Here is a 202,997-nt window from a genome sequence, read left to right as displayed (position 1 = left end):
CGCCAACCGGATGCGCTGTATGCGCTGGTCAACCTGGCGCCGCAGACACCAGCACAGATCCCGGCACTGCCACTATCAACGCCGAACAGCGGGTCGAATATGAAGATCACGATCTACGGCTGGAGTACTAGCACAGCCTCCAACGCGGTGAGATTGCCATGGATGTCGGAGATGATCGCCAGCCGTTCCAAAGCCATCGTTCGATCATATGTTGATCATCTACACAGGCGGATCGCTGCCCGATGTAGACGAATGGAATACGAGTTTGGTGCGTCATAGCGCCCTCAATACGTATCCCATGGTGGCGGGTAACCCGGCAGTGACCCGAGCGGCAGACCGTCTCCGCCCGATTGCCATGCCCGGCGGAGATGTTGACATCGCCTGTCAGGAATCTACGGCTATGGTGTTCACTCCGCACAGAGGAGAACGAATGCCGATGACTCCCGACCGACACCGCTGGGCCGTTGACCAGCTCGACCTCACCGGAGCCGAACGAGTCCTGGAATTCGGCGGCGGGCCCGGCGTCGCGACGGCCCTGGTCTGCGAGCGGCTCACGACCGGATCCGTTCTCGCCATCGACCGGTCGCCCGTCGCCGTCCGCAGAACCTCCGAACGCAACACCGAGCACATCGCGTCGGGACGACTCGTCGTGCGCCAATGCTCACTCGCGGATCTCGACGTGCCGGCCGGTTCATTCGAGGTCGCCTTCGGCATCAATGTGAACGTCTTCTGGACGACGACGGCCGACGCCGAACTCGCCGCCCTCCGGCGCGCACTGGTCCCGGGCGGCCGCCTGCTGATCGCGTACGGAACCGGCCCGAGCGACCCGGACAACCGCAACGCCATCACGACGGTGCTCGCCACAGTCAAGGCTGGCGGTTTCGCACGGACTACCGTGCTGCGCGGCGCGCACGGCAGCGCGGTGCTGGCACGCACGCCATAGGCCGGGGCGCGCGACACAGGTGGGGAAGCCCGCCTCAGAATCGATCAGCGCGGCGTGCCGGCGGCGTCCGCCAGGTCGAGCAGCGCTTCGCCGTCGAGCCGGTAGATCTCCACCTCGTCGACCGCGCGAGCGTTCAGCCGCCGGTAGAGACGGATCGCCGGATCGTTGGTACGCAGCACCCACCACTCCAGGCGCGCGCAACCACGCTCGACCGCAACACCCGCGACGTGCCGGAGCAGCGCCGTCCCCAGTCCGTTTCCCTGGTGTTCCGGACGGACGTAGATGTCCTCGAGGTGGATCCCTGCCCGGCCCACCACCGTGCTGTACGTGGGATAGAACAGCGCGAAGCCGGCAGGCTCACCATCGGCCATGCCCATCACCGCTTCGGCTACGGGCCGGCGCCCGAACAGGGCGTCGCCCACGTCGCTGGGCGCCGCCGAGACCTCGCCGGGGAAATCCTCGGCTTCCGCAAGCTCGACGATGAACCGGTGCAGCGTATCCACATCGCTTGGCTCAGCCGGCCGTATCGTGGTGCGACTCACGGGTTGCTGCGTCTCGACGTCGTTCATATGGACATACCTATCAAAGGCGAGCGCCGGTCGTGCCACGGCAGGACCGGCGACGTACTGTGGTGCGGTTCCCGGAGGCGGGCCGGCATCGGGAAACCACTCGAGTCTCGACCCTCCTGTTCGAAATCATGGCGGAGTGGACTACGAGGTACGACGGATCCGGTCCGATGAGTGGCGCGCGTACCGAGAGCTGCGACTTGAGGCGTTGAGGGACTCACCGCTGGCGTTCGTCGACCGATACGAGGACGCCCGGCGGCGGCCGGACCAGTACTGGCGAGACCGGGTCGCACGCAACGCCGCCGGACGGCTCACCTGCACCTATGTCATCGCCCGCAACGACGGTCGTCTGGCCGGCATGACGAGTTGCTTTGTCGAACCGGAGTTCACCGACTATGTCTCGGCACATATCGTCGCTGTGTACGTGACGCCGGGGTTCCGCGGCAACGGGTCGGCCACACGGCTCATCGAGGCGGTGATCGCCTGGGCACACGATGTCGCCGGCGCGGATCGGATCCGATTGTTCGTCATGGAGGCCAACGAGCGCGCCGAAGCGTTCTACCGCCGCATCGGGTTCTCCCGCACCGGTGCCACGATGGCGTACCCGCCCGACCCGTCGTTCACCGAATACGAGATGGAGTACCGCCGCGCGGGGGCGGTCCCGCTGGCCGCGGAGGGGCAGTCGGGGACACCGCGCTGACCATGGCACGCTGACGGCCTCCATAATCCGGATATTTCGGGCGCGATCACCGGCCGCTGACGTGCCATGGCGGGACCTGCGGACGGTGCGGGCATACGGGCACTGCGCGCGTACAGGCCGGGGACAAGATGCGCCGAAGGTCGGTGTCACTGGGTATCGTGGCTCAGCAGTGGCCGACGGCACGCCCAAGAAGCGCCGACCAGGGAGGAAGATCGCCATGTACGGCACCGGAGTGCTGCTGGCCAACCGGTATCGGTTGGACCAACCTCTCGGCCAAGGGGGCATGGGCGAGGTGTGGCGCGCGACCGACCAGGTGCTGGGGCGGATCGTCGCGGTGAAGGTGATGCGGCCACAGCTGGTCGCGCAGCCCGGCTTCGCGGAACGGTTCCTGGCCGAGGCGCGCGCGATGGCCACCGTCAAGCACCCGGCGATCGTCAACATTTACGACTATCAAGGCGACAGCTCCGAAGCGTTCCTGGTGATGGAGGTGATCGAGGGCGAGCCGCTGTCCAACCGGCTGCAGCGGATGGGGCGCCTCTCCCCCGCCGCCACCATGGCACTCGTCGCGCAGACCGCCGAAGCCCTCCAGGCGGCCCACGACAAGGGCATCGTGCACCGCGACGTCAAACCCGGGAACCTCCTCATCACCGCCGACGACCGCGTCGTGCTGACCGACTTCGGCATCGCCCGCTTCGACGCGTCCGCCCAGCTCACGGCAACGGGGCAGGTGATCGGCACACCGTCGTACCTCGCCCCGGAACAAGTGCTGGGCCACCGCGCCACGCCCCAATCGGACGTGTACGCCCTGGGTGTCGTCGCCTACGAGTGCCTGAGCGGACGGCTGCCGTTCAGCGGCGAGAACTCGTACGCGGTCGCGACCCAGCGGCTCACCGAGCCGCCGGCGCCGATGGACCCCGACGTACCGGCCGGCGTTGCGACCGTCGTGCAGCGGGCACTGGCCTCCGAGGCGAGGGAGCGCTGGTCGTCCGCCCACGATCTCGCCGACGCGGCCCGTGCGGCCGCCAAGGAGCCGGGGGCTCCTCCGGCGAATCTGGCCGCCTTCGCCGTCGGGAACTCGGTGGGGAGCCCGCCGGGGGCGCCGTCGAACTCGGCGAGTCCGGCGGGTCCTGCGGGCCAGGTCGGTCAGGCCGGTCACGCCGGTCCGGCCGAGCCGCCACCGCCGGCGCCGTATGACGCGCAGGCGACGCAGCAGGCCGACCACGCGGCGACGCAGGCCGACCACACGGCGCAACCGGCCCAGGCGAACCGGCCCGTGCAGCCCACCGCGGCTACCCAGCCCGCCCCGCCGGCGCCTGGGTATCAGGCGGCACAGCAGACGCAGGCTACCCAGCGCATCGATCAAACGGCACCGACAGTGCGCGTGCCGCAGGATCCCAACCCCACGCCGCCCACGCAGTACCAGCAGCCGGCACCCGTCCAGTCGCCGACGCCGGTCCAGCCCGCGCCGACACGGCACGCTCCTCCCGTCCAGCGAGCACAACCGCGACGCAGCAAGGCCCCGGCGGAACGGTCCCGGCCCCGGCGACCGCAGACGATGCTCGTCGCGGGACTCTTGCTCTGCCTGGTGGCCATCAGCCTCTCGGTGTATGCAGGCCTGCTCTGGTCGCTGCGCCCCGACTTCGTGGAGGCGGTCGAAGACCGGGTGGAGGGCGGCATGTTCGAGATGCTGGCCGGAGCCGCGCCGATGCTGGCCTGGACGGCCATCGCCGCGTATGGCTTCCTGACAGTGATGTTCGTGCTGCTCGGTGTGCTGACGGCTGCCGGCAGCCGCGCCACACGCAGCTGGACGTTCACGTTCGGGTTCATCACGCTGCTGATCGCCGCGCCGCTCGGCATCGTCGGTGCGCTCGCGTTCAACCGGATGGAGCCGAGCTCACCCTTCCGGCGCGCCCTGCTCAGCCTGGTGCCACCCGACTATCCGGACTACATCACGATGGCCGGGGTCGCGGCGATGGGGCTGGTGCTCATCGCCATGCTGCTGATGATGACCCGGCCGGTCAACGCGCATATCTCCGGACGTGGCCGCTGAGCGGTCGGCGCTGGTCACGGCTCGTACCGAGCGACGTATCGACGCTGCCATGGGGTCTGCACAGCACGCCGATCATAGTGCTCGCGAACGTAGCCGACGGCATCGTCGGCGGGAACCCCGTCCAGCACGGCGATGCAGGCCAGAGCAGTGCCGGTCCTCCCGACTCCCCCGCCGCAGGCCACCTCGACGCGCTCATGCTCCGCACGCTGCCATGCCTGGAGAAACGCGTCGCGAGCGTCCGCGCGATCGGATGGCAGCCAGAAGTCCAGCCATCGGACCCACCGGGACTCCCACCCCACCGACAGCGGCCGGCCACCCACCAGATGCACGGCGAACTCCGGGAGCGGACCGGGCGGAAGGGGCCGCCGGAGCCCGCGGCCGCGTATCAGCCGACCCGAAGGTAGTCGCATCACACCGGTCATCGTCGGATCCCACGATGTGCTCGACATCCAGTGAGCGTAACCCGGCCGGGTCGCGGCAGAACGCCGCGGTCCGGCAAGCCAGATCGCCTGCGCCCGGAGACCGCGATGAGTTTCGTGCGTCTGGAGGGTCAATACCGGTATGACGGAGGAACATGTGACCGTAGACGGCGTAGAGCTCTGTGTGGAGGCGTTCGGCGACCCGGAGGATCCGGCGGTGCTCCTCATCTCCGGCGCGACGGCGGCGATGGACTGGTGGGATCCCGAATTCTGTCGGCGGCTCGCGGCCGAGGGGCGCTACGTGACCCGCTACGACCATCGCGATACCGGCCGGTCCGAGACGTCGCCCGCCGGCCAGCCGTCGTACACCGGCTACGACCTGGCGACCGACCCTGTGCGGGTGCTCAACGCCCTGGACATCCCGAGCGCGCACGTGGTGGGTCTCTCCATGGGCGGCGGCATCGCCCAGTACCTCGCGATCCTGCATCCACAGCTGGTGCGCAGCCTGACCTTGATCGCGACGAGCCCGGCCGGGCTGCGGACCGATCAGACCGAGCTGCCCCGGATGGATCCGCGAGTCGCTGCGTTCTTCAGCAACCCCGCCCCGGATCCGGACTGGAACGACCGTGACGCCGTGGTGAACTACCTGGTCGATGCCGAGCGCGACTTCGCCGGCTCACTCGGCTACGACGAGGAGTGGATGCGCAGCCTGGCGACGGTCGTCGTCGATCGCTCCCGCGACGTCGAGGCAAGCGTCAAGAACCATTGGATCGCCGACGAGGGTAGACACGTGGAGTTCCGGCTCGCCGACATCGGCGTTCCGACGCTGGTCCTGCACGGCACGGACGATCCGCTGTTCCCACTGCCGCACGGTGAGGCGCTCGCCGCGGAGATCCCGGACGCGTCGCTGATCCCGCTCGAGGGCATGGGGCACCAGGTACCTCCGCCCGCTCTGTGGGACGTCGTCGTCTCGTCGATCGGGAAGCACACGTCCCGGTCCACGACCCGGTGAACGACGACGCCACGTCGACACCGGCTGACCGGCGTCGGCATGATAAATGGTCGCCAATCTCGGCGTCATTCTCGATACTTGAGGTCACCGGACGCCTGTGTGACGTCGCCGGGAAGGGAGCCGACCAGAGTGCGAACGCCCCAGCGGATCCCCGACGAACCCGCGCTGCCGCCCACCCTCCAGGCCGCTCGCACGGCGCTGACGCGCGCCGAACGCCGAGTCACAGCCGTCGTCCTGGTCGAAGGGATGAGCGATCGGTGCGCGCTGGAAGCACTGGCCCGACGGAACGGTCGCGATCTGGGCAACGACGGTGTCGCTGTGTTGCCGATGGGCGGCGTGACCAACGTCGGGCACTTCCTGGACTACCTGGGTCCGCGCGGCCTCGGCCTCAACCTGGCCGGCCTGTGCGATGTGGCCGAGGAGCGCTACGTCCTGCGCGGTCTCGAGCGAGCGGGCTACGGTCCGGGCCTGTCCCGCGAGGAGATGGAAGAGCTCGGATTCTATGTCTGCGTCGACGACCTGGAGGACGAGCTGATCCGGGCGCTCGGCGTCACACGTGTCATGAAGGCCGTCGACGCCGAAGGCGAGCTGGAGTCCTTCCAACGCCTCCAGCGGCAGCCGGCACAGCGCGAACGGAGCGTCGAGCAACAGCTGCACAGGTTCTTCGGCAGCCGATCCGGCCGCAAGTCCCGGTACGCGGAGCTGCTGGTCGACGTCTTGGCGCCGGCGGAGATCCCGAGGCCGCTGCAGCGCACGCTCGCCCACGTCTGATCACACGGTGCTGAGGAGACCAGAGATGCTGACCGAGTTCGACCTCAGCCTGAGCGACGGGCGCACCATGCACGTCTACGATACCGACCCTGGCGGAGCCGACAGCGAACTCGCCGTCGTGTGGCACCACGGCACGCCTAACCTGGGGGCACCGCCCGAGCCGCTGGTTCCCGCGGCAGCCGAACGCGGCCTGCGCTGGGTCTCCTTCGACCGCCCCGGCTACGGTGGTTCGACGCGGCTTCCGGGCCGGAATATCGGCTCCGTCGCAGATGATGTCCAGCACATCGCCGACGCACTCGGCCTGGCCCGGTTCGCCGTGATGGGCCACTCCGGCGGCGGTCCGCGCGCGCTGGCCTGCGCCGCACTGTTGCCGGACCGCGTCGTCGCGGCCGTCTCCGGTGCCGGCCTGGCTCCGTTCGACGCCGACGGGCTCGACTGGTTCGCCGGAATGGCGCCGGCGGGCGCGGCCGAGCTGCGTGCCGCCGTGGACGGGCCGGAGAAACTGCGTCAGCTCCTCGAGGCCACCGAGTTCGATCCGGAGCAGTTCACGCCGGCGGACCATCAGATCCTGACCGGCCCGTGGGGATGGCTCGGCAGCATCGCCGAACAGGCGCTCGACGGCGGGCTGGACGGCATGATCGACGACGACCGAGCCTACGTCACAGCCTGGGGATTCGACCCAGAGCGGATCGAGACGCCGACACTGCTGCTCCATGGCGAGCAGGACCGGGTGGTACCGAGCGCCCACAGCACGTGGCTGGCGCACCGCATCGGTCCGTCCGAACTCTGGCTGCGTCGGGGCGACGGGCACATCTCCGTCCTCGCCTCCGCCGTCGACGCGTTGGACTGGCTGGTGGACCAGAGCTCCGGCTGAGCGCGAGAACACACAGCATCGCGCCGGCGCCGGTCTGGCGTGAGACACTGCGCCGGTGCACCCCCACATCGATGCGGCGATCAGGAACAACGTCGAGTGGTGCGACCTGGTGTGCCGGCAGCACGGCGTCGAGACCAGACTCGGTCTCGACGCGTGGGTTGCGCTGCGCCGATCACCGCCGCTCTATCCCGACGCGGTGACGCTTGTCGAGCATCCGTCGATGGACGAGGTACTGCGCCACGTGGATGAGTCGTCCGGTTGCTCGATCAAGGACAGCTTCGGCACACTCGAGCTCTCACCTCGCGGGTTCCGGCCACTGTTCGACGCCGAATGGATCCGCCGCGAGCCAACGGCACAGCACCATCGGCCCGATCTGCAGTGGAGCGTCGTCCACAAGCCGGAGGACCTGGCCGGCTGGGGCAACGCTCACGGAAACGGCGACGTCTTCATCGAAGGCATGCTCCGTGCACCGACGGTCGCGGTCGTCGTCGCGTACGACGGCGAAGCAGTCGCAGCAGGCGCGATCGCAAACCGCAGCGAATCCGTCGTGGGTATCTCGAACGTGTTCACCGTCACGGCCGGCATCGACGAGACCTGGTCCGGTGCCGTCGCCGCGATCTCCGCTGTCTTTCCGGGTCTGGCGCTGGTGGGATACGAGGCGGGCACGCACTTGGAGGCGGCGTACCGTGCCGGCTTCACCAGTATCGGACCGTTGCGCATCTGGGTGAAAGACTGACCTGCTGCGCCCGCCGACCGGCCTTGCGGTGGACCAGCACGGCTGGTTCCGGTCCTGCTGGGTAGCGATGTCGCTGGTTCGGCTACGTGAACGTGTGACGCACCCATACCCCTGGTTCGACGTAGACGGCATGGTCGTGTTCGACGCTGCAGTGCACGGGCACCAGCGCGCCCGGCACCTCGACGTCGCCGGTGCGATCGAACGGCAGACCCGTCCACTCTCGCCATTCGGCCAACGACCCGCTGATCGTCATCGCACGCGGACAGACGCGGAGGATCTCACCGCCCGCGCGCACGTGCACCCGGAGCCACGGATCCACCGGCAACCCGTCGTCGCGCGTGCGGTAGGCGTACTCGCTCATCGGGGTGTGCGGCTCCGCCGGCTTACCACTCGGGCGAACGGGGGCGAAGAGTTCGGTGAACCCCAGCCGTCGCACGTTGTCTCGCATCGCCGCAAGCATCACCGCGGCCAGCCCTGTGCCGCGCTGATCCGGCCGGATGGCGATCTCCAGCGCCGAGACGTGCGTGGCAGGACGGCCGACGTTGCGGTCCAGCGCCGCCCAGCGAATGACGCCGTCCCACCCGTCATCGGGCAGTTCGGCGCGCTGGTCGGTCCCGAACTCGAACGGCACGGTGAACGCCCGCGCCACCGGCGTGTCCGGCTGGTCCGGCTCATAGGCGATGAGCACATGCTCGGGATGGTCACGGTCGACGGTGGCGTAGTACATGTCCGACATCGGATCCTGCACCATGAACGTCGGCCACAACCCCTCGAACTTCCAGATCGTCGAAGCCAGGTCCGGGCGTTTGTCGAGAGGTTCGATCACCAGCGCGTCACTCATCGTCCGATTGTCAGGGCACTGGGCCCTCCGGCTCCAGTGACTTTTCCTGCGGCGCCACGAAGATACAGAAGGGATGGCCGGCCGGATCGGCGTAGACGCGCAACGGCTCGACCGGGTCGTCGAACCGGTCGTAGAGCAGCCGCGCGCCCAGGGACATCGCCCGCTCATGCTGATGGTCCAGCTCGGCCGAGGTCGCCACCGTCAGGTCCAGATGGAGCTGCTGCGGGATCGGCCCCTCCGGCCACGTCGCCTCTGTCAGCTCGTCCACCTGCTGGAACGCCAGCCGGCGATGTCCCGCGTCATCGCAGAGCACCAGCCAGCTCCGGCCGCGCGGATCCGGCTCACCTGCCGGTGGCGGCTCATCGCCAGGGCGATACTCGAAGCCGAGCAGCCGCCGGTAGAACTGTGCGAGCGCGCGGGCGTCCGTGGTGTCCAGCACCACCTGTCGAAACTGCGGGAAATGGTCACTGTCCATCACCACTCACCTCCACCGCTGGGTTACCCCGGTCTCGCCGAGACCCGACGCTGCGCACCGGCACGCAGCTACGGATGACGCACGCACCAACCCGCGCCGGGACTCGGTTGTGTTCATCGTGCCGCACGGCACCGACAGCAGCACGTGTGTCGAATCCGCCGACGGCCGTTCGTGTAGAGGGCGAGAACCCACAAGCACGGGCCCTGAACACGGACGATGACGGAGGACACACCATGACCATGCCTCGAGTCGGCATCAGCCTGCCGCACGTCGAGCCGCTCGCCGGCGCGAACACGATCGCCGAGCTCGCCCGGGCCGCAGAGTGCTTCGGCTATCACGCGGTGTCCGTGAGCGAGCGGCTGCTACTGCCGGTGCGGGACGACTGGAGCAACGACGCCGGTCTGCCGGACGCCTACGTGTGGGATCCTATCGAGGTGCTGACCTGGGCAGCGGCACACACCGCGCGCGTGCGACTGGTGACCGGGATCGTCAATGCGATCTTCCAGTCTCCGGTCATTCTGGCGCGCCGGCTGGCGACGCTGGATCAGCTGTCCCACGGCCGCGTCGACGCCGGCATCGGCCAGGGCGGAGGAGGCTCGGCCGCGACGTCTTACCTGATCCCCGAGGAGTTCGCCGCGGCGGGTGTGCCGCTGGATCGGCGCGGAGCGGGATTCGTCGAGCACATCCGGGCGATGCGGGCATGCTGGGGGCCGGACCCGGTCGAGTTCGACGGCGAGCACTACCACATCCCACGGTCGACGGTCGGTCCCAAACCATACGGCACCACCATCCCGCTGCTGCTCGGCGCCATGGTGCGCACGACCATCGAACGCGCGGCACGCCTGGGCCACGGATTCGTCACGGTGGCCGTGGATTGGGACGACGCACGGGCCAGGATCCGCTGGTACCGGGACGCCGGTGGGACGGGCCCGGTGGTGGTGAACACGCTACAGCGCTATCCGGACGATGCACCGGTCACGCCGGCGGCTTTCACCGACGCGGTGTTCCCCGACTATGCGCGTGCCGCCGAGGTCGGCGCGGACGAGATCCACGTGACGCTCAACCTCGCGTCGGTCCCGCCCGACCGGCAGATCGATCTCTACGGTGTGCTCGCCGAGAAGATCGGCCTGACCTCGCCGTGACGACCTGACATGTTCCGCGATGGACGCTCAAGATCCCGTAAGCTCAGCGTGTGCGGGTCGTCTGCTATCAGGCCGGTGTCGAGGGCATCTCGCTGGACGACGTGTGGCGCACGGTGCTGATCGAATGCGCGCTGCTGGAAGCCGACCTGCTGGTCACCCCCGAATACGCCATCGGCGGCCTGCCGCACACGGCCGAAGCGGCCCGGGAGAACGCGATCGCAGATCCCCTCGATCTGCTCGTGTACACGGCCGAGGCCCCGCCGGCACTGACCGTCGTTCTCGGGTTCACCGAAGATGCACCGGACGGCAGATTCAGCTCCGTCGCCGTGATCAGCGGTGGGGAGATCGTGGCGGTCGTGCGGAAGGTGAATCCGCGCGAACCCGGCATCGTTGCGGGCGGCCGGTCCTCCGTCATCGACATCGCCGGCGTGCCGTGCGGGATCCTGATCTGTGCCGACGTCGCCGAGGCTAAGCTGGCACGCCGGCTGGCGTCGTCGGGTGCGCGTCTGCTGATCTGCCCGCTCAACAACGACATGAGCCTGGCGAACGCGGCGCGCTGGCAGGACTGGTCCGAGGAACAGCTAGTCAGGCGGGCTCGGGAGAACGGATGCTGGGTCGTCTCGGCGGACGTGGCGGGCAGGTCGCTGGGACGTCGTGCCTTGGCGCTCACGGCATTCGTCCAGCCCGATGGCCGGATTGTGCAGCGTACGCTGCCCGACGCGCACGTCACGCTCACGCACGACATCGACCGGATCTAGCCCGGTCCGCTCAAGGAGCGCGCCGGCCGCCGCATGTCCCGTCCAGCTCTACTGTGGCGGCCGGAGGTGCCCATCGTGACCATGAACGCGATCAACTCTGAACATGTCGGGCATACGCCCCCTCCACCGACCACTCCCCAAGCGCCTTTGCAATGCACACATATACGCAACGCCATCACGAGCATGAGGGTCGGACCCGCTCGGGATGACGGCGAGCACTAATCCACAAGCAGAGCCCCAGACGTGTGTGCACACTAACGCAGTTATCCACAACCTAGTCGCTTCTATTGAACCCGAGCGACGTCAGTTGGACACTGAGGCCATGAAAGATCATCACCAAGGTGAAGGCGATACCGGCCACCCGAATATTGTTCCGCCGTTGCCGACGCTGCCTCGCGTCACCGTGGACACCATTCCCGGCGTGGTCCGCAGGGTGCGCCGATGCGCCGACATGAGCCAGCGTGAACTCGCCAAAGACACAGGCGTGGCCGCGTCGACCATCGCGCGAATCGAAGCCGGAACGCTGGTACCGAGCTTTCGCGTCCTGATGAAGCTCCTCGCGCCGGCCCGCTTCGCCTTGGCTCTTGTCGATGAGGACGGTCGCATCATGCAGCCGATGCGCGTCTGGGACGAGACTCTCGACGGCGGGAACAAGAAGTTTCCGGCACATCTCGATGTCATTCTGGACCCGGAAGACCCGGACGACTGGTGGGGCTCGTGTTTCGGGCTCGCTCGTCCGCCCGAGACGTACCATCGCTCGCGCGGCTACCGCGATGCCAAGCGAGCACTCAGCCAATGGGAGGTCAGAGTCAAGCAGTTCCGCAACGCGCGACGACCGCGCGATCCTGGCCCACCACCCCATGCCGGGCGGTAACCGACATTCTCCCGGCCCCGCACCGTGCCCGAACCCGCACCGTGCCCGACATCGCAGACGCACCGTAACGCAACCTGCGCGAACGCCGCCGCTGCGTACATGATGCAGGCGTTGCGCTCTGTTGTTGCGTCCGGATCGCGGCGGCGGCGCACGCGTATATGTGCGCATTGCACACTCCTACGACCGGGCAAGCGATTGAGCGTCCTGCACGCGTATATGTGTGCATTGCAAAGGCGTCGCTGGGGTGGTGCCGGGCGGGGCCGCCTCAGGCCGACATGTCGGCCGCCTCGGCACCACGATGGCGCCGTTGCCAACCGATCGCGGCGACCGCCATGGCCGCCGTGATCAGCATCGCGCCGGAGACGGCCAGGATGCCCCACGTGTCGCGCACCGCGGTCTGATCTTCGAGCACGACGGAGTAATCGTCGACGTACACCACTCTCAACGGTTCCTCGCCGCCGACATGGAGCACGATGCCGACTGCGAACGCCAGCCCACCCAGGCATCCCATCAGCACCAACCACGGATTCAGCGGCCCCAGTGAGTCGAGCGAACGCTGTGGGTCCCATGACCTCGGTGAGCCACGTGCACCGGCGTAGAACGGCTCTCCGTTCGCCACCTCAGGGTTGACGAACCGGTTGTACTTCGGCTTCGCGTCGCTCAAGGCTACAGCCCCCTCAATGCCAGCCCGCCTGATGCGGAGCAACCGGAGCTCATTGAAACAGCACATGATCACCCTGTCGATGCTCGCCGACTCGCGCCCAGTCGCATGCACGCGGAAACTCGGCGGCGAACCGGTTGCTCGACGGATACCGTCAACCATATGAACGTCGTCGAGTTCGTGGTGCAGTCGCAGGAGCTCGGTGCAGGGACTCGCCCCGTGGTGAACCTCCTCGTCGATGGAACCCACCTGCAGGAGCAAGCCCGCGCGGTCGAGCTACCGTACGCGCGGCGCGAGGGCAATCCGGGCCTGGCCGGCAACTACGCCGGGCTTATCGCCGATGATGGACTCCCCGCTTCGCATTACCTCGGCGAACCGGTCGAGACCTGGTTCGACGACCACGACACCATCCTGCTCGGATGCACTTGCGGGGATCCCGGCTGCTGGCCCTTGACCGCTCGCGTGGAGGTCTCCGACACGACCGTCGCGTGGAGTGGCTTCCGCAACGGCCACCGCGACTGGGACCTGGCCGACCTCGGCCCGTTCGTCTTCGACCGGGCCGATTACGAGGAGGCGCTCGCCCGCATCCACCTCGGCTGACGGTTGTTGACTCTACCCTCGGGGCAGAGTCCAGGCTCAGTCCCATGAACGCATCCACCACACCTGTGCCGACGCCCGCCGAACTCGACTTCTACACCCGGCCCGCTGCGATGACGTCAGCCGGCCGGCACGCGCCGCTGATCGACGACCTTCCGATCGACGACGCCGCCGGCCTGGCAGGGGTGTTGCACGGGCTGGTCGTGCACGAACACCTGACCGAGCTGTACGGGTTCACCCTGCCCGACGAGCGTCGAGAAACGGTCCACATCCGCCCCGCCGAGCAGTTGCTGGATCGCATCATCGCCGACGACGGCCGCCCGCTGGACCAGCGGCGAGCGCCCGAGCGCAGACTCGTCGGCAACTGCCGCCACTACACGGTGCTACTGGTGACGATGCTGCGCGCCAAAGGCGTGCCGGCGCGAGCGCGCTGTGGGTTCGGCGACTACTTCGGGACCGCATACGAGGACCACTGGGTGGCCGAGTACTGGCACGCCGACCAGCAACGCTGGGTACTGATCGACGCTCAGCTGGACGAGGTACTGCGCCCCTCGCTCCCACGCGGATTCGACCCCACCGACGTGGACCGTGACCGGTTCCTCGTCGCCGGCGACGCCTGGGCACGATGCCGAGCCGGAGAGGCGGACCCGTCGTCGTTCGGATTCAGCTTCATCGGCAAGACAGGCGCCTGGTGGATTGCCGGCAACATGCTGCGTGACCTGGCCGCGCTGAACAACACCGAGATGCTCCCATGGGATCTCTGGGGCGTGATGCCGGGCGTCGACGAACCTGTCCGCGACGATCTGGTCCCGCTACTCGACCGCCTCGCCGAGCTGACCCGCACACCGTCGACGAACGTCCGCACGCTCGCCGACGCCTACGACGACGAGCGGTTGCACGTCCCGGCGACGGTGCACAACGCCATCGCCGACCGAGACGAGCCGGTCCTGGCCCTGGCCCGGCCGAACCACTGACGCGAACCGACATGCGGCATCGACCGCCGGCGAACCCGTACGTGGGCGTCTCGATTACGACCCCGAATCCGAATCGTGCTCGAGCCGCACATAGCCCGCGGAGTGCACGCCCGTCGCTACCAATCCGCTCGCCAAGATCGTCACGCCGGCGATCCAGGAGATATGCCAGAACCCGGCGACCACTCCGGTGATCGCAGCCCCCATCGCAATCGCCTTGGCCGCGGCGACGGTGACCGAGCTGGTCGCACGGCGCCGGAAGTTCTCCTGCTGGTTGACCAGCACCAGGGCCGACAGCAACGGAATGGCGACGGCGAACGCGATCACCGAGACCTTGGCCGAGGTGTCCAGCGTGGAGGCGGTCAGGAAGGGCTGCACCATCACGACACCGACGCCCATCAAGGCGCCATACATGAGGTTGTTCTGCCGCAACCACTCCTGCTGCAGTTCTGCGTCGGGGGGTTTGTCCCGGTCCACCGTCACCACCTTCTCGTCTCCGGACCACCCACACGTTCAGTGCGCGGTCCAGCACATCGTGGCACGGCTGGGTGCATGCCCACGTCGTGGTGACCGGCACGGTGGGCGGGCGGTCCGCGGAAAACGCGTCGAGCCGAGCTGAGCCGCCGTCTACGCTGACCGCATGCATTCCATGGACCACCGGCAGCTCATCGATGCTGCGGCCGGCTACCTGAACCCGCGCATGATCGAGGACCGTATCTCCGGCGACGTGGCGTCGGTGCTGGTCACCGCCACCGGACGGACCCACGCCGGCGTGTGCATCGACACCGCCTGCGGCACCGGATTCTGCGCGGAGCACAGCGCGATCGCCGCGATGGTGACCGCCGGCGAGCAACGGATATCGCGCATTGTCGCGGTCTGGCGCAGCGACGCCGGAGAGGTGCACGTGCTGCCGCCATGTGGACGATGCCGCGAATTCATCCGCCAGATGCACCCGGACAATCTCGACACCGATGTCGTCTTGGACGTCAACCGGTCCGCGCCGTTGCGCGAGCTGCTGCCGGAGCACGAGTGGCCGGCACCGATCAGCGCCGGCTGAGCCCTCCACGTCTCTCCGCCGCTCTCACTGCTGCCGCTACCGTTATCACGTCCTGATCTGTGCCGCCCAGGCGCGCAACCCGTTCGCGAAGCCCTCCCTGTCCCGCGGCGACAGTTCGGCCAGCGCCGCGACCAACGGCTCGGCGCGGCCGGCAACCAGTTCGCGGACGTCGTCGAGATAGACGTCGGCGAGCTCCACCAGCGTGCGCCGCCGGTTCTGCGGATCCTCACGGCGCACGGCGATCCCCGAGCGTGCCAGGTCCGAGACGAGTTCGCTCGCGGTCGACAGCGAGACACCCAGCACGCGCGCGAGCTCGCCGACGGCCAACGGGGCCGCCACGACCAGCTGCGCCAACACGGCCCCATGCCGCGCGGTGAGCCCGTGCTCGGCGAACACGGCCGACAACGCCTCCGACATCTTGACATTGCTGCGCCGGAAGTACGCCTCGATCAGCGGGACGGCGGCGAGCACTTCGGCGGCCTCGGCGGACAGGACCGTCGGCGTCGCATCGCGGTTGAGCTCCATGACGACATGCTATAGGTTCGGATATTCAAACCATTTGTAAATCCAATCTATGGGTGGTACATGTGAGGCACGAGACCGAGTACCCCGCTCCCCACTTCGTGAGCCCGACGGCGCGCGGCTACGTCTATGCCGGATACAGCATCGACGCTCCGGCGCACGCGCCGTTCGTGCGCCGCAGCCCGAGGCGCATGCAGGCCGTGGACACACTCGGCGAACTGCAGGACCAGCTCCGCGACCTACCCGAAGTGGCGTCGACGACGCTGTTCCAGGCGGTACTGATGCCACCCATCCCGGGATCCCCGCGGCACGACCTGCTGATGCTCGTGCAGACAGCGGACGTCGCGCACACCCGCGCGGTCAGCGAACAGATACAGGGCACCGGTCCACCGCCGTCGATGCTCCTGCATGCGGTCAACACGCACCGCATCGGCGACACGGAAGCGGATATGAGCGGCACATTCCTGTTCAACCATTTCTCCGGGCCCGATGCCGGCACGGCGACCAGCACGTGGAAGGCCGTCACGGGCTGGTACACCAGCAAGACCGGCGTCGACAACTCCACCCTGCTCGAGGTGGAAGGCGAATCTCCATTCGCCATCGTCAACTACGTGCGGCTGCCGGGTGGCGCTCCGGGATTCCTGGCGAACCAGCTCGGCCGGCCGAGCTTCCACCGCTTCGTCCGGCCTCGGCTCAAAGACAACGACGTACGCCCGATGCCGCTGTTTTACCGCGCCATCAAGCACACCACCGGCGGCCCCGGCCGGACTCAGCGCTGATCACGCCGGAGCGGGTGGTCGTCGGGAATCTCGACGATGACGATCGGCACGCCGTCGGGATCCTCGAGCCACATCTCGATCAGACCCCACGGCTCGCGTCTCGGCTCTCGCGTGATGGTCACCCCGGCGGCTGTCAGCCGTCCATGCTCGGCGCGCACGTCGCGCACCTGCAGCCAGATACCCATCGCTCCGGCCGACCGACCGTCGCCGCTCCCGGACACCTCGAGGAAGCCCTGGCCGAGGAAGTAGACCACGCCCGGATGCTCGGGCGGCCCGAACTCGCGGTAGACGGCGAGCCCCAGGGTCGTCCCGTAGAAGTGGTGGCTGCGCTCGGGGTCCGCGGGGCGCAGTAGGATCCGACTGCTGAGCACCTCCATGCGCCTTATGATTCCCGATCGCGCCGCCGGCACACGACCGCCGCGTGTGCACGCCGCCGAGCCGGCCGACCGGAGCGCGTCGTTGTTGCGCGCTCTTGACGCGCAGGACTCACGTGCATGGTGCGCTGAATTCGCGTCCATGGTGCGCTGAGTACACGTCGTTTGACCTGGGGAAACCGCATTCCACCATCAATCACCGCACCATGCCGGCTCCTGCACGCGCCCGAAACACCCTTGCCAGCGCCCGGGCCGTCGTTCAAGGTGTGTGCATGGTGATCGTTCCGGACCCGGAGTGCTGGCTGAGCGAGCACGTCGAGGTACGGGACTCCCCCATCCAAGGATCCGGCCTGTTCGCGCGCGTGGACATCGCACGGGGTACACCGGTCGCACGCCTGGGTGGCCGGCTCGTCTCCAATGCCGAACTCCAACGGCTGTTCGACGAAGCGGGCGCGGGAACCTACGTCGACACGGTCTCCGTCCATGACGACGTGAATCTGGTCCTGCCGTCCGGCTCGGCGAACCACTGGGGCAACCACAGCTGCGAGCCGACGTTGTGGTGGACCGACCCCTACACCCTGCAGGCGCGGTTCGATATCGTCGCCGGCACCGAACTCACGGTCGACTACGGCGCGCTCACCGACGACCCGTACTTCGAGATGGAGTGCCGGTGCGGAGCGACGTTCTGCCGCGGCGAGGTGACCGGTCTCGACTGGCAACGCCCGGAGCTGCAGACCGCGTACGGCGACCACTGGGTTCCGGTGCTGCGTGAACGCATCCGTGCGGACGCCCAGCCGTAGCATTTGCGCACAGGAGAGCCGCGTGCGCACCTGGTCGACCACCGTGGCAGCGAGTGCGCCTCGTCGGTTGCGGCGCGTCCTGTTACCTCTAGGGCGGGCCGTTCGTCGTCGTGATGAAGGACCGCAACTCCAGGAAGGCACGTCGTGAACGATGACAGCAAGGTGCTGGCCGAACGTTTCGAGGAGAACCGCGCCCGTCTGCGCGCGGTCGCCTATCGCATGCTCGGTTCGCCGACCGAAGCCGAGGACGCCGTGCAGGAGACCTGGTTGCGGCTGAGCCGTTCGGACGCCGACGCGATCGACAATCTCGCCGGTTGGCTGACCACGGTGGTGGGGCGGGTCTGCCTGGACATGCTGCGCGCGCGGACCCATCGCCGCGAAGATCCGCTCGACCTGCATCCGGGCGACGAGGCCGTCCGCCACGGGGCCGTGCGCGACGATGCCGAACCTGACCCCGAGCAGGAGGCGATACTGGCTGACTCGGTCGGGGCCGCGCTGCTCGTCGTCCTCGACTCGCTCTCCCCCGCCGAGCGCCTCGCGTTCGTGCTGCACGACATGTTCGCGGTTCCGTTCAGCGACATCGCCGCCATCCTGAACCGATCGACGGACGCGACCAAGATGTTGGCCAGCCGGGCCCGACGCCGGGTACGCGGAACGACGGACGTGCCGGAAACAGATCACGGGCGGCAGCGACAGATCGTCCAGGCGTTCCTCGCCGCCTCCCGCGAAGGCGACTTCTCCGCATTGTTGGAACTACTCGCACCGGACGTCGTGCTCACGACCGACGACACGGCGCTTCAGTTTGCGACGGCGAGCCCCGGGGCGCCACCGCTGGCCGCACAGATCCGCGGGCGGACGTCGGTGGCGGAGATGTTCCGTGGACGCGCCCGCAACGCGGCGCTCGCACTCATCGACGGTGCTGTCGGAGCCGTGGTGAAGCCGGCCGGCAAGCCGCGCGTGGCGTTCCGGTTCACCGTCCAGGACGGGCAGATCGTCGGCATCAGCATCGTCGCCGACCCTGCCCAGATGGAGCGGGCGGACGTGCAACTCTTGACGCCAGAACCTCATGACGGCAGCTCGTAGCAGTACGTGGCGTGAAGTGACGCAACGGCGGACCATGCGCTGAGCGGCCCATATGAGCGGTGAGGGGCCACATCGTGTCCAGGTATAGGCTGATGCCGCGCCGATGATGGGGTGGTGGAACGGTGAACGACGCACGCAGTCGACCGCGCTCCGATGACGATGCTCCCATCACACACGGTCCGGGCCCGGAGGCCGCACTAGACGAACCCGAGCCTCCGAGCCGGTGGATCCGTTTCGTCGACGACGGCTGGCCCTTCTTCGCCTCCGTGGTGTTCGGAGCCATGATCGTGGTGCTCTACGCTCTCGGATCACTCACCGTGGTGGTCAACCACAAGTACGACGACACGGTGTATCACTGCACCAACGCACGCGAAGACGGCGCGGACTCCTCGGAACTCCCTGCTCTCGTCCACCTCGACAAGGGATGGGTGCCGCCGAAGGCTGAGTGCCTGTGGGAGGACGGCCAGACGATCGACCTAGTCCCGGCGTTCGTGAGTCAAGGGCTGGCGATCTCCCTCGTCGGACTCACCGCCGCGATCGCGACCATCGTGGTCCACCACCGTCGGCAGGCGCGCCACGCCGATCAGGCCGACGTGGTGGATGGCGAACCGGACGAGCCGCACGAGCGATGACCATTCTCGGCTGGGCTCGCCTGCCACCGCCGGACGCCGCTCGCGGCCGGTGAACGTCGCGAGCGCGGCGGCTCCGGGCGACCGGCGCTCGGCGCGCGAAACCGACTCGGCCGGATGCGCACATCCGCGCGGATATTCGTTTCTCCCTCAGGCCCACGCTGTGGCACTCTTCTGCTGTGCTCGGGATAACGGACCTGTCGACCTACCTGGTGGGGTTGGCACTGGTCATTCTCATGCCGGGTCCGAACTCGCTGTATGTGCTCTCCGTGGCCGCACGTCGCGGCGTCCGCGCGGCTTACCAGGCGGCGGCCGGCGTGTTCTGCGGCGACGCGACGCTGATGTTCCTCTCCGCCGCAGGTGCCGCCTCGGTGCTGAAGGCCAGTCCGCTGGCGTTCTCCATCGTCAAGCTGCTCGGCGCCGGGTATCTGACCTGGCTGGCGATCGGGATGTTGCGCGGTGCCTTGGCGATCTGGCGCCAGCGTACGACGACGAGCGACGTCGACGACGTGACCGACCCTGCTCGCGCCCGGGACGGCGCGCCCGTGACCGGCACCTCCGACGATCACGCGCCTGGCAAACCCGTACACGGCGGCGTGAGGTCCGCTGGCCTGCTGGCGCGCCCTGCCGAGCGCCCGTTCCGCCGTGCGCTGATCGCGAGCCTGCTCAACCCGAAGGCGATCCTGTTCTTCGTCGCGTTCTTCGTGCAGTTCGTGGATCCCGCCTATCCGTACCCGGCGCTGTCCTTCCTGATTCTGGGCGCGTGGGTACAGCTGTTCAGCGTGACGTACCTGAGCATTCTGATCTTCAGCGGCTCCCGGCTGGCGGATGCGTTCCGACGCCGCCGACGGCTCCGGGCCGGCTCGTCGGCGGCGGCCGGCGGCGCGTTCCTCGGGTTCGCCGTCAAGCTGTCCCTCGCCAGCCCGAGCTGACGAGCACCGCAACGCAGCGTCGGCGCGCCGCCCCGCTCCTCCCGCTGCGCACCTCCCATCTGGTTCCCCAGACGCACGAAGGGCCCGCAACAGGCGGGCCCTAAAGGCTGTGCGGGCGGCCGTAACCGTGCCGCGTTCCCGACCTTAGCGCCCCGGCCGTCTGGCCCAACCAGGCAGGGCACCGATCCGACTTTCGTCACCGCAACGCGTCCGCGCTGATCCACACGGTCGAGGTCGTGAGTTCTCGCAGGATATCGGGGATCGGGCTCACACCCAGCCCGAGACCGGTCGGCACCGCGACGTGCCCCTGGTCCAGCATGAACGGTTCGCGCGGCTCGCGTGCAAGGTCCACCTACTGCACGGATGATCCGCAGGCGCCCCCACATTACCTGGCAGGCACTGCCGCTTCGTGAGTGTCAGTCGCATCAGTGGCCGTCTGTGCGGCCCCTATTCGCCGCTGAGACTCAAGAAGCAGCGACAGCAACGTCGACACGCTGGGGCAGCAGCGCGTCGGCGAGGATGCGCCAGTACGGCATCGCCGACTGGCCCGGTTCGACCCCGATCACCTGGACACCGACGTGGTCGGCACCGGCGCGTACGTGGTCGTGCAGCTTCTCGACGATGGTGTCCTCATCACCCCAGAACACCAGGTCGTCGACGATCCGGTCGCTACCGCCGTCGGCGATCTCGTCGTCGGTGTAGCCGAGCCGGCGGAACTTGGCGATGTTGTACGGGGTGCTGAGGTAGACCTGCAGATGTTCGCGGGCGATCGCCCGGGCCTTGTCCGGGTCCGTCTCGAACAGGACGGCGTGCTCGACGCCGAGGAACGGCTCTGGCCCGAGGATCTCCCGCGCCTGCGCCGTGTGCGCGACGTTGACGTGGTACGTGTGGGTGCCGGCCGTGCGATCCCGGGCCAGCTCCAGCATCTTGGGTCCATACGCTGCCAGGATGCGGTGGACCGGCGCCGTCGGCGTCGGGTTGGGCGTCTCCAGCGCGTCCATCTCGTCGAGATACGCGGCCATCGCCGCCACTGGCTTGATGCCGGGCTGTGGTTTCCCGCCGTAACCGAGGCCGAGCACGTGCCGGTTCGGGTACGCGTCGGCCAGTAGCAGGCTTGCCCCGTGCGTCCATTGGGCGCGGCGGGACCAGATCTGCGCGATGCCGTTGATGACATGCATCCGCTCGGTGCAGGACAGCAGATAGCCGGCGTGGGTGAACGCGTCGCGCCCGAGCAGCTCGGGGATCCAGAACGCGCGCCAGCCCAACTCCTCCAGCTCCTGTATCGACTCGCACATCTGCGTAGCTGAGATGTGTTCGAAGTCAAACGTCCACACTCCGAACGTCCCGAGGTCTACTCCCTTGATGGCACCCATCACGCCTCTCCCTTAGTCCCGCGAACTGCAACGCATCGAAGTATCGCAGATTCTCGATATATTGCAACCCTGGAGTCGTTCACTCCATAGACGCACGCTGCTGCAGTGTCAGCCGGTCCCGGCCGAATGCCCGGCACCCGTCGGCACCTTCGGATCGGTTCCGTGCGGCGATCGCGACCCGGGCAAGCCCTCATACGACCGTGTTGCGGTGCGGCGAAGCCGGACGTGTCGGCACGCACTTTGGGGCCCAGTGACCGAGCCGCGTCGCTTGATACGGCGCTAGAGGGTCCGCCCCAAGGCGGTGACAAGTTCGGAAATGCGCTGTTCGTCGCGTTTGTAGTGGGTCCACTTGCCGACGCGCGTCGAACGCACCAGCCCGGCCCGCTCCAGCTCAGCCATGTACGCCGACACGGTGGACTGCGCCAGTCCCGCCCGGGCCTGGATATGCGTCACGCACACGCCGACTTCGTCCGGGTCGGCGATCGCGCCACCGAGGGAGAAGTTGCTCTGCGGGTCGCGCAGCCATGCGAGCAGTTGCAGGCGCATCGGATTCGACAACGCCCGCAGCGCACGGACCAGGTCCTGGTCCGGGGCATGCGTGTCCGTGGCTTCCGCCATAGCTTGACAGTATAGGTCCGCTACCGACGTTTCGAAGGATGTCGATGTGAGTAGCCGGACGTCGCGGAACCGCGTCATCCGCGCGCCCACCCTGGATCGCCGTAACAGGTCTTCTCCAGCACCACCATGGCCGCAGACCTGTTACTGCACGAAGAAACCTACTTCACATGATCATTTAGGGGGTCACTCGCGCATGTTGATCGTGTCCGTGGGGTTGGCACGCAACACGTATCGGGTGGGCAGCAGGATCGCCGCCAGGCCCAGCGTGATGACGGCAGCAACGAGCGCGATACCACCCAGCGGCGGTACGTACGGGACCGGCCGCCCGGTCAGGCCGATACTCATCATCACCAGCGTGATTCCGGCGATCACGCCCCCGACGACCACCGCGGTCACCACCGTGAGCAGACCTTCCCAGCGCATCATCCGCAAGACCTGCCGCTGTGTCGTACCGACCAGCCGCAACAGCGCCAGCTCGCGCGCCCGCGCACTCGTCCCGACCACCAGACTGTTCGCCACCGAGATCGCGATGTATCCCAGCAACACACCGCCGATGAGCAGGTTCACCCACGCGTCCAGCGACGCCGTCGCCGACCGCGCGGCATCGAAACCCTCCTGGTCCAGCACTTGGAGGCCCGCGTACGGCAGGTCAGCCAGCGCGGCGTCGACCTCCCCGGTACCAGCGTCCTCGGCACCGGCGTCCTCGGCACCCGCCTCGGCACCCGCGTCGACGTCGAACCGCATGAGCACCATGTCGTCCAGCGGATCGGTGAGATGGCCGTCGAGCGCGCTGCGGGTGAACGTGAAGTCCCCGAACCCCAGCCCTCGCTCGTAGATCGCGACGACGACCGGTTCCACAAGCGTGCCGTCGCCGAGTCGCAGCGGCAGCCGCTCCCCCACCTCTGCACCCACGGTGTCAGCCGCGAGGCGCCCGACCGCCACGGTGCCGTCACCGAGATCGCCCAGCGATCCTTCGCGTACATCCAGGTCCATCACCGCTGCCGGGCCTCCGTCGCCGCCCGTCCCGAACGCCGACGGATCGACGCCTTGCGCCGTGAAGGTCTGGATCGTCGGCTCGCCGAGCTCCGAGTATTCGACCACGACGCCGGTCTGCACGACGGAAGCGGCGGTCGCCACGCCAGGGATCTCCCCGATGGTGTCCGCCACGTCACCGGGCACCCCGGCGTCGCCGACGACGACACGGTCGGCCGACATCCCGTCGCCGGCCTGGCGTTCGGCCGCGCGGTCCAACGTCGCCTGTTGGAAGAGGACGACCCCGGCCACCCCCATCGCCAGTACCAGCGGCGTGATCACCGCACCCATCCGGCGCGCGTTCGCGCGGGCGTTCGCCACGGCCAGGTACCCGGTACGTTGCGAGACGCGCCGCAACGGCACCCCGAGCGCAGCCGTCGCCATCCTGGCGATCAGCGGGCTGAGCAGCGCCGCCGCGGTCACGAGCGGGATCACGACGGACACGCCGAGCGCGGCCGCCGCCTCGCCGCGCAGCTGCGTCGACACGATCAGCATCGACACCCCGCCGACAAGCACGATCACGCCGGCTACCACGCGCCTGCGACCGATCGTCTTCGGCTCCACCGCCGACTCACCCAGAGCCTGCGTCGGAACGATGCGCGACGCCCGCCTCGCCGCCGTCCACGCCGCCAGCCAACCGGTCCCGACGACGGCGGCGATGGCGACGACGAACGGGACCGGGCCGACGCGGAGCCCGAATGACTCCGGCAGGATTCCACGGTCGACGAACTGGCCGCGAATCCACTCGGCCAAGCCGACCGCCGGACCGATCCCGACGATCCCGGCGACGACGGCCACCAGCTGCGCCTCGCGGCAGATCATCCGCCGGACCTGACGAGGGGTCGCGGCCACCGCACGCAGCAGCGCGATCTCCTTCGAGCGCTGCTGCACCAGCAGAGCGAACGTGCTCGCGACGACGAAGAGCGCCACCATCAGCGCCACGCCGCCGAACGACCCGGAGATCGCTATCAGCATCTCCCTCGCATCCGCGGCGTCCAGAAACTCCACCGTGCCCCGATCGGTCCCGGTCACCACGTCCAACCCGGGCCCGCCCTCCGAGCGGGCGACCTGCCCGGCCAGGGCATCGATGATCCGGTCGCGCAGTTCGCCCAGGTCGGCGCCCGGATCCGCGAGCACGCCGATCGCGGCGAACTCGCCGGTACCGGCCGCCAGCCGTCCGGCCTCCTCATCGGCGAAGAACAGGGCCGATTGACGCGACAGGCCGTCGCCGCCGGAAGGCGCGACGATCCCGCTGACCCGGTACGGGCGCGCCGCCGCGGTCGACTGGATCGTGACGTCGTCGCCCACGCCGAGGCCGGCGCGGCGTGCCAGCTCAGCGTCGAGCACGACATCGTCGGCGTTCCTCGGTTCGTCGCCGTCCACCAGCGCGAACGGCGTGAGCTCGGCCGAGGCCCAGGCATGGCCCCACGAATTGTCCGCCGAGTCCTGGCCTTCCGGCCCGCCGAGCACCTCTCCCGACCCGGCGACGACGACCCGGGCAGGGAATGTCACCTCCCCGATGGCGTCGCGGACGCCGTCGACCTCACGGATGCGATCCACCAAGGCGGCGTCGACGTGGACCCGTTCCGGAAGGTGTGCCGCTTCGAGGTCGGCCGGCTCCGTGCCGGATGCGCGTACCTGCTGGTCCCCCGCGACGACGACGGGCGCCCCGGCGTATCGCTCCGGTGGGATACCGGCCCGGATACCGGTCTCCATCAGGATTCCGCAGGCGGCGACCAGCACCGTCGCGAACAGCAGCGCGATGAACGCACCGACGAAACCGCCCTTGCGCGAGCGGACCGTGCTCAGCGCCAATCGGATCATCGGGCCGTCTCCCTCGTTCTCGTGATGGCCGACGGTCGAGCCAGGGATGGTCCGGCCGCCGCCGGGAGGTCACGGCAGCGTGGTGGCGTCATCGTTCGCTCCCGTCGTCGGACGGCTCCAGGTGGGTCATCCACTCGGCGATCTGCTCGGCCGACGGGGCCTCGAGCTGACCGACGAACCGTCCGTCGGCGAGGAACAGCACCTGGTCCGCGTAGGAGGCCGCAATCGGATCGTGCGTGACCATCACGACGGTCTGCCCGAGATCGCTCACCACCTGTCGCAACAACTGCAGCACCTCGCGACCGGTACGGGTGTCCAGCGCACCGGTCGGTTCGTCCGCGAAGACCAAGTCGGGCCGGGTGATCAGGGCGCGGGCGATCGCTACCCGCTGCTGCTGGCCGCCGGAGAGCTGCGCTGGACGGTGTGTGGCCCGGTCGGTCAGGCCGACCCGCGCCAGCACCTCGCGCAGCCACGCCTTGTCCGCCCCGCGGCCCGCCATGCGCATCGGCAACGTCACATTCTGTTCAGCGGTCAGCGACGGCAACAGGTTGAACGCCTGGAACACGAACCCGATCCGCTCGCGTCGGAGCTCGGTGAGCTTCGGTTCGCGCAGCTTGCTCAACTCGATGTCGCCGAGGTGGACGCTGCCCGACGTCGGACGGTCCAAGCCCGCGGCACAGTGCATGAACGTGCTCTTGCCGGAGCCGGACGGACCCATCACGGCGACGAAGCTGCCCCGGTACAGCGCCACCGAGACATCCCGCAGCGCCGCGACGGAGCTCTCCCCCTTTCCGTACGTCTTCGTCACGCCGTCCAACCGGACGGCGACATCCGGCATCCGTGGCCACGATCCGGTCGGACCGTGGTGGATGATCACTGCCATCACTGTTCCTTCGTGCAGTCGGTGAGCGAACTCGTCTCACTCAGGAACGCTAGACATCCGGGCGAAGCGTGACGATGGGGTAAACCCGACCCTTCGGCAGGGGTTTTCCCTACCGGCACGCGGATTGGTGTGGATGCCGCGGGTTGCTGTGGCGATGACACCAGCGATCCACGGCAACGACGGGTGCGCGCTACTTCAGGAGGAGGCGCTCCACGCGACGTGCGCCAGCATGGCGTGGTGCTGCCCGCTGCCACGTGATCGCACCCATCACCGGGTACGTCGACTCGAAGACGGCGGTCTGCATGGCCTACGGCCAGGATGCCCGGCGCCAGGAACATGATGTAGTCCACGCCTTGCACGCCGGGGGCGACGCGTCGTCCACCAGTGTGCCGAGGCCGATACCGATGGCCGGAAATAAGAGCAACGGGTTGAGGATGCTGCTGAACACGGTCCAGCGCCACGCGCGTCGGTAGTCTGCCAGCCAGTAGGAGAACGCCCGGTTCCACATCCGGCCCTCGCGCGGCTGGGCAGGCTCGGCGGTACCGTCACAGTGACGGACGTCGGTAGGACTCGTCACGTCATGCCTCCAGCATCCGCCGTGCCCACCACGCTCATCACCGCAGAAGCTCGCGCCTGTGCGACCCCCTTGTGGTCGCACAGGCCGTCACCATGGTCACGAATGCCCGATCGATCCGCACTCTCGGGGTCGGATTGCCAGTAGCGGCGTGCGCACCTGCCCCCGCGACGGCGGTGGCCGCGGCAGCTGCCACGCACCGGAACGTTACCGGTCCCGTCCGACAAGCTCACCCGAGATTCCGGTGCCCCGTGCTCGTCACTGTCGGCCGCAAGCATTCCCGGCCGTACTGTCGACGGTCGTGATGGCCATCGGCGGCGACGTGGCGTGGGGTGACTACGCTAGGTCCGTGCGGTTGACAGACTTCTGGGAACGGATGGAGCACCACCTCGGCGCAGCGTACGCGGACTCGTGGGCCCGCGACTACGTGCTCGACTCGCTGGGCGAGCGGACCGTGTATCAAGCGCTGGAGGCCGGGTACGACACCAAGGTCGTGTGGCGCGCCGTCTGCGAGGCTCTGCGCCTCCCGCCCAGCGAGCGCTGAGGCCGCCTTCTCGTTTTCCCATGATCACGCCCGGGTACGGGCGCCCTGGACGGTCACCACCGGTCGCGGGCGTGGGTCGACTTCGCCACGACCTAGCCGCCGCACTCCTCGCCAACGACACCTCGACTTCGCAGCCGAATCCATACATGTGGACGCATAGCCGCGTCGAACGGGCCTGCATCGATACCATCGCCCACCAACTGCTCTTCAGCGCTATGACCACAGTTATCCACAATTTATCACCGGCAGTTGAAACCATCGTGCAGGGAAGGCCAAGATCACGGTCATGCCTTCTGCCTTGCATGAGAGCCTGATCGAAATGTTCCGCCAACGGCCCTCGTTTGCCGCGGAGCTGCTCGATGCCGCCCTAGACGTCGCCGTTCCGCCATACGATCGGGTCGACGTCGCATCCGGACACCTGCCGACCCTCGCGCCTGCCGAATTACGAGCAGATGCGGTCCTCACCTATACCAAGATGTCCGCCGGTCACGGTGATAGTCCGGCTTTGGCCGTCATCGTCGAGGTTCAGTTGCGAGAGGACGAAGGCAAGAAGAAATCATGGCCTCGCTACGTCGCCAACCTCCATGCGCGCCATGACTGCCCGGTGGTCCTCCTAGTGCTGTGCCCCAACCACACAACGGCGGCCTGGGCTCGTTCACCCATCAACCTGGGCCCCGGCAGCGTGATCACACCATTCGTTGTGGGACCAGACGTCGTGCCGGTGATCACCGACACAGCGCAGGCACGAGGCCAGCCTGAGCTAGCCGTCCTCTCCGCTCTGACCCATGGGCGTGATCCCCGGCATCGCAGCGTGCTGAGTGCGGTCGCGTCCGCGCTCACGATCTTCGATTCCGAGCACGCGCTCTTGTACGCTGACATTATGCTCGCCGCCTTGCCGGACGAAGCGCGACGTCACTTGGAGGCGCATATGGCCGTCTACGATATCCGCAAACCCCAGTCCGAGTACTTCCGCCGACAACGAGACGAGGTCCTCGCCGAAGGACGCGCCGAAGGCGAAGCCCAGAGCATCCTCAGAGTCCTCGCCGCACGCGGCGTCGACGTCGATGAGGATGCGCGCGCACGGATCATCACTTGCACCGATCCGAAGCAACTCGAAACGTGGATCGATCGTGCTGCCACCGCCGAGACCATCGACGATCTCTTCGTCTGACCAGCACGCGGCGCCTCGAGGAGTTTCTCCTGGTACGTGACGACATCGCCGATCTGGCGGGCGAGTATGCGTTGCGCCTACGACCACCGTCGCCTGCACGTTGTCGGTGGGGCGCGGCAGTATGGGGGCATGGACGACGTCCTCGAGCTGTTCGGCCCGGCAACCCGTGCCTGGTTCGCCGGCTCGTTCGGCACGCCCACGCCCGCCCAGGACGGCGCGTGGCGGACGGTCGCCGCGGGGCGTAACGCGCTGGTGGTCGCACCGACTGGGTCCGGCAAGACGCTCGCTGCGTTCCTCTGGTCCATCGACCGGATCGCGGCGTCGCCCGCACCTAAGGATCCGTCGCTCGGGTGCAGGGTGCTGTACGTCTCCCCGCTCAAGGCGCTCACCGTCGACGTCGACCGTAATCTGCGTGCGCCGCTGGAAGGGATCAAGCGTTCCAGCGCAGAATTCGGCTTGCCGAGCCCGCAGATCACCACTGCGGTACGCACCGGTGACACCCCGGCCGACGAACGGCGCCGGTTCGCCCGCCATCCAGCCGACATCCTGATCACCACGCCGGAATCGCTGTTCCTGCTGCTGACGTCGCAGGCGCGGGACTCGCTGCGCGGCGTGCAGACGGTGATCGTGGACGAGGTGCACGCAGTCGCGGACACCAAGCGCGGCGCACACCTGGCACTGAGCCTGGAGCGGCTGGACGCGCTGCTGCCGAAGCCGGCTCAACGCATCGGCCTGTCGGCGACGGTCCGACCGATCGAGGAGGTCGCCAAGTTCCTCGGCGGATCGCATCCGGTCGACGTCGTCGCGCCGGCTGGACGCAAGGAGTGGGAGCTGCGCGTCGTCGTCCCGGTCCCGGACATGTCCCAGTTAGACGAGGTCAGCAGTCCCAGGGGCGGCGGCGACCGGGGCTCCGGCCGGCCTGCGCCCAGCGGAGCGCGGAATGCGCCCAGTAAGCGGAAGCGGCCGGGCGCCGACGGTCCCGGTGATGGCGGCGCGCGCCCAGGCGACCACGCGCCGCACGTGATCGGGTCGTATGCGGCGGCGGAAAGCGGCGGGCCGTCCGGATCCGACGGGTCGATCTGGCCGCATGTCGAGCAACGCGTCGCAGATCTGATCCGCCAGCACAATTCGACCCTGGTCTTCGCCAACGCGCGCCGCCTTGCGGAGCGTCTCACCAGCCGGCTGAACGAGATCGCCGAGGACACTCCCCCGCCGCACATGCCGCCGGCGCAGGTGATGGCGCAGTCCGGTGCCGCCCACGGCGCCGGATCGACACTGGCGCGGGCGCACCACGGCTCGGTCAGCAAGGAGCAGCGCGCGCTGATCGAGGACGATCTGAAATCCGGCCGGTTGCCCGCAGTGGTCGCCACCAGCAGCCTGGAGCTGGGCATCGACATGGGCGCCGTCGACTTGGTGGTTCAGGTCGAGGCGCCGCCGTCGGTGGCCAGCGGTCTGCAGCGGGTCGGCCGCGCCGGCCACCAGGTGGGAGCCGTCTCGCGTGGCGTGCTGTTTCCGAAGTATCGAGGCGATCTGGTGCAGACCGCCGTGGTCTGCGAGCGGATGCAGCAGGGCCTGATCGAGGAGATGGCGATTCCACGTAACCCCCTCGACGTCCTGGCGCAGCAGATCGTCGCCACCGTGGCGATGGATGACTGGACGGTCGACGACCTGCTGGGGATGGTCCGCCGGGCGTACCCGTTCGCGAATCTGCCCGACTCGTCGTACCGGGCCGTGCTGGACATGCTGTCGGGGCGGTACCCGTCGGACGAGTTCGCCGAGCTGCGCCCCCGACTGGTATGGGACCGCGACGAAGGCACGCTCAGCACCCGGCCGGGCAGCCAGCGACTGGCTGTGACCAGCGGTGGCACCATTCCGGACCGCGGGCTGTACGGGGTGTTCCTGGCCGGTTCGGACACCCGGAAGAACTCTGCCCGCGTCGGCGAACTCGACGAGGAGATGGTGTATGAGTCGCGCGTCGGCGACGTGTTCTCGCTCGGCGCCACGAGCTGGCGGATCGAGGAGATCACGCATGATCGGGTGATCGTCTCGCCGGCACCGGGCCAGCCGGGGCGGCTCCCGTTCTGGAAGGGTGACCAGCTGGGCCGCCCGGCGGAGCTGGGCGCGGCCGTGGGTGCGTTCGTCCGCGAGGTCTCCAGCGCCCACGACGAGCAGGCGCGGGCGCGGGCCGGGGCTGCCGGGCTGGACGAGTGGGCCACGGACAATCTCCTCTCCTATCTGGCGGACCAGCGCGCGGCGACCGGGCATGTGCCGGATGACAAGACGATCGTCGTCGAGCGGTTCCGGGACGAGCTGGGTGACTGGCGGCTGGTCGTGCACTCGCCGTACGGCGGCCAGGTACACGCCCCGTGGGCGCTGGCGCTGGGGGCGCGGCTGCGGGAGCGGTACGGCGCCGACATGCAGGCGGTGCACGCCGACGACGGCATCGTGCTGCGCATCCCCGACACGTTCGACGACGCCGAGCCGTTCCTGGCCGACGGCACCTCCGGGGTGTATCAGGCGCAGACAGACGCGGCGCGCCGAGCCGGGAAGACCGAGACGATCGCACGCTCCCTCAGCCGGGCGCACGACGCCGATCTGGTTGTCATCGACCCGGACGAGGTGGAGGACCTGGTGACCTCCGAGGTGGGCGCGTCGGCGCTGTTCGCCGCCCGGTTCCGCGAGTGCGCCGCCCGCGCGCTGCTCTTCCCGCGGCGGCAACCAGGGCGTCGCTCGCCACTGTGGCAGCAACGGCAGCGGTCGGCACAGCTGCTCAGTGTGACCGCCAAGTACGGGTCGTTCCCGATGCTGCTGGAGGCGATGCGGGAGTGCCTGCAGGACGTGTATGACCTGCCTGGGTTGACCCAGGTGATGCGGGATATCGCGTCCGGCCGGATCCGGGTGGTGGAGGTGGAGACGCCGCAGCCGTCGCCGTTCGCCCGGTCGTTGCTGTTCGGGTACGTCGCGTCGTTCATGTACGAGAGCGACACGCCGCTGGCCGAACGCCGGGCCCAGGCGTTGACGCTGGATTCCACGCTGTTGTCCGAGTTGCTCGGCCATACGGAGCTGCGTGAGCTGCTCGACCTGGCCGTCATCGAGCGCACCGAGGCCGAGCTGCAGCGGCTCGTCGACGATCGCAAGGCCGACGACGCCGAAGGCGTCGCCGATCTGCTCCGCCTGCTCGGTCCCCTGTCCACCGACGAGGTCGCCGCCCGCAGCACCGATCCCGACGACGCGCCGACACATCTCGAGACGCTGACCGCACAGCGCCGCATCGTCGCGATGCGTATCGCGGGTGAACACCAGTGGGTCGCCGTCGAGGACGTCGCGCGGCTGCGGGATGCGCTCGGTGTACCCGTTCCGGACGGAGTTCATTCCGACTTCCTCGAGCCGGTATCAGACCCGCTCGGTGACCTCGTCTCGCGATACGCCCGCACGCACGGACCGTTTCAGGCCGAGGCGGTGGCGGAGCGGTTCGGCCTGGGGCGTGCGGTCGTCGTCGGCGCGATCAAACAGCTCGTCGCCGACGGTCGTCTGATCGAGGGTCAGCTACGGCCCGGCGAGTCGGGAACGGATTGGTGCGACGCCGAGGTGCTGCGGATGCTGCGCCGCCGGTCGCTCGCGTCGCTGCGCAAGGAGGCCGAGCCGGTCGACCCGGTGGCGCTGGCCCGGTTCCTGCCAGCGTGGCAGTCGGTGGGAAGCTCGCTACACGGTCCGGACGGCTTACTCAGCGTGATCGAACAGCTCGACGGTGTCCCGGTTCCGGCGAGTGCGCTCGAACCGCTGGTGCTGCGCTCCCGGATGACCGAGTACAACCCGGCGTGGATGGACGAGCTGACGGCGTCCGGCGAGGTGATCTGGACCGGCCGCGGTGCGATCGGCCCGACGGACGGCTGGGTGTCCCTGCATCTGGCCGACACGGCGCCGCTAACACTGCCCGATGCGGAACCGGCCTCGTCGGAGGGGTTCGGCCCGATCCATCGGGCGATCCTGGACACCCTCAGCAACGGCGGAGCCTTTTTCTACCGGCAACTCGCCGACGCGGTGCTGTCGGCGCTCCGCGCAGGCACAACATCGACCTCGCCCTCCGATACAGCCTCGTCGGGCTCCCGTGCGTCGAACGATGACGCCGCTCCACCGGACACCGGCGCCGCGGGGCCGACAGGCACGGCCGCCGCGTCGGAGTCACCACGATCGCTGGCGTCGATAGCGGACAGCATCTCCGAGCCGGCACCGGGCCCGGGCGCCACCGAACAGGACATCGTCGCCGCATTGTGGGACCTGGTGTGGGCCGGGCTGATCACCAACGACACGCTGACCCCGCTGCGTGCACAGCTCTCCGGGACCAAGGGCAGCCACCGATCACGGGCCACGCCGACCCGCTCCCGGCATCGGCGCAGGCAGGCGGCAGGTCCGGTTCGCCCGGGACCGCCGACGGCGGCGGGACGCTGGTCACTGCTGCCGGACCGAGAGCTGGATCCGACTCGCCGGGCACATGCGGCGGCCGAGGCGCTACTGGACCGGCACGGCGTCGTCACTCGTGGAGCCGTCGTCGCCGAGCATGTTCCCGGTGGGTACGCGGCCGCATACAAGGTGTTCAAAGCGTTCGAAGATTCCGGGCGAGCACGTCGCGGGTATTTCGTCGCCGGACTGGGCGCGGCGCAGTTCTCCACCATCGGGGCCGTCGACCGGCTGCGCACCTTCGCCGGCACCGACGGTGACGTTGATCGCCACCGCGCCGGACGTCGTCGACGTGCACCGCGCGACGATGATGCCGCGGGTGCAGTCGTCCTCGCCGCAACCGACCCAGCCAACCCATACGGCGCCGCCCTCTCCTGGCCTGAACGCAGCGACTCCGACATCGGCGGCGAGACCGGGCACCGGCCCGGCCGCAAGGCCGGAGCGCTCGTTGTTCTCGTCAACGGCGAACTCATCCTGTACGTCGAACGCGGCGGCCGCACGCTGCTCTCCTGGACCGACGACGCAGACGCGCTGCGAGAAGCGGCGCACGCCCTAGCGGACGCCGTGCGTACAGGAGCCGTCGGTGCGCTCCGCGTCGAACGAGCCGACGGCGAACAGATCACGTCCACGCCCCTCGGCGAGGCCCTCACCGCAGCCGGCTTCTACGCAACCCCACGAGGCCTCCGTCTGCGCGGCTGACCCGTTCGCGGCATCGTCAGCGCTCCAGAGCGTGATTCCGATCACTGCCAGTCACTGGGAGCTGGGCTGTCTCGTCTGTTGTTCGAGAGCGAACGAACGGAGACGCTATGACCACAGCCATCGCTACGTCCGAGCTGGTGAAGACCTTCGGCTCGACCCGCGCACTGGACCGGCTCGATCTCACCGTTTCCACCGGTGAGGTGCACGGATTTCTGGGGCCGAACGGCGCCGGCAAGTCCACCACCATCCGGGTGTTGCTCGGACTGCTGCGGGCCGATTCCGGCCGGGTGGAGATGCTCGGCACCGACCCCTGGCACGACGCGGTCGCCCTGCACCGCCGGATGGCGTACGTGCCCGGCGACGTCGAACTGTGGCCGAACCTCACCGGCGGTGAGGCGATCGACCTGCTCGGCCGTCTCCGGGGCGGCCTCAACCCGGCCCGCCGGGCGGAGCTGATCGCCCGGTTCGACCTCGACCCGACGAAGAAGGGCCGCACCTACTCCAAGGGAAACCGGCAGAAGGTCGCGATCGTGGCAGCGCTCGCCTCGGAAGCAGAGTTGCTGCTGCTCGACGAGCCCACAGCCGGGCTGGATCCGCTGATGGAGGTGGTGTTCCAGGACGTGATCAACCAGGTGAAGGCGGAAGGGCGCACGGTCCTGCTGTCCAGCCACATCCTGGCTCAGGTCGAGGAGCTCGCCGACAGGGTCAGCATCATCCGGCAGGGCGAGATCGTGCAGTCCGGGACGCTCGCGGAGATGCGCCATCTGACCCGAACCACCATCGAGGCCGACACCGGCCGGCCGGTCTCCGGCCTGGATCAGCTGCCCGGCATCCATGACCTGGAGACCGGCGACCGCCGGGTGCGGTTCGCGGTGGACGGCGATCATCTCGACGACGCGATCCGCACCCTGAGCCGGTTCCAGATCCGCACCCTGACCAGCCATCCGCCGACGCTGGAGGAACTCATGCTGCGTCACTACGGCGACGAACTCGCCGCGGCGGGCAACGGCCGCAACGGCGACACCCATCCAGAGACGGCCGGCACGGGCGAAGGAGCGAGGCGATGACAGTCACCGCAGTCCGGCAGCAGGCACCGGCGGCCGCCGGCCACGTGCACGGCAGCACACTCGCCGGCACCGGTACGCTGATCCGCTTCGGCCTGCGCCGCGATCGGTTCAAGCTGCCGGCATGGCTGCTCGGTATCACGGTGCTGCTCTCGCTCTTCCTGTCCGCGGTATCCGAGAACACCAAGACCGAGGAGCAGCGACAGGACCTCAGCCGGTTCATGGAAGGGGCACTCGGCGCCCTGTTCGGCCCCGGTTATGGCCGGGACGACGTCACCGCGGAGCGGTACGTCGTCGGCGTGTACGGGCTGTTCTTCTTCGTGCTGGCCGCACTGATGAGCCTGCAACTGGTCGCCCGGCACACCCGGGCCGAGGAGCAGAGCGGCCGGGCCGAACTCGTCCGCGCCGGAGTGGTAGGGCGGCATGCGCAGCTCGCCGCGGCGCTGACCATCGCGGCCGGGGCAAACGTGGCGCTCGCGCTGACACTGAGTGGTGTCATGGCCGCCAACGGCTACGCCGGCGCCGACGGGTTGCTGTTCGGCGCCGGCATCGCGGCGGTCGGGATGGTGTTCGCGGGGATCACCGCACTCACCGTCCAGGTCACCGAGTACGCCCGTACCGCCACCGGGATCGCCGGCGCGGCGCTGGGCGCCGCCTGGGCGGTGCGGGCCGTCGGCGACATGATGCGCGAGCATGGCAGCCCCCTGTCCTGGTTCTCGCCGCTGGCGTGGTCGAATCAGACCCGGCCGTATGCGGACGGCCGGTGGTGGCCGCTGCTGCTGTCGTTGGGCCTGGCTGCAGCCGCCGCCGCGACCGGCTTCGCGCTGTCGACCCGCCGGGATGTCGGCGCAGGGCTGGCCGCGGCCCGTCCTGGAGCACCGGTGGCCGCGCCGTGGCTGAGATCACCGTTGGCGGCTGCGTTCCGGCTGCAGCGGGCCAGTCTGATCTGGTGGACGGCGGCGCTGGCGGCGTTCGGCTTCATCTTCGGCGGGCTGGCCGATCAGGTCGCCGACCCCGAGAACATCAGTGAAGATCGGATCGAGATGTTCGGCGGCTCGTTGGACACCTTGGTCGACGGCTACCTCGGCATGATCACGCTGCTGACGGCCGCCCTCGCCGGCATCATGGTCTTCCTCGGCGTACAGGCTGTGCGAGCAGAGGAGACGACGGGCCGAGCCGAGCCGATGCTGGCGACCGCGATCAGCCGCGGGGCTTGGTTCGGCAGCTACCTGGCGGTCGTGTCGATCGGCCTGGTAGTGCTGCTGACGCTGGTCGGACTCACGACCGGCGTCGGTGCGGCCCTCTCGGTCGGCGACGGCTCCTACGTCTGGCAGATGACTACGTCACATCTGGCGCATGCTCCTGGCGTGCTGGTCCTGCTCGGCATCGCCGCACTGCTGTTCGGTGTGCTGCCGAAGCTCATCGGCACGACGTGGGTCGCCATCGGCTACGGCCTGTTCGTGGGGCTCTTCGGAACGATCATGGACATGTCACAGTCCGCACGCAATCTGTCCCCTCTGGAACACACGGGCCAACCTCCGTTGGACAGCGTCTCCTGGTCGACGGTGCTGGTTCTGCTGGTGGTCGCCGTCGTGCTGATGGGAGCCGGGCTGGCCGGATTCCGGCACCGGGACCTGGAGACCAAGTGAGCTAGAAGCGGATGGTGATCTCGACGGCCACGTCGTCGCCCGTCGAGATGCCTTGCGGCCTGCGCACCGCGTCTTTGAGCGGCAACAGGTAGCCGCCGTCCCTGGGAAACAGCGATGTCTGGAAGGTGGCCGCGCCGATCCTGGCTTCGACCGGGATCACACCCCAGCCGTAGGTGACCATCGCGGCCACCTCCCGGATGTCCTCGGACTGCTCATCCGGCACCGGCACGAAGTAGTACGGCGGCGGCCCGCGCCACTCGATCACACTCCCGACAAAGGTCAGTTCCACGACGTCAGCTCCGTCCGTGATCGGAAGCCCGGCAACGCACCTCGGCCCAACACCGTCACCGCAGGCCCCTCGCCCGCACACCACTCCCCCGACGCGTCGGCGGGGCAGCACTCGTCGACGCGCAGATCAGCACCGTCACCGTCGCACACGGTCTGACCGTATAGCGCATACCGGACGCTTCACGTCCGCTTTCGCCCAAGCCACCTGGCACACACCGCTTGACACACAACCCGCCTATCCCGGAACGCAGCTGTCCGCAATACGTCCTAACGTGTGCGCATAACGACAAGCAGCGACGGAGGCACCTGATTCGCCATGTTCCCTCAGTACGAACACCTCATGCGACAGGAGCACCAGCTGCGCGAACAGGATGCCCGGGAGTCGCTCATCCGGGCGGTCGCCACCCGGCAGCGGCGGACAGAAAGGAGTCTGCAGCGACGCGAGCGCCGAGCCGCGCGACTGACGGCGCAGCTGTCCCGATTGCGCATGGCGCGGCCATAGCAGCCGTGAGCTGATCACCCGGCTCCGCCACCGCCTGCGCGTAACCCCGCGACGACGGATCGCGTACCGAACGACGCGGCCGCCGCGGCCACATAATCTTGAATGATTCAAGTTTGTGTGACACGATGCGGAACGTGCCTACGACTTCGGACTTCGAGCGCATGTTGCGCGGAGCTGAGCTGCGCGTGACACGTCCTCGGATGGCGGTGCTGTCCGCGGTGCACGATCACCCACATGCCGACACGGACTCGATCATCCATGTCGTTCGGGAGAACCTCGGCGAGGTGTCCCACCAGGCCGTTTACGACGTGCTGCACGCACTGACGGACGCCGGGCTGGTGCGGCGTATACAGCCGATGGGCTCCGTGGCGCGCTACGAGGCACGGGTCGGGGACAACCACCACCACGCCGTTTGTCGATCGTGCGGCGCCGTCGCCGACGTCGACTGCGCCGTCGGCGCTATGCCCTGCCTGACCGCGTCCGATCACCACGGCTTCACCATCGACGAGGCCGAGGTCATCTACTGGGGCCTGTGCCCCGATTGTTCCAGCGCACATCAATCCTGATCACCCGATCCGCCGATCCCCGGAGGGATGCTCCATGCCCGAAAGCCAGGACGCAGCCATCGAAACCTCGTCCCCGCAGAGCGAAGGTGGCTGTCCGGTCGCCCACGAACGCGCCCCGCACCCGACGCAAGGCGGGGGCAACCGTCAGTGGTGGCCGAACCGGCTCAACCTGAAGATCCTCGCCAAGAACCCCGACGTCGCCAACCCCATGGGCGACGACTTCGACTACGCCGAGGCGTTCCAGACCCTCGATCTCCCGGCCGTGAAGCGGGACATCGAGGAGGTGCTGACGACGTCGCAGGACTGGTGGCCGGCCGACTTCGGTCACTACGGCCCGCTCATCATCCGGATGGCGTGGCATAGCGCCGGCACCTACCGGATCAGCGACGGCCGCGGCGGTGCCGGAGCGGGTCAGCAGCGCTTCGCCCCGCTGAACAGCTGGCCGGACAACGTCAACCTGGACAAGGCTCGTCGCCTGCTGTGGCCGGTCAAGAAGAAGTACGGCCAGAAGCTCTCCTGGGCGGACCTGTTGATCCTGGCCGGCAACGTCGCCCTGGAGTCGATGGGCTTCAAGACCTTCGGCTTCGCCGGCGGCCGGGAGGACGTCTGGGAGCCCGAGGAGGACGTCTACTGGGGCCCCGAGACCACCTGGCTCGACGACCAGCGCTACTCCGGAGACCGGGAACTGGAGAACCCCCTGGGTGCGGTGCAGATGGGTCTCATCTATGTGAACCCGGAGGGCCCGAACGGCAACCCGGACCCGGTCGCGGCGGCCCGCGACATCCGCGAGACGTTCCGCCGGATGGCGATGAACGACGAGGAGACCGTCGCGCTGATCGCCGGCGGCCACACCTTCGGCAAGACCCACGGCGCGGCGCCCGACAGCTACCTCGGCCCCGACCCCGAGGCCGCTCCGCTCGAGGATCAGGGCATGGGGTGGAAGAGTTCGTACGGCACCGGCACGGGCGCGGACACCACCACCTCCGGCCTGGAGGTCACCTGGACCACCACGCCCACCCGGTGGGGCAACGGGTTCTTCGACAACCTCTTCAACTACGAGTGGGAGCTCACCGAGAGCCCGGCCGGCGCCAAGCAGTGGAAGCCGAAGGACGGCGCCGGTGAGGGCACCGTGCCGCACGCCCACGACGCGTCGAAGAAGATCGCCCCGTCGATGCTCACCACCGACCTTGCGCTGCGCTATGACCCGATCTACGAGCCGATCGCCCGCCGCTTCCACCAGAACCCCGACGAGTTCGCGGAGGCCTTCGCCCGCGCCTGGTACAAGCTGACCCACCGCGACATGGGGCCGAAGGTGCTTTATCTCGGACCGGAGGTTCCGGAGGAGACGTTGCTGTGGCAGGACCCGCTGCCGGAGGCCGATCACGACGTCATCGGCCCTGACGACGTCGCCGCCCTGAAGGCGAAGATCCTGGACTCCGACCTGACCATCTCGCAGCTGGTCTCCGCCGCGTGGGCGTCGGCCTCGACGTTCCGCGGCAGCGACAAGCGCGGCGGCGCCAACGGTGCCCGCATCCGGCTGGAGCCGCAGCGGAACTGGGACGTCAACGACCCCGATCAGCTCGCGACTGTGCTCAACACGCTCGAGGGCATCCAGCAGGAGTTCAACGCCGGGACCAAGAAGGTCTCCATGGCCGATCTGATCGTGCTCGGCGGGTGTGCGGCCATCGAGCAAGCCGCCCGGGCCGCCGGCCACGCCGTCGAGGTTCCCTTCACGCCGGGACGCGTGGACGCGTCGCAGGAGCAGACCGACGTGGAGTCCTTCGACGCGCTGGAGCCCCGCGCGGACGGATTCCGCAACTACGTCGGCAAGGGCAACGTGTTGCCGCCCGAGTACCTCTTGCTTGACCGGGCGAACCTGTTGACGCTGAGCGCACCCGAGATGACGGTGCTCGTCGGTGGCCTCCGTGTCCTGGGCGCGAATGCGAAGCAGTCGTCCCTCGGCGTGTTCACCGAGAACCCGGGCTCGCTGACGAACGACTTCTTCGTGAACCTGCTCGATCTGGGCACGACGTGGACGCCCATCGAGGGGACGGGCGACGACGCGGAGACGTTCGAGGGACGCGACGCGGCGACGGGCGAGGTCAAGTGGACCGGCAGCCGCGCGGACCTGGTCTTCGGTTCGAACTCCGAGCTGCGCGCGCTGGCGGAGGTGTACGCCTGCGACGACGCACAGGAGAAGTTCGTGCGCGACTTCGTGGCCGCGTGGGACAAGGTCATGAACCTCGACCGGTTCGACCTCACCTGATCTCTCCATGATCATGAACACTTACCGTTCACATAGAACGGTAAGTGTTCATGATCATGAGGTGGGCATCCCGGCGAGCGACAAGCTGTTCCCGTCCGGGTCCAGCACGACGACGTGACGCACACCGTTGCCGTACGTCTCCACCGGTTCGTGGGAGATGCCGTGTGCCGCGAGGCGGCCCAGGATGTCGTCGAGGTCCGTCACGCCGAGCGTGATCATCGCCTTTCCCACCTGCTCGGCCAGGACGTCACGATCGTCCACGACTACCCATGCGTTCTCGCCGACCTGCCACAGGTATTCCTCACCGATGACCTCGTCCGCTGGACGCCCGAAGAACGCTTCGAACCACTCCAGCGCTTGAGCTCGGTCGCTCACCGGTATGACGCTGTACAGATCCATATGAACCACTCCTTGCAGTCGTCTCGGAAGATAGACCACGCACGTCTCCGAGACTCATCGGAACATGGTCCTCTAGCCACCACGCTGCTTGATCTGCCGGCTGTCGGCGTCATCGAGGCATTCTGTGCTGCTCAGACGTCGACGAGTCGAAGGATGGTCGTCACCACGTCGTCGACGGGCATGCTTGTGACGACCTCGTGGTCCGCGATCCGGCGCAGCAGCGGCTCGACGGTCCGGACGTCGTCGAGGAAGCGCCGGAACTCTTCCGGCTTCTTGCCATACGGGTTGTCGGTTCTCGTTGCCAGTCGCTCGACAAGGGTCTCCAACGGCGCGCTCAGCAAGACGATGTGATCGAACTGAGCATGGAACTTGGCCTGATTCTCCTCACAGCCGGCAATGAACAGGACGTCGGCGTCCTCGACGTCCAGCAGCGCCTGAATCGCGTCCTCCCGCCACATCTGCCGGCCATCCGGCAGCGGCGCGCACCAGCGATCATCGGTGTCGACCGCCTTGTACCCACGGACGGCCAGCTCCCGCACGACGCTCGACTTGCCGACCCCTGACATTCCGGTGAGGAGGACTCGCTTCACGTTCAGAAGCGTACCGACGGTCCACGGCCTTCCACGTCGTGATCGTGCCGCATATGATCACCGGATGCGGGTTGGCGTCTTGCTGCTTCCCACCGATCCGTGGGCGGAGACGGTAAAACTGGCGCAGCGGCTGGAACAGCTGGGCTATGCGCATCTCTGGACCTATGATCACCTGTCCTGGCGACGGTACCGCGATCGGGCATGGCACGCCGCGATACCGTGGCTGACCGGGTTGGCGGCCAAGACCAGCACGATCCGGCTTGGCACCATGGTGGCCGCGCCGACGTTCCGCCACCCCGTCACGTTGGCCAAGGAAGCGATGACGCTGGACCACGTGTCCGGTGGGCGCCTCACGCTCGGACTAGGCGCGGGCCGGGCCGGTTTCGACTCCGACGTCTTCGGCGGACCCGCTCCTACCCGATCGGAACTCGCGGCCCGGTTCGCGGAGTTCGTCGAGGCGATCGATCGGCTGTTGCGCGAGCCGATCACCTCCCACCATGGCGCCCACTACACGATCAACGACGCCCGCATGCTGCCCGGTTGCGTGCAGGAACCCCGGCTGCCGCTGGCTGTGGCGGCCGCCGGTCCACGAACGTTGGCCACGGCCGCACGCTACGCGGACGCGTGGATCACCTATGGCGACGCCACTCACCACGACATCACGCCGGCCGGAACCGAACGGATCGTTCGCGCGCAGACCGAACACCTCACCGAGCACTGCGCCGCCGCCGGCCGTGATCCGACGACGATCGACCGCATCTACCTCGTCGGCAACACGGCAGAGAAGCCACTGGCCAGCGTCGCCGCCTTCACCGACTTCGTCGGACGCTACGCCGCGCTGGGATTCACCGACATCGTCTTCCATCACCCGCGACCCGGCGATCCGATCTGGACCGAGGATCCCGGTATCGTCGAGGCCATCGCGACCGATGTTCTCTCCCAGCTCAGATAGTTCGACGGCCGGAAATCCCAGAGATCAGCACCATGGACGTCGGGACAGGAAGTATCACCCGCGGCAGGGGCAGGCGCCGGCCCGCCCCAACCACTTCAACACGCGCGCTAGTCGACCGAGTTCTCCAGCCATCGGCCATCCACCATGACCGTACGCCCAACGAACTCGTGGATGCCGTTCCAGACCTGGATGCGCCGGGGATGCAGGCGCATGTAGACGAACATGCCCTCAGGATAGGCACGCGGATCCGTGGAAACCTTGGCGTAGCGCTCGGCTATGTCGTCGCCGATGTCTGCAACCTCGATAATCGAAGCGCTGGCGTCAATCATGACGACGTCAGCGGTGTCGCCAAGAGCGGCCCGAGTCTGCGGGTGGGCCTTCGTGTTCATGACAGTCCTGCTGTTGGCGAAGGTCGCGGTGTACAGAACCGAGCCGTCCCAGACATAGGCGACCGGGATCAGATGCGCACCACGACCGTCACTGCCAGTCGCCAGCCACATCTGGAAGCCGGATTCGAGCCGCTTATGAGCATCGGCCTGGCGCTTGGCCAGGCTGCGCGGAACCGGTACCGAGGCGAGTTCTTCATCAAGGATCATGACGGCTTCTCCTTAGCAGCGAAACCTGGATGCGATTCCCTCCCCTGCCGGGAGGCTTACCCCTGAGACGAATGGGACGTCGCACGTTTCGACACATCGCGGTGACGACGGACGATCAACAACACGACGTTGCGGTTGTGATCACGACCGCGATGTAGGTCCTTCGGGAACGCGACTGACGCTCGCCTCAGGAGAAGCGCGTTCATACTGTCAGCGACCAAGCGAGGCTGCCGCCTGACACAGCCACGTGCTCAGTCTGCCCATCCGCCAGATCGACGACTGGTCAGCGCAGCCGGGCTAGGAGATCTCCTACCTCCTGTCGGATGGCTGATCCTCGGTCAGGGCACGCCACAGTCACGGGACTCGACAGATATCTATTGACAATCGATCGATAACTAGCGAGAGTCGATGCATGACACGGTTGCATCGGACGGTCGGCCTGCTCCGAATCCTGCTCGTCGTTCTGTTCGCCGGCCTGGTCGTGGCTCAGGTAGTCGTCATGCCCGAGACGCTGGCCGACATGGCGGAAGAAGAGCCGGACCTGGCGTCGCTGCGGTGGCCGCTGCTCGTATTCTCGATCGCCGAACTGCTGTGTATCCAGGTGGTGATCGTCTGCACCTGGAAGTTGCTCAGCATGGTCAAGGCCGACCGGATCTTCAAGGAGGAAGCGTTCGGTTGGGTGAACGCGATCCTGTGGGCCATGTCGATCGCCTGGGTGCTGCTTCTCGGCATGTTCATCTACCTCACCGTCCAGGTGGAAGACCCTGGCCTGCCGGTGCTCTTGTTCGGAGTGGTCCTGGCGGCAGGCGTGCTGGTGTTGCTGATGGTGGTGATGCGCGCCCTGCTACGACAGGCCACGGCTCTGCGCACCGACATGGAAGGGGTCATCTGATGCCGATTGTGGTGCGCCTCGACGTGGAACTCGCCAAGCGCAAGATGAGCGTCGGGGAGTTCGCCGAGCGCGTCGGACTCACACCGGCGAACGTGGCGGTGCTGAAGAACGGCCGTGCCAAGGCCATCCGATTCAGCACCCTGGAGGCGATGTGCCGGACACTCGACTGCCAGCCCGGTGACCTGCTCGAATGGGTCGAGGACTGAGACAGGCGACATGCCAGACTCCTTCCTACGCTCTCCCTCCCCCTCGTCCGCGGCCGCGCCGTCGTCGGCGCCGCCCCGACGCATGAACGCCGACGTCCTGGTGATCGGTGCCGGACTGGCCGGGCTACGCACCGCCACGTTGCTCGCCGAATGCGGCCACGACGTCCTGCTCGCCGAACGACGGCCCACGCTCACCGGTGCCATCCGCACCACCGGGATCTTCGTCCGTCGAACACTCGACGATTTCGCGTTGCCTCCAGACTGCCTCGGCCCGCCGATCCGGCACGTGGCGCTTTACCCGCCGACGCTGCGCCGAGCCGTGACGCTCGTCAGCGCGCGCGACGAGTACCGGGTCGCTGACATGGCCTCGCTGTATACGGCGGCCGCGCGCACCGCAACCGATGCCGGCGTGCGGATAGCCCTGGGCACCCGCTACGCCGGCCGGCAATCCGGGGCCTTCCTCCTGATGGATCGGAACGGTCCGATCAGCGTGCAGGCCCGGTTCGTCGTCGGCGCCGACGGCGCCCGTTCCCAGGTGGCCCGGGACCTGGGGTTGGATCGCAATCGGCACCTCCTCGTCGGCGGCGAGGAGGTCTTCCCGATCCCCCGGCACGACGAGCCACCGACGTTCCATTGCGTGATTGATCCGTCGCTCGCTCCCGGCTATCTGGCATGGGTCGTCAACGACGGACAGCACGCCCACGTCGGCGTCGCCGGCTATGCTTGCCGCTTCCCCGACGGTCTTCGACGAGCCTTGGACCGGTTCAGCAACGCCGCGCCCGGGCTGCACGGCATCAGCCGCCCCGACGAGGTCGAGCGTCGTGGCGGCCCGATCCCCGTCGGCGGGGTGCTGCGCCGGATCAGCAGCGTCGACGGGCTCCTGGTGGGCGATGCCGCCGGCGCCGTCTCCCCGCTCACCGCGGGCGGGCTCGATCCATGTCTACGCCTGTCGGACCATGCGGCCGAGGTTCTCGACGAGGCTCTGCGGTCCGGCAGAGCGGATACCTTGGCCCGCTACAACGGAGCGGCCCTGCGGCGCCGCTTCCGAGGACGGCTGGCACTGCGCCGGGGACTGGCCCAGGTGCGCACGCCCCCGGTGGCCACAGCGGCTTTCACGCTGCTGCGCACCCCGCCCGGTCGATACGCGGCCCGTCGCATCCTCTTCGGCGACGCGTCGTTCCCCTCGCCGTAGTCCGGCGTGTACCCATGGCACGTGGTGTACCCCTCGCCCGTCATGGATCTCGCGCACGTCGTCCGGCCGTCAGCCCACGCCGTCGCGCCGCTCGACTGCGGCCGACCAAGAAATGGCATGACACATCCGGTGCGAAAGCGATTGACTGGCCGAGTGCTACGCCCTCGACCTGACGAAGCTGATCCTGACCTCGCCGAAGTAATCGGCCGGAGTCGGGCGGGCATGTCACACCGCCAAGCGCTGTCCGAGTTGGTGCTGTCGGGTTGGGTACCGTGCGGCATCGGCGACTGGGCCACCGCCCTGCGTTCCCCGGACGGAAGGTTCGTCGTCCGAGTCTGTCCGTTCGATCCGGCGTACGCCGCCTTTATCGAGCTCTGCCGTCGCTGTGAAGGCAATCCCTATCTGCCGCGTATCTATCTTGCGGCGGATCTCGACGGCGGCGGCTCGCTGACGGTCTTGGATCACCTGGCGCAAGCGCCGCAAGGAGAGGCGGCACAGCTGGTGCACAGGTGGAAACACAATGACGGGGGCGCCGACCTCACGACGCTGAAGGAAGCGGCCCTGATCGTCAACGCCGAGTACGCCGCGCGGATGCCGTGGTGGGACGGGCTCGACCTCAACGAGAGCAACGTCCGGCTGTCGACCGATGGGCAGCTCGCATTCATCGACATCTTCTGCATGGACGGTGCTGAACTGTATGCCCAGGTCCTCAAGGACGCGGCGGTCGTGCGCCGCAAGATCCCGATAGAACAGTGTCGACACCTGTTGGACATTCCCTACATGGCGCGGGAGAGCAGCCCCGACGAGATCCGGGCCCTACACGAGGCCTGGACGGGTTCCAGGTAGCGGATCCCCTCCCATGATCATGAACATTTGCCGTGCCATGGGAACGGTTAATGTTCATGATCATCGAGGAGGGCCGGTGATCGTCTGTCACATCACGGCGGGCTGTTTCGTCGACGGGGCGAGAGCAAAAATTCCGGAACAGGAAGGTGTTCGGCATGAGGGTATTCGTAGCCGGCGGAACCGGGGTTGTGGGACGACAGCTGGTACCGCAGCTGCTGGCGCGGGGCCACCAGGTGACAGCCACAGCGACGAGCCCGAAGACGTTGCGTTTGGTCGAGCAGATGGGTGCCGAGGCGGTCATCATGGACGGCCTGGACGCGGAGTCGGTCGGTAAGGCCGTGACGCAGGCGAGGCCGGATGCGATCACGCATCAGATGACCGCCATCGGTGCCAAGGCCGACATGAAGCACATGGACCGCTGGTTCGCGACGACCAACCGGCTTCGCACCGAGGGCACGGACCACCTCTTGGCCGCCGCGAAGGCGAACGGAGTGTCCAACTTCGTCGCTCAGAGCTACGGTGGCTGGAACGGCGTCCGCCAGGGCGGCTGGGTGAAGACCGAGGAAGATCCCGTGGATCTGTGGGAGGGGACGGTCGCGCACACGATCATGGCGGCCGCTCACTACGTCGAGGACGTCGTCGTCAAGGCAGGTGGTGCGGTCCTGCGGTTCGGATGGCTGTATGGCGCTGGCGCTATGGACGCCCTGGTCGGTCCTGTGCGCAAGCGGCAGTTCCCCATCGTCGGCGGCGGGCGCGGCCACACGTCGTGGCTACACGTCGACGACGCGGCGAGCGCGACCGTCTTGGCCCTGGAAAAACAGGCCAAGGGCTTGTTCAACATCGCCGACGACGAACCGGCACCGGTCAACGAGTGGCTGCCATATCTGGCCGAGGTGGCCGGCGCGAAACCACCCATGAGAGTCCCGTCGTGGCTGGCCCGACCTCTGGCCGGAAGTGCGGTGGTGGGTCTGATGACGGAAGGCCGCGGTTTCTCCAACGCCAAGGCCAAACGAGAGCTTGGCTGGCGGCCACGTCACCCCTCGTGGCGGCAGGGCTTCAAGGACGAGGTAGCGAAGAAGGCCTGAAGCCGGTTCCGTTCGGGCCCCATCCGCCATCGTCGTCGTACGACCCGGCGGATCCCGCCCAGGTCTCCTTCGGTCGTCATCGCTCGGTTTCGTCCTCGTCGAAAACCGTTGGACCTGGTATGCAGCCGGCTGACACGATCATCGTCATGCGCCAGGAAGACATCTGGGACGTCGACGCCGCCCGGAACTATGACACCCCCGGCACCGGCGTGTTCGCCCCCGAGGTGCTGGGCCCCACCGTCGACCGGCTGGCGGAACTCGCGGGCGGCGGCCGGGCGCTCGAGTTCGCCGTCGGCACGGGGCGGGTGGCGATCCCGCTGGCCGACCGGGGCGTGCCCGTCACCGGGATCGAGCTGTCTCGCCCAATGATCGATCAGCTCCGCACCAAGGCCGACGAAGAGAAGATCCCGGTGATCGTCGGCGACATGGCCACCGCCCGCGTAGCGGGTGAGTTCACGCTGGTCTACCTCGTCTTCAACACCATCTCCAATCTGTTGACGCAGGACGAACAGGTCGAGTGCTTCCGTAACGCCGCCCGGCATTTGGCGCCCGGTGGCCGCTTCGTCATCGAGCTGTGGGTGCCTGAGCTGCGCCGACTGCCACCTGGCCAGAGCGCGACCGTTGGCACGTCCGAGCCCGGCTACATCTTGCTCGACACGTACGACGTCCTACGCCAGCACGTCGTCTCGCACCACTTCCGGTTTGACGACGGCAAACAGGCAGAACTCTTCCGCAGCCCGCACCGCTACATCTGGCCCGCCGAGCTCGACCTGATGGCGCAGCTCGCCGGCTTCGAGCTGGAGAGTCGGCATGCCGACTGGAGTGGGGCCGAGTTCACCGCGGAATCCGGTTCGCACGTGTCGGTCTATCGACTCGAATAACTCTGACGGGTCGCTCGTGCGTCAGCCGAGCGGAGTGCCGAACCACCTAGACAGTTGGCCGAGCAGATCCTGCTGCCCCTCACCGACCCAGGCGACATGGCCGTCCGGACGCAGCAGCACAGCGGGCACGTCCAGCTCCTCGCTGGCATCGACGACGTGGTCGACTCGATCTGACCAGCCCGCGGCTGAAAGCCCGCCGGTCTGATCGAGCAGCAGCCCACGGCCGTCATGCATCCGCTCGTACAGGCGCCCTTGGGTCAGTTCCACGTCCCGAAGCCGGCGGCCTAGCAGTTCATGTCCCTCGCCGAAGTCGTAGCGGATCCCGATCGCCGCGACCTTCTCGATCAGGTACCGGTTCACGTCCTCGAAGTCCATCAGTTCCGCCACCATCCGGCGCACCGCCTGAGCGGCCGGATCGACGGATATCAACTCGACTTGCGCCCGGGTGATGTCCAGCACGTCCTCGGCCACGGGATGCCGTTCGGGCTGGTAACTGTCCAGTAGCCCGTCCGGCGCCCAGCCCTTGACCGCCGCGGCCAGTTTCCAGCCGAGGTTGAACGCGTCCTGGATGCCGAGGTTGAGGCCCTGTCCGCCCAGGGGCGGGTGGATGTGCGCGGCGTCGCCGGCCAGGAACACTCGCCCGACCCGGTAGCGCTCCGCCAATCGGGTAGCGTCGCCGAATCGGGAGAGCCAGCGCGGTGAGTGGACTCCGAAGTCGGTACCGGCGACCGCCCGAAGCCGTTGCTTGACCTCATCGAGGGTCGGCGGCGGGACGGTGCGATCCTCGGTCACCGTTTCGGCGGGCACGACGACCCGACACGCCCCGTCCCCGATCGGGCCGACACCGAACCCCAGCTGGGTCTTGCGGACTTCGGCCACCACCGCCATCAGCTCGTCCAGCGGCACGTCCACCTGCATCTCTCCCAGCAACCATTCGGTGCTGGCCGGCTCGCCAGGGAAGCCGATACCGAGCAGCCTGCGTACCGTGCTGCGTCCGCCGTCGCAGCCGACGAGGTAACGCGAGCGCAGCTGCGTCCCGTCGGCCAACTCGGCCGTGACCCCGTCGTCGTCCTGGCTCAGCCCGACCAACTCGCAACCGCGCCGAATCTCGGCGCCGAGCTCGATGGCACGCTCGGTCAACAGCCGGTCTGTGGTGGGCTGTGGAATACCGAGGATGTAGGGATGTGCGGTGTCCAGGTTCTCGGGCGACGGCTTGCTGATTCCAGCGAAGCCGCCGATCGGGTACTTCTGGCCGTGCTCGAGGAACCGCTCCAGAAGGCCGCGCTGGTCCATCACCTCGATGCTGCGTGCGTGCAGGCCGAGCGAGCGGACGATTCTGGTGGGTTCCTCCGCCTTCTCCACCACGAGCACGTGCATACCGTGCAGGCGCAGCTCACTGGCCAACATCACGCCGGTCGGTCCGCCGCCGGCAACGATCACGTCAATCATCGGGACCCTTCAATTCCACGAGGTGGCATTTCAGCCAGTTACTGCTCTTGAATCAGAGGTGCCGCATTCGGTACATCTGCGCCCGAATTCTCACGTCTGAGCCGTCGGCCGGACGCGCTGTCGAGTGATCCATGTCGACACATGCACATACGTGACCGGCCTCCTATTTCTGCAGGTTGTGGCTTCGGCGGTCAATTGTGCAGCGCGACCGGGGTCTTGCCACAAGCCCCCGGTCGTGCTATACATTAAACATGGCAGGGAGTTTTATCCTTGCCTTTTTTGCTGCCGTCGAATTCGCTCCGCTCCGGAGCGGCGGCGCACAGAGCGCTGACAGCGGCACTTCCCTGGATCACCCTGAAAGAAATGCATTGCGGCCGCGATAGCAACCACAATGTCGTTCGTCGAGCGCGGCTGCGGTGAGGTCACAGTTCGTCCGGGCTTCAAGCTCTCCGCGCGTCAGGACAACGCTTCGATCGGCGCGATGGTCACCACGTCCTTCGCGGCTCGGGCGAGTCGTTCGTCGAGCGTGACGAACGCGTCGGCCTGCAGCTGCGTCAAAGCCAGATACTCAGCGTCGTAGGTGTCGGACCATCCGAGTTGGTCGGCGATTCCCCAGGCGACGTTCTGCAGCACCCGGTCGCCGAGCAACCGCATACGTAGCCCTCGTACGTAGTCCAGCCGCTGCTCGGCCTGCTTCTTGGTCAGCTCACCGCCATGCACGGCCTGGTAGAGCTGCGACAACACCTGCGAGCGAAGCAGCGTCGGTGCCAGCAACCGGTGTTCGTCGCCGATCATGGCCTTCTCGGCGGCCAGCTGAAGCGCCACGTCGGGCCCGATCACGTATCTGGTCATCGCAGATCCGCGCTCCTTCTCGCCGGATCAGTTGACCTGATCGAGGAACTCTCGGGAACGCTGCACCACCAGCGCGGTGGCCTCGGGGTCGTGCGACGGCAGCGAGCTGTCGGTGAACAGGTGCTGATCCCCCGGGTACGTGAACAGGGTGGCCAGCTCCGATCCGACTGTGGCAACCAGTTCCCGGGCGGCGTCGATATCGCCTTCCAACGCGAAGAACGGGTCCTTGTCCATGCCATGGATCTGCACCGGCACACCGTCCGGCCACGGCCCGAACGCCCATTCGCCGGTGATAGGGATGCAGGATTCGTAAAGCAGTGCGCCGCGCGCACCGGGACGCGTCTGTGCGAGCCGCTGCGCCGAAACCGCACCGAGGGAGAAGCCGGCAAACACCAGCTGTTCGGGCAGGTCAGCCACGAACCGATCGGCACGTTCCCGGACCTTGCCACCGAGCCCCTCCGCGAACGCCACACCCTCGTCGATCGACGTCGGGCGCTCACCGTCGAACAGGTCAGGCGTATGCACCGTGTGCCCACCCGCTCGCAGTTCGTCGGCGAACGCGCGCACGCCATCGGTGAGGCCCTGAACATGGTGGAACAGCACAACTTCAGCCATCACATAACTCCTCATCGTCCTCGCGCGAGCGATCAAGTCACGGGCAATGCCCGATCTCTTCACCGACAGGATTCACGCAACGTCGACCCCGCCGGACACGCCTGACTGTAGACCGGAATCCGGACGCTTTGCGTCCTGTACCGATCGATCTCACCGCCGTCCCCGTCAACCGGCGAGATGCCGAGGGTGTTCGATACCAGTAGCGTTGCCGTGTGCACTTCACGGAATATGACACTCGCCTCGCCGCCTACGCTGTCATCGTGGACGACGCCGATCGGGTACTGCTCACGTGGTTCAACAGCAAGGGAGGTGCGGATCCGGCCTGGTTATTGCCCGGCGGTGGCGTCGAGTATGACGAGTCCCTCGAGGAGGCCGTCCGCCGTGAGGTGCTGGAGGAGACGGGCTACGCGGTGGCGGTCGGCGCTCCACTGACGACGCATAGCTTCACCGGGTCGGAGAGTCGACACACCGGCCGGCCCTTCAAGTCGGTTCGAGTCTTCTTCGCAGCCACGATCGTCGGCGGCGCGCTAGGTACGACGGAGGTCGGCGGCTCAACGGACTTCGCGGAGTGGATCCCCGTGGCAGACGTCGCCAGCCAAGCAGCCCGGGCGGACATCGTCGACATCGGCCTGGCTGCAGCGACAGACAAGGCTCATGGCTGACTGACGCTGCGGCACAGCGGCACGACCGATTGCTCTCTAAGACGTTCCGCAGCCACTTCGCGGCATGGTGCGGCGTCATTCGTCGTTGCGCAACCGCGCACCCGCACGGCGAGCGGCGGTAAGTGCACATTCCGCAGATTGAATGAGCTGACTGGCTTCACCCACACCGATAGGCATCGTCTCGTAGTGTGCCTGCGTCTTCCTGCGGATAAGCCTCCGCAACTGCGACGCCACCGCCTTGCCATCCGGACCCGCCTTGCTGACGTGCATAGCGGCCTGCTCGTGCGGCCCGTTCGAGAGCCTTGCGAGCCGTCCGTAAATACTCTTCCGCTCTCGCCAAGTGAGCACGGGCGCCACGAACGTCGAGCGGCCTGACGTCCGCTCCAGTCCGCCGGTCACGCGCCATCATCAGGCCGAACTTCTTTGCCCGTCACCATCCCGTGACGGATAAGATCGCCGAGCCGCTGACCCGCCAGCACGACGCCCTCCTCGCGGATACTGCGCCACAGCGGCTCATCCACACGCTCCGGCAATTCGTCAGCCTCGACCACGATGTCGGCAACCGGGTTACCTGCCAGCTCAGCGACAGAATCGAGCCATTCCGACACGGCGTTCTGCCACTGCAGGTCGTCGGTGCGGGCACGCGGCGCGACAGTCAAGACATCGATATCGCTGTCCGCGGTTGCCGTGCCGCGGGCGAAGGACCCAAAGACCACCAGGCTCAACGGCTCCGGAGATATCCGCGTGGCGGACTCGCGCATGCCGGCCAGCACGACGTCGCGCAGACTGGCAAGCGATCGCAACCAGACGGAAGCGGCGCTCTCAGTCAAGTCGAGCAAATGACTACGCCCGGCCAGCTGACGTCGGACAATACCCAGCCGCTCAAGTCTCTCTGCGTGACGCGCCGCCTGAGGATGAGTTACGCCTGCACGCTCGGCGAGCTGACGCAGTGTCAACGGCTGGTTAGTGTGCGTAAGTACCGATAGCACCGCACCGTTGACGCCCGGCAACAGTGCCCGGACCGGATCCAGATAGTCCACGACAGATCTGTCCGGGAATCTGACCCGGGTCACAAGCCGAGCTATGCCCTCATTGGCTCCGCAATTGGGCAGGTACATCCTCGTCAAGCTGTAGCGCCATGCCCTCATCCCCTCAGGCTCTCCGTGGCCACGTTGAGGCGAGAGCGGCGGGGCGCGTCGGACAGCGGAGCCATCCGTTGCGGCGCCGAGGGTCTTGACGGCGGCCGAAATGTGTCGTTAACGTGTTCGCCACCGAGCACTTCATACGTATTAAGGACATCATTAGATGGCATCTCCGGGACGACGCCGCCGGCCGACGCAGGTCGACATCGCTCGACATGCGGGCGTGTCGCAGGCTACGGTCTCGCTGGTCATCAGCGGTGGACCGGCCAGCGACCAGGTCGCCGAGGCGACGCGGCAAGCCGTCCTCGCCGCCGCCGAGGAGCTCGGATACTCCGCCAATGCGGCCGCGCGCAGTCTCAAGGGCGGGCGCAACCACCTACTCGGCCTCTATACGTTCGAGCCGGTGTTCCCGGTCGACCAGCGCGACTTCTACTATCCGTTCCTGCTCGGCGTCGAGGAGGAGACCGCGCAGCAGGGCTATGACCTGCTGCTGTTCAGCTCGGCCGGTTCCGGCGGCGACCGTCGCATCTACGCCCGCGGCGCCAACCGGCTCAAGGTCGCCGACGGCTGCGTCCTGCTCGGTCGCCACCTGCATCGCGACGACCTCGCCCACCTCGTACAGGAAGACTTCCCGTTCGTCTTCATCGGACGACGCGAGGTCCCCGGCGCCGAACTGTCCTACGTGGCCGTCGACTATGCCGCCGCCACCCGCGAGCTTGTGCAGACCCTCGCCCGGCTCGGCCACCGCACCATGCTGTATCTCCAGGTCACCGGCGGCGACGAGCCGACCCGCGACCGCGAGGCCGGCTACCGGCAAGGGCTGAGTGACGCCGGGATCAGCGTCGACGAGTCGCTGATCCATCCGCTCCGCTCCCCCGCCGATCTGACACCCGGCACGGTTCAGACGTGGCTCGACGCCGGCGTCACCGCCGTCCTCGTCGAGCCCACCGAGGACGACTCCACCGTCGTGGCCGTCGAGGACGCCGTCACCCGGGCCGGCCTTCGCATCCCTGAGGACATCTCCGTCGCCTTGCTCGGTGATCCTCCGCTGAGCGACGCCACCGCCCGGGACTGGACTCGTTTCACGCTTCCCCGCACCGACATGGGCCGCCAGGCCGTCCGGCTGCTACTCGACCTGCTCGACGATCCGAACGACGACGCGCGCCAGCTGCTCGTCCCGGCCGACCAGGTCACCGGCGAGACGATCGCCGCCCCGCCGTCCACGATCGTCGACGACCAGGTCGGCCACGGCCAGACGGGCGGTTGATGATCATGGGAACCGTGCAGATGATCGCCCGGCGGCTGTTGCTCGGCGTGTTCGTCATGTGGGGCTGCGTCACGCTGATCTTCGTCATCGTCCGGCTCGCACCCGGTGATCAGGCCACCCTCTCCCTCGGCCCGGACGCCACCGCCGACGAGATCGAAGCCGCCCGTGAACGGTTCGGCGTCAACGACCCGCTGCTGCTCCAGTACGTCAGCTATATCGGGCGGGCGCTCAGATTCGACTTCGGCGACTCGTACCGGCTCGGCCAGCCCGCCATGGAGGCAGTCCTGGACCGTTTTCCGGCCACCATCCAGCTCGCCCTGTCCGCGATGGCGATCGCCGTCGTCGTCGGGCTCATCCTCGGATGCGTCGCCGGCGGACGGCCCAACGGCCTGGTCGACCGGGTCGTCTCCGGCGTGTCGATCAGCCTGCAGTCGTTCCCGACGTTCTGGGTCGGCATCATGCTGATCCTGCTGTTCGCACTGAATCTACGCGTCCTGCCGAGCGCCGGATCCGGTTCTCTGTCCCACCTCGTGTTGCCGGCCGTGACCCTGTCACTGCCGCAGGTGGCCATCGTCGCCCGGCTCACTCGCAGCAGCCTGGCCGAATCGATGCAGGACGCCTATGTGCAGACGGCCCGGTCCAAGGGCCTGACCGAACCGCAGGTGCTCCTCGGCCATGTGCTGAAGAACTCGCTGATCCCGGTGGTCACCATCATCGGCCTGCAGACCGGCGTGCTGCTCGGCGGCTCCGTCGTCGTGGAGAACGTGTTCGCCTGGCCTGGGCTTGGCTCGCTCATCGTCGACTCGGTGTCGGCCCGCGACTACTCGGTCGTCCAGGCTGCCGCCCTGCTGATCGCGGCCGTCGTCGTCGTGCTCAATCTGCTGGCCGATCTGACCTATGCCCGACTGGACCCGCGCATCCGGGTGGAGGCGAAAGCATGACCGACACCGTGCTCGCCGAGCGGGCCGCGCCGACGCCACGATCCGCGACGATCGACGCCGACCTGCCGCGCCGCCCACGACGCCTCGGACGGATCCTGCGATACGTCCCGCACGGCATCATCGCCGTCTACATCGTCGTCGCCGCCGTCGGTCCGCTCGTCGTCGATTACGACCCGCTGGCCACGTCCGTCACCGACCGGCTGCTCTCCCCCGGATCGACGACGTCGGACGGCGGCACCGCGTGGCTCGGCACCGACGGCGTCGGCCGCGACATCCTGGACCAAGTCGTTCTCGGCGCACGCACGTCGATGGTGATCGCGGTCCTGACCGTCGCCGCTGCCGGGACGTTCGGTGTGATCGTTGGCCTGATCGCCGGGTACGTGGGCGGCTGGGCGGATGCGTCGATCGCCCGGCTCATCGACATCCTGGTCGCCTTCCCGGGCATCCTGCTGGCGATCGTCATCGCCGGGCTGTTCCGCCCGGGCATCCTGATCGTCGTTCTGGCGCTGTCCGCCGTCGGGTGGATCTCGTTCGCCCGGGTGGTACGCGGGGCGTCACTGTCGCTGCGGGAGCGGGACTGGGTGAACGCCGCGCGGGTGATGGCCGTGCCGCGTCGTTCCATCCTCGGCCGCCATGTGCTGCCGTTCGTCGTCGGACCCGTGGTGGCCATGGCGACGCTGGAGTTCGCGCTGGTGGTGCTGGCTGAGGCGGGGTTGAGCTTCCTCGGCATCGGGCTTCCGTCGACGTCCGTCTCGTGGGGTCAGACCATCGCCGACGGCAAGGAGTACCTGGAACTCGCGCCATGGATCTCCGCGTTTCCGGGCGTCGCCCTCGCCGTCCTGGTGATCTGCGTCGGCCTCGTCGGCGATCAGCTCACCGCACGCTACGGAGGGAATCGACGATGAGAACGGGACCCGGCGACACCGGCGCCGACGTGGCGAGCCAGCGTAGCGGCGCCGACGTGGCGAACGAGCGTAGCGGCGACGGTCCGCTGCTGGACGTCCGCGACCTCGATGTCTTCCTGCCGGCCCCGTCCGGCCCGGTGCGGATCATCGATCGGGTCTCATTCACGGTCGATGCCGGCCGCACCACGGGCCTGATCGGCGAGTCCGGCAGCGGCAAGACGATGACCGCGATGGCGGTGATCGGTCTGCTCCCGCAGGGCGCGGTCACCCGGGGCGGGTTGTGGTGGCGTGGAGAGAACCTGCTCACCGCCGGCCCGCGCCGTCGTCGCCGGGTCCGTGGCCGGGAGATCGCGATGATCTTCCAAGACCCGCTGGCCAGCTTGAATCCGAGCCAGACCGTCGGGCGTCAGGTCACCGAGATCCCGCGGCGCGACGGCATGTCGCGCCGCGAGCTCACCGCCACCGCCGCCGAGCTGCTGGGACGGGTCGGCATACCGGAGCCGGCGCGGCGCGCGTCGAACTACCCGCACCAGTTCTCCGGCGGGATGCGGCAGCGGGCGATGACGGCGCTCGCGCTGGCCGGCAAGCCGCGGCTGATCCTCGCCGACGAGCCCACCACCGCTCTGGACGTCACGGTGCAGGCACGCATCCTGGACATGCTGCGGAACCTGCGCGAGCAGGAGAACACCGCGATGGTGCTGGTCAGCCACGATCTGCGGGTGATGGCGCACGTCGCCGACGATCTCGTGGTGATGTATGCGGGACGGGTCTGCGAGCGCGGCCCGGCCCGGGATCTGCTCCGGCGCCCGCTGCATCCCTACACGAAAGCCCTGGTGGAAAGCGTCCCCGCGGTCCACACCAAGACGGCTATCGCCGCACCGCTGCCGGGCTCGCCGGCCAACCCGGCACAACGGCCGAGTGGTTGCGCGTTCCATCCGCGCTGCCCGCTGACCCGCGTCATGGCAGACGACGGGGCCGCGGCGCACGAGCGCTGCCGGACCGAGGAACCCGAGGTGCTCGAGGTCGCGCCCGGCCGCTGGAGCGGGTGTCACTTCGCAGGAGTCCTGCACGACGAACGCTCGAGTACGCGCGTGGCAGGACGCAACGGGACCGGGCCGGATACCGCGACGACGACCGAGGAGGAGGAGCGGCCATGACCGAGCACCCGACCGGGTTGTCCATCCGGGACCTGCGCGTCACCTTCGGTGGCGGCCGCCGGCTTCTCGGCGCCGGGGCTCCGCCGGTCACGGCGGTCGCCGGTGTCGATCTGGACGTGGCGCCGGACGAGACGGTAGCCGTGGTGGGCGAGTCCGGCTCCGGCAAGACGACGGTTGCGCGCTGCGTGGTGGGTCTGGTGCGGCCGGACTCGGGCACGCTCAGCTACGACGGAACGCCGCTGGGCCCGGTGCGCGGACGCCCGGCCGAGATCCAGCGCGCGATCCAGATGGTCTTCCAGGACCCGCGGTCGTCGCTGAACCCGCGGATGACCGCCGGAGCCATCATCCGCGAGGCGTGGCAGGCGCATCCGGCGGCGGCGCCGGCCGGCGATCAGCATGCCGCCGTGCGGGACCTGCTCGAGGAGGTCGGGCTGGACGGTGGCGTCGCGCGGCGCCGCCCGGCCGAGCTCTCCGGTGGTCAGTGCCAGCGGATCAGCATCGCCCGTGCGCTCGCGCTGCGCCCGAGGCTGCTGGTCTGCGATGAGGCGGTCTCCGCGCTCGACGTCTCGGTGCAGGCCCAGATCCTGCGCCTGCTGGTGGATCTCACACGTGAACACGGCCTGTCGCTGTTGTTCATCTCGCACGACCTCGGCGTCGTCCGGCAGATCGCCGACCGCATCGCGGTGATGCGTAGCGGCGAGATCGTCGAGACGGCCGCGACCGAGGATCTCTACCGCAGTCCGCAACACCCGTACACCCGCATGCTGCTCGATGCCGCGCTGGATCTGGAGGTGGCAGAGACCTAGCAGCACCCCACGACGGTGCACGTCCGAGTAGACCGCTTCCACACAGCTCGCCGGCCTCGGCCGCGCCCACGACTTAATACGTACCAACCCATCGATTGGAGACGACGATGTCGCACCATCGCATCCACCGCCGCCTGGCCGTCTTGCTCGGCGCGGCGGCCCTGCTCGCCACCGCCTGCGGCGGCGACGACGGCGGCACGAACGACGACGCCGGCAACAACGGCAATGGCGAGAACACCAGCGAGAACGAGGGAGACGACGCCAACAGCGGCGACGACAACGGTGACAACGGCGGTGGCGACGGCGGCGGCATCGTCACGGTAGCCAGCCAGCGGCCGATCACCACCCTCGACCCGCACGGGGACATGGGCGCCGACCTGGGCACGCAGCTTGCCGGGCGGGCGATCTTCGAGCGGCTGGTGGGTGCCACCGACGAGGGCTACGAACCCGAGCTGGCCGCCGAGTGGACCGTCTCGGACGACGCCACCGAGTGGGAGTTCACGCTGCGCGAGTCGACGTTCTCCGACGGCACACCGGTCACCTCCGCCGACGTCGTCGCATCGATCGAGCGCATCCAGGAGCTGGAGGGTCCGGTCTCGGGCAACGTCGCCGGACTGGAGCTGGAGGCGCCGGACGACTCGACGGTCGTGTTCACGTCGGAAGCGGGCAACCCGGCGCTGCTCGGACAGCTCGCCAACGTCTGGATCGTCCCCGCCGCACATCTCGACGACGAGGGCTTCTTCGCCGACCCCATCGGGTCCGGTCCGTACACCGTCGACAGTTTCACACCAGAAGGCACTCTGGCGCTGAGCCCGAATCCGGACTATTGGGGCGGCGAGCCGGCCGTCGACGGACTGGAGATCGAGTTCATCCCGGAGATCGCCGCACGCATGACCGCGCTGCGCACCGGCGAGGTGGACCTGACCTGGGGTGTCCCGGACGATCAGGTACCCGCGCTGGAGAGTGAGGGCGGTCTGGTGCTGGAGACCATCCCGAGCAACGCGACCTACACCATGTGGATCAACTCCAGCCGAGACGCGTTCGCCGACGCCGAGGTCCGTCGGGCGCTCTGGCAGGCGGTGAACTTCGAGGAGATCATCGAGGCGCTGCACCCGGAGACCGGTGAGCTGGCCGACTCGATCATCGCGCCGCCGGTGCTCGGGTACTCCCCGCAGGATCCGGTCGCGTACGACCCGGAGGCGGCGCGGGCAGCGCTGGAGGACGCCGGGTTCGACTTCGATGCGACCTATGAGCTTCAGCTGCGCGGTGAGGAGTTCCGCGAGTTCGCCCAGGCGGTCTCCTCCGAGCTGCGTGCGATCGGCGTCCAGGTGGAACCGGTGGAGAAGGAGCCGGGCGTCTGGCTGGAGGATCTACTGGCGCTGAACTGGGACATCAACCTGCAGTCGGTGTCGGTGCCGTCGCTGGACGCGGCCACCAACGTCGGCCGGCTGTACCCGTGCGCCGCGGAGCGGACCGGCTACTGCAACGAGGAGGTCGACCGGCTGCTGGCCGAGGCCGACTCGGTCGCCGACCGCGAGCAGCGCGAAGAGCTCTACGCGCAAGCGATCGAGATCATCTGGAACGACGCCGTCGGCATGTTCCCGATGTTCCCGCAGGTCGTCTACGCCTACCAGGACGGGCTCACCGGGGTCGACCTCGACCCGTCGTCCGTGCCCGGATTCGCCGGCCTCAGCTACGGAGACTGACCCGTGATCGTGAACGATCAGACCGACCACAGTACGGCCAAGGATTGATGATCATGGGATACCGACCTCAGCCGGCCGGGTGGAACACGTGGGACGTGCAGTACCACACCGGCTCGGCGCACCTACCCAGCGGCGTGCGGCTCCGGTTCGCGCTGGCCGGCGCCGACGGGACGGTCGCCGACACGTTCACCTGGCGGCATGGCCTGGAACGGCTCGGTCACCACACCGTGGACGGCCGCTACGCCCAGGTGAGGGTCGCGGCGCTGGACACCACCCTGGACCTCCAGTTCGCCGGAGGGGGCGACGTGCTCGACGCCGTCGCCTCCGCGGCCGGCGACACACCCGCGGATCTCGTGGTGATCGTCGATCGGATGCCCGGGTTCGACGGCGCCCTGACCTTCGACGTCGCCGATGGCCGGCGCGTCGTACGCATCCTGGTGGCCGGGCAGCCATGGCGGCTGGCCGTCACCGCGCCGGTCACCAGTGTGGACACCAGCGACGACGGCGTCCTCCGGCTCACGTTCGCCGCCGCGGACGCCGACCCGCTGTGCGTGCACGTCGGGCAGGCCGACGAGGAGCCACTCACGGCGCCGGCGATCATGCAGCACGTAGCCTCGGCTCGGGGCGACGCGGTGGCCACCCGGATGCGCACCGGCGGCTGGCTGGGCAACGCGGGTGACGCGTATACGCGCTCGGTCACCTGGAACACCATCTACGCGCCCGACATCGACCGCGTCTTAACCCCGACCTCTCGCGACTTCGTCTGCGCCGAACGCGAGGGCTTCTACGGACGCTGGGCGTTGCACGTCTGGGACACGTTCTTCACTGGGCTGGTGGCCGGCTGGATCGACTCGTCGTACGCGCTCGGGATCTTCCGGCAGATCCTCGACCAGGCCGACGAGCGCGGCATGCTGCCCAACCGGGTCTCCGACGAACGCGGCCGCACCGACGACCGTTCGCAGTCGCCGGTGGGCGGGATCACCGTGCTCAAGGCGTACCTGGGCAGCGGGCTGTCGGACGAGACCCGCGACCGGCAGCTCCTGGAGGGCTGCTACGACGACCTGCTGCGCTGGCATCGCTGGTGGCCGTCGGCGCGGCGCGGGCCGTTCGGCCTGCTGGCCTGGGGTTCGGACCCGATCGAGGGCGATCCGGACTCGCAGAACCTGGAGATCCTGATCGACCGGACCAAGCGTGAGGGTCTCGACGACTCCCCCATGTACGACGAGGTCACCTGGGATCCACAGACGCACACCCAGAACCTCGCCGACGTCGGCTTGAACGGGCTGCACGTCGCCGACGCCGAGGCGGTCGCCGCCATCGCCGAGCTACTCGGCGATGCGTCCACGGCACAGGAACTGCGCACGCAGGCCGAGTCAGCACGGGCTGAGATCAACCGGCTGCTCTGGGACGCCGAGCACGGCGAGTACCGGAACCGGTGGGCCGGCGGCGAGTTCTCCGAGCACATCGCGCCCACCATGCTCTACCCGCTGCTCGGCGATGTGCCGGACGCCGAGCAGGCACGATCGCTGGTCGATCATCTGCTCTCGCCCGACGTCCTGGGCGGCAAGCCGCCGCTGCCAAGCGTGGCGCGGAACGACTCCGGGTTCAACACCCGGTACTGGCGCGGCCGGGTGTGGGCGCCGATGGCGTACCTGGCCGTGGAAGGTCTGCGTCGTGGCGGGTTCGAACGGGAGGCCCGGGAGGCCGTCGAGTCGCTGCTGGAGCTGTTCCTCGATGAGTGGGATCGGCATAGCCACGTGCGCGAGAACTACCCGATCCAGCCGGGTGAGGACGTCCGGCCGCTGGCGGCCCGATCCGACGGGCTGATGTCGTGGGGTTCGCTGCTGGCGCTGCTCGCTTTCCAGGAGATCGCCGACCCGCGACCAGAGGGCTGGCGGTTCGCCCATCCGGGCACACCAGCTGAGCTGGCCGGGATCGTACTCGGCGAGGGACGGCTCACGGTGCGGGCGGAGGAGAGGTTGACCGTCGCTCTCCACGACGACGCCGGCCGTGACGACGCCCCGGGTGACGACATCGGAGGGGCGACGACACTGCTGGACACGGATCCGCACGTCGTCGTGACGGCATACCAGCGCACGACGTCTCGTGTGGTCGGCGTGGCCACGGCGCACGGATCGCCGGGCCGGGTGCTCGTCGCGCCGCCGCCGGAGGCCACGGAAACGGTGCAGGTCACCATCGACAGCACATCAGTCGTTCGCTCCGTCCGTCGTGCGCAGCTGGTGGAGATCGACCTTCCGTCCGCCGGCACTCCCACCGCGTTCCGTCTGGTCACCCCATGAAACGCCACCCCACCGACTTTGCAATGCACACATATACGCAACGGACGGGCCGGATAGCACCAAGCTTCCACGCAACCCAGCCGCTACGACACCAAGGCTCCACGGAACCGCCTCGGCGACACCAAGCCTCCACGTTGCCAGCCGCCACGACACCAAGCTTCCACGGAACCGCCTCGGCGACACCAAGCCTCCACGTTGCCAGCCGGTCAAGGAGGGTGATGCGTCCGTGTGTGCATTGCAAAGGGAGCGCGAGGAGAAGAGGAAGTACCACACGTGAGTAGTGAACAGGTGATCTCGACCGACCTGCTGGTCGTAGGCGGAGGTGTCGGTGGCGTCGCCGCCGCCCTCGCGGCGCTGCGGCGCGGACGGTCCGTCGTCGTCACGGAAGTGACCGATTGGCTAGGCGGCCAGCTGACCAGCCAGGGAGTCCCACCCGACGAACACCCGTGGATCGAGCGGTTCGGCTGCACACGTTCCTATCGCCGGTTCCGCGACGCCGTCCGCGACTACTACCGCACCTGGTACCCGCTGACCAGCGCCGCCCGCGCGGACGTCGAGCTCAACCCCGGCCAGGGCCGGGTGAGCAGACTCTGCCACGAGCCGCGCGTGGCCGCGTCGGTGATCGAAAGCATGGTGGCGCCGTACCTCTCCGCCGGCCGGCTGCGCGTGTTCTTCCAGTACCGGCCCGTCGGCGCGGACGTCGACGGTGACACCGTCACCGCGGTGCGGCTGCGCGGGCCCGGCGACGAGACGCTCGTCGTCGACGCGCCGTACATCCTGGACGCCACGGAGGAGGGCGACCTGCTGCCGCTGGCCGAGGCCGAGCACGTGACCGGGTTCGAATCCTCCGCCGACACCGGCGAACCGAGCGCGCCCGCCGTCGCACAGCCGGCGAACATGCAGGCGTTCTCCTGGGTCTTCGCGGTGGAGCATCGCGACGGCGAGGACCACACCATCGACAAGCCGGAGCAGTACGGATTTTGGCAGAGCTACCGTCCGCCGTACTGGCCCGACCAGCTGCTCAGCCTCACCGCGCCAGACCCGCGCACGCTCGAGCCGTACACCCGCACGTTCGTGCCACACGGGCACACCGGCCCGGTGATCGCAGACCAGAGCCTGGACGCCGGCGACAAGGACCTTTGGCTGTTCCGCCGGATCGTCTGCCGGGACCTCTTCGAGCCTGGATTCGTCGCCAGCGACGTGACGCTCGTCAACTGGCCGATGATCGACTACCTGCCCGGGCCGATCATCGGCGTCTCCGATGACGAGCGCGCCGAGCACCTGCAGGGCGGGCGGCAGCTGTCGCTGAGCATGCTGTACTGGCTGCAGACCGAGGCACCCCGCCCGGACGGCGGGACCGGCTGGCCCGGGCTGCGGCTGCGCCCGGACGTGATGGGCACCGACGACGGCCTCGCCAAGGCTCCGTACATCCGCGAGTCGCGCCGGATCAAGGCCCAGTACACGGTGGTGGAACAGGATCTCTCGCTGGCGGTGCGTAGCCAGCGGGGCGCCGTCGCCTACCCGGACTCGGTCGGGGTGGGGATGTACCGCATCGACCTGCACCCGTCGACCGGCGGCGACAACTACATCGACGTCGCCAACAGCCCATTCCAGATCCCGCTGGGCGCGCTGCTGCCGGTACGGCTACGCAATCTGCTGCCGGCGTCGAAGAACATCGGCACCACGCACATCACCAACGGCTGCTACCGGTTGCACCCGGTGGAGTGGAACATCGGCGAGGTCGCCGGTGCGCTGGCCGCGCATTGCCTCTCGCGCGGGTTGGTGCCCGCGCAGGTGCGCGCGGACGAGTCGCGGCTGGCGGCGTTCCAGAACGAGCTGGTCCAGGACGGCTTCGAGCTGGCCTGGCCCGAGGTGAAGGGCTACTGAAGATGGCGACGACCGGCAAGGAACTTCTGCGCGGCGTCACGGTGCCCCTGGTGACACCGATGGACGCCCCTGGCGAACCACGCACCGCCGTCGGCTCCGGTGCGGAACTGCTGACGGCGATGCGTGACGCCGGGGTGGACGCGTTGATGCTGCTCGGCAGCAACGGAGAAGGACCACTGCTGCCGACCGACGCGATCGGCGCGTTCACGGTCGAGACCGCCACGCTCTGGCGCGAGTCACACGACACAACGCACGAGCGCCCGCGTACCGCTACACACGACTCCTCGCACACCGCAACACACGACTCCTCGCACACCGCAACCCACGACCAGGATGGTCCCTCCGTCGCCGGCCCGGTACTGGTCAACATCACGGCGGCGGGCACGGCTGAGGTGATGGACCGTGCGGAGGCGGTCCTTCCGGCGTCGCCCGACGCCCTCGTGCTCAGCCCGCCGATCTACTTCCACCACCGCGACGACGAGATCGTCGCCCACTACGCCGCCTGCGCTGAACTCGGGATTCCCGTCGTCGCCTACAACGCACCGAAATACAGCAACCCGATCACGCCCCAGGTATTCCACGCGCTGCTGGAGATGGAGCACGTCGTCGGGATCAAGGACAGCTCAGGCGACCTCGACATGCTGCGGCATATGGTCAAGACCGCGCACGCGCGACGTCCCGACTTCGGCGTGGGGCAAGGGGCCGAGGGTGCCCTGGCGGACGGTCTGCGCGGCGGCGCCGACGGCATCGTTCCGGGCATCGCCAACATCGCCCCGGACGTCGCCGTCGCTCTGCATCGAGCATGGTGCGCTGAGTCGTCGCCAGAAACCGGTTCACCGTCACGCTCGGACGTGCACTCAGCGCACCATGCACAAGCAACCGGCGCACCATGCGCGGACGGGGACGCGGCCGAGGACGCGGCCGAGGACAACGGCGACGTGTCGGCGGATGCGTGGCAGACCGTCGTCGACCAGCTCTGCGGCATCCACCGCATCCGGCCCGGGGTGCCCACGATCAAGGCGATCCTCGACGAGCGCGGCCTCTGCCCACCGCACGTCGCACCGCCGCTGCTGCCGTGCACACCGGACGAGCGCACCGCACTCGCGGAGTACCTCCGCCCGCACGAGAGCAACCTGATCCGGCGGCGGTGATCGCCCCGCGGCCGAAGCAACCGACGACGACGCACCGCACGCACACCGGCAACGCACACGAGCACAGGGACACCGCTGCGGCACACAGCGCACCACCCGCGGACAGCCCCACAAGGAAGGACCGGCCAACCCCGTCGACGAGCACGCGACCCGGCAGACGATCTGGAGGCATCAGCAGTGTACGCACAGCCCGATCCCCGTCCCCGAGAGTCCGAAACGAACCCCCGACCAGCACAGATCAGTCGTCGCACGTTCGCACTCGGCGCGGGCACCGCCATGGCCGCGGCGCTCGCGTCCGGGCCGCCGGCCCGCGCCACGGCCGCTTCTCCCGGGAACTCGACGGGCGGCGGCGCAGACGTGGCCGAGTCCGTCGTCTTCGAGGCCGGCGAGGACGGCCTGGAGGTATTCCACGTCTTCGGCTTGACCGCGACGCCGGCCGGAACCGTTCTGGCGTTCGCCGAAGGCCGGATCACCCAGCACGACGCCGACCCGCACCATATCGCCTGCCGGCGCAGCACCGACGGCGGGCGCACCTGGGGTGAGCTGCGCTACGTCCGCCGCTCCGACGGGACTCAGTCGTTCGTCAACCCGACGCCGGTGGTGGACACCACCACCGGCCGCGTCCATCTCTTCCATGCCGAGTGCTTCCGTGATCCGGGCAACACCGGCGGGTCACCAGACCGATCCCGCGTGTACGTCGTCACCAGCGACGACGACGGCCGCACCTGGTCTGATCCGACGGACGTGACGTCGCTGTTCGACGAGAATCCGCACGAGTGGACACTGCATATGCCCGGTCCCGGACATGGCACCCAGCTCAGCGACGGCCGGCTGCTGATGCCGGTCTGGCACCGTCGCGCGATCGCGTACCCGGTCCCTGAGCGCAGGTACGGCGTCTCCGTCGTCGTGCTGGATCCAGGCGCCGAGACGTGGCACGCCGCCGGCGGCGTCCCCCTCGACGGTGCGTATCCGGTCAACGAGTCACGCGTCGTGGAGCGACCTGATGGTTCGATCGCGCTGTTCGGCCGGTACGCCGCCGGCGGTATCCATCCGCGCATCGTCTCCGTCAGCACCGATGGCGGCCGCACCTGGTCTGATCCGGTGCTCGACGCCGCCGCCCGTCCCGTCAACGCGGTCGACACCGGCGTGACTCGCATCTCTGGCGGCCCCGGCAGCGACGCACCCAGCCGGATCGCGTTCAGCCGGCCGGACTCACCGCGGCGGCGCAACCTCACTGTCTCGATCTCCTACGACGAAGGCGCGAGCTGGCCGTTCAACAAGGTGCTGACGGACGGGCCGGCGTCGTACTCGGACATCGTCGCGCTGCCGGGCGGTCGCATCGGCGTGCTGTACGGCCGCGATCACGCCGACGGCGTGACACCCAGCTTCTCGCGCACGATCGCCTTCGCCACGTTCGACGTGGCCTGGCTGACCGACGGTACGGACACCCCACGTTCCGGACCGCCGGTGCGGCTCTCCGCCGAATTCGAGGACCTGCCGTTCCTCGCGGGGCCCCGGACCGATCTCGCGGCGAACGTCGTCGAGGACGCGGCGGCAAGCGGCGGACGGCGGGTGGAGTTGGCCGCCGCCGACTACGGCGACTATGTCGAGGCACCCGTCGACGTCGAGCACACGGCGCACTACGACGTGTATGTCCGGTTCCGGCATCTGCCCAACGGCGGCGTGGTAGCGGTGACGATCGACGGTGAGCGCATCGGCGGCACGGTAGACACGTCGACGGTGTCCGTCCGGTCGTTCAAGACCGAGCATCTGGGCGGCATGCGGCTACGTCGCGGACAGCACACCGTGCGCCTGAGCGCCGTCGACAAGCACGTCGACTCCTCGGGGCTGCGCATCAGTCCCGACCTGATCACTCTGATCGCCCGAGACGGCGCCACCTCCTCATGATCATCGAGCATTTGAGGTGTGTGAACACCCCGAATCCTCGATGATCATGGCCGCCGCCAGCTGAAGGAAGGGGCAACACCATGGTCGACAGGAGACTCGCGGTCAGACGACGCGCCCCCGCGTCCGTGCTGTTCACGGTCGCACTCGCCACCACCGCCGTCGTAACCGGCACGTCATCCACCGCCGCACTCCCCACCGCCGCGCAGCACGCGTCGACGGACGACGGCGCCCACGGCAGGTTCGACGAGACGACACTCTGGGACCCCGAGACCGGCGAGCACGAGAATTACCACGTCCACGGACTGGCCGTGACACCCGACGACACGATCCTGGCCTTCACCGAAGGTCGCTACGCGCTCTCCGACGGCGGACCGAAGGACATCCTGCTGCGCCGCAGCACCGACGGCGGGGACACGTGGGAGCCGAGCCGGACCATCGTCTCGTCCGGCGGCCGCACCTGGAGCAACCCGACCGCGCTCGTCGACGACGAGACCGGTGAGGCCTTCCTGTTCTACCAGGGTCCCTCCGGTGCGGACATCTCGGTGATCAGCAGCCACGATTCCGGCGCCACGTGGAGCGACCCGACCAGCCTGAGTCACCTCTTCCCCGACGACAACCCGCACGGATGGATCCTCAACGGTCCGGGACCAGGTCACGGCATCCAGTTCGACTGTGCGTCGTCGGCAGAACCGCACTCAGACCGGCCCGGCCGCGCAGCACCACCGCACGTCCCGGCAGCAGAGCGGGTCGCGCCTCCCCCGTGTGGAAGGCTGATCTTGCCGGTCCTGCACCGCCGCTCGGTGCAGCTGCCCGCACCGGAGCGCCACTACGGCGTCGACACCCTGTATAGCGACGACCACGGCAGAACCTGGCAGCGCGGCGGCGCCGTCCCGGTCTCCCCCGACTACCCGATCAATGAGAGCCGCATCTACCAGCGCCGCGACGGTGCGATCGTCGTCAACGGCCGAGCCGCCGCCGGCGGGCACCGGTTCCGGATCTCGTCGGTGAGTCATGACGGCGGCCTGACGTGGTCGGAGCCGGTGCTGGAGCCTGCCACGGGTCGGTACACCGCTGTCGACTCGAGCGTCGTCGGCGTCGACGGGCCCGACGGCGTACGGCGCACGCTGCACAGCCGTCCCGACTCCGCCCGGAGGGAGAACCTCACCGTCGCGGTGAGTTACGACGACGGCTTCACCTACCGGTACGAGAAGACCGTCAACCCCGGCCCGTCGTACTACTCTGACCTGGCCACGCTCTCCGACGGGACGGTCGTCGCCCTGTACGGCCGCGACGGGGACGTCCTCGCCTACCCGCAACGTGTCGCGCTGGCCCGGTTCGATCTGGCGTGGCTCACCGACGGCCGCGACAACGGCACGGGCGACGGGGACGGGACCGGCGACGGCGACGGTCCTGGGATCACCGAGCACACGATCGAACTCGGCGTGCCCGGCGCCCGCACCGGAGCACCGCGCCGACCACGCGTCCTCGACGACGCCAACGCTCGCGGCGGCATGGCGCTGACCTACGACGCGACCACTCCCGGAGACTACGTCGAGGTGCCCTTCCGGCTCACGCGCGATCCGGGCGAGTTCGAGCTCGCCGTCCGGCTGGGCCGGTCCGCGGATGTCGGCACGGTTCAGGTCAGCGTCGACGGCGAGGACCTGGAGGCCGGGCTGATCGATCCGGCGATCGGCACCGGTCAGGCGTACCAGACGTACCAGCTCGGCATGGTGGAACTCGCCCCTGGGCCACACCGGATCCGGTTCACCGTCGTCGATCAGGGGCATCTGGGCGGCGCCTCGGTCGTCGCGGACGAGTTGACCTTGATCGACGCGGGCGGGGCCACGAGCGACCTCATACGCGACGTGGTCGTCGACGACGAGTCGGTGGGTGCGTTCGAACGGGCCGGCACGTGGGGCCGGGCCACAGGTCAGGAGGGCCATCCGTACTACGGCGTCAGCTACCGCTCCGCCCCAGCCGGCACCGGCGACCGTACCGCGACCTGGCGCCCCGATGTGCCCGCCACCGGCGACTACAACGTGCTGGTCTGGTATGTCTCGCACCCGAACCGCGCCGGGGACGCGCCCTACACCGTCAACCACGCGGACGGCAGCACCAGGGTCGAGGTCGACCAGCGCGGGCAGGCCCGCAGCCTCACCGACGCCGGCCGGCCCGGCGTCTGGGTGGACCTCGGCACGTTCCGGTTCGACGCGGGCAGCGCCGCCACCGTCGAGCTCAGCAACGACGCGGGCGGATACGTCATCGCTGATGCCGTCACCCTGACCCAGGATCCGGTTCCCTCGGCGCCGACCGACGTCCGGGCGGAGGTGGCGTCGTCGTCGAGCATCGACATCACCTGGATGCCGAGCGAACACGCCACCGGTTACCACGTCGAGCGCCGGCCGGCCGGCGACGGTCCATGGGAGTTCGCGGGCGAGGTGCCCGGCGACGCCACATCGTTCACCAGCGCTGGACTCTCCCCCGACACCACCTACCAGCATCGCGTCTACGCCGTCTCCGAGACCGAATCAGGTCGCCCGCCGTTCGGAAGCAGCGCCTCCGACCCCGTCGAGGCCACCACAAGATGACAACACCACTCCGCCCTTTGCAATGCACACATATACGCACCGGTGCGTATATGTGTGCATTGCAAAGGACCACCAGGGGAGCCTCGCGGCGGCACCCAACGGGTCGACGGACGATCGACCGAGCAACCGACCGAGCGTCCGATCAAGCAAACGACCGCCGGAAGTCCTCATCGAAGGACCCCACCCACGCCTGCCGGAAGCCTCATCGATGCACACCGCCCACGTTAGGAGCACACGATGATCACACATCGGTTCACGGCCCGACGACGAGTCGCGGCGACAACGCTGCTCGCGGCGGCCACCCTCGCCGCCGGCACGCTCGTCGGCGTGCCGTCGTCGGCAACATCCCCGGCATCGCCCAGCGCACATGCAGCGACGCAGACGGCCCCCTCGGACGCATCCGCAGACGGCTCGTACGAGGAGACCATCCTGTGGGACTCCGAGACCGACCCGCTGGAGAACTACCACGTGCACGGACTCGCCGTGACACCGGAGGACACGATCCTCGCGTTCACCGAGGGCCGGCACGAAACCTGCGACGCCGGCCCGCGCGAGCTGCTGCTGCGCCGCAGCACCGACGGCGGCGAGACGTGGCAGCCCAGCCAGGTCGTCGTCCCGTCCGACGACGGCCAGTCCTGGGGCAACCCGTCGCCCGTCGTCGACCAGGAAACCGGTGACATCTTCCTCTTCTACGGGTTGTCGCTGCAGGACGACGGGAACACCACCTGCTCCGGCGACCGCCAGGAGATCTACGTCTCTCGCAGCAGCGACGACGGGCAGACGTGGACTGACCCGGTCGAGCTGGACGAGTTGTTCTCGGGCAACCCGTATGACTGGACGCTGCACGGCCCCGGCCCCGGTCACGGCATCCAGCTGGAGAACGGCCGGCTGCTGATGCAGGTGCTGCACCGGCGCGAGGTGGTCGGCCACAGCGTCGCCGAACGGCTCTACGGCGTCTCCATGATCTACAGCGATGACCACGGCGAGACCTGGCAGGCCGGTGACGCCATCCCCGTCGACGTCAACTACCCCATCAACGAGAGCCGCATCTGGCAGCGCGAGGACGGTGCGGTCGTCGTGAACGGGCGCTCGGCCGCGGGCGGTCACCGCGACCGGATCAGCGCCGTCAGCACCGACGGCGGGCTCACCTGGTCCGATCCCGTGCTGGAGCCGGCCACCGGGCGGTACACCACCGTCGACGCCGGGTTCGTGCGGTTCGAGGGACCCGACGGAGTACCGCGCACGCTGCACAGCCGGCCGGACTCCGCCCGTCGCGAGGCGCTGACCATCGGGGTGAGCTACGACGCGGGCTACACCTACCGCTACCAGAAGATGGTCAACGCCGGCCCGTCGTACTACTCCGACATGGCCGTCCTCTCCGACGGCACCATCGTGCTGATCTACGGCCGCGACGGGGAGATCCTCTCCGCACCGCAGCGCGTCGCCGTCGCCACCTTCGATCTGGCCTGGCTGACCGACGGCCGCGACGACGGCAACAGCGGTCCCGCCTTCACCGAGCAGACGGTCGAGCTGGGCGCCACCGCCGACGTCCGCACCCGCCCGGGCTCGCGAGCCCCGAAAGTGGACACGGTCACGCCCGACGCGTCCGGCAACAAGAACCATGCCCAGGTGATCGGCTCGCCGACGGTGGTGAGCGGTGCCGTGGGTGACGCGTTCCAGCTCGGTGCCGACGACCACCTGGAGATCCCCCGCTCGGAGTCCGTACTGGACGCCGGCGACGAGTTCACCGCCGCGGTGTGGTTCCGCACCGAGGAACAGAGCTCGCAGGCGATCATGTGGGCCTACGGGCTGGGCTCCGGCACCCCGCAGTGGTGGGTGCGCGCCGAACCGGGGAACAACCGGCTGCGCGCCCTGCTCGACACCGGCGGTACCACCCGAGGGCTCGCCGCCCCCGGGGACTACGCCGACGGCGAGTGGCACCACGTCGCCCTGGTCCGCGGCCATGACACGGTGACACTGTACGTGGACGGCGAGCCGGTGGCCGACAGCACCAACCTGGTGGGCCGGGTGTCCAGCAACGCCCGCGAGGGTGTGCACATCGGTCAGCGCCCGGACGGCGCCAACCCGTTGACCGGCGCCGTCGACGACACGTATCTGTTCGACCGCGAGCTCTCCGCGGCCGAGGTGGCGGCGCTCGCCGACGCGGGCGACACGGGCGAGGCCAGCACCGGCAGCGACGGCAACGATGAGGCCGCGCCGGAGGGCGCCGTCGTTCATCTGCCGCTGGAGAAGACACAACTGAACCCGGACCGTCCCGGCGGCACCGCCGTGATCACCGACGAGAACGCGCGCGGCAGCCAGGCGCTGCGCTACGACGCCGCGCAGCCCGGCGATTGGGTCGAGATCCCGTTCAGTGTCGACACCGCCGGCACGTACGAGATCGCGGTCCGGTACCAGCGCTACTGGGACAGTGGAAAGGTCCAGGTCAGTATCGACGGCCAGGACCTGGAGGACGGGCTGCTCGACCCGTCGCTCCCCACCAACCGTGCCTACCAGACGTACCAGCACGGCGGCGTCGAGCTGCGCCAGGGCGGCCACCGGATCCGATTCACGCTGGTGGACGAGGGCAACCAGGGCGGCACCGCAATGGTGCTCGACGAGTTGACGCTGACGTCGGGCGGCGGCTCGCACGAGCTCGTGCGCGACGTCGTCGTCGACGACAACACGGTCGGTGACTTCCAGCTCGCGTCCGGCAGCTGGAGCCGCTCCACCGGCCAGGAGGGCCACCCGTACTACGGCGTCAGCTACCGTGCCGCGCCCGCCGGCTCCGACGGCCGGCTGGCCCGATGGATCACGGACGTCCCGGTGACCGGCGAATATCAGGTGCTGGCGTGGTACGTCTCGCACCCGAACCGTGCGTCGGACGCTCCGTACACGATCAACCACGCAGACGGGGCGACGACCGTCCGCGTCGACCAGCGCGGCCAGGCCCGCAGCCTCACCGACGCCGACCGCCCGGGCGTGTGGGTCAACCTCGGCACGTTCCGTTTCGAGGCCGGCACCGCCGGGTCGGTCGAGCTCAGCAACGACGCCGACGGCTTCGTCATCGCCGACGGCATCACGCTGACCCGGGCGCCCGTCCCGGACACCCCGGCCGGCGTCGAAGCCGCCGCCACGTCGTCGTCGAGCATCGAGGTCAGGTGGACCGCCAGCGACGGCGCGTCCGGTTACCACGTCGAGCGGCGCCCGGCCGGCGACGGTGCGTGGGAGTTCGCCGGCGAGGTGCCCGCCGACCAGACCGCGTTCACCAGCACCGGTCTGTCGCCGGACACCGCCTACGAGCATCGCGTGTACGCCGTCGTCGACACGGACCCCGGCCGCCCGCAGCGCGGGAGCCAGGCCTCCGCGCCGGTCGCGGCCAGTACGGACCCGGCCGGCGACGGTGAGGACGACGAGGCGCTCGCGCTGTCCACCCTCTCCGGGCGGCCGGACACCGTCACGGGCGGCGACGCACTGGTGCAGCTGGCCGTCAACGCCGACGCGGTGCAGCTCGGCGACGTCGAGATCAGGGTCAACGGCCGGGACGTCACCGGCGATCTCGCGGCCGACGAGGAGGCCCACACCCTCACCGGGGTGGTCACGGGATTGAACGTCGGCGACAACGTGCTCACGGCGGCCAGCGCCGACGGTCGGCGGTCGACGCTCACGCTGGTCAACCATGCGGCGGAAGGCCCGGTCTTCTCCGGCCCGCACCAGCAGCCGTTCGCCTGCGAGACCACGCGGTTCACCGTGCCCGTGGTCGGCGGGAACCTGGGCGAGCCGATCGACGAGGATTGCTCGATCGAGCCGCGGGTGGATTACTTCTACCGGACGACGTCGGACGACTACGCTCCGTGGCCGGACGGGGCGTCGTCGTACCCGGATGATCTGGCGACCACGGTGACGTCGCACGGCGCCGAGGTGCCGTTCATCGTGCGGATGGAGACCGGCACGACGAACCGGGCGATCTACCAGAGCAGCATCCTGCACGACCCGATCGGGGAACCGGACCCGGACTTCACCACCCGGCCCGAAGGATGGAACGGCGCGGCGATCTTCACCCTCGGCGGAGGCTGCGTGAACGGCTGGTACCGCCAGGGCAACCGGACCGAGAGAGTGACGGACGCGTTCATGCTCGGCGAGGGCTACGCGGTGATGTCGTCGTCGCTGAACGTGTTCGGGGTGAACTGCTCCGATCTGACGGCGGCCGAGTCGGCGATGATGGTCAAGGAGCGTTTCGTCGAGAACTACGGCCCCGTGGACCACGTGATCGGGTACGGCTCGTCCGGCGGCTCGTACCAGGGGCACCAGATCAGCGACAACTATCCCGGGATCTTCGACGGCATCGTCGTCGGAAACTCGTTCCCGGATGTGGCCTTCGGCACCGTTCCGTTCATCACCGACGCGTGGCTGCTCGACACCTACTTCACCGAGAAGGCCAGCGTCGACTGGACCGAGGAACAGCAGCGCGCGGTGACCGGATTCCAGACCTACGCGACTGCGCCCGCCGTCGCCAACGGTGCCCGCCGGATCGACCCCCGGGCGTTCTGCGGCATCGTGCCAGCGGCGATGCGGTACAACCCCGACACGAACCCGGACGGTGTTCGTTGTGGGGTCTATGACCACGCGGTCAACGTGTACGGCACCGACCCGGAAACCGGGTTCGCCCGCCGACCGCTGGACAACGTCGGCATCCAATACGGCCTCGCCGCGTTGAACGACGGCACCATCACCGTCGACCAGTTCCTGGACCTGAACGAGCACGTCGGCGGGTTCGACGACGACGCCAGCATCGTCGATGAACGGACCGAAGCCGATGCCGAGGCCGCCCGCATCGCCTACCAGACCGGACGACTCACCAACGCAGGCGGCGGCCTCGCCGAGATCCCGATCATCGACTACCGCCCGTACCGGGACGACAACCCGAACGGCGACATCCACGTCCGCTACCACACCTTCTCCATACGTGAGCGGCTGATGAAGGCCAACGGCACCACGGTGAACCACGTCAGCCTGCTGGAAGACAGCCGCTACGGCGGATTCAGTACCAGCAGCCCGCTACTGCGCCACGCCATCACCCAGATGGACCACTGGCTACGCAACATCGCCACCGACACCAGCAACACCGCACCGATCGACAAGATCGCCGCCAACCGGCCGGCCGAACTCGTCGAAGGCTGCAACACCCGCGACGCAGAGCCGTCGTTCATCGCCCAACCGCTGGACCGCGACCCGGACAGCGCATGCGAACAGCTCTACCCCTCAGCCTCCTTCCCCCGCGAGGTCGCCGGCGAAAGCGTCGCCGCCGACATCATCAAGTGCCAGCTCAAAGAGCCCGACCCCGACGACTACACCGCCCAGTTCACCGACACCCAATGGCAACGCCTGAACCAGATCTTCACCGACGGCGTCTGCGACTACACCAAACCCGGCGTTGAACAACAACCCCTCACCGGCACCTGGCTCCGCTTCTAACCCACCCCACCAAATGATCATGTGAAGTAGGTTTCTTCGCGCACTACCATGCCTGCAGACATGGTAGAGCTGGAGAAAACCCACTTCACATGATCATTTAGGGGTGGCGTCCTTTTGTCGGAGGATTCGGCGGCGCGGAATCGTTCCATGATCATGAACAGAAACCGTGCCATATGAACGGTTTCTGTTCATGATCATGATCGACGGAAGGCGTGTGCGTGGGCGGTGGCCCATTGCTCAAAGGTGCGGGGTGGGCGCCCGATGACCTGCTCGACCGTTGGCAGCACCGGTGACTCGTCGAGGTTGCCGTCGACGTAGAAGTCGAAGAACGCGTCGACGTACTCCGGCGGCATGGCCGCACTCATCTCTACACGCGCCTCCGCATCCGGCTGAGCTTCGAAGGGCAGCGTCCGGCCGAGTACCTCGCCGAGAATCCGGGCCCGGTCGGCGGGCGTGAGCGGTTCCGGCCCGGAGAGCGAGTAGACGCGCCCCTGATGCCCGTCGGCGACGAGTGCGTGCGCGACGACAGCGCCGATGTCGGCGGGATCTATCACCGCCACCGGCACATCCGCGAACGGTGCACGGATGACCTCGCCGGCCTTGATCGTCGGCGCCCATTCGAACGTGTTGGACATGAACCCGCTGGGTCGCACGATGGTCCACGGCAGATCCGACGCGCGAAGGGCCGTTTCGGTATTCACCATGTAACGCGTGATGGCGTTGCTCATGTCTTCGGTCGCGGCCGAGCGGCCGGAGAGCTGGACGACGTGCTCGACGCCGGCCTTGTGAGCCTCCTCCAGGACGCCAGCCATGTCCCGGTAACCGGGAAGCAGGAACATGCCGCGGACACCGCGCAGGCCACTCCGTAGGGTCTCCGGACGGTTCAGATCGCCCGAGACCGCCTCGGCACCGGCCGGCACGATCACCTTGCCGGGTTCCCGGACCAGCGCTCTGACCTGCGCACCCATACCCAACAGTGTGCGCACGACCTCCGCGCCGACGTTGCCGGTAGCACCTGTCACCAGATACATGCCAATCATCTCCATTGCCGCAACGACGCCACCTGTGTCACTTTTCGCCGGCCTCGACCGGCGTGCCGGCCGGTGCCCTGACGAGGGTCTCGTCGACGAAACACCACCGCCAATCCTCGCCGTCCTCGAGCGACTGCATGATCGGGTGACCCGTACCCGCCGCGTGGGCACTCGCGTGCCGGGCCGGTGAGTCGTCACAGCAGCCGACGTTCCCGCACGTCACGCACAACCGCAGCTCCACCCACTGTTCGCCGTCGGCCACGCACGCCGGGCAGACGTCGACGTCCGTCGTGGTGATCTTGATCTGGTCCAGATGCGTGCAGGAGGTGCTGATCGTCTCCTCGCGCACGTATCGCCAGCCTGGGCGCAACAGCGCGTCCGGCATGATGCGCGCCAGGTAGTGAGAGTTCGCCGCGAGCAGCGGGCTGAGAATCGCCAGTACCAGCACGTACAGCGCCACGAACGGGCCGATCCGGGCGTCCAGCCCGGCGCCGAGCGCCAGCGTGGCGAGGATGAGCGAGAACTCCCCTCGGCCCAGGATGGTCAGCCCGATGTTCGCCGCGCCGCGCTGGTTGAAACCGAACAGCCGAGCAGCGACGACCCCGCCGGCGACGTTGGCGATCAGGGTGAGACACACCGCCACCGCGACGGGTACGGCAACCGATCCCAGATCGCCGACGTCGATGCTGAGCCCGAACGACACGAAGAACACCGCGGCGAACACGTCCCGTAGCGGTAGCACCAGCCGTTCCACCCGTTCTCGCACGGCGGTCCGTGAGACCACCAAGCCGATCAGCAGCGCACCGATCGCGTCCGAGACGCCGACCTCCTCGGACACCCCGGCGACCAGCACGACCAGGCCGATCACCAGCACGGCCAGCAGTTCATCCTCGCGGGTGCCGACGAGCGCGCCGACGAGCCGGGCACCATAGCGGGCCACGGCGAACAGCAACAGCAGGAACCCGAAGCTCACAGCGAGGTCACGCAGGATCTCCGCCGCCGAGTCGGAGTCCGACAGGACCGGCGACAGCAGCGCCAGGTAGAACGCGAGGAAGATGTCCTCGATCACGATGATGCCCAGCACCACCGGGGTCTCGGCATTGGTCAGCCGATGGAGCTCGATCAGCAGCTTGGTCGCGATCGCCGACGACGAGATGCCCAGGGCGCCGCCGATGACCAGCGCCTCGGACGTCCCCCAGCCGAGCGCGAACCCCAAGGCCAGTCCTGCGGAGACGTTCATGGCGATGTAGCAACCGGCGGCGATGAACAGCCGGCGTCCGCTTCCCAGCACCTGCTCCACCGGGAACTCGACGCCGAGGTGGAACAGCAGCAGGATGAGGCCGAGCGCCGCCAGCATCGCGAGGTCTTCCGGATGCTCGATCAGCGTGGGGCCCGGCGTGCCCGGCCCGAGCAGTATCCCGATCACCATGTAGCACGGCACTGTCGGCAAGCCGACGCGCCGCCCGGCCCGTGCTACCAGGCCGGCGATCAGCACGGCCGCGCCGAGCCCGACAAGATCAACGTGCACGGTCCCCGCCTATGCCTCGAAGAACGTGGCCGACAGCACCGCGCCGACCTTCCGGGCCTGCTCCTCGCTGAGCTCGATGACGGCGGTCGGGTCAGCGGACGTCGATGTGAAGACGTACAGGTCGCGGACACCGCCGGACCGCACGACCACCGACACGCGCTGGTCCGCACGGCCCAGGTCGATGTCGTACCGCTTGCCGATGCCGGGCAGTTCCTGAACGTGTACACCCTGGCCCATGACGTTCCTCCTCAACGGTGGTACTACCTGGGCTTCGGACTCTACTCGCATCCCGTCACCGGACGAGCCGCTCACTGTGCCCTCCCGCCCCTCACGCGCCGTCCAGTCCGCGTCCGCGGCCGCCGGCGACCCGTTGCGTGGCCGTGTCGGCGAGCGTCCGGCTCCCGTCCTCGTAGGTCGTGCGCAGGGTGATGCCACGGATCCGCCAACGGTCAGCGACGCGTTCCATGGTCAGCACGTACCGTCCGGCGACCATCCACGTGGCGGCATCGCCGTCGTCCACCACGCGGTGGTACGCGCGGACGTCGGTGATGCACGTCGCCGTCCGCCCGTCGTCCCCGGTGACGGTCACCGGCCCGATCATGTGCTGGGTGGCGTCGAACCCGGGCACCAGCCGGCGCCACGACGCGACCAGCTCGTCGCCGTCCATCTCGACCGGCTCTCCGCCCCACAGGGAGGTGTAGTCGACCGAGACCTTCGCGGCGAGTGCCGAACGCACGGCCGCCCAGTCGAGGTCATCGACGGATCGCAGCATGCCGACGACGACGTCGGCGATCCCGGCGTCGCTCGTGCTCATGCGGACACCCCCGTGGTGCTGCCGGCCAACGTCTTCGCGAAGTGTGCGTCCAGCGCGTCGACCGCGAAACTCACCTGCGCGGGCCGGTCGTAGAAGTCCGTCTGCTCGCCGTCGCCCCACACGACCTCCACCGGGCCACGCAGGCCCCGCCGCAGCCGTTCGATATTCTCCGGGAACACGCAGCCGTCGGAGTGGACGAACAGCGCCGGCACCGACGCGGCGCTGGCGCGTGCCACCCCGTCGAAGGTCAGCCAGGGAATCCAGCTCACCTCGGCCATCTCGTTGGCCCAGGTGGGAACGGCGCCGCGCGCCGGGTCCCCGTAGTAGTCCAGCTCGAAGAACATGCCCGCCCGGTCGTTGCCGACCTCATACGCGGGCACGGTGACGAGCTCGCCGTCGCGCTGATACCGCTCGAACGCCTCCCGTGCACGATCGATCCTGAGCTGAACACCCTCGGCCCCGCCGTAGAACGGCGCCACCGAGCCGGTGTCGTGGAACCAGCCGGCCACGCTGGCGTAGGAGCTGATCGGCGCCCCCTCGGCGGCGGCCGTCAGCGCATACTGCGCGCTCGCGCACACCCCGAGGTAACCGACCTGGCCGGGCCGGACGAACGACAGCGTCGACACGAACTCGGCGGCCGCACGGACGTCGGCGATCTTGCGGCTCGGCAGCTCGGCGTGGCGCATGCCGCCACCGCTCTCGCCCCAGCCGGCGAAGTCGAACGTGATGGCCGTGTACCCGCGCTGCGCCAGTTCGGCCGCGTAGCGGTCGGCCATCTGCTCCTTCACCGTCAGCCACGAACCGGTGACCAGCACGGCCGGTTGCCGTTCGGTGATGCTCTCCGCCCGCCGGTGCACCCGCCCGGCGATGGTGTCGCCGCCGCTGGTGAACATGACGGGGAATGTCGCGGTTTCCGTCGTCGTCACTCCTACCTCCCGATATGCACGAAGCCCGCTGCTGTGCCGGGATTGAGGCTGACACACGCAGACGCGCCGGGGAGGGTCCGATCTTGCTGTCTCCGACGGCTTCACTCTGCGCGAACACTCACGGCCGGCGGCGGCCGCACCATGCGACCACCGGCCAACAGGCAGACCACGCTCTCCGCGTGCAGGAATGTGTCATCGGCGCACGATCGTGAAAGACAACCCGTGCCGCCGCGGTGAACGATGGCCGCGGCCCTGAACCCCGGCGTCCAGGGTCCACCCGTCCAGGCAGCCAGAGGCCACATTTCGGCCGTTCCCACAGCTGAGGAGCACCATGACGTTCGACATCACGCCGCACGCGTCCCGCCCGGCCGCACCGAGCCGCCGCGCCTTCGTGAAGGGAGCCGGCGCAAGCGCGCTGGCCGCCGCCGGCGGTATCGGTACACTCGCCGCCGCGGCCGCCCCAGGCGCCGCCGACCCGTCGTCGAGCAGATCGGCGGATCCATCCGCCGCCGCGCGACAGGCTGGTCCCGCCGACCTGATCACCAAAGCCATCCCGGGAACGGATGAACGCCTTCCCACCGTCGGTCTCGGCATGTTCATGACGTTCGACGTCCTCCCCGGCGCACCCCGCGATCATCTGCGCGACGTAGTTCAGCGGTTCTGGGACGGCGGCGGCCGCGTCTTCGACGTCTCACCCTTGTACGGCAACTCCGAGTACGTTCTCGGAGACATCCTGTCCGAGCTCGGCATCGCCGACGACGCGTTCATCGCCAACAAGATCTGGACGACGGGCGCCTACCTGAGCGACCGCCGCGACGCCGAGCGCCGACTGGAGCAGTCGCTGAACAACCTGTGGCGTGAACGGTTCGACCTGATGCAGGTGCACAGCCTGACCAATGCCGAGATGAACGTCGCGATCCTGAACTCATGGAAGGACGACGGACGCATCCGCTACGTCGGCGTGACACACCATGTCACCCATTACTTCCCCGCGATCGAGGCGTGGATACGGACCGGCAACGTCGACGTCGTCCAGGTCCGCTACTCCATCTTCCGCCGCGACGCCGAGGAGCGGATCCTCCCTGCGGCGGCCGACCACGGCGTCGCGGTCATCGCCCATATGACCTTGGACAAGGGCCGACTGCATGACGTCGTCGGACGCCGGCCGGTGCCTCGGTGGGCGGTCCGGGAGCTCGACTGCCAGACCTGGGCGCAGTTCTACCTCAAGTACGTCATCTCACATCCGGCCGTCACGTGTGCGCTAGTCGGGACGCGCGACCCGGAGCACGCCGCGGACGACGTCGGCGCGATGACCGGTCCGCTCCCGGACGAGTCGATGCGCCAGGAAATGGTGCGCCATGTGGAGCGCATTCCCGGCTTCACCGACATCGACAGCATGGGCTGGTATCCGGGTCAGGAGTTCGACGGGCGGGTCCGGCTCTCCGGCGCCGAGCACGTGTTCAATTGACGGGCAGACGCTACGCTCCACCGGCGCGATACGCCGCCGGCGTCGCGCCGTACGCTCGGCGGAACGCCGTGGTGAGGTGGCTCTGCCCGGCGAACCCGGCCCGGTGCGCGATCTCGGTGATGGGCACGTCGGTGCGCCGAAGCAGGCGTGCCGCATACTCCAGTCGTCGCCGCGCGACGAAACGATGCGGCGGCACACCGGTCGCCGCTTTGAAGGCGCGGCTGAACTGCGACGGGCCGATCCCGGCGAGCTGCGCGAGCGTCGCGACACGCAGGTCCGATCCGAGGTGTTCCTGGATGTAGTCCACCACCCGCGCCAGCGCCGCGCCTTCCAGCGGGCGCGCCGGCCGATGAGGCGACGGCGCGCCCGCCAGGCTCGAGTAGGTGCGCAGCAGATGCAGCGACAGCGTCATGGCGATGCTGTCGGCGAACAACGTCCCGGCCACTCCCCCGGTGCCCACCTCGTCGCGCAATGCCAGCGCCAGACGGTGGATCAACGCATCCGGTCGATTCGTGAATCCGCGGAATTGGACCTGCGATCTGTCGTCCACCAGCGATCGGAGCAAGCCCGGATCCAGCCGGACGGCCACGTAGTCGATCGTTCCCGCGCCGTACTCCGACCGTCGACGACGCATGCCGGGGATGAAGGTGACCGCGCCCGGAAAATCCGTCCCTCGATAACCCGGCCCGTCCTCATACTCCGCCGCCGTGCGCCCGGTGTTACCCGAGAGGGTCACGAACAACACGTGTTCAGGACGCTGTGTCACTCCGGTCGTGCCCTGCTGGGTGCGCCACCGGACGAGATCGACGCCGATGCCGTTCCAGGTGCGTGTCATTCTCATGAGGTCCTGGCCGCCGTACCGGTGCACGCCGCGATCGTGCCGTCCTCGACCACTCGACATCATGATGGACCTCCTCACCGGGTGTATGAGTCAGGCAGCAGCATGGCGGGCAGATCTCAGTGCGATGTCAGAGCGCGGCTCGTCGCCGCGCAGTCCGCATCGTCGCCGGCCCGCCCGTGGGAATAGCGTGTGTGCTGCCGCCGTTGCCGTGTGGCAGCAGCAAGGAGGATGGATGACAGGCGAGCCGGCACAGACCGACGCCGAGCCGATCGAGTTCGGCAGTCGGCGCGGCAAGCTGATCATCACCGCGACGGTGCTCGCGTCCGGGGTGGCCTTCCTGGACGGCACCGTGGTGACGGTGGCGCTGCCGCGGATCGGCACCGACCTCGGCGCCGAGCTGTCCGCGCTGCAGTGGGTGCTCAACGCGTACCTGCTGGCGCTCGGCGCGCTGGTGCTGGTCGGCGGTGCGCTCGGTGATCTGCTGGGCCGGCGTCGCGTCTTCCTCGCCGGCATGTGGGGGTTCGCGGCGGCGTCGCTGCTGTGCGCCGTCGCCTGGAGCCCGGAGGCGTTGATCGGCGCCAGGGCGCTGCAAGGCATCTTCGCGGCGATGTTGACGCCGGCCAGCCTGGCGATTCTGTCCAGCACGTTCGCCGCCGAGCACCGCGGCCGCGCGATCGGCGCGTGGTCCGGGCTTTCCGGCGTCACCACGGCGATCGGGCCGTTCGTGGGCGGTTGGCTGGTCGATGCGGCATCCTGGCGATGGATCTTCCTGCTGAACCTGCCGCTGCTGATCGCGGCCGTCGCGGTGACGCGGGCGGCCGTGCCCGCCGATGTCGGTGCCGGCGACGGTCTGGGCAGACGCGAAATCCTCACCCGGGTCGACTTCCCCGGGGCCGCGCTCACCGCGGCCGGATTGGGCCTGGTGGTCGCCGCGCTGATCGAGGTGGAGCGGCTGCCGTCCTGGGCCGTCGCCGTTTCCGTCCTGATCGGACTGGCGACGCTGGGCGGCTTCGTCGGCTACGAACGACGGCGGGCGCTGCCGATGATGCCGCCGGAACTGTTCCGCATCCGCACGTTCACCGTGGCCAACCTGTTCACCGTGGTGGTCTACGCGGCGCTGACCGGCATGGGGTTCCTGATCTCGCTCGCACTGCAGCGGGGCCTCGGCTACTCGGCCCTTCAGGCGGGCGCGTCGACCATCCCGCTGACCCTGATGCTGCTGGCGTTCTCGGCGCGTGTCGGCGCGCTGCTTCCGCGTGTGGGTGCCCGTCCGCTGCTCTCCGCCGGTGGCGTGCTGACCGCGGCCGGGCTGCTGTTGCTGTCCACCATCGGCCTGGACACCACCTACCTCACCGGCGTGTTCCCCGGCGTCATGGTCTTCGCGGTGGGGTTGGTGCTGCTCGTCGCTCCGGTCACGACGACGGCGCTCACCGACGTGCCCGGCTCGCGACAGGGGGTGGCGTCCGGGGTCAACAATGCGGTGGCACGCATCGCCGGTCTGCTGGCCGTGGCTGTGCTCCCGGCGGCGGCCGGGCTGTCGTCCACCGGCGCGACCGACCCCGGTCCGCTGCTGGACGGCGTTTCCACGGCGCTGCGTATCGCCGCCGTCAGCTGCGTGATCGGCGCCGCGATCGCGTGGGTGGGGCTACGTCCCCGGGATTGCCGCCGGACGCGCGTCTCGGTGTGATCAGCAGTCCGTCAAGTCGGCGTCCGTAGCGGACGAGTCGGCGTGAGTAGTGGGCCCGTCGAGTCGGCGTGAGCAGCGGCCCGTCGTCGAGGCTCAGCCGATGGGAACCCGAGCCGGCCGGACGGCTCGGCCCACGGCCCTCACGCCGACCGGCTCTGCTCGGACGCGTCCGACGCGTCCGTGGTTCCGTCGACGATCGGTCCCGGCGCGATGTACGCACGGTCGACGTGCAGCAGCGGCGCCGAACCGGTCATGCCGGGCGTTACGCGCACCACGCGGCCGAGCGCGATCGTATGATCCCCGGCGTCGACCAGCTCGTGTGGCTCGCACTCTACGGCAGCGACGCCGCCGGTCAGCACCGGCTCCCCGGCATGCGCACGGCGGTAATCCCAGGTGCTGAAATCGTCACGGTCTCCGGGATACCGGGACCGGGAGAAATAGTGCGCCGCGTCCACCTGGCCGACCGCCAGGAAGGTGAGCGACCAGCCGTCGGCGACGAACAGCGCGTCGTGGATGAAGCCGTCCTTCTTCACGCAGACCAGCACGAGAGCGGGCTCCAACGATACGGAGCTCACCGCTGTGACGGTCAAACCGCAATCGCGTCCCACCGGATCCAGCACACTCAAGACGGCGACGCCGCCGCCGAGCCGAGCCATCGCGTCCCGAAACTCGGGCGCCCGCTCACCCCGGCCACGGTACGGAACCGCGCTCACTCCGGCGGGGACTTTCTCGACCATCGGCGCCCACCCATCTGCCACACCGCACAGCGCGGACCGCCTACACCACGTGACACGGTGACCATCGACGACGGTCAGCCGACCGGCACGGCCTCCTGCTTGCGCGTGTCCTCGCGCGGGCGCAGTTCGGTGAGGGCACCGACGGCGGCAGCCTCGACACGCACCATCTCGTCACTCACGTCCCGCAGGACTTCGGACATCGGGATATCGAGCGCGGTGCAGATGGCGGCCAGCAGTTCGGACGACGCTTCCTTGCGTCCCCGTTCGACCTCCGAGAGATACCCGAGACTGACACGTGCGGCCGCCGAGATCTCGCGCAGGGTGCGGCCCTGAGCAACCCGACGGCGTCGGATGACGTCACCGATGAGGCGCCTGACGAGTACCATGGGCCACCCCTTTCAAGGTCGGTCTCGACACTTGCTTCTTACCACCGTACCTCCCAGAGGCGAGAACGCGACGCGGAGGACAGCTTGTGAATACATAACGTGTCGCTACCCCCCGGCATTCCTGCCCACACCCCCCACCCGATGATCATGAACAGTAACCGTTCGTATAGCACGGCTACTGTTCATGATCATCGGACGGCGGCGGCGGTTAGGAGACCGAGAGCCGTGCGGACCGTATGCCGGCGCACCGCCGCACGATCACCCACGATGCGTGTGTCGCCGCCGAAGGATCGAACCACGGTCCCGTCGTCCGCCGCGAGGGCGACGTGCACCGTCCCGGGCGGCCATCCGTCCTGAGCGTCCGGGCCGGCCACACCCGTCGTCGCCACCCCGAGGTCGGCGCCGAGGCGCTTCCGCACACCACGGGCCATCGCCTCGGCCGTCTCCGCCGCCACCGGCCCGTAGGCGGCCAGCAGGCCCGCATCGACCCCGGCGAGCAATTCCTTCGCGAACGTCGCGTAGACCACCACGCCGCCCAGCACCACCGCGGACGAGCCGGGCACCGAGGTCAACGACGCGCAGACCAGCCCGCCGGTCAGCGACTCGGCCGTCGCGACGGTCAGACCGCTACCCCGCAACGCGCCGACGGCGGCGGCCGCGGCTGCCGCCGTCTCGTCACACCCGGTTTCCGCCATCGGCCGCTGCCCTACGACGCCGCCCGCCGCCGCAACCGGATCGCCTGCAGCACGTAATCGGCCCCGGTGACCAGCGTCACCGCTACCGCGGCCGACATGGTGGCGGTCTCGACGACCTGCCAGACGGCACCGCCGATGGGAAGGATGAAGAAGCCCAGCGCCAACGCCTGCAGCGTCGTCTTGACCTTGCCGCCTCGGCTGGCCGGCATCACGCCGTACCGGATGACGGCGAACCGCATGGCGGTGATGCCCCACTCCCGGCCCAGCACCACGACCGTGACCCACCACGGCAGCTCGCCCAGGATGGACAGGCCGACGAACGCCATTCCGGTCAACGCCTTGTCCGCGATCGGATCCGCGATCTTCCCGAAGTCGGTGATGATGCCGCGCCGCCGGGCCAGCTCGCCGTCCGCCCGGTCCGTCGCCATCGCCAGGCCGAACGTCACAAACGCGGCGAGCCGCGATACGTCATCCGCGCCACCGTCGCGAAGCAACAGCCAACCGAACACCGGAACCAGGAGGAAGCGGAGGATGGTGAAGGCGTTCGCGACGTTCCACACGCCCGCTGAGGGCTGCGAGTGGGGACGCCGGAGGTCGGACATCCCACCAGCCTAACCATTGCCCGCCCCGGGCAAATCACCACGTCGCCGCAACGCGGCGAAGGATTCACCACGCGTACACCCGGCGATCATGCCCGGAGAACCGACGGCCACGCAGGCACGACGTGCGCGCCGTCTAATAGTCTCGGCATGTGAGCACCGATTCGCCTCCCTCCGTACACCCGCAAGGGAACGGCCGTGGCGCGGTCTCGCCGCCGGCGCTCGCCCTTCGCGGCCTGGTCAAGCAGTTCGACGACACACTCGCCGTCGCCGGGCTGAGCCTGGACGTGCCGACCGGCTCGTTCTTCGGCCTGGTCGGGCCGAACGGCGCCGGCAAGACCACGACGCTGTCGCTGACCACGGGCCTGCTGCGGCCGGACGCCGGCACCGCGTTCGTGCTCGGCCACGACGTATGGAGCGACCCGGTCACGGCCAAACGCCTGCTGGGCGTGCTGCCGGACGGCCTCGCGCTGTTCGACAGGCTCACCGGGGCGCAGCTGCTCGAGTACATCGGACGGTTGCACCGGCTCGATCGAGAGCTTGCGCGTCAGCGGGCGGCCGAACTGCTGGACGTCCTCGACCTCACCGACGCCGGCGACACGCTCGTCGTCGACTACAGCGCCGGCATGACGAAGAAGATCGGACTGGCGTGTGCGCTGATCCACGCGCCCCGCATCCTGGTGCTGGACGAGCCGTTCGAGTCCGTCGATCCGGTCTCGGCCACCACCATCCGCAGCATCCTGCAGTCGTTCGCGGCCAGCGGCGGAACCGTGGTGCTGTCGAGTCACGTCATGGCCCTGGTCGAGCAGATGTGTGACCACGTGGCCATCATCGCGGGCGGCCAGGTTCTCGCGACCGGTGCGCTGGACCACGTGCGCGGCGACGGGTCGCTGGAGGAGCGGTTCGTCGATCTGGTCGGCGGTCACCGAGACCTCGGCAACGGGCTGGCATGGCTGCGGACATCCCAGGGCTGAGCCGCACCCGGCGCGACGGCGGATCGCCCGGCGCCGGCCCTCCCGGCATCGCCGAGATCATCAGGCTCTTCGTCGCGCTCAAGCTCCGCCTGATCGGCAACAGCCTCAAAGGGTCGAACGCCCGGCTGGTCGCCGGGCTGATCGGTGCGGCGGCCGGCGTCGGCGCCATCGGCACCGGCATCTATGTCACCGTGCAACTGCGCCACGCCGACGCCGCCGATGCGCGGCTCGCGCTGATCCTCGGCGGCAGCCTGGTGGTGCTCGCCTGGTTCGTTCTGCCGGTGCTGATCTTCGGGATCGATGAGTCGATCGATCCGCGGCGGTTCATCCTGCTGCCACTGCCTCGCCGGGCGTTGCTCGCGGGGATGCTCGCCGCCGGGTTCGTCGGCATACCCGCCGCCGCGACGTTGACGGTGTCGCTGGCGACCCTGGTGACGTGGGCGCGCGGGATCCTGCCCGTGCTGTATGCGCTGCCGGCCGCGGCACTGACCGCGTTGCTGTGCGTGGTCGCCAGCCGCACCGTCACGACGGCGCTGGCCGGCGCCTTCCGTTCCCGGCGCATGCGCGATCTGGTCAGCATGGCTGGGATGCTCGTGGTGGTGGCGGCGTTGGCGCTCCAGCTGAGCTTCACGTCGATGGCCCAGCTCGCCAGCCGGGACACGATGGAGACCATCGGCGACGTGCTGGCGTGGACTCCGCTCGGCGCCACCTGGGCCGCACCGTACGACGCCGCCACCGGGTCCGCCGCGCTCGGACTCGCCCGGCTGCTGGTCGCGGCGGCCACCGTGGGCGCCATGGTCGCCGTGTGGGAGCGGACGTTGCGTTCGTCGCTGGAGAACGGCGGTTCACCGGCGCGGACCGGCCGGCGGGCGTCGCGCAAGCTCGGTGACGCGGCACCCGCCAAGCCGGCACCCGCCGACCCCGCACCCGCCGACCCCGCACCCGGCGACGTCGCGCCCGTCGGCGGTGTCTCTCTCACCAGCCAAGTCTCACCGGCCGACCAAGTCTCGTCCGGTGCCCGGGTGCCGGGGCCGGCCGCGCGGCGACGACTCACGCCGGCCTGGGCCGGCATCGTGCTGCGGGACACGGTCACCGGCGCCGTCGCGGCCCGGGTGCTGCACCTATGGTGGCGCGACCCGCGGCAACGCGTCAGCCTCCTGATCGTCCCGCTGCTCCTGTTCGCCTTGATCATCGGGCCGGTCGCTTTCGATCTGCGGAACGAGGCATTGGTGCTGGCGGTGCCGGGCGTCGGGACGCTGATCGGTCTGCTGATGCTCAATCACACCGCGTTCGACGGCACCGCTCTCTGGTCGCACCTCGCCGTCGCCCTACCGGGACAGGTCGACCGGGCCGGACGAGCGCTGGGCACGGCCGTCTGGGCGATTCCCGTGATCGTACTCGCGTCGATCGCCCTGTGTGCCGTCATCGGCCGGCCCGACCTGGTTCCGGCCGCCATCGGCAGTTCCGTCAGCACCGTCCTCGTCGGGCTCGCGTTCGGGTCGGTCAGCAGCGTCGTCATCGCTTTCCCCGCTCCCCCGGCCAGCGCCAACCCGTTCACCACACCCAGCGGCGGCAACGTCGTCGTGGTGCTTCAGCAGTTCGCCGGCGGGCTGATCGTCGGGATGCTGTCGCTGCCGGTCTACGTCGTACTCGGGCTCGCCACCTGGTGGCGGCTGGAGCTCGGTTGGGTGCTGTTGGTGCTGGGTCCGGCGTACGGGTTGGTGTTGTTGCACGTGGGCAACCGCCTCGGCGGGCGATACCTCGACCGGAACGGCCCGGAGCTGCTCCGGCGCATCACACCCGTGCGCACCTAGCGTTCTCGCCTGGGAACTCCTTCCGCACGGGCCACTCCAGCCGGCCCGCGGCCTCCCGCCCTCATACCACGTGCCGGCGGATGTCATTGCTCGCGTCCGCGGTCTGCGTCATTGGCGTCCAGCACACGCCGGAGCAGCGAGACCAGCGTTCTCTGCTCGGCCTGGGAGAGCATGTCGAGGAATCCTCGTTGCGATTCGAGCGCCGCAGTCTGCAGCTCATCCACCAGCTTCTGACCGGCGGGTGTCAACTCGACCTTGTTGCGGCGTCGATCGGCCGGATCCTTCGTCCGCGCCACGAGGCCGCGGTGTTCCAGATCATCGATCCGGGCCACCAGGTTGCTCTTGTCGAAGTCGAGCGAGTCCGCCAGTTGCTGCTGTGACAGCGCACCGAAATCGTCCAGGGCGCTGAGCACAGCCTCGTGCCCGAGCACAAGCCCGCGTTCGGCCAGAACGGACTCGAGATGTCTGCGCCCGTATTTGGACACCTGGGATGCCAAGTAGGAGGGCTGAGCCAGCAGAGACGGCGGCCGTGGGCTCCTGGTGGTCATGCCGCCATCGTAGAGGTCGACACTACAGTTGTGTGGTATTACTGTTGTTACTACCAACTGTTGTTTCTAACCACTATTAGGAGAGCCATGAGTGACACGATCAGGGACGAATCGGTGCGGCCGACCACTCAGGAGCCCCAACCCCACGAAGTACCGGAGGGGGGCCTGTCCGAGCCGACCGCGACCGCGGTCAACGGTGCCCATGGAACGCCCACGACGCTGAGCCGTCGGTCCGCGATCGGAGGCGCCGCGGCCCTGGGCGCAGCCACGGTCGTCGCCGGTGTCGCCGCCGGTTCCGCCGCAGCACAGAGTGAGGAACCGGCTGCCCGGCGCAATCGTCCCGGCACCGGCCGCGCGGTCGCGCTGATCACGGGAACGAGCAGCGGGTTCGGACGACTGATCGCACTCACCCTGGCTCGCGCCGGTTACGAGGTCTACGCGTCCATGCGGGATCTGCACCACAAGAACGCGGACTCCGGTCGGGCGCTACGTCGTGTCGCCGACACAGAAGGCCTGGCCCTTCATGTCGTCGACATCGATATCCGCAGCGACAGGTCCGTCGAGGGGGGTGTCCGACGCGTTCTCCGCCGTGCGGGCCGCCTCGATGTGCTGGTCAACAATGCCGGCATCTATTACCCCGCGCTCCTCGAAACACAGACCGTCGCTCAGGTCCAGGAGATCTTCGAGACCAACGTGTTCGGCCAGTTGCGGATGAACCGGGCGGTCCTTCCGACCTTGCGCCGCCAGGGCGAGGGCTTGGTCGTGCAGATGACGTCGGGGGTCGGCCGGATCACCTTCCCCTTCCAGGGCGCCTACAACGGCGCGAAGTGGGCGATGGAGGCGATGACGGAAGTCAGCCGCTACGAGCTGTCGCAGAGCGGAGTCGACGTCGTCATGGTGGAGCCCGGTGCCTACCCGACCGACTTCATCGACAACGCGCGCGAACTCTATCGGAAGTATCTGCACGGCCTGTCCCGTGGCGACGCGCGGCGTCGCCACGAGTACGGCGAACTCGCCCGCCGCGTCGAGAACGAGCTTGCCGAGGCATCCGGTCCCGATCCACAGGAGGTCGCGGACGCGGTATTGCGACTCGCACAGACCCCCGCGGGTCAGCGCCCGCTTCGCACGCTCGTCGGCGAGGACACAGCGCTGATCGAGGAGATCAACGCCGTCCACCTGAGACTCCAGAACGAGATCATGGGCTACGCCGGCTATGAGGATCTGATCAGCGTGTAGTCAGTGCCGCGCCGCTGAGCGAGAAGCCCCGCCACCGACCGAAAGATCCGCGCGGCAGGCCCGCGCTGACCCCGGCACGCCGCGTGAGCTGGCTATCCTTGTTTGCGATGAGCACTGACGCCGACGAGTCCGAGCAGGCGGCCACGTGCAGCAGATGCGGACGGCTCCAGACAAGCGATCCACCCGTTGAGGCGCTGGCGTGGGTCGCAGAGTTCGATCAGGGCCGCACCATCTGGACCTGTCCCGCCTGTGCGCGCCGGCACGCCCGCGACATCGAAGGCAAACTCCCCTCCGAGTACTGGTGACAGTCGGTGCGGTCAGGCGAGCGGCTCAGCGGTGAGGTCCGCGCCGTCACTCGCCACGACGACGGCTCGCACCGTCTCGCCGATCGAGGCCTCCGCTCCGATGAGCGTCGTCGTGCCGTCCACCTCAGGGCCCTGGTGGACGGCACGCCCCTCCACCGCGTCGCCATCCACCGACTCGACCAGGACCTCGACCGTCTCCCCGACGCGATCCTCGGCGCGCTGCGCGACCAGGTCGTCGACCAGCGCCGTCACCCGCTCCACCCGGTCGGCGATCTCGTCCGGGTCGACCTTGCCGTCGAACTTGACCGCCTCGGTCCCGTCCTCGTCGGAGTAGCCGAACACGCCGACGACGTCCAGCTGAGCGCGGGTCAGGAAATCCTCCAGCTCGGCGACGTCCTCCTCCGTTTCGCCCGGGAAGCCGACGATCACGTTGGTGCGGATCCCGGCCTCCGGCACGCGCGTCCGGATCGACTCGATCAGCTCCAGGAACGGCTCGGTCGAACCGAACCTGCGCATCCGGCGCAAGACCGTCGCACTCGCGTGCTGGAAGGAGAGGTCGAAGTACGGAAGCACCCCGGGCGTCGAGGTCATCGCCTCCACCAGCGACGGACGCATCTCCGCCGGCTGCAGATACGACACGCGGACCCGCTGCACACCGTCGATCGCGGCCAGCTCCGGCAGCAACGTCTCCAGCAGCCTGAGGTCGCCGAGGTCCTTCCCGTACGACGTCGAGTTCTCGCTCACCAGGAACAGCTCCTTGGCCCCCTGGTCCGCCAGCCAGCGCGCCTCGTCCAGCAGATCGGTCGGGCGGCGGGACAGGAACGATCCGCGGAACATCGGAATCGCGCAGAACGTGCACGCCCGGTCGCAGCCGCTGGCCAGCTTCAGCGGCGCCATCGGCCCACCGTCCAGCCGTCGCCGGACCGCCCGTGGGCCCGAGGCGGGTGCGACCTCGCCCGGCAGGTCCGGAGCCGCCGTCTCGGCGAGCTGTGCACCATGCCCGGGCACGGCACCGGCGGCCGCCTGCCGATCGACCGGCGTCACGGGTAGCAGCTTCCGCCGATCCTGCGGCACGTGCGGGACGTGCGGGTTGCCGGCGAGGATGCTGCGCAGCCGGTCGCCGATGGACGAATAGTCGTCGAACCCGAGAACGGCGTCGGCCTCCGGCAACTCCGCGGCCAGATCCTTGCCATAGCGCTCGGCCATGCATCCAACGGCGACGACGGCCTTGGTCTCGCCGGAGTCCTTGAGGTCGGCGGCGGCCAGGAGGGAGTCCACCGAGTCCTTCTTCGCCTGCTCGACGAAACCGCACGTGTTGACCAGGACGGTCTCGGCTTCGGCCGGGTCCTCCACCAGGCGGAAGCCGCCCGCATCCAGCCGACCGGCCAGTTCTTCGGAGTCGACCTCGTTACGGGTGCAGCCCAGAGTGACGATGGCGACGGAATTCTGAGTCATCGAAACCCAAGGGTACCGCCTCCGCGGACGATCCGACGACGCCGCGACGTACGCCCGCCGTCACCCGCCCCGGCCTCCTTACCCCGCCGCCTGCCTCCCTTGCCGCTTGACATCGCCGCCGGTAGGGCGATCTAAAGGAAACCGTAAGGTCGGCCCGGCAGTCTGGAATCACCAAGCCGGGAGCACGACGACCACCGGCACAGCGATCAGAAGGAGCGGAATCATGCGCAAGATCATCGAGTCGACGTTCGTGTCCATGGATGGCATCATCGACGACACTCGCCCGTCCACCGCCTCCCGGGCGGAGCCGCAGCACTGGGGCCAGCCGTACTGGGACGAGGACCACGGCAGCTACGCCGCGAAGCTGGTGTACTCGGCCGACGCGCTGCTGCTGGGCCGAGTGACGTACGAAGGGTTCGCCGAGGCATGGTCGTCGCGGGACGGCGAGTTCGCCGACCGGATGAACAACATGCCCAAGTACGTCGCCTCCCGGACCCTCGAACCGAGCGAGACGACCTGGAATGCCAGTCTCCTTCAAGGCGACGTCGCTGAGGAGATCGCCAAGCTCAAGGAGCAGCCCGGCGAGAACATCCTCAAGTGGGGCACCGGGGAACTCGACCGCACCCTGGTCGAGCACGGCCTGGTGGATGAGTTCCACTTCTGGTACTTCCCGGTGATCGTCGGGGCCGGCAAGCACCTGTTCGAGGGCGCCGGTTTCGACACCACACACCTGAAGCTGGCCGACGTGAACCAGTTCGCCTCCGGCATCGTCGTCCACGTGTACGTCCCGAAGTGAGCCGTCACCGTACAGCTCACATGACCACGAGTCAGGCCCGGTCCGCATCCAGGAGGGGCCGGGCCTGCTCGGGCGTCAGCTCCCGGCCGCGAGCGAACTGCGCGGCGAAGTCGGGCTCGGCAGCGCGCACGGCGGCGGTGATCCGGGCCAACTCGTCACGGTCCGATGCCGACAGCGGGAGCTCGGCGTCCCCCAGCGCGGCATCGGCCGTGCCCAGCGCCCGCGCGGCCCGGTCCGCCCGGCCGTCCTGGCACAGGGGGTCGGCAGCGGCCGCCAGCGCCCACGACATGCCGCGTGCCGATCCCTGAGCGGCGCAGACGTCGAAGCCCTCCCGATGCCGAGCCAGCGCCGTCGCCGTGTCACCCCGCAGCCCGGCCAGCAGCCCCAGTTCCACCAGCACCATCGACAGATACGGAGGATCGCTCCCTGCGCTCTGCTGCTGCCGGGCGGAATCCAGCAGCCACAGCAGACGCTCCTCCGCCCGGTCCAACGCACCCGCGCGACGGGCGGCGAACGCCAGGCTGATCGTCACGAACACCTCCGTCACGCGTTCACCCTGTTGGGCGGCGAGCTGTCGGCCCTGCTCCGCGTACGTCTCCGCGTCGGCATAGTCGCCCAGCTGCACCGATATCCAGGCCAGCCACCCGAACCGGTTGGCCACATCGGACCACAGCCCCAGCTTCTCCGCGATCAGCAGACCGTCCCGGCTCAGCCGGGCCGCCTCGGCGTGATCGCCGGTCAGGTCGGCCAAGCCGATCAACCAGTCGGTGGCCTGCAGGACCCCCCAGTCGTCGCCCAGCTCGCCGAAGAACCGGGCGCTGCGGCGAGCGTCGTGCTCCAGCGCGGCCGTGTCGCCGCGCATATGGGCGAGCATGGCGCGGCTGCTCAGCACCGCCGCCTCACCCCACCGGTCTCCCGTGGATCGGAACATCTCCAGCGACCGCTCCAGCAACTCCCCGGTCACCGTCGTGTCGCCGAAGTCGATGACCGACGCCGCCAGGAACCACTCCGCCCGGGCACGCGCCACCGCCCAGTCCGGCTGGACGTCGGCTCCTGGCTCGTCCGCCTCGTCAAAGAGCCGCAATACCTCGGCCACCCGCTCCGGTCCCGCCTGCCGTTGCCGGATCGCCAAGCCCGCGCACCAGGCCTCCATCCGGGCGCGCAGCGTCGCCGGCACCGTGCCGCCCACGGCCAACGCCTCGACCAGATCCCGGCGTGCCTCCGTCAGCCGACCACGCAGCAGCCGGTACCAGACGAGCGCCCCGGCCAGCCGCAGGGCCGGCTCGGCCGCCTCGGTGCGGCGGAACGTGTCCATGGCCGCGCGCAGGTTCGCCGTCTCGGCGTCCAGCCGGCGCAGCCACTCGCCCTGATCAGGCCCGCGCAGGTGGGCATCGGCCTGCTCCGCCAGGGCCAGGTAGTGGTCGGCGTGCCGGCGCCGCACCGCCTCCTCTTCACCGGCTTCGCGCAGCTGATCCAGGCAGAACGCCGCGACCGACTCCAGCAACCGGAACCTCGGTCCCTCGCCGCGCGCGACGAGCGAACGGTCCACAAGCCCGGCCAATACGTCGAGTACGTCGCGTGGACGGATCTCCTCGCGCGTCGCCGCGTCGCCAGTCCTATCGCCCGACGCTGCGACCCCGGCCCCGGCCCCGACCCCGGCGCCCGAGGCTGCGTCCCCGACCCCGACGCCCGAGGCTGCGTCCCCGACCCCGGCAGTCGGGTCATCCGCGCATACCTCCTCCGCCGCTGCCAGAGTGCATCCGCCGGAGTGCACCGCCAGGCGACGCAGCAGTCTGCGCTCGGGCTCGGTCAGCAGCTGCCAGCTCCAGTCGATCACCGCAGCCAGGGTGCGTTGCCGCGCGGGAGCATCACGCGGGCCGGAACCCAGCAGTCCGAATCGATCCTGCGGCACGTTGAGCCTGGCGGCCAGTTCGGTGACCCCGAGAGCGGGTACCCGGGCCGCGGCCAGTTCCAGCGCCAGCGGGATGCCGTCCAGCCGGCGACACACTTCCGCCGCGCCGGCGGCCGTCGCTGGTTCTGGGTCCTGCGGCAGTCCGGCACGCTCCAGGAAGAGCCGGACGGCGGGAGACTGCGCCAGCCGGCCCGCGTCGTCGGTCGCCGGAATGTCCAGCGGCGGAAGTTCCCAACGCACCTCGCCGCGCAGGCGCAGCGGTTCCCGGCTGGTGGCCAGCACCCGAATGCCGGGCGCGGTCGGCAGCAGGGATCCGACCAGCTCTGCCACGGGGCCGAGGACGTGTTCGCAGTTGTCCAGCACCAGCAGCATGTGCCGTTCGTGCAGCGTGTCCACCAGCCGGTCCCGCGCCGACTGCGTACCGCCCGGAGCGTCCGGTACGGCCAACACGGCGAGGACCGGCTCGGCCGCATCACCGGTGCCGTCCCACGTGGTCAAGTCAACCAACCGGACGCCGTCCGGATAGGCCTCGACGAGGCTCCGCGCCACCGCGAGCACCACGCTCGTCTTGCCGACGCCGCCGGGGCCGGTCACCGTGACCAGCCTGCTGGCGGACAGCGACTCGCGAACCCGTTGGACGGCATGTTCCCGGCCGACCAGCTCGGTCATCGGGGCGGGCAGGTTGGTGGCGGGTCTGACCGGCCGCGGCGCCGGCGCCGGGGCGTCCTCGGACGGGTCACCGGACAAGATCGCCTGGTGCAGCGCGTCCAGCTCGGCACCCGGGTCGAGGCCGAGTTCCTCGGCCAGCCGGTGCCGCAGCTCCTGGAAGCTGTCCAGCGCCTCAGTCGTCCGTCCCGCGCGGTGCAGGGCGCGCATGTGAGCCGCGCGCAGCCGCTCCCGATACGGATGCGCGCTCACCTGTACGCTCAGCTCACCGACCAGTTCCCGGTGCTCGCCCAGCTCCAGGCGGGCCTCGGCGTACGCCTCGATGGCCGCCAGCCGCTGTTCTTCCCATCTGGCCACGGCGGCGCGCGCGAACTCGTCGTCGGCGAAATCGGCCAACGCCGACCCGCGCCAGAGGCCCAGCGCCTCGCTCAAGAACCCTGCCCGCGCCCGCGGACCGTCGGCGGTCTGCGCCTGGCTGATCAGGGCTCCGAACCGTGCCACGTCGAGGGCATCCTGTCCGGCGTGAAGCGCGTATCCGGGAGGTCGGGACGCCACCAGTTCCCGGCCGCCCGGCTCAGCGTTGGCCAGGGCCCGGCGCAGTTGCGACACCCGCACGTGTAACGCGGCCGAGGGATCAGCGGGCGCGGCGTCGCCCCACAGATCCTCCACCAAGCGATCGACCGACACCGCTCGTCCTTCGTGGACCAGCAGATCGGCCAAGAGCGCCCGTACCTTGCGCCCGGGAACCGTCACCCGCTCGCCCGCGTCGGTCCACACCGCCAGCGGACCTAGCACCTCGAATCGCACGACCCCAGGCTACGGAAGCCACGGCTGCACGCCCGCACCGCGGATACAACTCTCGACAGCACTGCAGCCATCAGCGTCCGCGGCGGCCGCACGCAGCGCGGACCCACGGTCCCTGTCGGTCCCGGCGGATACGGTTACGTACGGTAGATCAGATCCTTCGTAGCGCGGCCGTGCGTCGCGCTGCGGCATCCGACTCAATGACTCAGCGAGGTGCTCGGTGTTCAGCGGAATCGGCCGTGTGGTGGTGCTCGTCAAGGATCAAGAGGAGGCACTCGCCTTTTACCGCGACGTGCTGGGGCTCACGGTTCTTCACGACCAGACCATCGGCGGATATCGCTACCTGCACATCGGTGTGCCCGGCCAGGACGGTGTCGGCCTGTGGCTGATGCCCGAGCACGACGACGCCCGCATCGGTCAGCAGAGCGGTGACCAACCCCTGCTCGTGCTCTACACGGACGACCTCGACACGGTGCGCAGTACCCTGATGACCCACGACGTGGAGATCTGGGCCGATCAGGAAGACGCGCACAGCCGCTCGCTGCACTTCCGCGACCTGTACGGCAACGTCATCATCGCCGCTCAGCTGCTCTCTTGACGGTACTCGCCCTTCTCTCTCAAGGGCGCACGCTCCCACGTGAGCGCGCATCGCGTACGTCGTCGCCCGATTCGTACCGCTGCCGACCCGCGCATGGTGCGTTGAGTGATCGCCAGCAAGCGCATTCCTCGCCGTTCTCGCGTGTACCCAGCGCACCATGCATGTGCAATCGCCGCACCATGCCCGCTCATCTCCACGCCCCATCGCCGCACACGGCGCCAGCATGCGCACGTCCACGCCATATGTACGCATCGGCACGGACGAAACGCTCGCAGCCGCACGCCCCAAACCGGGCGATACAGAGAGCGAGGCAGCGGCGGGCCGTCCCTTCGACACAGGATGCTCGTGCTACGACTGCGACGCAGCACGCCGACAGCGCCCGCTAGCCCCACGACAATGGCGGCACGCCGTACATGCTCGCGGCGACGTGCGACTGTCGGACGATCCGCTCGAGCACCACCTCCGGCTGGTGCATAATCTCGGTCGGAGTCCAACGCACGACGACGAGGCCGGCTTCCTCAATGCGCAATTGGCGCTTCTTCTCGTTGACGAGCACATGATCTCTCGGGCTCCAGAGCGGATCACGGTACTTGACGTACCCGTCGACCTCGCCCACGAGCCGATGTGCGCGCCAGAGAAAATCCGAGCGGATGCCGGATGGCCCTTCATCGACGACCCACACATTGCACTCCGGCAACGGGATCCCGGCGTCGACGAAAGCGGCGAAAGACAGCGATTCACCAGGAGACTCACGCATGCCCGACGCGTGCTCCGCAACCAGACGCACGTTCGACCCGCCCCGCCACCCGCTCATCCGCCGCGCCGCTTCTTCGAGCTGACGTGATGTGGTGAGTTCACGCCGCAGTGCCGCGTCGGCCACGATCAAGCCGGCGGCGAAACCCCGGTTACGGCCAAGATCGAGTGCGGTCCTCGTCGGAGACGTCACCGGCACGCCGTCGATCGCCACGACGTCGCCTTCCACCACGGTCGCCGCCCGGACACGCAGCCCGGGATAGGACCGACGGCTCTGCGTACGTCTGGGAAACGAGAGCTCGACGTCGGACGGTTCTCCCTTCGGTGTCGGCAATCTCAGGAGCAACGCGGCCGAGTAGCCGCTCGCCCATCCGCGCTTGCCCATGGCCAGCAGCGCAGCGTGGATCTCGATGGCGTGCCGGCGGACCGGTGAACTCGCGCTTCGATCCCACACGGCGCTTTCGCAATAGACCCCGCGACGCACCCGTACCAGGCGGCCGGTGCGGAGCGCATGCGCGATCGCGGACCGTGTCATGCCGCCGCGGAGTAGATCCGCGACCTTGTGGACGCCTTCAACACCGATCACAGTCGACGATCATGCGCCAAGATCCCTCTTTCGTCGACTCGCTATCCACAGGCCATCCACATGTTTTCCACAGCATCGGCCGTGGGCGAATTCGGCGGGCCTGCGCGATGGTCACCGAGGGGCGGCGACGCGAGAGCCATCACCACCTGCGAGTGACCACGGCCGTGTCCCGTGTCGCCTTACATCCCCGGCATGGTGCGCCGGGTGCTCACGCATGGTGCGCTGACTACACGTCGAATCAGCTAGGAAATCGCATTCCAGCGATCATTCAGCGCACCATGATCAACTCGCCGGCGACGCGCCTCACGACGCGCCGCTACCCTCGACGCCGCCCCGCATGCGAGGCCTCGTAAGCGACGCCGCCACGTATGCGCGCCGGCGCACCTCACGGCCACGTACGCGACGACGGGGGCTACCTACTCATGAAGCGGCGGATGCGCCCTCACGTCGGCGCTTTTCGTCGAGGAGTTCGACATAACCGGCGACGGCGTCCCACAGGTGATGCTCCGGGTAGTAGCCGCTTCCTCTATGCTCGGATCGCCAGCCGCGCTCCCAGTAGGAATCCTTCACACGACGAAGGTGAGCTTCGCCACAAGCGATCTCGACCTCGAGCTGTGCCGAGGCTTCCCCATCGGACGGCTCGGGAAGACGGTGCGCTTCGGCGCCTCCCCGCGCCAGAGCGTCCAACGCCTTGGCGTCCGTGCCGTCAACCGACCAGATGCGCAGCGGCCGTCGAATGCGGTGGTTCCACACCGGCCACTCCGCGGGCCGCAGGCACCACCCGACCGGAACACGATCCAGCCGGAACACATGGTTGAGCCAACCTGTCTCCCGAGGCGGCCGCACATTCCACGGCAGGGACTCGGCGGGCAGGTCGAGGACGAAGGCGACCTCGACGACGTCGAAATCGGTCGCCGCAGGTTCCAGGACGTCGCCGAACGCGTAGGCGGCGAGCAACAGCGGCTGCTCATCCGACAACGCGTTCGCACGGGGGCATTGTTCGGCGACGGTACGCAGCCATTGGATCGCGGTCTTCCGGTGCACGTTCACTATCGTGCACCGTCGGCTGGGAGCTGAAAAGGACACCGGTCGCCTTCGGAACGCGGGTGCACCCGCTCACGACGGAGATCGGCCCACCTGCGCTAACTAGTCGCCGCGGATCGAGGCCAAGGTCTCGGCGAGATCGTCGGGCTTGATCAGCACGTCGCGCGCCTTGGAGCCCTCGGAGGGCCCGACGATGCCGCGGCTCTCCATCAGGTCCATCAGCCGCCCGGCCTTGGCGAAGCCCACGCGGAGCTTCCGCTGCAGCATCGACGTCGAACCGAACTGCGTGTTGACCACCAGTTCGATGGCCTGGCACAGCAGGTCGAGGTCGTCGCCGATGTCCTCGTCGATCTCGCGCTTGGCCGACGCGGGTGCGGTGACGTCCTCTCGGTAGGTCGGCTCCAGCTGCTCCTTGCAGTGCTGGACGACCGCCGCGATCTCGCTCTCGGTCACCCACGCGCCCTGCACGCGCATCGTCTTGCTCGCGCCCATCGGCAGGAACAGTCCGTCGCCCTGCCCGACCAGCTTCTCCGCGCCCGGCTGATCCAGGATGACCCGCGAGTCGGCCAGCGACGACGTGGCGAACGCCAGCCGGGACGGAACGTTAGCCTTGATCAGACCGGTCACGACATCCACCGACGGCCGCTGGGTGGCGAGCACCAGGTGGATCCCGGCCGCACGTGCCAGCTGGGTGATCCGCACGACGGAGTCTTCGACGTCGCGCGGCGCGACCATCATCAGGTCGGCCAGCTCGTCGACGATCACCAGCAGGTACGGGTACGGCGAAAGCACCCGCTCGCTGCCCTCCGGTGCCTTGATCTTGCCGGCGCGCACCGCCTTGTTGAAGTCGTCGACGTGCCGGAAGCCGAATTGGGCGAGGTCGTCATAGCGCATGTCCATCTCACGCACGACCCATTGCAGCGCCTCGGCGGCCTTCTTCGGGTTGGTGATGATGGGCGTGATCAAGTGCGGCACACCCTCGTACGCGGACAGTTCCACCCGCTTCGGGTCGACCATGATCAGCCGCACCTCGTCCGGCGTCGCCCGCATGAGCACCGAAGTGATCATCGAGTTGATGAAGCTGGACTTACCGGAACCGGTGGCGCCGGCCACCAGCAGGTGTGGCATCTTCGCCAGGTTCGCGACGACGAAGCCACCCTCGACGTCCTTGCCGAGCCCGGCCACCATCGGGTGGTGATCCTTGCGCGCAACCGGCGAGCGCAGCACATCCCCGAGGCTGACGATCTCCTTGTCCGAGTTCGGGATCTCGATGCCGATGGCCGACTTCCCCGGAATCGGCGACAGGATCCGGACCTCGGCACTGGCGACCGCATACGAGATGTTCTTGCTCAGCGCGGTGACCTTCTCCACCTTGACCGCCGAGCCGAGCTCAACCTCGTACCGTGTCACCGTCGGGCCGCGCGAGTAGCCGGTCACCTCGGCGTCGATGTTGAACTGCTCGAACACCCCTTGCAGCGCCTCGACCACACTGTCCGACGCCGCCGAACGCGCCTTGTGTGGACTCCCCTGGCGGAGCAGGTCGCTGGCCGGCAGCGAATAGGTGATGTCGCCGGATAGCGCCAGCTGCTCGACCCGCTGCGGCACCGGCGAGTGCGGCGGCGGATCTTCGATGACCTCCTCGGCAGGCTCGGTCGGCGTCGCCACGACGGCCTTGGAGGCCGCACGTGCAACGCTGCCCGCCGCGTCGTGCGCCTCGGTGGTGTCCTCGTCGTCGGTCTTCTTCTTCGATGCCTTCTTCGGCTTCTCCTTCAGGACCGGCGAGTCATATGGCTCGTCGTCGGTCCGCGGCAGGCCGGACTGCTTACGTCGGCGCGGGCTGACCGGACGCTCGCCTTCGTCATCGTCGGGACGCCGGAACCCGAGCACGACGGCGACCCGGTCCCAGATGTCGGCGGCGTAACCCGGCACCTCGTACAACGGAACGCCGGTGACCACGAGCACGCCGAACAACGTCAGCAGGATCAGCAGCGGCACTGCGATCCAGACGGTCAGCAGGTCAGCCAGCACCGTCGACGCGATGTACCCGAGTGCACCGCCCGAACGCTGCAGCGCATCCGCCCCGTCGGCAGGCCTCGGCATTCCCCCGGCGATATGCGCCAGCCCCAGCGCCCCTAACGTCAGGCTGGTCCAGCCGAACACCTGCCGGCCGACCGGGCCCTTCTCGCCCGGACGACGCATCAGTTGCAGCGCCCCCATCACCGCGACGATGGGCACCGCGTACGCTCCGGTGCCGACCGCGCCGGCGACCACGCTGTAGATGAACTCCGGAACAGCACCGGAGACCGACCACCACGTCACCGCGGCCACCACGACGGCCACCCCGATCAGAGCGAGGCCGGCCCCGTCCCGCCGGTGCTCCTGCGGGAGGTCGCGGGCGGCTCCACCCAGCCGGCGCGCGATACCGCCGATGAGGTGTGCGATACCCATCCACAACGCGCGGATACCGCGACCGATGGCTCGGAACAGGCGCAGACCGGCACCAGGCCGTGCCGGCGGCCGCCCCGAAGGACGCCGGCTCGGGGTGCGCTGCGTCGAGCCGCCGCGCGACGACGGGCGCTTTCGTGGGGCACCCGACGTACTACGCGACCGCGTGGTGGCAGCGGATGCAGTCATCGTACGGGTCGCCATAGAGATCAGGTTACATCCGACACTCTCGTCTCGTCAGTCACACACGCCACGGGCGAGTCACATTGGTACCGAATCGACGCTCTCCGCCCGGCCCTCCAGGCCGTTGATCACCGCCGATCACGGTGGCTCCCACCGCTACGCGGACGGCGAACACGCGTGGTCCTGCGTTGTGCCTGGGCACGCGCTCACCTACGGTTCCGGTCATGGCACGTACCCGCGATCCAGCCGCTAACCGGGCGGTCGACCTGGCCTATGACGTGGCCGGTGTCGGTCCGCCCGTCGTACTGATCCATGCCGGACTTGCCGATCGTCGGATGTGGGAGCACCAGTTCGCGGCCCTGTCGACCCGGTTTCGCGTGGTCCGGTACGACTGGCGCGGATACGGCGAATCCAGCGACGCCACGGCCGAGGTCGCGCACCACGAGGACCTGCTGGCATTGATGGACACGCTCGACATCGACCGCGCCACGCTGGTCGGCAGCTCGTACGGCGGCGCGTACGCGGTCGACGCCGCGCTGACCGCGCCGGACCGGGTGACGTCGCTGGCGTTGATCTGCCCGGGCATGTCGGGGCACACCTGGCCGCCGGAGATGGGCGCCCCAATACGCGAGCGCGTCCGCGCGGCGATCCCGGCCGACCGGTCACAGAGCTACCAGGCCGGTACCGCGACGCACGTCGACCCGGACGACCTCGAGGTGATGGCCGAGGCGCAGATCCGTTACATGGTAGTCGGTCCGGACCGTATGCCATCCGATCTCGAACCACGGGTGTGGGAACAGTCGATGCAGATGTGCCGGGCGCTGTTCCGGCGGCAATGGACGTCCGGCGGCCCGGCGAAGGTGCGCATGACCGAACCGCCGGCGAAAGGCAGGCTGGCGGAGATCACCACGCCCACGCTCGTCGTCAACGGCCTGGCCGACGTGCCCTACATTCAGCAAGTCGCCCATCTGTACGTGGCCGGCATCCCCGGCGCCGAGCGCATCGACCTGCCCGATACCGGCCACCTGCCACCACTGGAACGCCCCGCCGAAGTCACCCGCCTGCTCGCCGACTTCCTCGACCCGTCCCGGACGCATCATCATCAACGGTTAGACCGATGATCACCGGTCTGACCGTTGACGATCACGGGGATCAAGATTCGACGACGACCGGGATGATCATGGGGCGACGACGCAGCCGGCCACCGACCCATCGGCCGATGGTGCGGCGCACCGTCTGCTGCAGCTGGTACGTGTCCGCATTGCCGCTCTCGGCCGCCTGCTCGACCGCCTTGATCAGCTCCGGCCGGATGTCGTCGAAGACGCTGTCCTCCTCGGCGAAGCCGCGGGCGTGGATCTCCGGTCCGCCGGTCACCTTGCCGGTCACCGAGTCCACCACGACGACGACGGAGATGAATCCCTCCTCGCCCAGGATGCGCCGGTCCTTCAGGGAGGCCTCCGCGACGCCGCCGACGTTCGACCCGTCGACGTAGACATAGCCGCACGGCACCGCACCCACAATGCGCGCAACCCCGTCGATCATGTCCACCACAACGCCGTCCTCGGCCAGCGCCACCCGTTCCCGTCGCACGCCGGAGGCGACCGCGACCTCCGCATTCGCCTTCAAGTGCCGGGCCTCACCGTGAATCGGCAGCACGTTCCGCGGTTTGACGATGTTGTAGGCGTAGAGCAGCTCGCCGGCCGACGCGTGGCCCGACGTGTGCACGTCGGCATTGCCCTTGTGCACAACGGTCGCCCCGGCCCGGGTCAGCCCGTTGATCACCCGCGACACGGCGTTCTCGTTCCCGGGGATCAGCGACGACGCGAGGATCACGACGTCGCCCTCCTCGACCTGGATGGCCGGGTGGTCTCGGTTGGCGATGCGCGACAGCGCCGCCATCGGCTCACCCTGCGACCCGGTCGACATCAGCACCAGCTCGCTCGGCGGGATGTTGTCGATGCTCTTCAGGTCGACGAGCGTCTTCTCCGGCACCGAAAGGTAGCCGAGCTCGCGCGCGATGCCCATGTTCCGCACCATGGAGCGGCCGACGAACGCGACCTTGCGCCGGTGCGCAACCGCGACGTCAAGCACCTGTTGGACGCGATGGACGTGGCTGGCGAACGAGGCCACAATGATCCGGCCCGGGGCTGCCGCGAACGTGCGATCCAGCACGGCGGCGATATCCCGCTCGTGCGGTGTGAACCCGGGCACCTCGGCGTTGGTCGAGTCCACCATGAACAGGTCGACGCCGGCGTCGCCCAGCCGGGCGAACCCGTTCAGGTCGGTCAGCCGCCCGTCGAGCGGCAGCTGGTCCATCTTGAAGTCGCCGGTGTGCAGGACGACCCCGGCCGTGGTCCGGATGGCCATCGCGAGCCCGTCCGGGATGGAGTGGTTGACCGCGAGGAACTCGACGTCGAACGGGCCGAATTGCTCGGTCTGTCCCTCGCGCACCTCCAGCTGGTACGGGTCGATGCGGTGTTCCTTGAGCTTCGCCTCCACCAGGGCAAGCGTCAACCGGGAACCGACGATCGGAATGTCCGGTTTCTCGCGAAGCAGGAACGGCACCGCACCGATGTGGTCTTCGTGGCCGTGCGTCAGCAGCACCGCCTCGACGTCGTCGAGCCGGTCCCGGATGTAGTCGAAGTCCGGCAGAATGAGGTCGACGCCGGGCTGATGATCCTCCGGAAAGAGCACTCCGCAGTCGACGATGAGCAACCGCCCGGAATGCTCGAAGACCATCATGTTGCGTCCGACCTCGCCGAGGCCTCCGAGCGGGACGACGCGGAGCGCGTCCGGGGCGAGTGGTGGTGGTTCCGGTAGTTCGGGGTGCGGGTGACTCACAGCACCCCCGCCTGGGAGAGGTCGTCACGCAGCTCGGCGACCTGCTCGTCGGTGGCGGGGATCAGGGGTGAGCGCATCTGCCGGCTCGAGATGATTCCTAAGGTCTGTGCGGCCGCTTTGGCCATAATCGCTCCTTGCGTTCGGGTCATGATCGCGCGCACGGCCGGAATGAGCTGGCGGTGCAGGCGCAGCGCCCGAGCCAGATCACCCGAGTCGACGGCTCGGGTCATCTGGGAGTACTGCCGGGCGGCGACGTGTCCCACGACACTCACGACGCCTACCGCCCCGTGCGTCAACAGCGCGAGATTCAATGCGTCCTCGCCACTGTAGTAAGCGAGGTTGGTACGGGCCATCACCTCGGACGAGGCGAACAGATCGCCCTTGGCGTCCTTCACCGCGACGATCCGCTCGTGCTCGGCGAGCTTGAGCAGCGTATCGGTGGCGATGGCCACGCCGGACCGGCCCGGGATGTCATACAGCATCACCGGCAGATCCGTGGCGTCCGCGACGGCGGTGAAGTGCCGCCGCAACCCCTCCTGGGGAGGCTTGTTGTAGTACGGGGTGACGACGAGCAGCCCGTGCGCTCCGGTCTTCTCCGCGGCTCGGGCCAGGTCGATCGAGTGGTGCGTGTCGTAGGTACCGACCCCGGCCACGACCTTGGCGCGACCCTTGGCCACGTCCAGCACCGTGCGCAGGATCGCTTCCTTCTCGGTGTCGGTGGTGGTCGGGCTCTCGCCGGTGGTACCGCTGACCACCAGCCCGTCGCATCCGTTCTCAATCAAGTGCTCCGCCAGGGCCGCGGTTCCGTCGAGGTCGAGCCCGCCGTCGTCCTTCAGGGGGGTGACCATCGCGGTCAGCACGCGACCGAACGGCGCCGACGCCGGGGTCCCAGTCGTCGCCGCAGCAAGGGTGAAGAGCTCGTCGGCCATGCACCGAAGGTTACCCCGTTGCCCGGCGCGATCGACATCCCGCGTGCTCACGCGCGCGCCCGCAGGCCGTGGCGGCGGCCGCGGTGCTAGATTGCCAGACGTGCGGCAGTACCTCGATCTCCTCAGTCATGTCCTCGACCATGGCACGCCGAAATCGGACCGCACGGGCACCGGCACGCGCAGCGTGTTCGGCTACCAGATGCGCTTCGACCTCGGTGCCGGCTTCCCCGCCCTGACCACCAAGAGGGTGCACATGAAGTCGGTGGTGCTGGAGCTGCTCTGGTTCCTGCAGGGTTCCACCAACGCTCGCTGGCTGCAGGAGCGCGGGGTGACCATCTGGGACGAGTGGGCCGGTGCCGACGGAGAGCTCGGGCCGATCTACGGCTACCAGTGGCGATCGTGGCCGACGCCGGACGGGCGACACGTCGACCAGATCGCGCAGGTCATCGAGTCCATCCGAGCCAACCCCGACTCGCGCCGGCACATCGTGAGCGCGTGGAACGCCGCGGACATCGATGAGATGGCGCTGCCGCCATGTCACACGCTGTTCCAGTTCTACGTCGCCGACGGGCGGCTCTCCTGTCAGCTCTACCAGCGCTCGGCCGACATCTTTCTCGGTGTGCCGTTCAACATCGCTTCGTACGCCCTGCTGACGCACATGGTGGCGCAGGTGTGCGACCTCGGCGTCGGCGATTTCGTGCACACCCTGGGCGATGCGCACATCTACTCCAACCACGTCGAGCAGGCGCGAACGCAACTGGCGCGCGAGCCTCGGGCGCTGCCCACGTTACAGCTCAACCCGGCGCGTCGGTCGATCGACGACTTCACCTACGACGACGTCGAACTGCTCGACTACGACCCCCACCCCGCCATCAAGGCCCCCGTCGCCATCTGACGCCCCACGGCGCGCCCCTAAATGATCATGTGAAGTGGGTTCTCTCCAGCATTACCATGTCTGCAGACCTGTTACGGCACGAGAAAACCTACTTCACATGATCATTTAGGGGCGGGGAGCGGGAGACGTATGGCTATCACGGTGGTCGCGGCGATCGGAGGCAACGGCGTGATCGGGGTCGACGGCGGCCTCCCCTGGCGGCTGGCGGGCGACCTCCCCCGGCTCAAGGCGATGACGACCGGACACGTCTTGATCATGGGGCGCAAGACCTTCGAGTCGATCGGCCGCCCGCTCCCCGGCCGCACCACCGTCGTCGTCACCCGCCGGCCGGATTGGACGCCCACTGCGCCGGCCGACGCACGTTCCAGCGGCGACGCACGTTCCAGCGGCGACGCGCGTTCCAACGACGACGCGCGTCCCAACGACGACGCACGCTCCAGCAAGGACGAGCCGCCCACCGAGGTGCACGTCGCCACGTCGGTCGCCAACGCACTGAAGCTCGCGGCCTCCATCGACGACGAGGTGTTCATCCTCGGCGGCGCGGAGATCTACGCGCAGACCATCGACGAGGCCGACCGGCTCGAACTCACCGAAGTGGACGCTTCGCCGGAAGGCGACACGTACTTTCCCGAGATCGACTGGTCCGCCTGGCGCGAGATCGCCCGCGAACACCGCGACGGGTTCGACTGGGTCACCTACACCCGCGCGTCGTCCGCCGCCGGCTGACGTCGTCGCCTAGCGCGACGGCGGCCCGGGATGCGCACCGCGGAGCGTGGTCCGCCGGGGCGCGGCGGGAACGACGACGCCCGGCGCCCCGAACGCCTCGGCGCGCGCGACCGCCAGCTCGTGCATGACCTGCGCGTACCACTGCGGGGCGTGGTGGCCGACCATGCCCCGCGAGATGCGGTCGGACAGGAACGCGAGCTCGGTGACCACCGTCTGGTACTCCCGCACGGCCCGCGCGGCCCGGGACCCTGCGCGTGCCTGCACCGACCGGCGCCAGCGGAACCGGCCGCTCATGCTCGCCAGCCACGGCACCTCGTTCCACCCGATCCAGCCGGCCGCGGCGAACCGGGGGAGGTAGTCCTGCACGATCCGCCGCTCGCGACGACGCTGCCACGCCGCCAGCACGATCATGCCGAGAAAGAGCGGCACCATCACCAGGGCGTAGATGGAGAAGAACGCCTCACCGTCGTCCCAGACGGCGGCGCCGTTCCACAGCGCATGCAGTGCCACCGCGAGTGCGTAACCGAGCAGCGGCACGATCAGCCTGCTCAGCGCGTCGCGCCGGTGCGCCGCGATACCGACGGCAAGGCCGGTGAAGACCGTGAACAGTGGATGCGCGAACGGCGAGACCACTCCCCGCAGGATGAAGGTGAACCACCCCTCCGATGGGTCGATCTCGAAAGCGCGGCCCAGGTAGAAGATGTTCTCCACGTAGGCGAACCCGGCCGCGATCATGCCCGCGTACACGACGCCGTCCACCACACCGTCGAGCTGCTGGCGGTTCCACCACAGCATGCCGACCAGGAAGCTGCCTTTCAGTGCCTCCTCGACCAGCGGCGCGGAGACCACGGCTGAAGCCATCGGACCATAGGTGACGCCCACGGCCGAGTTGATCAGGATGGCGCCGAGCGTCGCCACCCCGGCGCCCCAGAGGAACGCGAACAGCAGGTTCCAGCCCGGCTCGGGTTCCCAACGGTCCAGCCAGAGGAAAGTGCTGACCAGAAGCATGACGGGGAGCAGGGCGAGCATGGTCGCGCCCACCATGGTGCCGCCCGAGATCTCCGATACGGCCATCCCGACGACGCCGACGACGCATCCCGACGCGACCACGGCACCGAGAATCGGCCAGAACACGTGCCGACGCTGCTGACGCACGAACGGCACGTGCACGTGAGCGCCCTGCCCTGCCACAACCATCCCTGTCTCCCCCTGTACTCCGCACCGACCCTATCGTCCGCTCGCGGCCGGACCGGGCGATCACAGATTCTCGCAAAAAGATCAAATCGGTCAAAACTCGTAGAGGTCAGCGACCGTCTCCGGACGCCGAATCATCCCGGACGGGACGACCGACCGGCAGGACGACCACCCGGCGCGCTCGTTGGGCGGGGAACCACCCGGGCACACTCGACGAGCGGGGCGACCCGAACCACCCGGGCGAGCTCGATGGGTGGGAGGACACCCAGGCGAGCGCAACGGGCGGAACGACCGTCGACGATCTCACGCTCCGCAACGATCCAGTCGGCCACAACCGACCGGCACACGACGCGATACCACAGATGTATCAGCCGTTCGCCCAGATAACTCGTCCGTTTAGCCGATGGGACAACCCATGACGCTTCACCACGTTCCGTGGCATAGTGATCTTGGGCGGAGGGAGAGCCACTCCGGGGGATGACATGGGCTCGACCTTCTCGGTGTACGCACTGCGAAGGAGGAGCCCATGACCATCGACGGCAGGCAACGTGGCCTTCCCACACCACCGCGGCTGGACGTCGATCTGGACGAGGCCGACCGATTCTTCCGCCAGCGGGCCACCGAAGACCCGTCCGCTCCGGACCCGAAAGTCCGGCACGCCGCCGCTGCACGCGAGTTCTCCGAACGCGGCGTGTTCACTCACACGACGGCCGAACTGGAGTTCGGCGCGCGCGTCGCCTGGCGCAACGCCAATCGTTGTATCGGCCGGCTGTACTGGCGCAGCCTGGTGATCCGCGATCGCCGGCACGTGCGCCGTGCGGACTCCATCGCGCACGAATGCGTGGAGCATCTCAAGCTCGCCACCAACGGCGGCAAGATCCGGCCCGTCATCACCATCTTCGCCGCCGACGAGCCGGGCCGACCGGCACCTCGCATCCGCAACGAGCAGCTCGTGCGGTACGCGGGACGGCGCCAGGACGGAGCCACGGTGGGTGATCCCCGGTTCGAGGCGTTCACCCGGTGGGTGCAGAGTCTGGGCTGGTCCGGCAAGGGCTCCGCATTCGACGTGCTCCCACTGGTGATCGACACCGCGTCGGACGGGACCGCGATCTTCGACATCCCCGAGGATGCCGTGCTCGAGGTGGAGCTCAGCCACCCCGAGCTGCCGTGGTTCGCCGACCTCGGCCTGCGGTGGCACGCGGTGCCGGCGATCTCCTCGATGCCGCTGCGGATCGGCGGTCTGACGTACCCGACCGCGCCTTTCAACGGCTGGTACATGGGAACGGAGATCGGCTCGCGCAACCTCGTGGACGCCGACCGGTACGACATGCTGGTCCGGGTGGGCCGGCAGCTCGGGCTGAACACGGACGACGAGCGGTCGCTCTGGAAAGACCGCGTGCTGGTGGAGATCAACCGCGCCGTGTTGTGGTCGTTCGATCGGGCCGGGGTGAAGATCGCCGATCATCACGCGGAGTCCGAGCGGTTCATGGCGTTCGTCGCCAAGGAGCACAAGGCCGGCCGCACCCCCACCGCCGAGTGGTCCTGGGTGGTGCCGCCGATGTCGGGCGCATCGCTGCCGGTCTACCACCAGTATTACGACGAGTCGGTCCACCTGCCCGGGTTCCTGCCGTCGGTGCAGTGGGAACCACCGTCGACCGACTGGGGCGACGACGGACCCGCCCACCGCACCGCCGACGATCCCGGCGCCGGCGGCTGCCCGTACCACCATCGGGGAGCGGCCTGACCTTGCCCGGCCCTCGACTTCCTTTGCAGCGCGCACCTGCACGGCACGCAGCGTCAGCGTCACCTCACGTGCATGGTGCGCGCTGCAAGGGAACACACTGACCGCGCACACGCCCCGCGTGGCAGTGCTGCACCCTCCGGCTCGGCATCCGCGCCCGCCCTGCCGACCGGCGGCGGCCGCGCACTCCGTAGGGTGGAGGTGTGGTCGAGCAACCCGTCGCCGATAAGAGCGTCCGAACCGCCTGGGCGGCCGACGCCGAAGCGATAGGCCAGGTGCAAGCGCGCGCGTGGATGCGCTCGTATCACGAGCTCCTCCCCCAGGCGCTGCTCAACCAGATCGACGCGATGACGTTCGCCGACGCGTGGCGGCAGGCCGTCGTCCGCCCGCCGTCGGCTCAGCACCGGGTCCTGGTGGCGCTCGACCACGGCAACGTGGTCGGTTTCGCCGCCACCGCACCATCCGGCGACCCGGATGCCGGACCGTATGACGGCGAGGTGGCCGCCTTCCACGTCGACCCCGACGCGCACGGGCACGGCCACGGTTCCCGCCTGCTCGCAGCGGTCGCGGACACGCTGCGCGCCGATGGGTTCACCCGGGCTCGCATCTGGCTGGTGGTCGGCGACGATCAGCTCCGCGGATTCCTGGAGCCGGCCGGATGGGCGGCCGATTCGGCCCATCGCACGCTCGACCTGACCGGCGACGGCTCGGCGACGCTTCGACAGGTACGCCTGCACACGGACCTGGACACCGACCCCGCGGAGTCGGCCGCGGCCCCCGCTGACCCGCCGGGCTGATCACGGCCCGCGTCCTGCCGGGCACGGGTCAACGCCGGCCCGGCCACCCGGCCCGACCAGCCGGCCCGACTCCTCCGCCGTCAGCGTCGCTGTTTGGGGCGGAACCGCAGGTGTGCCCGTTCGCCCTGCTGCCCGAAGAGACAGAGGAGTTCGACGGGTTCGGCGCCGGCAGCGCTGAACCAGTGCGGCACCCGGGTGTCGAACTCGGCCGCCTCGCCGGGCGACAGCACCACGTCGTGTTCGGCGAGAACCACCCGCAGCCGGCCGTTGAGCACGTAGAACCACTCGTAGCCCTCGTGCGTCTGCGGATCCGGCTCCTTCGGCCGGTCGTTGCCCGGTATGACCAGCTTGTACGCCTGGATCCCACCGGCGCGGCGGGTCAGCGGCAGCATGGTCATCCCGTACCGGCTGACCGGGCGCAGGTGAACCCGCGGATCTCCGGTGGGCGGAGCGTCGACGAGTTCGTCCAGAGTGACACCGTGAGCTTTGGCCAGCGGCAGCAGCAGCTCCAGGGTGGGCTTGCGAGCACCCGATTCCAGCCGCGACAGGGTGCTGACCGAGATACCGGTCGCCGCGGAGAGATCGGCCAACGTGGTCTCGCGTTGCCGGCGTAGTGCGCGCAACCGTGTGCCGACCGCGCCCAAGGCCTGATCGAGGTCAACGTCCATGTCACTGAGTTTGCCATAACGGCAAATAAGTTTGCCAATGCGCCGCCGCTGCGGCGATGGTGGTCGTGGAGGTGGTCATCGTGACCGAAGAACTGAAAGACAACTATGACGTGGTGGTGATAGGCGGCGGCGCGGCCGGCCTGAACGGTGCCCTGATGCTGGCCCGCTCCCGACGGTCGGTGCTGGTGGTCGACGCCGGGCACCCGCGCAACGCCCCGGCGGCCGCGGTACACGGGCTGATGGCCCGCGACGGGACGCCCCCAGCCGAGCTGCTGGAGCAAGGCCGCGCCGAGGTGCGTCTCTACGGCGGCCAGGTGGTACGCGGCGAGGTGGTCGCCGCCTCCGGCGAGGACGCCGGGTTCCGCATCGTCCTGGCCGATGGACGGACGGTGCAGGCACGGCGGCTCCTCGTGGCGGCCGGCGCGGTGGACGAGCTGCCGGAGATCCCCGGGCTGCGGGATCGCTGGGGCCGAGATGTGGTGCACTGCCCCTATTGCCACGGCTGGGAGGTACGCGACCAGGCCATCGGCGTCGTGGCGAGCGGGCCGATGGCGGTGCACCAGGCTCTGCTGTTCCGGCAGCTCAGCGACGACGTCACCGTCTTCACGCACACGTCTGAGCCGCTGGGCGAGGAGGACGTCGACCAGCTGGCCGCGCGCGGGGTCGCCCTCGTGCACGGGGAGGTCGCGGCCGTGGAGGTAGCCGACGACCGCATCGTCGGCGTGCGCCTCACCGATGGCAGGCGCGTCCCACGCAACGTGCTGGCGGTGCAGTCGCGGATGGAGGTGCGGGCCGGTTTCCTGGACGGACTCGGGCTGCACCCCGCGGAACATCCGGCCGGGATCGGACGGCACCTTCCCGCCGACGCCGCCGGACGTACCGACATACCGGGCGTATGGGTGGCCGGCAACGTCACCGAGCCTATGGCGCAAGTCGGCGGCGCCGCCGCTGCCGGCGCCAACGCCGGCGCCCAGATCAACGCCGATCTTGTCGCCGAGGAAGCTCGTCAGGCCGTCGCCGCCTACCGGGACCCGCTCTCGGCCGCTGCCGAAGCACGAGTGAGCAAACGCCTCGCCGGCTCGCAACAACACGGCCTGTGACACGTGCGAGTCAGACGCACACCACGAGCGACGCTCTGGCCATGTGGTCGTACACCGGCTGTTAAGAAGCTCTGCCCTCGCCGTTGAGGGCAGAGTTCCAAGAACTTAACACCACGGACACGCGATCAGCTAGACCCTGGTCCGGTCGTCTTTCGATTCGTGGAGGCCCCGGGCGCCCGCGACCGCTCGCTCCGCCCCGGCCACCGTCCGCGCTGACGCGCATGTGATCAGCGACGACGGTCCAGGTAGGCGCGGCCGCGGGGCGAGAGCCGGTACCCGACCTGAAGACTCTCGGTGAGGCCGAGATTCTTCAGTTTCCGTACGTCGAGCTTGAACGGGGCACGCTCGCGGCCGACCATCTCGGCGAGGTCACCGGCACGACGGGCCGGATGCGCGGCGATGAGCTCGAGCGTCACCCGGGTCCACGCGCCGTCGCCGGATGCCCGGTCGAGTCGGTCCAACCGGCGGTCGATCTCGGCGAGGGCACCGTCGTCGAGTTCGGCCGAGGCGGCCAGCTCGGCACGCGGATCGGGCGCCTCGGAACGGCGGAACTCGATGCGGTAAGTCGCTCGAGAGGCGTCGCCACGCAGATCCGTGACGAGCGTCGACGCGTCGGCGTATCCCGCCGCCCGGGCGTCGTCGTCGTCGATATCCGCCGGATCGACGACGTCGACCGCCACCACATCGACGATCCCGGCCGGCGTCCGGTACGGCCGACCGGCCACCACCTGCGGTTTCTTCCAACGACGGAAGGTGACGGTGATCGAGCCGTCGGCGATACCGGGCCAGAACCGCTTCTCGAACAGCACGGCACGAGCATAGATCGTCGCCGCGGCCGGCAAGGGCCGCTCCACACCCACATGGCTCGGGCAGACCTGGGTAGAGGGCGACGGAGACCTACCGTGACCGCACGGCGGTACGGACCGGTAGCACGCGACCACGTCGGCTGATAGCGCGATTGCCCGCCCATCGGCCAGTCGCCTTGCACGATAGGGGCGACAGCGGGGAGCGTGGAGGAGGTGGCGATACCTCGATGCGGTTGTATCGCCCGAAATGAACGCGAAACCGACACGAGGAGCACCCATGCTGGCATTGACCAACCAGGCTGCCACCGCCATCCGCAGCCTCACCGACCAGCCCGGCTTGTCCGAGGAGGCCGCACTCCGGATCGAGTCGACCGTGGACGAGGACCAGACACGGAAGTTCGCGCTGTCGCTCACCAGCGAACAGCAGCCGGCGGACCAGGTGATCGAGTCCGAGGGCGCCCGCGTCTTCATGGACGCCACCACGGCCGAGGAATTGGACGACAAGGCACTCGACGCCGAGATCAGCGAACAGGGCCAGGTGCAGTTCCTGCGGCCCAACACGCCCTTGGGGGGGGCGGCGTCCGGGGCGCCCCCCACCCCGCAACCGCATCCACCGCACCAGGCTTTGCAATGCACACATATACGCAACGCCTGCTGCGGTGTGCGTATGTCCGCACAGAGCATCCTCCGTTGCGTATATGTGTGCATTGCAAAGCCGGTCGGGTGCTTCTCTGTAGGAGAACCATGACCGCACGCGGCCGCGCGCGGTACCGGCTCAGTTAGTTCTTCTCGACCTGCTGGATCGGGGCCGCGTTAGTTCTCCTCGACCTGCTGGATGCCCGGCCGTCCGGCCTCGACGTAGACGCTGGCGCGGGTCGAGACCGCCCCGCCGGGTTCGGTGACACGGTCGACGACCCGGTAGTCAGTGCGCCACTCACCGGGCGTGAGTTCGCAGCGCGCATAGCCGCGCTGGACATTGTGGAATTTCATGTGTGGATTCTCGGCCAGCCAGGTGTGGCCGAGGTCGTCCATGTCTCGCCCGTCGCCACCCGAGCTCAGCGATGTGCCCAGGAACTCCGTGCCGACAGTGGCCGAATCCGGGTCGTCGAAGTCTGCCTTCAACTCCGAAGCCACACTGCGGTGAGCGTCACCGGTGACGACGACGAAATTCCGCACGTCACGCTCGCGGACCCCGGAGAGCAACCGGCTCCGCGCCCCCGCGTAACCATCCCAGGTGTCCATGCCGAACGCTTGCACGGGGCCATCCTCATGGTCGGCCTGCATCATGAAGATCTGGTTCGCCATCACGTTCCACGTCGCAGGCGATTCCGCCAGCCCGTCCAGCAGCCAGCTCTCCTGCTCCGCGCCGAGCATCGTGCGCCCCGGGTCCAGCCGGTCGTCGCAGTCGATCTGCCGGCCGTCACCGCACGCCTGGTTGTCCCGGTACTGGCGGGTGTCCACGACGTTGAACCGGGCCAGGCTGCCGTAGGTCAGCCGGCGGTAGAGCTGCATGTCCGGCCCGGACGGCATCGAGGCCCGCCGCAGCGGGAGATTCTCGTAGTACGCCTGGAATGCGGCCGTGCGCCGGTCGAGGAAGCCGTCGCCGTTATCGTGCCCGTCGATGTCATTGGCCCAGTTGTTGTCGACCTCGTGGTCGTCGAGAACGACTACCCACGGGAAGGCGGCATGGCACGCCTGCAGGTCTGGGTCACTCTTGTACTGCCCGTACCTGATGCGGTAGTCCTCCAGCGAGAAACACTCGACGGCGGGCAGATGGCCGCGACCGATCCTCCCTTGCGCGCTGCCTTCGTAAATGTAGTCGCCGAGGTGGACCACCAGGTTCAGGTCCTCCTCGGCCATGTGCCGCAGCGCGGTGAAGTGGCCGTCGGGATAGTTCTGGCAGCTGGCGAAGGCGAACGTCAGCGACGACAGCGCCGCTCCCGCCGCCGGCGCGGTGCGGGTGCGCCCGACGTCGCTGATCTCCCGCCCGACCCGGAACCGGTACCAGTACTCGCGGTCCGGCTCCAGCCCGCTCACCTCGGCATGCACCGAATGGCCGAGCTCGGGCGTCGCCCGCTCGACGCCACCGTGTACGACGTCGCGGAAGCGCGGGTCCGAGGCGATCTGCCACTGCACGGCGACGGTCTGGTCCGGCATCCCACCACGGCCATCGGCGGCCAGCGGATCCGGCGCAAGCCGGGTCCACAGGACGACGCCGTCCGGCGTGGGATCACCGGACGCCACACCGAGCGAGAACGGGTGGTCGCCGAAGCGCGGTGACCCCCACGCCGATGCACCCGAGAACCCGGCGATGGCCGCGGTGCCACCGCCCGCGAGCGATAGGAAACGACGACGATCAAGCGGCACACCAGCCGGACGATCGGACATGGAACCTCCCATGGACTCTCCGAAGAACCTTGATCACAGCAGGTGCGCTCATACTGGCAGCGAACCAGGGAAAAACAAGAGGTAAAGGGCTCGGTCATCGGCCACCGGGCAGAGATGTCGGCGGACCACACGGGCGATCGGTTAACGGCGACCAGCCACTCACACGCCGACCGGCTTCCGGTACGGCCAGCCGCCCCCGGCACGCAGCCGGCCCCCGCGTTTAACACGGCCATACACACATACGGGATCATCGTGTGATCGATATCACACCATGCGTACCGTCCGTCACGTCGTGGCCTGAGGTAACGGATAGCGGCCCGAAACGGCGGACAAGCGTTACCAGAGCCCACGACGTCGCCAGCGCGGCCGCCAGGTCGATACCGCCGCAGAACCGCAAGGGGCCATACCCCCGCAGAGCCGCCCGGCCGATGCTGACGTCAGCCTTGCCGATGCTCTCGGTACAGCGTGTAGGCGGTCCGAGCCGCTTCCCTCGCCCAGCCCCGGTCGCCGGCGTCGTCATAGGCCAGCGACAGCCGGAACCAGGCGCGCCAGTCGTCCGGCGCCGCCTCGGCCTCCGCCTTGCGCTGCGTGAACAGCGCGTCCGCAGCCTCCCGGTCGGCGCGGCCGCTGGGCCGGCGAGGCAACTCATCCACCGGCAGCCCACCCTCCGCCTCCAGCGTCCGGGCGAGGGTCTGCATCCGTACTCCGAACAGCACTGATCGCCAGAGCACCCACGCGCCGACGAGCGCCAGCACCGCGACCGCCAGGCCCAGCATGACGCCTACCGCCGAGCCCGACTCGATCAGCAGCACACCTCGCCAACCGACCAGCACCAGGAAGCCACCGACCAGCACCGCCATACCGACGGCCCAGATCCGGTCCCGATGCGGTCGTGGCCCGGCGGGAACGGAACCGCTCACGTCGGCTCCCGCCGGAGTCCGGTCCCATCGGCGTTCAATTCGACTCGGTCGCGGGGTCGATCGTCGAGAAGAAGACTCGGCACTATCACGGCTATGACCTCGACAATGTCGATACCTTCCCGCATCACAGGTCGAGGACGTGTTCCAGGCCGACGGTGAGGCCGGGCCGCTCGCCCACGGCCCGCACGCCGATCAGCACACCAGGCATGAAGGAGACACGGTCATAGGAATCGTGCCGCAAGGTCAGCGTCTCCCCCACCGATCCGAGCAGGACCTCCTCATGCGCGACGAGCCCGCGCAACCGGACCGCATGCACCGGCACCCCGTCCACGTCGGCGCCACGGGCGCCAGCCAGCGACGTCGCGGTGGCGTCCGGCCCTGCGGGCACCCCGGCGTCGCGGCGTGCGTCGGCGATGAGTTCCGCCGTCCGCACCGCCGTTCCGCTCGGCGCGTCCACCTTGTCCGGATGATGCAGTTCGATCACCTCCACGGACTCGTAGAACCGGGCGGCTTCGGCGGCGAATTTCATGGTGAGCACGGCACCGATCGCGAAGTTGGGGGCGATCAACACACCCGTGCCGGGCCGTTCGTCCAATGCCCGTCGGACCGTGTCCAGACGTTCGTCGCTCCAACCGGTGGTACCCACGACGACGTGCACCCCGCGCTCCACGGCGTGCAGGACGTTGCCGAGGGTGGCATCAGGGACGGTGAAGTCGACGGCGACCTCCGCCCCGGCGAGATCACCCAGCTCGTCGCCGACATCGAACCGTCCGACGAGGTCCAGGTCAGCGGCCGCCTCGACCGCCCGGCAGACCTCACTGCCCATCCGGCCCGCCGCGCCGATCACCGCCACACGTGTACCCATACCTGAGTTCCCCTGGTTGTCGTCGTCGCCAGGCACGCGCCCGCACCGCGACGAGCCGTTGCTCGCCGTGGCAGGTCCGCGCCCAACATGTCAGCTCGCAGTTCCTGTCGTGCCCGGCCGCCCTGCGCGTCAGCACAATGAACCGGCACGATAGGACACTAGTCTCCCCGATCGGCTGTTCCGGTCCGAGCCCGCCCCGCCGGCATGGCGACCATGGCACGCCCATGGCACGCCCATCGGCCCGCGCAGCGCGAGCCGCGCCATACACTTGCGGTCGTCAGGTAGTGCCGTCGCATGCGTGTATGGAGTGAAGTCGCGGTGTTCAACATCGTCTTCTTCGAACCGCGGATCCCCCCGAACACGGGGAACGCGATCCGGATGGTCGCCGCCACCGGGGCGCACCTGCACCTGATCGAGCCACTCGGGTTCGAGCTCGACGATGCCAAGCTGCGACGTGCCGGCCTCGACTACCACGACCTGGCGAATGTCAGCGTCCACAGCGATCTGGCCGCCGCGTGGAAAGTGCTGCTGCACGATGGCGCACCGAAGGTGTACGCATTCACCACCGGCGGTTCCGTACGCTTCACCGACATCGCCTATGAGCCCGGCGACGTGCTGCTGTTCGGACCGGAGCCGGAGGGTCTGCCGCCCGAGGTCATCGCCGATCCTGCGGTGACGGCCCAGGTTCGCATCCCGATGCTGGCCGGACGGCGCTCATTGAACCTGTCCAATTCCGCCGCGGTGGCCGCCTACGAAGCCTGGCGGCAACACGACTTCGCCGGCACCTAGCTCCGGGCCCGGGCAGCGCGACACGAGCAACGCGACGCTGGCATCCCCATGATCATGAACACTAACCGTTCCATGTGAACGGAAAGTGTTCATGATCATGGGGAGGTTGCGCTACGCCGCCGTACCGGCCCGCATTCTGGACGCCGCGTACACGGCGGCTCCAAGGGCAAGGCCGGTCAGGCCAAGCGCGCCCCACAGGATGAGGCCGGAACCCGCACCGGTGTCCGGCAGGCCCTCGCCGTCCTCCGCACCGGACGCATCGCCGCCGGAGTCGGTACCGGAGTCCGTGCCGTCCTCGGCTCCGGCGTCCGTACCGGCGTCCGTGCCGTCCTCAGCGCCCGACTCGTCGCCCCCGGCTTCCGCGCCGCCGTCAGAGCCCGTGTCGGAACCGTCGTCCGTGCCGCCGTCGTCGCCGCTCTCCGAGCCGTCTTCGGCGCCGTCCTCAGATCCGTCCTCGGAACCGCTGTCGTCGCCGTCCTCGGAGCCGTCTTCGTCACCGCCGCCGTCGCCGGCGTCAATGGTGATCGGAAGAGTGAGCTCGGTACCGGTGTCCGGCACGGTCACCACAAGGTCCATCGGCTCGCCCTCTTGCGCCGCGGCAGCGCCGCCGAGGTTCTCCGGAACGGTCACGCTGACGCTCGCCCGGCCGACCTCGTCCGTCGTATCGACGATCTCCGGATCGATGTCGAACTTGCCGAGCTCCTCGCCCGCGAGCGACACCACAACCGACTCGGCGACCGGCTCGCCGGCGCTGAACAGCAACGACGACAGGTCGAACGCCACCTCGTCGCCGGGTGCGTACACGCCGTCCGGGTCGCTGACCCAGCTCACCCCGACGGCGCGCTGCGCGTAGTCCGGCGACGCGGGCGAGTTCTGCCCGAGGTAGTCGACCATCGCCTGCAGGTCGATCTGCCCGGTGTCCGCCACGTCGACGCCCTCGGCCAGGGTGGTGAAGTTGTCACCGCCCGAGGCGAGGAACGAGTTCGCGACCACGCGGTAATACCCGTCGGCGTCCAGCGGCTCGCCGTCGATCGTCACCGACGTGATGTGCTCACCGGCGGCGGCCTCCGGGTCATAGGTGTAGGTCAGGTTCTCCGACACGCCGAGCTTGAGGAACGCGCGCGACGCGCCGTCCGGCTGCCACTGCTCCTCCAGCACCTCGACGACCCGCTCGCCGGTCAGCGTCATCGTCACCAGGGTGTTGGCGAACGGCTGCACCTCGGCCGCCTCGCGGTACGTCACGTTACCGTCCGGGTCACCCTCACCGCTGCCGGCGTAGGTCATGTCGGTGCGCAGGCCACCCGGATTCATGAACGCGACGTCGGTCTCCTCGTCGGTGATGCGGGCAGCACTGAGCTGCACGTCGGCGACGAAGTTGCCGAGCGTCGACTCGCCGCCCCGGTTCTCCGCGCCGTCGGACTGCCGCGCCCGGTTGAAGTCCGCCGTGATCTCCCCCAGCGACTCGGCACCGAGCTCGTCGGCGCGTTCCACCGCGTCGTCGACGATGCCCTGCACCTCCTCGTCGGGCTCGTACAACGGAACCCAGTTGCCGTCGTCGTCGCGCTCGGTGAGCGGGACGATCGCCGACTCCATCGCGCTGACCCCGTCGTCATCGGAGACGGTGAAGCTGATCTTGTTCAGGTTGTAGCCGTACTGGCCGGCGCTGACGACGGGCCGTACGGTTACGTCACGTCCCTCGTCGACCCACTCGTCGACCTCGATGTGGTGGTCGTAGGCGAGGTGGGTGTGACCGGAGACGATCGCGTCGACATTCGCGTTCACGCCGTTCACGATCTTCCCGAAGTCGTTGTCCGGGTCGATCGCGGTCTCCAGTTGCGTGGTCGGTGCACCCTCGTGCACCAGCAGCACGACGACGTCCGCGCCGTCGGCCTTGAGCTCGTCGGCGACCCGGTTGGTCTCCTCGACGATATCGAGGACATCGATCTGCTCGATGCCGGACGGGCTGACCAGCTCGGGCAGGTGCTCGGTGACGGCGCCGACGAATCCGACGGTCACTCCGTCGATGTCGGCGGTCCACGACTCGGCCAGATCGTCCAGCTCGGTGTTCTCACAGCCGTGCGTGTGGCCGTCTTTGACCTTGACGTTGGCGCCGATGTACTCCCACTCTGCGCGCGGGATGACGCGGTCGACGAGGTCGCAGTAGCCCTTGTCGAACTCGTGGTTGCCGACGGCGCTGACGTCGAGTCCGGCAGCGTTGAGCGCGTCGATGGTGGGGTGGTCGTCGTCGACGAACGACACGAACGTCGAGGCGCCGATCAGGTCGCCGGCGGCGGCGAACACCAGATTGGGGTTCTCCGTTCGCATCTGGTCGACCGCACCGGCTAGGACGGCCGCACCGGCGGCCTGGCCGCTGGCTTCGAGCCGTCCGTGGAAGTCGTTGGTGGCAAGGATATCGATAGTGGTCTCGTGATCATCAGCGGCGGCCGGGGCGGTCGCTAACCCCACTCCGACCAGGCCCATGGCGGTGACCGCCGCCAGGGCTCGAGGGAAACGCCTCGTCGGGCGCATACAGGTACCTCCGGAACACGTGTCAGGACGGCGGCGAACTTACCCGCAATTCGTTAACGCCGGGCGTACAACACGGGACAACCTATCGTGTTCTGGACATAGCACAAGAGGATTCACCGACCCGTCGCCGATTTCCCCACCTCCACGCCCCGCCTAAATGATCATGTGAAGTAGGTCTTCTCGTGCCGTACCATGTCTGCAGACATGGGGGTGCTGGAGAAGACCTACTTCACATGATCATTTAGGTCAGTGGAGGGCGGACTCGAAGCGGGAGGGGTCGTCGAAGGGGCCGACGACGGCGAGCGCGGGCGGTGCGTTCAACAGCGACGAGGCCAGCTCCCGGACGTCGTCCATGGTGACCGCATCGATCCGCGCGAGCAGCTCATCGATGCTGGGCAGCTCGTCGTAGACCAGCTCCGCCTTGGCCAGCCGGCTCATCCGCGCACTGGTGTCCTCCATACCGAGCACCAGGCCACCCCGAACCTGCCCCTTGCCACTGGCCAGCTCATCCTCGGTGATGCCGGACGCCGCGACCTCGCCCAGCACCCCGCGGGCTAGATCCAGCACCTCGCCCGCCTTCTTCGGCTGACACCCGACGTAGACGCCGAACATGCCGGTGGCGGCGTGCTGCGCCGCGAACGAGTACACGGAGTATGCCAGCCCGCGACGCTCCCGGATCTCCTGGAACAGCCGTGACGACATCCCGCCGCCGAGCGCCGCGTTGAGGACGCCGAGGGCGAACCGGCGCGGATCGTTGCGGGTGATACCCGGCATGCCGAGCAGCAGGTTCGCCTGCTCGGTCGGGCGTTGCAGCAAGGCGACACCGGTGTTGACGTCCGGCGCCGCACCGCCGATGCGCGGTGCCGCCGGCTCCTCGTCGCCCGCCAGGAACCCACCGGCGGCGAACGCCTCGGCGACCAGCTTCACCACCGCGTCGTGGTCGAGGTTGCCGGCCGCCGCGACGACGATGTTCCGCGGCCGGTAGTGCCGCCGGTAGTAGCCGTTGACCGTCTCCCGCGCCATGCCGGTGATGCTGTCGACCGTCCCGAGGATCGGCCGGCCCAGCGGCGTGTCGCCCCACATACGTTCGGTCATCAGATCGTGGATGGCGTCGGTCGGATCGTCGTCGCGCATGGCGATCTCTTCCAGCACGACGTTACGTTCGGCATCCACCTCGGACTGCTCGATCAGCGACGACGTCAGCATGTCCGCCACCACGTCCACCGCCAGCGGCAGATCCGCGTCCAAGACGCGCACGTAGTAGCAGGTGTACTCCTTGGCGGTGAACGCGTTGATGTCCCCGCCCACCGACTCGATCGCCGACGAGATGTCCAGCGCACTCCGTCGCGACGTGCCCTTGAACAGCAGGTGCTCCAAGTAGTGGGTAGACCCCGCCTCCTCGGGCGATTCGTCGACGGAGCCGACCCCGACCCACACCCCGATCGCCACCGATCGGACGGTCGGGACCGACTCCGTGACCACTCGCAAGCCGCCCGGGAGGACGGTGCGCCGGACCGGCGCACCGGTGTCCTCCCCCAGCAGGGTGCTGGTGACGACGCTGCGTTCAGACAATGGCGCGGTCCCTCACTGCGCCGCCGACCCGGTCGACTCGGACTCGGTCGAGCCGGACTCGGCCGCACCGGACTCAGCCGGCTCGGCGTTCGCCGACTCCGGCTGCGCGTCGCCCGACTGGCCTTCGGCCGCCTGCTCCTCGACCACCGGCGTGAGCGACAGCTTGCCGCGGTCGTCGATCTCGGTGATCTCGACCTGCAGCTTCTGTCCCACCTCGACGACGTCCTCGACCGCGTTCACCCGCTTGCCGCCGGCCAACGCGCGCAGCTTGGAGATGTGCACGAGGCCGTCCTTGCCGGGCAGCAGCGAGACGAACGCGCCGAAGCTGGTCGTCTTCACGACCGTGCCGATGTAGCGCTCACCGACCTCGGGCTGGGTCGGGTTGGCGATGTCGTTGATCGCCTTCCGCGCCGCCTCCGCCGCCGGGCCATTGTCCGCGCCGATGAAGATCGTGCCGTCGTCTTCGATGGCGATCTCGGCACCGGTGTCGTCCTGGATCTGGTTGATGATCTTACCCTTGGGCCCGATCACCGCACCGATCTGATCCACCGGAATCTTGACGCTGATGATCCGCGGCGCGTAAGGGCTCATCTCGTCTGGCTCGGAGATCGCCGCCGCCATCACGTCGAGAATGGTGAGCCGGGCATCCCGGGCCTGCTGCAGCGCACCGGCCAGCACCGTCGCCGGAATGCCGTCGAGCTTGGTATCCAGCTGCAGCGCGGTGACGAACTCGCGGGTGCCGGCCACCTTGAAGTCCATGTCACCGAACGCGTCCTCGGCTCCGAGGATGTCAGTGAGCGTGACGTAGCGGGTCTCTCCGTCGACCTCACCGGAGATCAGACCCATCGCGATGCCGGCCACCGGCGCACGCAGCGGCACGCCCGCGTTCATCAGCGCCATCGTCGACGCGCAGACCGAGCCCATCGACGTCGAACCATTCGAGCCGATCGCCTCGGATACCTGGCGGATCGCGTAGGGGAACTCCTCGCGGGCCGGCAGCACCGGAAGGAGCGCTCGCTCGGCCAGCGCGCCGTGACCGATCTCCCGCCGCTTCGGCGTGCCGACGCGGCCCGTCTCACCGGTGGAGTAGGGCGGGAAGTTGTAATTGTGCATGTACCGCTTGGACTTGTCCGGCGCGAGCGTGTCCAGCTTCTGCTCCATGCTCAGCATGTTCAGCGTGCTGACGCCCAAGATCTGGGTCTCGCCACGCTCGAACAGCGCCGAGCCGTGCGCCCGCGGAATGGTGCCGACCTCCGCCGAGAGGGTACGGATGTCGCTGAGCCCGCGGCCGTCGATGCGCACGTTGTCGCGCAGCACGCGATCCCGCACCACGCTCTTGGTCAGCGCACGGAACGCCGCGCTGATCTCCTTCTCCCGGCCTTCGAACTGGTCGGCCAGCGACGCCTTGACGTCGTCCTTGATCTCGTCCAGACGCGCCTCGCGCTCCGCCTTCGAGAAGATGGTGAGCGCCTCGGCCAGCCGCTCGCGCCCGGCGCTCTCGACCGCCGCGTAGATGTCGTCGGTGTAGTCGAGGAAGACCGGGAACTCGGCCGTCTCCTTGGCCGCCTGCTTGGCCAGCTCCTGCTGCGCCGAGACCAGCACGCTGATGAAGGGCTTGGACGCCTCGAGCCCCGCCGCGACGATCTCCTCGGTCGGCGCGGTGCGCCCGTTCTGCACGTGCTGCCACGTATCGACCGTCGCCTCAGCCTCGACCATCATGATCGCGACATCGCCGTCCGGCAGCATCCGGCCGGCCACGACCATGTCGAACACGGCCTCGGACAGCTGCGAATGGTTCGGGAACGCCACCCACTGGTCCTCGATCAGGGCCACCCGCACGGCACCGATCGGGCCGGAGAACGGCAGGCCGGCCAGCTGCGTCGACGCCGAGGCCGCGTTGATCGCGACCACGTCGTACATGTGGTCCGGGTGCAGCGAGAGCACGGTGATGACCACCTGGACCTCGTTGCGCAGGCCGTGCGCAAAGGTCGGGCGCAGCGGGCGGTCGGTCAGCCGGCAGGTGAGGATCGCTTCCTCGCTGGGACGCCCCTCGCGGCGGAAGAACGAGCCGGGGATCCGGCCCGCGGCGTACATCCGCTCCTCCACGTCGACGGTGAGCGGGAAGAAGTCAAGGTGTTCCTTGGGCTGCTTGGACGCCGTGGTGGCGGACAGCAGCATGGTCTCGTCGTCGAGATAGACCGACGCCGACCCTGCGGCGAGACGAGCGAGCTGCCCGGTCTCGAAGCGTACGGTGCGCGTGCCGAAGCGGCCGTTGTCGATGACGGCCTCGGCGGAGTGAATCTGTGGACCCGTCACGGGTCATCCTCCTGGTGTGTTGCGGGGATGCCAGGCGGTTCGGGTCAGTTCTCCGTATCACTGTGCCGGTCTTCGATGGAGGCATCCGGGACGGCCGATGTGCGCCCGGAGGCCACAACCGAGGACCGGCTTCCGCGCTTTCTGGGGAATCGACGCGAGACCCAGCACCCCTGTGATGGATAATGACGTATTCAATTGTGGTCGGATACGGCAAGGGAGCGGCTCCCGGTGTGGGAGACCGCTCCCTGGCGCATCAGCCTAGCGGCGCAGACCGAGCTTCTCGATCAGTGCTCGGTAGCGCATGATGTCCGTCTTGCTCAGGTAGTTGAGCAGCCGGCGCCGCTGACCGACCAGCAACAGCAGCCCGCGGCGGCTGTGGTGGTCATGCTTGTGCACCTTCATGTGCTCGGTGAGATGGTTGATCCGGTGCGTCAGCAGCGCGATCTGCACCTCGGGCGAGCCGGTGTCGCCCTCACCGCGCGCGTGCTCGGAAATGATCTTCTGCTTGGTTGCGGTGTCAATCGACACGTGGCTCCCTCTCGTATGCTCGTTGCGCGGAGCTCCCGGGCATGTCCACCGGGGCACTCGTCACCGCGGCCGATCTAACGGCAGAGCCAAGAGTACCAGCGAGTGCCTGTGCAGCACGAATCACGCCCGCGTTGGTGCGGACGCGGCGGCGCCAACCATCGCGCTTGTCGAGCGTCCGTGTCGTTTTGGGGCCCGATGACGGGGCGGAAACGACACTGACGCTCAACAAGCCGCGGCCGGCGCCGGCACCCAGGCAGGGTTACGGCGAACGGACGGACAGGATCTCCCGCGCCGCGGCAACGTCCGCGTTCATGGTGGTGATCAGCTCGTCCACCGAATCGAAGCGCAACGTCGGACGCAGCCGCTCGACGAACTCCAGCAGCACCTCGTCGTCGTACAGGTCGAGGTCGGTGCGGTCGATCACGTATGCCTCCACCCGGCGGGTCAGCCCGTCGAAGGTGGGGTTGGTGCCGATGGAGATCGCGGCGGGTAGCCGCGTCGCCGCCTCATCCGCCGCCTCATCCGCCGCGGACTCGCCCGACGACGCGGCCGCGGACTCCCCGGGCGTCGACGCTCGGCTCACCCGCGTGAGCCAGCCTGCGTACACACCGTCCGCGGGGACCATCCCGGCGCTGTCCGATGACAGGTTCGCCGTCGGGAAGCCCAGTTCCCGGCCACGCGCGTCGCCGCGGACGACGACGCCACGCATGCGGTGCGGACGTCCCAGGATGTCCGCGGCCTCGCGCACCTCGCCGGCCGCCAGCAGCTCCCGGATCCACGTCGACGACCAGCGACGACGCTCCGAGCTCGGACCTGGCGGGCTGAGATCCTCGATGACCTCCACCGAGAATCCGTACCGCTCCCCGAGTGCCAGCATGGTGGACAGGTCGCCGGCGTTCTCCCAGCCGAACCGGACATCCTGTCCGACCACCACGGTGACGGCCCGCAGACCGTCGACCAGAAACCGGTGGACGAACTCCTCCGGAGATTGCTTGGCGAACTCCCACGTGTAGTTCTGCACCAGCACCGCGTCGAGTCCGGTCTCCGCCATCAACTCCAGGCGATCGGACACGCCGGTGATCAGCTCGGGCGCACGCCCGGGCTGGTGCAGCGTACTCGGATGGGGATCGAACGTCACCGCGACGGACTGGGCGCCGACCCGCCGCGCGTCGGCGACCATGCGCCCCAGAACGCTCTGGTGGCCACGGTGGACGCCGTCGAAGTTGCCAATGGTGACGACCGACGGCCCGAACCCGGGCGGGATCTGGCCGAGATCGGTCCAGCGGTGCACGTGCCCTCCGAAGTTTGTCGGTGATGTTGCCGATCCCTCTCAGCAACCCAGCGTGCCATTCTCCCCGACAACGCCTCCGTCCGGCCACGTAGTCCCACCGGACTGTGTGATGTTACGACCGCACCACCACGTCTGCGCGCGCCGTCCCCTCCCCGCCCGGAGCCTCGCCGTCGGCCCGCGTCTCGTCGTCGCCCGGCGTCTCGTCGTCGCCCGGCGTCTCGTCGTCGGCCCGCGTCTCGTCGTCGGCCGTCTCCTGCTGGCCGACGGTGGTACGCAGAGTGGTCTCGCGCAGGAACAGGACCGCGACGAACGCGATCGCGGCGACCGCCGCGCCGATAAGGAACACCAGGGCCGTCCCGTCGCCGTAGGCCTGCTCGACGACGACCCGCACCGACGGCGGGAGCTCCGACAAGTCCAGCGAGGTGGAGCCGCCGCTCTGCGTCGCACCGGCGCCGCCCCGGCCGGCCAGTCCTTCATTGATCAGATCGGTCACGTGCGCAGCGAGCACGGCACCCACCACGGACACGCCGGCCGCACCACCCAGGCTGCGGAAAAACGTCACCGTCGAGGTACCGGCGCCCAGATCGCGGTAGTCCAGGCCGTTCTGCACCGCCAGCACCAGGTTCTGCATCGTCGAGCCCACCCCGACACCGAGGATCGCCATGTACGCGCCGACCAGCCACAACGAGGTCGCGTGATCGATGGTGCCGAGCAGCGCCAGCCCGGTCACCGTGAGCGCTGTGCCCGCCACCAGGAACCTCTTCCAGCGCCCGGTACGGCTGATCAGCTGGCCGGAGACGGTGGTAGCGATCATCAGGCCGCCGACCATGGGAACGGTCAGCAGACCCGCTTCGGTGGGTGAGTACCCGCGGGCGATCTGGAAGTACTGCCCGAAGAAGACCGGACCGCCGAACATGGCGATGCCGATCGCCGCGCTGGCGATGATCGCCAGCACCATCGTGCGCGCTCGCAACAGCCGCGGCGGCACCACCGGATCGCTGACCCGACGCTCGACGACGACCGCCACCGCGAGCAGGACGACCGCCGCGGCCATGAGCACCGCCGTCTGCCAGGACAGCCACGCGAACGCGTCGCCGGCGAAGGTCACCCACAGCAGCAGTACCGTGATCCCGCCCGGGATGAGCATCGCTCCCAGCCAGTCGATCGACGTGTTCACCTTCACCACCGGCAGTTGCAGCGTCTTCTGCAACAGGACCAGAGCGACGACGGCGATCGGCACGCCCACCCAGAAGCACCAGCGCCAACCGAGGAACGACGCGTCGACGATCAGTCCGCCGAGCAGTGGGCCGCCGACCGTGGCCACCGCCATCACCGCCCCGATGTAGCCCATATACCGACCGCGCTGGCGCGGACTGACCACCGACCCCAGCACGATCTGCACCAGCGCCTGAAGACCTCCCATGCCGAGGCCCTGCAGGACGCGGAAGCCGATCAGTGTCTCGGTGTTCTGCGAGAACCCGGCGAGCACCGACCCGGTCACGAAGATCACGATGGACGACTGCACCAGCAGCTTCTTGCTCATCCGGTCGGCGAGCTTGCCCCAGATCGGAGTGGTCGCGGTCGCCGCCAGCAGGGTGGCGGTCACCACCCACGTGTACTGGCTCTGGTTGCCGCCGAGCTCGGCGATGATGCGCGGCAGCGCGTTGGCCACGATCGTTGCCGATAGCATGGCCACGAACATCGCCATGAACAGGCCCGACAGTGCCTGCAGCACCTCCCGGTGACTCATCTCGCGGGAGCCCTCACCGGGGCGTTCAGCCTCTTCGGCCATGGCGGTCGTCATCGTGCGTGTCCTTTCCGTCTCTTGTACTCGGGCAGGTGTGCGTCCGTCTCGCCTGCCCGCTGTCACGTCGGCGTCGGCTGACGGCCCGGCTCCGGCGCGCGCTCCGGTGGCTGCTCCGGTGGCTGCTCCGGCGCTGGCCCCGCGGGCCGGTTCACCAACTCGCGCAAGCCGGCTTTCAGTCGCGCCAGCCCTGCTTCGAGCGCGATCGCGTCGTCGCGGGTCCAGGGGCGCAGGACATCGGCGACGATCTCGACCTGGCGGCACCGGATGCGTTCGGCCATCGCGGCGCCGTCGCTCGTGGACACCAGTAGCTGGGCGCGCGCGTCGTCGGGGTCCGGCACCCGCTCGACCAGGCCGATCGCGACCAGTTCAGCGACCTGCCGGCTGGCGACGGACGTGTCGATCGCCTGCCGTTCCGCCAGCGTCGTGAGGCGCATCGCGCCTTCCCGGGCGAGCACGCCCAAGGCGCCGGCCACCCCGACCGACAGCCCTTCGTACACGGCGACGTGCCGGTGCGCGACGGTCCTGCTCAGCCGCACGAGGCAGCGCAGATGATCGACGATCGACTCGTAGACGTCCTCGGCCATGGCGAGGCTCCATTCACATCCAGCACTACAGTTGGTTGATACAACCATATAAATATTGATTGTATTCCACAACCGTTCCGCCAATCCGAGCGCAGCCTAAATGATCATGTGAAGTGGGTTTTATCGTGCTCTACCTGGCCTGCAGACATGGGGGTGCACGAGAAAACCCACTTCACATGATCATTTAGGGCGGGGGCGCCGGGGGGGTGGTGGAGAGGGTCAGCGGTCGGGGCTCTCCAGGGAGGAGTTCAGTCGTTGCAGCAGGCCGACCAGTTCCTGCACGTCGTCGCCGGGCCAGTCCCGCAACGCGCGCTCCAGCCAACGGGCACGCCGTTCACGCAGCCGGCGGACACGCGACCGGCCGTCATCGGTGATGCGGAGCAACCGTGCCCGCCCGTCTTGCGGGTCCGGCACACGCTTCAACAGGCCCAGGCTCTCCATCTGCGCGATCTGGCGGCTCACCGTGGACTTGTCCAGCCCGAACTTATCCGCCAAGTCGCCGCCGCGCAGGTCGTCGTCGGCGTCGTACAGAGCGGCGAGCAGACCGTAGGCGGCGGCCTCAAGACCCTCCTCGGCCTCGCGCGCCAGCGTGACCCACATCCACCGCGACCGCCTCGCGAGCAGCGAAAGCTCGGTGTCCAGCTGCTCGTGCGGCTGCCTGCGGTCCCCTTCGCTCATATGCCCCGGTCCTATCCGACGAACACCGCAAGATACTTGGCTCGCGGACCACGATCTTCCACGAGAGAAAGAAGCGTACCGTCCGGTCCGAAGACCGCGACCGGACCGGGTCCCCGCTCGGTCCGCGGCATCGGCGCACCATGCGCGACCTGGCGTGCGGTGGCGGCGTCGACGTCCAGCCTCGGGAACGCCACCGCCGCCGCCTCCTCCAGCGGAATCAGCTCGAACTTCTCCTCCAGTTGCTCGAGCGTGCGCGTCTGCTCCACCGTGTAGGCGCCGACGCGCGTGCGGCGCAGCCTGGTCAGATGCCCGCCGACACCCAGCGCCGCACCGATATCCCGGGCGAGCGCCCGGATATACGTCCCCGACGAGCATTCCACCAGCACGTCGAGGTCGACGTACCCGCCACTGCGGCGCACGTCGAGCAGGTCGAACCGGCTGACCGTGACGGTGCGAGCCTTCAGCTCCACCTCTTCGCCCGTGCGGACCCGCTGGTAAGAGCGGACCCCGTCCACCTTCACCGCCGACACCGCACTGGGCACCTGGCGGATCTCGCCGGTCAGCACCGCCATCTCGGTGCGGATGGCGGCGTCGTCAACACCGGAGGCGTCGGTCTGGTCCACCACTTCCCCGTCGGCGTCGTCGGTCACGGTGCGGGCGCCCAGCCGCATCGTCGCCTCATACGTCTTGTCGGTGAGCGCGAGATGGCCGAGCAGCCGGGTCGCGCGTCCCACCCCGACCACCAGCACCCCCGTGGCCATCGGGTCAAGCGTGCCGGCGTGGCCGACCCGCCGGGTGTCCGCCAGCCGCCGGATCCGGGCGACGACGCTGTGCGACGTCATGTCCCCGGGCTTGTCGACCACCACCAAGCCGTCACCGTACTCCGACGGCTTCCTGGTCTTGCCACCCATGGCTCGCCCACCTCGTCTCTCGTCGCTCCGTCCGGTGTGACGTCCGGCATCATGAGCGCTTCAGGCCACTCGGTGCCAGACGCACGCGTGGGAAGCCTCGTCATGCGCGGTCGTCGGTCTCCCCGGAGGTGGGCCGGCCGGCAGCGGAGGCGTCGGCATCGGACTCATCAGCAGCAGACCCATCCACGACGGACCCGCCCGCCGCAGACTCCGCGTCGTCGTCCTCGTCGTCCTCACGAACCCGGTACGGATCCGGGTCTCCGGCGTATTCGGCAGCAGCCGCCGCCTGGGCCACCTGCTCATCGGAGGCGCGAGCCGACCGCAGCAGGTCTTCGATGTGCGCCGCGTTCTGCGGGATCGCATCGGCGACGAAATCGACGGTCGGGGTGAACCGGATACCGGTCTGCCGCCCCACCTCGGAACGCACCAGGCCACGGACCCGTTCCAGCGCCACCGCCGTCGCGGCGCGGTCGCTGTCGTCGCCGTACACCGTGTAGAAGACGGTCGCCTCACGAAGGTCCCCGGTCACCCGGGCGTCGGTCACCGTGACGAATCCCAGCCGGGGATCCTTCACCCGCCGCTCCAACGTCTCCGCCGCGATCTCACGGATCCGGTCGGCCAGCTTACGCGCGCGACCCGGGTCAGCCATGTCGTTCTCCTTGTTGTGCTCTATGGTCGTCCGGCGGTCGCCGTCGCTCATGTGGTGTGTCGCCGGTGCGACGTCTAGGTGCTCACGCCCGACGACGGGAGCGTGTCGTCCTCGTCCGACCGCAACCGGCGGTGCGCGGACAGAAGCTCGATCTCGGGACGCGCCGCGACCAACCGTTCGATGCTGTCCAGCACCGTCCGGCAATGCGCGGCTTCACCGGCCACCACCGCCACGCCGATCTCGGCGCGGCGGTACAGGTCGACATGACCCACTTCGGCCACCGAGACCTCGTGGCGCCGTCGTACCTCCGCGATGATCGGACGTACGACGGCGCGCTTCTGCTTGAGTGACCGGACGTCACCCAGCAGGAGGTCCAGGCTGAGCGTCCCGACGAACATCAGGCGCGCGGCTTCTCCTTCATCTCATAGGTCTCGATCACGTCGCCGACCTGGATGTCGTTGTACGAGCCCAGGCTGATACCGCACTCGAAACCGTCACGAACCTCGGTGACGTCGTCCTTCACCCGACGCAGCGACGCCACGGTCACCTTGTCGGCCACGACGACGCCGTCCCGGAGCAGCCGCGCCGACGCGTTGCGACGCATGATCCCGCTGGTCACCATGCAGCCGGCGATGTTGCCGACCTTGGACGAGCGGAAGACCTCACGGATCTCCGCCGTCCCCAGCTGGACTTCCTCGTACTCCGGCTTGAGCATGCCCTTCAGGGCCGCCTCGATCTCCTCGATCGCCGAGTAGATGACCGAGTAGTACCGGATCTCGACGCCTTCGCGGTCGGCGAGGTCCTCGACGGCCCGGTTCTGCGGCCGCACGTTGAAGCCGATGATGATGCCCTCGTCGATCGAAGCGAGGTTGACGTCGTTGGCCGTGATCGCACCCACACCGCGGTGGATGATCCTCAGGTCGACCTCTTCGCCCACATCGATCTTGAGCAGCGCATCCTCGAGTGCCTCGACCGAGCCCGAGACGTCACCCTTGAGGATCAGGTTGAGCGTCTGCACCTTGCTCTCGGCCAGGAAGCTCTCCAGCGTGACCCGCTTGCGTGCCTTCGCCAGGGCCGCGTTCCGCTCCATCGCCTCACGCTTCTCGGCGATCTGACGTGCGGTGCGGTCGTCGTCGGCGACGAGGAACTTGTCCCCTGCACCCGGGACGGCGGTCAAGCCGAGCACCAGCACCGGCCGCGACGGACCGGCCTCCTCGACCTGCTTGCCGTACTCGTCGAGCATGGCACGCACACGACCGTAGGACTGACCGGTGACGATCGCATCCCCCGGACGCAGCGTCCCGCGCTGCACCAGCACGGTCGCGACCGGGCCGCGCCCCTTGTCGAGGTGACCCTCGATCGCGACGCCGCGCGCGGCCATCTCCGCGTTGGCCTTCAGGTCCAACGCCGCGTCCGCGGTCAACAGGACCGCTTCGAGCAGCTTGTCGATGCCCTTGCGCTGCAGCGCCGAGATGTCGACGAACATGGTGTCGCCGCCGTACTCCTCGGCCACCAGGTTGTACTCGGTCAGCTGCTGCCGGATCTTGTCCGGGTTCGCGCCTTCCTTGTCCACCTTGTTGACCGCGACCACGATCGGCACGTCCGCCGCCTGCGCGTGGTTCAGCGCCTCGATGGTCTGCGGCATCACGCCGTCGTCAGCGGCGACCACCAGGATGGCGATGTCCGTCACCTGCGCACCTCGCGCACGCATGGCGGTGAACGCCTCGTGACCCGGGGTGTCGATGAAGGTGATCGCCCGGTCCTCGTCCTCGTGATCGACGTGCACCTGGTAGGCACCGATGTGCTGCGTGATGCCACCGGACTCGCCGCTGACCACGTTGGCGTTCCGGATGGCGTCCAGCAGCTTCGTCTTACCGTGGTCGACGTGGCCCATGACGGTGACCACCGGCGGCCGGGCACCGAACACACCGCCGTCGCCCTCATCGGCGAAGTCGATGTCGAACGACTCCAGCAGCTCGCGGTCCTCGTCTTCCGGCGACACCAGCTGGACCTCGAAGCCCAGCTCACCACCGAGCAGCTGGAACGTGTCCTCGTCCACCGACTGGGTGGCCGTGACCATCTCGCCCAGGCCGAACAGCACCTGTACCAGCTGAGCAGGGTCGACGTCGATCCGCTCGGCGAAGTCCGCCAGCGACGCGCCTCGCGGCAGCCGGATGGTCTGGCCGTTGCCACGCGGCAGGCGCACACCACCGATGGTGGGTGCCTGCATGTTGTCGAGCTCCTGCCGCTTCTGGCGCTTGCTCTTGCGGCTCTTCGCGGGCTTGCCACCGGGCCGGCCGAACGCACCGGCGGTGCCGCCACCGCGGCCGCGGCCACCAGGACCGGGACGGCCACCGGGGCCCCCAGGACCACCGCCGGGGCGGGCACCGAAGCCGCCGCCACCACCGGGACGACCTGCGCCGGCGCCACCACCACCGCCGCCAGGACGGCCACCGCCGCCGCCACCACCTGGACGGCCACCACCACCGCCGCCACCTGGACGGCCACCGCCGCCACCGCCGCCGCCAGGACGGCCACCGCCGGGTGCGGAACGCGGTGGGCGGGCGGGCATCATGCCCGGGTTGGGACGCGGGCCGCCGGCACCGCCACCGCCGCCAGAACGGCCGCCTCCGCCGCCGGAGTCACGACCACCGCCGCCTCCGCCGCCGGAGTCACGACGGCCCTGTCGCTGCATACCGGTCGAGCCACCGGAGCTGAACGGGTTGTTGCCCGGACGCGGACCAGCCGGCGGGCGCGGCGTCGGACGCTGACCCATGCCGGTGCTGTCGCCACCGAACGGATTGTTACCGGGACGCGATCCGCTGGGCCGCGACTGGCCTGGCTTGGGCGCACCGGAATCGCTGGAGCGGCCCGACTCGGTGGGACGCTCGGACCTGCCCGGGCGTCCCGGTTTGCCCGAAGGGCCGCCCGGCTTGGGCTTCCCGCCACCGGGACCGCCGCTCGGTGCACCGCGCGGCGGCGCAGGCCGCGCCGCCGCGGGACCGGGCTTGGGTGCCGCCGGCCCTGGGCGCGGCCCCGGCCTCGGCGACGCGGGGCGCTCAGCGGCCGGGCTATCAGTCGACTCGCGCTCGGCCGCGGGACTCTCGGCGGCCGAACCGGCAGCAGCCGGACTCTCCGCCGCCGGGCTCTCCGCCGCCGGGCTCTGCGCGGCTGGACGCTGCGCGGCCGTGCCCTCGGGCGCAGCCGGAGTTTCCGGAGCCTCCGGCCTGGCCGGCGCGCTCGGCGCGACGTCGGACGGTGTCGGGGGGGTGGGAGCGCTCGGTGCAGCCTTCCTGGCCGCGTCGGCGGGCGATGCCTTCTTCCTGGCCGGACCGCCTTGCGCGGATGCCTGGTTGGCGAACGCTTCCCGAAGTTTGCGAACTACCGGCGCCTCTACCGTGGAGGACGCCGACTTGACGTACTCACCGAGGTCGCTCAGCTTGCCGAGAACGTCCTTGCTCGACACACCGAGCTCCTTGGCAAGCTCATGTACCCGGACCTTTGCCACTGCTCTCCTTATCGGTCCGGGCTTGCGGGCTCGGACCGGCTAGGTGTTGTGCGTGCTCATCGTTGCGTGCTCATCGAACGCTCATGAGAGTCACGTCGTGTCTCCTTCTTTCCTGGCCAGACCTGCCTGGAACTTCCAAGTCGGTCTCAGAGCCCTTGTCAGGCTCGCTCCACTGCTTCCAGCCATCGCCGGACCAGCGTAACGTCCAGCGGCCCGCCCCGGCGAAACGACCGAGTGAAGGCCCGCCGGCGTTCGGCGGCGTCCAGACATCCCGTGCTGGGGTGAATGTAGGCACCTCGCCCGGGACGCTTTCCGTCGGGGTCGGGCACCAGTCCCATGTCTGGACCGGAACCTTCGACGACGACTCGAAGCAGTGCGGATTTCTCCGCGCGTGAACGGCAACCCACACAAGTACGTATAGGAACCCGTCGACGCGCGCGGTCTTCCGCCGTCATAGTTTACCGTCTACCTCGCCTGTTCATGAAGCCCGGCCCGTCACACCCGCGAAACCGCCCCCGGCCGACCAGCCGTCGCCGGACGTCTCTACAGGTCAGGCATCCTCGGGCCGCATGGTCGTGACCGATTCCTCCGGCTGCGTGTCAGGCCGGATGTCGATCCGCCACCCGGTGAGCCGCGCAGCCAGCCGTGCGTTCTGACCTTCGCGGCCGATCGCCAGCGAGAGTTGGAAATCCGGGACGATCACACGCGCTGTCTTGGCGAACTCGTCGACGATCTCCACGCTCTGCACCCGGGCCGGCGACAGCGCGTGCGCGACAAGCTCAGCCGGATCCTCAGACCAGTCGACGATGTCGATCTTCTCACCGTTCAGCTCGGTCATCACCGAGCGGACCCGGGCACCCATCGGACCGATACACGCGCCCTTGGCGTTGAGGCCCGGCACCTTCGAGTGGACGGCGATCTTGCTTCGATGCCCCGCCTCGCGGGCGATCGCGGCGATCTCCACCGAACCGTCGGCGATCTCCGGCACCTCGAGCGCGAAGAGCTTCTTGACCAGGTTCGGGTGGGTGCGGGACACGGTCACGGTCGGTCCGCGGAAGCCCTTACGCACCTGCAGCACATAACAGCGCAGCCGGCTGCCGTGCTCGTACTTCTCCCCCGGTACCTGCTCGGCCGCCGGCAACGTGGCCTCGAGACGCCCCAGGTCCACCTGGACCGTCCGCGGGTCCGTGCCCTGCTGGATGGTCCCCGAGACGATGTCCCCCTCTTTCGCCTGGAACTCGCCGTACGTGGCCTCGTCCTCCGCGTCCCGGATGCGCTGCAGGATCTCCTGCTTGGCGGTGGTCGCCGCGATCCGGCCGAAGCCCTCCGGCGTGTCGTCCCACTCCCGTACGACGTTTCCTTCGTCGTCGAACTCCTGAGCCCAGACCGTCACATGCCCCGACTGCCGGTCGAGCACCACGCGCGCCCGCGGCTGGGACTCACTGGTGCGCTGGTAGGCCAGCAGGAGTGCACGCTCGATGGCCTCCACGACCCGGTCGAACGGAATGTCCTTCTCCCGCTCGAGCGCACGCAGCAATGCAAGATCGATGTCCATGTCAAGCTCACCCCGTCTCCGCGTCGTCGGCGTCCGCGTCATCGCCACGGTTGAACTCGACCTGCACGCGTGCCTTCGCAACCTGACCATAGGCGATGTCCCGGGCGGCACCGTCGACGTCCAGCACGACCGAGGTCTCTCCGGCGTCCGCGACGCGCCCGGTCACGCTGCCTCCCTCGGTCAGCGTGACCTTGACCAGCCGTCCCTCGGCTCGCGACCAGTGCCGCGGCAGGGTCAGCGGCCGGGAGACGCCGGGCGAGCTCACTTCCAGGGTGTAGGGCGCGTCGCCCATCACGTCCGACTCGTCAAGCGCCTCGGAAATCTGGCGAGAGGCCTCCGCGCATCGGTCAAGGTCGACCCCGCCGTCGGCGTCCACGACGATCTGCAGCCGGCTCCGGCGCCCGGCCTGGGAGACCCTGAGCTCTTCGAGATCCAGCCCTTCCCGCTCGACCACGGGCTCAACGATCCGCTGTAGGAGGCCACGATCTGCCGGACTCACACGCACCCTCCTCACTCTCAAGTTTTCTGGCGCGAACCGCGCCGGTCATCTGGTGCTTTCCAACGATACATGTAGGACCCAGGTGAGGAGTGAGGGAACACCGGTGGTGTCGCGGCGACGACGCCACACCGCGCCACCCACGGGACCCGTGCCACCCGCCACTGATCCGGAATGGGCGGAAAGTTAAAGTTCCCCAGTGAACGACAGCGCGCGCGTACGACGCCGGCCCGTGCTGCTGGCCGCCGCAGCTGCGCCCCTGCTCGGTGCGACACTCACCGGCTGCTCCAGCGACACCATCGGCAAACGCCTCGGTGACGACCGCGCGGACGCGGATCCGGACGCCGGCGTCCGTTGGCGGGCGGTCCGCACCGAGGAGCGGCTGCTCGCCGTGCATATCGCCACGGTCAGCCGGCATGATCGGCTGCGGGACCGGATCGCGCCCTTCGCCGAGCACCACCGTCGTCACCTCGAGGCGCTGCTCGACGACGGGCCGCTGCCGTTCTTGCTCCGCCCGGAGATCGATCCGAGCAGCGCCGACGACGTGTTCGAGCTGAGCGTCGGCACGCTGGAGCTGCCCGACGTCGCCTCCGCGGCAGCCGGCGCGCTCGCGGCGCTCGTCGATGCCGAGCGGTCCGCATCGGAAGCGCATCTGGCGAGCTGCCTGCGCGCGGCCGGGCCTGATCTCGCGGCGCTCCTGTCGTCGATCGCCGCCGCGGAGGCCACCCACGAGACCGCTCTGGAGCGCGCATGAATGCGGGCACGACACCACCAGGCATGACGCCACCGGACACGCCTGCGCCGGACGGCGAACCCGACCCGGCCGATACGGTGCTGGCCGCTGTCCAAGCGGCCCTGGCCGGCGAACATGCCTGCGTGTACGGGTACGGCGTCGTCGGTGCGTTCCTCGACGGCGACGAGCAGGCGGCGGCGCAGCGCGCCCTGGAGACGCACGAGGCGCAGCGCGACGCGCTATACGACCAGGTCGTCGCGCTGGAGGCCAGTCCCGAGGCGGCACTGCCGTCGTACGCGCTTCCGTTCCAGGTGGACGACGCGTCGTCGGCCCGGGAACTCGCCGCCGTGCTGGAGGAACGGCTCGCTGCCGTCTACGTCGATCTGGTCGCCACCGCGTCAGCCGAGGAGCTGCGCTCACTCGCCGCCGACTCGGTGATCGCGGCCGCCCGGGCACGACTGCGCTGGACGGACGACATCCCGGCGTTCCCCGGCCTGGACGGCCGTTGACCCGTCACATGTCGAAGCGATCCAGCGCCCGCAGCTTGTTCGTCGCGTCGAGCGCGGCCACCTTGTACGCCTCGGACAGGGTGGGAAAGTTGAACACGGTGTCCACCAGATAGTCGACGGTCCCGCCGCAGCCCATCACCGCCTGGCCGACATGGACCAGGTCCGCGGCACCCGTGCCGAAGACGTGCACGCCGAGCAGCTGCCGCGTCGACGGGGAGACCAGCAGCTTGAGCATCCCGTACGAGTCGCCCTCGATCTGGCCGCGCGCCAGCTCCCGGTACCGCGAGACGCCGACCTCGTAGGGCACCGATTCTCCAGTGAGCTCCTCCTCCGTGCGGCCGCAGAAGGAGATCTCCGGGATGGTGTAGATGCCGAACGGCTGGATGGCGCGGAGCTCGTTCGCCGGCTCACCGAACGCGTGCAAGGACGCCAGCCGTCCCTGCTCCATGCTGGTGGCCGCAAGCGCCGGAAAACCGATCACGTCGCCGACCGCGAAGATGTGCGGCACATCGGTGCGGTACTGTCCGTCGACCGAGATCCGGCCACGATCGTCGGCGCTGAGCCCCGCCTTCTCCAGCCCCAGCCGATCGGTGACGCCCTGCCGGCCGGCCGAGTACATGACCGTCTGTGCCGGGATCCGTTTCCCGCTGGCCAGCGTCGTCACCGTGCCGTTCCGTCCGACCTCGACCTTCTCCACATCTTCACCGAACCGGAACGTCACCGACAGGTCCCGCAGGTGGAACTTGAGCGACTCGACCACCTCCGGGTCGCAGAAGTCCAGCATCCGGGGTCGCCGTTCGACGACGGTCACCCGGGAGCCGAGAGCGGCGAACATCGAGGCGTACTCGATCCCGATGACGCCGGCCCCGACCACCACCATCGATTCCGGGATGCGCTCCAGGGAGAGGATGCCGTCGGAGTCGATCACCCGGCCGTCGTCGAACTCGACCTGCGGCGGCCGCGCCGGACGGGTGCCGGTCGCGATGACGATGTTCGCCGCCGTGACCTGGCGCCGCTCGCCGCCGCCTTCGATGCCGACGGTGTGCGGGTCGAGGAACCGCCCGGTGCCGATGATGAGCTCCACGTGGTTGCGCAGCAGCTGCGCCCGGACCACCTCGATCTCCCGGCCGATCACGTGCTGCGTGCGAGCCATCAGATCGTGGATGGTGATGTCCTGCTTGACCCGGTACGACTGCCCGTAGACCTCGCGCATCGACAGGCCCGTGAGGTACAGAACCGCTTCACGCAGCGTCTTGGACGGGATGGTCCCGGTGTGTGCGCTGACCCCGCCGACCATGTCCCGTCGTTCCACGACGCAGACGCGTTTGCCGAGCTTCGCGGCGCTGATCGCGGCCTTCTGCCCGCCCGGTCCGGACCCGATCACCAGCAGGTCGTAGTCGTACTCCGCCTCGCCCAACGTCACTTCCCTACCGTCACCCGCACCACGAGCTGGAGCGTCTTGGGTCTAAGCGTGGCGCACTCGGCCCGCGCCGCCAACCCGTCGACGGATATCGTGACGATATTCACGGCCCGTTGAATCCGCTCGTGCCCGGCGACGACGCGACCATCAGGGCGGTGCCGATCAGCACGGCGCCGGCCACGCCGAACGCACCCAGCCGCTCGCCCAGCAACACGATGCCCAGAACGGCCGCGGTGAGTGGCTCCAGCAACGACATCAGCACCGCTGTCCCGGCCGTGACGCCATGCAGCCCGACGAAGTACGACACGTAGGCGATCGCCGTCGGGACCAGACCGAGGTACAGAACCAGCGCGATCGTCTCCGCACGGACGACGATCACGACGTCACCGGCCAGCGCGGCCAGCGCGAACGTGATCGCACCCCCGGCGCAGAACGCGATGCCGACCGTGGACAATGCGGTCAGCCCGGCCACGGGACGGGCCGCGAGCATGGTGATAGCGGCGAAACCGGCCGCCGACGCCAGCGCGCACAGGCCTCCGGCCACCGCGGAACTCGAGCTGTCTCCGCCCGGCACCCCCACGAGCAGCGCCAGTCCGGACGTCGCGATCGCGATGGCCACGATGGCCCGCCGGGCAGGCCGCCGTCCGGCGATGACACTCTCGGCGACGACGACCATGATGGGGGCCGCCCCGAGGGTCAGCAGTGTCGCCAGTCCCACGGAACTCAACTCGATGGCGGCGAAGTACCAGTTCTGGTACCACGCCGTGATCAGGCCGACGGTGAGCAGCCGTCGCACGCCGCGCCGGCCGGGACGCAACGTACGCAGCCGCCCCGTCAGCAGCATCCAGCCGACGATGAGCACACCGCCGACGGCCAGCCGGTAACCGGCGACCGTGGTGGATCCGACGTCGGCGACGTCCCCGAGCGCGGACCCGGCCACACCGCCCGTGCCCCACAAGACGCCGGCCGCCACGACAGCGGGGAGACCGCCTCGCTCCTGGGCTGCGGGCGCCGTTCCATACCCGGCCGCGGGCGCCGTTCCATACCCGGCCGCGGGCGTCGCTCGGTACCCGGCCGCACGACCGTCGGCGCCGGCCGATCCGCCCGCGCCGCACTCCGAAATGCCTTCCATGTGCACAACTCCTGCGATGACGTGAAGGACATGAACGATCGCGGGAGCGGGACGCGGCGCCACACATCGACGTCTGGCTCGGCGACGCACGCACGACGGCGGCTACGCGGAGGGTGAGGTGATGACCGGCATCAGGCCGGCAAGGAGTGAAGACGCGCCCCGCTCAGGGGTCGCGCACGACGGCACCCGCACATCCGTGCGGGCACCGCAGATCCGCGCGACCCGTCAGGCGCGCGGCGGAGGAGTGATCGGGAAGAGCCGGTGCACGAGCACCACGATACGGCACGGCGGGCCGGATGGGCTGATCATGATAGATCGGCGGGGCGGACGCCCACCGGTCTTTCACCCACTCATGCCGGGCCGGGGCGGTACGTCCCGAACGCCCACACGTTTCCCTCGGGATCGCGGACGGCGAAGTCACGGGAGCCGTACTCCTGATCGGTCGGCTCCATCACGATCTCCGCACCGGCGGCGACGGCCCGGGCGTGGTGCGCGTCGATGTCGTCCACCGCGACGTACACGCAGGACGGCGTGATGTCGAACAACGGGTCACCGACGCCGACGGTGCCGAAGCCGATCATGTCGCCGTCGTAGCTCATCTCCGCATGCACGATCTGGCCGTCCTGCTCATGCACCTGTTCCTCGGTGAATCCGAAAGCCTCGGTGAGGAAACGCAGAGCCGCGCGGGGGTCGCGATAGCGGAGACTCGGAAAGATCGACTGCCGACGTGTTGTGTCGTTCATGCGATCACGGTAGGCGAACCCCGGAGACCATGGCTTGGACAAATGTCACCTCGGCCCGCGCGATCAGGCGCGTTCCGCGATCAGCTCCGACGGCGTGCAGCCGGCCATCGCCCGCACATCCCGCACCAGATGGCTGTGGTCGGCGTAGCCGCATTCGGCCGCGACCTCACTGATCGACCGGGAGCCGTCGAGCAGCGTCGTGGCGCGCGCGAACCGCAACACCCGGGCGGCCGGCTTCGGTCCGAGCCCGACATACCGGCGGAACCGCTGACCGAGATGCTTCCGGCTCCACCCGACCTCATCGGCCAGCGCACCGACGGAGACCCGGCCGTCGCTCCGCAGCAGCTGCGACCAGCACCAGGCGATGGCCGGGTCCACGACTCTGGCGGACGCAGCGCGGCGCAGCAGGAAACCGTCGGCGATGTCGAACCGAGCCGGCCAGTCCGGCGCGGAGACCAGCTTGTCCACCAGCCTCGGTCCGTCGACGCCGAGGACGTCATCGAGTTCGGGCGCTCCCCCGCGGATCTCATCCCCGGTGAGACCGAGCAACCGGTAGGCGCCGAGTGGCGTCAGGTTGATCTGCAGCCCACGCTGCGAGCCGACGTACTCCGTAATCGCGTGCGCATCGTCAAAGCCCGCGACGAACGACGTCAGCCGCACCGGCGGCACGCTGAGACGGCCATCCGTCTGAACCTGGAGGGTGTCGCCGAAGCTGACGATGACCGGCACCTGCGCACGCGGCACCTCCCTTCGACGCACCGAGCGGATCGCCCGCTCGGCGTAGCCCGTGTAGCCCACCACGTCGGCGGCGAGCGCCGGATGCGGGGCGCATGTGGCGAGCGCCCACGACGCGTCAGGAGCCTCGTGCCGCGCGGTCGTCACGCCACGTGCCCACGGATCCACGTTCACCATGCCAGTCTGACGCCCACCACCACCGAGCGTCCACGCCGCAGCGGCTACTCAACCCATGCGGTCGTGCGTTCGAGCCGCTGCCGCCACAGCTGCACACCCGCGCCGTCGGCATCCCACCGGTGGCACATCTGAAGCAGTTCCCGGCACCGTTCGACCATGGCGTCCTGGCGTCGGCTCCACGCTGGACGCGTGCCGTACGCCTGGAAGAACTCGTCGAGGGCGTCAACGTGCGCGGGATGGTGCATGCGAACGATCCACTCGCACCATGCCGCGTCCTCGACCGCGTCGCCGCCGTGCACCCACTCCCAGTCCAACACCGCCGTCACCGCCACCCGCGCCGGGTCGAGCAACACGTTGTTCGGGCCGAAATCGCCGTGGACCAGTACCGTCCCGGTACACGGGCCGAGATCCGGTGCCACCGCCGCCACATCGATCTCCTGGATCCCGCGGAGCAGGGCACCACAGGCGCGCAGGACCGCGCCGGCTTCGCCGGCGTCGATCAGCTCCTGGCCGTGTATACCCGCAACGTGCCGCATCCGCAGCTCGCCCTCGTCACCGTCGCTGTTCAGTACGTCGGGCACCGGCAGGCGGCAGCGGAGGGCGCGCAGGGCTGTCCGCTCGCGCCGGGCACGGTCGGCCGCATCCGGCCCTTCATACCGTTTGACGACGACGTCGCCGTCGCCCCGCGTGTGGTTGGTGTACCCATGCGGCAGCGACTCCCCGTGATCATCAACCGTGAGACCGGTCATGGTGTGGCCAACGATTGATGATCACGGGCGGGTCAGGAGTCGCGGAGAAGTGAGCGCAGGTGCGCGACCACGTTGGCGAGCGGAACCTCGGTCCGCTCCCCCGAACGACGGTCCTTCACCTCCACGACGCCGTCGGCCAGGCCACGCCCGACGACGACGATGGTCGGCACCCCGATCAACTCCGAGTCCTTGAACTTCACGCCCGGGCTCACACCGCGACGGTCGTCGTAGAGCACCGACACGCCGGAGCGCTCCATCTCATCGACCAACTCGTCGGCGGCGGTGAAGACCGTCTCATCCTTGCCGGTGGCGACCACGTGGACGTCGGCGGGCGAGACCTCGCGCGGCCAGATGATGCCGTCGCCGTCATGAGAGTTCTCCACGATCGCCGCCACCGCACGGGAGACACCGATGCCGTACGAGCCCATCGTCGGCGTCACCAGCCTGCCGCTTTCGTCCTGGACCTGCAGGCCGAGCGCCTCCGAGTACTTCCGGCCGAGCTGGAAGATGTGTCCCAGCTCGAGGCCACGCGCCAGCTCAAGCGGCCCGGACCCGTCCGGTGCCGGGTCTCCCGCACGCACCTCGGCCGCCTCGATTGTGCCGTCCGGCGTGAAGTCCCGGCCGGTGACCAGGTCGAGGACGTGCTTGCCGGACTGGTCGGCGCCGGTCACCCAGCGGGTTCCTTCGACGACGCGCGGATCCACCAGGTACCGGATGCCGGACGCGTTCTTCTCCCCCAGCACGCCCGGGCCGATATAGCCCTTGGCCAGCATCGGGAAGGCCTCGAAATCGGCATCGGTGAAGGCCTCGAGCTCGGCCGGCTCCACCTGTGCCTGCAGCCGCTTCTCGTCCACGTCCCGGTCGCCGGGCACCCCGACCGCCAGCGGCTCCCGTGTGCCATCCGGTTGCCGGAGCATGACCAGCACGTTCTTCAGCGTGTCGGCAGCCGTCCAGTCGCCGTCCTGGCGCGGGAAGTGCTCGTTCAGGTGATTGACGAGGGTCTCGATGGTCGGAGTGTCCGGTGTGTCCTCCACGTGCGCGGCCGGCGCGTCGTCGTACGGCACCGGCGGCGGAGCCGGAGTGACGACGGCCTCGACGTTGGCCGCATAGCCGCCCGGGGACCGGACGTACGTGTCCTCGCCGCTGGTCGCGTTGGCGAGGAACTCCTCGCTGGCCGAGCCGCCCATCGCCCCCGACATCGCGGCCACGATCCTGTAGTCGAGCCCGAGCCGGTCGAAGATCTTGATGTAGGCCTCGCGGTGCGCGTCGTAGGAGCGCTTGAACGCCTCGTCGTCGACGTCGAAGGAGTACGAGTCCTTCATCACGAACTCACGGCCACGCAGGATACCGGCGCGCGGACGAGCCTCGTCACGGTACTTGTGCTGGATCTGATACAGCGACAGCGGCAGGTCCTTGTACGAGGAGTAGAGATCCTTCACCAGCAGGGTGAACATCTCCTCATGCGTCGGACCGAGCAGGTAGTCACCCTCCCTGCGGTCCTTCAGCCGGAAGAGGTTCGGACCGTACTCCTCCCACCGGTTGGTCGCCTCGTACGGCTCCCGCGGAAGCAGCGCCGGGAAGTGCACCTCCTGCGCGCCGATCGCGTCCATCTCCTCGCGGACGATCTCCTCGACGTTGCGCAGCACCCGGTATCCCAGCGGCAGCCAGCTGTAGATGCCGGGCGCGGCGCGCCGGACGTACCCGGCGCGGACCAGCAGCTTGTGGCTGATCACCTCGGCATCGACAGGATCCTCCCGCAGGGTACGGAGGAACAGGGTCGACATGCGCATGACCACGGGGTGCACTCCTGTTGGTAGCGGATTCCAGCCTCGAGCCCATCCGGGCTCGACGGTACCGACAGTATCGCTCGCGACTCGCCCGCGTCACAGGGATTAACCCGTGGCGCACCGTCGGCACCGACCCGACGAGGATAGTCGTCGCCGGGTCCGCCGCATCACCCGCGTCCCGCCAACCCGGCCGCACCTGCTCGGCCGCGCGTACCCGGCCGCGCCCACTCGCTCGCACCTATTCGCCGGCGCCGATCATGGTCAGGCCGTCGTCCGCGCCACCCCGGCTCTCCACCACCTCGACGGTGCGTTCCAGCGCGCGCTCCAACCGCGACTCACTCGCCGTTCCGGTGGCGCCGCTGTCCAATGCCGCCGGCACATGCAGCACCTCCACCGGAGGCGTATAGGTCTGGTAGAGCGGAAGGTATTCCGCCGCGGTGGTGCTGAACGTTCCGCTGGCCAGGTCCTCGGTGAAGGTGAACCGTGTCAGCAGTCCCTCCGACTTCGGACCTTCCGGCTCGGCATGGTTGGCCATCAGGTTGCCCATCCCGTAGACGACCCATTCCCCGTCGATCTGCTCGAGCGGCTGCACCACATGCGCGTGATGCCCGAGCAGCAGATCGATCTCCGGAGCTTCGATCAGCCGCGGCGCCAGCTCGAGCTGCTGTTCGTTCGGTTCGTGAACGTACTCGTTGCCCCAGTGCAGTGCGGCGATGACGACCTCCGCGCCGTCCTCGCGGGCGGCCGCCGCCTCGGCAAGAATCGTGTCCTCGTCGATCTCGTTGCCGCGCCACTCGTCGCCGTCGGGATATGGGATGCCGTTGAACCCATACGTGTATGACAACAACCCGACCTGTACCGGCCCGTCCGGCGTGTCGACGCTGATCACTGTCGGCCGTCGGCCCTCGTCTTTGGTCCGCGCGGAGCCGGCGTGCGCCATGCCGGCACGATCCAGCGTGTCCAGGGTCCGCTCGATCCCCTCCGCACCCTGATCGAACGTGTGGTTGGAGGCTGTCGTGCAGGCGTCGTATCCCGTCTCGGCCAGCGCGGGCACAATCTGCGGCGGACCGGAGAAATACGGGTAACCCTGATACGGCCCGTCCTCCGGGGCCAGCGGGACCTCCAGGTGACAGATCGCCAGGCCGGCCTCCTCCACCACCGGCGTGATGTTCGCCAGTTGCGGCGCGAAGTTCCACGTCCCGTCGTCGTCGGCATCCCGCTCGGCCTGCGCCCACAGCCGTTCATGCAGCAGGATGTCGCCGGTGGCGACCACGGTGAACTCGCGCGGCTCAGGGTCCGGGGTAGGCGTCGGCGTCTGGGTGAAGGTCGGTTCCGGGTTGCTCATCACCGGCGGGTTCGTCGTGGTGGACTGCGACTCGGGCTCACCCTCGCCGGCGCATGCCGTCAACGTCAGCGCCCCACCGACGACCATCGACACAAGAAGCCCCGCCCGACTCACAGGGCCAGTCTGCACAGAGTCCGCCCGGACGCGCTACCCGGCGGCGTTGGAGATTTCGCTCACCGCACGCCGAGTCGGCAGCCGCGCGGTGGTGCGAAACCACGTCACCGACGCCCGGCATGATCGGCTGTGACCTGTGGCGTCGCCGACAGGTGGTCGGTCAGAACATGACCGTGGCGAAACGCCCCACGTCGAAGAATCCGACCCGCCGATACGTTTCGACGGCGGCACGGTTGTAATCGTTCACGTAGAGCGAGACGGAAGGCGCGATCTCTTGCAGCGCACACGTCACCACTGCTGCGACGCCGCCGACGGCCAGCCCTTCGCCGCGACGCTCCGGCCGGACCCAGACGCCCTGGATCTGGCAGGCCTTCGGGGTGACCGCGCCGATCTCCGCCTTGAACACCACTTCGCCGTTCTCGAACCGGGCGAAGGCGCGGCCGGCACGCACCAGTTCGGTGAGGCGAGCGCGGTAATACGCGCCGCCGTCGCTGCCGTTCGGCGAGACCCCGACCTCCTCGGTGAACATGGCCACCGCGGCCGGATGCAGAATGTCCACCTCATCCGGGCGGACCCGGCGCACCAGCGAGTCGGCCGGCACCGTCGGCGTCTGCGACATCGCCATCACCGGCTGCGAAGCACGCACCTCCCGCGCCGGTCCCCACTCCGGGCGCAGCAGGTCCCACATGGTCAGCACGGCGTCGGCCGGGCCGACCAACGACGAACAGCGCCGGCCACGCCGCGCCGCCATGTCGGCGAAGGTGCGGGCGGCCGCCGGTGTGGCGTGTACCGGAATGACGTTCGCGCCGGCATAGCAGCAGGACAGTAGCTCGCCGCTCTCGTAGTAGCCCCAGAGCTCGCCGCCGAGACGACCCGGTGCGAGCTTGGACGCATGGACCCGCGCGCCGACGAAGACATCCACCACAGGATTGCGGTCCACCAGGCGGCTCACTGTCGGGAAGTCCTCGGGGCCGAGCACGCGCACCGCGGCCATGCTGTCGAGCACCGAGATCGACCCCCTTTCCGGCCGTCCCCTTGGCCTGGCCGCGCCTCACCGCGTCACGATCCGGCAGCCGGTTATCCGGGCCGTGCCGGGCGACGCGCGTACGTTTCTGCGAACAAGTGAAGCAGCTCTACCGCGTACTTGCACACATTCCGCGCAAGAACGCGGTCCTGCGCGCCCCCGCCATCTCCTTCCACCGAGGCTTTGCAATGCACACATATACGCACCGGGTGAGGTGTTGCGTATATGTGTGCATTGCAAAGGCACTCCGGGCGTTGTCCTTCGCCGGATGCGCGCGCCGACCAGGGCCGTCAGATCAGCCGACCGTAACGGTGGGCTCGCCCTCCGCGTCGCCCTCCATGCTCTCCGCGATCCGCATGGCCTCCTCGATCAGCGTCTCCACGATCTCGGACTCCGGGACGGTCTTGATGACCTCGCCCTTGACGAAGATCTGTCCCTTGCCGTTGCCCGAGGCCACGCCGAGGTCCGCCTCCCGCGCCTCGCCCGGGCCGTTCACCACGCAACCCATGACGGCGACGCGCAGCGGCACCTCCATGCCTTCCAGCCCAGCGGTCACCCGGTCCGCCAGCGAGTAGACGTCCACCTGCGCGCGACCGCAGGACGGGCAGGAGACGATCTCCAGCTTGCGTTCACGGAGGTTGAGCGACTGCAGAATCTGGATGCCGACCTTGACCTCTTCGACCGGCGGCGCCGACAGCGAAACCCGAATGGTGTCGCCGATCCCTCTGGACAGCAGCGTCCCGAACGCCACCGCCGACTTGATCGTGCCCTGAAAGGCCGGCCCCGCCTCAGTCACGCCCAGATGCAGCGGCCAGTCGCCACGCTCGGCCAGCAGCTCGTACGCCTGCACCATCACCACCGGGTCGTGATGCTTGACCGAGATCTTGAAGTCGTGGAAGTCGTGCTCCTCGAACAGCGACGCCTCCCACACCGCGGACTCGACCAGCGCCTCCGCCGTGGGTTTGCCGTACTTCTCCAGCAGCCGGGGGTCCAGCGAGCCGGCGTTCACCCCGATCCGCAGCGAGACCCCGGCGTCCTTGGCGGCCTTGGCGATCTCGCCGACCTTGTCGTCGAACTTCTTGATGTTCCCGGGATTGACCCGCACGCCCGCACATCCGGCGTCGATCGCAGCGAAGACGTACTTCGGCTGGAAGTGGATGTCGGCGATCACCGGGATCTGCGACTTCTGCGCGATGGCCGGCAACGCCTCGGCGTCGTCCGCGCTCGGAACGGCCACCCGCACGATGTCGCAGCCGGACGCGGTCAGCTCCGCGATCTGCTGCAGCGTGGCGTTGATGTCCGTCGTCGGCGTCGTCGTCATCGATTGCACGCTGACCGGAGCGTCGCCGCCGACGTCGACCTTGCCGACCTTGATCTTGCGCGACTTGCGCCGCTCCGCCAGCACGGGCGGCGGCATACCAGGCATACCCAACGAAATGCTCATCGTCTCGATTGTCCCACTTCAGCTCAGCCGAACAGACGTATCGGATTCACGATATCCGCGTAGATCAGCAAGACCGCCATGCCGATCAGCACAAACGCCACGCCATACGCGACCGGCAGCGCCTTCGCGACATCCACCGGCCGAGGCGCCGGCCGCCGGGTCACCTTGGCGAACGCACGTTTGATGCCCTCCCAGATCGCACCCGCCGCGTGCCCGCCGTCCAGCGGCAACAGCGGCACCAGGTTGAAGATGGCGATCGCCATGTTGAAGGTGGCCAGCAGCATCACGAATGTCATGATCCGCTCGGCGCCCGCAAGCTCGGAGACGATCTCACCCCCGATGCGACCCGCCCCGACGATGCTCACCGGGGTGTCCGCCTCGCGCTCCCCGCCGCCGAACGCCGCGTCCCAGACGTTGACCATCCGCTCCGGGATGTTCGCCATCGCGTCCAGCATGCGAGTGATGAACTCGCCGCTCCACCCGACGACGCCGACGACGTCTTCCTTCTCATACCCGTCGATGATCGGGCTGACGCCGAGGAAACCCACCTCCGAGTACTGCGGATCGTCGACGGTGCTGTCCTCGGTGTGCCGCTCCGCCATGATGAGGTCCGGCGTCAGCGTGACCTGCTCGCCGTCCCGGACGACGCCGAGCTGCACCTGACCGGCTCCGGCGGCGCGGATCTCGGCGGACACCTGCTCCCAGGACTCCACCGGCGTGCCGTTGAACGACACGATCTCGTCGCCGGGCTGGACACCGGCGGCCGCCGCCGGCGCCGGCTGATCGTCCGGCTGACACTCCAGGCGCTCCTCGGAGGCCGGGATGACACACTCGCTGACCTGGCTGACGGTTGGCGCCAGCACCGGCTTCTCCGGGTTGCCGAACGTCATCAGCACGCCGCCGGCCAGCAGCAACGCCAGCACCACATTCATGGCCGGACCGCCGAGCATGACGATCAGCTTCTTCCACCAGGCCTTGCGGTAGAAGACACGATCCTCGTCACCCGGCTGGATCTCCTCCTTCACGCCGCGCCGCGCGTCCTCGACCAGCGCCTGGAACGGGCCGGTGCTGGCTTTGCGCAGCCGCGACGGGTCGCCGCCCGGCTCCGGTGGAAACATCCCGATCATCCGGATGAACCCACCGAGCGGCACGGCCTTGAAGCCGTACTCGGTCTCGCCCCGTTTCCGTGACCACACGGTCCGGCCGAAGCCCACCATGTACTGGGTGACCTTGATGCCGAACAGCTTGGCCGGGACGAGGTGCCCGATCTCGTGCAGCGCGATGGAGACCATCAGCCCCACGAAGAACAGCAGGATCCCGGCGATGACGAGCAGGTCCACCTACCGCCTCACCTTCGCTCGCCCCGTGCCGCGCCCCGGAGTCGCCGCGTGGACGCCGGCCGGGACCGACGCGATCTGGCCTAGGCTCACTGATGTCCTTCCGATGCGCTGATGATCTCCTGGGCACGGGCGCGCGCCCACCGCTCCGCGTCGAGAACGTCTTCGACGCTTGTGACGTTCCCTCCAGAATACTCGCTGAGCACGGCCGCAACGGTATCGACGATGCCGGTGAACGCCAACCGATGATCATGAAAGGCGTCGACGCATTCCTCGTTCGCGGCGTTGTAGACCGCAGGTGCGGTGCCGCCTCGATCGGCCGCATCCCGCGCCAGCGCGACGGCCGGGAACGCCTCGTCGTCGAGCGGGTAGAACTCCCAGCTGGAGGCGGTGCTCCAGTCGCAGGCGGGTGCGACGTCGGGCAGCCGATCCGGCCAGGACAGCCCCAGCCCAATGGCCAGGCGCATGTCCGGCGGGCTGGCCTGCGCCAGGGTGGATCCGTCGACGAACTCCACCATGGAGTGGACGATCGACTGCGGATGCACCACCACCTCGATCGCATCGATCGGCACGTCGAACAGCAGATGTGCCTCGATCACCTCCAGGCCCTTGTTGACCAGGGTGGCGGAGTTGGTGGTGATCACGCGACCCATGTTCCACGTCGGGTGGGCCAGCGCCTGCTCCGGGGTGACCTTCGCCAGCTCCTCCCGGCTGCGGCCGCGGAACGGTCCGCCGCTGGCGGTGACGATGAGGCGCCGGACCTCGTCCCGGCGGCCACCGCGCAGGCTCTGCGCGAGCGCGCTGTGTTCGCTGTCCACCGGGACGATCTGGCCGGGCGCTGCCGCCGCCTTGACCAGCGGACCTCCGGCGATCAGCGACTCCTTGTTCGCCAACGCCAGCGTCCGGCCCGCCTCCAGCGCGGCCAGCGTCGGCGCCAGCCCGATCGACCCGGTGATGCCGTTGAGGACCACGTCGCATGGCATCGCCGCCAGCTGCGTCGCCGCGTCCGGCCCGGTGAGAATCTTCGGCAGCGCGTAGTCGCCGGAGCTGTAGCCGCGCTGCTGCGCCTCGGCGTAGAAGGCGAGCAGCAGATCCTCCGTGACACCGGCGCGCGCGACCGCCACGACCTCGACGCCCAGCTCCAGTGCCTGCGCGGCCAGCGCCGCCGGATCCGAACCGCCCGCGGACAGCCCGGTGACCCGGAACCGGTCCGGGTTGCGCCGCACCACGTCGATCGCCTGCGTCCCGATGGAGCCGGTGGAACCGAGGATGATCACGTCACGGCTATGCCCGGCGGCGTCTGCGCTCACGCCATCCATTCTCCACTCCGGCCCACCCAGCCGTTTCCACCCCGGCCCCTCCCAGCTCCGTCGATGATTGCCGAGGATCAGTGGGGTGATCACCACAGCGATCCCCGGCGAAACGGCCGCTACCGCCGGCCGCGCGCCGCCTGGCCCGTCCTACCATCCGACGGATCCGTTCCGGCCGGAGACGGCTCCAGCTCCATCGTCGCCGCCGGCTGCTCTCCCGCCGACGTCTGGTACGGGTTCACCAGCCGACCTGGCCGCACGACGACGAAGACGACCAGGACCGCCAGCATGGCCATGGCCGCCATCACGCCCGCCATCGGGGCGGCCGAGCCGGCGTCGAAAGCACCGACCACGGGTGCGATCACCGCGCCCAGGCCGAAATTCATCGAGCCGAGGAGCGACGCGGCCGTCCCCGCCGACCGGCCGTGCTCGGCCAGCGCGAGCGCAGGGATGTTCGGCAACGTGAACCCGATGGTGGCCAGCATGAAGACGAGTGGCACCGCCACGCCGGGCAGCCCGAACGTCCCGGTGGCGGCCATCGCGAACATCACCAGGCAGATGGCCGCGGCCGCCGGCACAGCGACGGCGAGCACCCGTTGCGGTCCGAACCGGCGCACCGCTCTCGGGTTGATCTGTGTCGCGGTGATCAGCCCGACCGAGTTGACGCCGAACATCACCGCGAACTGTTGCTCGGAGAGGCCATAGACGTCCTGAAACACGAACGAGGAGCCCGACACGTAGGCGAACAACGCCGCCATCATCAGCCCGCCGGTGAGCATGAGCCCGACGAACGTGCGGTCCCGCAGGATCGGCCCGTACGCCCGGACGCTCTCCCGCATCCCGCCATGGCGGTTCTCCGGCGGGAGCGTCTCGCGCAGACCGATCACGACGACGGCGATGAGCGCAGCACCGACGAGCGCCAGCGTCCAGAAGACCCCGCGCCACGTGGTGAACCGCAGAACCTGGCCGCCGAGCGTCGGCGCGAGAACCGGCGCGACGCCCATGACCAGCATGAGCCGCGACAGCATGCGGACGGCGGGCAGGCCTGTGTACATATCCCGCACCACCGCCATGGAGACGACGGCTCCGGCTGCCGCCGCCATCCCCTGGAGCACGCGCAGCGCGCCGAGTGCGGCCACGTTCGGGGCGACGGCGCACAGGACCGAGGCGACGACGTGCAGGACGACGGCCGCGATGAGCGGCCGCCGGCGGCCGAGGCGGTCCGACGTCGGCCCGATGATGAGCTGGCCGAGCGCTACGCCGATGAGCGTGCCGGTGAGGGTCAGCTGGACGAACGATTCGGAGGCTGCGAGGTCGGAAGAGATGGACGGGAAGGCCGGCAGGTACATGTCGATGGTCAGCGGAGGAAGCGCGGTCAGCGCACCCAGAACCAGTACCGTGCGGAGCATCGCACCACGGCCGGGCGACTGCGGCGGGGGTGGGTTCAGCGAACGGTTGGTCTCTTCCGACTGACGGACGTGTGCCGGCATGGACGCACAGCCCTCTCTGCGATGACGACGACGCGGGGGCGCGGGTCACGGCAACGCCGGCATGAACCTGCCAGGAACAATCCTCTCAGACGGACCTGACAAAGGCCATTCGCCCGCGACGCTACCGGGTAGCCTGGTCACCTACGCGCCTGCCGCACACCCGTCGAGCGGCCCTTGACCGACGGCACACAGGTCGTAGCACCGCCGTGATCCCGGGGGCCCAGCGAGCGTTCCCGTATCGCCGCCGATGGACGCTTGCACTTTGCGCACTCACGTGACATGTCGCCAACATCCCACGGACATTGTGGCCATGTTTTGCAGATTATCCGCCAATTGAGACGCAATGCCGAATGATTTGCGGCCAGATCTCGATTCGATATAGAGCGCTGGCCGTTCCGCCGACGGAGAGGTCCAGACCATTGACGGGCCGATACGGCAGTGATAGTCATCCGTCCATAAACGTTCACTCCAGGCCTGTTGACCGGCCACAGACGACCGGCTGGCAGACTTACGCCCTCCGCACAGAGGACATCTAGACCACACGACGACAGGCACTCCTCGATCGAATGCGAGGTACGGCACCATGACCACCACTACACCACCACCGCGACGCTATCGGCGACTCGCGGCCGCCGCCGTCGCCCTGGCGCTCCCCGCGGCCGCCATTTCGGTGCCCGGCGCGCACGCGAGCGACGACGGATCGACCACGCTCGTCGTAGGCAAGGTGGGTCTGAACGACATCCCGCACATGAACCCGCTGGACTCGGGTTGGGTCGTGCAGGGCGAGTTCAACAACTTGATGTACGACCCGCTGATCCGCTGGGGCCAGGAGGACTATGTCCCGGCGCCCGGCCTCGCCGAGAGCTGGGAGGTCTCCGACGACGAGCTGACCTGGACCTACCACATCGACCCGGACGCCACCTGGTCCGACGGGCAGCCGGTCACGGCGAACGACGCCAAGTTCACGTTCGAGCTGCTGCAGACCAACGAGCTCTTCAACTCCCGGCACGGCGACCTCGTGGATCTGATGACCTCCATCGAGGCGCCCGACGAGCAGACTCTGGTGATCACCACCGAAGAGCCCAACGCCATCCTGAACCACATGAACAACATCCCCATCATGCCTGAGCACGTGTGGGGCGAGATGGAAAACCCGGACGAGTACACCGGGGAGCCGGGCCAGCCGACCTCGGGCCCGTTCGAGCTCGCCGAGTACAGCCCGGGCCAGCGCGTGGTGCTGACCGCCAACCCGGACTACTGGGACGGCCCCGTCGCCTACGACGAACTCATCTTCCAGAGCTATGAGACCACCGAGGCCGCCGTCCAGGCTCTGCAGCAGGGCGAGATCGACTTCCTGGACGGCCTCAACCCCGAACAGGCCGGTGCTCTGGAGCAGAACGAGGACATCACCGTCAGCGTCCAACCGAGCCGGCACCTGGAGAACATCAGCTTCAACATGGGGGCCCGGACCAAGGACGGCCAGGAGTTCGGCGACGGCCACCCGGCCCTCCAGGACCCCGCCGTGCGCCAGGCGATCCACCACGTCGTCGACAAGCAGCGCCTCGTCGACGTCATCCTGGACGGCAACGGGACGCCCGGCGTCAGCTGGGTCGCGCCGATTTTCACCGAGCACTTCTGGGACCCGGGCGAGGACGCCTTCGAGGTCAGTGCCGATGCCGGCAACCAGCTGCTGGACGACGCCGGCTACACCGAGCGGACCGACGCTGGGATCCGGATCGACCCGGAGAGCGGCGAGCCGCTGAGCTTCCGGCTCTTCTACCACTCGGACCGGCCCACCTACGCCGACATCCAGGACTTCCTCGTCGAATGGGTCGCTGAGCTGGACATCGAGCTGGAGCCGATCCCGATGGAGACGACGCCGCTCAACGAGGAGACCGACGCCGGCAACTACGACATCGCGTTCGGCGGCTGGAACTACGGCCCGGACCCGAGCCAGGACCTCGCCTACCTCACCTGCGACCGGCTGCCGGACGAGCCCGAGCCGACCGACCTCACCTTCGACTTCTACTGCAACGACGAGGTCGACGCGCTGTGGCTGCAGCAGCTGCAGGCAACCGACCCGGCGGAGCGGGCCGAGGCCGTCAAGGAGATCCAGCGGATCGTCTACCAGGACAGCCCGCAGATCATCCTGTACTACGACCACGCGATCGAGGCCTACTCCAACGACTGGACCGGATTCGGCATGCTGCCCTCCTCCGGTGGTGCGATTGCCAAGCAGCAGGCAGCCTACGGATACGCTCAGGCCGTCCCGGCCGACGCCGCGGACGAGTCGAGCGGTGACGACGAGGGTGACGCCGCCGGCGACGACGGCGGTGCGGGGGCCGACGGCGACGACGCGGCGGCTTCCTCCGACGATGACGGCGGTTCCAACACCGGCCTGATCGTCGGGATCGTCATCGCCGCTGTGGTCGTCATCGGCGGTGTCGTCTTCCTGATGCGCCGCAGGTCTACCGCGGAAGAGCGAGAGTAGCCGGCAACGCGACCACGCAAGGGACACGGCCTTCACGATGGGCAACCTCTCCACCACGCCGCCGTCGGTGTCGCCTTCGGGCGGCGCCGGCGGTGGCGACGACGCCGGCTATTCGGCCGGCACGACTCCGCCGGGCGGCGTGCATCGTTCCGCCGCCCGGCGAGAACTCTGGCGCTTCCTCGCCGGGCGGGTGTCCGGCGCGGTGGTCTCGATGCTCCTGGTGCTGCTCAGCGCCTTCTTCATCTTCCGCGTCATCGGAGGCGACCCGGTCCGGGCGGTGGGCGGGGACTCGCCGATGACCCCGGAGCAGCGCGCGGAGATCGAAGAGCGGCTCGGGCTCAACGAACCGCTCAGGGTCCAGTTCTGGGAGTACGTCAAGGATGTCTTCACCCTGGACTGGGGGCAGTCGTACGTCTCCAGCGCACAGGTGACCGACCTGATGTGGGACCGGCTGCCGAACACGCTGCTGCTCACCGGAACCGCCCTGATCCTGGCCGCGGGCCTGGGGGTCTGGATCGGCGCCCGGGCCGGCTGGAGGCAGGGCAGCACTTTTGAGAAGACCCAGGTCGGCATCTCGCTGACGCTGTGGTCGGCGCCGACCTTCTGGCTCGGCATGATCGTGATCATCGTCTTCTCGGTCCGGCTGGACCTGTTCCCGGTCAACGGCATGCGTTCCGCACGCGGCGGCGACCAGGATTTCCTGCCGGACCTGCTCGACGTGGCGCATCACCTCGTGCTCCCCGCCTGCACCATGGCCGCGGTGATCTACGCGCAGTATGTGCTGATCATGCGCTCGTCGATCCTGGAGGAGCGCGGTAACGACTACCTCACCGTCGCCAAGGCGAAGGGACTCCGCGACGACGTCGTCCGTCGGCGGCACGCGGTGCCGAACGCGTTGCTCCCGACCGTCACGCTGATCGCGCTGCAGTTCGGCGCGATCTTCAACGGTGCGCTGCTGACCGAGACGATCTTCAGCTGGCCCGGCCTCGGTCTGCTGTTCTACCAGGCGATCAAGATCCCGGACATCCCGCTGCTGCAGGTGTTGTTCATCTTCTTCGCAGGTACGACGATCCTCGCCAACATGCTGGCGGACATCATCTACCGCTTCCTCGACCCGCGAGTGCGGAGGTCAGCATGAGGACCGAACCGCAACCAGGCAGCATGAGCGGTAGCACCAACGTCACGACCGAGCTGAAGTCGCCACGGTCGATCGTGTGGGCGCGGCGACGCGCGTCGCTGGCGGACTTCTGGCGGTTGTACCGGCGCCAACGCGCCGGCATGGTCGGGCTGGCGATCCTCGTCGTCATCACGCTGCTGACCGTGCTGGCGCCGTGGTACACGGACGAGAGCGAGCTCAACGCGGCGAATGCGCCCGGCGGACGGATGGAGTCACCGAGCACCGAGTTCTGGTTCGGCACCGATCAGATCGGGCGTCCGATACTGACCATGGTGATCTGGGGAGCGCGCGTCTCGCTGCAGGTCGGGCTCGTCGCCGCGGTGCTGGCCGTGACGCTCGGCACCGTGATCGGCATGGCCGCCGCGCACTTCGGCGGCTGGATCTCATGGGCGCTGATGCGGCTGACGGACTGGTTCATCGTGCTGCCCAGCCTGGTGCTGGCGATCGCGCTGGTCATCGCGCTCGGCCCGAGCAAGCTGACGATCATCATCGCGATCGCGCTCACGTCATGGGCCGGTACCGCCAGGCTGGTCCGGGCCCAGACGATGGCGATCGAGGGACGACCGTACCTGGAGCGGGCGCGGGCGCTCGGCGCCGGTAACTGGCACCAGATGACCCGGCACGTGCTGCCGAATCTGATGCCGCTGGTTCTGGCCAGTGCCACGCTGCAGGTCTCCAGCGCGATCCTCGCCGAGGCGTCGCTGTCCTTCCTCGGCCTCGGGGATCCGAGCGCGTTCTCCTGGGGTGGCATCCTGGAACGGGCCTTCGACGCCGGGGCCATCTCGGCAGGCGCATGGTGGTACATGCTCCCGCCCGGGCTCGCGATCCTGTTGGTGGTGCTCGCCTTCACCCTGTGTGGGCGGGCGATGGAGGTCGTGCTCAACCCGCGGCTGCGAGGCAACCAGTGAGAGGAAGGCCGTGACTCCGGTACTGGAAATCGATGATCTGCGGATCACCTACCGCGGGTCTCGTGGTGAGGTGCCCGCGGTGCGCGGCATCTCGATGAGCCTGGAGCCGGGAGACACGCTCGGACTCGCGGGTGAGTCCGGCTGCGGCAAGTCCACCGTCGCCGGAGCCATCCTGCGCCTGCTTCCGCGCGAGACGCAGGTGACCGGCCGGATCGTGCTCGACGGTGACGACGTGCTCACCATGTCTTTCGGCAAGCTCCGTGCGGTGCGCTGGGCCGGCGCGTCGATCGTCTTCCAGGGCGCGATGCACTCGTTGAACCCGGTGCATCGGATAGCCCGTCAGATCGCCGAGCCGATCGTCCTACACGAAGGTCTCTCCTCGGATGCCGCCGAAAAGCGCGCCGTCGAGTTGATGGCCCAGGTCGGCCTGCCGGCCTGGCGCGCGAGCAGTTACCCGCACCAGCTCTCCGGCGGTCAGCGCCAGCGGGTCATGATCGCGATGGCGCTGGCGTGCTCACCACAGTTGATCATCGCCGACGAGGCGACCACCGCGCTGGACGTGATGATCCAGGCCCAGGTGCTGGCGCTGATCAAGCGGTTGGTCGCGGAGCGGAACATCGCCCTGGTCATGATCAGCCACGACCTGTCCGTTCTGGCGGACACCTGTGATCGGCTGGCCGTCATGTACGCCGGCAAGCTGGTGGAGGACGGGCCGTCACACGAGGTCTTCGCCGCGGCTCGGCACCCGTACGCACAGGCGTTGTCGGCAGCGTTCCCGACCGTCGGCGATCCGGCCGAGCGACGCAATCCGCACGGCCTGGCCGGTGACCCGCCCGACCCGTCGAACCTGCCCACGGGCTGTTCGTTCCACCCGCGCTGCCCGGTGGTGCGAGACGATTGCGCCTCCACCAGCGTCGAGCTGCGCCGCGCGCGCGACGACTGGCGGGCCGCGTGTCTGCGCGTCGAGGAGGTCGCATGAGCGGCGACGGGACGAGTGCGCAGAGCGGCCGACGCAGCGAGGAACGAGCGCAGTCGTCCGCGGAGCAAACGAGGAGCGGAGCGCGACCGGACAACATGAGCGACACACGGAACGGAGCGCGTACGGGCACCATGAATCATGATGCGAAACCGCTGCTGAGCGCACGCGACCTCGCGGTCCGGTTCAACGCCCCCGGCGGGCGGGTCGCACGCGCGGTGGACGGCGTGGACATCGATCTGGCTCCGGGCGAGATCCTGGCCTTGGCCGGCGAGTCCGGCTGCGGCAAGACGACGTTGGCGCGCACGCTGCTGGGGCTGGAGCGGCCGAGCGAGGGAACGGTTGCCTTCGGCGGCAGCCCGCTGCGCTATTCCACCAGGGCGTTGAAGGCATATCGCCGGGCCGTGCAGTTGGTCCTGCAGGACCCGTCCGGCGCGTTGAACCCTCGGCACACCGTCTACGACGCCGTCGCCGAAGGCCTGCGGATCCACGGCATCCATGACAATGAACGTGAGCGGGTCGCCGATGCGCTCTCCCGAGCCGGTCTCCGCCCGCCGGAGAAGTTCTTCCTCACCTACCCGCACGAGCTCTCCGGTGGCCAGCGGCAGCGCGTCGTCATCGCGGGCGCGCTGGTTCTGGAGCCGCAGGTCATCATCGCTGACGAGCCGGTGGCGTCGCTCGACGCGTCGGTCCGCGGCGAGATCCTCGCGCTGCTGCTGCGGCTGCGTGACGAGCTAGGGCTGGCCGCCATCGTCGTCACCCATGATCTGGGGCTGGCGTGGAACATCGCGGACCGGATCGCGGTGATGTATCTCGGGCGGATCGTCGAAGAAGGGCCGGTGGACCGGGTGCTCACCGAACCGCGGCATCCGTACACCCAGGCGCTGGTGTCGGTGCTGCCGAACTCACCGTTGCCCGAGCCCGTCGTACTCACCGGCGAGCCGCCCGACGCCACCGCCGTCCCCGGCGGCTGCCGGTTCCACCCGCGCTGCCAGGTGCTGGCCGGCGGGCTGGCCGAGCAGGCCGGCGTCGACGACGAATGCCGCCGGAGCGACGTCGCCCTCGGCACCGACCACATCGCCTGCCATTACGCCCGCACCATGTCCACCGCCACGACCTAAATGATCATGTGAAGTGGGTTTTCTCGTGCCGTAACAGGTCTGCAGGCATGGGGGTGCGCGAGAAAACCCACTTCACATGATCATTTAGGCGAAAGAGGGGCGGCCGGTGGGAGCACTCCACCGGCCGCCCTTGTGGGGAGTTGGTCAGCTGCCGACGGCTGCCGGCTCGCGGTCCTTCCGTCCGTCCTCGTTGAGGTACTTCGCCAGCTTCTCGCCCTCGACGTCGACGTTCGGCAGCAGGCGGTCCAGCCAGCGCGGCAGCCACCACGCCCTGCGCCCGAGCAGCGTGAGGATCGCCGGCACGATCGTCATTCGCACCACGAAGGCATCGAACGCGACCGCCGCCGCCAGCGCCATGCCGACCTGCATGATGAAGTCCTCACCGCCCAGCATGAACGCGCCGAACACGCTCATCATGATGATCGCGGCCGCGGTGACGACTCGGCTACCGTGCTGGAACCCGGTGACCACCGACTGGGTCGGAGCCGCGCCGTGCACGTATTCCTCCCGCATCCGGGTGACCAGGAACACCTCGTAGTCCATCGCGAGCCCGAACACCACGCCGATCAAGAAGATCGGCAGCATGCTGATGATCGGTCCGGTGTTCTCGGCGATGCCGAACCAACCCCACTGGAAGACGGCGACCAACAGGCCGAAGGTCGCACCCATGGTCACCAGGAAGCCCAGCCCGGCCTTGAGCGGCACCAGAATGGAACGGAACACCAGCATCAGCAGGATGAACGACAGCCCGACCACGATCGCCAGGTACGGAGCCATGGCGTCGGCGATCTTCTGGTTGAAGTCGATCACGACCGCGGTGTTGCCGGTGACCGACAGGGTCGCGCCCGTGTCGGAGGCGAGCTGGTCACTGAGGTCACGGGCATCGCTGACCAGATCCTCGGTCTCCGCGCTGGACGGACCGTTCTCCGGGATGATGCTGAGGATGGCGGTGTCGCCGGCCTCGTTCGGGAACGGCTCCGAGACGGCGACGACGTTGCCGAGACCGGACAGCGACTCGACCGCCTGGTCGAACGCGCCCTGCGGGTTGTCGCTGCCCGAGGCGTCGACGATGGCCGTCAGCTGTGCGTTGTAGCCCTCGCCGAATCCCTCGGACACCAGGTCATACGCCTGACGCTGGGTGGTGTCCTCGGACATCGACTCTTCCCCGGGCAGCCCGAGGCGCATGTCCATCACGGGCGCCGCGATGCCGATCATCGCCACGACCGCGACCGCTGCCACGGCCTTCGGCCGACGCGTCACGAACGTCGCCCAGCGCCGCCCCGCACTCGGCTTGCCGCCGGTGTCGTCCGACTCCGGGTCACGCGCCCGCAGGCCCGGGATCCGCCCGCCCAGCACACGGTGCTTGGCGAAGCCCAGCATCGCCGGCAGCAGCGACAGCGCGATCAGGACGGCGATTCCGACAGCGAACGCCGCCGCGAGACCCATCTCCGTCAGCATCGGGATCCCGACGACGAACAGACCACTCAGCGCGATCATGACCGTCAAGCCGGCGAACACCACGGCCGAGCCGGCGGTGCCGAGCGCACGTCCGGCGGCCTCGCTTCCCTCCCGGCCCATGGCGAGCTCATGCCGGTACCGCGAGACGATGAACAGCGCGTAGTCGATCGCGACGGCCAGCCCCAGCATGGTGGCGAGAATCGAGGTGTCCGCGCCCATGTCGATGAACCCGGTCGCGGCCGTGATGGCGGAGATGGCGATACCCACACCGATGATGGCGTTGAGCAACGGAAGCCCAGCCGCGGTCAGCGAGCCGAAGGTGATCACCAGGACCACAGCGGCCACCGCGATACCGATGAGCTCGCTGGACATGCTCTCGGCTTCCCACTCTTCGACAGCCTCACCGCTGAGCTCCACGGTCAGACCCGCGTCGCGGCCGTCCTGCGCGATGTCCTTGAGCGCCTCTTTGGACTCCTCGGACAGGTCGCCCCATTCGACGCCGTAATCGACGTCGGCATAGGCGATGTCGTTGCCTTCCGCGACGGTCCCGGCTTCGAAGGGATCGGCGACGGCGGCCACCTGCGGCGCCTGGCTGAGCGCGGCCACCACGTCGTCGACGACGGCCTGGTTCTCCGGATCGGTCAGGGTCTCACCCTCTGGAGCTGCGAAGACGACCCGCGCCGCGGTGTTGTCGCTGTCCGGCATCTCGGGGAAGCGCTCCTCGAGCAGGTCGAACGCTTCCTGAGACTCAGTTCCGGGGATCTCGAATGAGTCGTTGGTGTCACCCGAGAGCGTCGATGCTCCGACACCAGCAAGTACGAAAAGCACCAGCCACGTTAAGGCGACTATGCCTCGTCGCCGATAAGAGGTCCGGCCTAGCCGGTAGAGGAATGTTGCCACCGATTTACTCCACTCGAGTCATTTCAAGCCATCCAAAGAACAGCACGGTCTTGCTGTGAGCCGCCTGAGAGCTCGGGACGCGCTGCTGACGCCCTCGTCTTGCTGGACGCCGTGTGCCGCGGCTTATGACGCGCGGCGTCCGAACCACCGGTCCCGGTCTGGCGTTGAACACGTCTCCATCCTGTTGTGCCTGGTCGTCTGTCACCATCGGGGATGTCCCTGACGCCTCCCGGAACCGACCCTGGGTTGCCTGAGCACCCCGGCTCAGCCGGCGTCGGGATCTCGCCACGGTTCCGGCAAGCCGGCCCGCATCTGCGTGAACGCCTGCTTGATCAACTCGACGACGTCACGCTCAGCCGGTGCGGCCAACCACGCCGTCAGCGCGGCCCTGGCACAGAGCATCGCCGCCCCCGCCTGCAGATGCGGATACATGTCGTGAGCTGCGCGGGTCCCGGAGCGATCCGCCACGACCTCCGAGAACCTGTCGATCGCACATTTCACGACCGTCAGTTCCTGACTGAGCAGCGCCGCGTTCTCTTGGACGAAAGCGAACTGGGCAAGGAACTCACGGCCGCGATCCGACTCACCCATGACGTCCTCGATCATCACCGCCTGCAGCGCGTCCCAGATGGACTCCTCGGCTGGGCGCGACCGGAGTGCCTCCACCGAGTCGTCGATACGGTCGGCGATGACACTGACGATCGCCTCCTCCTTGCTGGAGAAGTAGTTGTGGAACGTGCGTGGCGACACATCCGCCGCCGCGGCGATCGCGTCCGCCGTAACGGCTTCCACACCGTGCTCCATCGCAAGGCCGAGCGCCGACCGCCCGAGGGCCCGCCGGGTGGCCGCCTTCTTGCGCTCACGCAATCCCAGTTCCATCCGCACGGCAGTCACGCTATCCGGCTGACAGTTACTTGCAAAATGCCTTCTCAGCAATCTTTCAGACTGCGCACTCTGATAGTGACTTGCATCACACCGGACCCGGCACGCCACTTCCTGAGGGCAGGTAACGTTTGAGCCCCGGTTGGGGCGTCTTTTCCGTTACCGTGCTCAGCAAGACATCCGAGGGTCAGCCGATCACGCGCGGGCGTGCGACGTGGCTTCAGCCCGCGAGGCCCGACTGGTACGCGAACACCACGAGCTGTGCCCGATCCCGGGCGCCAAGCTTGATCATCGCGCGGCTGACGTGGGTGCGGGCCGTCGCCGGGCTGAGCACCAATCGCTCGCCGATCTCGTCGTTGGTCAGCCCTTCGGCCACCAGGGCGACGACCTCACGCTCACGTCCGGTCAGCTCGTCGAGGTTCGGATGCGGCTTCGCGGGCCGCTTTGCGCCGGTCACGAACTCCCGGATCAGCGTCCGCGTGACCGACGGCGAGAGCAACGCCTCGCCGGCCGCCACCAGGCTGATCGCCTGCAACAGGTCCGCCGGGGAGGTGTCCTTCAGCAGGAACCCGCTCGCACCGAACCGCAGTGCGTCGAAGACATACTCGTCGTGCTCGAACGTCGTCAGGACGATCACCTTGGTGTCGCCGAGGTCGGGATCGGCGACGATGCGCCGCGTCGCCTCGAGTCCGTCGACACCCGGCATCCGGATGTCCATCAGTACGACGTCGGGCCGCTGCTGGCGCGCCGCCGCCACCGCTGCCAGCCCGTCGCCGGCCTCACCCGCCACGGTGAAACCGTCCTCATGCTCGATGAGTGTGCGCAATCCGAGCCGCACTACATCCTGATCGTCCGCGATCAGCACCGAGATCACCGGTCACCCCCGAGGGGAATCGAAGCGCGCACGACGAACCGTCCGGCACCGTCGGCTTCCGCGTCGAGCGTGCCGCCGAGCGCGGTCACCCGCCGGCGCATCCCGGAGATGCCCAGTCCGGCGCCGTCGTCCGGTCGGCCGCCCTGCCCCGGCCCACCCGCACCCGGCCCACCCGCACCCGGCCCGCCATCAGCCAGCTCAGCCGCAACCGACTCACCCGCGGCCCGCTCACTCATACGGCTCTGCCCGGAGGCGCCGTCGACAACGCGGTCCGTCACTGGATTAGACACGACGATCATCACGGCGTCAGTCTGATACGCGACACGGACGGCGGCAACCTTGACCCCGCCGTGTTTGAGGACGTTGGTCAGCGACTCCTGCACGACGCGGTATGCGGCCGTGGCGACGGCGGCGGGCAGGTCGCGGTTCTCGCCGGCCATCTCTACGTCCACGTCCAATCCGGCGTCGCGCATCCGGTCGCACAGCTCGCGGATGCTGTCGGGCCCGTGCACCGGCGCACGGGCGGCCTCCTGGGCTGACCGTCGCACAACGGTCAGTGTGGCGCGCAGCTCGTCCAGCGCGTCGCTACTGGTCCGGCTGATGGTGCGGAGCGCCTCTTCGGCATGCTCCGGCCGTTTCGCCAACACATGCAGGGCGACGTCGGCCTGCATCTTGATTGCCGCGAGTCCGTGCCCGACGACGTCGTGCACGTCCTGCGCGACCCGGAGGCGCTCGTCGTCGAGATGCTGGCGCAGCGCATCGGCCCGCGCCTGTGCTGCCGCCTCGCGGCTCACCCGGACCGTGATACCCAGCGCGCACGGAACGACGACCCACGCGGAAGCGGGGATGATCCCGAGCGCGCCCGGCAGAGCCACGTCGTTGGTGAACAGATGGACCAGTAGCGGCGGAAGGGTCGCCGCCGACGCCCAGGCCGCCAGCTGCGTGGGTCGGTACCGCGCGACGGTGTACACGGCGACGAAGAACGAGAAGAAGATCGGCCCGTACGGATAACCGGCGGCGAGGTAGGACGAGATCGCCAGCGCGGCGACCGCCAGCACCGCCACCGGCCAACGACGACGCACGGCGAGCACCCCGCCGGTGACGACGATGAGCGCGTAGCCGACGCCGTCGATCGGCCGATCGACGTCCACCTCCCAGTTGTCGAAGGCCGACGTCACGACGAGGCCGAGCACCACCAGGAACGCCGCCAGCGCAGCGTCGATCAGCTGCTCCCGCCGCCTGGCCGGTGCCAGTGATCTCACGTTGTCCATGCCCTCCAGCATGTTCGCGCTCGCCCGCGCGCGCATCGGCCCACAGGCGGTGACCGGAGTACGTCCGGGGACGTACGCGGCGCAGCGATAGGCGCAGCCCGCCCGCCTCAATGTACGCGAGCCGACCCATGGATGTGTCGCTCTCGGGCGGATGTTCAGGAACGCCGATTCCCGGAGGCTGTGAAGCACTCGGCACCGACCCACACGGCGCCGCCCGACACACCCCGAGGAGCCCTCATGTCCACCCTGACGAACCTGCACACCGCCCCAGCGACCGAGCCCTCCCGACGCCACGTTCCACCGACCAGATTCGACCGTTGGATCGAGCGCGGCACCGGCTGGCTGGCGCACCACAGCATCACCCTCTTACGGGTGAGCCTGGGCCTGGTCTTCCTGGCATTCGGCGCCATCAAGCTCGCCGGTGTCAGCCCCGCTGAGGATCTCGCCGTGCGCACCGTCGACACTCTGACGCTCGGAATGGTCTCCGGCGACGCGGCGCTTCTGATGACCGCGCTCGTCGAGATGGCCATCGGAGTCACGTTGACCACCGGCCGGATGCTGAAGACCGGCCTGGTCATCCTGGGTGGCTCGCTGGTGGCGATCATGTCACCGCTGGTGCTGTTCTTCGGCGAGATGTTCCCGGACGGCGCACCGACGCTGGCGGCGCAGTACGTGCTGAAGGACATCATTCTGGTCGCGGCCGGTCTGGTGGTCGCGGCACGCGCCCTGGGCGCCCGCATGGTGACCGACGACGGACGGAGCGCGCACTGACCGCAGACGCGCTCCTCCCAACCATCGACGGTGCTCGTCCCGGCACGGTGGCCCTGAGCCACCCGGGACGAGCACCGTCACTTGTGGCAGCGCGAGCATGTGCCATCGCCGAGGCCTTCCTCGGCGGTGGACTTGGTGCCGTATCCGGCGGGCGTCATGGCACCCGTGGGGCGTTCGAGGCACCCGTGGGGCGTTCGAGCTGCTCGCGCTCCGCTGTGTGGTGAGTCGTGGGAGTTTCGTCCGCCCAGCAGGGTCGTGTCCCCGGTCGTGGGAGTTCGGACCCCTGGCAGCGGCCAGAACTCCCACGATGATTCACGCGACTCACGGAACCCCTATTTGAGCGGCTGATCTTCACACGGCCGAGCGCACAACCGTGCTTGGACCGGTCGGTTGGCACACGGCAACCCGCACGACGCAGTTGTGGGTGGTGTCGTGTGAGAAGCAGCCGGTCACCACCCGACCGTGTCATCGGTCGTGCCAGAGGCGGCCCGTGTACCCGACTGTGCGGTCTGTCGTGCGATGGCGAACCTGGCGTCGTGCTACGGGTCGGCATCACCGTGTGACCCGTCGTCGCTTTCGATCCATCTCGGACCACTCCTTCTGCAACCCCGGCAGCGTCGTCGTGATCAGGTACACGGCGCCGCATATCAGCAGGGCCGGAGACAGTCCGGCCAGCGCGATCAGGCCGCCGCCGACGACGCCGCCGAACGGCATCCCCGACCAGGCCACCGCGACGACCATCGTCCGCACTCGGCCATACATCTCCGGTGGAACGCGCTCGAACTGGATAGCGCCGATGATGGGGTTGAGGAAGCCAGTTCCGAGACCAGACACAGCATAGACACCGATGACCACCCAGGTCGGCGTTTCGAGCGCGAGCACGACGAACCGCGGCGCACCACCGATGAAGAACCCGACCAGGTAGATCGGCCGACGCGGAAGGCGATGCGCGATCGCCGCGGCCGCCAAGCTGGAAAGCGCGGAGAACCCGCTCATCACACCGACGACGAGTCCGATGGTGGCCGGGCCCTGGCCGCTCTCCCTCGCCCAGACCGGCAGTAGTATCGATCCCCATGCGGCGTCGAGCAGGTTGGTCACGGCGACCATGCCTGCGATCGAGCGCAGCAACCGCTCCTTGCGAAGGAAATCGGCGCCGCTGCGTAGCCGCGCCAGGTAACCCTCCGTCGGCTCACCACCTGGCGATGGCTCACGGCGTGGGGTGGTGGCCGTGATGATCGCCGCGCCGAGCCCGAACAGACTCGCAGTGACGGCGAGCGCGTAGGCGCCCCCGACTGCCGCCACGACGACGCCGGCCACGGCGGGACCGACTGTGGAGGCCAGTCGTTCGATCGTGCCGGACAGACCGGTGCCGCGTTCGAGCGGGACTCGGGCGGCCTCGGTCATCGCCGGGATGAAGACACCCTTCGAGGCGTCGGCCGGCCCGCGGAACGCCCCGATCACGGCGACCAACGGCAGGAGCAGCCCGAGGCTCATCGCGTCGGCGGCGTACAGCAGCGGGATCACTGCCGCCGCGCCCATGCTCACCAGGTCACCAACGATGCTGATCCGGCGCGGCCCGACGTGATCGATCAATGGGCCAGAGATGACTTGCGCGATGACGTATGGGGTCAACTCGGCGAAGACGACGACGCCGGTCTGCGCCGCGCTGCCCGTGGTGGTCAGCACAAACCACGGAAGCGCGATGGCCGATAGCCGGGTACCCGTCCAGGCCACGGCCTGCGCGGAGAGGACACCGACCAGCCCACGCCATGAGCGTGCGGGCGGCTCAGCCGCCATCCTGCCCGTCCCGCGCGCTGCCGACGTCCTCATCGTCCCGGCCGTCGACGGGCTCGTCTACGTCGCCGAAAGGCTCGTCCGCGTCACCGACGACGTCCTGCCCAGGCTGCAGGAACGCCTGCATCTGGAGGTGGAAGGGGCGTGCGTCGGCGGGCACATCGGCCGAGCGCTGTGCAGCCGGGTCGCCCAACGGCCTGTAGCGCGCCACCACCTGCTGGATCTCGCGGAGCAGTTGCGTCGCTTCGTCCGGCGTCAGCAGGAACGGGAAGTCACTGAACGTCGCCGCTTCGCGCCAGCGCCGCGGCAACATGGGCCGCTCTTCCGCCGCGCGCTGCATCTTCTCCGCGTAGACCAGCGCGATCGCCCGCAGATAGGCGGCGCCGGCATCCCGGTCATCTTCTTCCAGTTCGTCGACCTTGAGGACCGACGATCGGTGCACCGCACGCCACCAGCGGTCACGCCCGGTGCCGCGTTCCTCATCCTCGGCAATCAATCCACCCGCGGCGAGCTGGCGCAGGTGATAGCTGGTGGCTCCCGAGTTCAACCCGAGCTTCACGGCGAGCGTCGTCGCTGTGGCCGGCCCTTCCACGCGCAGCAGGCCAAGGATGCGCAGCCGAACCGGATGCGCAACGGCCCGCAACGACCGGGAACCGAGCAGGACGTCACGGTGCGGGTCCGGTTCGATCGGCCACGGTTGCCGTTTCTCATGTGCCATGCCGACAGACTAATCCGCAAACACTTCTTTGCAAATAGTTATTTGCGGACTAATGTAGCGACCCCTGCCTCGGTTGATCAGACCGGGCGTGCCCGTGTCCGGGCGTCGTGGAACTCGCCCGGACACGGCCACGGTCGTGATTGCGCTACATGCTCGACATGTTGTCGGCGAAGTTACACGCCGTCGCCGACACCGGCCGGCAGCACGTTCTGGTTCAGGCGGAAGAAGTTCGCCGGGTCGTAGACTCGCTTCACTTCGGCGAGCCGGTCCCCGGTCTTCCCTGGGTACGCCTCGCGGACTCGCTCGGGTCCTTCATCGCCGAGAAAGTTGACGTACGTGCCAGGCACAGCCTCCTTCAGCTTCCCCGCAACCTTGTCCACCCAGGGCTCGTACTCCGCGACGGCGGCAGGATCGGGCGACATCGCCGCCACGTTGCCCATCAGCCGGCGTCCGCGGTGCGCGTACGCCGTCGCGTCGTCGGCGGTTCGAGCGATCGCACCGCCGAGCACGCGCAGCTGTACGGCCCGCATCGGCGCGGGCGACCACGTCAGCCGATCCGTGATCAACTCGGCGGACTCCGCGCTCAGACCGTCCAGATAGACCATCCGCGACACCGCGCCCATCCGCGGAGGGTGCTCGGGCGGGAACATCTCCGGGTAGCTCATCGGGCGCACCATGTCGACGATGGGCGTCGCCAGCTCCCGGAACGGCGCGACGATCTGCTCTCCGTCCTCGGCGGGTCCGGCGTAGCAGAGCATGACCATGATGATCAACTGCCCATGGACCTCGGCCGGCAGGAACGGCATCGGCGGCGCCACCATCACGTTGATGATCGTGGACAGCTCGTCCGGCGCCGCCTCGGCGATGGCCACTGCCTGGTGCAGCACGTCAGCCGACGCGGGCAGGACAAGCAGGCCGCCCACCACACCGTCCAGTTCGTGCAGCCGGTACTTGATCCGGGTCACGACCCCGAAGTTGCCGCCACCGCCGCGGATCGCCCAGAACAGGTCGGGATGGTTCTCCGCGTCCACGTGCAGGATCTGACCGTCGGCGGTCACCACCTCGGCGGCGAGGACATCGTCGATGGTCAGGCCGTACTTGCGGCTCAAATAGCCGATGCCGCCTCCGAGCGTGATGCCGCCGATGCCGACCACACCCGTGTCTCCGAAACCGGTGGCCAGCCCATGCTCCCCCACCGCCGCCGTGTACTCGCCCGCCGTGAGCCCGGTCTGCGCCCACGCCGTACGGCCCTCGGCGTCGATCTCGATGCCCTTCATCCCGGACAGGTCGAGGACGACGCCGTCGCACACACCGTGTCCGGCGCCGCTGTGGCCGCCGCCGCGGACGGCGAGCTCCAGCCCGGCCTCCCTGACCAGAGTGACGAGCCGGGACACCTGTGCGGTGTCTCCAGGGCGGACGATCGCCACGGGCCGCCGGTCGACCCTGGCACTGAAGACCAGACGCGCCTGTTCGTAGTCATCATGCTCTGGCGTGACGACTCGATTCGCGAACTCCTCGCGAAGACGCGCGACCAGCGGCTCCGCACTCTGCGTGATTGTTTCCATCGGTTCTCCCTTTCAAGCCCCTGCGACACTACGGCTTGCCACCGACAGTGCCGGAGCCGCCGACCACTTAGCGGCTCACTGATATGTCGAACGAAGACGCCTCGACGTGACACCCGAGCGTGGAAAAAACGATAGATATCTAAAAGTTAGATGTCAAACGATTGGTGGGTCGAAGAATGATGGGATAGCCTCAGCCCGTGCAGGGACCTCCGGAGAAGCGCCCCATCGGGATGGTGCTGTGGAAGACGGTGAACGAGACCGGACGGGCGTTCGACCTGGCGCTCAGCAGCGTCGGCGGTTCGCGGCCGATGTGGTTCATCCTGCTCGCGCTGAAGGCCGACCCCGTCGCCAGTCAACGCGAGATCGCCGCCACCGTCGGGATCCAAGGCGCCACCTTGACCCACCACCTCACCGCCATGGAGGCGGACGGACTGCTGACCCGGCGCCGTGACCCCGCCAACCGACGGGTGCATCTGGTGGAGCTGACCGATCGGGGCGAGGCTGCGTTCCAGCGCATGCGCGACGCCGCGCTCGATTACGACCGCAAACTGCGCCAGGGCATCCCGGACGAGGACATCGACCGCCTGCGCGACACCCTCGACCGGCTCCGCGAGAACTCCGCATCGATCATGAAGTCGACGCGCGGCCACGGCACACACACGTGACCCGGAGACGGCAGGTGTCGATGGGTCTTGACGCCGACGCCAGGCCGCGCGTCTGCGATCTGGTGGCGCACCACGATCGCCGCCGCCGGCGTGCGCATTCCGCCGCAAACGGTGGTGCGGGCGATCAGGACGCCTGGATGCACACGTAGCTGTAGCGGGGCTTGATGCGTGTGTTGACGTAGCGCCCCATGCTGTCCGCGCTCAGCAGCCCATCCACCTCAGACCGCGGAACCTGGAAGTACCGGTACACCGCACCCGAGCGGTACTCCACCTCCAGGATGTTCGTGGCGCCGTCGAACCCGACCGACGCGATCGCCTTCGACGAGACCCGCTGTCGCCGCACGTCACGCACGCTCCTCCGGAAAGCCAGGTGGGCGCTGCCCTACCGGCAATGTTACGAGCGCACGACGGCGGGCTGAAGGCCCGTCGCCCGGCCCTTCAGCCCGCCGTCCTGGCGTCCGTGCGCGGAGACGCACCTGCCCCGAGTGTGCCCCGGGTGGCTGCCCCGGCTCCGCGCCCGGTTGTCAGCCGTTGCTCGGGCCGACGCCCACGCGGCTGCCGGGCAGCAGCAGGTCGGCGTGGACCGGCAGGTGGTCCGACGCATCCGTGGTCACCACCGCGGCCGACCGGGCGACGACGTCGTCGGAGGTCATCACGTAGTCGATACGGCGGTTCGGGTCCTCGACCGGATACGTGTATCCCTCGCCCACGCCGGCCTCCTCCCAGGCGTCGATCAGGTCGTCCACCAGCGTCTTGATCTCCGGCGCCTGCGGTGTGGCGTTCAGGTCGCCCACCAGGACCACCGAGTCCTTCGGTGTCCCGATCAGTTCCTTGATCGCCTCGGCCTGTTCGAGGCGCTCGGCGGCGTCGTTGTGCTGCAGATGCGTGTTGTACACCTGGACCGGCACGCCCCGGACGACGATCCGCGCGCGCAGCAGCCCACGCTGTTCGTGCCCTTCATACTTCGGCAGGAACGTGTTGTCCCAGCTGATGATCGGCGACCGGCTCAGGATCGCGGTGCCGTATTGACGACGCGGCTCACCGGGGTTGAACGGGTCCCGGTCGAGGTTGGCGCCGTAGACCACGTGCATGTTCAGTTCCTTGGCCAGCCAGTCGGCCTGGTCGACGAAGTCGCTGCGCTCGGACCAGTGCCGATCGACCTCCTGCAGGCCGACGACGTCGGCGTCCTCGGCCTCGATCAGGTCGGCGACCCGTTGCAGGTCCAACCGCCCGTCTACGCCGACGCCGTGATGGATGTTGAAGCTCATCGCGCGGATCTCGCGAGCGACGGGATTCGCGGCCGGTCCGACGGATGACGTGGAGGACGTCGACGACGCGGACACCGGCGACGTCGCCGCGGTGGCGCCTGGTGCGATGAAGGCGGTCGCCAGCACGGCAGCCGCCATGGCCCTGAAGACACGAGTGAGTTTCATGCCCGAGATCGTCACCGGTCGCGGTGAAGCCGGGAAGACTTCTCGGTGAACCTCTCCCCCCGATTTCGCGCACGCGACATTGCCGCCGAGCGCGCCTGCGCTCTAGCGCAATCGTCGCGCGATCTTCAGCCTTCGTTCAGCGACCCGCAATGTTCGCTCACCGGGCGTCTCTGTACCGTTCCCGGAACACGACGAGGCCGGACCCTGGGAGAGATCGCCCAGAGGGGATGTGTGACCGGCCGCGAAGGAGGAGTCAGAGATGAAGACAGGCCATCCGTCCGGCATGGCGCGGCGCCAGGCCCGCACCGTGGGGACGTCCATCGCGCTTGCCGCCGGCATGACCGTCGCGCTGTTCGCCGGCTCGGCCGGCGCCGAGCAGCTCAGCGATGCGACGACGGACCCGATCACCATCGGCCACCGGGCGAGTGCCGGTCTCGCGCCGGAGAACACGCTCGCCGCCGTGGAACTGGTCAAGGAGCAGGGCCCCGACCTGTTCGAGATCGACGTCCAGCTTTCCTCGGACGGCGTGCCGGTGATGATGCACGACGCGACGCTCGCCCGCACCACCGACGTCGAGGAGGTCTTCCCCGGCCGCGAGGGTGACCTGGTGAACGACTTCACCTACGCCGAGCTGCAGCAGCTGGACGCCGGCGCGTGGTTCAGCGAGCGGTTCGCGGGCGAGAGGATCCCGACCCTGGGCGAGATCCTCGACCACGGCTACCACCCGGATCTCGGCATCGTCATCGAGCTCAAGAACCCGGCGGACTCGCCCGGCTTGGTCGACGTCGTCGTCGATGAGCTCAACTCTGACCCGCGGTGGAACGAACTCGCCGCGGACGGCCGGTTGACCGCGATCTCGTTCGACCTCGACGCCGTCCGCGACTTCCACGAGCTCCGGCCGGACATCCCGGTGATGGGGCTGGGCGGCGTGCCACAGTCGGATGCGGAGCTCGAGGCGATCGCCGAATGGGCCACGTCGTGGGGCACGAACTACCGCACCCTCGACCCGGCCGACGTCGACCGCGTGCATGAGGCCGGCCTGCTGCTCAACGTGTACACGGTGAACAGCCCGGCGCACATGGAGTACGTCATCGACCTCGGTGTGGACATGGTCACCACCGACTTCCCCGGCGTGCTGGTGGACCTGCTGGCCGGTGCGGAGCCGATCCCGGACGCCAACGGCGTCGTCATCTCCGACGCCGTAGGCGACGCGCCCGGCGACGACCTCCAGCCCGAGCACGGTGAACACGTCGTCCTCACCAACACCACCGACCGGCCGGTCAACGTCGGCGGGTATTACATCAACGATGCCGTCATCAACACCCTGGTGGTGGGCCGCGGCTACCTCATTCCTGCCGGCGGTGAGCTGCGTGTCTACACCGGCCCCGGCACCAACGTCCGCAAGCCGGGCGATAGCCGGTTCTACAACGACTTCGGTCGCGCGGTACTGAACAACGGTGGCGACAGCGTCGCGCTGTTCACGCCGGACGACACCCTGGTCGACATCTACGCCTACTGAGCGGATCGAGGGGCTCGGACCCGAAACTCGGGCCGAAGTCGGGTCCGAGAACCCGCCACGACCGGCGTCATCGCAGCACACATGCTGCGATGACGCCGGTCGATTCTGTTGATGGAGCAAACCGTACGGAAAGATGAACGATAGGCGAACGATCAGTGTCATTCGGGTGACTTAGACTGGTTTGAGGCTCAGGTATCGGGGGTGCCGAACGCCGGGCTCCGTCGGAGTTCCGGGGGGCCTGACTCTGCAGTCGACCAGCCGGAAGTTGCCGTCATGACCACGCCCATCGCGCCGGCGCAGTCGCCCGAAGGCGACGTGCCGGTCCGCCGGATCACGCCCGGCATGACCGCGGACGTCGCCGTCGCCACCGCCCTGCTCGGGTTTCTCGACACGATCGAGCACAACGTGCCGGGAACGATCGAGGATCGCGACCCAGAGTTCCTGCACGATCTGAGAGTCGCGGTGCGGCGCACCCGATCGCTGATCAAACTCGCCGGAGATGTGCTCCCGGCGCCGCTCGCCGAACGCTATGCGCCCCGGTTCAAGTGGCTGGGCGATCTCACCACCCCGACCCGTGACCTCGACGTCTACCTGCTGCGGCTGAACGACCTGGCGGAGTGGCTGGTCGGAGCCGAAGGAGACGACCTGGACCCGTTCGCCGAGCACGTGCGCCGGCAACGCAGCAAGAGCCGACGGTCGCTGGTGCGTGGACTACGCTCCCAGCGGTTCAGCTCCTTGTGCCGCAACTGGCGCACGGCACTGACCGCTGTGGTCGACGGTCGGGCCGGCATGGACGCGTCGGCGGACCCGGCCGGCCAGCGGTCACGGTCGGCGCCGGTGACGGTCGAGCACCTCGCCGCCGACCGGGTCCGCCACGCCTACAAACGGGTGCTCCGCCGGGCCCAGGTCATCACCCCGGACTCCCCCGCCGAACAGATCCATGCCCTCCGCAAACGCTGCAAGGAGCTGCGATACATCCTGGAGGTGTTCGAGCCGGTCTGCGCACCCGGCAAGCATCGGTCCGTCGTCAAGAGACTCAAGCGGGTCCAGGACGTGCTCGGCGACTTCCAGGACGGCGAAGTCCAGAGCGCGGCATTGCGCTCATTCGCACAGCAGATGCTCGACGACGACCCGCCGCCGGCCGCGACGCTGCTGGCGATGGGGGAGCTCTCGGCACGGTTCACGGCCCAGCAGCATCAGGCGCGGCTGAGTCTGACCGCGGCACTCCCCCGTTTGGTCGGCGCCAACACCCACAGCCGAATCGAGGCGATGCTGCCGGCCCGCACGCTCGCGTGAGGTCCCGCGCCGTCGACGCGTTCAGCCCGCCCGATGCTCGAGGTCGAGCGCCTCGGACAGCCGCGTCCCGATCCGCTCCGCGCTGCCATGGTTCGGCTGCCAGGTGCAACCGATACCGATCCCCACCACCTGGCCGACCTCCACGATCCGGTGCACCGCCGAGAGCACCGCGTCCAGCCCCGGGCCACCCGGGGCTGGAAACAACAGATCAGGCAGGTCGCTCGGGTCGACGACGTCGAGGTCGAGGTGGAGGTAGATCGGCCCGTCCGGGAGCAACTCGGCCGGATCGGCGGCGGCGACTGCGTGGCCGTCTCCGCTGCCTCCGCTGCCTCCGCTGCCTCCGCTGTCCACGCCGTCATCGCCGCCACCGCCGAACGAGTGGATGGCGAAGTCATACACGCCGCGCCGGGCGACAGCCGACTCGTGCAGGTACTCGATCTCCGCATGGTCCAGATCCCGCGCGTCGACCAGGACGACGCGGTCCTCGGCGACCGGCCGCAGCCCGAGCTCGTCCGCGATGAGCTCGGGCCGGTAACCCATCAGCATGCGCAACGGCATCCCGCCGAGATACCCGGATGTGGTGGTCTCCAAGGTCTGCACGTCGCCGTGGCCGTCGAACCAGACGATCGCCGGATCGAGCCCGGTGCGTTGCAGCCCGGCGACCACCCCGAGTGACGTGGTGCAGTCGCCGGAGAGCACGGTCGCGCGCCCGCCCGCCTGGACGTCGGCCGCCACAGCGTCCGCGACGCGCTGGTACAACAGGCCCATCCGGGCCCAGGTGTCCTCCTCGGCGACGCTGAAGTCGACCGTGACGGTGGTGTCCGGCTCGATCGGCACGTCAAGCGTGGGCCGGTACTCATCGAGGTGATAGGGGACCAGGATGGACGACATGCACCTACGCTAGACCATGTCCGGCTTGTCGATCATCACCGCGGACCTTGGCGCGCCCGACCGGCCCGCGGCCCGCACCGGGCACGACCCGTCAGCCGGCGGCGTCCAGCCGTGCCCGCTGATCCGCGCTGAGCGTCAGCGACACACCGGCCATCGCCTCGTCGAGCTGCGCGGCGTTGCTGACCCCGACGATCGGCGTGATCGACGGCGTGCCGCCGATCAGCCAGGCGAGCACCACCTGGTTGCGGGTGGCACCGAGTTCGGCCGCCACCTCGTCCAGCGCGGCGAGTCGCCGCGTCGTGCCCGGGTGGTCGTACACCTCGTGCAGGCGTTCCGGCTTGCTGTAAGCGCCCTCCAGCAGCGGCGTGTAGGCCCACGCCCACATGTCGTCGTGGCTGTCGACGTAATCGAGCATGTCGTCGGTGAGGTTGCCGAAGCGGTGAACCTTGCCCTCGATCCTGGTGCCAGGGCGCTGCTGAAGGTACGAGTAGCTGTGCTGGATGGCGGTGTATCCGGCCTGGCCGTGCGCCCGGGCAAGCTGCCGCGCACGCTCCACCATCCACAGCGGGTGGTTCGACACCCCCAGCCGGTCCACGGTTCCGGCGCGGACCAGCTCGCCGAACGCGTCCACCGTCTCGGCCAGGTCCGCGGACCGGTCCTCCATGTGCGCCCAGTACAGGTCGACCCGATCCACGCCGAGCCGCTTCAGGCTGCCTTCGATCCCGCGGGCGATGCTGTCCGCCGAGAGGCCCTGTTTGTGCTCGGGGAACCCGCCGACGACGGTCGGCTCGGCGCCCACCTTGGTGCTGATGTACACGCGCTCGCGCATGCCCGGGCGGTCGGCCAGCCAGCGGCCGATCACCTCCTCGCTCTGGCCTCCGAACCCCGTCTCGCTCTGCCAGAACGAGTAGCAGTCGGCGGTGTCGAGCATTGTGCCGCCCGCGTCGACGAACCGGTCGAGCAGATCACGCGACTCGTCCTCGGGCACTTTGGTGCCGAAGTGCATCGTCCCCAGCGCCACGTTGAGCTTCTCCACGTCTGTCCTCCTCGATGGTCTGCGTGGGTCAGCATTAGCTTCGTTGCTGGAGTGCGCTCCAGGTCAAGCCAGCATGGGAATCTCTCCCTCCGCTCGCCCCTGCACGCTCCCGAGCCCGGCCGTGACGGATCGACTCCCGGCCGCCGTGCGGGTTGTCGTGTGACAACGAGCCGATTCCGTCGGCTCGTGTGGACGGTCATGTGAGGATGAGCCAGCTTCATCGCGGTCGTGCCAACGGCCGCGTGAATGCCGACCGCAGAAACCACGCCCTGGCAGGTCGTGCGATCACTCGTGCGACTCCCAGCCGCTCTGTGCGGCCAGAACCACCACGACCGCACACGCAAGCCGTCGCACCCACCAGAACCCCCACGACAGATCACACAGTCGGTCTCGTTCTGCCCACCCCCGCCTGACCTCTGCCCACCTCCGCGCCTTGGCTACGTTCGTCCGAGATCCACACCGCCGCCATCGCCTGCTGGCCGTGTGCACACCACCGTCACCATCAACCACCCCTCTCCCGTCATGCGCGCGGTCGAAGGTCTGGACGCCCAGCGGACGGGTGCAGATCTCTTGCCGACATTCGAGCGGCCCGTCGCTTTCCAGTCGCGGTTGTGCTCTTTCGATGACGTCGCTCCCGCACCCTTCGTTCGGCGGACAGCACTCTCGGAGCACCCGCCGACGCGCCCTACCCTTGGATCGTGATCCTCCCCAGGGAGCGCGACCCTCGCCTCATCACGATTCGCAGAGGAGGCCTGCTCACCGACGCCGACCATCGCCTGCATGGGCTATGGGCAGCGGCGTGTGCCGAACACGTGTTGCACTTCTTCGAGGCTGAATGCCCTTCGGACACGAGACCTCGTGAAGCGATCGAGTCGATTCGTGCCTGGGCGCAAGGGTCGATGACGATGATGGCCTCCCGTGCGGCGGGTGGCCATGCGATGGGGGCGGCGCGGGAGTTGACGGGAGCGGCTCGGCATGCCGCCTACGCCGCAGGTCAAGCCGCATGCGTGGCGCACGTCGCCGAGCACAACCTCGGAGCGGCAGCTTACGCCATCAAGGCGGCTCGCGCTGGGGCCGCGGAGGCTGAGGATTGTGCCGGTCGCCTCGAGTGTGCGTGGCAACGCGAGCAGCTCCCCGAAGCGATCCGTGACGTGGTCATCGAGGACCAACGGCGACGGAACGACATCTGTTGGCGCGTGTTCGAGTGCCCGCTGCCATGAGGTCTGTGGCGCACTGCAGGTGCTTTCCGTCGAGGGGCGGTGCCGGCACGGCTGTCGCGTCCCCGCCACCAGCACCCGATTGCGGCCGCACCGTCCGATACTCCGTCGTTGCCCGTGGACTGGACCTTGACCTGGAGCGCACTCCAGGTGGCAAGCTGGTCGCCATGGCCACATACACGCCTTCGCAGGTGGCAGCCAAGACCGGCTTCAGCCTGGACACCTTGCGGTATTACGAGCGCATCGGTCTGCTCGGGGACATCGCCCGTACCTCCGGCGGACGTCGTACCTACGACGACGATGACCTGGGCTGGCTCGGCATGGTGCAGTGCCTGCGGGACACGGGCATGCCGATCGCGGATATGCTGCGGTTCGCCGAGCTGTGCCGCAACGGCGACGACACCATCCCAGAGCGGATCGCGCTGCTGGAACAGCACGACGCGACGGTGCAGGAGAAGATCGCGCACCTCAATACGCAGCAGCAGCGCATCAGCAACAAGATCCAGTGGTACCGGGATGTCACGCGCGCCGACGACGTGCCGTCGAAGGTCGCCGACTCCGCACCCGTATAGGTTTCGGGCGGCCATCATGAGCCGCTCCCGCGACCACGTTCGGTGACGAATCCATCGCGATGACCGTCAGCGCCGGCGTATCTCTCACCATGGGTAGGTCTCGCGAAGCCGTCTTGAGACGAAAGCTACGAACTCTGAATTGCACCATGGCTCGATGCTGTTGGCGTCCGCGTCATCTATGAGCCGGCGGAGAACGTCGTCGAGCTGCTCGACCCCGCTCGGTGAGCGCAGGTACCACGTTCGGTCCGGGGGTCGTGCCGGAAGGCCAGCGTCCGCGAGCGCCACGTTGCTGTCTTCTTCCTCAACTGCGTAGTCCTCGTCGGTCCACGATGTCACCCGCTTCGAGATGACATTTCCGTCGATATCCATCTCATACGTTGTGACAACTCTGTCCCGCTCCCGACGAACCCAGGTGCGATGCGAGCGGGGCCAGACAGCCGGAAGAAAGACCCACATCGGCGCATCCGGCGCCTCCACCCAATCGTCTCCAGCGGGAGGACTCGACGCCGGCGCCTCGTCGGTTCCCCACTCTGCCACCGTGTTCACGGGCCTAGTGTGCTAGAACATCTCGTGCGACCAGGGAGCGCGGTCCCAGCCGAAAGCGGCGGACACCGCCGCGGCCGCGCCAGGGCGATGCTCGACGATCTTCCTGGTCACCGCGAGCGAATGCAGTGGCGTGCCACCCAGGTAGATCGCGCCGAGTTCGCGGACGTCCAGCGTGAGGTCGGGTCCGGCCGTCGTCGGCTCACAGGAGGCTGATGTACGGTCACCCGTGAGACGCCATCGTCCGGCGTTCTCCGGCAGCATGTCATCGGTGACCTCCACCACCACGTCCAGCGGGGCCGCGTAACGGCGAGCGGCGAGCGCGGCCGGCACGTCGACGAGCCGGACCCACAGGCCGGGACGGACCGATGCGCCGAGCGCGTACGAGTTGGTGACGAGGTGCGCCAGCGGTTCATCCACGGCGGCGAAGTCACACCGCACGGTGCGCACCAGATCGAGCGAGAGCACAAACCGCCACAACGCCCGGTACGCCTCGTCGGTGGCGGCCACCACCTCGGCCACGTGCGCCTCACCATCCGGACCGCGCTCGGCCCACCTGGCCTTGGTCCGCCATAGCGCGTAGCCTTCGGCACCGGACTCCCCCTCGTACACCACGGCCTGCGATGCCGTCATCCCCTGCCGACGGTTCTCCGGATCCCGGGTGCGGTATCGCCACCACGCGTCGGACAGAGATGAGATACCCGGTCGCAGCGGCCGAGCGCGATCATGGATGTCGGCGAGCGTCTTGCGCAGCTCCGCCGGCACCCCCTGGCGGAGCCGCCCGGCCGGCGCGTCGCCGTGGAAGCCGGTCTGCAGCGGGGCGATCTCATACGCGACGTTCCACGAGGCGAGTCCGTAACCGAAGCGGCCGTAGATGCCTCCCTCGCTCGCCCATAACGTGGCGAACGGCTCGTCGCCGCGCTCCCGCACCGCACGCAGTTGCTCGGCCATCATGCGGCTCAGCACTCCGCGCCGTCGGTGCGTGGGCGCGACGACCACGGCCGTCACGTGCGCCGCCGGCGTCACCGCTCCCGGAATTGTCATCTCACGGGTCAAGACACCCGCCGTACCGACGAGCCGGTCCCGGTCGACGGTTACGTGAACACGTTCTGGCTCGAAGATGTCGCGCCGGGCCTCGATCGCGTCGTCGTCCGGCGCGTCGCGAAGGAATCCAGCCGAGACCAGCGACAGGAGTTCGGGCAGGTCATCAGGGGTACAGGTACGCAGGCTCAGATCGTTTGCCACCGTCCCTGTCTAGCGCATGCCGAGGCCGGGCCACCAGTCGGTTTCCGCGCGGCATGGCCGACGCACGTGTCTGAGATGATCGTTTTCTTCCAGTATTTACGTGTTTGTGCAAGAATGCCCCGGACCACGCAGGGAGGGGGGACCTTGCCCAGGAACCGACACCGTCGGCACAGACGACGCCGCCGATCCAACACCGGGCGGCTCGTCGCCATCTCCGCCATGGCCATCGCGATACCGCTGCTGGGGTGGACGGCCATCGCCATGGTCTCGAACGACGACTCCACCGACGACGAGCCGCCCGCGGCGACCATGCCGACCGACGACGGGGCCGCTGGCGACGGCGCCGCCGACGACGACGCGGAGCATGCCCACAACGACGGAACCGCGGAGGCCGATGAGGGCGTCGACACGCAGACCACCGCGGAACCGACGACCGATCCCACGCCCGACCACAACGCAGACAGCGCAGCCAGGCAGGCGATCGAGGCCTGTACCGACGAGCTCTCCGCCGGCGAGGCCGTGGTCAGCGAGGCGAAGACCGGCGTCGGGCATTGGACCGAGCACATCGACGCCCGAACCGACCTGCTCGCCGGCCGGAACACCGAGGAAGAGACCCGGGCGATATGGAAGCGCACCCGCCTCGCCGGACCGGACGACCTGGAGCGTTTCGACGCCGTCCACACCACCTACGAGCGAACGGCCGGATGTGACGACCTCGCCGCGGCCGACGTTCCACAGGACCTGGCCGCCGACGCCGAGCAGTGCCTGGTCCGGGCGGAACGCACCGAAGCGGCCGTCGCCGCCGCTCGCGACGCCATCGGCGACTGGGAAGATCACCTGCACGCCATGGCCGACCACGCGGACGGCCACATGACCGCGGACGAGGCCCAAGACAAGTGGGTCGAGGCGTGGGAGAACGCACCAACCAACATCAACGCTTTCGACGAGGCCCGTGATGAGTTGGAACAAGCCCCCGCTTGCCCTGGAGCCGGCTCGTAGTCAGCCCACATCGGTACACACCACACCGGTGACGCGGGCCCGCACCGACGTCCTCCTCTGCGTCGCCGTGCTGGCCGCGGTGGGCGCCGTCGTCTATGTCAGTCAGGTCGTCCCCGTCTCGGAGACGCTCCGCGACGTCGCGCTCTTCGTCCATCTAGTCTGTGTGGTCGCCGGGCTGGGCAGTGTGCTGGTGGTCGACTGGTTCGGGCTGCGCTGGCAGCTCGGCCACACGTCCCTGGAGAACGTCGTCGCCACGGCCGGTGCGCTGGCGATTCCGATTTGGTTCGGGCTGTGCGGCCTGCTGCTGTCCGGGATATTCCTCGAGCCGGATCTCTCCCAGCCGGCTACCCGAGCGAAGATGGTCTTCGTCGCCATCGCTGGTCTGGTCGGGGTGCTCGCCAACGGGGTGCAGCGCAGGATGTCGGCGCAGCCGGCGTTCCGACGCTCCCGCGGGTTGGTCCGGGCCGGTATCGTGCTCGCCCTCGCTTCCCAGATCAGCTGGTGGGGCGCGACGGTGATCGGCTTCCTGAACCGAGCCTGACCCCGGCGCCTCACTCGACCTCGCGGCGCACCGCCGCTACCGCGGTCTCGAGCCGGGGACGCGTGTGCTCGTCGTCGGGGTCCAGCCCCGGATCGACCACAGCGTTCCACACCAGATCTCCGTCGGACTTGCGCCGACCGGTCACCTGGACGCCGCGCCGGCCGTCGATCGCCACATGCCGGGTGATGACGACGCTGGCCGTCACGAGCTCACGAACCACATCCACCAGCCGCCCCGGATCGGTGAGCGGGATCAGGTGCGCGTCACCACGACGCTTGCGCACCACCGGCTCGATCCGCAGGCGTTGCTCGTCGCTGTCCCAGGACGCTCGCTCGATCTCGTGCCACGCGATGGACCCGGACGGCCAGATCAGCCTCCGCTGAGTCGCGACGATCCGGCCGTCGGCACCTTCCGCGTGAGCGAGAACTCGCTCGTCGTTCTCCAAGCCTTCCATCGCCGGAACCTGACGTCGACGTCGCAACACGCCACCACTGTATGGTGCGGTGACACTGCACCGGGTACCCGGGATCAGCGCAGGTATTCGCGGAGCTCGACGGTCGACTCCTCCTGTCGCAACTTGGTGAGGGTGCGCCGCTCGATCTGCCGGATCCGTTCCCTGGTCACGCCCAGCACGCGCCCGACCTCCTCCAGGGTGCGCACGCGGCCGTCGTCCAGCCCGTATCGCAACCGGACCACGCAGCGCTCGCGTTCGCTCAGGCACGATAGCGCGGTCATGACCTGGTCTCGCAGCATCGCCTGCGCCACGATCTCGGCCGGGGACAACTCGTCGGTGTCCTCCACCAGCTCCCCGAACGACTGCTCAGCCTTCTCACCCACCGGCGTCTGCAGGCTGATCGGCTCGTCGACGAAGGCCAGCAGCTCGGTGATCCGATCCGAGGTCACCCCGGACAACTCGGCCAGCTCCTCATTGGTGGGCTCGCGCGCGTCGGTCTGCCACATCACGCGGCGCGCCCGCAGGATCCGGTTGAGCTCGTCCACCACGTGCACCGGCAACCGGATGGTCCGGCTCTGCTCGGCGAGCGCACGACCGATCGCCTGCCGGATCCACCAGGTCGCGTACGTGGAGAATTTGAAGCCGCGGGCGTAGTCGAACCTTTCGACCGCCCGCATCAGGCCCACGTTGCCCTCCTGGACCAGATCGAGCAGCGACATCCCGCGCCTGGCATAACGCCGAGCGACGGAGACGACCAACCGCAGGTTCGACTCGATCAGCCGCCGCTTGGCCGCTCGCCCGATGCGGACCAGTTCGTTGAGATCGTGGTAGTCGGGATCGCCGGGCCCGTTCGTCGCGATCCGCTCTTCGGCGAGCACGCCGGCCTCGATGGCACGGGCCAGGGAGACCTCTTCCTCTGCTGTCAGCAGTGGGACGCGCCCGATCTCGTCCAGGTACCGGCGGACGAGGTCCTGGCTTGCGCCGATGGCCTCGCTCTCACGGAGAGTGACGACGGTGCCGCCGTCGTCGGTCTCCAGCTCCGGTCCCGGCCTTGTCGACGTACCTGCGGCGGAGTGTTCCCCGCCCACCGGCCGTCTCTGCGTTGGCACAGCTGTACGCGCGGCGGTAGTGAACGCCACCGGCACCACCTCCGGTCGGGTTCCGACCCTGGGCGTCTACCCTTGGGGCGTGTCTTAGTCTGCCGTGATTTGCCCTACCTTTCTAGCCCTTGACAGGTAGATGATTTGGCCGTCAACGACGCGCGACATCCATGTTGACCCCGGTCGGCGCATCCGACATGTCGCCATCTGTGCAGGTCGGCACCGGTTTGAACGATTCGGCACCCGGAGCGCGGATCAGAGCTGGAAAGCAGAGAGATCGATCCGAAGATCGGCGCGTAAGCGCGTCTTCTCCACCAATCGAGCATTCTCCGAGTCAACCGCCTGTACCCACACGGCCGCCTCGTCGGGACTCTTGCCGAACCGGATGTGCCGCTCGACCAACCGTTGCGAGCGCACCTCGTCGTCGGTCTCGACGTACCAGACCTCGTCCAGGCACGCACGCGCCTCTCGCCACCCCGGCTGGTCCAGCAGCAGGTAATTGCCTTCCGTGACGACCACCTCCGGCTCGGGCCCGACCGGCAACGACGCCGCGATCGGCTGCTCGAGGTCCCGCTCGAACCCGGGGGCGTACACCACGTGCGACGGCCGCGCCTGGATCCTGGACAGCAGCGACGCGTACCCGTAGGCGTCGAACGTGTCGGGCGCGCCCTTGCGATCCCGCCGGCCGAGCCGCTCGAGTTCGACGTCGGCCAGATGGAATCCGTCCATCGGCACCTGCACCGCCGCAGGACCGATGGCCCGGGCCAGAGCCACCGCGAACGTCGACTTTCCAGCACCGGGGACGCCGGCGACGCCGATCAGCCGGCGGCGGCCTGGACGGTGCGCCCGCGCGGCCAGCTCCGCGAGCGCAGCGCCGGTCCCGGACAGGGAGATGTACTCTTGCGCTCTCGCCATCCGCCGATCCTGCCACGGCCCCGGTCGGGCACGCTCGCCGCCGGGGCGCCGGCTCACTCTTGCAGGACGTATTCGAGGGCGCCGCGGGCCGACTCCGCCGGCGCACCATCCGCGACGCTGAGCAGGGCCGCACGCCAGGCGGCCGCCAGCACCACCCCCGCGACGCGCAGGTGATCGGGGAGCAACGCCCGGATGGTGGCCTCGACCGGATCGGCCGTGTCGAGCGGCGCCGGTTCACCCAGCAGGCGGCACGCGTCGAACCGAACGGCCGCATCGAATGCGACCAGCAGCGCGGCCCGGGCGCCGATCCCGTCCGTCACCGCCGCCGCGGCGCCCTCCATCCGATCGGTGATCCGCTTCTCCATGTCGCCGCGCACCACGGTGTACAGCCCGAGCTTGGAGCCGAAGTGGTGATAGAGCGAACCGGTGGTGACTCCGGCCTTGGCCGCGAGGTCGCTCACGTTGCATCCCTCGTAGCCGGTGCGCTCGAACTCGTACAACGCCGCTTCGATCAGGCGCGCCTTGGCCGAACCTGGAACCGGGATCCACTCTCGCATCTCTTCCTCCGTTCCGGACGGTCGCCTCCGCGAAGCGTCGTCGCCGGGCTGCGACCTACTCGGCACTCGGCTCAGATACCGATCAACACCGGCTCTAGCATAACCGGTTGACGGGGTTCCGTAATCGAATTACGCTCGTCGTCCATGAAGCTGACGTTCATCTATCAAGCGGTCGACGATCTGCCGGCCGCACTGGCCTTCTACCGGGACGAGCTCGGCCTGGACGAGTCCTGGCGGGAAGGCGAGAGCACCGTCGCGTTCGATCTGCCGGGCTCCCCGGTGCAGCTCATGCTCGACGTCCCGCCGGACGGCGGCCCCGGCTGGAAGTCCGGGATGTTCTGCGAGGTTCCCGACGTCGACACGTTCGTCAAGGAACACCCGAACATCACCTGGGTCGGCGACGTGTTCGACCTTCCGGACGGTCGCGGCGCGACGTTCACCGATCCGGCGGGCAACACCATCCACGTCTTCGACCAGCGCCCGGCGGCCGGCTGATCAGGACCGGTACAACGCGCTCGCCGCCGCCGCTCGCACCGCGGCGGTGAGCGCCGCCAGCCCTTGCGATTCCAGCCGCCACCGCTGCCAGAACAGCGGGACGTCCAGCCACCGCCCCTCGACGATCTCCACCAGCTCACCGGCGGCGAGGGCCTGCGCAGCCATCTGTTCGGGCACCATCCCCCACGCCAGCCCGAGCCGGGCCGCGTCGGCGAACCCACGCGACGACGGCAGGTACGTCCTCGGCGGATCCACCCGCCGGCCGCACACCATGGTCGCGAACCGTTCCTGCAACGCATCCTTGCGGTTGAACACGAGCATCGGCGCCGATTCGAACCCTCCGGCCAACCCGGCTCCGGGCCGTTCCTCCCGCTCGAAGTACCGGCGGCGGAACGCCGGTGAGGCGACGGCCACATAGCGCATCGCTCCCAGCTCCTCCACCCGGCAGCCCTGCACCGCTCGCGCCTCCGCGGTGACCGCGGCCATCACCGAGCCGTCCCGGAGAAGCGCCACCGAATGGTCCTGATCTTCCTGCCGGATGTCGAAGGACACCCAGTGTCTTTCCGCCAGCGTCGCCAGCGCCGGCAGGAACCACGTGGCCAGTGAGTCCGCGTTCACCGCCACCGGCATCCGCAGCGGCCGCCGGCCGGCGAGGGCGCCGTCGTCGCGGCCGGCATCGTCCGCGTCACCGGGAATCTCACCGGCCACCTCGGCGACCGCCTCGTCCTCCAGCAGCGCGATCTGGCCGGCCAGCCGGACCAGCACTTCCCCGGCGTCGGTGGGGCGGCAGGGCCGGGTGCGCCGCACCAGGATCCGCCCCATGCGCGACTCCAGCGCCTTGACGCGCTGGCTCACCGCCGACGGCGTGACATGCAGGCGGCGTGCGGCGAGCTCGAAACTGCCCTCATCGACGACGGCCGCAAACGCCGCCAGATTCGCCAGGTCAATAGCCATAATGAAGCAACTCTAACTCAAGTGAAGAAAGATTAGCTGGTCTTATCTTCACTGCGCACCTAGCCTCTGTAACCGTGCTGACCAGCCTCGGAACCGGATTCGTCACCGGCCTCACGTTGATCGTCGCCATCGGGGCGCAGAACGCGTTCGTTCTCCGTCAAGGGCTGCGCCGGGAACACGTGCTGGCCGTGGTGGCGCTCTGCGCGGCGGCCGACGCCCTGCTCATCACGGCCGGTGTCGCGGGCCTGGGAACGCTGCTGACCGCCTACCCCGCCGCGGCCGAGGTCGCCAGGTACGGCGGCGCCGCCTTCCTGGCGGTCTACGGCGCGTTCGCAGCGCGGCGGGCGATGAATCCGCATGGGATGGCCGCCAGCGAACTCGCGCCGAGCACCCGGACCGCGGTACTGCTCACCTGCCTCGGGTTCACGTTCCTCAACCCGCACGTCTACCTGGACACCGTGGTGGTCCTCGGCTCACTCGGCAATCAGCACGGCGACGACGGCCGCTGGCTGTTCGTCATCGGGGCCTCGTGCGCCAGCGTCACGTGGTTCGTCGCCCTCGGCTACGGCGCCCGGGCGCTGAGCTCACTCTTCGCCCGGCCGGCGTCCTGGCGGGTGCTGGACGGCAGCATCGCCGTCGTCATGTTCGCGCTCGCCGCCGGTCTCCTGGTGAGTTGAAACCGGCTCGGCGACGCGTGTACCTCGCGACATTATCGAGGCCAGGGTATGGACAACGTCGAGAGAATGAACAGTCATCGGCGGACGTTACGGCCGACGCGCACGGCCCTCCGAAACGCGGCCGAGATTCACGCCGCCACGCGTGACAGAGCTGCCATCGAGGTTGACTAGACTCGGCCGCGTGGCCCGCATCCGTGACGAAGACATCGCCGCAGTCCGCGAGCGTGCCCGCATCGATGACATCGTCTCCCAGTACGTCACGCTCCGCCCGGCCGGTGGAGGCTCGCTCAAAGGCCTGTGCCCGTTTCACGACGAGAAGACGCCGTCGTTCAACGTCCGTCCGCAGGTCAACCTCTTCCACTGCTTCGGTTGCGGGGAGGGCGGCGACGTCATCTCGTTCCTGCAGAAGCACGAGCAGCTCTCGTTCGCCGAGGCGGTCGAGCGGCTCGCGGACAAGGTCGGCATCCAGCTGCGCTACGAGGACACCGGCCGCGGCTCAAGCACCGGACCGAGGCAGAACCGGGAACAGCGCACGCGCCTGATCGAGGCACACCGGCTGGCCGCCGAGTACTACGCCGACATGCTGGCGTCCTCACCCGAGGCCGTACCCGGGCGGCAGTTCCTCGACGAGCGTGGGTTCGACCGCGCTGCGGCCGAGCAGTTCGGCGTCGGATACGCCCCCAAGGAGGGCGAGGCGCTGCGCAAACACCTGCGGCAGAAAGGCTTCAGCGACGCCGAGCTGATCGCCGCCGGACTGGTCGCCCAAGGCCGGAGCACGCCGTACGACCGCTTCCGCGGCCGGCTCATCTGGCCCATCCACGACCTGCTGGGCGACGTCGTCGGGTTCGGCGCCCGCCGACTGTACGACGACGACCGGATCGAGGCGAAATACCTCAACACCCCTGAGACGGTCATTTACAAGAAAAGCCACCTGCTCTACGGCGTCACCTTCGCCAAGCGGGACATCGCGCGCAGCGCTCAGGCCGTGGTGGTCGAGGGATACACCGACGTGATGGCCTGTCACCTGGCCGGGGTGACGACGGCCGTGGCCACTTGCGGAACCGCGTTCGGCGAAGACCACACCCGGATCCTGCGTCGGCTGCTACGGGACCAGGACGAGTACCGCGGCCAGGTCATCTTCACCTTCGACGGCGACGAGGCCGGCAAGAAGGCGGCGATGCGTGCGTTCGAGGGCGACCAGCGCTTCGTCGGGCAGACCTACGTCGCCATCGAGCCGAACGGGATGGACCCGTGTGATCTGCGGCTGAAATCCGGCGACGCGGCGGTCCGCGAGCTGATCGCCCGGCACCGGCCGCTGTTCGAGTTCGCCATCCGCAGCCTGGTGGACGACTTCGACCTCGACCACCCGGAGGGACGGACGCGCGCGCTGGAGAAGGCCGTTCCGCTGGTGGCCCGTATCCGCGACCGTGCGCTGCGGGACGAGTACGCGCGACGGGTGGCCGGCTGGGTCGGTGCCCCCGACGAGATGTCCGTCGTCCGCCGGGTGCGTGGCGCCGCCGGAGCCCCGGATCGCGGCCCGCGCCGCTCGCCCGCCGGCAACGGCGCCACGGCACCGGCCGACCAGCAGGCGCTCAGCGTGCCCAGCCACGGCAATGTCGATCCGCAGACGCTGGCGCTCGAGCGGGAGGTGCTGCGCGTCGCCGTGCAGCGTCCCGCGTTCGCCGGACCGGCCTTCGACGCGATCGAACCGGAGGCGTTCCTTTCGCCCGTCTTCCGCGCCGCACGGGAGGCGATCGCGCAGGCCGGCGGGTGCGCCACCCAAGGCGGTGGTGCGGCCTGGATGGACGCGTTGCTCGCCGCAGCGAAGGACGACGTCACCCGGCACGTGCTGTCCGAGCTCGCCATGGAGACCATCCCCACCGACGACGCGAGCATGCCCCGCTACGCCGAGTCGATCGTGCTCCGGCTGACCGAGGTGTGGGTCTCGCGACGGCTGGTAGCGCTGAAGGCGCGGCTGCAGCGGACCGATCCGTCCGCCGAGGTCGAGGTGTACAACCGGCTCTTCGGCGAACTCATGACGCTCGAAGCGCACCGCCGGGACTTGCGCGAACGCGGCATCGGGGTGGCGTAGCCGGATGCGAGTCGGCAGCGGTCACGCGTAGATCGACTCGATCACGTCGGCGAAGTGTTCCGCGACGTCCCGGCGGCGGAGCTTCAGCGTCGGCGTCAGTTCCCCCGCTTCCTCGGTGAACTCGCGGTCGACGATCGCGAACTCACGGATCGACTCGGAGCGGGCCACCAGTTCGTTGGCGGCGTCGATGGCTTTCTGCACCTCTGCCCGGACCGTCTCGTCGTCGTTAGGACTCCTGTCGTCGAGATCGACCCCATGCTCCTCAGCGAACCGGCTCAACTCCTGCTCGTCGAGAGTGACCAGCGCGGCGACGAAACGCCGCCGGTCCCCGACGACCATCGTCTGCGACACGAGCGGGTGCCGATTGGCGCGGTTCTCCAGCGGGGCAGGCGCCACGTTCTTGCCGGCCGCCGTGGTGATCAGTTCTTTCTTCCGGTCGGTGACGTAGAGGAATCCGTCGGAGTCGAGCTCACCCAGATCCCCGGTGTGGAACCACTCCCCGTCGAAATCGTCGCCGCGTGCGTCCTCGTGGTGGTAGCGCTGGAACACGTTGCCGCCCCTGACGAGGATCTCGCCGTCGGCAATGCGGACGCCGACCCCGGGCAACGGCGTTCCCACCGAGCCCACCCGGGTCGCCTCGGGAGCGTTGGCGGTGGCCGGACCGGTGGTTTCGGTGAGGCCGTACCCTTCCAGGATCGGGAGCCCGGCCCCGCGGAAGAAGTGCACCACGTCCTCGGCCAGTGGTGCCCCACCGGAGACGGCGTGACGCACCCGGCCGCCCATCGCCTCCCGCAGCCGGCGGAACACCAACCGATCCGCGAGCAGGTGCCGAGCGCGCAGGGGCACGCCCGGTCGTCCACCGGCGGTGGACCAGTCTCGCGCGGCGGACTCGGCCGCGGCGAAGATCCGCCGCCGCACCGGGCCTTCGGCCTGCGCCCGAGCCGCTTCGTACACCTTCTCGAATGCGCGCGGCACCCCGACGAACAGGCTGGGCCGGTATGCGCGCACGTCGCCCCGCGGGTCCCGCGTGTCGCGGGCGAACCCCACCGTCACCCCGCTGTCCAGGCAGACATAGTGGATCAACCGGGCGAAGATGTGCGCCAACGGCAACAGTTGCAGCAGCGAACCGTCGTCGGACAGGACCGCATCCAGGTGGCGACGGACCTGCGTGGTCGTCCAGGCAAGGTTGCGGTGCGTGAGCACACAGCCCTTGGGCCGCCCGGTCGTCCCCGATGTGTAGACCACCGTCGCGACGTCGTCGGGGGCGAGCGCCTCCGCACGGCGATCGGCCTCGGCGCCGTGGTCCGCTCCGCCGTCGCCCGCTGCACCGTCGTCCGCTCCGCCGGCATCGCGCAGGTGGTCGAGCCCGCCGTCGTCGAAGACCAGCACGTCGACGTCGCCTGCGGAGCGGATTCGTTCAGCGGTGGCCGCCTGATCGGTGAGGGCGAGCCGGCATCCGGAGTCCTCCAGGATCGCCCGGCACTGCTCCACCGAGCTGGTCTCGTACAGCGGCACGGTCACCGCTCCCGCGGAGAGGATCGCCAGATCGCTCACCGCCCACTCCACGCGGGTCTCGCTCATCAGCGCGACCCGGTCACCGGCGGCCACTCCCAGCCCGACCAGGCCGGTGGCGGCGGAACTCACCAGATCGGCCAGTTCCGCGCACGACAACTCGTGCCAGCCGTCCTCGTCCGGAACGGCGAGCGCAGGACTGGACGGCGTCGTCTGCGCGCGCCGATACAGGCGCGACACCAGGTTGTCGCCGGGGTCGACCGGCGACGGCTCAGGCCCTTCTGCCGCGGCTGCATGCCCCTCTAGCTGGGCAGCATGCCCCGCTGCGTCGGCGGCTTCGGCGGCTTCGGCGGCCGTCGATCGCTCCTGGCCGTCACCGTTCGTGTTCAGCTCGTTTTCACCCCTGCCCCAGGTATGTCCGGGGATCGCGCTGATCAGGCCGGTCGGCGAGCCAGCGTCCGATCACGTCCGGATGCCGACGAGTCATCTCCTCCAGTAGCGCCTCACGGAGCTGCGCGTGCGAGAGAATGCTCGCCGGCAGGTACTTGTGCCGCAGATCCTGGCTGGTCTGCGCCCATAATGCGTAGAGCTGCTCGTCCGACATGCGGGCCACCATGGTCTCGGTGGTCTCCTGCCGCTGACCGGTCATGACGTTGACATTGACGTCGACGCCGCCGTCTGGGGATGCGCTCGTGTCGGCGTTCTCCGCCTCGGGTGGCCACCGGCGCAACAAGGTGACGAGCGCCCAGCCCAAGGCGATCGCGAACAGAGGGAACCATCCGGCCCCGATGACCATGATCGCGAACCCGACCACGAGCAGCGGCATCCACGCCCACCAAGGGACGCTCGCAAGGCGCCGAAGGATGGACATCACACCACACCTCTCTGTCATTCGCTCACACCCGCTGGATACCCGCGAGCGACCGGATCACACGCTGCATCGAAGTCGATTCGGGAGCTTGCACGGGTTACGGACGCAACGCTCCGGGTACGGACGTGTGCATATCGCCGAGCCGAAGGGGTGGGAGTATGCAATGGCGTCCCTGGGCACTGCCGCTGATGGTGATGTCGCTGGTGGCGGTGGCGGCCTGTGCCGAGTCCCCCAGCGACACGCCGGGCACGTCGGACGACACGGACGGCCATGGTGGCGACACGAGCGTCGCCGAGATCATCGATGACGCGACCGCGGAAGGCGTGGTCCAGGTCGCCGTGGTCGATGTGGGCGGATCCGAGATCGGGCAGGTGTTGCTGGCGCAGCACGAGTCCGGAACCGTCGTCGAGGCTCGCTTCTGGGATATGGAACCTGGCTACAAGGGCTTCCATATCCACGAGTCGCCGATGTGCGACGCCGACGCCCCGGAGGGTGCATTCACGAGTGCTGGCGGGCACTACACCGCCGGCGACGAGAACCACCCGGAGCATGCCGGCGACCTTCCCCCGCTGCTGGTCAAGACCGATGGCAGCGCGGAGAGTGCGGTGGTCACCGATCGGTTCCGGCTGGATGACCTGACCGAGGCCGGGGCGGCCGTCATCGTGCATGAGCAGCCCGACAACCAGGCGAACATCCCGCAGCGGTACGGAGAAGCCGACCAGGACACCCTGGACACCGGCGACGCCGGCGACCGCATCGCCTGCGGCACCATCCAACCCACCGGCGACTCCTAAATGATCATGTGAAGTGGGTTTTCTCGTGCTCCAACAGGTCTGCAGACCTGGTGGTGCACGAGAAAACCCACTTCACATGATCATTTAGGACGGGTGGGTGGATAGTGGAGAGCAGCTGGGTGATCAGGTGTTCGGCGGAGCGGCGCTGATGTCCGCCAGGGCCGACCGACGGTCCTGATCGACCGCCAGGTCCCCGATCGACACCATGCCCACAAGCTGCTGGTCACGGGTAACGGGCAGCCGACGTACCGCGTGCTCCCGCATGATGCGGACCGCTTCGTCGATGTCGTCGTCGGCGTTCACCGCCACCAGGTTCCGGCTGCAGATGTCGCCGACCGTCATCCGCGTCGGATCCCCGTTGACCGCGAGGCCCCGGACGACGATGTCACGATCGGTGACCAAGCCGCAGACCCCGTTCTCGTCCGTGACGACCACATCACCGATGCCCTGATCCCGCATCATCTGTGCCACTTGCTGGACCGATGTGCTGACGTCCGCGGTCACCGGCCCACCTGTCATGACCTCACTGACCTTCTGTGCCATGACTCGTCTCCCTCATCTGGTTGAGTTGTACATTGCGCTTACGCCTGCTGTACCCACGGGTGTGCCGGGCATTCGGAGAAATCGCCGAGTTACCTGCGCATAGGGACGACGGCAGCGGCCGCCACGCGGGCGGGCTCCAGCATGCGGCGCGTGCGAATCGGGTAACTGGACCATATGGCACGGCCAGTGTGGACCGGGACGATCAGCTTCGGGCTGGTGAACATCGGCGTCGGCCTGTACTCGGCGACCGAGAACCGCGACGTGTCGTTCCACCAGTTCGAAGAGGGGACCGGCAAGCGCGTCCGCAACAAGCGCGTGGCCGAAGGTACCGACCGCGAGGTCAAGTACGACGACATCACCAAGGGGTACGAAACGGACAGCGGCGACCACGTCATCGTGACACAAGAAGAGCTCGAAGCCGTCCAGCCGGAGACGTCTCGCACCATTACCATCGACGACTTCGTCGAACTCGCCGAGATCGACCCGATCTACTACCAGCGCAGTTACTACCTCGCACCGCGCAGCGAGGAGCAGGCGCACGCATATGCGCTGCTCCGCGACGCCATGAAGGAGTCCGGCCTGGCCGGCATCGCCAAGCTGGTGATGCGGAACAAGGAGTATCTAGCCACGATCCGCGCCGAGGGCGACGTCTTAGTGCTCAACACCATGTTCTTCGCCGACGAGATCCGGGATCCGCACGAGGTCGCCGACATCCTGCCCGGGCAACAAGAGCTCCCGCAGCGCGAGTTCGACACCGCCGTCAAGCTCATCGAGCAGCTGAGCACGTCGTGGAAGCCCGAGAACTACCACGACACCTATCGGGAACAGGTGCTCAAGCTGATCGAGCAGAAGGCCAAGGGCGAGGAGGTCGAAGTCGCCGAGCCGGAGGAGCCGGAGGACAACGTCGTCGACCTGGTGGCCGCCCTGGAACGCAGTATCGAACAGGCACGCGGCTCGAAGAGCGCCTCCGGCGGTGGATCTAAGAGCACGTCGAGCGGTGGATCGAAGAGCGGCTCCGGCGGCACATCGAAGGGCAGATCGAGCGGCGGTTCGAAGAGTGGGTCCCGGTCCAAGGCCGGCTCGAAGAGCGGCGGGAAGGGCAAGCAGAGCGGCAAGAAGGCATCCTAGTTCCATGGCCGGATCCGAGAAGCTCCGCGAGTACCGGAAGAAGCGCTCGTTCGATCAGACGCCGGAACCACAAGGCGACGACGCAGCCGAGCCGGCCGGGAACCGCTTCGTCATCCAGGAGCACCACGCCCGGCGGCTGCACTGGGACTTGAGGCTGGAGCACGACGGCGTCCTGGTCTCCTGGGCGCTGCCACGCGGGCTGCCGGACGACCCCAAGCACAACCGGCTGGCGGTGCACACCGAGGACCACCCGCTGGAATACCTGACCTTCGAAGGCGACATCCCGGCTGGCGAGTACGGCGGCGGATCGATGACCGTCTGGGACACCGGGACCTACGAGGCGGAGAAATTCCGCGACGACGAAGTCATCATGAGACTGCACGGCAAGCGGGCGACCGGCAAGTTCGCGCTGTTCCAGACCGGCCACGGCGACGACGCGAAGAACTGGCTGATCCACCGGATGGATCCGCCCGAGGCCGGCCGGGACCCGATGCCGGACAACATCGAGCCGATGCTCGCCACGCTCTCCGAACTGCCGCCGGATCAGGAGGGTTGGGGCTTCGAGGTCAAATGGGACGGCGTCCGCGCGCTCGCCTACGGCGAGGTGGGCAAGTTGCGCCTCGTGAACCGCAACGGCCGGGACATCACCGGGCAGTATCCGGAGATCGGCCCGCTCATGCGCCAGCTGGGATCACACCGGGTCATCCTCGACGGCGAGCTGGTCGCGTTCGACGAGGGCCGGCCCAGCTTCGAGAGACTCCAGCCGCGGATCAACCTCGCCGAGGCGAAGGTTCGTCAGCGTCAGCGCGAGATTCCGGTGACGTACATCATCTTCGATCTGCTCTACCTCGACGGACGGTCGCTGCTGCCGCTGAGCTACGAGGAACGACGACGCGAGCTGGAAGCGCTGGAACTGGACGGCAAGAGCTGGAGCGTTCCCGGCTACCACCGCGAGGACGGTGCCGCGCTGCTGGCGGCGACGCGGGAGCGCGGCATCGAGGGCGTCATCGCCAAGCGGCTGGACAGCCGGTACCAGCCCGGGCGGCGAAGCCGGGACTGGTTGAAGGTGAAGAACGTGTATCGGCAAGAGGCGGTGATCGGCGGCTGGACGTCCGGGCAAGGTCAGCGCCAGGGTGACCTCGGCGCGCTGCTGGTCGGCTACTACGAGGATCAGGACGACGGCGACGGACCGAAACTGCGCTACGCCGGAAAGGTCGGCACCGGATTCGACGCCAAGACGCTGCGGATGCTGCGCGAACGGCTGGATCCGCTGCGTCGCAAGGACAGTCCGTTCACCGGCCGGCAACCGCAGACCAAGGACACGGTATTCGTCGACCCGGAACTGGTCTGCGAGGTGGAGTTCCGGGAGTGGACGGCGTCGCGCACGCTGCGGCAGCCGGCATATGTCGGTTTGCGCGACGACAAGCCCGCCCACGAGGTCTTCCGCGAAGAGACGGCGGCGCCGCCCGAGGCGACCCAGAATCCCGCCGACGACGCCCCTGCCGGTGTCTCCGCGGACGATGACCGCGACGACGGTCGACGACGCGAGAAGCGTGGCTCCGACGACGGAGACGGCGGCAAACGCGGGTCCAGCAAGGCAGATCGCGGACGCGACGGCGACGACGGTAACGGCGCCGACGAGATGACCGAGGGCCGGGTGCAGGTCGAGGGCAAGAAGCTGAAGCTGTCCAACCTGGGCAAGGTCTTCTACCCGGAGACCGGGATGACGAAGGGCGACGTCATCGCGTATTACCACGAGGTCGCCCCAGCGCTCCTCCCCCACCTGCGCGACCGCCCGCTGACCATGAAGCGTTACCCGGACGGCGTCGACGGCGAGAGCTTCTACGAGAAGCAATGCCCGTCGCACCGCCCGGACTGGGTGTCCACCGCACCGATCTGGAGCGAGAGCAACAACCGCGAGGTGGAGTACTGCCTGGTCAATGACCTGCCGACGTTGGTGTGGGTGGCCAACCTGGCGGACTTGGAACTGCACACCATGCTGGCCCGTGCCGAGGATGTGGAGCGGCCGACGTTCATCGTCTTCGATCTGGACCCTGGCGAGGGCGTCGGGCTGGCCGGATGCGCCAAGGTGGCCGTCTGGGTGCGCGACGTGCTCAACCACGTCGGTCTGAAGGCGCTGGTGAAATCGTCCGGGTCGAAGGGGCTGCATCTGGCTGTGCCGCTGAACACGCAGGTCACCTATGACGAGACCAAACCCTTCGCGCACGCCGTCGCTCAACTGGCCGAGCACGAGAACCCCGGCGACGTCGTCTCCCGCATGACGAAGGCGCGCCGCAAGGGCAAAGTGTTCGTCGACTGGAGCCAGAACACGGCCCACAAGACGACGGTGGCGCCGTTCTCGCTACGGGCGCGATCTCGGCCTACCGTCTCGGTTCCGCTGACCTGGGACGAGGTCGAGGCCGTGGCCGGTGGCGACGCCGACGAGGATAGCCTGCGATTGGAAGCCGGCCAGGTCCTGGCGCAGCTCGACGATCGCGCCAAGCTATTCCGACCGCTCCTCGAGCTCGAACAGCAACTCCCCGAGCTCAACGTCTGAGCGCACCACGCGTCGGCGGCATCGACGGTCTCACCGCGGGCGCTCGCGACGCTGCCGCGCCTACGCGGCGCCTCCCTGACCAGTCGCTATGGCCAGCCACACAGCGTCGACACAGCGCGAAGGGCCGGGTCCCATCGTCCGACGGGGTTCCCCGGCCTCAACTTCCGTTCCGCCGAACGGGTGGCGGCACAGCTCTAGTATGTATGAATTCGACGGCTGCGGTTAACCCTTATTTTCCTCTGACTACGTTGCACCGCTCCTTGGAGCGCATTAATGCGTTGTATTGTCAGTGGTGGCTGGCACCATGGCCTTATGAACGACGATGACTCCCTGATGCTACCTGATGCTCCCGCATGGCATGCATGGGTCGACGAGTCAATCCGCGTCCTGCCCGCGGGTGGGTTCTACATTCTTGCAGCCGTCATCGCAGATTCATCGGAGTGCGAGTCAACACGTGACGCCATGCGCGCCATGCTCGTTCGCAAACACGGTCGCCTGCACTGGAGGGATGAGAACGCCGACCGTCGTCACAAGATCGCGGCTGCGCTCAGCGCGGCCGACGTAACGTGCCTCGTTATAGTCGGGACCCACGTCGATGGCACTCGCCAAGAACGAGCCAGGCGGCTCTGCTTCGAGCAGCTTCTCCATCGTCTAGACACCTTGAGCGTGAGCTGCGTGTGGATGGAAAGCCGTACCCAGTCCCTGAACCGGAAGGACGTGAAGATGGTCAAGCACCTGCGCGGTGCGCGCACGGTGACCTCAGATATCAGGCTTGAGTTCGCTCTTCCACGTGATGAGCCCATGCTCTGGGCTGCCGATGCGGTCGCTGGCGCGGCAAACGCGAAGCACAACGGCAACCCCGAGTGGTTCGAGCCGCTAGCATCTCTGACCGAGCAGATCGAGGTCAAAATCCGATGAATGGCTTCGCGAAGCGCGAAGGCCGGGTCCCGTCCTCCGGCGGGGGTCCCGGCCTCAACTTCCGTTCCACCACGCGGGTGGTCGGCACTCTTGAATCATGACACGACAAGCCCTGTCGCGTCCACATGATGGGTCAGGTGTGGGTTTAGCGGCTACGAATGCGAGCCCGGCGGAAATATCTATAAGCCCTACTCTTTCACCTGCAGGATGCTGGAGTGACGCAGCTCTGACTGGAGAGCGTCAACTTCCGTTCCACCACGCAGGTGGTAGGCACATTTAGGTAATGACACTCCATGGCGAGTCGTGTCCAGCGAATACTGCAATGCCACGCGCCAGGTCGTCCTCCAGTGGAACCGCCGGTCGTCGCCCATTGAAGCGGCTCCCACCCCCGCTTCTCCTCGTCCGCCGCCCCCGCGAAGGTTCCGGGGAAGACCCCCGGCGTAAATACTCGCACCTGCCTGAGCTAAGGGTGGAGCTCAGCCACGATGTCTTCGGCGATGGCCAGCGACGCGGTGGCGGCCGGCGACGGCGCGTTCCGCACGCACAGGATGCGGCCGCGCCGGCTGGTCCGGAAGTCGTCGACGAGGGTGCCGTCGGCGTCCATCGCCTGCGCACGGATACCCGACGGAGCCGGGACGACGTCGTCAGCGGAAAGCTCCGGGACATAGCGACGCGCTCCCCGCACGAAAGCGCGCTTGCTCAGCGATCCGTACATCTCCTGGACACCCACCCGCCAGTTGCGCCGGGCGAACCGCCGGAACCCGCGCCAGCCGAGTAGCCCGGCCAGCTCACGCAGCTCGACGTCCCGTCGCCGGTAGCCTTCGCGGGCCAACGCCAGCACCGCGTTCGGCCCGATGAGCACCTCGCCGTCGATGCGCTTGGTCAGATGCACACCCAGGAACGGGTAACGCGGGTCGGGAACCGGGTAGATCAGCCCGTTCACCAGGTGCCGCCGCTCGGTGCGCAGCCGTGCGAACTCGCCGCGGAACGGCACGATCCGCGGATACTCGTCGTCGCCGGCCAACCGTGCGAGGCGGTCGGCCTGCAGCCCAGCACAGATGATCACGTGGTCGAACGCAGCCGTCAGCTCCGGCTTGACGCCGACGTCCGTCTGCCGCATCTCGACACGGACCTCGGACGAGTCCTGGTCGAACCCGGTGACCTCCACCCCGGTGTGCACCTCGGCACCGGCCGCGACCGCGTCGTCGAGCAGCGACCGGGCCACTGCTGCGAAATCGGCGACCGCCGTCGTCGGCGAGTACAGACCGGCGACGCCTCGCACGTACGGCTCGATCTCGGTCAACTCCGTCGCGTCCAGCAGCCGCACCCCGAGCACCCCGTTCGCCTGCGCCCGCGAGTGGATGCCATCCAGCCGCTGCCGGTCGCGCTCGTCCAGGGCGACCAGCACCTTCCCGCACTCGTCGTATGAAAGACTGTTCTTCTCGCAGTAGTCGCGGAGCAGCGCCACGCCCCGTCGCGCGAACCGTGCTTTGGCGGAGCCCGGGGTGTAGTAGAGCCCGGCGTGGACGACGCCGCTGTTCCGCCCAGTCTGGTGCAGCCCGGTTGTCGGTTCTTTCTCCAGGACTGTCACCTTCGCCCGCTCGTCGCGATTGAGCAGTGCCCGTGCGACGGCGGAGCCGATGATGCCCGCGCCGATCACGGCGTATCGATGTCCAGAGCTCATATGCAGCGCACCCCCTGAGCGCTCATTGTGACAGAGCGTGCGGCGGATCATCGTCAGAGCGTGCGGTGGGTCGCTCCGCCGCTCGGGGTTCGGGCATGCGGCGTCGCCGAAGGGGATAACCTCAGCACTGATGGACGGATATGACGTCGCCGATCGTGAGCGGTGGGCACCGGAGCCGGAGAAGCGCTCCACGCGTACCGACTTCGAGCGCGACCGGGCGCGCGTGCTGCACGCGGCGTCGCTGCGCCGGCTCGCCGCCAAGACCCAGGTGGTCTCGCCGGGCAGCGACGACTTCGTCCGCAACCGCCTGACCCACTCGCTGGAGGTCGCCCAGGTGGGACGCGAGCTGGGCAAAGCGCTCGGCTGCGACCCGGACGTCGTCGATACGGCCTGCCTCGCGCACGACCTCGGTCATCCACCCTTCGGGCACAACGGCGAGGACGCGCTGGACACCATCACCGCGCACATAGGTGGTTTCGAGGGCAACGCCCAGACGCTTCGGCTTCTCACCCGCCTGGAAGCCAAGGCATCGCATCCGGACGGTCGCTCGGCAGGGCTCAACCTCACCCGCGCCAGCCTGGACGCCGCCACCAAGTACCCGTGGCGCCGCGGCACCGTGCATCCGAAGAAGTTCGGCGTCTACGAGGACGACATGGCGGTGTTCACCTGGCTGCGCACCGGCGCGCCCGACCAGCGCCGATGCCTGGAGGCGCAAGTGATGGACTTCGCCGACGACGTCGCATACTGCGTGCACGACGTCGAGGATGCGATCGTGGGCGGATGGCTCCAGCCGTGGCGAGTGCTCGATGTGCAGGAAGAGCGGCAACGCTTCGCCGAGCTCACCCGGTCCTGGTACCTGCCCGACACCCCGCTCGAGGAGATCCTGCACACACTCGATCGGCTGCGGAGCAGCTCGTTCTGGGTGGACGCGTACGACGGCCGTCGCGCGTCGCTTGCCGCCCTGAAGGACATGACCAGTCAGCTGATCGGCCGGTTCAGCGCGCATGCCCAGCGTGCGACGCACGACGTGTACGGAGGCGGCCGGTTGACCAGGTACGCAGCAGACCTGTGCGTCCCGCACCAGACGAGGTTGGAGGTCGGTGTGCTCAAGGGCCTGGCCGCCACCTACGTGATGACCGCACGCGACCGCGCCGAAACGTACGGAGACCAGCGCGCTCTGGTCGAGGAGCTGGTCGACCTGCTACGCGACCGCGCGCCGGAAGGGCTGGAGCCCATCTTCCGCGACGACTGGGACCACGCACCGGATGACGCCGCACGGCTGCGTGTCATCGTCGACCAGGTCGCCTCGCTCACCGACGCCTCGGCCTACCTGCTGCACTCGAGGCTGAAGGGGGCGGGAGCATCCGGCCGCAGCTGATATAGCCGGCCCAGCCGGCGCAGGCGGTGCATCTGGTGCAGCCGGTGCAGCTCGATGCAACTGGCGCAACTGGTGCGACCGGCGGAGCAGCAGGTCATCGCGGTGGGTACTCGTCTTTGAGCCGTTCCGCTGCTTGTTTGACATCGTTGGGAGTGGGCCGGTCCTTCCCGGCTTCCTCCAACTTCTCGTCGTCGGTCGTCTCGCGCGCCGAGTCGGCCTGGGGACGCTCCACGTTTCCTGCGGCGTGCTTGCCCTTGTACTTACCGCCCATCACCGCCTCCTTGCCGAGTCAATGAGATGGCGCCCTAGGACATAACCAGAATCAGCGGTTTCACACCTCTGAGCGCGAGCGACGTTCGACGTGGCCAGGCAGTGTGTCCGCCCCGGGTTGTCGCCGCGGCTCGTCGCCGTGAGGTTCGTCGCCGTCAGGTTCGTCGCCCATAGGCCCGTCGTCATCAGGCTCGTCGCCGCGCGGCGCCCGTCAGGATGGTTGACAGTTCGGGCACCAGACGGTGCGCCGTCCGCCGACCGGTTTGTGCCGCAGCCGCGTCAGGCATCGCGGACACTTTCCTTCCGGCTCGTCGCGACGCCCGGTCAACCAGGAACGACGGTCCGGCACCCGGCCGACCGGCTCCGACTGTCGCAGTACGGAGCGCATGGTGCTGAACAGGCGCCGCCACTCGTCGTTCGTGAGATCGTCGCTCGAGCGGGCCGGATGCAGCCGCGCCTGCCAGAGGATCTCGTCCGCGAGCAGGTTGCCCAACCCCGCGACGACGCTCTGGTCGATCAGGGCCGGCTTGAGACGCCGACGGCTCGCGCCCAGCCGCTCGGTCAGCTCGTCGCGGTCGATCGACGCGGCGTCCGGCCCGCTGTCGGCGAGCAACTCGTCGACGTCGCCGTCGTCCTGCATCAATCGCACACCCTGTAGTTTGCGCATGTCACGGAAGCGCAGCTCGCCGTCGTCGGTGGCGAAGATCAGCCGATCGTGCCGATGCCGCTCCTCCCCCTCGTCCGGAGACCAGATCAAGGCGCCGGTCATGCCGAAGTGGAAGACTATGCTCGGTTCGTCCTTGCGGTGTCGCCGACCGGGGGCGTGCAGCGGCGCCACCAGCCATTTCCCATGCCGGCATGGCGCGCCGAAGGCGCTGCCGGTCACCGCGTCGCGCACCTCCGGGCCGGTGGTGTCGCGCAGCACGCCGGCGTCGAGAACCTCGACGTCCTCGACCTTCCGGCCACCCGCGCGGCCCAGCACCCGGCTGAACCCCTCGACGTCCGGTAGCTCCGGCATGTCACCACCGGTACCCCACAGCCCATGATCATGAACACTATCCGTTCACATAGCACGGATAGTGTTCATGATCATCGGGGGTCGACGTCAGATGTAGTGGGCGTATGCGGGGATGGTGAGGAACGTCGGGTACTCCGGCGCGAGCGAGACCTGCTCGAACAGCTCTCGGGCCTGCTCCACCCGGCGTCGTCGCGTCTCATCGTCGCCCACCTCGTCCAGCAGCTTCGCGGCCTCGTCGGCGACGATGTCGGCCACCAGCCGGTGCGTGATCAGCGTGCCGTCCTCGATCGCCGCCTCGGTGTTGATCCACTGCCACAGCTGGGACCGCGAGATCTCCGCGGTGGCCGCGTCCTCCATCAACCCGAAGATTCCCACCGCTCCCCGGCCGCCGAGCCACGCCTCCAGATAGCGCAACGCGACGGAGACGTTGGTACGCAGCCCCGCCTCGGTGATCCGGCCCGGCGTCTGCTCGACCCTGAGCAGGTCGGCGGCCCGCACGTCGACGTCGTCGCGCCGCCGCTCGATCTGGTTCGGCCGCTCCCCGAGCACCTCGTCGAAGACCTCACGGACGACGTCGACCATGCCGGGGTGCGCCACCCAGGAACCGTCGAACCCGTCGTAGGCCTCACGTCGTTTGTCCTCCCGGACCTTGGCGAACGCCGCCTCGTTCATCTCGGGGTCCTTCGACGGGACGAACGCGGCCATGCCGCCGATCGCATGCGCGCCGCGCCGGTGACAGGTCTGCACCAGCAGCTCGGTGTAGGCGCGCATGAACGGCACCGTCATGGTGACCGCGGACCGGTCCGGCAGCACGAACCGCCCGCCGCGGCTGCGGAAGTTCTTGATCAGGCTGAAGATGTAGTCCCAGCGGCCGGCGTTCAGACCGGCCGAGTGCTCCCGCAGTTCGTAGAGGATCTCCTCCATCTCGAACGCCGCGGTGATCGTCTCGATCAGCACTGTGGCGCGGATCGTGCCGCGCGGCAGGTCCAGTGCCTCCTCCGCGAAGCGGAACACGTCGTTCCACAGCCGAGCCTCCAGGTGGCTCTCCAGCTTCGGCAGGTAGAAGTACGGGCCGACGCCGCGTCGCACCAGCTCGTGTGCGTTGTGGAAGAAGTACAGGCCGAAGTCGACCAACGCCCCCACCATCGGCTCGTCGTGGTGTTCGGTCCCCGCGGGGACGTAACGCAGGTGCTTCTCGGTCAGGTGCCAGCCGCGTGGCCGGACGACGATGGTCGGCGGGGTCTCGGTCTGCAGCTCGTACCGTTTGCCCTCCGGGCTGGTGTAGTCGATGCTGCGACGGACCGCGTCGTACAGGTTCACCTGGCCGCCGATGACGTTCTCGAAGTGCGGCGTGTTCGCGTCCTCGAGGTCGGCGAGCCAGACCTTCGCGCCGGAGTTGAGCGCGTTGATCGTCATCTTCCGCTCGGTCGGCCCGGTGATCTCGACCCGGCGATCCTCAAGGCCTGGAGCGGGCGGCGGGACGTGCCAACCGGGGTTCTCCCGGATGCTGCGGGTCTCGGCCAGGAAGTCCGGATCCTTCCCGGCCAGGATACGATTCCGCCGCCGCTGCCGCATCGCCAGCAGATCGGCACGCGTCCCGGAGAACCGGGCATGCAGGTGCGCCAGGAACGCCAGCGCCTCCGGGGTGAGAATCTCCTCCTGCCGACCGACATCGGGTCCGGCGATCTCGACCCGTCCGACCGGCGCCGTCGCCGCTCCCGTCTCCG

Annotated in this window: 183 protein-coding genes and 2 pseudogenes (1 of these 185 cut by a window edge); 88 read left to right on the top strand and 97 right to left on the bottom strand. The window is 68.6% G+C overall.

Features of this window, described 5'->3' with window-relative positions; genetic code table 11:
- Both G1H10_RS32300 and G1H10_RS08185 read left to right on the top strand, forming a co-directional pair.
- A partial coding sequence (locus G1H10_RS32300; RefSeq protein ID WP_216853030.1) for a hypothetical protein occupies nucleotides 1-279 on the top strand: 279 nt, incomplete at its 5' end.
- A 157-nt stretch (nucleotides 280-436) separates the two neighbouring features.
- A complete protein-coding gene (locus tag G1H10_RS08185) occupies nucleotides 437-943 on the top strand; it encodes a class I SAM-dependent methyltransferase (protein WP_163735302.1) in 507 nt (168 codons plus the stop codon).
- A 44-nt stretch (nucleotides 944-987) separates the two neighbouring features.
- Here the strand turns inward: G1H10_RS08185 and G1H10_RS08180 are convergent, their stop codons facing one another.
- Nucleotides 988-1,446 (bottom strand): GNAT family N-acetyltransferase, encoded by a 459-nt coding sequence (locus tag G1H10_RS08180; protein ID WP_216853029.1) that lies wholly within the window; start codon nucleotides 1,444-1,446, stop codon nucleotides 988-990.
- Between the two features lie 202 nt (nucleotides 1,447-1,648).
- Between G1H10_RS08180 and G1H10_RS08175 the strand changes: the two genes are divergently transcribed.
- Together G1H10_RS08175 and G1H10_RS08170 are read left to right on the top strand one after the other, a co-directional pair.
- The gene (locus G1H10_RS08175) at nucleotides 1,649-2,209 is read left to right on the top strand and encodes a GNAT family N-acetyltransferase (RefSeq protein ID WP_163735296.1); all 561 of its coding nucleotides are present in this window, start codon (nucleotides 1,649-1,651) and stop codon (nucleotides 2,207-2,209) included.
- Between the two features lie 169 nt (nucleotides 2,210-2,378).
- Complete coding sequence (locus tag G1H10_RS08170) at nucleotides 2,379-4,259, top strand: serine/threonine-protein kinase (RefSeq protein WP_216853028.1); 1,881 nt, start codon at nucleotides 2,379-2,381, stop codon at nucleotides 4,257-4,259.
- Between the two features lie 14 nt (nucleotides 4,260-4,273).
- Here the strand turns inward: G1H10_RS08170 and G1H10_RS08165 are convergent, their stop codons facing one another.
- A complete protein-coding gene (locus tag G1H10_RS08165) occupies nucleotides 4,274-4,708 on the bottom strand; it encodes a protein-tyrosine phosphatase family protein (protein WP_163735292.1) in 435 nt (144 codons plus the stop codon).
- A 127-nt stretch (nucleotides 4,709-4,835) separates the two neighbouring features.
- On the opposite strand from G1H10_RS08165, the gene G1H10_RS08160 reads away from it, so the two are divergent.
- The 4 genes from G1H10_RS08160 (at nucleotide 4,836) to G1H10_RS08145 (ending at nucleotide 8,071) form a co-directional block, all read left to right on the top strand.
- Entirely contained in the window at nucleotides 4,836-5,690 is an 855-nt protein-coding gene (locus G1H10_RS08160) for an alpha/beta fold hydrolase (protein ID WP_216853027.1), read from the top strand.
- 129 nt (nucleotides 5,691-5,819) lie between these two features.
- Nucleotides 5,820-6,461 (top strand): TOPRIM nucleotidyl transferase/hydrolase domain-containing protein, encoded by a 642-nt coding sequence (locus G1H10_RS08155; protein ID WP_216853026.1) that lies wholly within the window; start codon nucleotides 5,820-5,822, stop codon nucleotides 6,459-6,461.
- 25 nt (nucleotides 6,462-6,486) lie between these two features.
- The gene (locus tag G1H10_RS08150) at nucleotides 6,487-7,335 is read left to right on the top strand and encodes an alpha/beta fold hydrolase (RefSeq protein WP_163735287.1); all 849 of its coding nucleotides are present in this window, start codon (nucleotides 6,487-6,489) and stop codon (nucleotides 7,333-7,335) included.
- A gap of 55 nt (nucleotides 7,336-7,390) precedes the next feature.
- The gene (locus G1H10_RS08145) at nucleotides 7,391-8,071 is read left to right on the top strand and encodes a hypothetical protein (RefSeq protein WP_163735284.1); all 681 of its coding nucleotides are present in this window, start codon (nucleotides 7,391-7,393) and stop codon (nucleotides 8,069-8,071) included.
- An 82-nt stretch (nucleotides 8,072-8,153) separates the two neighbouring features.
- Here G1H10_RS08145 and G1H10_RS08140 read toward each other — a convergent pair whose 3' ends face one another.
- Entirely contained in the window at nucleotides 8,154-8,912 is a 759-nt protein-coding gene (locus tag G1H10_RS08140) for a GNAT family N-acetyltransferase (RefSeq protein ID WP_163735281.1), read from the bottom strand.
- Nucleotides 8,913-8,922: 10 nt separating this feature from the next.
- Nucleotides 8,923-9,387 carry a VOC family protein gene (locus G1H10_RS08135; RefSeq protein WP_163735275.1) on the bottom strand — a complete coding sequence of 155 codons (465 nt, stop codon included), beginning with the start codon at nucleotides 9,385-9,387 and terminating at the stop codon, nucleotides 8,923-8,925.
- A 233-nt stretch (nucleotides 9,388-9,620) separates the two neighbouring features.
- Between G1H10_RS08135 and G1H10_RS08130 the strand changes: the two genes are divergently transcribed.
- The 3 genes from G1H10_RS08130 (at nucleotide 9,621) to G1H10_RS08120 (ending at nucleotide 12,161) form a co-directional block, all read left to right on the top strand.
- A complete protein-coding gene (locus G1H10_RS08130; protein WP_163735272.1) occupies nucleotides 9,621-10,529 on the top strand; it encodes a TIGR03619 family F420-dependent LLM class oxidoreductase in 909 nt (302 codons plus the stop codon).
- A 50-nt stretch (nucleotides 10,530-10,579) separates the two neighbouring features.
- Entirely contained in the window at nucleotides 10,580-11,287 is a 708-nt protein-coding gene (locus G1H10_RS08125) for a carbon-nitrogen hydrolase family protein (RefSeq protein WP_163735269.1), read from the top strand.
- Between the two features lie 307 nt (nucleotides 11,288-11,594).
- Nucleotides 11,595-12,161 (top strand): helix-turn-helix domain-containing protein, encoded by a 567-nt coding sequence (locus tag G1H10_RS08120; RefSeq protein ID WP_216853025.1) that lies wholly within the window; start codon nucleotides 11,595-11,597, stop codon nucleotides 12,159-12,161.
- A 265-nt stretch (nucleotides 12,162-12,426) separates the two neighbouring features.
- On the opposite strand, the gene G1H10_RS08115 is transcribed toward G1H10_RS08120, so the two are convergent.
- Entirely contained in the window at nucleotides 12,427-12,825 is a 399-nt protein-coding gene (locus tag G1H10_RS08115; protein ID WP_163735266.1) for a hypothetical protein, read from the bottom strand.
- Nucleotides 12,826-12,984: 159 nt separating this feature from the next.
- Here G1H10_RS08115 and G1H10_RS08110 point away from each other — a divergent pair, with 159 nt between their 5' ends.
- Together G1H10_RS08110 and G1H10_RS08105 are read left to right on the top strand one after the other, a co-directional pair.
- Nucleotides 12,985-13,422: a hypothetical protein gene (locus tag G1H10_RS08110; protein WP_163735264.1), complete on the top strand. Its 438-nt coding sequence runs from the start codon at nucleotides 12,985-12,987 to the stop codon at nucleotides 13,420-13,422.
- A gap of 44 nt (nucleotides 13,423-13,466) precedes the next feature.
- Entirely contained in the window at nucleotides 13,467-14,393 is a 927-nt protein-coding gene (locus G1H10_RS08105; RefSeq protein ID WP_163735262.1) for a transglutaminase-like domain-containing protein, read from the top strand.
- 54 nt (nucleotides 14,394-14,447) lie between these two features.
- On the opposite strand, the gene G1H10_RS08100 is transcribed toward G1H10_RS08105, so the two are convergent.
- A complete protein-coding gene (locus tag G1H10_RS08100; protein WP_163735259.1) occupies nucleotides 14,448-14,867 on the bottom strand; it encodes a hypothetical protein in 420 nt (139 codons plus the stop codon).
- A 163-nt stretch (nucleotides 14,868-15,030) separates the two neighbouring features.
- Between G1H10_RS08100 and G1H10_RS08095 the strand changes: the two genes are divergently transcribed.
- The gene (locus G1H10_RS08095; RefSeq protein ID WP_216853024.1) at nucleotides 15,031-15,447 is read left to right on the top strand and encodes a cytidine deaminase family protein; all 417 of its coding nucleotides are present in this window, start codon (nucleotides 15,031-15,033) and stop codon (nucleotides 15,445-15,447) included.
- A gap of 45 nt (nucleotides 15,448-15,492) precedes the next feature.
- Here G1H10_RS08095 and G1H10_RS08090 read toward each other — a convergent pair whose 3' ends face one another.
- On the bottom strand, nucleotides 15,493-15,972 hold the full coding sequence (locus G1H10_RS08090) for a MarR family winged helix-turn-helix transcriptional regulator (RefSeq protein WP_163735256.1): 480 nt from the start codon (nucleotides 15,970-15,972) through the stop codon (nucleotides 15,493-15,495).
- Between the two features lie 62 nt (nucleotides 15,973-16,034).
- On the opposite strand from G1H10_RS08090, the gene G1H10_RS08085 reads away from it, so the two are divergent.
- Entirely contained in the window at nucleotides 16,035-16,748 is a 714-nt protein-coding gene (locus G1H10_RS08085) for a hypothetical protein (protein ID WP_163735253.1), read from the top strand.
- On the opposite strand, the gene G1H10_RS08080 is transcribed toward G1H10_RS08085, so the two are convergent.
- A complete protein-coding gene (locus tag G1H10_RS08080) occupies nucleotides 16,739-17,125 on the bottom strand; it encodes a VOC family protein (protein ID WP_163735250.1) in 387 nt (128 codons plus the stop codon). The two genes, G1H10_RS08085 and G1H10_RS08080, sit on opposite strands and share 10 nt — an antisense overlap.
- Nucleotides 17,126-17,394: 269 nt before the next feature.
- Here G1H10_RS08080 and G1H10_RS08075 point away from each other — a divergent pair, with 269 nt between their 5' ends.
- The 4 genes from G1H10_RS08075 (at nucleotide 17,395) to leuE (ending at nucleotide 20,566) form a co-directional block, all read left to right on the top strand.
- Nucleotides 17,395-17,922, top strand: coding sequence for an SET domain-containing protein (locus G1H10_RS08075; protein ID WP_163735246.1), 528 nt, complete (start codon nucleotides 17,395-17,397; stop codon nucleotides 17,920-17,922).
- Between the two features lie 144 nt (nucleotides 17,923-18,066).
- On the top strand, nucleotides 18,067-19,005 hold the full coding sequence (locus G1H10_RS08070) for a sigma-70 family RNA polymerase sigma factor (RefSeq protein ID WP_163735243.1): 939 nt from the start codon (nucleotides 18,067-18,069) through the stop codon (nucleotides 19,003-19,005).
- A gap of 122 nt (nucleotides 19,006-19,127) precedes the next feature.
- Nucleotides 19,128-19,637: a hypothetical protein gene (locus G1H10_RS08065; protein WP_163735241.1), complete on the top strand. Its 510-nt coding sequence runs from the start codon at nucleotides 19,128-19,130 to the stop codon at nucleotides 19,635-19,637.
- Nucleotides 19,638-19,813: 176 nt separating this feature from the next.
- Nucleotides 19,814-20,566, top strand: coding sequence for a leucine efflux protein LeuE (gene leuE, locus G1H10_RS08060; RefSeq protein WP_163735237.1), 753 nt, complete (start codon nucleotides 19,814-19,816; stop codon nucleotides 20,564-20,566).
- A gap of 196 nt (nucleotides 20,567-20,762) precedes the next feature.
- On the opposite strand, the gene G1H10_RS08055 is transcribed toward leuE, so the two are convergent.
- From G1H10_RS08055 to G1H10_RS08035, 5 genes are all read right to left on the bottom strand, one after another.
- A complete protein-coding gene (locus G1H10_RS08055) occupies nucleotides 20,763-20,918 on the bottom strand; it encodes a hypothetical protein (protein ID WP_163735234.1) in 156 nt (51 codons plus the stop codon).
- A gap of 112 nt (nucleotides 20,919-21,030) precedes the next feature.
- A complete protein-coding gene (locus tag G1H10_RS08050) occupies nucleotides 21,031-21,939 on the bottom strand; it encodes a TIGR03620 family F420-dependent LLM class oxidoreductase (RefSeq protein ID WP_163735231.1) in 909 nt (302 codons plus the stop codon).
- Between the two features lie 279 nt (nucleotides 21,940-22,218).
- Nucleotides 22,219-22,557 (bottom strand): ArsR/SmtB family transcription factor, encoded by a 339-nt coding sequence (locus tag G1H10_RS08045; RefSeq protein ID WP_163735228.1) that lies wholly within the window; start codon nucleotides 22,555-22,557, stop codon nucleotides 22,219-22,221.
- Between the two features lie 183 nt (nucleotides 22,558-22,740).
- The gene (locus tag G1H10_RS08040; protein WP_163735225.1) at nucleotides 22,741-25,413 is read right to left on the bottom strand and encodes an ABC transporter permease; all 2,673 of its coding nucleotides are present in this window, start codon (nucleotides 25,411-25,413) and stop codon (nucleotides 22,741-22,743) included.
- Nucleotides 25,414-25,501: 88 nt separating this feature from the next.
- Nucleotides 25,502-26,296: an ABC transporter ATP-binding protein gene (locus G1H10_RS08035; protein ID WP_246219262.1), complete on the bottom strand. Its 795-nt coding sequence runs from the start codon at nucleotides 26,294-26,296 to the stop codon at nucleotides 25,502-25,504.
- Between the two features lie 254 nt (nucleotides 26,297-26,550).
- Here G1H10_RS08035 and G1H10_RS08030 point away from each other — a divergent pair, with 254 nt between their 5' ends.
- The 6 genes from G1H10_RS08030 to G1H10_RS08005 all read left to right on the top strand — a co-directional run bounded on the left by G1H10_RS08030 (nucleotide 26,551) and on the right by G1H10_RS08005 (nucleotide 36,455).
- Nucleotides 26,551-26,769, top strand: a complete 219-nt coding sequence (locus G1H10_RS08030) for a hypothetical protein (protein WP_163735224.1) — start codon at nucleotides 26,551-26,553, stop codon at nucleotides 26,767-26,769.
- Between the two features lie 450 nt (nucleotides 26,770-27,219).
- Nucleotides 27,220-27,414 (top strand): DUF3046 domain-containing protein, encoded by a 195-nt coding sequence (locus tag G1H10_RS08025; protein ID WP_163735221.1) that lies wholly within the window; start codon nucleotides 27,220-27,222, stop codon nucleotides 27,412-27,414.
- A 286-nt stretch (nucleotides 27,415-27,700) separates the two neighbouring features.
- Complete coding sequence (locus G1H10_RS08020; protein WP_163735218.1) at nucleotides 27,701-28,585, top strand: hypothetical protein; 885 nt, start codon at nucleotides 27,701-27,703, stop codon at nucleotides 28,583-28,585.
- A 129-nt stretch (nucleotides 28,586-28,714) separates the two neighbouring features.
- Complete coding sequence (locus G1H10_RS08015; protein ID WP_216853023.1) at nucleotides 28,715-33,742, top strand: Lhr family helicase; 5,028 nt, start codon at nucleotides 28,715-28,717, stop codon at nucleotides 33,740-33,742.
- A 107-nt stretch (nucleotides 33,743-33,849) separates the two neighbouring features.
- Nucleotides 33,850-34,809 carry an ABC transporter ATP-binding protein gene (locus G1H10_RS08010; protein ID WP_163735215.1) on the top strand — a complete coding sequence of 320 codons (960 nt, stop codon included), beginning with the start codon at nucleotides 33,850-33,852 and terminating at the stop codon, nucleotides 34,807-34,809.
- The gene (locus tag G1H10_RS08005; RefSeq protein ID WP_163735212.1) at nucleotides 34,806-36,455 is read left to right on the top strand and encodes an ABC transporter permease; all 1,650 of its coding nucleotides are present in this window, start codon (nucleotides 34,806-34,808) and stop codon (nucleotides 36,453-36,455) included. The genes G1H10_RS08010 and G1H10_RS08005 overlap by 4 nt, the downstream gene beginning before the upstream one ends.
- A gap of 1 nt (nucleotide 36,456) precedes the next feature.
- On the opposite strand, the gene G1H10_RS08000 is transcribed toward G1H10_RS08005, so the two are convergent.
- Complete coding sequence (locus G1H10_RS08000) at nucleotides 36,457-36,744, bottom strand: DUF1905 domain-containing protein (RefSeq protein WP_163735209.1); 288 nt, start codon at nucleotides 36,742-36,744, stop codon at nucleotides 36,457-36,459.
- Nucleotides 36,745-37,083: 339 nt separating this feature from the next.
- Here G1H10_RS08000 and G1H10_RS07995 point away from each other — a divergent pair, with 339 nt between their 5' ends.
- The 3 genes from G1H10_RS07995 (at nucleotide 37,084) to katG (ending at nucleotide 40,077) form a co-directional block, all read left to right on the top strand.
- Nucleotides 37,084-37,245: a hypothetical protein gene (locus G1H10_RS07995; RefSeq protein WP_163735206.1), complete on the top strand. Its 162-nt coding sequence runs from the start codon at nucleotides 37,084-37,086 to the stop codon at nucleotides 37,243-37,245.
- Nucleotides 37,246-37,379: 134 nt separating this feature from the next.
- A complete protein-coding gene (locus G1H10_RS07990; protein WP_163735205.1) occupies nucleotides 37,380-37,811 on the top strand; it encodes a Fur family transcriptional regulator in 432 nt (143 codons plus the stop codon).
- 34 nt (nucleotides 37,812-37,845) lie between these two features.
- Nucleotides 37,846-40,077, top strand: coding sequence for a catalase/peroxidase HPI (gene katG, locus G1H10_RS07985; RefSeq protein ID WP_163735202.1), 2,232 nt, complete (start codon nucleotides 37,846-37,848; stop codon nucleotides 40,075-40,077).
- A 54-nt stretch (nucleotides 40,078-40,131) separates the two neighbouring features.
- Here katG and G1H10_RS07980 read toward each other — a convergent pair whose 3' ends face one another.
- A complete protein-coding gene (locus tag G1H10_RS07980) occupies nucleotides 40,132-40,476 on the bottom strand; it encodes a VOC family protein (protein ID WP_163735198.1) in 345 nt (114 codons plus the stop codon).
- 131 nt (nucleotides 40,477-40,607) lie between these two features.
- Entirely contained in the window at nucleotides 40,608-41,066 is a 459-nt protein-coding gene (locus G1H10_RS07975) for a shikimate kinase (RefSeq protein WP_216853022.1), read from the bottom strand.
- A gap of 64 nt (nucleotides 41,067-41,130) precedes the next feature.
- Between G1H10_RS07975 and G1H10_RS07970 the strand changes: the two genes are divergently transcribed.
- Nucleotides 41,131-42,018 carry an LLM class flavin-dependent oxidoreductase gene (locus G1H10_RS07970; protein ID WP_163735195.1) on the top strand — a complete coding sequence of 296 codons (888 nt, stop codon included), beginning with the start codon at nucleotides 41,131-41,133 and terminating at the stop codon, nucleotides 42,016-42,018.
- Between the two features lie 107 nt (nucleotides 42,019-42,125).
- On the opposite strand, the gene G1H10_RS07965 is transcribed toward G1H10_RS07970, so the two are convergent.
- Nucleotides 42,126-42,614 carry a pyridoxamine 5'-phosphate oxidase family protein gene (locus G1H10_RS07965; RefSeq protein ID WP_163735192.1) on the bottom strand — a complete coding sequence of 163 codons (489 nt, stop codon included), beginning with the start codon at nucleotides 42,612-42,614 and terminating at the stop codon, nucleotides 42,126-42,128.
- 412 nt (nucleotides 42,615-43,026) lie between these two features.
- On the opposite strand from G1H10_RS07965, the gene G1H10_RS07960 reads away from it, so the two are divergent.
- The 6 genes from G1H10_RS07960 to G1H10_RS07935 all read left to right on the top strand — a co-directional run bounded on the left by G1H10_RS07960 (nucleotide 43,027) and on the right by G1H10_RS07935 (nucleotide 47,716).
- On the top strand, nucleotides 43,027-43,506 hold the full coding sequence (locus G1H10_RS07960; RefSeq protein WP_163735188.1) for a DUF2975 domain-containing protein: 480 nt from the start codon (nucleotides 43,027-43,029) through the stop codon (nucleotides 43,504-43,506).
- Nucleotides 43,506-43,712, top strand: a complete 207-nt coding sequence (locus G1H10_RS07955) for a helix-turn-helix domain-containing protein (protein WP_129666115.1) — start codon at nucleotides 43,506-43,508, stop codon at nucleotides 43,710-43,712. Before G1H10_RS07960 ends, G1H10_RS07955 begins: the two co-directional genes overlap by 1 nt.
- An 82-nt stretch (nucleotides 43,713-43,794) precedes the next feature.
- Nucleotides 43,795-44,904 (top strand): NAD(P)/FAD-dependent oxidoreductase, encoded by a 1,110-nt coding sequence (locus G1H10_RS07950; protein ID WP_163735416.1) that lies wholly within the window; start codon nucleotides 43,795-43,797, stop codon nucleotides 44,902-44,904.
- Nucleotides 44,905-45,126: 222 nt separating this feature from the next.
- The gene (locus G1H10_RS07945; RefSeq protein WP_163735186.1) at nucleotides 45,127-45,750 is read left to right on the top strand and encodes a hypothetical protein; all 624 of its coding nucleotides are present in this window, start codon (nucleotides 45,127-45,129) and stop codon (nucleotides 45,748-45,750) included.
- 155 nt (nucleotides 45,751-45,905) lie between these two features.
- A complete protein-coding gene (locus G1H10_RS07940) occupies nucleotides 45,906-46,835 on the top strand; it encodes an NAD-dependent epimerase/dehydratase family protein (RefSeq protein ID WP_163735183.1) in 930 nt (309 codons plus the stop codon).
- 146 nt (nucleotides 46,836-46,981) lie between these two features.
- Complete coding sequence (locus tag G1H10_RS07935; RefSeq protein ID WP_163735181.1) at nucleotides 46,982-47,716, top strand: class I SAM-dependent methyltransferase; 735 nt, start codon at nucleotides 46,982-46,984, stop codon at nucleotides 47,714-47,716.
- A 21-nt stretch (nucleotides 47,717-47,737) separates the two neighbouring features.
- Here the strand turns inward: G1H10_RS07935 and rox are convergent, their stop codons facing one another.
- The 3 genes from rox to G1H10_RS07920 all read right to left on the bottom strand — a co-directional run bounded on the left by rox (nucleotide 47,738) and on the right by G1H10_RS07920 (nucleotide 50,632).
- A complete protein-coding gene (gene rox, locus G1H10_RS07930) occupies nucleotides 47,738-49,165 on the bottom strand; it encodes a rifampin monooxygenase (protein WP_163735178.1) in 1,428 nt (475 codons plus the stop codon).
- A gap of 456 nt (nucleotides 49,166-49,621) precedes the next feature.
- Nucleotides 49,622-50,017 (bottom strand): type II toxin-antitoxin system VapC family toxin, encoded by a 396-nt coding sequence (locus G1H10_RS07925; protein WP_163735174.1) that lies wholly within the window; start codon nucleotides 50,015-50,017, stop codon nucleotides 49,622-49,624.
- A 27-nt stretch (nucleotides 50,018-50,044) separates the two neighbouring features.
- Nucleotides 50,045-50,632, bottom strand: a complete 588-nt coding sequence (locus G1H10_RS07920; protein WP_163735169.1) for a dienelactone hydrolase family protein — start codon at nucleotides 50,630-50,632, stop codon at nucleotides 50,045-50,047.
- Nucleotides 50,633-50,844: 212 nt separating this feature from the next.
- Between G1H10_RS07920 and G1H10_RS07915 the strand changes: the two genes are divergently transcribed.
- Nucleotides 50,845-51,294, top strand: a complete 450-nt coding sequence (locus tag G1H10_RS07915; RefSeq protein ID WP_163735167.1) for an NUDIX domain-containing protein — start codon at nucleotides 50,845-50,847, stop codon at nucleotides 51,292-51,294.
- Nucleotides 51,295-51,689: 395 nt separating this feature from the next.
- Here G1H10_RS07915 and G1H10_RS07910 read toward each other — a convergent pair whose 3' ends face one another.
- Nucleotides 51,690-52,334 carry a nucleotidyltransferase domain-containing protein gene (locus tag G1H10_RS07910; protein WP_163735165.1) on the bottom strand — a complete coding sequence of 215 codons (645 nt, stop codon included), beginning with the start codon at nucleotides 52,332-52,334 and terminating at the stop codon, nucleotides 51,690-51,692.
- A gap of 265 nt (nucleotides 52,335-52,599) precedes the next feature.
- Between G1H10_RS07910 and G1H10_RS07905 the strand changes: the two genes are divergently transcribed.
- From G1H10_RS07905 to G1H10_RS34960, 13 genes and pseudogenes are all read left to right on the top strand, one after another.
- Nucleotides 52,600-53,703, top strand: coding sequence for a LacI family DNA-binding transcriptional regulator (locus G1H10_RS07905; RefSeq protein ID WP_163735163.1), 1,104 nt, complete (start codon nucleotides 52,600-52,602; stop codon nucleotides 53,701-53,703).
- A 20-nt stretch (nucleotides 53,704-53,723) separates the two neighbouring features.
- Nucleotides 53,724-54,644: an ABC transporter permease gene (locus G1H10_RS07900; protein WP_246219311.1), complete on the top strand. Its 921-nt coding sequence runs from the start codon at nucleotides 53,724-53,726 to the stop codon at nucleotides 54,642-54,644.
- Nucleotides 54,641-55,549 carry an ABC transporter permease gene (locus G1H10_RS07895; RefSeq protein ID WP_163735156.1) on the top strand — a complete coding sequence of 303 codons (909 nt, stop codon included), beginning with the start codon at nucleotides 54,641-54,643 and terminating at the stop codon, nucleotides 55,547-55,549. Before G1H10_RS07900 ends, G1H10_RS07895 begins: the two co-directional genes overlap by 4 nt.
- A complete protein-coding gene (locus G1H10_RS07890; RefSeq protein ID WP_163735154.1) occupies nucleotides 55,546-56,706 on the top strand; it encodes an ABC transporter ATP-binding protein in 1,161 nt (386 codons plus the stop codon). The genes G1H10_RS07895 and G1H10_RS07890 overlap by 4 nt, the downstream gene beginning before the upstream one ends.
- Nucleotides 56,703-57,512 (top strand): ATP-binding cassette domain-containing protein, encoded by an 810-nt coding sequence (locus G1H10_RS07885; RefSeq protein WP_163735152.1) that lies wholly within the window; start codon nucleotides 56,703-56,705, stop codon nucleotides 57,510-57,512. Before G1H10_RS07890 ends, G1H10_RS07885 begins: the two co-directional genes overlap by 4 nt.
- A gap of 107 nt (nucleotides 57,513-57,619) precedes the next feature.
- Nucleotides 57,620-59,218, top strand: coding sequence for an ABC transporter substrate-binding protein (locus tag G1H10_RS07880; protein ID WP_163735149.1), 1,599 nt, complete (start codon nucleotides 57,620-57,622; stop codon nucleotides 59,216-59,218).
- Between the two features lie 53 nt (nucleotides 59,219-59,271).
- Complete coding sequence (locus G1H10_RS07875; RefSeq protein WP_163735146.1) at nucleotides 59,272-61,518, top strand: MGH1-like glycoside hydrolase domain-containing protein; 2,247 nt, start codon at nucleotides 59,272-59,274, stop codon at nucleotides 61,516-61,518.
- Between the two features lie 291 nt (nucleotides 61,519-61,809).
- Complete coding sequence (locus G1H10_RS07870) at nucleotides 61,810-63,405, top strand: FAD-dependent oxidoreductase (protein WP_163735412.1); 1,596 nt, start codon at nucleotides 61,810-61,812, stop codon at nucleotides 63,403-63,405.
- A 2-nt stretch (nucleotides 63,406-63,407) separates the two neighbouring features.
- Nucleotides 63,408-64,556: a dihydrodipicolinate synthase family protein gene (locus tag G1H10_RS07865; RefSeq protein WP_163735143.1), complete on the top strand. Its 1,149-nt coding sequence runs from the start codon at nucleotides 63,408-63,410 to the stop codon at nucleotides 64,554-64,556.
- A 177-nt stretch (nucleotides 64,557-64,733) separates the two neighbouring features.
- A complete protein-coding gene (locus G1H10_RS07860; RefSeq protein WP_163735140.1) occupies nucleotides 64,734-66,464 on the top strand; it encodes an exo-alpha-sialidase in 1,731 nt (576 codons plus the stop codon).
- A gap of 80 nt (nucleotides 66,465-66,544) precedes the next feature.
- Complete coding sequence (locus G1H10_RS07855; RefSeq protein ID WP_163735138.1) at nucleotides 66,545-69,052, top strand: golvesin C-terminal-like domain-containing protein; 2,508 nt, start codon at nucleotides 66,545-66,547, stop codon at nucleotides 69,050-69,052.
- A gap of 237 nt (nucleotides 69,053-69,289) precedes the next feature.
- A pseudogene (locus tag G1H10_RS34965) lies at nucleotides 69,290-72,133 on the top strand (exo-alpha-sialidase); the annotation flags it as partial.
- Nucleotides 72,119-74,527 (top strand): DUF6351 family protein, encoded by a 2,409-nt coding sequence (locus G1H10_RS34960; protein WP_446686743.1) that lies wholly within the window; start codon nucleotides 72,119-72,121, stop codon nucleotides 74,525-74,527. The pseudogene G1H10_RS34965 and the gene G1H10_RS34960, both read left to right, overlap by 15 nt.
- A 194-nt stretch (nucleotides 74,528-74,721) precedes the next feature.
- Here the strand turns inward: G1H10_RS34960 and G1H10_RS07845 are convergent, their stop codons facing one another.
- From G1H10_RS07845 to G1H10_RS07825, 5 genes are all read right to left on the bottom strand, one after another.
- The gene (locus tag G1H10_RS07845) at nucleotides 74,722-75,558 is read right to left on the bottom strand and encodes an NAD(P)H-binding protein (RefSeq protein ID WP_163735133.1); all 837 of its coding nucleotides are present in this window, start codon (nucleotides 75,556-75,558) and stop codon (nucleotides 74,722-74,724) included.
- A 37-nt stretch (nucleotides 75,559-75,595) separates the two neighbouring features.
- A complete protein-coding gene (locus G1H10_RS07840) occupies nucleotides 75,596-77,086 on the bottom strand; it encodes a cation:proton antiporter domain-containing protein (protein ID WP_163735130.1) in 1,491 nt (496 codons plus the stop codon).
- 9 nt (nucleotides 77,087-77,095) lie between these two features.
- Nucleotides 77,096-77,323 carry a cation:proton antiporter regulatory subunit gene (locus tag G1H10_RS07835; protein ID WP_163735127.1) on the bottom strand — a complete coding sequence of 76 codons (228 nt, stop codon included), beginning with the start codon at nucleotides 77,321-77,323 and terminating at the stop codon, nucleotides 77,096-77,098.
- 91 nt (nucleotides 77,324-77,414) lie between these two features.
- On the bottom strand, nucleotides 77,415-77,900 hold the full coding sequence (locus tag G1H10_RS07830) for a nuclear transport factor 2 family protein (RefSeq protein ID WP_163735125.1): 486 nt from the start codon (nucleotides 77,898-77,900) through the stop codon (nucleotides 77,415-77,417).
- Nucleotides 77,897-78,826 (bottom strand): alpha/beta hydrolase, encoded by a 930-nt coding sequence (locus G1H10_RS07825; protein WP_163735121.1) that lies wholly within the window; start codon nucleotides 78,824-78,826, stop codon nucleotides 77,897-77,899. Before G1H10_RS07825 ends, G1H10_RS07830 begins: the two co-directional genes overlap by 4 nt.
- Before the next feature lie 331 nt (nucleotides 78,827-79,157).
- Here G1H10_RS07825 and G1H10_RS07820 point away from each other — a divergent pair, with 331 nt between their 5' ends.
- On the top strand, nucleotides 79,158-80,294 hold the full coding sequence (locus tag G1H10_RS07820) for an aldo/keto reductase (protein WP_163735119.1): 1,137 nt from the start codon (nucleotides 79,158-79,160) through the stop codon (nucleotides 80,292-80,294).
- 10 nt (nucleotides 80,295-80,304) lie between these two features.
- Here G1H10_RS07820 and G1H10_RS07815 read toward each other — a convergent pair whose 3' ends face one another.
- Nucleotides 80,305-81,129, bottom strand: a complete 825-nt coding sequence (locus G1H10_RS07815) for a helix-turn-helix domain-containing protein (protein WP_163735116.1) — start codon at nucleotides 81,127-81,129, stop codon at nucleotides 80,305-80,307.
- 238 nt (nucleotides 81,130-81,367) lie between these two features.
- Between G1H10_RS07815 and G1H10_RS07810 the strand changes: the two genes are divergently transcribed.
- Complete coding sequence (locus G1H10_RS07810) at nucleotides 81,368-82,822, top strand: MFS transporter (RefSeq protein ID WP_163735113.1); 1,455 nt, start codon at nucleotides 81,368-81,370, stop codon at nucleotides 82,820-82,822.
- 140 nt (nucleotides 82,823-82,962) lie between these two features.
- Here the strand turns inward: G1H10_RS07810 and G1H10_RS07805 are convergent, their stop codons facing one another.
- The 4 genes and pseudogenes from G1H10_RS07805 to G1H10_RS07790 all read right to left on the bottom strand — a co-directional run bounded on the left by G1H10_RS07805 (nucleotide 82,963) and on the right by G1H10_RS07790 (nucleotide 85,242).
- Nucleotides 82,963-83,559 carry a flavin reductase family protein gene (locus G1H10_RS07805; protein ID WP_163735110.1) on the bottom strand — a complete coding sequence of 199 codons (597 nt, stop codon included), beginning with the start codon at nucleotides 83,557-83,559 and terminating at the stop codon, nucleotides 82,963-82,965.
- 116 nt (nucleotides 83,560-83,675) lie between these two features.
- Nucleotides 83,676-83,945: pseudogene (locus G1H10_RS33860) on the bottom strand (helix-turn-helix domain-containing protein); the annotation flags it as partial.
- Between the two features lie 188 nt (nucleotides 83,946-84,133).
- Nucleotides 84,134-84,640, bottom strand: coding sequence for a CinA family protein (locus G1H10_RS07795; RefSeq protein WP_163735103.1), 507 nt, complete (start codon nucleotides 84,638-84,640; stop codon nucleotides 84,134-84,136).
- An 11-nt stretch (nucleotides 84,641-84,651) separates the two neighbouring features.
- Complete coding sequence (locus G1H10_RS07790) at nucleotides 84,652-85,242, bottom strand: CDP-alcohol phosphatidyltransferase family protein (protein WP_163735100.1); 591 nt, start codon at nucleotides 85,240-85,242, stop codon at nucleotides 84,652-84,654.
- A 149-nt stretch (nucleotides 85,243-85,391) separates the two neighbouring features.
- Here G1H10_RS07790 and G1H10_RS07785 point away from each other — a divergent pair, with 149 nt between their 5' ends.
- Together G1H10_RS07785 and G1H10_RS07780 are read left to right on the top strand one after the other, a co-directional pair.
- Complete coding sequence (locus G1H10_RS07785; RefSeq protein ID WP_163735098.1) at nucleotides 85,392-86,213, top strand: ABC transporter ATP-binding protein; 822 nt, start codon at nucleotides 85,392-85,394, stop codon at nucleotides 86,211-86,213.
- Complete coding sequence (locus G1H10_RS07780) at nucleotides 86,189-88,027, top strand: hypothetical protein (protein ID WP_163735094.1); 1,839 nt, start codon at nucleotides 86,189-86,191, stop codon at nucleotides 88,025-88,027. The genes G1H10_RS07785 and G1H10_RS07780 overlap by 25 nt, the downstream gene beginning before the upstream one ends.
- An 83-nt stretch (nucleotides 88,028-88,110) precedes the next feature.
- Here G1H10_RS07780 and G1H10_RS07775 read toward each other — a convergent pair whose 3' ends face one another.
- Entirely contained in the window at nucleotides 88,111-88,575 is a 465-nt protein-coding gene (locus tag G1H10_RS07775) for a MarR family winged helix-turn-helix transcriptional regulator (RefSeq protein WP_163735091.1), read from the bottom strand.
- 87 nt (nucleotides 88,576-88,662) lie between these two features.
- On the opposite strand from G1H10_RS07775, the gene G1H10_RS07770 reads away from it, so the two are divergent.
- Nucleotides 88,663-89,811, top strand: coding sequence for an SDR family oxidoreductase (locus G1H10_RS07770; protein ID WP_163735089.1), 1,149 nt, complete (start codon nucleotides 88,663-88,665; stop codon nucleotides 89,809-89,811).
- 107 nt (nucleotides 89,812-89,918) lie between these two features.
- A complete protein-coding gene (locus tag G1H10_RS07765; RefSeq protein ID WP_163735086.1) occupies nucleotides 89,919-90,116 on the top strand; it encodes a hypothetical protein in 198 nt (65 codons plus the stop codon).
- A 12-nt stretch (nucleotides 90,117-90,128) separates the two neighbouring features.
- On the opposite strand, the gene rimO is transcribed toward G1H10_RS07765, so the two are convergent.
- Nucleotides 90,129-91,571: a 30S ribosomal protein S12 methylthiotransferase RimO gene (gene rimO, locus G1H10_RS07760; protein ID WP_163735084.1), complete on the bottom strand. Its 1,443-nt coding sequence runs from the start codon at nucleotides 91,569-91,571 to the stop codon at nucleotides 90,129-90,131.
- Nucleotides 91,572-91,794: 223 nt separating this feature from the next.
- On the opposite strand from rimO, the gene G1H10_RS07755 reads away from it, so the two are divergent.
- A complete protein-coding gene (locus G1H10_RS07755) occupies nucleotides 91,795-92,367 on the top strand; it encodes a dihydrofolate reductase family protein (RefSeq protein WP_163735081.1) in 573 nt (190 codons plus the stop codon).
- Nucleotides 92,368-92,398: 31 nt separating this feature from the next.
- Here G1H10_RS07755 and G1H10_RS07750 read toward each other — a convergent pair whose 3' ends face one another.
- On the bottom strand, nucleotides 92,399-95,752 hold the full coding sequence (locus tag G1H10_RS07750) for an AfsR/SARP family transcriptional regulator (RefSeq protein ID WP_163735077.1): 3,354 nt from the start codon (nucleotides 95,750-95,752) through the stop codon (nucleotides 92,399-92,401).
- 217 nt (nucleotides 95,753-95,969) lie between these two features.
- On the opposite strand from G1H10_RS07750, the gene G1H10_RS07745 reads away from it, so the two are divergent.
- Nucleotides 95,970-96,347 carry a VOC family protein gene (locus tag G1H10_RS07745; RefSeq protein WP_163735074.1) on the top strand — a complete coding sequence of 126 codons (378 nt, stop codon included), beginning with the start codon at nucleotides 95,970-95,972 and terminating at the stop codon, nucleotides 96,345-96,347.
- A 382-nt stretch (nucleotides 96,348-96,729) separates the two neighbouring features.
- Here the strand turns inward: G1H10_RS07745 and G1H10_RS07740 are convergent, their stop codons facing one another.
- The 3 genes from G1H10_RS07740 to G1H10_RS07730 form a co-directional block, all read right to left on the bottom strand.
- Nucleotides 96,730-97,686 (bottom strand): type IV toxin-antitoxin system AbiEi family antitoxin domain-containing protein, encoded by a 957-nt coding sequence (locus tag G1H10_RS07740; RefSeq protein ID WP_163735072.1) that lies wholly within the window; start codon nucleotides 97,684-97,686, stop codon nucleotides 96,730-96,732.
- Nucleotides 97,687-98,106: 420 nt separating this feature from the next.
- Nucleotides 98,107-98,730, bottom strand: a complete 624-nt coding sequence (locus tag G1H10_RS07735; protein WP_163735070.1) for a DUF7711 family protein — start codon at nucleotides 98,728-98,730, stop codon at nucleotides 98,107-98,109.
- 102 nt (nucleotides 98,731-98,832) lie between these two features.
- Nucleotides 98,833-101,379 carry an FtsK/SpoIIIE family DNA translocase gene (locus G1H10_RS07730; protein WP_163735068.1) on the bottom strand — a complete coding sequence of 849 codons (2,547 nt, stop codon included), beginning with the start codon at nucleotides 101,377-101,379 and terminating at the stop codon, nucleotides 98,833-98,835.
- Between the two features lie 203 nt (nucleotides 101,380-101,582).
- Between G1H10_RS07730 and G1H10_RS07725 the strand changes: the two genes are divergently transcribed.
- Nucleotides 101,583-102,479 (top strand): alpha/beta fold hydrolase, encoded by an 897-nt coding sequence (locus G1H10_RS07725; RefSeq protein ID WP_163735066.1) that lies wholly within the window; start codon nucleotides 101,583-101,585, stop codon nucleotides 102,477-102,479.
- A gap of 31 nt (nucleotides 102,480-102,510) precedes the next feature.
- Here G1H10_RS07725 and G1H10_RS07720 read toward each other — a convergent pair whose 3' ends face one another.
- Together G1H10_RS07720 and dapA are read right to left on the bottom strand one after the other, a co-directional pair.
- Nucleotides 102,511-104,199, bottom strand: coding sequence for a ribonuclease J (locus tag G1H10_RS07720; protein WP_163735063.1), 1,689 nt, complete (start codon nucleotides 104,197-104,199; stop codon nucleotides 102,511-102,513).
- Entirely contained in the window at nucleotides 104,196-105,128 is a 933-nt protein-coding gene (dapA, locus tag G1H10_RS07715; protein WP_163735061.1) for a 4-hydroxy-tetrahydrodipicolinate synthase, read from the bottom strand. Before dapA ends, G1H10_RS07720 begins: the two co-directional genes overlap by 4 nt.
- Before the next feature lie 100 nt (nucleotides 105,129-105,228).
- Between dapA and G1H10_RS07710 the strand changes: the two genes are divergently transcribed.
- Both G1H10_RS07710 and G1H10_RS07705 read left to right on the top strand, forming a co-directional pair.
- Nucleotides 105,229-106,023, top strand: a complete 795-nt coding sequence (locus tag G1H10_RS07710; protein WP_163735058.1) for a thymidylate synthase — start codon at nucleotides 105,229-105,231, stop codon at nucleotides 106,021-106,023.
- Nucleotides 106,024-106,152: 129 nt separating this feature from the next.
- A complete protein-coding gene (locus G1H10_RS07705; protein WP_216853018.1) occupies nucleotides 106,153-106,749 on the top strand; it encodes a dihydrofolate reductase in 597 nt (198 codons plus the stop codon).
- A gap of 9 nt (nucleotides 106,750-106,758) precedes the next feature.
- Here G1H10_RS07705 and G1H10_RS07700 read toward each other — a convergent pair whose 3' ends face one another.
- Nucleotides 106,759-107,946: a PrsW family intramembrane metalloprotease gene (locus G1H10_RS07700; protein ID WP_174264142.1), complete on the bottom strand. Its 1,188-nt coding sequence runs from the start codon at nucleotides 107,944-107,946 to the stop codon at nucleotides 106,759-106,761.
- 523 nt (nucleotides 107,947-108,469) lie between these two features.
- Between G1H10_RS07700 and G1H10_RS07695 the strand changes: the two genes are divergently transcribed.
- Both G1H10_RS07695 and G1H10_RS07690 read left to right on the top strand, forming a co-directional pair.
- A complete protein-coding gene (locus G1H10_RS07695) occupies nucleotides 108,470-109,687 on the top strand; it encodes a nitric oxide synthase oxygenase (protein ID WP_163735055.1) in 1,218 nt (405 codons plus the stop codon).
- Nucleotides 109,688-109,887: 200 nt separating this feature from the next.
- A complete protein-coding gene (locus tag G1H10_RS07690; RefSeq protein ID WP_216853017.1) occupies nucleotides 109,888-110,481 on the top strand; it encodes a GNAT family N-acetyltransferase in 594 nt (197 codons plus the stop codon).
- 80 nt (nucleotides 110,482-110,561) lie between these two features.
- Here the strand turns inward: G1H10_RS07690 and G1H10_RS07685 are convergent, their stop codons facing one another.
- On the bottom strand, nucleotides 110,562-111,149 hold the full coding sequence (locus tag G1H10_RS07685) for a helix-turn-helix domain-containing protein (RefSeq protein ID WP_163735054.1): 588 nt from the start codon (nucleotides 111,147-111,149) through the stop codon (nucleotides 110,562-110,564).
- A gap of 56 nt (nucleotides 111,150-111,205) precedes the next feature.
- Between G1H10_RS07685 and G1H10_RS07680 the strand changes: the two genes are divergently transcribed.
- A complete protein-coding gene (locus G1H10_RS07680) occupies nucleotides 111,206-112,249 on the top strand; it encodes an NAD(P)/FAD-dependent oxidoreductase (RefSeq protein ID WP_174264141.1) in 1,044 nt (347 codons plus the stop codon).
- A gap of 227 nt (nucleotides 112,250-112,476) precedes the next feature.
- Here G1H10_RS07680 and G1H10_RS07675 read toward each other — a convergent pair whose 3' ends face one another.
- Entirely contained in the window at nucleotides 112,477-113,058 is a 582-nt protein-coding gene (locus tag G1H10_RS07675; RefSeq protein WP_163735051.1) for a hypothetical protein, read from the bottom strand.
- Between the two features lie 274 nt (nucleotides 113,059-113,332).
- On the opposite strand from G1H10_RS07675, the gene G1H10_RS32295 reads away from it, so the two are divergent.
- On the top strand, nucleotides 113,333-113,803 hold the full coding sequence (locus tag G1H10_RS32295; RefSeq protein WP_216853015.1) for a hypothetical protein: 471 nt from the start codon (nucleotides 113,333-113,335) through the stop codon (nucleotides 113,801-113,803).
- Nucleotides 113,804-113,868: 65 nt separating this feature from the next.
- Here G1H10_RS32295 and G1H10_RS07665 read toward each other — a convergent pair whose 3' ends face one another.
- The 3 genes from G1H10_RS07665 to dapB form a co-directional block, all read right to left on the bottom strand.
- Nucleotides 113,869-115,443, bottom strand: coding sequence for an alkaline phosphatase D family protein (locus tag G1H10_RS07665; protein WP_163735048.1), 1,575 nt, complete (start codon nucleotides 115,441-115,443; stop codon nucleotides 113,869-113,871).
- 437 nt (nucleotides 115,444-115,880) lie between these two features.
- The gene (locus G1H10_RS07660; RefSeq protein WP_216853014.1) at nucleotides 115,881-116,363 is read right to left on the bottom strand and encodes a hypothetical protein; all 483 of its coding nucleotides are present in this window, start codon (nucleotides 116,361-116,363) and stop codon (nucleotides 115,881-115,883) included.
- Nucleotides 116,364-116,487: 124 nt separating this feature from the next.
- A complete protein-coding gene (gene dapB / locus G1H10_RS07655) occupies nucleotides 116,488-117,228 on the bottom strand; it encodes a 4-hydroxy-tetrahydrodipicolinate reductase (RefSeq protein WP_174264140.1) in 741 nt (246 codons plus the stop codon).
- A 318-nt stretch (nucleotides 117,229-117,546) separates the two neighbouring features.
- Here dapB and G1H10_RS07650 point away from each other — a divergent pair, with 318 nt between their 5' ends.
- A complete protein-coding gene (locus tag G1H10_RS07650; RefSeq protein ID WP_163735394.1) occupies nucleotides 117,547-118,017 on the top strand; it encodes a tRNA (cytidine(34)-2'-O)-methyltransferase in 471 nt (156 codons plus the stop codon).
- 111 nt (nucleotides 118,018-118,128) lie between these two features.
- Here G1H10_RS07650 and G1H10_RS07645 read toward each other — a convergent pair whose 3' ends face one another.
- The 15 genes from G1H10_RS07645 to rimP form a co-directional block, all read right to left on the bottom strand.
- Complete coding sequence (locus tag G1H10_RS07645) at nucleotides 118,129-120,546, bottom strand: bifunctional metallophosphatase/5'-nucleotidase (protein WP_216853013.1); 2,418 nt, start codon at nucleotides 120,544-120,546, stop codon at nucleotides 118,129-118,131.
- Nucleotides 120,547-120,792: 246 nt separating this feature from the next.
- Nucleotides 120,793-122,118 (bottom strand): M16 family metallopeptidase, encoded by a 1,326-nt coding sequence (locus G1H10_RS07640; RefSeq protein WP_163735045.1) that lies wholly within the window; start codon nucleotides 122,116-122,118, stop codon nucleotides 120,793-120,795.
- A gap of 12 nt (nucleotides 122,119-122,130) precedes the next feature.
- Nucleotides 122,131-124,434 carry a polyribonucleotide nucleotidyltransferase gene (locus G1H10_RS07635; RefSeq protein ID WP_312856550.1) on the bottom strand — a complete coding sequence of 768 codons (2,304 nt, stop codon included), beginning with the start codon at nucleotides 124,432-124,434 and terminating at the stop codon, nucleotides 122,131-122,133.
- A 258-nt stretch (nucleotides 124,435-124,692) separates the two neighbouring features.
- Nucleotides 124,693-124,962, bottom strand: a complete 270-nt coding sequence (rpsO, locus tag G1H10_RS07630; RefSeq protein WP_163735042.1) for a 30S ribosomal protein S15 — start codon at nucleotides 124,960-124,962, stop codon at nucleotides 124,693-124,695.
- Nucleotides 124,963-125,221: 259 nt separating this feature from the next.
- Nucleotides 125,222-126,253 carry a bifunctional riboflavin kinase/FAD synthetase gene (locus G1H10_RS07625; RefSeq protein WP_163735039.1) on the bottom strand — a complete coding sequence of 344 codons (1,032 nt, stop codon included), beginning with the start codon at nucleotides 126,251-126,253 and terminating at the stop codon, nucleotides 125,222-125,224.
- A gap of 112 nt (nucleotides 126,254-126,365) precedes the next feature.
- Nucleotides 126,366-128,057 (bottom strand): MDR family MFS transporter, encoded by a 1,692-nt coding sequence (locus G1H10_RS07620; RefSeq protein WP_216853012.1) that lies wholly within the window; start codon nucleotides 128,055-128,057, stop codon nucleotides 126,366-126,368.
- 62 nt (nucleotides 128,058-128,119) lie between these two features.
- Nucleotides 128,120-128,644 carry a MarR family winged helix-turn-helix transcriptional regulator gene (locus G1H10_RS07615; protein WP_163735036.1) on the bottom strand — a complete coding sequence of 175 codons (525 nt, stop codon included), beginning with the start codon at nucleotides 128,642-128,644 and terminating at the stop codon, nucleotides 128,120-128,122.
- A 219-nt stretch (nucleotides 128,645-128,863) separates the two neighbouring features.
- On the bottom strand, nucleotides 128,864-129,322 hold the full coding sequence (locus tag G1H10_RS07610) for a MarR family winged helix-turn-helix transcriptional regulator (protein ID WP_163735032.1): 459 nt from the start codon (nucleotides 129,320-129,322) through the stop codon (nucleotides 128,864-128,866).
- A gap of 11 nt (nucleotides 129,323-129,333) precedes the next feature.
- A complete protein-coding gene (gene truB, locus G1H10_RS07605; protein ID WP_163735029.1) occupies nucleotides 129,334-130,233 on the bottom strand; it encodes a tRNA pseudouridine(55) synthase TruB in 900 nt (299 codons plus the stop codon).
- Between the two features lie 100 nt (nucleotides 130,234-130,333).
- Nucleotides 130,334-130,882: a 30S ribosome-binding factor RbfA gene (gene rbfA / locus G1H10_RS07600; protein ID WP_163735026.1), complete on the bottom strand. Its 549-nt coding sequence runs from the start codon at nucleotides 130,880-130,882 to the stop codon at nucleotides 130,334-130,336.
- Nucleotides 130,883-130,956: 74 nt separating this feature from the next.
- Nucleotides 130,957-131,280, bottom strand: a complete 324-nt coding sequence (locus G1H10_RS07595; RefSeq protein WP_163735021.1) for a DUF503 domain-containing protein — start codon at nucleotides 131,278-131,280, stop codon at nucleotides 130,957-130,959.
- Nucleotides 131,280-134,390 (bottom strand): translation initiation factor IF-2, encoded by a 3,111-nt coding sequence (gene infB, locus G1H10_RS34460; protein WP_163735019.1) that lies wholly within the window; start codon nucleotides 134,388-134,390, stop codon nucleotides 131,280-131,282. The genes G1H10_RS07595 and infB overlap by 1 nt, the downstream gene beginning before the upstream one ends.
- Before the next feature lie 158 nt (nucleotides 134,391-134,548).
- A complete protein-coding gene (locus G1H10_RS34955) occupies nucleotides 134,549-134,845 on the bottom strand; it encodes a YlxR family protein (protein WP_163735017.1) in 297 nt (98 codons plus the stop codon).
- A 95-nt stretch (nucleotides 134,846-134,940) separates the two neighbouring features.
- Nucleotides 134,941-135,945 (bottom strand): transcription termination factor NusA, encoded by a 1,005-nt coding sequence (gene nusA, locus G1H10_RS07580; protein WP_163735013.1) that lies wholly within the window; start codon nucleotides 135,943-135,945, stop codon nucleotides 134,941-134,943.
- Between the two features lie 7 nt (nucleotides 135,946-135,952).
- Nucleotides 135,953-136,444 carry a ribosome maturation factor RimP gene (rimP, locus tag G1H10_RS07575; RefSeq protein ID WP_163735009.1) on the bottom strand — a complete coding sequence of 164 codons (492 nt, stop codon included), beginning with the start codon at nucleotides 136,442-136,444 and terminating at the stop codon, nucleotides 135,953-135,955.
- Between the two features lie 196 nt (nucleotides 136,445-136,640).
- Here rimP and G1H10_RS07570 point away from each other — a divergent pair, with 196 nt between their 5' ends.
- Together G1H10_RS07570 and G1H10_RS07565 are read left to right on the top strand one after the other, a co-directional pair.
- A complete protein-coding gene (locus G1H10_RS07570) occupies nucleotides 136,641-137,195 on the top strand; it encodes a hypothetical protein (RefSeq protein ID WP_163735006.1) in 555 nt (184 codons plus the stop codon).
- The gene (locus tag G1H10_RS07565) at nucleotides 137,192-137,683 is read left to right on the top strand and encodes a ferritin-like domain-containing protein (protein ID WP_216853010.1); all 492 of its coding nucleotides are present in this window, start codon (nucleotides 137,192-137,194) and stop codon (nucleotides 137,681-137,683) included. Before G1H10_RS07570 ends, G1H10_RS07565 begins: the two co-directional genes overlap by 4 nt.
- Before the next feature lie 4 nt (nucleotides 137,684-137,687).
- Here G1H10_RS07565 and sthA read toward each other — a convergent pair whose 3' ends face one another.
- The 12 genes from sthA to G1H10_RS07505 all read right to left on the bottom strand — a co-directional run bounded on the left by sthA (nucleotide 137,688) and on the right by G1H10_RS07505 (nucleotide 152,409).
- Entirely contained in the window at nucleotides 137,688-139,106 is a 1,419-nt protein-coding gene (gene sthA / locus G1H10_RS07560; RefSeq protein ID WP_163735003.1) for a Si-specific NAD(P)(+) transhydrogenase, read from the bottom strand.
- Between the two features lie 100 nt (nucleotides 139,107-139,206).
- Nucleotides 139,207-140,235 (bottom strand): DMT family transporter, encoded by a 1,029-nt coding sequence (locus G1H10_RS07555; RefSeq protein WP_163735000.1) that lies wholly within the window; start codon nucleotides 140,233-140,235, stop codon nucleotides 139,207-139,209.
- A gap of 350 nt (nucleotides 140,236-140,585) precedes the next feature.
- On the bottom strand, nucleotides 140,586-140,978 hold the full coding sequence (locus tag G1H10_RS07550) for a VOC family protein (RefSeq protein ID WP_163734998.1): 393 nt from the start codon (nucleotides 140,976-140,978) through the stop codon (nucleotides 140,586-140,588).
- 63 nt (nucleotides 140,979-141,041) lie between these two features.
- Nucleotides 141,042-141,890: a helix-turn-helix domain-containing protein gene (locus G1H10_RS07545; RefSeq protein ID WP_163734996.1), complete on the bottom strand. Its 849-nt coding sequence runs from the start codon at nucleotides 141,888-141,890 to the stop codon at nucleotides 141,042-141,044.
- 44 nt (nucleotides 141,891-141,934) lie between these two features.
- Nucleotides 141,935-142,639, bottom strand: coding sequence for a phosphotransferase family protein (locus G1H10_RS07540; protein ID WP_163734993.1), 705 nt, complete (start codon nucleotides 142,637-142,639; stop codon nucleotides 141,935-141,937).
- A 32-nt stretch (nucleotides 142,640-142,671) separates the two neighbouring features.
- On the bottom strand, nucleotides 142,672-144,429 hold the full coding sequence (locus tag G1H10_RS07535) for a proline--tRNA ligase (protein WP_216853009.1): 1,758 nt from the start codon (nucleotides 144,427-144,429) through the stop codon (nucleotides 142,672-142,674).
- A gap of 235 nt (nucleotides 144,430-144,664) precedes the next feature.
- Nucleotides 144,665-145,885: a CapA family protein gene (locus tag G1H10_RS07530; RefSeq protein WP_216853008.1), complete on the bottom strand. Its 1,221-nt coding sequence runs from the start codon at nucleotides 145,883-145,885 to the stop codon at nucleotides 144,665-144,667.
- Between the two features lie 160 nt (nucleotides 145,886-146,045).
- The gene (locus G1H10_RS07525) at nucleotides 146,046-146,879 is read right to left on the bottom strand and encodes a GNAT family N-acetyltransferase (RefSeq protein WP_163735379.1); all 834 of its coding nucleotides are present in this window, start codon (nucleotides 146,877-146,879) and stop codon (nucleotides 146,046-146,048) included.
- 325 nt (nucleotides 146,880-147,204) lie between these two features.
- On the bottom strand, nucleotides 147,205-148,353 hold the full coding sequence (ispG, locus tag G1H10_RS07520) for a flavodoxin-dependent (E)-4-hydroxy-3-methylbut-2-enyl-diphosphate synthase (RefSeq protein WP_163734985.1): 1,149 nt from the start codon (nucleotides 148,351-148,353) through the stop codon (nucleotides 147,205-147,207).
- A gap of 23 nt (nucleotides 148,354-148,376) precedes the next feature.
- On the bottom strand, nucleotides 148,377-149,693 hold the full coding sequence (locus G1H10_RS07515) for a M50 family metallopeptidase (RefSeq protein ID WP_216853006.1): 1,317 nt from the start codon (nucleotides 149,691-149,693) through the stop codon (nucleotides 148,377-148,379).
- Between the two features lie 86 nt (nucleotides 149,694-149,779).
- Nucleotides 149,780-151,009 carry a 1-deoxy-D-xylulose-5-phosphate reductoisomerase gene (gene dxr / locus G1H10_RS07510; RefSeq protein ID WP_163735373.1) on the bottom strand — a complete coding sequence of 410 codons (1,230 nt, stop codon included), beginning with the start codon at nucleotides 151,007-151,009 and terminating at the stop codon, nucleotides 149,780-149,782.
- Nucleotides 151,010-151,119: 110 nt separating this feature from the next.
- Entirely contained in the window at nucleotides 151,120-152,409 is a 1,290-nt protein-coding gene (locus G1H10_RS07505) for a Bcr/CflA family multidrug efflux MFS transporter (protein WP_163734982.1), read from the bottom strand.
- 664 nt (nucleotides 152,410-153,073) lie between these two features.
- On the opposite strand from G1H10_RS07505, the gene G1H10_RS07500 reads away from it, so the two are divergent.
- The 5 genes from G1H10_RS07500 to G1H10_RS07480 all read left to right on the top strand — a co-directional run bounded on the left by G1H10_RS07500 (nucleotide 153,074) and on the right by G1H10_RS07480 (nucleotide 159,163).
- Nucleotides 153,074-154,981, top strand: coding sequence for an ABC transporter substrate-binding protein (locus G1H10_RS07500; RefSeq protein WP_163734978.1), 1,908 nt, complete (start codon nucleotides 153,074-153,076; stop codon nucleotides 154,979-154,981).
- A 37-nt stretch (nucleotides 154,982-155,018) separates the two neighbouring features.
- Complete coding sequence (locus G1H10_RS07495) at nucleotides 155,019-156,119, top strand: ABC transporter permease (RefSeq protein ID WP_163734975.1); 1,101 nt, start codon at nucleotides 155,019-155,021, stop codon at nucleotides 156,117-156,119.
- A complete protein-coding gene (locus G1H10_RS07490; RefSeq protein ID WP_216853005.1) occupies nucleotides 156,116-157,066 on the top strand; it encodes an ABC transporter permease in 951 nt (316 codons plus the stop codon). The genes G1H10_RS07495 and G1H10_RS07490 overlap by 4 nt, the downstream gene beginning before the upstream one ends.
- 10 nt (nucleotides 157,067-157,076) lie before the next feature.
- Nucleotides 157,077-158,045, top strand: a complete 969-nt coding sequence (locus G1H10_RS07485) for an ABC transporter ATP-binding protein (protein ID WP_216853004.1) — start codon at nucleotides 157,077-157,079, stop codon at nucleotides 158,043-158,045.
- A 95-nt stretch (nucleotides 158,046-158,140) separates the two neighbouring features.
- The gene (locus tag G1H10_RS07480; RefSeq protein WP_376778580.1) at nucleotides 158,141-159,163 is read left to right on the top strand and encodes an ABC transporter ATP-binding protein; all 1,023 of its coding nucleotides are present in this window, start codon (nucleotides 158,141-158,143) and stop codon (nucleotides 159,161-159,163) included.
- Nucleotides 159,164-159,307: 144 nt separating this feature from the next.
- Here G1H10_RS07480 and G1H10_RS07475 read toward each other — a convergent pair whose 3' ends face one another.
- The 4 genes from G1H10_RS07475 to G1H10_RS07460 all read right to left on the bottom strand — a co-directional run bounded on the left by G1H10_RS07475 (nucleotide 159,308) and on the right by G1H10_RS07460 (nucleotide 164,548).
- Complete coding sequence (locus G1H10_RS07475) at nucleotides 159,308-161,521, bottom strand: MMPL family transporter (protein ID WP_163734969.1); 2,214 nt, start codon at nucleotides 161,519-161,521, stop codon at nucleotides 159,308-159,310.
- A 264-nt stretch (nucleotides 161,522-161,785) separates the two neighbouring features.
- Complete coding sequence (locus G1H10_RS07470) at nucleotides 161,786-162,400, bottom strand: TetR/AcrR family transcriptional regulator (RefSeq protein ID WP_174264169.1); 615 nt, start codon at nucleotides 162,398-162,400, stop codon at nucleotides 161,786-161,788.
- A 223-nt stretch (nucleotides 162,401-162,623) separates the two neighbouring features.
- On the bottom strand, nucleotides 162,624-163,277 hold the full coding sequence (locus tag G1H10_RS07465; protein ID WP_163734963.1) for a response regulator transcription factor: 654 nt from the start codon (nucleotides 163,275-163,277) through the stop codon (nucleotides 162,624-162,626).
- Nucleotides 163,274-164,548: a sensor histidine kinase gene (locus G1H10_RS07460; protein ID WP_163734960.1), complete on the bottom strand. Its 1,275-nt coding sequence runs from the start codon at nucleotides 164,546-164,548 to the stop codon at nucleotides 163,274-163,276. Before G1H10_RS07460 ends, G1H10_RS07465 begins: the two co-directional genes overlap by 4 nt.
- 237 nt (nucleotides 164,549-164,785) lie before the next feature.
- Here G1H10_RS07460 and G1H10_RS07455 point away from each other — a divergent pair, with 237 nt between their 5' ends.
- On the top strand, nucleotides 164,786-165,319 hold the full coding sequence (locus G1H10_RS07455) for an SIR2 family NAD-dependent protein deacylase (RefSeq protein ID WP_216853002.1): 534 nt from the start codon (nucleotides 164,786-164,788) through the stop codon (nucleotides 165,317-165,319).
- A gap of 552 nt (nucleotides 165,320-165,871) precedes the next feature.
- On the opposite strand, the gene G1H10_RS07450 is transcribed toward G1H10_RS07455, so the two are convergent.
- The 3 genes from G1H10_RS07450 to G1H10_RS07440 all read right to left on the bottom strand — a co-directional run bounded on the left by G1H10_RS07450 (nucleotide 165,872) and on the right by G1H10_RS07440 (nucleotide 169,396).
- On the bottom strand, nucleotides 165,872-167,116 hold the full coding sequence (locus G1H10_RS07450) for an MFS transporter (protein ID WP_216853001.1): 1,245 nt from the start codon (nucleotides 167,114-167,116) through the stop codon (nucleotides 165,872-165,874).
- Nucleotides 167,106-167,831 carry an ArsR/SmtB family transcription factor gene (locus tag G1H10_RS07445; protein WP_163734956.1) on the bottom strand — a complete coding sequence of 242 codons (726 nt, stop codon included), beginning with the start codon at nucleotides 167,829-167,831 and terminating at the stop codon, nucleotides 167,106-167,108. Before G1H10_RS07445 ends, G1H10_RS07450 begins: the two co-directional genes overlap by 11 nt.
- Nucleotides 167,832-168,004: 173 nt before the next feature.
- Complete coding sequence (locus G1H10_RS07440; protein WP_163734954.1) at nucleotides 168,005-169,396, bottom strand: FAD-binding oxidoreductase; 1,392 nt, start codon at nucleotides 169,394-169,396, stop codon at nucleotides 168,005-168,007.
- A 230-nt stretch (nucleotides 169,397-169,626) separates the two neighbouring features.
- Between G1H10_RS07440 and G1H10_RS07435 the strand changes: the two genes are divergently transcribed.
- Nucleotides 169,627-170,061 carry a MarR family winged helix-turn-helix transcriptional regulator gene (locus G1H10_RS07435; RefSeq protein WP_163735364.1) on the top strand — a complete coding sequence of 145 codons (435 nt, stop codon included), beginning with the start codon at nucleotides 169,627-169,629 and terminating at the stop codon, nucleotides 170,059-170,061.
- A 124-nt stretch (nucleotides 170,062-170,185) separates the two neighbouring features.
- Here the strand turns inward: G1H10_RS07435 and G1H10_RS33850 are convergent, their stop codons facing one another.
- On the bottom strand, nucleotides 170,186-170,404 hold the full coding sequence (locus tag G1H10_RS33850; protein WP_163734951.1) for a KTSC domain-containing protein: 219 nt from the start codon (nucleotides 170,402-170,404) through the stop codon (nucleotides 170,186-170,188).
- Nucleotides 170,405-170,585: 181 nt separating this feature from the next.
- Nucleotides 170,586-171,494 (bottom strand): endonuclease/exonuclease/phosphatase family protein, encoded by a 909-nt coding sequence (locus G1H10_RS07425; RefSeq protein ID WP_216852999.1) that lies wholly within the window; start codon nucleotides 171,492-171,494, stop codon nucleotides 170,586-170,588.
- 259 nt (nucleotides 171,495-171,753) lie between these two features.
- Between G1H10_RS07425 and G1H10_RS07420 the strand changes: the two genes are divergently transcribed.
- Both G1H10_RS07420 and G1H10_RS07415 read left to right on the top strand, forming a co-directional pair.
- On the top strand, nucleotides 171,754-173,013 hold the full coding sequence (locus tag G1H10_RS07420) for a glycerophosphodiester phosphodiesterase family protein (RefSeq protein WP_216852998.1): 1,260 nt from the start codon (nucleotides 171,754-171,756) through the stop codon (nucleotides 173,011-173,013).
- Nucleotides 173,014-173,286: 273 nt separating this feature from the next.
- Nucleotides 173,287-174,309 (top strand): CHAD domain-containing protein, encoded by a 1,023-nt coding sequence (locus G1H10_RS07415; RefSeq protein ID WP_163734948.1) that lies wholly within the window; start codon nucleotides 173,287-173,289, stop codon nucleotides 174,307-174,309.
- 21 nt (nucleotides 174,310-174,330) lie between these two features.
- Here the strand turns inward: G1H10_RS07415 and G1H10_RS32290 are convergent, their stop codons facing one another.
- A complete protein-coding gene (locus G1H10_RS32290) occupies nucleotides 174,331-175,200 on the bottom strand; it encodes an arginase family protein (RefSeq protein WP_216852997.1) in 870 nt (289 codons plus the stop codon).
- Nucleotides 175,201-175,291: 91 nt separating this feature from the next.
- Nucleotides 175,292-176,236 carry an aldo/keto reductase gene (locus tag G1H10_RS07405; RefSeq protein ID WP_163734946.1) on the bottom strand — a complete coding sequence of 315 codons (945 nt, stop codon included), beginning with the start codon at nucleotides 176,234-176,236 and terminating at the stop codon, nucleotides 175,292-175,294.
- A gap of 698 nt (nucleotides 176,237-176,934) precedes the next feature.
- On the opposite strand from G1H10_RS07405, the gene G1H10_RS07400 reads away from it, so the two are divergent.
- The gene (locus G1H10_RS07400; RefSeq protein WP_163734941.1) at nucleotides 176,935-177,456 is read left to right on the top strand and encodes a putative immunity protein; all 522 of its coding nucleotides are present in this window, start codon (nucleotides 176,935-176,937) and stop codon (nucleotides 177,454-177,456) included.
- 164 nt (nucleotides 177,457-177,620) lie between these two features.
- The gene (locus tag G1H10_RS07395; protein WP_163734939.1) at nucleotides 177,621-178,025 is read left to right on the top strand and encodes a MerR family transcriptional regulator; all 405 of its coding nucleotides are present in this window, start codon (nucleotides 177,621-177,623) and stop codon (nucleotides 178,023-178,025) included.
- Nucleotides 178,026-178,109: 84 nt separating this feature from the next.
- Here G1H10_RS07395 and G1H10_RS07390 read toward each other — a convergent pair whose 3' ends face one another.
- Together G1H10_RS07390 and G1H10_RS07385 are read right to left on the bottom strand one after the other, a co-directional pair.
- Nucleotides 178,110-178,562, bottom strand: a complete 453-nt coding sequence (locus tag G1H10_RS07390; protein ID WP_512700306.1) for a DUF5956 family protein — start codon at nucleotides 178,560-178,562, stop codon at nucleotides 178,110-178,112.
- Between the two features lie 21 nt (nucleotides 178,563-178,583).
- The gene (locus tag G1H10_RS07385; RefSeq protein ID WP_163734935.1) at nucleotides 178,584-179,813 is read right to left on the bottom strand and encodes a GNAT family N-acetyltransferase; all 1,230 of its coding nucleotides are present in this window, start codon (nucleotides 179,811-179,813) and stop codon (nucleotides 178,584-178,586) included.
- A 144-nt stretch (nucleotides 179,814-179,957) separates the two neighbouring features.
- Here G1H10_RS07385 and G1H10_RS07380 point away from each other — a divergent pair, with 144 nt between their 5' ends.
- Nucleotides 179,958-180,812, top strand: a complete 855-nt coding sequence (locus G1H10_RS07380; RefSeq protein WP_163734932.1) for a hypothetical protein — start codon at nucleotides 179,958-179,960, stop codon at nucleotides 180,810-180,812.
- The gene (locus G1H10_RS07375; RefSeq protein WP_163734929.1) at nucleotides 180,769-181,353 is read left to right on the top strand and encodes a hypothetical protein; all 585 of its coding nucleotides are present in this window, start codon (nucleotides 180,769-180,771) and stop codon (nucleotides 181,351-181,353) included. Before G1H10_RS07380 ends, G1H10_RS07375 begins: the two co-directional genes overlap by 44 nt.
- A 10-nt stretch (nucleotides 181,354-181,363) precedes the next feature.
- Here G1H10_RS07375 and G1H10_RS07370 read toward each other — a convergent pair whose 3' ends face one another.
- From G1H10_RS07370 to G1H10_RS07355, 4 genes are all read right to left on the bottom strand, one after another.
- Nucleotides 181,364-181,837 (bottom strand): hypothetical protein, encoded by a 474-nt coding sequence (locus G1H10_RS07370; protein ID WP_163734926.1) that lies wholly within the window; start codon nucleotides 181,835-181,837, stop codon nucleotides 181,364-181,366.
- Nucleotides 181,838-181,881: 44 nt separating this feature from the next.
- Entirely contained in the window at nucleotides 181,882-182,916 is a 1,035-nt protein-coding gene (locus tag G1H10_RS07365; protein ID WP_312856547.1) for a sigma-70 family RNA polymerase sigma factor, read from the bottom strand.
- Between the two features lie 246 nt (nucleotides 182,917-183,162).
- On the bottom strand, nucleotides 183,163-183,822 hold the full coding sequence (locus tag G1H10_RS07360; RefSeq protein WP_163734920.1) for a nucleoside/nucleotide kinase family protein: 660 nt from the start codon (nucleotides 183,820-183,822) through the stop codon (nucleotides 183,163-183,165).
- A 53-nt stretch (nucleotides 183,823-183,875) separates the two neighbouring features.
- On the bottom strand, nucleotides 183,876-184,379 hold the full coding sequence (locus G1H10_RS07355; protein WP_163734918.1) for a TetR/AcrR family transcriptional regulator: 504 nt from the start codon (nucleotides 184,377-184,379) through the stop codon (nucleotides 183,876-183,878).
- A gap of 144 nt (nucleotides 184,380-184,523) precedes the next feature.
- Here G1H10_RS07355 and G1H10_RS07350 point away from each other — a divergent pair, with 144 nt between their 5' ends.
- Complete coding sequence (locus G1H10_RS07350) at nucleotides 184,524-184,874, top strand: VOC family protein (RefSeq protein WP_163734916.1); 351 nt, start codon at nucleotides 184,524-184,526, stop codon at nucleotides 184,872-184,874.
- Here G1H10_RS07350 and G1H10_RS07345 read toward each other — a convergent pair whose 3' ends face one another.
- On the bottom strand, nucleotides 184,875-185,828 hold the full coding sequence (locus G1H10_RS07345) for a LysR family transcriptional regulator ArgP (RefSeq protein ID WP_163734913.1): 954 nt from the start codon (nucleotides 185,826-185,828) through the stop codon (nucleotides 184,875-184,877).
- A gap of 77 nt (nucleotides 185,829-185,905) precedes the next feature.
- Here G1H10_RS07345 and G1H10_RS07340 point away from each other — a divergent pair, with 77 nt between their 5' ends.
- Nucleotides 185,906-186,505 (top strand): LysE/ArgO family amino acid transporter, encoded by a 600-nt coding sequence (locus tag G1H10_RS07340; protein WP_163735357.1) that lies wholly within the window; start codon nucleotides 185,906-185,908, stop codon nucleotides 186,503-186,505.
- A 181-nt stretch (nucleotides 186,506-186,686) separates the two neighbouring features.
- Nucleotides 186,687-188,597 (top strand): DNA primase, encoded by a 1,911-nt coding sequence (gene dnaG, locus G1H10_RS07335; RefSeq protein WP_216852996.1) that lies wholly within the window; start codon nucleotides 186,687-186,689, stop codon nucleotides 188,595-188,597.
- Between the two features lie 21 nt (nucleotides 188,598-188,618).
- On the opposite strand, the gene G1H10_RS07330 is transcribed toward dnaG, so the two are convergent.
- Both G1H10_RS07330 and G1H10_RS07325 read right to left on the bottom strand, forming a co-directional pair.
- On the bottom strand, nucleotides 188,619-190,349 hold the full coding sequence (locus tag G1H10_RS07330) for an AMP-dependent synthetase/ligase (RefSeq protein ID WP_163734909.1): 1,731 nt from the start codon (nucleotides 190,347-190,349) through the stop codon (nucleotides 188,619-188,621).
- Nucleotides 190,350-190,506: 157 nt separating this feature from the next.
- Nucleotides 190,507-190,980, bottom strand: a complete 474-nt coding sequence (locus tag G1H10_RS07325; protein ID WP_163734908.1) for a hypothetical protein — start codon at nucleotides 190,978-190,980, stop codon at nucleotides 190,507-190,509.
- Nucleotides 190,981-191,138: 158 nt separating this feature from the next.
- On the opposite strand from G1H10_RS07325, the gene G1H10_RS07320 reads away from it, so the two are divergent.
- Entirely contained in the window at nucleotides 191,139-191,774 is a 636-nt protein-coding gene (locus tag G1H10_RS07320) for a superoxide dismutase family protein (RefSeq protein ID WP_163734905.1), read from the top strand.
- A 123-nt stretch (nucleotides 191,775-191,897) separates the two neighbouring features.
- On the opposite strand, the gene G1H10_RS07315 is transcribed toward G1H10_RS07320, so the two are convergent.
- A complete protein-coding gene (locus G1H10_RS07315) occupies nucleotides 191,898-192,317 on the bottom strand; it encodes a CBS domain-containing protein (RefSeq protein ID WP_163734902.1) in 420 nt (139 codons plus the stop codon).
- Between the two features lie 174 nt (nucleotides 192,318-192,491).
- Here G1H10_RS07315 and ku point away from each other — a divergent pair, with 174 nt between their 5' ends.
- The 3 genes from ku to G1H10_RS07300 all read left to right on the top strand — a co-directional run bounded on the left by ku (nucleotide 192,492) and on the right by G1H10_RS07300 (nucleotide 196,920).
- Nucleotides 192,492-193,445: a non-homologous end joining protein Ku gene (gene ku / locus G1H10_RS07310; protein ID WP_163734899.1), complete on the top strand. Its 954-nt coding sequence runs from the start codon at nucleotides 192,492-192,494 to the stop codon at nucleotides 193,443-193,445.
- A gap of 4 nt (nucleotides 193,446-193,449) precedes the next feature.
- Nucleotides 193,450-196,002, top strand: a complete 2,553-nt coding sequence (gene ligD, locus G1H10_RS07305) for a DNA ligase D (protein ID WP_163734896.1) — start codon at nucleotides 193,450-193,452, stop codon at nucleotides 196,000-196,002.
- Nucleotides 196,003-196,314: 312 nt separating this feature from the next.
- Nucleotides 196,315-196,920 (top strand): hypothetical protein, encoded by a 606-nt coding sequence (locus G1H10_RS07300; RefSeq protein ID WP_163734892.1) that lies wholly within the window; start codon nucleotides 196,315-196,317, stop codon nucleotides 196,918-196,920.
- Nucleotides 196,921-197,383: 463 nt separating this feature from the next.
- Here the strand turns inward: G1H10_RS07300 and lhgD are convergent, their stop codons facing one another.
- Nucleotides 197,384-198,604 (bottom strand): L-2-hydroxyglutarate dehydrogenase, encoded by a 1,221-nt coding sequence (gene lhgD, locus G1H10_RS07295; RefSeq protein WP_163734889.1) that lies wholly within the window; start codon nucleotides 198,602-198,604, stop codon nucleotides 197,384-197,386.
- 130 nt (nucleotides 198,605-198,734) lie between these two features.
- Here lhgD and G1H10_RS07290 point away from each other — a divergent pair, with 130 nt between their 5' ends.
- Complete coding sequence (locus tag G1H10_RS07290) at nucleotides 198,735-199,982, top strand: deoxyguanosinetriphosphate triphosphohydrolase (RefSeq protein WP_163734886.1); 1,248 nt, start codon at nucleotides 198,735-198,737, stop codon at nucleotides 199,980-199,982.
- Nucleotides 199,983-200,076: 94 nt separating this feature from the next.
- On the opposite strand, the gene G1H10_RS07285 is transcribed toward G1H10_RS07290, so the two are convergent.
- The 3 genes from G1H10_RS07285 to aceB form a co-directional block, all read right to left on the bottom strand.
- Nucleotides 200,077-200,253 carry a hypothetical protein gene (locus G1H10_RS07285; RefSeq protein ID WP_163734884.1) on the bottom strand — a complete coding sequence of 59 codons (177 nt, stop codon included), beginning with the start codon at nucleotides 200,251-200,253 and terminating at the stop codon, nucleotides 200,077-200,079.
- 210 nt (nucleotides 200,254-200,463) lie between these two features.
- Nucleotides 200,464-201,270 carry an Fpg/Nei family DNA glycosylase gene (locus G1H10_RS07280; protein ID WP_163734881.1) on the bottom strand — a complete coding sequence of 269 codons (807 nt, stop codon included), beginning with the start codon at nucleotides 201,268-201,270 and terminating at the stop codon, nucleotides 200,464-200,466.
- A gap of 87 nt (nucleotides 201,271-201,357) precedes the next feature.
- A protein-coding gene (gene aceB / locus G1H10_RS07275; RefSeq protein WP_216852995.1) for a malate synthase A crosses the window boundary here: on the bottom strand, nucleotides 201,358-202,997 show its 3' portion. Its footprint extends 148 nt past the window's final position; the window shows 1,640 of its 1,788 coding nt (coding positions 149-1,788); the start codon falls outside the window, past its right edge; it ends in the stop codon at nucleotides 201,358-201,360.

It is taken from the genome of Phytoactinopolyspora halotolerans, assembly GCF_010550675.1.
GTDB classification, from domain to species: domain Bacteria; phylum Actinomycetota; class Actinomycetes; order Jiangellales; family Jiangellaceae; genus Phytoactinopolyspora; species Phytoactinopolyspora halotolerans.
Note: the sequence above shows the minus strand (reverse complement) of the source record. Positions and strands in the feature narration are given on the sequence as shown.

Coding starts and splice junctions, on each gene's coding strand:
- G1H10_RS08185 (WP_163735302.1), top strand. CDS start 437: ATGACTCCCGACCGACACCGCTGGGCCGTTGACCAGCTCGACCTCACC.
- G1H10_RS08165 (WP_163735292.1), bottom strand. CDS start 4,708: ATGTCGAGCACATCGTGGGATCCGACGATGACCGGTGTGATGCGACTA.
- G1H10_RS08150 (WP_163735287.1), top strand. CDS start 6,487: ATGCTGACCGAGTTCGACCTCAGCCTGAGCGACGGGCGCACCATGCAC.
- G1H10_RS08140 (WP_163735281.1), bottom strand. CDS start 8,912: ATGAGTGACGCGCTGGTGATCGAACCTCTCGACAAACGCCCGGACCTG.
- G1H10_RS08135 (WP_163735275.1), bottom strand. CDS start 9,387: ATGGACAGTGACCATTTCCCGCAGTTTCGACAGGTGGTGCTGGACACC.
- G1H10_RS08130 (WP_163735272.1), top strand. CDS start 9,621: ATGACCATGCCTCGAGTCGGCATCAGCCTGCCGCACGTCGAGCCGCTC.
- G1H10_RS08110 (WP_163735264.1), top strand. CDS start 12,985: ATGAACGTCGTCGAGTTCGTGGTGCAGTCGCAGGAGCTCGGTGCAGGG.
- G1H10_RS08105 (WP_163735262.1), top strand. CDS start 13,467: ATGAACGCATCCACCACACCTGTGCCGACGCCCGCCGAACTCGACTTC.
- G1H10_RS08095 (WP_216853024.1), top strand. CDS start 15,031: ATGCATTCCATGGACCACCGGCAGCTCATCGATGCTGCGGCCGGCTAC.
- G1H10_RS08090 (WP_163735256.1), bottom strand. CDS start 15,972: ATGGAGCTCAACCGCGATGCGACGCCGACGGTCCTGTCCGCCGAGGCC.
- G1H10_RS08080 (WP_163735250.1), bottom strand. CDS start 17,125: ATGGAGGTGCTCAGCAGTCGGATCCTACTGCGCCCCGCGGACCCCGAG.
- G1H10_RS08075 (WP_163735246.1), top strand. CDS start 17,395: ATGGTGATCGTTCCGGACCCGGAGTGCTGGCTGAGCGAGCACGTCGAG.
- G1H10_RS08050 (WP_163735231.1), bottom strand. CDS start 21,939: ATGGGTGCCATCAAGGGAGTAGACCTCGGGACGTTCGGAGTGTGGACG.
- G1H10_RS08045 (WP_163735228.1), bottom strand. CDS start 22,557: ATGGCGGAAGCCACGGACACGCATGCCCCGGACCAGGACCTGGTCCGT.
- G1H10_RS08040 (WP_163735225.1), bottom strand. CDS start 25,413: ATGATCCGATTGGCGCTGAGCACGGTCCGCTCGCGCAAGGGCGGTTTC.
- G1H10_RS08035 (WP_246219262.1), bottom strand. CDS start 26,296: ATGGCAGTGATCATCCACCACGGTCCGACCGGATCGTGGCCACGGATG.
- G1H10_RS08020 (WP_163735218.1), top strand. CDS start 27,701: ATGCCTTCTGCCTTGCATGAGAGCCTGATCGAAATGTTCCGCCAACGG.
- G1H10_RS08015 (WP_216853023.1), top strand. CDS start 28,715: ATGGACGACGTCCTCGAGCTGTTCGGCCCGGCAACCCGTGCCTGGTTC.
- G1H10_RS08010 (WP_163735215.1), top strand. CDS start 33,850: ATGACCACAGCCATCGCTACGTCCGAGCTGGTGAAGACCTTCGGCTCG.
- G1H10_RS08005 (WP_163735212.1), top strand. CDS start 34,806: ATGACAGTCACCGCAGTCCGGCAGCAGGCACCGGCGGCCGCCGGCCAC.
- G1H10_RS07995 (WP_163735206.1), top strand. CDS start 37,084: ATGCGACAGGAGCACCAGCTGCGCGAACAGGATGCCCGGGAGTCGCTC.
- katG (WP_163735202.1), top strand. CDS start 37,846: ATGCCCGAAAGCCAGGACGCAGCCATCGAAACCTCGTCCCCGCAGAGC.
- G1H10_RS07980 (WP_163735198.1), bottom strand. CDS start 40,476: ATGGATCTGTACAGCGTCATACCGGTGAGCGACCGAGCTCAAGCGCTG.
- G1H10_RS07970 (WP_163735195.1), top strand. CDS start 41,131: ATGCGGGTTGGCGTCTTGCTGCTTCCCACCGATCCGTGGGCGGAGACG.
- G1H10_RS07965 (WP_163735192.1), bottom strand. CDS start 42,614: ATGATCCTTGATGAAGAACTCGCCTCGGTACCGGTTCCGCGCAGCCTG.
- G1H10_RS07960 (WP_163735188.1), top strand. CDS start 43,027: ATGACACGGTTGCATCGGACGGTCGGCCTGCTCCGAATCCTGCTCGTC.
- G1H10_RS07955 (WP_129666115.1), top strand. CDS start 43,506: ATGCCGATTGTGGTGCGCCTCGACGTGGAACTCGCCAAGCGCAAGATG.
- G1H10_RS07950 (WP_163735416.1), top strand. CDS start 43,795: ATGAACGCCGACGTCCTGGTGATCGGTGCCGGACTGGCCGGGCTACGC.
- G1H10_RS07945 (WP_163735186.1), top strand. CDS start 45,127: ATGTCACACCGCCAAGCGCTGTCCGAGTTGGTGCTGTCGGGTTGGGTA.
- G1H10_RS07940 (WP_163735183.1), top strand. CDS start 45,906: ATGAGGGTATTCGTAGCCGGCGGAACCGGGGTTGTGGGACGACAGCTG.
- G1H10_RS07935 (WP_163735181.1), top strand. CDS start 46,982: ATGCGCCAGGAAGACATCTGGGACGTCGACGCCGCCCGGAACTATGAC.
- rox (WP_163735178.1), bottom strand. CDS start 49,165: ATGATTGACGTGATCGTTGCCGGCGGCGGACCGACCGGCGTGATGTTG.
- G1H10_RS07925 (WP_163735174.1), bottom strand. CDS start 50,017: ATGACCAGATACGTGATCGGGCCCGACGTGGCGCTTCAGCTGGCCGCC.
- G1H10_RS07920 (WP_163735169.1), bottom strand. CDS start 50,632: ATGGCTGAAGTTGTGCTGTTCCACCATGTTCAGGGCCTCACCGATGGC.
- G1H10_RS07905 (WP_163735163.1), top strand. CDS start 52,600: ATGGCATCTCCGGGACGACGCCGCCGGCCGACGCAGGTCGACATCGCT.
- G1H10_RS07900 (WP_246219311.1), top strand. CDS start 53,724: ATGATCGCCCGGCGGCTGTTGCTCGGCGTGTTCGTCATGTGGGGCTGC.
- G1H10_RS07895 (WP_163735156.1), top strand. CDS start 54,641: ATGACCGACACCGTGCTCGCCGAGCGGGCCGCGCCGACGCCACGATCC.
- G1H10_RS07890 (WP_163735154.1), top strand. CDS start 55,546: ATGAGAACGGGACCCGGCGACACCGGCGCCGACGTGGCGAGCCAGCGT.
- G1H10_RS07885 (WP_163735152.1), top strand. CDS start 56,703: ATGACCGAGCACCCGACCGGGTTGTCCATCCGGGACCTGCGCGTCACC.
- G1H10_RS07880 (WP_163735149.1), top strand. CDS start 57,620: ATGTCGCACCATCGCATCCACCGCCGCCTGGCCGTCTTGCTCGGCGCG.
- G1H10_RS07875 (WP_163735146.1), top strand. CDS start 59,272: ATGGGATACCGACCTCAGCCGGCCGGGTGGAACACGTGGGACGTGCAG.
- G1H10_RS07865 (WP_163735143.1), top strand. CDS start 63,408: ATGGCGACGACCGGCAAGGAACTTCTGCGCGGCGTCACGGTGCCCCTG.
- G1H10_RS07855 (WP_163735138.1), top strand. CDS start 66,545: ATGGTCGACAGGAGACTCGCGGTCAGACGACGCGCCCCCGCGTCCGTG.
- G1H10_RS07845 (WP_163735133.1), bottom strand. CDS start 75,558: ATGTATCTGGTGACAGGTGCTACCGGCAACGTCGGCGCGGAGGTCGTG.
- G1H10_RS07835 (WP_163735127.1), bottom strand. CDS start 77,323: ATGGGCCAGGGTGTACACGTTCAGGAACTGCCCGGCATCGGCAAGCGG.
- G1H10_RS07830 (WP_163735125.1), bottom strand. CDS start 77,900: ATGAGCACGAGCGACGCCGGGATCGCCGACGTCGTCGTCGGCATGCTG.
- G1H10_RS07820 (WP_163735119.1), top strand. CDS start 79,158: ATGACGTTCGACATCACGCCGCACGCGTCCCGCCCGGCCGCACCGAGC.
- G1H10_RS07815 (WP_163735116.1), bottom strand. CDS start 81,129: ATGACACGCACCTGGAACGGCATCGGCGTCGATCTCGTCCGGTGGCGC.
- G1H10_RS07810 (WP_163735113.1), top strand. CDS start 81,368: ATGACAGGCGAGCCGGCACAGACCGACGCCGAGCCGATCGAGTTCGGC.
- G1H10_RS07805 (WP_163735110.1), bottom strand. CDS start 83,559: ATGGTCGAGAAAGTCCCCGCCGGAGTGAGCGCGGTTCCGTACCGTGGC.
- G1H10_RS07795 (WP_163735103.1), bottom strand. CDS start 84,640: ATGGCGGAAACCGGGTGTGACGAGACGGCGGCAGCCGCGGCCGCCGCC.
- G1H10_RS07790 (WP_163735100.1), bottom strand. CDS start 85,242: ATGTCCGACCTCCGGCGTCCCCACTCGCAGCCCTCAGCGGGCGTGTGG.
- G1H10_RS07780 (WP_163735094.1), top strand. CDS start 86,189: ATGGCTGCGGACATCCCAGGGCTGAGCCGCACCCGGCGCGACGGCGGA.
- G1H10_RS07775 (WP_163735091.1), bottom strand. CDS start 88,575: ATGACCACCAGGAGCCCACGGCCGCCGTCTCTGCTGGCTCAGCCCTCC.
- G1H10_RS07770 (WP_163735089.1), top strand. CDS start 88,663: ATGAGTGACACGATCAGGGACGAATCGGTGCGGCCGACCACTCAGGAG.
- G1H10_RS07765 (WP_163735086.1), top strand. CDS start 89,919: ATGAGCACTGACGCCGACGAGTCCGAGCAGGCGGCCACGTGCAGCAGA.
- rimO (WP_163735084.1), bottom strand. CDS start 91,571: ATGACTCAGAATTCCGTCGCCATCGTCACTCTGGGCTGCACCCGTAAC.
- G1H10_RS07755 (WP_163735081.1), top strand. CDS start 91,795: ATGCGCAAGATCATCGAGTCGACGTTCGTGTCCATGGATGGCATCATC.
- G1H10_RS07730 (WP_163735068.1), bottom strand. CDS start 101,379: ATGGCGACCCGTACGATGACTGCATCCGCTGCCACCACGCGGTCGCGT.
- G1H10_RS07725 (WP_163735066.1), top strand. CDS start 101,583: ATGGCACGTACCCGCGATCCAGCCGCTAACCGGGCGGTCGACCTGGCC.
- dapA (WP_163735061.1), bottom strand. CDS start 105,128: ATGGCCGACGAGCTCTTCACCCTTGCTGCGGCGACGACTGGGACCCCG.
- G1H10_RS07705 (WP_216853018.1), top strand. CDS start 106,153: ATGGCTATCACGGTGGTCGCGGCGATCGGAGGCAACGGCGTGATCGGG.
- G1H10_RS07700 (WP_174264142.1), bottom strand. CDS start 107,946: ATGGTTGTGGCAGGGCAGGGCGCTCACGTGCACGTGCCGTTCGTGCGT.
- G1H10_RS07695 (WP_163735055.1), top strand. CDS start 108,470: ATGACCATCGACGGCAGGCAACGTGGCCTTCCCACACCACCGCGGCTG.
- G1H10_RS07685 (WP_163735054.1), bottom strand. CDS start 111,149: ATGGACGTTGACCTCGATCAGGCCTTGGGCGCGGTCGGCACACGGTTG.
- G1H10_RS07680 (WP_174264141.1), top strand. CDS start 111,206: ATGGTGGTCGTGGAGGTGGTCATCGTGACCGAAGAACTGAAAGACAAC.
- G1H10_RS32295 (WP_216853015.1), top strand. CDS start 113,333: ATGCTGGCATTGACCAACCAGGCTGCCACCGCCATCCGCAGCCTCACC.
- G1H10_RS07665 (WP_163735048.1), bottom strand. CDS start 115,443: ATGTCCGATCGTCCGGCTGGTGTGCCGCTTGATCGTCGTCGTTTCCTA.
- dapB (WP_174264140.1), bottom strand. CDS start 117,228: ATGGGTACACGTGTGGCGGTGATCGGCGCGGCGGGCCGGATGGGCAGT.
- G1H10_RS07645 (WP_216853013.1), bottom strand. CDS start 120,546: ATGCGCCCGACGAGGCGTTTCCCTCGAGCCCTGGCGGCGGTCACCGCC.
- G1H10_RS07620 (WP_216853012.1), bottom strand. CDS start 128,057: ATGACGACCGCCATGGCCGAAGAGGCTGAACGCCCCGGTGAGGGCTCC.
- G1H10_RS07615 (WP_163735036.1), bottom strand. CDS start 128,644: ATGGCCGAGGACGTCTACGAGTCGATCGTCGATCATCTGCGCTGCCTC.
- G1H10_RS07610 (WP_163735032.1), bottom strand. CDS start 129,322: ATGAGCGAAGGGGACCGCAGGCAGCCGCACGAGCAGCTGGACACCGAG.
- truB (WP_163735029.1), bottom strand. CDS start 130,233: ATGGGTGGCAAGACCAGGAAGCCGTCGGAGTACGGTGACGGCTTGGTG.
- rbfA (WP_163735026.1), bottom strand. CDS start 130,882: ATGGCTGACCCGGGTCGCGCGCGTAAGCTGGCCGACCGGATCCGTGAG.
- G1H10_RS07595 (WP_163735021.1), bottom strand. CDS start 131,280: ATGTTCGTCGGGACGCTCAGCCTGGACCTCCTGCTGGGTGACGTCCGG.
- G1H10_RS34955 (WP_163735017.1), bottom strand. CDS start 134,845: ATGACGGCGGAAGACCGCGCGCGTCGACGGGTTCCTATACGTACTTGT.
- nusA (WP_163735013.1), bottom strand. CDS start 135,945: ATGGACATCGATCTTGCATTGCTGCGTGCGCTCGAGCGGGAGAAGGAC.
- G1H10_RS07565 (WP_216853010.1), top strand. CDS start 137,192: ATGAATGCGGGCACGACACCACCAGGCATGACGCCACCGGACACGCCT.
- G1H10_RS07555 (WP_163735000.1), bottom strand. CDS start 140,235: ATGGAAGGCATTTCGGAGTGCGGCGCGGGCGGATCGGCCGGCGCCGAC.
- G1H10_RS07550 (WP_163734998.1), bottom strand. CDS start 140,978: ATGAACGACACAACACGTCGGCAGTCGATCTTTCCGAGTCTCCGCTAT.
- G1H10_RS07545 (WP_163734996.1), bottom strand. CDS start 141,890: ATGGTGAACGTGGATCCGTGGGCACGTGGCGTGACGACCGCGCGGCAC.
- G1H10_RS07540 (WP_163734993.1), bottom strand. CDS start 142,639: ATGACCGGTCTCACGGTTGATGATCACGGGGAGTCGCTGCCGCATGGG.
- G1H10_RS07535 (WP_216853009.1), bottom strand. CDS start 144,429: ATGCGCATGTCGACCCTGTTCCTCCGTACCCTGCGGGAGGATCCTGTC.
- G1H10_RS07525 (WP_163735379.1), bottom strand. CDS start 146,879: ATGGCCGCGGTGCGCGTGCTCGGCCCCGAGGACTTCCCGACAGTGAGC.
- ispG (WP_163734985.1), bottom strand. CDS start 148,353: ATGAGCATTTCGTTGGGTATGCCTGGTATGCCGCCGCCCGTGCTGGCG.
- dxr (WP_163735373.1), bottom strand. CDS start 151,009: ATGGATGGCGTGAGCGCAGACGCCGCCGGGCATAGCCGTGACGTGATC.
- G1H10_RS07505 (WP_163734982.1), bottom strand. CDS start 152,409: ATGCTCCGCACGGTACTGGTTCTGGGTGCGCTGACCGCGCTTCCTCCG.
- G1H10_RS07500 (WP_163734978.1), top strand. CDS start 153,074: ATGACCACCACTACACCACCACCGCGACGCTATCGGCGACTCGCGGCC.
- G1H10_RS07495 (WP_163734975.1), top strand. CDS start 155,019: ATGGGCAACCTCTCCACCACGCCGCCGTCGGTGTCGCCTTCGGGCGGC.
- G1H10_RS07490 (WP_216853005.1), top strand. CDS start 156,116: ATGAGGACCGAACCGCAACCAGGCAGCATGAGCGGTAGCACCAACGTC.
- G1H10_RS07480 (WP_376778580.1), top strand. CDS start 158,141: ATGAGCGACACACGGAACGGAGCGCGTACGGGCACCATGAATCATGAT.
- G1H10_RS07470 (WP_174264169.1), bottom strand. CDS start 162,400: ATGGAACTGGGATTGCGTGAGCGCAAGAAGGCGGCCACCCGGCGGGCC.
- G1H10_RS07460 (WP_163734960.1), bottom strand. CDS start 164,548: ATGGACAACGTGAGATCACTGGCACCGGCCAGGCGGCGGGAGCAGCTG.
- G1H10_RS07455 (WP_216853002.1), top strand. CDS start 164,786: ATGTCCACCCTGACGAACCTGCACACCGCCCCAGCGACCGAGCCCTCC.
- G1H10_RS07450 (WP_216853001.1), bottom strand. CDS start 167,116: ATGGCGGCTGAGCCGCCCGCACGCTCATGGCGTGGGCTGGTCGGTGTC.
- G1H10_RS07445 (WP_163734956.1), bottom strand. CDS start 167,831: ATGGCACATGAGAAACGGCAACCGTGGCCGATCGAACCGGACCCGCAC.
- G1H10_RS07440 (WP_163734954.1), bottom strand. CDS start 169,396: ATGGAAACAATCACGCAGAGTGCGGAGCCGCTGGTCGCGCGTCTTCGC.
- G1H10_RS07435 (WP_163735364.1), top strand. CDS start 169,627: ATGGTGCTGTGGAAGACGGTGAACGAGACCGGACGGGCGTTCGACCTG.
- G1H10_RS07425 (WP_216852999.1), bottom strand. CDS start 171,494: ATGAAACTCACTCGTGTCTTCAGGGCCATGGCGGCTGCCGTGCTGGCG.
- G1H10_RS07420 (WP_216852998.1), top strand. CDS start 171,754: ATGAAGACAGGCCATCCGTCCGGCATGGCGCGGCGCCAGGCCCGCACC.
- G1H10_RS07415 (WP_163734948.1), top strand. CDS start 173,287: ATGACCACGCCCATCGCGCCGGCGCAGTCGCCCGAAGGCGACGTGCCG.
- G1H10_RS32290 (WP_216852997.1), bottom strand. CDS start 175,200: ATGTCGTCCATCCTGGTCCCCTATCACCTCGATGAGTACCGGCCCACG.
- G1H10_RS07395 (WP_163734939.1), top strand. CDS start 177,621: ATGGCCACATACACGCCTTCGCAGGTGGCAGCCAAGACCGGCTTCAGC.
- G1H10_RS07375 (WP_163734929.1), top strand. CDS start 180,769: ATGAGTTGGAACAAGCCCCCGCTTGCCCTGGAGCCGGCTCGTAGTCAG.
- G1H10_RS07360 (WP_163734920.1), bottom strand. CDS start 183,822: ATGGCGAGAGCGCAAGAGTACATCTCCCTGTCCGGGACCGGCGCTGCG.
- G1H10_RS07355 (WP_163734918.1), bottom strand. CDS start 184,379: ATGCGAGAGTGGATCCCGGTTCCAGGTTCGGCCAAGGCGCGCCTGATC.
- G1H10_RS07350 (WP_163734916.1), top strand. CDS start 184,524: ATGAAGCTGACGTTCATCTATCAAGCGGTCGACGATCTGCCGGCCGCA.
- G1H10_RS07345 (WP_163734913.1), bottom strand. CDS start 185,828: ATGGCTATTGACCTGGCGAATCTGGCGGCGTTTGCGGCCGTCGTCGAT.
- G1H10_RS07325 (WP_163734908.1), bottom strand. CDS start 190,980: ATGTCCATCCTTCGGCGCCTTGCGAGCGTCCCTTGGTGGGCGTGGATG.
- G1H10_RS07320 (WP_163734905.1), top strand. CDS start 191,139: ATGCAATGGCGTCCCTGGGCACTGCCGCTGATGGTGATGTCGCTGGTG.
- G1H10_RS07315 (WP_163734902.1), bottom strand. CDS start 192,317: ATGGCACAGAAGGTCAGTGAGGTCATGACAGGTGGGCCGGTGACCGCG.
- ku (WP_163734899.1), top strand. CDS start 192,492: ATGGCACGGCCAGTGTGGACCGGGACGATCAGCTTCGGGCTGGTGAAC.
- ligD (WP_163734896.1), top strand. CDS start 193,450: ATGGCCGGATCCGAGAAGCTCCGCGAGTACCGGAAGAAGCGCTCGTTC.
- G1H10_RS07300 (WP_163734892.1), top strand. CDS start 196,315: ATGAACGACGATGACTCCCTGATGCTACCTGATGCTCCCGCATGGCAT.
- lhgD (WP_163734889.1), bottom strand. CDS start 198,604: ATGAGCTCTGGACATCGATACGCCGTGATCGGCGCGGGCATCATCGGC.
- G1H10_RS07290 (WP_163734886.1), top strand. CDS start 198,735: ATGGACGGATATGACGTCGCCGATCGTGAGCGGTGGGCACCGGAGCCG.
- G1H10_RS07285 (WP_163734884.1), bottom strand. CDS start 200,253: ATGGGCGGTAAGTACAAGGGCAAGCACGCCGCAGGAAACGTGGAGCGT.
- G1H10_RS07280 (WP_163734881.1), bottom strand. CDS start 201,270: ATGCCGGAGCTACCGGACGTCGAGGGGTTCAGCCGGGTGCTGGGCCGC.